201 protein-coding genes, 3 tRNA genes, 1 pseudogene and 2 riboswitches (2 of these 207 cut by a window edge) are annotated in these 228,083 nt (G+C 67.9%); of the genes and pseudogenes, 129 read left to right on the top strand and 76 right to left on the bottom strand.

Going from position 1 to position 228,083, the window contains the following annotated elements; translation table 11 throughout:
• A protein-coding gene (gene gltB / locus A3M1_RS0102550) for a glutamate synthase large subunit (protein WP_371258731.1) crosses the window boundary here: on the bottom strand, positions 1–3,718 show its 5' portion. 1,019 nt of this gene lie to the left of the window's left edge; the window shows 3,718 of its 4,737 coding nt (coding positions 1–3,718); its start codon is at positions 3,716–3,718; the stop codon falls past the left edge of the window.
• Positions 3,719–4,130: 412 nt separating this feature from the next.
• Here gltB and A3M1_RS0102545 point away from each other — a divergent pair, with 412 nt between their 5' ends.
• Complete coding sequence (locus tag A3M1_RS0102545) at positions 4,131–5,156, top strand: hypothetical protein (protein WP_018387381.1); 1,026 nt, start codon at positions 4,131–4,133, stop codon at positions 5,154–5,156.
• 232 nt (positions 5,157–5,388) lie between these two features.
• Here the strand turns inward: A3M1_RS0102545 and A3M1_RS0102540 are convergent, their stop codons facing one another.
• Positions 5,389–5,859 (bottom strand): Hsp20 family protein, encoded by a 471-nt coding sequence (locus tag A3M1_RS0102540; protein WP_018387380.1) that lies wholly within the window; start codon positions 5,857–5,859, stop codon positions 5,389–5,391.
• 269 nt (positions 5,860–6,128) lie between these two features.
• Between A3M1_RS0102540 and A3M1_RS0102535 the strand changes: the two genes are divergently transcribed.
• Positions 6,129–6,512 (top strand): hypothetical protein, encoded by a 384-nt coding sequence (locus tag A3M1_RS0102535; RefSeq protein ID WP_018387379.1) that lies wholly within the window; start codon positions 6,129–6,131, stop codon positions 6,510–6,512.
• A gap of 117 nt (positions 6,513–6,629) precedes the next feature.
• A complete protein-coding gene (locus A3M1_RS0102530) occupies positions 6,630–7,589 on the top strand; it encodes an alpha/beta fold hydrolase (RefSeq protein WP_018387378.1) in 960 nt (319 codons plus the stop codon).
• A gap of 19 nt (positions 7,590–7,608) precedes the next feature.
• Here the strand turns inward: A3M1_RS0102530 and hisN are convergent, their stop codons facing one another.
• Positions 7,609–8,394, bottom strand: coding sequence for a histidinol-phosphatase (hisN, locus tag A3M1_RS0102525; RefSeq protein ID WP_018387377.1), 786 nt, complete (start codon positions 8,392–8,394; stop codon positions 7,609–7,611).
• 1,954 nt (positions 8,395–10,348) lie between these two features.
• Positions 10,349–11,230 (bottom strand): N-formylglutamate amidohydrolase, encoded by an 882-nt coding sequence (locus A3M1_RS0102520; protein ID WP_018387376.1) that lies wholly within the window; start codon positions 11,228–11,230, stop codon positions 10,349–10,351.
• Between the two features lie 265 nt (positions 11,231–11,495).
• On the opposite strand from A3M1_RS0102520, the gene cpdR reads away from it, so the two are divergent.
• The 3 genes from cpdR to A3M1_RS0102505 all read left to right on the top strand — a co-directional run bounded on the left by cpdR (position 11,496) and on the right by A3M1_RS0102505 (position 13,974).
• A complete protein-coding gene (gene cpdR / locus A3M1_RS0102515; RefSeq protein WP_018387375.1) occupies positions 11,496–11,855 on the top strand; it encodes a cell cycle two-component system response regulator CpdR in 360 nt (119 codons plus the stop codon).
• Between the two features lie 111 nt (positions 11,856–11,966).
• A tRNA-Val gene (locus A3M1_RS0102510) sits at positions 11,967–12,041 on the top strand.
• A 472-nt stretch (positions 12,042–12,513) separates the two neighbouring features.
• Positions 12,514–13,974, top strand: coding sequence for a hypothetical protein (locus A3M1_RS0102505; protein WP_018387374.1), 1,461 nt, complete (start codon positions 12,514–12,516; stop codon positions 13,972–13,974).
• A gap of 155 nt (positions 13,975–14,129) precedes the next feature.
• On the opposite strand, the gene A3M1_RS0102500 is transcribed toward A3M1_RS0102505, so the two are convergent.
• Complete coding sequence (locus A3M1_RS0102500; protein ID WP_018387373.1) at positions 14,130–14,381, bottom strand: hypothetical protein; 252 nt, start codon at positions 14,379–14,381, stop codon at positions 14,130–14,132.
• A 200-nt stretch (positions 14,382–14,581) separates the two neighbouring features.
• On the opposite strand from A3M1_RS0102500, the gene A3M1_RS0102495 reads away from it, so the two are divergent.
• Entirely contained in the window at positions 14,582–14,860 is a 279-nt protein-coding gene (locus A3M1_RS0102495) for a hypothetical protein (protein WP_245261549.1), read from the top strand.
• A gap of 80 nt (positions 14,861–14,940) precedes the next feature.
• Here A3M1_RS0102495 and A3M1_RS0102490 read toward each other — a convergent pair whose 3' ends face one another.
• On the bottom strand, positions 14,941–15,666 hold the full coding sequence (locus A3M1_RS0102490; RefSeq protein WP_018387371.1) for a hypothetical protein: 726 nt from the start codon (positions 15,664–15,666) through the stop codon (positions 14,941–14,943).
• Between the two features lie 133 nt (positions 15,667–15,799).
• Here A3M1_RS0102490 and A3M1_RS0102485 point away from each other — a divergent pair, with 133 nt between their 5' ends.
• The 10 genes from A3M1_RS0102485 (at position 15,800) to A3M1_RS0102440 (ending at position 28,046) form a co-directional block, all read left to right on the top strand.
• Positions 15,800–17,647, top strand: a complete 1,848-nt coding sequence (locus A3M1_RS0102485) for a M3 family oligoendopeptidase (protein ID WP_018387370.1) — start codon at positions 15,800–15,802, stop codon at positions 17,645–17,647.
• 95 nt (positions 17,648–17,742) lie between these two features.
• Positions 17,743–20,334: a patatin-like phospholipase family protein gene (locus tag A3M1_RS0102480; RefSeq protein WP_018387369.1), complete on the top strand. Its 2,592-nt coding sequence runs from the start codon at positions 17,743–17,745 to the stop codon at positions 20,332–20,334.
• Positions 20,335–20,409: 75 nt separating this feature from the next.
• Positions 20,410–21,405, top strand: coding sequence for a DUF3445 domain-containing protein (locus A3M1_RS0102475; RefSeq protein ID WP_371258730.1), 996 nt, complete (start codon positions 20,410–20,412; stop codon positions 21,403–21,405).
• Positions 21,406–21,433: 28 nt separating this feature from the next.
• Positions 21,434–21,931: a DUF6790 family protein gene (locus A3M1_RS0102470; protein ID WP_018387367.1), complete on the top strand. Its 498-nt coding sequence runs from the start codon at positions 21,434–21,436 to the stop codon at positions 21,929–21,931.
• Between the two features lie 126 nt (positions 21,932–22,057).
• Entirely contained in the window at positions 22,058–23,368 is a 1,311-nt protein-coding gene (locus tag A3M1_RS0102465; protein WP_371258774.1) for an ABC1 kinase family protein, read from the top strand.
• An 88-nt stretch (positions 23,369–23,456) separates the two neighbouring features.
• Positions 23,457–23,750, top strand: a complete 294-nt coding sequence (locus A3M1_RS0102460) for an aa3-type cytochrome c oxidase subunit IV (RefSeq protein ID WP_018387365.1) — start codon at positions 23,457–23,459, stop codon at positions 23,748–23,750.
• An 8-nt stretch (positions 23,751–23,758) separates the two neighbouring features.
• Positions 23,759–24,937, top strand: a complete 1,179-nt coding sequence (locus A3M1_RS0102455; protein ID WP_026221101.1) for a Re/Si-specific NAD(P)(+) transhydrogenase subunit alpha — start codon at positions 23,759–23,761, stop codon at positions 24,935–24,937.
• 391 nt (positions 24,938–25,328) lie between these two features.
• On the top strand, positions 25,329–25,844 hold the full coding sequence (locus A3M1_RS0102450) for a proton-translocating transhydrogenase family protein (RefSeq protein WP_018387363.1): 516 nt from the start codon (positions 25,329–25,331) through the stop codon (positions 25,842–25,844).
• 10 nt (positions 25,845–25,854) lie between these two features.
• Complete coding sequence (locus tag A3M1_RS0102445) at positions 25,855–27,258, top strand: NAD(P)(+) transhydrogenase (Re/Si-specific) subunit beta (protein ID WP_018387362.1); 1,404 nt, start codon at positions 25,855–25,857, stop codon at positions 27,256–27,258.
• Between the two features lie 332 nt (positions 27,259–27,590).
• Positions 27,591–28,046 carry a CBS domain-containing protein gene (locus tag A3M1_RS0102440; RefSeq protein WP_018387361.1) on the top strand — a complete coding sequence of 152 codons (456 nt, stop codon included), beginning with the start codon at positions 27,591–27,593 and terminating at the stop codon, positions 28,044–28,046.
• A gap of 72 nt (positions 28,047–28,118) precedes the next feature.
• Here A3M1_RS0102440 and rpoH read toward each other — a convergent pair whose 3' ends face one another.
• A complete protein-coding gene (rpoH, locus tag A3M1_RS0102435; RefSeq protein ID WP_026221099.1) occupies positions 28,119–29,030 on the bottom strand; it encodes an RNA polymerase sigma factor RpoH in 912 nt (303 codons plus the stop codon).
• A gap of 151 nt (positions 29,031–29,181) precedes the next feature.
• Positions 29,182–30,225 (bottom strand): RluA family pseudouridine synthase, encoded by a 1,044-nt coding sequence (locus A3M1_RS0102430; protein ID WP_018387359.1) that lies wholly within the window; start codon positions 30,223–30,225, stop codon positions 29,182–29,184.
• On the opposite strand from A3M1_RS0102430, the gene A3M1_RS0102425 reads away from it, so the two are divergent.
• Positions 30,206–30,562 carry a DUF6476 family protein gene (locus tag A3M1_RS0102425; RefSeq protein ID WP_245261548.1) on the top strand — a complete coding sequence of 119 codons (357 nt, stop codon included), beginning with the start codon at positions 30,206–30,208 and terminating at the stop codon, positions 30,560–30,562. The genes A3M1_RS0102430 and A3M1_RS0102425 overlap by 20 nt on opposite strands.
• Before the next feature lie 111 nt (positions 30,563–30,673).
• Positions 30,674–30,748 (top strand) — tRNA-Glu (locus A3M1_RS0102420).
• 553 nt (positions 30,749–31,301) lie between these two features.
• Here the strand turns inward: A3M1_RS0102420 and A3M1_RS0102415 are convergent.
• From A3M1_RS0102415 to A3M1_RS0102400, 4 genes are read right to left on the bottom strand one after another with little or no spacing between them, the layout of a single operon-like run.
• The gene (locus A3M1_RS0102415) at positions 31,302–32,903 is read right to left on the bottom strand and encodes a 5-guanidino-2-oxopentanoate decarboxylase (RefSeq protein ID WP_018387357.1); all 1,602 of its coding nucleotides are present in this window, start codon (positions 32,901–32,903) and stop codon (positions 31,302–31,304) included.
• A 46-nt stretch (positions 32,904–32,949) separates the two neighbouring features.
• Entirely contained in the window at positions 32,950–34,140 is a 1,191-nt protein-coding gene (locus tag A3M1_RS0102410) for a pyridoxal phosphate-dependent aminotransferase (RefSeq protein WP_018387356.1), read from the bottom strand.
• Positions 34,115–34,786, bottom strand: coding sequence for a TetR family transcriptional regulator C-terminal domain-containing protein (locus A3M1_RS0102405; RefSeq protein ID WP_018387355.1), 672 nt, complete (start codon positions 34,784–34,786; stop codon positions 34,115–34,117). Before A3M1_RS0102405 ends, A3M1_RS0102410 begins: the two co-directional genes overlap by 26 nt.
• Entirely contained in the window at positions 34,783–35,661 is an 879-nt protein-coding gene (locus A3M1_RS0102400; RefSeq protein ID WP_026221098.1) for a dimethylarginine dimethylaminohydrolase family protein, read from the bottom strand. Before A3M1_RS0102400 ends, A3M1_RS0102405 begins: the two co-directional genes overlap by 4 nt.
• Positions 35,662–35,907: 246 nt before the next feature.
• Here A3M1_RS0102400 and A3M1_RS0102395 point away from each other — a divergent pair, with 246 nt between their 5' ends.
• The 15 genes from A3M1_RS0102395 (at position 35,908) to A3M1_RS0102320 (ending at position 50,751) form a co-directional block, all read left to right on the top strand.
• Entirely contained in the window at positions 35,908–36,681 is a 774-nt protein-coding gene (locus A3M1_RS0102395) for an ABC transporter ATP-binding protein (protein ID WP_018387353.1), read from the top strand.
• Between the two features lie 28 nt (positions 36,682–36,709).
• Positions 36,710–37,492, top strand: a complete 783-nt coding sequence (locus tag A3M1_RS0102390; RefSeq protein ID WP_026221097.1) for a transporter substrate-binding domain-containing protein — start codon at positions 36,710–36,712, stop codon at positions 37,490–37,492.
• 62 nt (positions 37,493–37,554) lie between these two features.
• Positions 37,555–38,274 carry an ABC transporter permease gene (locus tag A3M1_RS0102380; RefSeq protein ID WP_018387351.1) on the top strand — a complete coding sequence of 240 codons (720 nt, stop codon included), beginning with the start codon at positions 37,555–37,557 and terminating at the stop codon, positions 38,272–38,274.
• The gene (locus tag A3M1_RS0102375) at positions 38,271–39,140 is read left to right on the top strand and encodes an ABC transporter permease subunit (protein WP_018387350.1); all 870 of its coding nucleotides are present in this window, start codon (positions 38,271–38,273) and stop codon (positions 39,138–39,140) included. The genes A3M1_RS0102380 and A3M1_RS0102375 overlap by 4 nt, the downstream gene beginning before the upstream one ends.
• A 2-nt stretch (positions 39,141–39,142) precedes the next feature.
• The gene (locus A3M1_RS0102370; protein WP_018387349.1) at positions 39,143–40,312 is read left to right on the top strand and encodes a M20 aminoacylase family protein; all 1,170 of its coding nucleotides are present in this window, start codon (positions 39,143–39,145) and stop codon (positions 40,310–40,312) included.
• A 31-nt stretch (positions 40,313–40,343) separates the two neighbouring features.
• A complete protein-coding gene (locus A3M1_RS0102365; RefSeq protein ID WP_018387348.1) occupies positions 40,344–41,246 on the top strand; it encodes a LysR substrate-binding domain-containing protein in 903 nt (300 codons plus the stop codon).
• 175 nt (positions 41,247–41,421) lie between these two features.
• Entirely contained in the window at positions 41,422–42,477 is a 1,056-nt protein-coding gene (locus A3M1_RS0102360; protein ID WP_018387347.1) for an ABC transporter ATP-binding protein, read from the top strand.
• Between the two features lie 18 nt (positions 42,478–42,495).
• Positions 42,496–43,611 carry an ABC transporter substrate-binding protein gene (locus tag A3M1_RS0102355; protein ID WP_018387346.1) on the top strand — a complete coding sequence of 372 codons (1,116 nt, stop codon included), beginning with the start codon at positions 42,496–42,498 and terminating at the stop codon, positions 43,609–43,611.
• 56 nt (positions 43,612–43,667) lie between these two features.
• Complete coding sequence (locus tag A3M1_RS0102350; protein WP_018387345.1) at positions 43,668–44,507, top strand: ABC transporter permease; 840 nt, start codon at positions 43,668–43,670, stop codon at positions 44,505–44,507.
• On the top strand, positions 44,504–45,316 hold the full coding sequence (locus A3M1_RS0102345; RefSeq protein ID WP_018387344.1) for an ABC transporter permease: 813 nt from the start codon (positions 44,504–44,506) through the stop codon (positions 45,314–45,316). The genes A3M1_RS0102350 and A3M1_RS0102345 overlap by 4 nt, the downstream gene beginning before the upstream one ends.
• A gap of 1 nt (position 45,317) precedes the next feature.
• Complete coding sequence (locus A3M1_RS0102340) at positions 45,318–46,316, top strand: fatty acid desaturase (RefSeq protein ID WP_018387343.1); 999 nt, start codon at positions 45,318–45,320, stop codon at positions 46,314–46,316.
• A gap of 3 nt (positions 46,317–46,319) precedes the next feature.
• Positions 46,320–47,174, top strand: coding sequence for a sugar phosphate isomerase/epimerase (locus A3M1_RS0102335; protein ID WP_018387342.1), 855 nt, complete (start codon positions 46,320–46,322; stop codon positions 47,172–47,174).
• An 11-nt stretch (positions 47,175–47,185) separates the two neighbouring features.
• Positions 47,186–47,947: a class II aldolase/adducin family protein gene (locus A3M1_RS0102330; RefSeq protein ID WP_018387341.1), complete on the top strand. Its 762-nt coding sequence runs from the start codon at positions 47,186–47,188 to the stop codon at positions 47,945–47,947.
• A gap of 46 nt (positions 47,948–47,993) precedes the next feature.
• Complete coding sequence (locus A3M1_RS0102325) at positions 47,994–49,079, top strand: aromatic ring-hydroxylating dioxygenase subunit alpha (RefSeq protein ID WP_018387340.1); 1,086 nt, start codon at positions 47,994–47,996, stop codon at positions 49,077–49,079.
• 46 nt (positions 49,080–49,125) lie between these two features.
• Positions 49,126–50,751 carry an NAD(P)/FAD-dependent oxidoreductase gene (locus A3M1_RS0102320; protein ID WP_018387339.1) on the top strand — a complete coding sequence of 542 codons (1,626 nt, stop codon included), beginning with the start codon at positions 49,126–49,128 and terminating at the stop codon, positions 50,749–50,751.
• Between the two features lie 8 nt (positions 50,752–50,759).
• Here the strand turns inward: A3M1_RS0102320 and A3M1_RS27145 are convergent, their stop codons facing one another.
• From A3M1_RS27145 to A3M1_RS0102275, 8 genes are all read right to left on the bottom strand, one after another.
• The gene (locus tag A3M1_RS27145) at positions 50,760–51,158 is read right to left on the bottom strand and encodes a hypothetical protein (protein ID WP_371258773.1); all 399 of its coding nucleotides are present in this window, start codon (positions 51,156–51,158) and stop codon (positions 50,760–50,762) included.
• Between the two features lie 86 nt (positions 51,159–51,244).
• Positions 51,245–52,030 (bottom strand): creatininase, encoded by a 786-nt coding sequence (locus A3M1_RS0102305; protein WP_018387336.1) that lies wholly within the window; start codon positions 52,028–52,030, stop codon positions 51,245–51,247.
• 20 nt (positions 52,031–52,050) lie between these two features.
• Entirely contained in the window at positions 52,051–53,568 is a 1,518-nt protein-coding gene (locus tag A3M1_RS0102300) for an amidohydrolase family protein (RefSeq protein WP_018387335.1), read from the bottom strand.
• 32 nt (positions 53,569–53,600) lie between these two features.
• Complete coding sequence (locus tag A3M1_RS0102295) at positions 53,601–54,686, bottom strand: ABC transporter ATP-binding protein (protein WP_245261547.1); 1,086 nt, start codon at positions 54,684–54,686, stop codon at positions 53,601–53,603.
• A gap of 5 nt (positions 54,687–54,691) precedes the next feature.
• A complete protein-coding gene (locus A3M1_RS0102290) occupies positions 54,692–55,492 on the bottom strand; it encodes an ABC transporter permease (protein WP_245261546.1) in 801 nt (266 codons plus the stop codon).
• Positions 55,493–55,494: 2 nt separating this feature from the next.
• The gene (locus tag A3M1_RS0102285) at positions 55,495–56,403 is read right to left on the bottom strand and encodes an ABC transporter permease (protein ID WP_245261545.1); all 909 of its coding nucleotides are present in this window, start codon (positions 56,401–56,403) and stop codon (positions 55,495–55,497) included.
• 96 nt (positions 56,404–56,499) lie between these two features.
• Positions 56,500–57,663 carry a PotD/PotF family extracellular solute-binding protein gene (locus A3M1_RS0102280; RefSeq protein WP_018387331.1) on the bottom strand — a complete coding sequence of 388 codons (1,164 nt, stop codon included), beginning with the start codon at positions 57,661–57,663 and terminating at the stop codon, positions 56,500–56,502.
• A gap of 43 nt (positions 57,664–57,706) precedes the next feature.
• Positions 57,707–58,183 carry a nucleoside deaminase gene (locus A3M1_RS0102275; RefSeq protein ID WP_018387330.1) on the bottom strand — a complete coding sequence of 159 codons (477 nt, stop codon included), beginning with the start codon at positions 58,181–58,183 and terminating at the stop codon, positions 57,707–57,709.
• 552 nt (positions 58,184–58,735) lie between these two features.
• On the opposite strand from A3M1_RS0102275, the gene A3M1_RS0102270 reads away from it, so the two are divergent.
• A complete protein-coding gene (locus A3M1_RS0102270; RefSeq protein ID WP_018387329.1) occupies positions 58,736–59,698 on the top strand; it encodes a LysR family transcriptional regulator in 963 nt (320 codons plus the stop codon).
• Between the two features lie 13 nt (positions 59,699–59,711).
• Here A3M1_RS0102270 and A3M1_RS24870 read toward each other — a convergent pair whose 3' ends face one another.
• Entirely contained in the window at positions 59,712–60,647 is a 936-nt protein-coding gene (locus tag A3M1_RS24870) for a LysR family transcriptional regulator (protein WP_018387328.1), read from the bottom strand.
• A 106-nt stretch (positions 60,648–60,753) separates the two neighbouring features.
• Here A3M1_RS24870 and A3M1_RS0102260 point away from each other — a divergent pair, with 106 nt between their 5' ends.
• The 9 genes from A3M1_RS0102260 (at position 60,754) to A3M1_RS0102220 (ending at position 69,680) form a co-directional block, all read left to right on the top strand.
• Positions 60,754–61,776, top strand: coding sequence for a D-cysteine desulfhydrase (locus A3M1_RS0102260; protein ID WP_018387327.1), 1,023 nt, complete (start codon positions 60,754–60,756; stop codon positions 61,774–61,776).
• 3 nt (positions 61,777–61,779) lie between these two features.
• Entirely contained in the window at positions 61,780–62,988 is a 1,209-nt protein-coding gene (locus tag A3M1_RS0102255) for a DegT/DnrJ/EryC1/StrS aminotransferase family protein (protein ID WP_018387326.1), read from the top strand.
• Positions 62,988–63,686 (top strand): aspartate/glutamate racemase family protein, encoded by a 699-nt coding sequence (locus A3M1_RS0102250; protein ID WP_018387325.1) that lies wholly within the window; start codon positions 62,988–62,990, stop codon positions 63,684–63,686. The genes A3M1_RS0102255 and A3M1_RS0102250 overlap by 1 nt, the downstream gene beginning before the upstream one ends.
• A 60-nt stretch (positions 63,687–63,746) precedes the next feature.
• Entirely contained in the window at positions 63,747–64,739 is a 993-nt protein-coding gene (gene tauA / locus A3M1_RS0102245) for a taurine ABC transporter substrate-binding protein (RefSeq protein ID WP_018387324.1), read from the top strand.
• A 64-nt stretch (positions 64,740–64,803) separates the two neighbouring features.
• Entirely contained in the window at positions 64,804–65,592 is a 789-nt protein-coding gene (locus tag A3M1_RS0102240) for a taurine ABC transporter ATP-binding protein (protein ID WP_018387323.1), read from the top strand.
• Positions 65,589–66,476 carry an ABC transporter permease subunit gene (locus tag A3M1_RS0102235; protein ID WP_018387322.1) on the top strand — a complete coding sequence of 296 codons (888 nt, stop codon included), beginning with the start codon at positions 65,589–65,591 and terminating at the stop codon, positions 66,474–66,476. The genes A3M1_RS0102240 and A3M1_RS0102235 overlap by 4 nt, the downstream gene beginning before the upstream one ends.
• Positions 66,477–66,484: 8 nt before the next feature.
• Positions 66,485–67,795: a histidinol dehydrogenase gene (hisD, locus tag A3M1_RS0102230; protein ID WP_026221095.1), complete on the top strand. Its 1,311-nt coding sequence runs from the start codon at positions 66,485–66,487 to the stop codon at positions 67,793–67,795.
• 164 nt (positions 67,796–67,959) lie between these two features.
• Positions 67,960–69,498 carry a cryptochrome/photolyase family protein gene (locus tag A3M1_RS0102225; RefSeq protein ID WP_018387321.1) on the top strand — a complete coding sequence of 513 codons (1,539 nt, stop codon included), beginning with the start codon at positions 67,960–67,962 and terminating at the stop codon, positions 69,496–69,498.
• The gene (locus tag A3M1_RS0102220; protein WP_018387320.1) at positions 69,495–69,680 is read left to right on the top strand and encodes a DUF2256 domain-containing protein; all 186 of its coding nucleotides are present in this window, start codon (positions 69,495–69,497) and stop codon (positions 69,678–69,680) included. Before A3M1_RS0102225 ends, A3M1_RS0102220 begins: the two co-directional genes overlap by 4 nt.
• A 21-nt stretch (positions 69,681–69,701) precedes the next feature.
• Here A3M1_RS0102220 and A3M1_RS0102215 read toward each other — a convergent pair whose 3' ends face one another.
• The 3 genes from A3M1_RS0102215 to coxB are packed head-to-tail and all read right to left on the bottom strand — an operon-like array spanning position 69,702 to position 73,206.
• Entirely contained in the window at positions 69,702–70,025 is a 324-nt protein-coding gene (locus A3M1_RS0102215) for a hypothetical protein (protein WP_018387319.1), read from the bottom strand.
• Positions 70,022–72,547 carry a cytochrome c oxidase subunit I gene (gene ctaD / locus A3M1_RS0102210; RefSeq protein WP_018387318.1) on the bottom strand — a complete coding sequence of 842 codons (2,526 nt, stop codon included), beginning with the start codon at positions 72,545–72,547 and terminating at the stop codon, positions 70,022–70,024. Before ctaD ends, A3M1_RS0102215 begins: the two co-directional genes overlap by 4 nt.
• Positions 72,544–73,206 (bottom strand): cytochrome c oxidase subunit II, encoded by a 663-nt coding sequence (gene coxB, locus A3M1_RS0102205; protein ID WP_018387317.1) that lies wholly within the window; start codon positions 73,204–73,206, stop codon positions 72,544–72,546. The genes ctaD and coxB overlap by 4 nt, the downstream gene beginning before the upstream one ends.
• A gap of 33 nt (positions 73,207–73,239) precedes the next feature.
• Here coxB and A3M1_RS0102200 point away from each other — a divergent pair, with 33 nt between their 5' ends.
• On the top strand, positions 73,240–73,749 hold the full coding sequence (locus A3M1_RS0102200) for a DUF2231 domain-containing protein (RefSeq protein ID WP_018387316.1): 510 nt from the start codon (positions 73,240–73,242) through the stop codon (positions 73,747–73,749).
• On the opposite strand, the gene A3M1_RS0102195 is transcribed toward A3M1_RS0102200, so the two are convergent.
• From A3M1_RS0102195 to A3M1_RS0102185, 3 genes are all read right to left on the bottom strand, one after another.
• Positions 73,710–74,216: a CopD family protein gene (locus A3M1_RS0102195; protein ID WP_018387315.1), complete on the bottom strand. Its 507-nt coding sequence runs from the start codon at positions 74,214–74,216 to the stop codon at positions 73,710–73,712. The two genes, A3M1_RS0102200 and A3M1_RS0102195, sit on opposite strands and share 40 nt — an antisense overlap.
• Positions 74,213–74,845 carry a cytochrome c oxidase assembly protein gene (locus tag A3M1_RS0102190; RefSeq protein WP_018387314.1) on the bottom strand — a complete coding sequence of 211 codons (633 nt, stop codon included), beginning with the start codon at positions 74,843–74,845 and terminating at the stop codon, positions 74,213–74,215. The genes A3M1_RS0102195 and A3M1_RS0102190 overlap by 4 nt, the downstream gene beginning before the upstream one ends.
• Before the next feature lie 293 nt (positions 74,846–75,138).
• Positions 75,139–77,421, bottom strand: a complete 2,283-nt coding sequence (locus A3M1_RS0102185) for an FdhF/YdeP family oxidoreductase (protein WP_018387313.1) — start codon at positions 77,419–77,421, stop codon at positions 75,139–75,141.
• Between the two features lie 695 nt (positions 77,422–78,116).
• Here A3M1_RS0102185 and A3M1_RS0102180 point away from each other — a divergent pair.
• The 7 genes from A3M1_RS0102180 to A3M1_RS0102150 all read left to right on the top strand — a co-directional run bounded on the left by A3M1_RS0102180 (position 78,117) and on the right by A3M1_RS0102150 (position 85,980).
• Positions 78,117–79,505 carry an Nramp family divalent metal transporter gene (locus tag A3M1_RS0102180; RefSeq protein WP_018387312.1) on the top strand — a complete coding sequence of 463 codons (1,389 nt, stop codon included), beginning with the start codon at positions 78,117–78,119 and terminating at the stop codon, positions 79,503–79,505.
• 547 nt (positions 79,506–80,052) lie between these two features.
• Positions 80,053–82,908, top strand: a complete 2,856-nt coding sequence (locus A3M1_RS0102175; RefSeq protein ID WP_018963911.1) for a monovalent cation/H+ antiporter subunit A — start codon at positions 80,053–80,055, stop codon at positions 82,906–82,908.
• Positions 82,909–82,911: 3 nt separating this feature from the next.
• The gene (locus tag A3M1_RS0102170; protein WP_018387310.1) at positions 82,912–83,310 is read left to right on the top strand and encodes a Na+/H+ antiporter subunit C; all 399 of its coding nucleotides are present in this window, start codon (positions 82,912–82,914) and stop codon (positions 83,308–83,310) included.
• Positions 83,307–84,836 carry a monovalent cation/H+ antiporter subunit D gene (locus A3M1_RS0102165; protein ID WP_018387309.1) on the top strand — a complete coding sequence of 510 codons (1,530 nt, stop codon included), beginning with the start codon at positions 83,307–83,309 and terminating at the stop codon, positions 84,834–84,836. The genes A3M1_RS0102170 and A3M1_RS0102165 overlap by 4 nt, the downstream gene beginning before the upstream one ends.
• 7 nt (positions 84,837–84,843) lie before the next feature.
• Positions 84,844–85,332, top strand: coding sequence for a Na+/H+ antiporter subunit E (locus A3M1_RS0102160; protein WP_018387308.1), 489 nt, complete (start codon positions 84,844–84,846; stop codon positions 85,330–85,332).
• Positions 85,329–85,598 carry a K+/H+ antiporter subunit F gene (locus A3M1_RS0102155; protein WP_018387307.1) on the top strand — a complete coding sequence of 90 codons (270 nt, stop codon included), beginning with the start codon at positions 85,329–85,331 and terminating at the stop codon, positions 85,596–85,598. The genes A3M1_RS0102160 and A3M1_RS0102155 overlap by 4 nt, the downstream gene beginning before the upstream one ends.
• A 7-nt stretch (positions 85,599–85,605) precedes the next feature.
• A complete protein-coding gene (locus A3M1_RS0102150) occupies positions 85,606–85,980 on the top strand; it encodes a Na+/H+ antiporter subunit G (protein ID WP_018387306.1) in 375 nt (124 codons plus the stop codon).
• A 26-nt stretch (positions 85,981–86,006) separates the two neighbouring features.
• Here A3M1_RS0102150 and A3M1_RS0102145 read toward each other — a convergent pair whose 3' ends face one another.
• Positions 86,007–86,639 (bottom strand): pyridoxamine 5'-phosphate oxidase family protein, encoded by a 633-nt coding sequence (locus A3M1_RS0102145; protein WP_018387305.1) that lies wholly within the window; start codon positions 86,637–86,639, stop codon positions 86,007–86,009.
• A gap of 208 nt (positions 86,640–86,847) precedes the next feature.
• Here A3M1_RS0102145 and A3M1_RS0102140 point away from each other — a divergent pair, with 208 nt between their 5' ends.
• On the top strand, positions 86,848–87,102 hold the full coding sequence (locus A3M1_RS0102140) for a BrnA antitoxin family protein (protein ID WP_026221092.1): 255 nt from the start codon (positions 86,848–86,850) through the stop codon (positions 87,100–87,102).
• Between the two features lie 32 nt (positions 87,103–87,134).
• On the opposite strand, the gene A3M1_RS0102135 is transcribed toward A3M1_RS0102140, so the two are convergent.
• A complete protein-coding gene (locus A3M1_RS0102135) occupies positions 87,135–87,401 on the bottom strand; it encodes a hypothetical protein (RefSeq protein ID WP_018387303.1) in 267 nt (88 codons plus the stop codon).
• Between the two features lie 266 nt (positions 87,402–87,667).
• Between A3M1_RS0102135 and A3M1_RS0102130 the strand changes: the two genes are divergently transcribed.
• From A3M1_RS0102130 to A3M1_RS0102100, 7 genes are all read left to right on the top strand, one after another.
• Entirely contained in the window at positions 87,668–87,979 is a 312-nt protein-coding gene (locus A3M1_RS0102130) for a hypothetical protein (protein WP_018387302.1), read from the top strand.
• Between the two features lie 44 nt (positions 87,980–88,023).
• On the top strand, positions 88,024–88,674 hold the full coding sequence (locus A3M1_RS0102125; protein WP_018387301.1) for a hypothetical protein: 651 nt from the start codon (positions 88,024–88,026) through the stop codon (positions 88,672–88,674).
• Positions 88,675–88,888: 214 nt separating this feature from the next.
• Positions 88,889–90,208: an NtaA/DmoA family FMN-dependent monooxygenase gene (locus tag A3M1_RS0102120; RefSeq protein ID WP_018387300.1), complete on the top strand. Its 1,320-nt coding sequence runs from the start codon at positions 88,889–88,891 to the stop codon at positions 90,206–90,208.
• A gap of 44 nt (positions 90,209–90,252) precedes the next feature.
• A complete protein-coding gene (locus tag A3M1_RS0102115) occupies positions 90,253–91,092 on the top strand; it encodes an ABC transporter substrate-binding protein (RefSeq protein WP_018387299.1) in 840 nt (279 codons plus the stop codon).
• 29 nt (positions 91,093–91,121) lie between these two features.
• Positions 91,122–91,850, top strand: coding sequence for an ABC transporter permease (locus A3M1_RS0102110; protein WP_018387298.1), 729 nt, complete (start codon positions 91,122–91,124; stop codon positions 91,848–91,850).
• On the top strand, positions 91,847–92,614 hold the full coding sequence (locus tag A3M1_RS0102105; protein WP_018387297.1) for an ABC transporter permease: 768 nt from the start codon (positions 91,847–91,849) through the stop codon (positions 92,612–92,614). The genes A3M1_RS0102110 and A3M1_RS0102105 overlap by 4 nt, the downstream gene beginning before the upstream one ends.
• On the top strand, positions 92,611–93,378 hold the full coding sequence (locus tag A3M1_RS0102100; protein ID WP_018387296.1) for an amino acid ABC transporter ATP-binding protein: 768 nt from the start codon (positions 92,611–92,613) through the stop codon (positions 93,376–93,378). Before A3M1_RS0102105 ends, A3M1_RS0102100 begins: the two co-directional genes overlap by 4 nt.
• Positions 93,379–93,526: 148 nt before the next feature.
• On the opposite strand, the gene A3M1_RS0102095 is transcribed toward A3M1_RS0102100, so the two are convergent.
• Entirely contained in the window at positions 93,527–94,840 is a 1,314-nt protein-coding gene (locus tag A3M1_RS0102095; protein WP_026221091.1) for an NtaA/DmoA family FMN-dependent monooxygenase, read from the bottom strand.
• Between the two features lie 292 nt (positions 94,841–95,132).
• On the opposite strand from A3M1_RS0102095, the gene A3M1_RS0102090 reads away from it, so the two are divergent.
• The 12 genes from A3M1_RS0102090 (at position 95,133) to gltS (ending at position 118,187) form a co-directional block, all read left to right on the top strand.
• Positions 95,133–96,164 carry a LysR family transcriptional regulator gene (locus tag A3M1_RS0102090; RefSeq protein WP_018387294.1) on the top strand — a complete coding sequence of 344 codons (1,032 nt, stop codon included), beginning with the start codon at positions 95,133–95,135 and terminating at the stop codon, positions 96,162–96,164.
• Between the two features lie 274 nt (positions 96,165–96,438).
• Positions 96,439–98,139: a C2 family cysteine protease gene (locus tag A3M1_RS0102085; RefSeq protein WP_245261544.1), complete on the top strand. Its 1,701-nt coding sequence runs from the start codon at positions 96,439–96,441 to the stop codon at positions 98,137–98,139.
• Between the two features lie 42 nt (positions 98,140–98,181).
• Entirely contained in the window at positions 98,182–102,999 is a 4,818-nt protein-coding gene (locus tag A3M1_RS0102080) for a DUF6603 domain-containing protein (protein WP_018387292.1), read from the top strand.
• Between the two features lie 2 nt (positions 103,000–103,001).
• Complete coding sequence (locus A3M1_RS0102075) at positions 103,002–105,008, top strand: hypothetical protein (RefSeq protein ID WP_018387291.1); 2,007 nt, start codon at positions 103,002–103,004, stop codon at positions 105,006–105,008.
• Complete coding sequence (locus tag A3M1_RS0102070; RefSeq protein ID WP_018387290.1) at positions 105,005–108,640, top strand: hypothetical protein; 3,636 nt, start codon at positions 105,005–105,007, stop codon at positions 108,638–108,640. Before A3M1_RS0102075 ends, A3M1_RS0102070 begins: the two co-directional genes overlap by 4 nt.
• 14 nt (positions 108,641–108,654) lie before the next feature.
• Positions 108,655–111,267 (top strand): hypothetical protein, encoded by a 2,613-nt coding sequence (locus A3M1_RS0102065; protein WP_018387289.1) that lies wholly within the window; start codon positions 108,655–108,657, stop codon positions 111,265–111,267.
• A 70-nt stretch (positions 111,268–111,337) separates the two neighbouring features.
• Entirely contained in the window at positions 111,338–112,270 is a 933-nt protein-coding gene (locus A3M1_RS0102060; protein WP_018387288.1) for a hypothetical protein, read from the top strand.
• A 40-nt stretch (positions 112,271–112,310) separates the two neighbouring features.
• Complete coding sequence (locus A3M1_RS0102055; protein ID WP_026221090.1) at positions 112,311–112,910, top strand: tail fiber protein; 600 nt, start codon at positions 112,311–112,313, stop codon at positions 112,908–112,910.
• A gap of 132 nt (positions 112,911–113,042) precedes the next feature.
• Positions 113,043–114,251: a nucleotidyltransferase family protein gene (locus A3M1_RS0102050; RefSeq protein ID WP_245261543.1), complete on the top strand. Its 1,209-nt coding sequence runs from the start codon at positions 113,043–113,045 to the stop codon at positions 114,249–114,251.
• A 75-nt stretch (positions 114,252–114,326) separates the two neighbouring features.
• The gene (locus A3M1_RS0102045; protein ID WP_018387286.1) at positions 114,327–115,475 is read left to right on the top strand and encodes a patatin-like phospholipase family protein; all 1,149 of its coding nucleotides are present in this window, start codon (positions 114,327–114,329) and stop codon (positions 115,473–115,475) included.
• A 3-nt stretch (positions 115,476–115,478) separates the two neighbouring features.
• Positions 115,479–116,930, top strand: a complete 1,452-nt coding sequence (locus A3M1_RS0102040) for a GntP family permease (RefSeq protein ID WP_018387285.1) — start codon at positions 115,479–115,481, stop codon at positions 116,928–116,930.
• A 51-nt stretch (positions 116,931–116,981) separates the two neighbouring features.
• Positions 116,982–118,187, top strand: coding sequence for a sodium/glutamate symporter (gene gltS / locus A3M1_RS0102035; RefSeq protein ID WP_018387284.1), 1,206 nt, complete (start codon positions 116,982–116,984; stop codon positions 118,185–118,187).
• Here gltS and A3M1_RS0102030 read toward each other — a convergent pair.
• Complete coding sequence (locus A3M1_RS0102030; protein WP_018387283.1) at positions 118,184–119,401, bottom strand: alpha/beta hydrolase; 1,218 nt, start codon at positions 119,399–119,401, stop codon at positions 118,184–118,186. The genes gltS and A3M1_RS0102030 overlap by 4 nt on opposite strands.
• A gap of 241 nt (positions 119,402–119,642) precedes the next feature.
• On the opposite strand from A3M1_RS0102030, the gene A3M1_RS0102025 reads away from it, so the two are divergent.
• Positions 119,643–120,728 (top strand): efflux RND transporter periplasmic adaptor subunit, encoded by a 1,086-nt coding sequence (locus tag A3M1_RS0102025; RefSeq protein ID WP_018387282.1) that lies wholly within the window; start codon positions 119,643–119,645, stop codon positions 120,726–120,728.
• Positions 120,728–123,766 (top strand): efflux RND transporter permease subunit, encoded by a 3,039-nt coding sequence (locus A3M1_RS0102020; protein ID WP_018387281.1) that lies wholly within the window; start codon positions 120,728–120,730, stop codon positions 123,764–123,766. Before A3M1_RS0102025 ends, A3M1_RS0102020 begins: the two co-directional genes overlap by 1 nt.
• A gap of 14 nt (positions 123,767–123,780) precedes the next feature.
• On the opposite strand, the gene A3M1_RS0102015 is transcribed toward A3M1_RS0102020, so the two are convergent.
• On the bottom strand, positions 123,781–125,256 hold the full coding sequence (locus tag A3M1_RS0102015; RefSeq protein ID WP_018387280.1) for a carboxylesterase: 1,476 nt from the start codon (positions 125,254–125,256) through the stop codon (positions 123,781–123,783).
• A gap of 2 nt (positions 125,257–125,258) precedes the next feature.
• Positions 125,259–126,284: an AI-2E family transporter gene (locus tag A3M1_RS0102010; RefSeq protein ID WP_018387279.1), complete on the bottom strand. Its 1,026-nt coding sequence runs from the start codon at positions 126,282–126,284 to the stop codon at positions 125,259–125,261.
• Between the two features lie 254 nt (positions 126,285–126,538).
• On the opposite strand from A3M1_RS0102010, the gene A3M1_RS0102005 reads away from it, so the two are divergent.
• Both A3M1_RS0102005 and A3M1_RS0102000 read left to right on the top strand, forming a co-directional pair.
• Positions 126,539–127,078: a TRAP transporter small permease subunit gene (locus A3M1_RS0102005; protein WP_018387278.1), complete on the top strand. Its 540-nt coding sequence runs from the start codon at positions 126,539–126,541 to the stop codon at positions 127,076–127,078.
• A 61-nt stretch (positions 127,079–127,139) separates the two neighbouring features.
• Positions 127,140–128,552, top strand: a complete 1,413-nt coding sequence (locus A3M1_RS0102000) for a TRAP transporter large permease subunit (RefSeq protein ID WP_018387277.1) — start codon at positions 127,140–127,142, stop codon at positions 128,550–128,552.
• 2 nt (positions 128,553–128,554) lie between these two features.
• Here the strand turns inward: A3M1_RS0102000 and A3M1_RS0101995 are convergent, their stop codons facing one another.
• A complete protein-coding gene (locus A3M1_RS0101995) occupies positions 128,555–129,043 on the bottom strand; it encodes a hypothetical protein (RefSeq protein ID WP_371258728.1) in 489 nt (162 codons plus the stop codon).
• Positions 129,044–129,367: 324 nt separating this feature from the next.
• Between A3M1_RS0101995 and A3M1_RS0101990 the strand changes: the two genes are divergently transcribed.
• Positions 129,368–130,579 (top strand): Bcr/CflA family efflux MFS transporter, encoded by a 1,212-nt coding sequence (locus tag A3M1_RS0101990; protein ID WP_018387275.1) that lies wholly within the window; start codon positions 129,368–129,370, stop codon positions 130,577–130,579.
• Positions 130,580–130,621: 42 nt separating this feature from the next.
• Here the strand turns inward: A3M1_RS0101990 and A3M1_RS0101985 are convergent, their stop codons facing one another.
• Positions 130,622–131,164, bottom strand: coding sequence for an NUDIX hydrolase (locus A3M1_RS0101985; RefSeq protein WP_018387274.1), 543 nt, complete (start codon positions 131,162–131,164; stop codon positions 130,622–130,624).
• A 73-nt stretch (positions 131,165–131,237) separates the two neighbouring features.
• Here A3M1_RS0101985 and A3M1_RS0101980 point away from each other — a divergent pair, with 73 nt between their 5' ends.
• A complete protein-coding gene (locus A3M1_RS0101980; RefSeq protein ID WP_018387273.1) occupies positions 131,238–131,636 on the top strand; it encodes an MAPEG family protein in 399 nt (132 codons plus the stop codon).
• A 14-nt stretch (positions 131,637–131,650) separates the two neighbouring features.
• Positions 131,651–132,217, top strand: a complete 567-nt coding sequence (locus A3M1_RS0101975; protein WP_018387272.1) for an alpha/beta hydrolase — start codon at positions 131,651–131,653, stop codon at positions 132,215–132,217.
• A gap of 17 nt (positions 132,218–132,234) precedes the next feature.
• Here A3M1_RS0101975 and A3M1_RS24865 read toward each other — a convergent pair whose 3' ends face one another.
• On the bottom strand, positions 132,235–132,444 hold the full coding sequence (locus A3M1_RS24865; protein WP_026221089.1) for a hypothetical protein: 210 nt from the start codon (positions 132,442–132,444) through the stop codon (positions 132,235–132,237).
• An 83-nt stretch (positions 132,445–132,527) separates the two neighbouring features.
• On the bottom strand, positions 132,528–133,238 hold the full coding sequence (locus tag A3M1_RS0101965) for a phosphatase PAP2 family protein (protein WP_018387270.1): 711 nt from the start codon (positions 133,236–133,238) through the stop codon (positions 132,528–132,530).
• A 375-nt stretch (positions 133,239–133,613) separates the two neighbouring features.
• Between A3M1_RS0101965 and A3M1_RS0101955 the strand changes: the two genes are divergently transcribed.
• From A3M1_RS0101955 to A3M1_RS0101935, 5 genes are all read left to right on the top strand, one after another.
• A complete protein-coding gene (locus tag A3M1_RS0101955; RefSeq protein ID WP_018387269.1) occupies positions 133,614–135,935 on the top strand; it encodes an MHYT domain-containing protein in 2,322 nt (773 codons plus the stop codon).
• Between the two features lie 75 nt (positions 135,936–136,010).
• Positions 136,011–136,131, top strand: a riboswitch (TPP riboswitch).
• A 51-nt stretch (positions 136,132–136,182) separates the two neighbouring features.
• Positions 136,183–137,217 carry a glycine oxidase ThiO gene (gene thiO, locus A3M1_RS0101950; protein WP_018387268.1) on the top strand — a complete coding sequence of 345 codons (1,035 nt, stop codon included), beginning with the start codon at positions 136,183–136,185 and terminating at the stop codon, positions 137,215–137,217.
• A complete protein-coding gene (gene thiS, locus A3M1_RS0101945) occupies positions 137,195–137,392 on the top strand; it encodes a sulfur carrier protein ThiS (RefSeq protein WP_018387267.1) in 198 nt (65 codons plus the stop codon). Before thiO ends, thiS begins: the two co-directional genes overlap by 23 nt.
• Before the next feature lie 13 nt (positions 137,393–137,405).
• A complete protein-coding gene (locus A3M1_RS0101940; RefSeq protein WP_018387266.1) occupies positions 137,406–138,224 on the top strand; it encodes a thiazole synthase in 819 nt (272 codons plus the stop codon).
• 18 nt (positions 138,225–138,242) lie between these two features.
• Complete coding sequence (locus A3M1_RS0101935; protein WP_018387265.1) at positions 138,243–138,839, top strand: thiamine phosphate synthase; 597 nt, start codon at positions 138,243–138,245, stop codon at positions 138,837–138,839.
• 234 nt (positions 138,840–139,073) lie between these two features.
• Here the strand turns inward: A3M1_RS0101935 and A3M1_RS0101930 are convergent, their stop codons facing one another.
• From A3M1_RS0101930 to A3M1_RS0101910, 5 genes are all read right to left on the bottom strand, one after another.
• Entirely contained in the window at positions 139,074–139,661 is a 588-nt protein-coding gene (locus A3M1_RS0101930; protein WP_018387264.1) for a DUF2087 domain-containing protein, read from the bottom strand.
• 343 nt (positions 139,662–140,004) lie between these two features.
• The gene (locus A3M1_RS0101925) at positions 140,005–141,378 is read right to left on the bottom strand and encodes an NAD(P)H-dependent oxidoreductase (protein ID WP_018387263.1); all 1,374 of its coding nucleotides are present in this window, start codon (positions 141,376–141,378) and stop codon (positions 140,005–140,007) included.
• 82 nt (positions 141,379–141,460) lie between these two features.
• Positions 141,461–142,501 (bottom strand): hypothetical protein, encoded by a 1,041-nt coding sequence (locus tag A3M1_RS0101920; RefSeq protein ID WP_018387262.1) that lies wholly within the window; start codon positions 142,499–142,501, stop codon positions 141,461–141,463.
• A gap of 234 nt (positions 142,502–142,735) precedes the next feature.
• Positions 142,736–143,308 carry a DUF1134 domain-containing protein gene (locus A3M1_RS0101915; protein ID WP_018387261.1) on the bottom strand — a complete coding sequence of 191 codons (573 nt, stop codon included), beginning with the start codon at positions 143,306–143,308 and terminating at the stop codon, positions 142,736–142,738.
• A gap of 183 nt (positions 143,309–143,491) precedes the next feature.
• Positions 143,492–144,328: a 3'(2'),5'-bisphosphate nucleotidase CysQ gene (locus tag A3M1_RS0101910; RefSeq protein ID WP_018387260.1), complete on the bottom strand. Its 837-nt coding sequence runs from the start codon at positions 144,326–144,328 to the stop codon at positions 143,492–143,494.
• Between the two features lie 189 nt (positions 144,329–144,517).
• Here A3M1_RS0101910 and chpT point away from each other — a divergent pair, with 189 nt between their 5' ends.
• From chpT to A3M1_RS0101890, 4 genes are all read left to right on the top strand, one after another.
• On the top strand, positions 144,518–145,168 hold the full coding sequence (gene chpT, locus A3M1_RS0101905) for a histidine phosphotransferase ChpT (protein ID WP_026221087.1): 651 nt from the start codon (positions 144,518–144,520) through the stop codon (positions 145,166–145,168).
• Between the two features lie 165 nt (positions 145,169–145,333).
• Positions 145,334–146,611, top strand: a complete 1,278-nt coding sequence (locus A3M1_RS0101900) for a chemotaxis protein CheW (protein ID WP_018963915.1) — start codon at positions 145,334–145,336, stop codon at positions 146,609–146,611.
• Between the two features lie 141 nt (positions 146,612–146,752).
• Positions 146,753–147,136: a hypothetical protein gene (locus A3M1_RS0101895; RefSeq protein WP_018387257.1), complete on the top strand. Its 384-nt coding sequence runs from the start codon at positions 146,753–146,755 to the stop codon at positions 147,134–147,136.
• A 53-nt stretch (positions 147,137–147,189) separates the two neighbouring features.
• Positions 147,190–147,582, top strand: a complete 393-nt coding sequence (locus A3M1_RS0101890; protein ID WP_018387256.1) for a DUF305 domain-containing protein — start codon at positions 147,190–147,192, stop codon at positions 147,580–147,582.
• 174 nt (positions 147,583–147,756) lie between these two features.
• On the opposite strand, the gene ctrA is transcribed toward A3M1_RS0101890, so the two are convergent.
• The gene (gene ctrA, locus A3M1_RS0101885; RefSeq protein ID WP_018387255.1) at positions 147,757–148,458 is read right to left on the bottom strand and encodes a response regulator transcription factor CtrA; all 702 of its coding nucleotides are present in this window, start codon (positions 148,456–148,458) and stop codon (positions 147,757–147,759) included.
• A 522-nt stretch (positions 148,459–148,980) separates the two neighbouring features.
• Here ctrA and A3M1_RS0101880 point away from each other — a divergent pair.
• Positions 148,981–149,379, top strand: coding sequence for a flagellar export protein FliJ (locus A3M1_RS0101880; RefSeq protein WP_018387254.1), 399 nt, complete (start codon positions 148,981–148,983; stop codon positions 149,377–149,379).
• A 6-nt stretch (positions 149,380–149,385) separates the two neighbouring features.
• Here A3M1_RS0101880 and A3M1_RS0101875 read toward each other — a convergent pair whose 3' ends face one another.
• A complete protein-coding gene (locus A3M1_RS0101875) occupies positions 149,386–150,012 on the bottom strand; it encodes a GNAT family N-acetyltransferase (RefSeq protein WP_018387253.1) in 627 nt (208 codons plus the stop codon).
• A 169-nt stretch (positions 150,013–150,181) separates the two neighbouring features.
• Between A3M1_RS0101875 and A3M1_RS0101870 the strand changes: the two genes are divergently transcribed.
• Positions 150,182–151,282: a sulfate/molybdate ABC transporter ATP-binding protein gene (locus tag A3M1_RS0101870; protein ID WP_018387252.1), complete on the top strand. Its 1,101-nt coding sequence runs from the start codon at positions 150,182–150,184 to the stop codon at positions 151,280–151,282.
• 168 nt (positions 151,283–151,450) lie between these two features.
• On the opposite strand, the gene tmpT is transcribed toward A3M1_RS0101870, so the two are convergent.
• From tmpT to recQ, 4 genes are all read right to left on the bottom strand, one after another.
• The gene (gene tmpT / locus A3M1_RS0101865) at positions 151,451–152,089 is read right to left on the bottom strand and encodes a thiopurine S-methyltransferase (protein ID WP_018387251.1); all 639 of its coding nucleotides are present in this window, start codon (positions 152,087–152,089) and stop codon (positions 151,451–151,453) included.
• A gap of 60 nt (positions 152,090–152,149) precedes the next feature.
• Complete coding sequence (locus A3M1_RS0101860) at positions 152,150–153,097, bottom strand: hypothetical protein (RefSeq protein WP_018387250.1); 948 nt, start codon at positions 153,095–153,097, stop codon at positions 152,150–152,152.
• A 317-nt stretch (positions 153,098–153,414) separates the two neighbouring features.
• Entirely contained in the window at positions 153,415–153,960 is a 546-nt protein-coding gene (locus A3M1_RS0101855) for an SRPBCC family protein (RefSeq protein ID WP_018963916.1), read from the bottom strand.
• 240 nt (positions 153,961–154,200) lie between these two features.
• A complete protein-coding gene (gene recQ, locus A3M1_RS0101850; protein ID WP_018387248.1) occupies positions 154,201–156,039 on the bottom strand; it encodes a DNA helicase RecQ in 1,839 nt (612 codons plus the stop codon).
• A gap of 160 nt (positions 156,040–156,199) precedes the next feature.
• On the opposite strand from recQ, the gene cbiB reads away from it, so the two are divergent.
• Entirely contained in the window at positions 156,200–157,174 is a 975-nt protein-coding gene (gene cbiB, locus A3M1_RS0101845) for an adenosylcobinamide-phosphate synthase CbiB (protein ID WP_018387247.1), read from the top strand.
• Positions 157,175–157,281: 107 nt separating this feature from the next.
• Here cbiB and A3M1_RS0101840 read toward each other — a convergent pair whose 3' ends face one another.
• The 4 genes from A3M1_RS0101840 to cobU all read right to left on the bottom strand — a co-directional run bounded on the left by A3M1_RS0101840 (position 157,282) and on the right by cobU (position 160,395).
• Complete coding sequence (locus tag A3M1_RS0101840; protein WP_018387246.1) at positions 157,282–158,772, bottom strand: cobyric acid synthase; 1,491 nt, start codon at positions 158,770–158,772, stop codon at positions 157,282–157,284.
• A 151-nt stretch (positions 158,773–158,923) separates the two neighbouring features.
• Complete coding sequence (locus A3M1_RS0101835) at positions 158,924–159,148, bottom strand: NINE protein (protein ID WP_018387245.1); 225 nt, start codon at positions 159,146–159,148, stop codon at positions 158,924–158,926.
• Between the two features lie 123 nt (positions 159,149–159,271).
• Entirely contained in the window at positions 159,272–159,892 is a 621-nt protein-coding gene (cobO, locus tag A3M1_RS0101830) for a cob(I)yrinic acid a,c-diamide adenosyltransferase (RefSeq protein ID WP_018387244.1), read from the bottom strand.
• On the bottom strand, positions 159,892–160,395 hold the full coding sequence (gene cobU, locus A3M1_RS0101825) for a bifunctional adenosylcobinamide kinase/adenosylcobinamide-phosphate guanylyltransferase (RefSeq protein WP_018387243.1): 504 nt from the start codon (positions 160,393–160,395) through the stop codon (positions 159,892–159,894). Before cobU ends, cobO begins: the two co-directional genes overlap by 1 nt.
• Positions 160,396–160,533: 138 nt before the next feature.
• Positions 160,534–160,742: riboswitch (cobalamin riboswitch) on the top strand.
• Between the two features lie 115 nt (positions 160,743–160,857).
• Here cobU and cobW point away from each other — a divergent pair.
• The 6 genes from cobW to A3M1_RS0101795 all read left to right on the top strand — a co-directional run bounded on the left by cobW (position 160,858) and on the right by A3M1_RS0101795 (position 168,986).
• The gene (gene cobW / locus A3M1_RS0101820; protein WP_018387242.1) at positions 160,858–161,922 is read left to right on the top strand and encodes a cobalamin biosynthesis protein CobW; all 1,065 of its coding nucleotides are present in this window, start codon (positions 160,858–160,860) and stop codon (positions 161,920–161,922) included.
• Positions 161,923–162,128: 206 nt separating this feature from the next.
• The gene (cobN, locus tag A3M1_RS0101815; RefSeq protein WP_018387241.1) at positions 162,129–165,665 is read left to right on the top strand and encodes a cobaltochelatase subunit CobN; all 3,537 of its coding nucleotides are present in this window, start codon (positions 162,129–162,131) and stop codon (positions 165,663–165,665) included.
• Positions 165,662–166,858, top strand: a complete 1,197-nt coding sequence (gene cobG / locus A3M1_RS0101810) for a precorrin-3B synthase (protein WP_018387240.1) — start codon at positions 165,662–165,664, stop codon at positions 166,856–166,858. The genes cobN and cobG overlap by 4 nt, the downstream gene beginning before the upstream one ends.
• Entirely contained in the window at positions 166,859–167,494 is a 636-nt protein-coding gene (locus A3M1_RS0101805; RefSeq protein ID WP_018387239.1) for a precorrin-8X methylmutase, read from the top strand.
• Positions 167,491–168,225 carry a precorrin-2 C(20)-methyltransferase gene (locus A3M1_RS0101800; RefSeq protein WP_018387238.1) on the top strand — a complete coding sequence of 245 codons (735 nt, stop codon included), beginning with the start codon at positions 167,491–167,493 and terminating at the stop codon, positions 168,223–168,225. The genes A3M1_RS0101805 and A3M1_RS0101800 overlap by 4 nt, the downstream gene beginning before the upstream one ends.
• On the top strand, positions 168,225–168,986 hold the full coding sequence (locus A3M1_RS0101795; RefSeq protein WP_018387237.1) for a precorrin-3B C(17)-methyltransferase: 762 nt from the start codon (positions 168,225–168,227) through the stop codon (positions 168,984–168,986). The genes A3M1_RS0101800 and A3M1_RS0101795 overlap by 1 nt, the downstream gene beginning before the upstream one ends.
• A gap of 164 nt (positions 168,987–169,150) precedes the next feature.
• Here the strand turns inward: A3M1_RS0101795 and A3M1_RS0101790 are convergent, their stop codons facing one another.
• Positions 169,151–169,933 (bottom strand): cobalt-precorrin-6A reductase, encoded by a 783-nt coding sequence (locus A3M1_RS0101790; protein WP_018387236.1) that lies wholly within the window; start codon positions 169,931–169,933, stop codon positions 169,151–169,153.
• On the opposite strand from A3M1_RS0101790, the gene A3M1_RS0101785 reads away from it, so the two are divergent.
• The 10 genes and pseudogenes from A3M1_RS0101785 to glgX all read left to right on the top strand — a co-directional run bounded on the left by A3M1_RS0101785 (position 169,932) and on the right by glgX (position 186,263).
• The gene (locus tag A3M1_RS0101785; RefSeq protein ID WP_018387235.1) at positions 169,932–171,212 is read left to right on the top strand and encodes a bifunctional cobalt-precorrin-7 (C(5))-methyltransferase/cobalt-precorrin-6B (C(15))-methyltransferase; all 1,281 of its coding nucleotides are present in this window, start codon (positions 169,932–169,934) and stop codon (positions 171,210–171,212) included. The two genes, A3M1_RS0101790 and A3M1_RS0101785, sit on opposite strands and share 2 nt — an antisense overlap.
• The gene (locus tag A3M1_RS0101780; protein WP_018387234.1) at positions 171,209–171,607 is read left to right on the top strand and encodes a cobalamin biosynthesis protein; all 399 of its coding nucleotides are present in this window, start codon (positions 171,209–171,211) and stop codon (positions 171,605–171,607) included. Before A3M1_RS0101785 ends, A3M1_RS0101780 begins: the two co-directional genes overlap by 4 nt.
• A 41-nt stretch (positions 171,608–171,648) precedes the next feature.
• Positions 171,649–172,172, top strand: a pseudogene (locus A3M1_RS24860) (cobalt-precorrin-4/precorrin-4 C(11)-methyltransferase); the annotation flags it as partial.
• A 337-nt stretch (positions 172,173–172,509) separates the two neighbouring features.
• A complete protein-coding gene (locus A3M1_RS0101770) occupies positions 172,510–173,844 on the top strand; it encodes a cobyrinate a,c-diamide synthase (RefSeq protein WP_018387232.1) in 1,335 nt (444 codons plus the stop codon).
• A complete protein-coding gene (locus A3M1_RS0101765) occupies positions 173,841–174,218 on the top strand; it encodes a DUF423 domain-containing protein (protein WP_018387231.1) in 378 nt (125 codons plus the stop codon). The genes A3M1_RS0101770 and A3M1_RS0101765 overlap by 4 nt, the downstream gene beginning before the upstream one ends.
• Positions 174,219–174,311: 93 nt before the next feature.
• Positions 174,312–176,813: a glycogen/starch/alpha-glucan phosphorylase gene (locus A3M1_RS0101760; RefSeq protein WP_018387230.1), complete on the top strand. Its 2,502-nt coding sequence runs from the start codon at positions 174,312–174,314 to the stop codon at positions 176,811–176,813.
• Between the two features lie 268 nt (positions 176,814–177,081).
• Positions 177,082–179,322: a 1,4-alpha-glucan branching protein GlgB gene (glgB, locus tag A3M1_RS0101755; RefSeq protein WP_018387229.1), complete on the top strand. Its 2,241-nt coding sequence runs from the start codon at positions 177,082–177,084 to the stop codon at positions 179,320–179,322.
• Positions 179,323–179,337: 15 nt separating this feature from the next.
• The gene (gene glgC / locus A3M1_RS0101750) at positions 179,338–180,606 is read left to right on the top strand and encodes a glucose-1-phosphate adenylyltransferase (protein ID WP_018387228.1); all 1,269 of its coding nucleotides are present in this window, start codon (positions 179,338–179,340) and stop codon (positions 180,604–180,606) included.
• Between the two features lie 51 nt (positions 180,607–180,657).
• Positions 180,658–182,115, top strand: a complete 1,458-nt coding sequence (gene glgA / locus A3M1_RS0101745) for a glycogen synthase GlgA (protein ID WP_018387227.1) — start codon at positions 180,658–180,660, stop codon at positions 182,113–182,115.
• Positions 182,112–186,263 carry a glycogen debranching protein GlgX gene (glgX, locus tag A3M1_RS0101740; protein WP_018387226.1) on the top strand — a complete coding sequence of 1,384 codons (4,152 nt, stop codon included), beginning with the start codon at positions 182,112–182,114 and terminating at the stop codon, positions 186,261–186,263. Before glgA ends, glgX begins: the two co-directional genes overlap by 4 nt.
• A 3-nt stretch (positions 186,264–186,266) precedes the next feature.
• On the opposite strand, the gene A3M1_RS0101735 is transcribed toward glgX, so the two are convergent.
• Positions 186,267–186,566: a hypothetical protein gene (locus tag A3M1_RS0101735; RefSeq protein WP_018387225.1), complete on the bottom strand. Its 300-nt coding sequence runs from the start codon at positions 186,564–186,566 to the stop codon at positions 186,267–186,269.
• Positions 186,567–186,883: 317 nt separating this feature from the next.
• On the opposite strand from A3M1_RS0101735, the gene A3M1_RS0101730 reads away from it, so the two are divergent.
• The 4 genes from A3M1_RS0101730 to modC all read left to right on the top strand — a co-directional run bounded on the left by A3M1_RS0101730 (position 186,884) and on the right by modC (position 190,057).
• A complete protein-coding gene (locus tag A3M1_RS0101730) occupies positions 186,884–187,123 on the top strand; it encodes a hypothetical protein (RefSeq protein ID WP_018387224.1) in 240 nt (79 codons plus the stop codon).
• A gap of 170 nt (positions 187,124–187,293) precedes the next feature.
• Positions 187,294–188,088 carry a molybdate ABC transporter substrate-binding protein gene (modA, locus tag A3M1_RS0101725; RefSeq protein ID WP_018387223.1) on the top strand — a complete coding sequence of 265 codons (795 nt, stop codon included), beginning with the start codon at positions 187,294–187,296 and terminating at the stop codon, positions 188,086–188,088.
• A 158-nt stretch (positions 188,089–188,246) separates the two neighbouring features.
• Positions 188,247–188,936: a molybdate ABC transporter permease subunit gene (gene modB / locus A3M1_RS0101720; protein WP_018387222.1), complete on the top strand. Its 690-nt coding sequence runs from the start codon at positions 188,247–188,249 to the stop codon at positions 188,934–188,936.
• A 2-nt stretch (positions 188,937–188,938) separates the two neighbouring features.
• On the top strand, positions 188,939–190,057 hold the full coding sequence (gene modC, locus A3M1_RS0101715) for a molybdenum ABC transporter ATP-binding protein (protein WP_018387221.1): 1,119 nt from the start codon (positions 188,939–188,941) through the stop codon (positions 190,055–190,057).
• Here the strand turns inward: modC and A3M1_RS0101710 are convergent.
• The 8 genes from A3M1_RS0101710 to xylF form a co-directional block, all read right to left on the bottom strand.
• On the bottom strand, positions 190,045–190,239 hold the full coding sequence (locus A3M1_RS0101710; RefSeq protein WP_018387220.1) for a hypothetical protein: 195 nt from the start codon (positions 190,237–190,239) through the stop codon (positions 190,045–190,047). The genes modC and A3M1_RS0101710 overlap by 13 nt on opposite strands.
• A 62-nt stretch (positions 190,240–190,301) precedes the next feature.
• Positions 190,302–190,748, bottom strand: coding sequence for a winged helix-turn-helix domain-containing protein (locus tag A3M1_RS0101705; RefSeq protein WP_018387219.1), 447 nt, complete (start codon positions 190,746–190,748; stop codon positions 190,302–190,304).
• Positions 190,749–190,822: 74 nt separating this feature from the next.
• Positions 190,823–192,190, bottom strand: a complete 1,368-nt coding sequence (locus A3M1_RS0101700) for a PepSY domain-containing protein (RefSeq protein WP_018387218.1) — start codon at positions 192,188–192,190, stop codon at positions 190,823–190,825.
• A gap of 104 nt (positions 192,191–192,294) precedes the next feature.
• Complete coding sequence (locus A3M1_RS0101695; protein WP_018387217.1) at positions 192,295–192,858, bottom strand: copper chaperone PCu(A)C; 564 nt, start codon at positions 192,856–192,858, stop codon at positions 192,295–192,297.
• Positions 192,859–192,942: 84 nt separating this feature from the next.
• Positions 192,943–193,353, bottom strand: coding sequence for a hypothetical protein (locus tag A3M1_RS0101690; protein WP_018387216.1), 411 nt, complete (start codon positions 193,351–193,353; stop codon positions 192,943–192,945).
• A 94-nt stretch (positions 193,354–193,447) separates the two neighbouring features.
• Positions 193,448–194,266 carry an ATP-binding cassette domain-containing protein gene (locus A3M1_RS0101685; protein ID WP_018387215.1) on the bottom strand — a complete coding sequence of 273 codons (819 nt, stop codon included), beginning with the start codon at positions 194,264–194,266 and terminating at the stop codon, positions 193,448–193,450.
• 11 nt (positions 194,267–194,277) lie between these two features.
• Positions 194,278–195,636 carry a sugar ABC transporter permease gene (locus A3M1_RS0101680; RefSeq protein ID WP_018387214.1) on the bottom strand — a complete coding sequence of 453 codons (1,359 nt, stop codon included), beginning with the start codon at positions 195,634–195,636 and terminating at the stop codon, positions 194,278–194,280.
• A gap of 135 nt (positions 195,637–195,771) precedes the next feature.
• Entirely contained in the window at positions 195,772–196,767 is a 996-nt protein-coding gene (gene xylF / locus A3M1_RS0101675; protein ID WP_085930259.1) for a D-xylose ABC transporter substrate-binding protein, read from the bottom strand.
• Positions 196,768–197,100: 333 nt separating this feature from the next.
• On the opposite strand from xylF, the gene A3M1_RS0101670 reads away from it, so the two are divergent.
• The 5 genes from A3M1_RS0101670 to A3M1_RS0101650 all read left to right on the top strand — a co-directional run bounded on the left by A3M1_RS0101670 (position 197,101) and on the right by A3M1_RS0101650 (position 202,823).
• Entirely contained in the window at positions 197,101–198,138 is a 1,038-nt protein-coding gene (locus A3M1_RS0101670; protein WP_026221084.1) for a LacI family DNA-binding transcriptional regulator, read from the top strand.
• 35 nt (positions 198,139–198,173) lie between these two features.
• On the top strand, positions 198,174–199,631 hold the full coding sequence (gene xylB, locus A3M1_RS0101665; RefSeq protein ID WP_018387211.1) for a xylulokinase: 1,458 nt from the start codon (positions 198,174–198,176) through the stop codon (positions 199,629–199,631).
• Entirely contained in the window at positions 199,628–200,947 is a 1,320-nt protein-coding gene (gene xylA, locus A3M1_RS0101660) for a xylose isomerase (RefSeq protein WP_018387210.1), read from the top strand. The genes xylB and xylA overlap by 4 nt, the downstream gene beginning before the upstream one ends.
• A gap of 167 nt (positions 200,948–201,114) precedes the next feature.
• Positions 201,115–201,747, top strand: a complete 633-nt coding sequence (locus A3M1_RS0101655; protein ID WP_018387209.1) for a L,D-transpeptidase — start codon at positions 201,115–201,117, stop codon at positions 201,745–201,747.
• A 62-nt stretch (positions 201,748–201,809) separates the two neighbouring features.
• Positions 201,810–202,823, top strand: coding sequence for an amino acid ABC transporter substrate-binding protein (locus A3M1_RS0101650; protein ID WP_018387208.1), 1,014 nt, complete (start codon positions 201,810–201,812; stop codon positions 202,821–202,823).
• Between the two features lie 121 nt (positions 202,824–202,944).
• Here the strand turns inward: A3M1_RS0101650 and A3M1_RS0101645 are convergent, their stop codons facing one another.
• The 4 genes from A3M1_RS0101645 to A3M1_RS0101630 form a co-directional block, all read right to left on the bottom strand.
• Entirely contained in the window at positions 202,945–203,751 is an 807-nt protein-coding gene (locus A3M1_RS0101645; protein WP_018387207.1) for an enoyl-CoA hydratase, read from the bottom strand.
• Positions 203,748–204,998 carry a CaiB/BaiF CoA-transferase family protein gene (locus A3M1_RS0101640; RefSeq protein WP_018387206.1) on the bottom strand — a complete coding sequence of 417 codons (1,251 nt, stop codon included), beginning with the start codon at positions 204,996–204,998 and terminating at the stop codon, positions 203,748–203,750. The genes A3M1_RS0101645 and A3M1_RS0101640 overlap by 4 nt, the downstream gene beginning before the upstream one ends.
• An 86-nt stretch (positions 204,999–205,084) precedes the next feature.
• On the bottom strand, positions 205,085–205,840 hold the full coding sequence (locus A3M1_RS0101635; protein ID WP_018387205.1) for a GntR family transcriptional regulator: 756 nt from the start codon (positions 205,838–205,840) through the stop codon (positions 205,085–205,087).
• Between the two features lie 185 nt (positions 205,841–206,025).
• Positions 206,026–206,433 carry a helix-turn-helix domain-containing protein gene (locus A3M1_RS0101630; protein ID WP_018387204.1) on the bottom strand — a complete coding sequence of 136 codons (408 nt, stop codon included), beginning with the start codon at positions 206,431–206,433 and terminating at the stop codon, positions 206,026–206,028.
• Positions 206,434–206,538: 105 nt separating this feature from the next.
• On the opposite strand from A3M1_RS0101630, the gene A3M1_RS0101625 reads away from it, so the two are divergent.
• Positions 206,539–207,135 carry an FMN-dependent NADH-azoreductase gene (locus A3M1_RS0101625; RefSeq protein WP_018387203.1) on the top strand — a complete coding sequence of 199 codons (597 nt, stop codon included), beginning with the start codon at positions 206,539–206,541 and terminating at the stop codon, positions 207,133–207,135.
• Between the two features lie 154 nt (positions 207,136–207,289).
• On the opposite strand, the gene A3M1_RS0101620 is transcribed toward A3M1_RS0101625, so the two are convergent.
• Positions 207,290–207,973 carry a GntR family transcriptional regulator gene (locus A3M1_RS0101620; RefSeq protein ID WP_018387202.1) on the bottom strand — a complete coding sequence of 228 codons (684 nt, stop codon included), beginning with the start codon at positions 207,971–207,973 and terminating at the stop codon, positions 207,290–207,292.
• A gap of 126 nt (positions 207,974–208,099) precedes the next feature.
• Positions 208,100–209,305: an alanine--glyoxylate aminotransferase family protein gene (locus tag A3M1_RS0101615; RefSeq protein WP_018387201.1), complete on the bottom strand. Its 1,206-nt coding sequence runs from the start codon at positions 209,303–209,305 to the stop codon at positions 208,100–208,102.
• Positions 209,306–209,485: 180 nt separating this feature from the next.
• On the opposite strand from A3M1_RS0101615, the gene A3M1_RS0101610 reads away from it, so the two are divergent.
• Complete coding sequence (locus A3M1_RS0101610; protein ID WP_018387200.1) at positions 209,486–212,461, top strand: FAD-binding and (Fe-S)-binding domain-containing protein; 2,976 nt, start codon at positions 209,486–209,488, stop codon at positions 212,459–212,461.
• Positions 212,462–212,609: 148 nt separating this feature from the next.
• On the opposite strand, the gene A3M1_RS0101605 is transcribed toward A3M1_RS0101610, so the two are convergent.
• The 3 genes from A3M1_RS0101605 to A3M1_RS0101595 form a co-directional block, all read right to left on the bottom strand.
• Positions 212,610–213,929 carry a TRAP transporter large permease gene (locus A3M1_RS0101605; protein WP_245261541.1) on the bottom strand — a complete coding sequence of 440 codons (1,320 nt, stop codon included), beginning with the start codon at positions 213,927–213,929 and terminating at the stop codon, positions 212,610–212,612.
• Positions 213,926–214,474, bottom strand: coding sequence for a TRAP transporter small permease (locus A3M1_RS0101600; RefSeq protein WP_018387198.1), 549 nt, complete (start codon positions 214,472–214,474; stop codon positions 213,926–213,928). Before A3M1_RS0101600 ends, A3M1_RS0101605 begins: the two co-directional genes overlap by 4 nt.
• A 111-nt stretch (positions 214,475–214,585) precedes the next feature.
• On the bottom strand, positions 214,586–215,569 hold the full coding sequence (locus A3M1_RS0101595) for a TRAP transporter substrate-binding protein (RefSeq protein ID WP_018387197.1): 984 nt from the start codon (positions 215,567–215,569) through the stop codon (positions 214,586–214,588).
• A 220-nt stretch (positions 215,570–215,789) separates the two neighbouring features.
• On the opposite strand from A3M1_RS0101595, the gene A3M1_RS0101590 reads away from it, so the two are divergent.
• Positions 215,790–216,227, top strand: coding sequence for a heme-binding protein (locus A3M1_RS0101590; RefSeq protein WP_018387196.1), 438 nt, complete (start codon positions 215,790–215,792; stop codon positions 216,225–216,227).
• A gap of 207 nt (positions 216,228–216,434) precedes the next feature.
• Positions 216,435–216,962: a BA14K family protein gene (locus tag A3M1_RS0101585; protein ID WP_026221083.1), complete on the top strand. Its 528-nt coding sequence runs from the start codon at positions 216,435–216,437 to the stop codon at positions 216,960–216,962.
• Positions 216,963–217,045: 83 nt separating this feature from the next.
• Here A3M1_RS0101585 and A3M1_RS0101580 read toward each other — a convergent pair.
• Together A3M1_RS0101580 and A3M1_RS0101575 are read right to left on the bottom strand one after the other, a co-directional pair.
• Positions 217,046–217,122, bottom strand: a tRNA-Met gene (locus A3M1_RS0101580).
• Between the two features lie 121 nt (positions 217,123–217,243).
• Positions 217,244–217,705, bottom strand: coding sequence for an NUDIX domain-containing protein (locus A3M1_RS0101575; RefSeq protein WP_018387194.1), 462 nt, complete (start codon positions 217,703–217,705; stop codon positions 217,244–217,246).
• An 87-nt stretch (positions 217,706–217,792) separates the two neighbouring features.
• Here A3M1_RS0101575 and A3M1_RS0101570 point away from each other — a divergent pair, with 87 nt between their 5' ends.
• Positions 217,793–218,722, top strand: coding sequence for a metallophosphoesterase (locus tag A3M1_RS0101570; protein WP_018387193.1), 930 nt, complete (start codon positions 217,793–217,795; stop codon positions 218,720–218,722).
• Here A3M1_RS0101570 and A3M1_RS0101565 read toward each other — a convergent pair.
• The gene (locus tag A3M1_RS0101565; RefSeq protein ID WP_018387192.1) at positions 218,697–219,308 is read right to left on the bottom strand and encodes a hypothetical protein; all 612 of its coding nucleotides are present in this window, start codon (positions 219,306–219,308) and stop codon (positions 218,697–218,699) included. The genes A3M1_RS0101570 and A3M1_RS0101565 overlap by 26 nt on opposite strands.
• A 148-nt stretch (positions 219,309–219,456) precedes the next feature.
• On the opposite strand from A3M1_RS0101565, the gene A3M1_RS0101560 reads away from it, so the two are divergent.
• Positions 219,457–220,569, top strand: coding sequence for an alpha-hydroxy acid oxidase (locus A3M1_RS0101560; protein WP_018387191.1), 1,113 nt, complete (start codon positions 219,457–219,459; stop codon positions 220,567–220,569).
• On the opposite strand, the gene A3M1_RS0101555 is transcribed toward A3M1_RS0101560, so the two are convergent.
• Positions 220,563–221,171, bottom strand: a complete 609-nt coding sequence (locus A3M1_RS0101555) for a pyridoxamine 5'-phosphate oxidase family protein (RefSeq protein ID WP_018387190.1) — start codon at positions 221,169–221,171, stop codon at positions 220,563–220,565. The two genes, A3M1_RS0101560 and A3M1_RS0101555, sit on opposite strands and share 7 nt — an antisense overlap.
• An 11-nt stretch (positions 221,172–221,182) precedes the next feature.
• Positions 221,183–221,929, bottom strand: coding sequence for a phosphonate metabolism transcriptional regulator PhnF (phnF, locus tag A3M1_RS0101550; protein ID WP_371258727.1), 747 nt, complete (start codon positions 221,927–221,929; stop codon positions 221,183–221,185).
• 130 nt (positions 221,930–222,059) lie between these two features.
• On the opposite strand from phnF, the gene phnG reads away from it, so the two are divergent.
• From phnG to A3M1_RS0101510, 7 genes are all read left to right on the top strand, one after another.
• Positions 222,060–222,536 carry a phosphonate C-P lyase system protein PhnG gene (gene phnG, locus A3M1_RS0101545; protein WP_018387188.1) on the top strand — a complete coding sequence of 159 codons (477 nt, stop codon included), beginning with the start codon at positions 222,060–222,062 and terminating at the stop codon, positions 222,534–222,536.
• A 1-nt stretch (position 222,537) separates the two neighbouring features.
• Positions 222,538–223,155: a phosphonate C-P lyase system protein PhnH gene (gene phnH, locus A3M1_RS0101540; protein ID WP_018387187.1), complete on the top strand. Its 618-nt coding sequence runs from the start codon at positions 222,538–222,540 to the stop codon at positions 223,153–223,155.
• Between the two features lie 3 nt (positions 223,156–223,158).
• Positions 223,159–224,286, top strand: a complete 1,128-nt coding sequence (locus A3M1_RS0101535; RefSeq protein ID WP_018387186.1) for a carbon-phosphorus lyase complex subunit PhnI — start codon at positions 223,159–223,161, stop codon at positions 224,284–224,286.
• Entirely contained in the window at positions 224,283–225,182 is a 900-nt protein-coding gene (locus tag A3M1_RS0101530) for an alpha-D-ribose 1-methylphosphonate 5-phosphate C-P-lyase PhnJ (RefSeq protein WP_018387185.1), read from the top strand. Before A3M1_RS0101535 ends, A3M1_RS0101530 begins: the two co-directional genes overlap by 4 nt.
• Positions 225,183–225,390: 208 nt before the next feature.
• Positions 225,391–226,167, top strand: coding sequence for a phosphonate C-P lyase system protein PhnK (gene phnK / locus A3M1_RS0101520; RefSeq protein ID WP_018387183.1), 777 nt, complete (start codon positions 225,391–225,393; stop codon positions 226,165–226,167).
• Positions 226,168–226,429: 262 nt separating this feature from the next.
• Positions 226,430–227,143: a phosphonate C-P lyase system protein PhnL gene (gene phnL / locus A3M1_RS0101515; protein WP_018387182.1), complete on the top strand. Its 714-nt coding sequence runs from the start codon at positions 226,430–226,432 to the stop codon at positions 227,141–227,143.
• A gap of 128 nt (positions 227,144–227,271) precedes the next feature.
• On the top strand, positions 227,272–228,083 hold the 5' portion of the coding sequence (locus A3M1_RS0101510) for an alpha-D-ribose 1-methylphosphonate 5-triphosphate diphosphatase (protein ID WP_018387181.1). 328 nt of this gene lie beyond the right edge of the window; only the first 812 of its 1,140 coding nucleotides appear in the window; it begins with the start codon at positions 227,272–227,274; its stop codon lies beyond the right edge, outside the window.

Below are 228,083 nucleotides of genomic sequence, written 5' to 3'. Positions count from 1 at the left end.
GCTGGTCGAGCCAGTCGGAGTGGCCGATCAGCTCGTTGAAGTTGCGCACGCCCATCACGGCCATCAGCTCGCGCACTTCCTCGGCGACGAAGAAGAAGTAGTTGATGACATGCTCGGGCGTGCCCTTGAAGCGCTTGCGCAGCACCGGGTCCTGGGTGGCGACGCCAACCGGGCAGGTGTTGAGGTGGCACTTGCGCATCATGATGCAGCCGGCCGCGATCAGCGGCGCGGTGGAGAAGGCGAAGTCGTCGGCGCCGAGCAGGGCGCCGATCACCACGTCGCGCCCGGTGCGCAGGCCGCCATCGACCTGCAGGGCGATGCGCCCGCGTAGATTGTTCAGCACCAGCGTCTGGTGCGCCTCGGCAAGGCCGATCTCCCAGGGGGAGCCGGCATGCTTGATGGCGGTGAGCGGGGAAGCGCCGGTGCCGCCCTCGAAGCCGGAGACGGTGATGTGGTCGGCGCGCGCCTTGGCGACGCCGGCCGCGACCGTGCCGACGCCCACTTCGGACACCAGCTTGACCGAGATATCGGCTTCCGGGTTGACGTTCTTCAGGTCGTAGATGAGCTGCGCCAGATCCTCGATCGAGTAGATGTCATGGTGCGGCGGCGGCGAGATCAGGCCGACGCCGGGGGTGGAGTGGCGCACCTTGGCGATGACCGCGTCGACCTTGTGGCCGGGCAGCTGGCCGCCTTCGCCGGGCTTGGCACCCTGCGCCATCTTGATCTGGATCATGTCGGCGTTGACGAGGTAGTCCGCCGTGACGCCGAAGCGGCCGGAGGCCACCTGCTTGATCGCCGAGCGCATCGAATCGCCGTTCGGCAGCGGCTTGAAGCGCGTCGCCTCCTCGCCGCCCTCGCCGGTGTTCGACTTGCCGCCGATCCGGTTCATGGCGATGGCCAGCGTCGAATGCGCCTCGCGCGAGATCGAGCCGAACGACATCGCGCCGGTGACGAAGCGCTTGACGATATCGGCCACCGGCTCGACCTCGTCGAGCGGCACCGGGGCGCGGCCAAGTTCCTCCGCCTCGCGGATGCGGAACAGCGAGCGGATGTTCAGCGTCTTGGCGCCGGCCTCGTTCACCAGCTGGGCGAAGTGGCGGTACTTGTCCTGCGCATTGCCGCGCACCGCGTGCTGCAGCACCGCGACCGTCTCGGGGTCCCAGGCATGCTCCTCGCCGCGCAGGCGGAAGGCATAGTCGCCGCCGACATCGAGCGAGGTGCGGTAAACCGGCGCGTCGCCAAAGGCGTCGCGATGGCGCATCGCGGTTTCCTCAGCGATCTCATTGAGGCCGATGCCGCCGATGGAGGAGGCGGTGCCGAAGAAATAGCGGTCGACGACCTCCTGGTTGAGGCCGACCGCGTCGAAGATCTGCGCGCCGCAATAGGACTGGTAGGTCGAGATGCCCATCTTCGACATGACCTTGAGCAGGCCCTTGTCGATCGACTTGATGAAGCGCTTGACGATCTCATCCTCGGACACCTCCTCGGGGATGTCGACGCGCATGTCGATCATCGTCTCGAAGGCGAGATAGGGGTTGATCGCCTCGGCGCCATAGCCGGCGAGGCAGGCGAAGTGGTGCACCTCGCGCGCTTCGCCGGTCTCGACCACGAGGCCGACCGAGGTGCGCAGGCCCTTGCGGATCAGGTGATGATGCACCGACGCCGTCGCCAGCAGCGAGGGAATCGGGATCCGGTCCGGCCCGACGAGACGGTCGGACAGGATGATGATGTTGTAGCCGCCATGCACCGCCGCCTCGGCGCGCTCGCACAGCCGCTCGACCGCATCGCCCATGCCCGCCGCGCCCTTGTCGGAGGGGTAGGTCATGTCGAGCGTGCGGGTGTCGAAGCGCTCCTCCATGAAGCCGATGGAGCGGATCTTCTCCAGGTCTTCATTGGTCAGGATCGGCTGGCGCACTTCCAGCCGCTTGCGACGGGAATTGCCTTCGAGGTCGAAGATGTTCGGCCGCGGCCCGATGAAGGAGACGAGGCTCATCACCAGCTCTTCGCGGATCGGGTCGATCGGCGGGTTCGTCACCTGGGCGAAGTTCTGCTTGAAATAGCTGAACAGCGCCTTTGACTTCTTCGACAGCGGCGAGATGGGCGTGTCGGTGCCCATGGAGCCGACCGCCTCCTGGCCCGTGGTCGCCATCGGCGCCATGAGCATCTTCAGGTCTTCCTGGGTGTAGCCGAAGGCCTGCTGGCGATCGAGCAGCGACACATCGGTGCGCACCTCGCGCGCTTCCACCGAGCGCAGCTCCTCCAGCACCAGCTGGGTGCGCTTCAGCCATTCCTTGTAGGGGTGGGCCTGGGCGAGGGCGGTCTTCACCTCCTCGTCAGGCACCAGCCGGCCTTCTTCAAGGTCGACCAGCAGCATGCGGCCCGGCTGCAGCCGCCACTTGGTGACGATCTCGCTTTCGGGGAAGGTGAGCACGCCCATTTCCGAGGCCAGCACGATCTTGTCGTCGGTCGTCACCATATAGCGCGCGGGCCGCAGGCCGTTGCGGTCGAGCATGGCGACGATCTGGCGCCCGTCGGTGGCGACGATGGCGGCCGGCCCGTCCCACGGCTCCATCATGGCGGCGTGGTATTCGTAGAAGGCGCGGCGTTCCTCGTTCATCAGCGGGTTGCCGGCCCAGGCTTCGGGCACCAGCATCATCGCCGCATGCGGCAGCTCGTAGCCGCCCTGGATGAGGAATTCGAGCGCGTTGTCGAAGCACGCCGTGTCCGACTGGCCCTCATAGGAGATCGGCCAGAGCTTGGAGATGTCGTTGCCGAACAGCTCACTGTCGACGGAGGCCTGGCGGGCCGCCATCCAGTTCACATTGCCGCGCAGCGTGTTGATTTCGCCATTATGGGCGACCATCCGGTAGGGATGGGCGAGCGACCAGGCCGGGAAGGTGTTGGTGGAGAAGCGCTGATGGACGAGGGCCACCGCGCTCTCGAACTCCGGGTCGTGCAGGTCGGCATAATAGGCGCCGAGCTGGTCGGCGTTGAACATGCCCTTGTAGACGAGCGTGCGGCAGGACAGCGACACGACGTAATAGCCGGCCGTGCGCGGGTCCTTGGCGGAATAGATCGCGTTGGAGATCACCTTGCGCAGCACGAACAGCCGGCGCTCGAAATCGTCCTCGCTGGCCACCGCCTCGCCACGACCGACGAAAACCTGGAAGTGCTTGGGCTCGGTCGGCAGCACGGTGTGGCCGAGCGAGGAATTGTCGGTCGGCACCTCGCGCCAGCCGAGCATCACCTGGCCTTCTTCCGCCACCACCCGCTCCATGGTGGCGCGGATGATCTCGTGGCCTTCGGTGTCGTGCGGCATGAAGACGTGGCCGACGGCGTAATAGCCGGGCTCCGGCAGGGTGAAGCCGAGCTTGGCCGCTTCCTTGACGAAGAAGCGGTGCGGCAGCTGCACCAGCATGCCGGCGCCGTCGCCGGCGCGCGGATCGGCACCCACCGCGCCACGGTGCTCAAGGTTCAGCAGGATCTTCAGGCCGTCCTGGACGATCTGGTGCGACTTGCGGCCCTTGATGTCGGCGATGAAGCCGACGCCGCAGGAATCCTTCTCGTTGCGCGGGTCATACAGACCCTGCGCCACGGGCAGGCCCGGGTCGATATGGGAAATGGTTTTGGTGGCACGGTCCGTCGTGGCCGGACGAACCGAACCCTCGGCGATCACGCGCGCGGCCAGGCCGCCCATTTCCTCTGTCATTCCCGTCACTCCCTCAAGGGTCGCCCTGACGCCCGACGCCGACACGTATGGCCCTCGCGGGGCGCTCTCCCGCAAGGCGTGCTCGCTTACCGAACGACGCTAGCATCCTTCGTGCCACGCCCCCTGAAGGGCAGGCGCATCCGAATTATAGGACAGCATGGCTGCCCTATCAACCGCGAAGATGCCAGAATTGGCGTCCGGGCACAAGCGCCGCGCGCGACAAGACCGACGCGATTTTTCACGCTTCTTGCGAAGCGCGCGCGTCGAGCGCAAGGAACGGTAAGGCGCCCGGGCCTCGCGCGCAACGCCATTGCGCCTGTCGGCCATCACCTCGTGCCGTGCCGGATGCCCGCCGAGGTCTTGCCCACGCCGTATTTCGGGGGTCCGTTGGGGCCGTTGCAAACCCGCTTCGGAGATGCCCATGCCGATGCCGAGCCCGCCGCCAGCCTCCGCGCCGAACCTTGTTGCGCCTGACGCTGGCGCGCTGAACGCGGCTGCGCCGAAAGCGCGCAGGCGCCGCCGGCTCGCCTCGGTCGCCGTGCCGGTTCTGGCCGGGTTCAGTGCCCTCGCCAGCCTGCCGGCGCAGGCGCAGGTGTATTTCCGCCCCTATGGCGGGGTCTATGTCGAGCGCTATTACGAGCCGCCGCCGGCCTATTACCCGCCCCCGCCCAGCTATTATCCGCCGCCGCCGCAGGTCTATCAGCCGCCGCAGGTCTATCAGCCGCCGCAGGTGTACGCGCCGCCGCCGGCCTATGGCGCGCCGGGGCGCCTGCCGCTTGCCGATGTCGCCCCGCTGCTGCGCTCCATGGGCATGACCGGCATCGGCCGGCCGCGTGTCGATGGTCCGACCTATGTCGTCGATGCCACCGCGCGCTCGGGGGCGCGCATGCGCGTGCGTATCGATGTCTATAGCGGCGAGGTGATCGCCATGCACCCGATCGGCCAGGCGCCGGTGGCGGCGCCGTCTGTGCCGCGCGCGCCATCCGCCCGTCTGGCGCTGCCGGCGGTTCCGCCGCTGCCGCCGGAGCGCCCGCCCGAACTTGCCGCCATTCCCGCGCCGGAGCCCTCGGCCGAGGCGCTGGGCGCCGCCGCGCCGGAAGCGGCGCCGGCCGTGCCAGCGGAGGCCTCGGCCGCCACGCCCGCGCCGGCCGAATCATCGGCACGAGCCGCGCCGGCGACCACGGGCGCGGTGCGGATCATTCCGGGAACCCCGGTCCCGCCCAATGCGATGTCACCCAGCGCCACGCCTTCAAGCGCGACGCCCCCGGCCGAGCCGGCGAAAGCCGCCGCCGAGGCCAGCGCCGCCGAAACGCCGCCCGCGCCGGCTCCCGCGATGGAGAGCAGCGGCACGGGAACCGGGGTCGGCACCGGCAGCACCACGCCGGCCGGCACGGCTTCCGTCTATGCGCGCGGCGCCCCGGTCAAGCCGGCGCCGGTCGACGAATAGGCCAAACCCGCACAGGCCCGGCCCGCAGGCTTAAACGGCACGCGCGACATAAGGCCCGCAATCGAAAGGGCGCCCCGGTGGTCCGCCGGGGCGCCCTTTTTGCGTTCAGTTGCCGGCCGGGGCGAGGAGGGGGAGGGGGCCTCGCCCGGCCGGGGACGCCATCACGGGCGCGCCCTCATCTTCAGTCGATGCCCGAGGCGGGGGCGGTCATCCCTACGCCTCGGGAGAGGCCTCACGCCGCCGCGCTGGTCCGCGCCTCGATCACGCGCGGGGCGGAGCCGCCGGCGGAGATCGGGATGGTGCGGGGCTTCATCGCCTCGGGGATTTCGCGCACCAGCTCCACATGTAGCAGCCCATTGGCGAGGCTGGCGCCGCGGACTTCGACATGGTCGGCCAGCTGGAAGCGGCGCTCGAAGGCGCGGGCGGCGATGCCCTGATAGAGCACGTCGGCGTTCTTGCCGGCCTCGACCTTGCGGTCGCCGCGAATGGACAGGCCATTCTCCTTCACCTCGATCGACAGGTCGTCCTCGGTGAAGCCGGCGACGGCGACGGTGATGCGATAGGCATTCTCGCCCGTGCGCTCGATATTATAGGGGGGGTAGGTGGCGCCGGTGTCGACGCTGTTGACCTGATCGAGCAGGGAGAACAGGCGATCAAAGCCGACGGTCGAACGGTGCAGGGGGGTAAGGTCAAACGTACGCATGGCATATCCTCACATTAAGCGACATGCAGGAGGGTCCTCTCGACTGAGCCGGACCCGGTTCACGTACCGCCTTCTGGCCGGTACAAGTTCGAGATAGGAAGGGCTTTTCGGCGCGCAAGGGCCGGCGCCGCAAATCTCGGGGCGGCTGCCGTGGCGCCGGATGAACAGCGGATGAACGGCAGATGAACGGCCCGCTCGGGCCGCATTCAGTGCCGGGTTCTTAAGGGTCTGAGGTTCGATACTCGCCAATTCGAGGAGTGGTGTGGGCAATGGCGCGGGCATCGACGGCGCTGATCGTCGCAGTGGGACTGCTGCTCGGAACGCTTCTCCCCGCCGTGCCGGGGGGAATGCAGGCGCTTGCCCAGAATTACCGCGTGCCGCCCGGCCCCTATGCGCCGAGCCCCGGCCCTTACGCCCCCTATGACGCGCCGCCTCCGCGCGCGGGGGCGGGCGGGCCGGTCGATGCCGACGCGGCGGTGCGGATGCTGCGCGGGCGCGGCTTCTCGAATATTTCGGTTATCCGCCGGCGCGGCGCCACCATCCTTCTGGAAGCCAACGGCCCGCGCGGCGAGCGGGTGCAGGTGGTGGTGGACGGCGCGTCCGGCGCCATCAGCGGCATGAAGGTGATCGGCTTCGGCGACAAGCGCTACTGAAGCGGCGCGTTTGCGCGCTACCGAAGCCGCGCCTTTGCGCCCTTGCGCCGTTTTGCGCGCTTGCCGCGCGGGCAAGCTCCGCTATAAGCCGCAGGGGCGAAACCAGCGCGCGGCCACATGCACTCCGATCCCGTTCTCTACAGCACCCGGGACAACCCCGTGCCGGAAGGCGCCGTCTGCGGCGTCGTCACCGCATCCGACGGAATCCGGCTGCGCGTCGCCCGCTGGAAGCCGGAGGGCGGCGGGCTTTACGGCACGGTCTGCGTCTTTCCCGGCCGCACCGAGAAGATCGAGAAATATTTCGAGACGGTGCGCGATCTGCTGGACCGCGGCTTCGCGGTGGTCGCGCTCGACTGGCGCGGGCAGGGCGGCTCGCAGCGGCTGCTGGCCAACCCGATGAAGGGCCATATCAAGGATTTCGCCGACTACCAGCTGGACCTCGACGCCCTGCTGAGCCAGGCGGTGCTGCCTGACATGCCGGGCCCCTGTTTCGCCCTTGCCCATTCAATGGGCGCCGCGATCCTGCTCGACCATGCGCGCCGGGGCGGCACCTCGTTCGAGCGCATGTTCCTGGTCGCGCCGATGCTCGACCTTTCGCTGCTCAAGCATGACGTGGCGGCGCGGCGGCTGGCGCGCACGCTGTCCTTTGTCGGCCTGTCCCGGGCCTATGTGCCGACCCGCAAGGTGCGGCCGATGGCCGAGGTGCATTTCGACGGCAACCGCCTGACCTCCGACGCGGCCCGCTTCGCCCGCAACCTCACCATTTCGATGGAGCACCCCCAGCTCGATGTCGGCCCGCCGACCATTGGCTGGGTGAAGGCCGCCTTCGACCTGATGGAGACGCTGGCCGAGCCGGCCTCGGCGCGGGCGATCCGCCAGCCGCTGCTGATGGTGGGCGCCGGCGCCGACAAGATCGTCTCGACGCCGAGCATCGAGCATCTCGGCACCCGGCTGATCGCCGGCGCGCACATCATCATTCCGGGCGCCCGGCACGAATTGCTGCAGGAGCGCGACCTGTTCCGCGAGCCGCTGCTGGCCGCCTTCGACGCCTTCATCCCCGGTAGCGCGGCGGCCTGACGCCCCGGCGGGGCGCGCTTCAGCCCCGGTTGAGCACGCTCAGCACCTCGTCATGCAGCCGGCGGTCGCCGGACGCGACGACGCGCCCACTGGTGAGATCCTCGCCGCCTTCCCAATTGGTGACGATGCCGCCGGCGCCGGTGACGATCGGCGAGAGCGGCAATATGTCGAAATCGTTCAGATTGGTCTCGATGACGAGATCGACATGGCCGGCCGCCAGCATGCAATAGGCGTAGCAGTCGCCGCCATAGCGCGGCAGGCGCACGCGCTTTTCCACCTGCTCATAAAGCCCGCGGTTGGCTTCTTCCATCAGCAGCGGGCTGGTGGTCATCATGACAGCCTCGCCGAGGCTGGCGCAATTGCGGACATTGAGCCGCCGGTCGCCCGCCGGGCCGCGATAGCGCGCCTGCGCGCCGTCGCCGGTGAAGCGCTCGCGGATGAAGGGCTGGTGCATCATGCCGTAGACCGGCTGGCCGTGCCGGCACAGGCCGATCAGCGTTCCCCAGGCCGGCATGCCGCTGATGAACGATTTGGTGCCGTCGATCGGGTCGAGCACCCAGACATAGTCGGCATCCATGCCCTCGTCGGGAAATTCCTCGCCGCGCACGCCATGGCTGGGAAAGGTGCGGCGGATCAGGGTGCGCATCGCCTGCTCGGCGGCGCGGTCGGCGGCGGTGACGGGATCGAACACCGCGCCGCGGCTCTTGTCCTCGACCCCCAGCGCGGTGCGGAAGAAGGGGAGAATGGCCTGGCCGGACACGGTGGCGAGCTCGTCGACGAAAATCTCGAAGTCCACCGCACCCATCGGCCTTGTCCCTGTCGCTTGCACATGCGGCGCCTGTCGCCCGCCGCCTCAGTCCTATCGACAGGCGGCGGGCACGGCAATCGCCCGCGCACGAGGCGGTGCCGTCGCGGCACCCCGCGTGGCACCGGCGTGGCCTGCACGGCGTGAGGGGCGTCCCTCAGAAATGCCCCGCGCTTAGCGCATGGCTGCCATTCCGGCACGGTCAAGAAATGGGCAATTCAGCCGTTGCACCCGAGAAGTGAACCTGCCATATTATTGCAGCGCGGTAGAGCGATTGGCGTCGCCTTACCGCCGCCCTCCTTGGGCGTTTCCTCCCTAGACTTGGGCCGCTCCGGCAACGTGAGCGGCCCCTTTCTTTTCTACAAACCACTGAAATCACAGCATTATTCGCGCGGGCGCTTTTGTGGCGTCCGGCCGCGCGGCCGTGCGCCACGCCGGAGCGCGTCCGTCTCCCACGCTGCGCGCGGGCCTCGTGCCGATTTTGGCGTCAAGCGCGCTGCACGTTCGATTGTCATCATTTGAACGCCTGCGACCAATTGCCAGTTTCGTTTCTTTCGGTTGGCGGTTGTCATCCCAGCGTCGCGAGGTTATTGATATTGCGTTGCGGCGGCGTGATTGGCGTCACGCTGCCGCCGCCCTTCTTGGGCGTTTCCTCCCTAGACTTGGGCCGCTTGCGCGCTGCGTAAGCGGCCTCTTTCTTTTTGGGCCCCGGCCCCGGCGCCGTCGCGCGGCGCGCCCTCCCGCTTCCCATGCGCGGTGAGAGGAGAGGCCCGTTCCCGCCCGTGCCTTCCCCAGTTCTTCCGCTGCCCTCATGCGTGGCGTGACCCGGCACCCCGTAGCCGCGCACTTCCAACGACCGAGCCGCCCGACGTTCCGCCTCGCGCGCGCCGTCTGGGTCCCCGGGTCAGGCCGGGATGAGGGTGGATCTTGCGGAGGCAGGCGATCGACGGGCAAGGCCAATGGGGCTATCGCGGGTCGAGGCCGGGGGAGGGCAGGGCCGGGGCCCGTTGTTGTTCCAGCGAAGCCCGCGCGGGGTGAGGCGCGACCCTCGTCGGGGCGGGGCGCTGCCCGAAGGCAGAGGTGAGAGGGGAAACCGTGTCCCGCCTACGCTTCCTCAGCTCGCCTGCCGCCTCATGCCCGGGCTTGACCCGGGCAACCAGAAGGAATCCGCGTCTCAGAGACAGGGTCGCCCCGCCATCCCGCCCGAGATTCCGCCGCGCTCGCCCGTCTGGGTCCCCGGGTCAAGCCCGGGGATGAGGGGTGCTGGGTGGAACTTGCGGAGTGAGGCGATCGAGGGGCAGGGCAAATGGGGTTGTCGCCAATCAAGCCCGGCCATTACGGGTGGGACGCATCCCTAAACCGCCGACGGGCCCCCAAAACGGAAACGGGCGCTGGCGCGCCGCGACCCCCCGGTCAGCCCGCCAACGCCCGCCAGGGCGACCCGCGCTCCTGAAAAAGTACGTCCGTACCGTCATATGCGGCAATAATGCCACACAGAGCCCGTTGCCGTATTTGGTATGCCAGAAACTGCCGCTGGGTGCCTTGATTATTCCGCAATGCACCTACATCTTGCACTCGTACCCAGCGATTGGCGTCGCTGCGTACAGCCCTCCTTGGGCGTTTCCTCCCTAGACTTGGGCCGCTTGCGCGCTGCGTAAGCGGCCTCTTTCTTTTGCGCCGGACGAAGACGCCTGCCGTGGCTTTGCCATCTTGCCGGTCGTCCCGTTGCGGTTCCGTGGGCTCTGAGAGAGCCCGCCAGCCTTTTTCGACTGAAAATTCCCTCCGCCTTTCAGGCAGCTTTGACCGATCCATCGGTAGTGGAATTTCGCTCCGGAACCGAGCGTGCAGAATTGGTATAGCTCGCATGTTTAAAATGCAAGGCTCTTGCTGAGGTTTTTTACATCACCCCATCAAAAATTTGCGCACCCCACCTTAAGTCGCTGAAAAGCGTCGACTATTCGGCGGCAGCGCGCAGCGGGGCGAGCTCCAGATGCGACACCTCGGCCAGCGCCAGCGCCACTTCCAGTAGGTCGTTCTGAACGATTTCGAAATTTTCCGAGGGTTGATATGTCGCTTCGCGCATGTAGAGGGCGCGGTTGATTTCGATCTGCACGGCGTGCATCCCCGAGGCCGGGTTGCCGTAATGCTCGGTGATGAAGCCGCCGGCATAGGGCTTGTTGCGCACCACGCAATAGCCGCGCCGGCGCAGCTCGGCCTCGATCGTATCGGGGATGATCCCGGCGCAGCTCGTGCCGTAACGGTCGCCCAGCACGATGTCGATTCGCGCGTCGCGCTGGCAGCCGGACGGCATCGAGTGGCAGTCCACCAGTACCGCCACGCCGAAGCTGCGCTGCATCTGCACCATCAACTGGCGCAGCGAGCGATGATAGGGCTTGTAGAGCGATTCGATGCGCGCAATAGCCTCGTCCACCGGAATGCGGCGGCCATAGATCTCCTGCGCCTCGCCGACGATGCGGGCGATGGTGCCGAGCCCGCCGGCCACCCGCATCGAGCGCGTATTGGCATAGGCGGGGAGGCGCCCGTCGAACATGCGCGGGTCGAGCTCATAGGGCTCGCGATTCACGTCGAGATAGCAGCGCGGAAAATGCGCGCGCATGAATCCCATGCCGAAGCGCGTCACCTGCGCGAAAAGCTCGTCGACGAAACTGTCCTCGGAGCGGCGCAGCACCGGCAGTTCGAGCCGGGACTGGCTGACGAAGTCGCGGGGATAGACCACGCCGCTATGGGGCGAATTGAACAGGAACGGGGCGCGTAGCGAGGCCGGCTGGACGATCTCGAAGGCGGGGTCGATCTCGTCGGCGATGACGGCCATCATTCCTCAATCCGCTTCCAGCCCCGCCGCGCGCGGGGCTTCATCGTGTCTAACATGACGCTCCGCAAGGCGGAATGCGGCGGCGGCCCGCGCGCGCCGGTTTTTGCGAACACGTCCGCGAGAGGGTGCCCGTGCGGGAAGCCGGTTCATGTTCACGATGTGCTAAGGGGCGCTGGAGTACCCAAGGAGAACGTACATGCGGCGGGCATGCGCGCGTCGGCCCGTCCGGCGCCGTCCTCGCCGCCTCAAGACAATCAGGATGCCCGGGATGCTCAAGATCCTGCTCGCCGAAGACGACAATGACATGCGCCGCTTTCTGGTGAAGGCGCTGCAGAATGCGGGCTACGAGGTGGTGGACTTCGACAATGGCCGCTCCGCCTATGACCGGCTGCGCGAAGAGCCGTTCGAGCTGCTGCTCACCGACATCGTGATGCCGGAAATGGACGGCATCGAACTCGCCCGCCGCGCCACCGATCTCGACCCCGATATCAAGGTGATGTTCATCACCGGATTCGCCGCGGTGGCGCTCAATGCCGGCAGCCAGGCGCCGAAGGATGCGAAGGTGCTTTCCAAGCCCTTCCATCTGCGCGATCTGGTCAATGAGGTCGGCAAGATGCTGGCGGCGTGACGGCGGCCGGCTAACATGGAAAGGCGGCGTCATCCACAGCCGCCATTCCCCGCTTGCACGGGCGCGGGCTTCTGGTTATAGGGGAGCCCCGCTCGCAAGAGACCACGGAATGGGCGCGTAGCTCAGCGGGAGAGCACCTCGTTGACATCGAGGGGGTCACAGGTTCAATCCCTGTCGCGCCCACCATTCCGTTCCCGGGCTGTCTTCCCCTTTATAATCCGCGCCGTGGCCCCGGGCCCGCGGCGGCTTGAGGCCGCCTCGCGCGAGGTTCCTTCCGTCAGCCGGTCCCTCTCCGCGCCCTCGTGCCGTCAGCCCCGCGGGCTTTCAACGTCGCTGGCGGTGCCGAGCCGGCCTGCGCGCAAAAATTGCCTCCATTTTGGAACAGCTTTCGCCGCCGCGCCGGCGCGCGTCACCTTGCAGTCATTCCAGAACGGGTAGTATCACCGAACCGTTACGCTTGACGGAGGGGGCTGTCGGCGGTCGCTGCCCGGTGCGGGCGCCTTGAAGGGCGCCGGTCCGCAGCGCGCCGGGTCAGCGCACAAGACATCGCTGCATCAAGGGTCGCGCATCCGGTGGAAGACCCCGAGCCGGGATGAGAACCGCCTCGCGTAAGGTAATATGAAACCATGGCCCCGGAGATCGGGGCGGAGGAGCACTCATGAGCTACCTGAATTGGGCCAGCGCGCGCAGCGGATGCGCGGCTCTGGCCATCGCCGTCGCCCTGGCCTGCGGCCCGGCGAGCCTCCATGGCGCGTTTGCGGCCGATGCCACCGGCCCCGGCTCGCTGGACAAGACCTTCGGCGCCGGCACGTCGGATGGCACGCCGGATGGCGTCGCCAGCACCTCGCTCAGCGATGGTGACGACATCGCGAACGGCATTGCCACCACGGCGGACGGCAAGGTCGTCATCGTCGGCAACCGCAACAATGGCAAGAGCAACGACATTGTCGTGCTGCGCTATGCCAAGGACGGCACGCTCGATGCCGGCTTCGGCAAGGCCAATGACGGCACGCCGGACGGCGTGGTCAACATCTCGCTCGGCGAGGGCAATGATTTCGCCACCGACGTCGCGGTGCAGGCCGACGGCAAGATCATCGTGGCCGGCTATCACGAGGAAGGCACCAGCACCAATATCGCCGTGCTGCGTCTCAACACCGACGGCACGCTCGACGCCAGCTTCGGCAAGGGCAATGACGGCACGCCGGATGGCGTGGTCAACATCTCGCTCGGCGACGGCAACGACATCGCCGATGCCGTGGCGCTGACCGCCGACGGCAAGATCGTCATCGCCGGCACCACCACCGCCAAGGATGGCAGCACCAACATCGTCATCGGCCGCCTCAATGCCGACGGCACCGCCGACGCCACGTTCGGCGTCGACGGCAGCGACGGCACGCCTGACGGTTTCACCGCCGTCTCGCTGGGCGATGGCAATGATGTCGCCGAAGACATCGCGGTCGCCAAGGACGGCACGGTCGTCGTCGCCGGCACCCATGGGCCGAAGGGCAATTCCAACATCGCCGTGCTGCGCTTCACCGCCAATGGCACGCTGGACCCGAGCTTCGGCAAATCCGCTGACGGCACGCCGGATGGCGTCGCCAGCTTCTCGCTGGGCGAAGGCTCGGACGAGGCGACCGCGCTGGCGCTGACCGCCGATGGCAAGATCGTCGTCGCCGGCGATTCCATCGCCAAGGACGGCAGCGCCAATGTCGTCATCGCCCGGCTGAACGCCGACGGCTCGCTCGACGAGGCCTTCGGCGTCGCCGACGATGGCACGCCGAACGGCTTTGTCGCCACCTCGCTCGGCGCCGGCAACGACTATGCGACCGACGTGGTGATGGACAAGAACGGCAACATCGTCGTCGCCGGCTACCACCAGGAAGGCAACAGCACCAACATCGCGGTGCTGCGCTACACCCCCAAGGGCGAACTGGACGAGGCCTTCGGCACCGCCAATGACGGCACCCCGAACGGCATCGTCAATCTCTCGCTCGGCGAGGGCGACGACACCGCCAGCGGCGTGGCGATGCAGGGCGACACGATGATCGTCGTCGGCGGCGTCACCACCGCCAAGGATGGCAGCAAGAACATCGCCGTCATCCGCCTGCTCGGCCAGTAAGCCGCCGCGCACCCAGCCTAAAGAGCGCCCCGCCCTTCGCAGGAAGGTGCGGGGCGCTTTCATTCCGGCGGGCGCCGTTTCCCGCGCCCGGCGCTCAGTGGGGGTCAGAGCACTTTCTTATCGATCGGGTGATTCCACCTGATCGGAAAGGGCTCTCAGTCCTCCAGAAGCCCATTGGCCTCGCACCACCAGCGAAAGGCGTTGGCCGCCTCAATCCGGTCCTCGGCCAGATGGGCGCCCTGCAGCCGGCGGATCATGCCCTCATAGTCGCCCTCCGGGCGCGGATGGGTCTCGGCGAACACCAGCGCCTCGTCCAGCGTGCCGATAAGCGCGCGACCCTCAGCGCCTTTGAGGCGCAGCGGCGGGGCAAAGGCGACCGGGGCGGACAGGGGAGGGGGCGGGACCATGGTTTTACTCGCTCTGGCGGCAGAAAAAGGGGCAAATCGCGAGAAAACGGCCCGCGTCCCGAAAGGTTCCACGCCTGCGCACTGGAGGCAATCAGCGCGTCGGCCGCTCCCGCCTTTAATGACCTGAACAAATGCCTTCTGAACTATTTGCCGCCCTGCGGGTTATCCCGCCAGCAAATCGTTTTTTTCGGGAGGTCAACATGACGAAGACACGAGTGACAAGTTCGGTCGGCGTTGCGGCGCTGGTCGCGGCTGGCCTTGTTTTCGCCGCCGCTCCGGCCAGCGCCACCTCGGCCGGCCCGCGCGATACGCCGCGCTTCGGCGATACGGTGGACCGCAAGCAGGTGCGCGATCATGACCGCGTCCGCAAGCAGCAGGTGCGCCAGACGCAGGGCCAATCGAAGGAGCGCGCTTTCTTCGGCCCGCTCTATGAGGGCCGCGATTCGCCCTGGCAGCGCATGAAGCGCGCCTTCGACTGACCATCGAAGCGTACTGACGATCGTGACGTGCCGATCCCCTTAATGACCTGACTTAAAGCGCCCTTCCCGGGCGCTTTTTTTTAGCTGCAGCCGCTGTCGGCGGGCCGGGGCTCCGGCGCGCCCCAGTCGTTTGACGGCAGATTTGCGTAGGGCTCGGCGAAATATTGCCGCACGACCTCAAACCGGCTCGGCACAATGTCCTGCGGCCGGTCATAGGTGAGGATCCAGAAGACATTATAGTTGCTGTCCGGCCATGTCGTGGGCACGCCGCCTTGCACGCCCTTGATCTGGTCGAGATGCAGCAGCTGGCGCAGCGTCACGTGTTCGCCGGGGAATTCGGCCTCCAGCGCTGCGCTGGCGATGTGGAAATGCTCCCACACCATCACCACCGTCTTGCCGTGCCAGCGCGGATTGTCGAGCAGATCGCGCGTCACGTCGCGGTTCACCACGTTCAGCTTGGCGTTGAAATAGCGGTTGTTGCGGATCGGGATGTAGCCGATCGGCGGCACGATGAGTTTCATGTTCCAGGCGCGGGCGATCGGGCGCGCCGTTTCCACCGTGTGCAGCGTCATCGCGAGAATGGCGGCCGGCGGGTCGTTCCGGATCAGGCTCATCGGGCTGGTGGGGCTGAGATATTGCGCCGCCAGTGCCTGGGCCCGCTCCTTGCCGCGGCTGCACAGGGTGAGCGCCGTGTGCTTCTCGCCATGGCGCACGATCACGATCCGGTGCGGCGCGGCCTGCGCTAGGCTGGTGCCGAGCACGGCCAGCACGGTGATCGAAGCAAAAAGCCGCAGCCGCCACGTCATCTTTTCCCCCTCTCGCGCGTTGCCCGGCAGAGAATGCCGAGCTTCTCGCCCATGCCAATCGCGTCGGCGGCAGTTGATAGCGCGCCGTCGCACACGATATCACTGCCACCTTGTATTACCCGCCGGAGTGAACATGCAGCGCCGTCTCGATTCCTTCGCCTTCGCGCCCCGCTCGCCGGAGGCTGCCGCCGCCAGCTTCGGCCATCTCCCGCAATGGGATTTGTCGGACCTCTATCCGGCGATGGATTCGCCCGAGCTGCGGGCGGATCTGGAGGCGGTGGCCGCCCGCTCCGCGCAGTTCGAGGAAGACTATAAGGGCAAGCTCGCCGCTCTTCTCGACGGCGAGGATGCGGGCGGGCAGATGGCGGATGTCGTCGCCCGCTATGAGTCGATCGAGGATCTGCTCGGCCGGCTCTATTCCTTCGCCGGCCTCGTCTATTCCGGCGACACCACCGACCCCGTGCGCGCCAAGTTCTATGGCGACGTGCAGGAGAAGCTCACCGACGCCTCGACCCATCTGCTGTTCTTCACGCTGGAGCTGAACCGGCTCGACGACGCCAAGATGGAAGCCGCGCTCACCGTGCCGGCCTTCGCCCATTACCGGCCGTGGATCGAGGATGTACGGGCGGAAAAGCCCTACCAGCTGGACGACCGCGTCGAGCAGCTGTTCCATGAGAAGGGCGTCACCGGTCGCGGCGCCTGGAACCGGCTGTTCGACGAGACCATCGCCGGTCTGCGCTTCGATGTCGGCGGCGAGATCCTGCCGCTGGAGCAGACGCTGAACTTCTTCGCCGAGCCGGAGGAGGAGAAGCGCCGCATGGGCGCGGAAGCGCTGGCCAAGGTGTTCGGCGAGAATCTGCGCCTGTTCACCCTCGTCACCAACACGCTGGCCAAGGACAAGGAAATCTCCGACCGCTGGCGCGGCTTCGACGACATCGCCGACTCCCGCCACCTCGCCAACCGTGTCGAACGCGAGGTGGTGGACGCGCTCGTTTCCTCCGTCCACGCCGCCTATCCGCGCCTTGCCCACCGCTACTACAAGCTGAAGGCCAAGTGGTTCGGCAAGGAGAAGCTGGAATATTGGGACCGCAACGCGCCGCTGCCGAAGGTCGAAACCCGCCCGATCGGCTGGGAAGAGGCGCGCGACACCGTGCTCGGCGCCTATTCCACCTTCTCGCCGCGCATGGCCGACATCGCCCGCGATTTCTTCGACAAGAGCTGGATCGATGCCGGCGTGCGGCCGGGCAAGGCGACGGGCGCCTTCGCCCACCCCACCGTGCCCTCCGCCCACCCCTATGTGCTGCTCAACTATATGGGCAAGCCGCGCGACGTGATGACCCTCGCCCATGAGCTGGGCCATGGCGTGCACCAGGTGCTGGCGGCGCCGAACGGCGCGCTGATGGCGCCGACCCCGCTGACGCTGGCCGAAACCGCCTCGGTGTTCGGCGAAATGCTGACCTTCCAGCGCCTGCTGGCGGCGGCACCGGATGCGCGCGCCCGCAAGGCGATGCTGGCCTCGAAGGTCGAGGACATGATCAACACCGTGGTGCGGCAGATCGCCTTCTACACCTTCGAGCGCCGCATCCACACCGAGCGCAAGAATGGCGAGCTGACGGCGGAAAAGATCTGCGCCATCTGGATGGAGGTTCAGTCGGAGAGCCTCGGCGAGGCCATCCATCTCGGGCCGGGCTATGAGAATTACTGGGTCTATATCGGCCACTTCATCCATTCGCCCTTCTATGTCTATGCCTATGCCTTCGGCGATTGCCTGGTGAACTCGCTTTACGCGGTCTATGAGAACGCAAATGAGGGCTTCGCCGAGCGCTATCTCGCCATGCTGGCGGCCGGCGGCACCAAGCATCACTCGGAGCTTCTGAAGCCCTTCGGCCTCGATGCCCGCGACCCCGCCTTCTGGCAGACCGGCCTCGGCCTCATCGAACGCATGATCGCCGAGCTGGAGGCGATGGAAGACGAGGCGTGAACCCTACCACCGGCGCGACAGTCGGCGTAATCAGGGGTTGTATTCGGCGGGTTTAACGGTAGCATCTTCCTCGGTCGCAAACGGGGGCGGGTGCGATGGCCGGGGTGTCTGCCGAAACGAAAACAGCATCGGGCGCCGGCGACGCCGCCGGCGCCTATGTCCGCGAACCCGAGGACCTGTTTGAGCGGGAGCGCCGCTTCATCCTCGATCGCCGGAAGCAGCTTGCCGAGCGTGTGAAGAGCTCCGGCGCGGTGAAGGGCGGCTCGGATGACTGCGCGGCGCGGGCGAACGAGATCGCCCGGGTATGCGAGCCGGCGGAGATGAGCGAGGGCCTGATCGGCCTCGCCCTGTCGGGAGGAGGCATTCGTTCCGCCGCCTTCTGCCTTGGTGTCCTGCAGGCGATGGATGCGGTGGAGCAGGCCTGCGGCCCCGGGCAGCCGGAGGATACGGCGCGCGGGCCCGAGGATCTTTCACCCTCGGTCTTCGACCGCATCGACTATCTCTCCACCGTCTCGGGCGGCGGCTATATCGGCGCGTCGCTCTGCGCCGGGATGAGCCTGAACAACGGCATGTTCCCCTTCCGCAGCCTTCTGGATCAGGCGGAAACGCCGATGGTCCAGCACATTCGCGACCATTCCAACTATCTGTTCGCGCGCAGGAGCGATGTGCTGCGGGGGCTCGCCGTCTATCTGCGCGGCCTCCTGCTCAATCTCGTGGTCGTGCTGCTGATGATGGGCAGCGCCGCGCAGCTGCTGCTGTGGTATCGCGCCGGCGTGGCAGGGCTCGCCGGGGATCACGCGCAGGGGGTGGTGCGCTTGGCGCTCGCGGCCCCGCTCACGGCAGGCGTCACGGCGCTGGCGCTGCTCGCCCTGCTGGGCTGGGGCGTGTGGCGCGGCCTGCCGATGAGCGTCGGCCAGTCGGAACCGACGAATTACGCGCTGTTCAACTACAGCTGCGCCGCGTTGCTGGTGGCGTGGTGGATGGATGCCAGCAATGCGCTGCTGGGCCCGCTGCAGCAGGCGGAGCTTGCCGGCTGGGATTTCACCGTCATCCTGGGGGTGCTGGCACCTCTCGCCGGAGCGGTCGCCGCCATTGGCCCGCGCCTGACGGAGGCGGTGCACAAGATCGCCAATGATGTCCGTTGGAGCGCCGCCCTGGCGCGCGGGCTCGGCATTCTCGCCTTGTGGGTGGGGGCCGCCATCGTGCCGCTGCTGGTCTGGGCGGGAACGCTGGTGCTCGCGGTGCTGGCGCTGCCCCCGCCGCAGGCCATGCCGCCCTTCGTGCCGCTTCCGTCCGGCTGGCAGTCGCACGAATGGGTGGTCGCCTTCCTGCAGGCGTCGCTTCTGTGTGCCATCGCCCTTGTCGTCCTCCAGTCCGTCCTGCCGCCGTGCTACCGCTTTCGCGCCGGTTCCCTGCACCGGCTGTATCGCGACAGCCTGAGCCGCGCCTTTCTGGTGAACCCTGGCGCTTTCACCGACCGCGATCCGGAGGCGCCGCCGCCCTATGCCGACAGGCTCGGCCTGTGCAGCGGGGCGTCGGGCGAGGTGGCGCTCGATCTCAGATTCGCGCCCTATCTGCTGATGAACACCGCCATCAACCTGCAGGCCTCGCACTACGTTAACAAGCGCGGGCGCAACGCCGATTTCTTCCTGTTCAGCCACGCCTATATCGGCAGCCGGGCGACAGGTTATGTCGACACGAAAGATCTTCTGAAAAGGCAGCCAGGCCTCGATGTCGGCACGGTGATCGCCGCCTCCGGCGCGGCGTTCTCCTCGAATATGGGGGCCAACACCATCGCCCCGCTCACGCCGACACTGACGCTGCTCAACGCCCGGCTCGGCTACTGGCTGGTCAATCCGCGCGAGGTCATCGCGCCGCCGGCGCCGGAAGCGCCCCCTGCGGCGGGCCGCGGACGGGATATCCGCCAAAAGGCGATGCAGGCCGGCCGGCAGGCGATTTCGCCGCTGAATTTCCATTTCCTGAGGGAGGCGATCGGCTATCTCCACGAGCGCCAGCCGGAGGTCTACATTTCCGACGGCGGCCATATCGACAATCTCGGTCTGATCGAACTGCTGCGACGCCGGTGCCGGCTCATCATCGTCATCGATGCCGAAGCGGATTCAAGCTACCAGTTCGGCTCGTTCATCGCGCTCCAGCGCCACGCCCGGATCGATATGGGCGTGCGGTTCGACGTGCCCTTCGAGGCGATCGGCCGGCCCCTGCAGGCGGGCAAGGGCGCCACCGGCCCGCATGTGGCGGTCGGGCGGATCGTCTATGCCGGGCGCCGGGATCGTCAGGCCACCACCGTTTCGCCGGTTCCGGCCGGCGAACTGAAGCCGAATGAGGGCGTGCTGGTCTATGTCAAATCCTCGCTGACCGGCGATGAGAGCGACATCATCCGCAGCTACAAGCGGCGGCGGGAGGGCTTCCCGCACGAAACGACCATGGACCAGCTCTTCAGCGAAGAGCAGTTCGAGGTCTATCGGGCGCTCGGCTTCCACGCGATGCACCGGCTGCTGATGGATCTCGACAGCGTGGCGGCCGCGCCGGAAGATGCGCGTGCGTTCGAGCCCGATATGAGCAAGCTGGTCCATAAGGGCATCGGCGCGCGTCATCCGCTGCTGGCCGAGGTGCGTCAATTGCTCAACCTGCGGGTGAAAGGCCACTCCGCTCCCTCGCAGGGATAGGCGGGGCGTGGCGGCTGACCAAGAAACGGGCTGACGGAAGGGCTGCACACGTTCTAAGCTGGAGGTGCGGGCCGCTTGTCCGCGCTTCCAGCCGAGCACGCCCCGATGAACATCGCCGCCCCGCCACCCGCCACTGACGCCGGTCAACCCGGCCCAGACGCCTTCGCGCCTGCCCCCTTCGCCCACACCCCCTATGACGGCTCGCGCAAGGCGTTCTCGGTCGGCCTCGCCCCGCTCGACCTCGCCGAATGGATCGAGCCCGATGTGAAGCTGGCGGCCACGCTGGCCGAGCGCGCGGCGCTGATCCGCGAGAAGCGCGACGTGGTGGTGCGCGAGGAGGACGGCACGCGGCAGGCCCAGCGCGAGGTGCTGGAGCTGGTCGTCGCCCATGTCACCACCCGCTTTCCCGAGCAGTACCGGCTGGAGGGCCGCCGGATCACCGTGGCCGCCACCGGCCAGAGCTTCGACCTCGACGATGCCGGCGAAGCGCCGCTCGTCATCGCCGGCCAGCTGATCTCAGACGATCTGGTGCTGCTGCGCCAGGGCGCGGGCGGCTATCGCCTCGTCGCCGCCGTGCTGTGCTTTCCCTCCGCCTGGTCGCTGGCGGAAAAATTCGGCCAGTCGCTGGACCAGCTGCACGAGGCGGTGCCGGGCTATGAGAGCAAGCTCGCCCGGGTGATGAACCGCATTTTCGACAATCTGAAGGTCGAGCAGCCGGTCTGGCGGGTGAACTGGTCGATCTATCCCGATGACGAACTGCACCACCCCGAATCGAAGGAGCGCCCGCGCCACTGGTTCGAGGACCCGGCCCATCTCGCCCCCGAGGCCTTCGTGCGGGTGGAGCGCCAGACGCTGCGCCGCCTGCCGGAAAGCGGCGACATGCTGTTCACCATCCGCATCCATGTCGACCCGTTCCTCGCCTTCCGCCGCCATCCGGAAGGGGGCGCGCTCGCCGCTTCGCTGCGCGAGCAGATCCTCGGGCTCGATGCCGACCAGCTCGCCTATAAGGGGCTGACCGACCATCGCGACGCGGTGGCGGCGGCACTGGAGCGGATCGCCGCCGGCGCGTAGAGTGCCCCGGCAGAGTGGGGAGGGGCCGATGGTGTTCTGGTTTCCGTTGATTTTCTGGGCGCTGGCGGTCGTGCTGGCGGTGGCGATGGCGCTGCGCGGCGCGCGGCCCTTTTCGCTCAGCGTGCTGGTGGATGAGCTGCTGCGCTATATCCTCCTGTTGCCGGTCGGGCTTCAGGGGCTTTGGGCTTTCACCGGGCATGTGTTCTTCGCCGACCAGACAGCGGCCTCGATCGGCTGGGCGCCAAGCCCGTTCCAGCTCGAGGTCGGCATGGCCAATTTCGGCATCGGCGTCGCCGGGGTGATCGGTGCCTTTCTCGGCTCGCCCGGCTATTGCGCCGCCGTGGGCATCGTGGCGCTCGGCTTTCTCGGCGGGGCCGGCATCGGCCATGTCGTCCAGATCGAGGAGACCGGCAATCTCGCGGCGGGAAATGCCGGGCCGATCTTCTACACCGATTTCATCACCCCGCTGGCCGTGCTCGGCCTGCTGCTGATCCAGCGCGTGCTCGGGCCCGTACCGAAGAGGTGATGGCCCGCCCAGGCGTGGAAGGTTGCGCCCCCGCTCGCGTGGCCTAACTGAGGGGCAACATATGAGGTTGCCTTGACCGATTCCGATTCCCCCGACCGCGAGGCCAACCGCCTCTCCGCCCGCGCTATGCGCTATGCCCGCGTCGGCACCAGTGTCGGCGGTGTCGCCGCCCGCATGGCCGGCACAAGGCTGTTCGGCACTGGCGCGAAGCAGGGCGACGCCGCCGCGCTGGCCGCCGCGCTGGGCGGCCTCAAGGGGCCGATCATGAAGGTCGCCCAGCTGATGGCGACCATCCCCGACGCGCTGCCGCCGGAATACGCCAAGGAACTCGCCACGCTGCAGAACCAGGCGCCGCCCATGGGCTGGGCCTTCGTCAAGCGGCGCATGATGGCGGAGCTCGGCCCGGACTGGATGGCGCGCTTCCTCTCGTTCGACAAGGAGCCGGCGGCGGCGGCCTCGCTCGGCCAGGTCCACCGCGCCCGCGCGCTCGATGGCACCAGCCTGGCGGTCAAGCTCCAGTACCCCGACATGCAGTCGGCGGTGGAGGCCGACCTCAAGCAGCTCGGCCTGCTGCTTGCCATCCACCGGCGGATGGACCCGGCCATCGATACCACCGAGATCGCCGAGGAGATCGGCGCGCGGGTGCGCGAGGAACTGGACTATAAGCGCGAGGCCGCCCATGCCGGGCTCTATGCCGCGATGCTGGCGCAGGCGCCGATGGTGCGGGTGCCGCGCGTGCATCCCGACCTCTCCACCGGCCGCCTGCTGACGCTGGACTGGCTGGAGGGGCGCCGGCTGCTCGATTTCGTCGACCATTCGCTGGAAGAGCGCAACGCCATCGCCCGCGCCATGTTCGCGGCGTGGTGGCGGCCCTTCTCCCGCTTCGGCGTCATCCATGGCGACCCGCATCTGGGCAATTACACCGTGTTCGAGGAGGCGGGGCAGCCGGCCGGGATCAACCTGCTCGACTATGGCTGCATCCGCATCTTCCCGCCGAGCTTCGTCGGCGGCGTGGTCGATCTCTATCGCGGCCTGCAGCGGGGCGAGGACGCGCGCATCGTCCATGCCTATGAGACCTGGGGCTTTCGCGGCCTCACCCGCGAACTGATCGACGTGCTCAACATCTGGGCCCGCTTCATCTATGGCCCGCTGCTCGACGACCGCGTGCGCACCATCGCCGACGGCGTGGCGCCGGGCGAATATGGCCGGCGCGAGGCCTTCACCGTGCACCGCGCGCTGAAAGAACAGGGCCCGGTGCGGGTGCCGCGCGAATTCGTCTTCATGGACCGCGCCGCCATCGGCCTTGGCGGGGTGTTCCTGCACCTCAAGGCGGAGCTGAACTTCCACACTCTGTTCGAGGAGGCGATCGCCGATTTCTCCACGTCGAGCGTGGCGGCGCGTCAAGGCGCCGCGCTGGTGGAGGCCGGACTGCGCTGACCTGCCCCGGCGCGCGCCGTTGCCGGAAACGGCGTCTTCCGCTAAAGCGGAGCATCGCGCGCTCATTATTCTTTGGGAGGGGGTCGACATGGCCGATCACGGAGTGACCGAATACGCCAAGGCGGACGGCAACGACTATGCCGAGCACCGCGGCACATATCACTTCTTCACCAAGATGACCCTGGTCAGCACGTTGGCCCTCTGCAGCTTCATGGTGTCCTTCGCCATTGGCGGCGCCAACGGGCACTGGGGCATCTTCACCATCGGCACGCTGGCCTCGATCGCGGCCTGCGCCGTCGGTCTCGCCTCGGAGGATGGCAAGCCCAAGCTGCTGTTCGGCCTGCTGGGCGTTCTGCTGCTTGCCCTGATCATCACGTCCTGAGAGCAGCCATGCGTATCGCTATTGTCAAAGAGAGCTCTGCTTCGGAGCCACGGGTTGCCGCGTCTGCCGACACGGTAAAGCGCTATCTCGGCTTGGGGGCGACGGTTGTTGTTGCCTCGGGTGCGGGTGTGGCGTCGGGGATTGGCGATGCTGATTATGAGGGCGCGGGCGCCAGCGTTGTCGCGGACAATGCGGCGGCGGTTTCGGGGGCGGACCTTGTGCTCGCCGTGCGGCGGCCGGAGGCTTCGGCGCTCAAGGGCATCAACCCCGGCGCGCTTGTGATCGCCATCGCCGACCCGCATGGCCATGAGGCGGCGCTCAATGAGATCGCCGGCACCGGCGCCAGCCTGTTCGCGATGGAACTGATGCCGCGCATCACCCGGGCGCAGGTGATGGACGTGCTGTCCTCGCAGGCCAACCTTGCCGGCTACCGCGCGGTGATCGACGCCTCGTCCGAGTTCGGCCGGGCCTTCCCGATGATGATGACGGCGGCCGGCACCGTGCCGGCGGCGCGCGTCTTCATCATGGGCGCCGGCGTTGCCGGCCTGCAGGCGATCGCCACGGCGCGGCGCCTCGGCGCGGTGGTCTCGGCCACCGATGTGCGCCCGGCGGCGAAGGAACAGGTCGAATCCCTCGGCGCCAAGTTCATCGCGGTGGAGGACGAGGAGTTCAAGCAGGCGGAAACCGCCGGCGGCTACGCCAAGGCGATGTCGGCGGAATACCAGGCCAAGCAGGCGGCGCTGACCGCCGCCCACATCGCCAAGCAGGACATCGTCATCACCACGGCGCTGATCCCCGGCCGCCCGGCGCCCAAGCTGGTGGCGGCCGACACGGTGGCGGCGATGAAGCCGGGCTCGATCCTGATCGACCTCGCGGTGGAACGCGGCGGCAATGTCGAAGGCGCGGTCGCCGGCGAAGTCGTCACCACGGCGAACGGTGTCAAGATCGTCGGCCATCTCAACGTGCCGGGACGCCTCGCGGCCACCGCCTCGCAGCTCTACGCCAAGAACCTCTACGCCTTTGTCGAGACGCTGGTGGACAAGAGCACGAAGGCGCTCGCGGTGAAGTGGGACGACGAGCTGGTGAAGGCGACGCTGCTGACCAAGGACGGGGCGGTGGTGCATCCGGGCTTCAAGCCGGCCGACGTTGCGCCGGCGGCGGCGGCCACGGACGCTTCGGCGGCTTAAGGGCGGACGGCGTAGGGCGGACGGCGTAAGGCGCGGGCCGCCTCTCCCACGTCATCCCCGGGCTTGACCCGGGGATCCACGGGCCACCGGAACCATGGACCCGCGCTGCGGCGTGCGGGACATGGATCCCCGGGTCAAGCCCGGGGATGACGGTCTGGGAGGGGGATGACGGCCGGAGGGAAGGGCTCGCCGGCGCGGCACTCGTCCGGCGCTCTTCCGGCACCCGCCCGTCTTGCTTGCGATCCCGGCTCGGCGCTTCGCGCCGTCCGGGATGACGTGGCAGGGGCGCCTTCCGGGGACGCCTGCCGGGACGCCTGAAACGAGATCAAGTCTTAAGGGCGGCCCAGCCGGGGAGATCGGCGGCCGGCTCACAGAACGGGGAATAGAGGAAATGGCCAATCCGGCAGGGGGCGTGATACTCGCCCAGAACGCGCCAGGCGTCTCGGACGCTGTGGCGCAGGGAGCGATGGCGCAGAACGCGGCCGAAGGGGCGCGGATGGCGGCTGAGGTCGCCCGGCAGGCGGCGGAAGCGGCCGCCGCCTATGCCCAGGCGGCGCAGCAGAGCTATGCCGACATTGCCGGCGCGACGGTGCACACGCTTTCAGGCGGGGCGATCGACCCGTTCGTGTTCCAGCTCGCCATCTTCGTGCTGGCGGTGTGCGTCGGCTATTACGTCGTGTGGTCGGTGACCCCGGCGCTGCACACGCCCTTGATGAGCGTGACCAACGCCATCTCCTCGGTGATCGTGGTCGGCGCGCTGCTGGCGGTGGGCGTCGACACGGTGGCCGAGGGCACCGGCTGGGCGCGCGGCTTCGGCTTTGTCGGCCTGATCCTGGCGGCGGTGAACATCTTTGGCGGGTTCCTGGTGACCAGCCGCATGCTCGCCATGTACTCGAAGAAGAAGTGAGCGCACGGACATGAACGCCAATCTGGTCGCGCTGCTCTATCTCGTCTCCGGTGTCCTGTTCATCCTGGCGCTGCGCGGGCTCTCCAGCCCGGTCACGTCCCGCCAGGGCAATATTTTCGGCATGGTCGGCATGACCATCGCCATCGTCACCACGCTGGCCGCCTCGCCCCCGGCGGGGCTGGGCGGCTGGGCGCTTGTTATCGGCGGCCTCGCCATTGGCGGCGGCGCCGGCGCCATCATCGCCAAGAAGATCGCGATGACGCAGATGCCGCAGCTGGTGGCGGCCTTCCATTCGCTGGTCGGCCTCTCCGCCGTGATGGTGGCGGCGGCGGCGCTCTACGCCCCGGCGGCGTTCCACATCGGCGAGCCCGGCCTCATCCACGCCCAGGCGCTGATCGAGATGAGCCTTGGCGTCGCCATCGGCGCCATCACCTTCACCGGCTCGGTGATCGCGTTTGCCAAGCTCAATGGCAACATGTCGGGCAAGCCGATCATGCTGCCGGCCCGGCACCTGATCAATGCCGGCCTCGCCGTGCTGATCGTGGTGCTGATCGGCGTGCTGGTGGCGACCGAGAGCCACACCGTGTTCTGGCTGATCGTCATCGCCGCGCTGGTGCTCGGCGGGCTGATCATCATCCCGATCGGCGGCGCCGACATGCCGGTCGTGGTGTCGATGCTCAACTCCTATTCCGGCTGGGCGGCGGCGGGCATCGGCTTCACCCTGCAGAACACGGCGCTGATCATCACAGGCGCGCTGGTGGGCTCCTCAGGCGCGATCCTGAGCTACATCATGTGCAAGGCGATGAACCGCTCCTTCATCTCGGTGATCCTGGGCGGGTTCGGCGGCGACACTTCGGGCGGCCCGGCCGGCGCGGTGGAAACGCGGCCGGTGAAGCAGGGCTCGGCCGAGGACGCGGCCTTCATCATGAAGAACGCCTCCAAGGTCATCATCGTGCCGGGCTATGGCATGGCGGTGGCGCAGGCCCAGCACGCGCTGCGCGAGATGGGCGACCGGCTGAAGGAGGAAGGCGTCGAGGTGAAATACGCCATCCACCCCGTCGCCGGCCGCATGCCCGGGCACATGAACGTGCTGCTGGCGGAAGCCAACGTGCCCTATGACGAGGTGTTCGAGCTGGAGGACATCAACTCCGAGTTCGCTCAAGCCGACGTCGCCTTCGTCATCGGCGCCAATGACGTGACCAACCCGGCGGCCAAGACCGACCCGACCTCGGCGATCTACGGCATGCCGATCCTCGACGTGGAAAAGGCCAAGACCGTGCTGTTCATCAAGCGCGGCATGGCGGCCGGCTATGCCGGGGTGGAGAACGAGCTGTTCTTCCGCGACAACACGATGATGCTGTTCGCCGACGCCAAGAAGATGGTCGAGGACATTGTGAAGAACCTCAACCACTGACGCCTTAACCACTGACGCCTTCGCCGCGAAAGTTGCCCGGCTTTCGCGATCGGCAAGGACGTGGGGAAGAAGGGGCGGGGGAGGGACCGGGGAGGCTGGACGCTTTGGCCGCATCGGCCTGATCGTCCACCTCACTGCACTGATTGGTCACGCGAAAAACCATCGGAAAGGCCCGCCCAAAGGCGGGCTTTTTTCGTTTCGGTGGCGAGGCGGGCAGCGCCGATGCTGCGCTGCCGCAACGGATTTCATTGACGGCGTGTGTATTGCATACCAGACTTAGACAAAAGAATAAGAAGCGTGACAGTCTCGGCTCCATCACCAGAGGATACGCCATGCTTGTCGCCGATCTCATGAAGCTGAAAAGCGCCCGCGTGCCGACGGTGCGGATGGGCGAAACCGTTGAAATGGCAGCGACATTACTCAACCGCGAGCGTATCGGCGCCGTGGTGGTGAAGGATGCCTGCGGTTCCGAGGGCGTCACCGTGGTGGGCATCTTCTCCGAGCGCGACGTGGTCCGCGCGGTCGCCGAGCGCGGCGCGGCCGCCCTGCGCCTGACGGTCGGCGACCTGATGTCGCGCAACATGATTTCCTGCCGGATGGAGGACAGCGTCGACCATGTCCGCGCGCTGATGGAGGAGCACCATGTGCGCCATCTGCCCGTCATGGAGGAGCACCAACTGGTCGGCGTGCTGAGCATCCGCGACGTCCTCTCCCACGATGTGCGGGCGGCGGCGGCGGCGCCGGGCGAGGCGCGGGCGGGCACGATGGCGCCGGCGCTCCCGGTATAACTCCTTGAGATAAAATAAAAACCGCCCGGTTGGCCGCCGGGCGGTTTCACGATGATTAAGGCGCGGGCACCGTCACATGGCCGGCGAATGGTCCTGCCGCATCGGCGCCGTCTCCATCTGGTGCACGCGGTCGATCACCGCCTTCTGCACCTTCTCGAACGCCCGGACCTCGATCTGGCGCACCCGCTCGCGCGACACGCCGAACTCGGAGGCGAGGTCCTCCAGCGTCATCGGGTCATCGGACAGGCGGCGGGCCTCGAAGATGCGGCGCTCGCGCTCATTGAGCACCGATAGCGCCCCGGAAAGCGCGCTGCGCCGGTTGTCCATCTCCTCATGCTCGACCAGCACCGATTCCTGGCTGTCGCTGTCATCGGCCAGCCAATCCTGCCACTCCCCCCCCCCCTCGACATCGCCGCGCAGCGGGGAGTTCAGCGAGGCGTCGCCGCCCAGCCGACGGTTCATCTCGATCACTTCCTGCGCGGTGACGCCGAGCTTGGTCGCGATCTGTTGCACCTGGTCGGGGCGCAGATCGCCTTCCTCCAGCGCTGATATCTGGCTCTTGGCCTTGCGTAGATTGAAGAAAAGCTTCTTCTGCGCCGCCGTCGTGCCCATCTTTACGAGGCTCCACGAGCGCAGGATGTACTCCTGGATCGAAGCCTTGATCCACCACATGGCATAGGTGGCGAGGCGGAATCCCTTGTCGGGCTCGAAGCGCTTCACCGCCTGCATGAGGCCGACATTGCCCTCCGAGATGACCTCGGAGATCGGCAGACCATAACCGCGATAGCCCATGGCGATCTTGGCCACGAGACGCAGATGGCTGGTGACGAGACGATGCGCGGCGTCGGGATCCTCGTGCTCGCGCCAACGTTTGGCGAGCATATATTCTTCCTGCGGCTCCAGCATGGGAAACCGGCGGATCTCCGCGAGGTAGCGGCTCAGGCCACCTTCTGCGGACGGTAGGCTCATAGCGGAACGGGCCATGACTGCACCCTCCTTGTCTCACGGTCCCCATCAGCGGGCGACCGGCATGCGGCCGCTTTTAAGCCGGCCTCAACATATAATAGCAGGAAGAAGCCGTTTTTGCGAAAGCGCAAGGCGCGTTACGGTCACGAAGCGTTGAGCCGGCGGCCCGTCAGCCGCCCGCCTCGAGGGTTTCCTGAAGGCGGGCGAGGTCGGCGGGCAAGGCGCTTTCAAACGCCATGAACTCGCCTGTCGCGGGATGCTCGAAGCCGAGCCGGGCGGCATGAAGCGCCTGCCGGCCGAGTCCATCCAGCGCCCCGCGCGTGCTGTCGGGAAGTCGGCTGGCGCGGGTGCGCTGGCCGACCCCGTAGACCGTGTCGCCGAGAAGCGGGTGGCCGATATGGGCCATGTGGACACGGATCTGGTGGGTGCGGCCGGTCTCCAGCTGGCACTCGACCAGGGACGCGATCGGGCGGCCCAGCGTGTCGGCATAGGTGGCGAGGCGCTGCCAATGGGTGATGGCGAAGCGTCCGCCGGTCCGCACCGCGATGCGCTCGCGGGCTACCGGGTGGCGGGCAAGCGGCGCGTCCACCGTGCCGCTGGGCAAGTCAGGCGCGCCCCAGATGAAGGCGAGATAGGCCCGCTCCAGCGGGCCGGTGCGGCCATGATCGGCGAACTGGGCGGCGAGCCTCTTATGGGCGCGGTCGTTCTTGGCCACGACGATGAGGCCGGACGTGTCCTTGTCCAGCCGGTGGACGATGCCGGGGCGTCGTACCCCGCCAATGCCGGAAAGGCTGGTGCCGCAATGGAACAGCAGCGCATTGACCAGCGTGCCGTCCGGGCTGCCCGGGGCCGGGTGCACCACCATGCCGGCAGGCTTGTCGACGACGATCAGATGGTCGTCCTCATAGACGATGTTCAGCGCAATATCCTGCGCCGCCGGCGTGGCGTTCTCGGGCTCGGGCACCTCGACGCTGTAGCTTTCGCCGGCCACTGCCTTGGCCGAGCCGCCGGCAATCGGCTGGCCCGCGCGCTGGACCCGCCCCTCGGCGATCAACGCCTGCAGGCGGGTGCGGCTGAACTCCGGCAGGTGCCGCGCCAGAACGCGATCGAGCCGAAGCCCTTCATCCTCCGGCCCGACGGTGATATCGACGCGCGTCGCGACCACCTCCGGCGCGACGTCGTCCATCTCCTCGTTGAGTTCCGGTGCCGGCATGACTTCTCCTGATTCAGACGACAAGCTCGACCCTGCGGCCGAGCGGGTGCTGCGCCGGATGCGCCGCTTCGCCGCCTTCTCGGGGCTTATCATGCTTCTGGGCTTTCTCGCCGTCTTCGGTGCCATCGGATACAAGCTGATGAGCGGCAGGAAAAGCACCCCGGCTGAAATCGCCGGCACGATCCAGCTGCCAAAGGGTGCTGAGGTGCGGGCCGCGGTCGTTTCCGGAGATCTCATTGCGGTGACCGTAGCGCGCGAGGGGCGTGTCGAAACGCATCTGTTCGATCTGGAAACCCGAGCGCCACGCGGCGTGCTCGGCTTCGCCAGCGCGCCCTGAGCGCAGCCATGGAGGGCTGTTCTGCACAGTGCCGGTGGAAAAACCGCGCCCACCCGGCCATGGCGCTTGATCACGCGGTCAAACCGCTCTATGAGACCGGCCTGCCTAGATGCGCCCATCGTCTAGCGGTTAGGACGTCGCCCTCTCACGGCGAAAACCGGGGTTCGATTCCCCGTGGGCGCGCCAGCAATTCAAGGGGTTAAGCCCCTGCTGGCTGCGGAAAATCAAAACGTACGAAAATATGCGGAATAGGTGCTCCCATGCTTATCGAAGCCATGGCGAGCTTCCGGGCGCTTCGAACAGAAAAAAGGCGGAGGGCCTTCCGGCTGTTGCCTTTGTTGGAAGCGGAAGCCTGACTCAGTCGTCATCCTCTTCGTCAGGCCGGTTGGCGACGACGGGTATGGCGCTGTCCAGGATTCGTCGGATCAGCAGTTCAAGCGGGTTCTCAGCGTCACCCTTTAGTCTGGCCTTGTCGTTGAACAGACCGAGGTGAGCCGCCCGCTGATCTCCTTGTTCAGTGTTGTCGGCTGCTACTTTGTTTCCGAACCTTCCATCATGCCGGGGCGGGACGGGCCCTCTCGGCAACGGCCATGACACGAGAGGACCACGCTACAGCCTCGGTCGGGCAGGGACACCGCGCGTTGCAGCGCTTCCTGATAGCCGGCAGGGCAAATCATCTCGATCAGCCGCCACCGTGCGACGGGCCGCGTCGCACGGTGGCGGCTGATCGGCCCGTCAGTCAGGCGGTGGCGCCGCGCGTCCGAATCTGGTGAATCTCGATCAGGCTCGGCCCGTTGCGCTCCTTGGCCGCGGTTAGGGCCGCCGCAAGCTCGCTTACATCCGAAAGGCGGAGCGCAGGCACGCCATAGGCCCCGGCCATGGCGAGGAAATCCGGCGGCGAGGGCTTCACGCCCTCCGGGGTGATGCCGTTCGAGACCATGTAGGTCTCGATCTCCTGATAGCCGTCATTGTTCCACACGAGGAAGATCACCCGTGTCCCGGCATCGACCGCCGAGCCGATTTCGGCGAGGGAGAACTGGAACCCGCCATCGCCGGTGAGGCAGACGACCGGACGCTCCGGCGCGCCGAGCGCCGCGCCGATGGCGGCGGGCGGGCCATAGCCCAGCGCGCCGAAGCCCGTGGCGGCATTGAACCAGGCGCGCGGGCGGCCGAGATCGAGGTAGAGATTGCCGGCATAGACGGCCTGGGTGGAATCCCCGACCACGAGCGCATCCGGCAGCGCGGCGTAGATCGCCTCGATCACGCCGATTTCGGTGCGGATCTTCGGCGTCAGTTCCTGCCAGGCCGCCTCGCGCGTCGCCGCCGCCCGCGCCGCGCCATCGCCGCTGCGGGCGGTGACAAGCGGGATGAGACCATCGACCGCCGCTTCCACCGTCGACAGCATGGGAAGGTCGGCGCGCGGCGCGCGCGCGAGCTGGAGCGGGTCGATGTCGACGCGCACGAAACGGGCGAGCGGCGGGAACCGGCCGTCGTCATACATGTCGTAATCGGTCTGGCCCATTTCGGTGCCGAGCCCGATGACGAGATCCGCCTCGGCGATGAGCCGGCGGACCGCCGCGAGGCTCGGGCTCGCCGGCACGCGCAAGGGATGGCCGGCCAGCAGACCGCGCGCATTGACCGTCATGACCACGGGCGCGTCGATCTTTTCCGCCAGCGCTTCGACCGCGCCCGCCGCCGCGACGGCGCCGCCGCCGCACATCAGCACGATGCGACGGGCCTCACCGCACAGGGCGGCCACCTGGTGCAGCGTCGCAGGGGCCGGGCCGGGCCGGGCGGGCACCGTGGCTTTAGCGATGATCTCGCCGGCCGGCAGCGGCATCACATCGGTCGGTATCTCGACATGCACCGGCCCGGGCCGCGCCGAGCCCATGACGGCGAAAGCCTGCGCCACCACGGAGGCGAGGTCCGCTGGATCGTTCAGCGTCCAGGACGCGGCGGCGAAGCTCTTCATCAACGCCGCCTGATCGGGCAATTCGTGCAGGCAGCCGAGGCCCTGGCCGAGCGAGGAGCGCCGGTTGACACCGGAAATGACCAGCATGGGCACGGAATCCTGCCGTGCCTGCGCCATGGCGGTGATGGTGTTGGTGAGCCCCGGCCCGGTGATGACAAGCGCCACGCCCGGCTTGCCGGTGACGCGGGCATAGCCATCGGCCATGAAGCCCGCGCCCTGCTCATGGCGCGGGGTGATGTGGCGGATCGTCGAGCCGGCGAGCCCGCGATAGAGCTCGACCGTGTGGACGCCGGGAATACCGAACACCACCTCGACCCCATTGGCTTGCAGGAGGTCGATCAGCGCCTCCCCGACCGTCTTCACGCCCATGCCTGTTCTCCAGATTCGCCATGTCGCCGCTGCCGCCCGCTTGCTCCTAGGCCCGCCGTGCCCTTCTCAGTCCCGAGCGCGCGGCCAGTGCCGCCATGCGCCGGCACGCTTCTTCAATCCTGTCGTCCGGCACAGTCAGGCTGAGGCGAACGAAATCGTTTCCGCCGGCGCCGAACGAAGAGCCCGGCATCACCGCGACCTCCTCTTCATCGAGCAGGGCCCAGGCAAAGTCCTCGCCACTCATGCCGGTGCCGCTGACATCGATGACGATGAACATGCCGGCCTCGGGCGGGAAGGGCACCAGCCCCGGCGCGCCCGCCAGCGCGGCGAGGATGAGGTCGACGCGCCGGCGATAGGAGCGGCGCATGATTTCCGACGTGTCGACGGAGTTGTCGAGCGCATAGGCGGTCATGTCGGCGATGAAGGGCTGCTGCCCGAACAGCATGGTCTCGGAAACAGACAGCAGCCGGGCGCACAGTTCCGCCGGCCCGATCGCCCAGCCGCTGCGGAAGCCCGGCGCGGCGTGCGACTTCGAGATGGAGGAGCAGGCGATGGTGCGCTCGGCCAGCGCGGGAATGTCGAAGGGCGAGGCGAAGCGGCCCGCAAAGATTAGTTCCTCATAGACCTCGTCGGAGACGATCCAGAGGTCGTGGCGGCGGCACACCTCGCCGATCGCGGCGAGCTCCTCGGCGGTCAGCACCGCGCCGGTCGGGTTGTGCGGCGTGTTGAGCAGAAGAACGCGACATTGTGGTGTAATCGCCCGCTCAAGGTCCTCGGCCTGCATGTGGAAGCCCTTTTCCGGGCGCAGCGGCACGGGGATCATTTCGGCGCCGGTGGCGCGGACGACGCCCTCATAGGTAGCGTAGAGCGGATCGCCCACCAGCACTGCGTCGCCTGTCTCGACAAGGCCGAGCATGACGGCGAAAAGCGCCGTCTGCGTGCCGGGGAAGCACAGCACATTCTCAGCCGTGACACCGGGCCGGCGCGCGGAATATTTGCGCACCAGCGCGTCGACGACAGTCGGCTCGCCGCGTCCGTTCGAATAGCGGTGGCGGCCGGCGGCCATGGAGCGGGTGGCCTCGGCGATCAGCCGTTCATGCGGCGGAAGATCGGGCTCGCCGATCGTCAGCTCGATGATCGGCAGCCCCTTTTCCTTGCGACGGCGTGCCTCAACATGCACCGCCCACTTCTCGGAGCCGAGGCGAGCCAGCCTATCGGTGATGGATGCGTAGCGCATCGCGGTACTCCCGGTCCATGTCGGTTGAAGTTGGCGCCTTGATCGGATGACCGATCAACGCCTCGATGGAGGAGAAGGCGATCGCGACCAACTCGCCCTCGCCGAAGAGTTCACCGGCGAGGCAGCCTTCAAGCCATAGGCCGTCGAGGATGCCGTTCATGGCGATGGCAAGCGTTCGGTCGCGCACCGGATCGGCCGCCACGCCTCTGGCTACGAAGAAATCGGCCAAAAGCTGCTCAAGCTCCTGCCGGAAGCTCAGGTAGCCCTCGCGGTGGATTGCCGCGAGAGCCGGATCGACGCTGACCCGGCTGATGAACGCGGCCCAGAGCGACAGGCTGCGGCTGTTGGCAACCGGCTCGGTCAGGTTGACGAAGATGAAGCTGGAGAGACGCTCCTCCGGCGTGCCGTCCAGGTTCTTCGCCTTCTCTGTCAGCCGGGCAATGAGCACCTTGTAGGCTTCCTGGAGGATCACCTCCTTCGACGCGAAGTAGTGCCGGATCAGGCCTGCCGTCACGCCGGCCTTGTCGGCGATCTGCCGCACGGTTGCGCCCTGCAGCCCGGCTTCGGCGATGCAGTCGAGTGTCGCCTCGATGAGGTCGTGACGCCGCTCGGCCTCGGTGGCCCTATGGAAGTCCCGGCGGCTCATGCCGCGCGACGCAGCACGGGCCGCGTCAGGCAGGTCGGGCCGCCCTCGCAGGCAATGCACAGTGCATCTGCGGCGAAGGTCGAGACGGTGCAACCGGCGGCCTCCATGGCGGCCTTAGTCGCGGGGAAGCCCTCGACCATAATCACCTCGTTCGGCCGGGTGGGCAGCACGTTCAGCGACAGGCCGTTGCTGGCGTGGAACTCGTTGGCCGGCGCCTCGATCAGGCGGATGCCGCGCTTCTTCAGAAGCTGGTAGAACGCCGCCGGCAGCAGCGGCGCGAAGACGAGCGCGAGGTCGTCGGCCAGCGGGCTGATGATGCTCATGAGATGCAGGCAGGCCTCTTCCCCCTGCCAGAGCGGCAGGTCGAAGCCTAGCACGGCGACGCCGTGGGGAGCGAGGAGCGCGCCCAGCTGGTCGATGCCCTCCTGATTGGTCCGCACGCCGCGCCCGACGATGAGGGTGACCGCATCGAGCCACACGCAATCGCCGCCCTCCACCGTGCCGGGGGCTTCGATGCGCCCGAGGATCGGGATCTGCCGCTCGGCATAGGCCTTTTCGTGCAGCGCAGGCTCCCCGGCGCGCAGCGGCTTGCCCATGCGCAGAATGATCGCGCCATGGTCCGACATCAGCGACGGATCATGGGTGAACATGGCGTCGGCCAGACCGTCGCCCTCGTCGTCCAGCCAGAGGATCTCGGTGCCGGACTGCTCGACTAGGCGAGCGAACTCACCATACTGGCGGACCGCTTTCGGGCCGTCGAAGGTCGGGCCGTAATGCCACTGCGCCGCGTCCGCCTGCATCAGGCTGGGGCCGGGCCGGCGCATCAAGACGCGCTGCAACGGCGCCGACATATCCTGAGACCCGAAAGCGGACATATGCTACCTCTTTCACCAGAAGTGCCAAAATTTTGGCACTGCACAAAAACATCGCCGGTGCATTTGTTATACGCTTGAATAACTGCAAGGGAAAGTGCACGTTTAGCTTGTGAGATGGGTGCGAGGGTCTGCGGCCCGCCATTTGCGTCAAGATTTCCGGCGTATGGTTGGCGGCGGAGTCGGCAGGGATGAGGGAGACGGCATGAGCCAGATGCCTTGGTGTCAGCCTCCGGAGGCGCCCATCCGATGACGGAGCGCGCCGAAGCCATCGCCGTTCGCGACCTGTGCAAGCGCTTCGGTGCGCTGGAGGTCCTCAAGGGCATCTCGCTCACGGCGCGCGAAGGCGAGGTCATCGCCATCATCGGCGGCTCCGGCTCCGGCAAATCCACCTTCCTGCGCTGCATCAACATGCTGGAAGTGCCGAGCAGCGGTTCGGTGGCGATCCGTGGCGAGGAGATCGCCCTGCGCTCCGACCGCCGTGGTGGCCTTGTTCCGTCGGATCGCAGGCAGGTGCAGCGCCTGCGCGCCCGCCTCGGCATGGTGTTCCAGAGTTTCAACCTCTGGCAGCACATGACCATTATTCAGAATGTCATCGAGGCACCGATGCACGTGCTCGGCGTGCCGAGGGCCGAGGCGATCGAGCGCGGCGAGGCGCTGCTGCGGCGCGTCGGCCTGTTCGACAAGCGCGACGTCTACCCGGCCTTCCTCTCCGGCGGCCAGCAGCAGCGCGCGGCCATTGCGCGGGCGCTGGCGATCCAGCCGCATGCGATGCTGTTCGACGAGCCGACCTCCGCCCTCGACCCCGAGCTGGTCGGCGAGGTTCTGGGGGTCATCGGCGATCTGGCGAAAGAGCAGCGCACGATGATTCTCGTCACGCACGAGATGAAGTTTGCTCGCGACGTCGCCAGCCACATTGTGTTCCTCGCCCACGGCGTGATCGAGGAACAAGGACCGCCGGAGCAGATTTTCGGCGACCCGAAGTCGGAGCTGCTGAAGAAGTTCATCAGTTCCAGCCACTGAAAAAGCCCGGGAACCAGAGGGGAAAACCATGAAACACGCATTCAGGACGATGATTGCCGCCGCCGTCATCGGCATTGCCGGCGCCTGTGGCGCGGCCGCCGAACCGCTCAAGGTCGGCTTCGCCGCCGAGCCCTATCCGCCCTTCGCCTCGCCTGACGCCGCCGGCAAGTGGGAAGGCTGGGAAGTCGAGTTCATGCAGGCCATGTGCAAGCAGGCCAAGCTTGAATGTGTCATCACCCCGGTCGCGTGGGATGGCATCATACCGGCGCTAACGTCGAAGAAGATCGACATGATCGTCGGCTCGATGTCGATCACGCCGGAGCGCCTGAAGACGATCGACTTCTCCGACAAGTACTACAACACGCCTACCGGCGTGATCGGCCCGAAGAGCGAGAAATTCGCGGCAACGCCGGAAGGTCTCAAGGGCAAGACCATCGGCGTTCAGGTCGCCACCATCCACCAGGACTACGCCAACAAGTATTTCGGCGGTGCGGGCGCGACCGTGAAGGAATACCAGACGCAGGACGAGGCAAATGCCGATCTCGCCGCCGGCCGCCTGGACGCGGTGCAGGCCGATGCGATTGCGCTCGATGCCTTCCTGAAGTCCGACCAGGGCAAGCAGTGCTGCGACCTGAAGGGCAATGTGAAGGATGATCCGGAAATCCTCGGTGCCGGCGTGGGCGTTGGCCTGCGCAAGGGCGAGACCGAGCTGAAGAACAAGATCAACGCCGCGATCAAGGCGATCCGTGCCGACGGCACCTATGACGCCTTCTCGAAGAAGTACTTCGACTTCGACGTCTATGGCGGCTGATCGCAGGCGGGCCGGGCCGGCGCCTGCGCTGGCCCGTGCCTCCCCAAGGCTGGGAGGGCCCCATGGCGGCCGACATGATCAATTGGAGCCTGCTGGCGCTCGAGCCGCCCGGCTGGGGCGGCGTGTTGCTCGCCGGCCTGATGAACTCGATCAAGATTGCGCTCGGCGGCTATTCGCTCGGGCTCGTGCTCGGGACGGGTGGCGCCTTCGGTAAGCTCTATGGCGGCCCGGTGATGCGGGACCTTATGGAAATCTACACCACGGTCGTGCGCGCCGTTCCCGAACTAGTGCTGATCCTCCTGCTCTATTACGCCGGCACTGACCTGCTCAACCGCGTCAGCGCCGCGCTCGGCTATGGCTCGGTGGACATAAGCGGGCTCGCGGCGGGCATCTTCGTAATCGGCGTGGTGCAGGGGGCCTATTCGACCGAGGTGCTGCGCGGGGCAATCCTCGCCGTGCCGGCCGGACAGATGGAGGCCGCGCGGGCCTTCGGCATGTCGCCGCTGATGGTTATGCGGCGCGTCACCCTGCCGGCCATGCTGCCGCATGCGCTCCCAGGGCTCTCCAATCTCTGGCTGATCTGCACCAAGGACACGGCGCTGCTTGCGGTGGTCGGCTTCAGCGAGCTGACCCTCGTGACCCGGCAGGCGGCGGGCACCACAAAGGCCTACATGCTCTTCTTCTGCGCGGCGGGGGTGCTCTATCTGCTGCTGACGCTGGTCTCCGGTCTCATCATCCGCGTCATTGAGGCCCGCGCCCGGCGCGGCTGGGCGGCGCGATGACGAGCGAGCAACGCACCGCCGCTCCCGCAACGCGGGTCGAGCTGCCGCCGGAGGAGAGCACCCTCGACGCCACGGCACTCACCAGCCTTCCGAGCGGGCGGGCCTTGCTGGAGCCCCACCGCATCGCGCTCATGGCGGTGGGGGCGGGCATCGTCTTCTGCGCCGCCTGGTTCCTGCGCTGGGACTGGCTGCCGAACTATGCCGGGGCCATTGTCTCGGGCGTTGGCGTCACGCTGCTGATGCTGGCGAGCACGTCGGTCCTCGGCTTTTTTCTCGCCGTACCGCTCGGGTTGGTGCAGGTGACCGGTCCGTGGTGGTTGAGCCTGCCGGCGCAGGGCTTTTGCACCATCATTCGCGGCACGCCGCTGCTGCTGCAGCTGTGGCTGCTCTATTACGGGCTCGGTTCGCTGTTTCCGCAATTCCCGGAGATCCGGCAGTCTTTCCTCTGGCCCTATCTGCGCGAGGCCTGGCCCTATGGCGTGGCGGCACTGACCCTCTCTTTCGCGGCCTATGAGGGCGAGGTGATGCGCGGGGCCTTCACCGGCGTGCCGAGAGGCGAACTGGAGGCGGCCCGCGCCTATGGCATGAGCCGCTGGAAGCTGTTCTGGCGCATCTGGCTGCCGCGCGCCGTGCACCGCGCGCTGCCCACGCTTAATGGCGAGACGGTGCTGCAGCTGAAGGCCACGCCTTTGGTCGCCACCATTACGGTGATCGACGTCTACGCGGTGATATCCAAGGTTCGGCAGGTCACGTTCCTGACCTATGAGCCGCTGCTGCTGCTGGCACTCATCTACCTGATCCTGACCGCACTTCTTGTCGCGGCGTTCCGCTATTTCGAGAAGAGAATACCAACCCGGAGTGCCTGAAGATGAAAGTTCGCGCCTCGCTCACCAATGCGATGCCGGAGCTGGTCGCGCTGCGCCGGGACCTGCACGCGCATCCCGAGCTCGGCCTTGAGGAGGTGCGCACCTCCGACATCATCGCCCGCGAGCTTGACGCGCTCGGCTACCAGGTCACGCGGGGCCTCGCCAGGACCGGGCTCGTCGCCACGCTGTCCAACGGCACCAGCGGGCGCTCGGTCGGCGTGCGCGCCGACATCGACGCGCTGCCGATCTTTGAGGAGACGGGCCTGCCCTACGCCAGCAAAACGCCGGGTCTGATGCACGCCTGCGGCCATGACGGGCACACCGCCATGCTGCTCGGCGCGGCGCGGGCGATTGCCGAGCGGCGACATTTCGACGGCACGGTGCATCTCATCTTCCAGCCGGCCGAGGAGAACTTCGGCGGCGCGAAGATCATGGTGGAGGAAGGGCTGTTCGACCGCTTCCCCTGCGACGCGGTGTTCGCCCTGCACAATGATCCCGACGTGCCCTTCGGGACTTTCGTGTTCCGCGACGGGCCGATTATGGCCGCGGTCGACGAGTGCCGCATCACCGTCCACGGCCGCGGCGGGCACGGCGCCGAGCCGCAGGCGACGGCCGATCCCATTCTGGCGGGCGCCTCCATCGTCATGGCGCTGCAATCCATCGTGGCGCGCAACATTCACCCCATGGACCCGAGCGTGATCACCGTCGGCGCCTTCCATGCCGGGGCGGCGAGCAATGTCATACCCGAGCGCGCCGAGCTCGTGATCGGCATCCGCTCCTTCGATCCCGCCGTGCGCGACGAGCTGGAGCGTCGCATCCGGCTGATCACTGAGGGACAGGCGGCGAGCTATGGCATGAGCGCCACGGTGGACTATCAGCGCAGCTATGACGCCACCATCAACCACGCGGCGGAAACGGCCTTCCTGCGCGCTCTCGCCACCCGTTTCGCCGGGGCAGACAAGGTGCGCGAAATGGCGCGTCCCAGCATGGGCAGCGAGGATTTCGCCTATATGCTGAAGGAGCGGCCCGGCAGCTATTTCTTCCTCGGCGGGCGGATGTCGGAAGCGGACCGGCCGCTGCATCACCCCGGCTACAACTTCAATGACGACCTGCTGCCGATCGGCGCCGCCTTCTGGACGGAGCTGGTCGAGACCTATCTGAAGCCGGTGTGAGCCGGGCGCCGCCCGCGAAGGACAACGCCCGATGCGGCTCCCCTCGACACAGGCCCTGCGGGCACTGGAAGCCTTCGCCCGGCACGGTACGCTCTGGCAGGCCGCCGCCGAGCTGAACATCACCCGCAGCGCCGTCAGCCACCAGCTGCGCTTCCTCGAACAGGATCTCGGTTTCGACCTGCTCCAGCGCGCCGGCAAGGGCGTGATGCTGACCCCGCAGGGCAAGCGCTACGCCGCCGATGTGCGCATCGCGCTGGCCCTCATCGCCGATGCCGCCGTGCACTATGGCGACCGGGGGCTGCTGCAGGGGGCGATCACGGTCAGCTCGACTCCGGGCTTTGCCACCTTTTGGCTTTGCGTCCATGTCGCCGAGTTCCGCCAGCTGCACCCGGGCGTCACGCTGCGCATCGTCACGCCGCCACGGCTGGAGGATGTCGACGCGCCGGGCGTCGACGCATTCATCGCCTATGGTGACGGCGACTGGCCGCGCCACAGCGTGGAGCTTCTCAGCGTCGTCGATTTCATGCCGGTGTGCAGCCCGGTGCTGCTCAACCAGCTGGGCGGCCTCAACGAACCCGTCGACGTGCTGCGCTCGGTGCTGCTGCATCTCGACGGGCTCGGCGACTGGCTCACCTGGCTGACGGCGGCCGGCGTGGTCGGGCCGCGCACGGACCAGGGGGTGATCTTCTCCGACATGAACCTCGTGTTGGCAGCGGCGCTGGCAGGGCAGGGGATCGCCATCGGCGACAATTTCGTCTGCCGGCAGGCGGTGGAGACCGGGCGGCTGGTCGTGCCGTTCGATCTCACCATCCGCGCCTCGCGGGCCTATTATTTCGTTACGCCACGCGACCGTCCGGGCAATCCGGCGATACAGGCCTTCGCGGCCTGGCTGAAATCGCGCCTCGTGCAGACCGCGCCTGTCATGCGCAGTTGAGTGATGCATTCCTGGGCGTCTTAACTTTCGTGCCCAGGACGCCGGCAATGGGGTGAATATTATTCACGCCAAATGGGATTTTTATTCATTTGAGGTGAGTGGATTGCGAGATTAGGATTTCTACATATAAACGGAGCGCGCAGCGAACGTGAGCAAACGGGCTGTCGGGTTGCAAGTGATCGGGATCGGCAAGTCCTTCGGCCACTTCACCGCGCTGAAGGACATCACGCTCGACATCGCGCCCGGCGAGTTCCTGACCCTTCTCGGCCCCTCCGGCTCCGGCAAGACTACGTTCCTGATGTTGCTTGCCGGCTTTCAGGCGGCGAGCGAGGGCCGGCTTCTCAGCGACGGAATCGACATCACCCGCAGCCGGGCGGAGGATCGCTCCTTCGGCATGGTGTTCCAGGGCTACGCCCTGTTCCCGCACAAGAGCGTGGCGCAGAACATCGCCTTTCCGCTGCAGGTGCGCGGCGTTGCCCGCGAGGACATCGCCCGCCGGGTCGACGCTATCATCGCCCGCGTCGGGCTGGTGGGGCATGAGAACAGGCGGCCCGCCCAGCTTTCGGGTGGTCAGCAGCAGCGCGTGGCGCTGGCGCGCGCGCTGGTGTTCGAGCCGCCGGTGTTGCTGCTCGACGAGCCCTTTTCCGCGCTCGACAAGCACTTACGCGGGCGCATGCAGGAGGAGGTGGCGCGCCTGCATGGCGAGTTCGGCACCACCTTCGTCTTCGTCACCCATGACCAGAGCGAGGCGCTGTCGCTGTCCTCGCGCATCGCCATCTTCAACCATGGCCGGCTGCTTCAGGTCGGGGCGCCGCGCGACATCTATGAGCGGCCAATGAGCCGGTTCGTCGCCGAGTTCCTCGGCGAGATAAACCTGCTGCCGGTCGGCGGCATCGGCCATTGCGCGCGCGGCACCAGCGGTATGTTCGAGGAGGTGCGCCTGACCGCGCCGCGGCATGAGAACCTCAAGGACAGCGCCGTGCTGGCGGTGCGGCCCGAGCACATGTCGGTCAGCGCCGAGCCGCCGGCGGAGGGCAACGGTGTTCCCGCCCGGCTCGCCGGTACCACCTATCTCGGCTCGGCGATGCGCCTTGCCTTCGCCACCCGCAGCGGCACCCCGTTGACCGTCACCCTTCCGAGCGAGGCGGCCGGCCGCATCCTCGCCCATGGGCAGGATTTCTGGGTCACCTGGTCCTTCGAAAATGGCTTCCTTCTTCCAGAGCAAAGCTGAAAACAGCAGGAGCACGCCGTGAACGACGCATTCCAGAAAGACTGCCTCGACATTCTCGCGGCGAAGGCCGCGCGTGGCGAGATCGACCGCCGCCGCTTCACCCAGCTCGCCGCGCTGATCTTCGGCGGCGCAACCCTGCTGCTGCGCACGCCCGAGGCGCTGGCGCAGGTGCGCCAGCTCGTGCTGGTCAACTGGGGCGGTGACGCGCTGAAGGCCTATGACAAGGCCTATGGTCAGCCCTTCGAGAAGGCGACTGGCATCATCGTCAAGGAGGACGGCACCGGCCCGACCGAGGGCGCCATCGCCGCCCAGTTCAAGAGCGGCAAGCCGACCTGGGACATTGTCGATGCCGACCCGTTCTCGGCGATCTCGCTCGGCAAGCAGGGCATGATCGAGCCGATCGACTACAGCGTCGTCGACAAGTCGAAGATGCGTCCCGGCTTCGACTGGGAATACGCGGCCTCGACCTATTTTTTCTCCTATGTCCTCGCCTATGACGCGGAGAAATATGGTGCCAATCCGCCCAAGACCATGGCCGATTTCTTCGATGTGAAGACGTTTCCGGGCAAGCGCACCATGTACAAATGGGGCGCGGGCATGTGGGAGGCGGCGCTGCTGGCCGACGGCGTGGCGCCCGATAAGCTCTACCCGCTCGATCTCAAGCGCGCCCATGCCAAGATCGCCGCGCTGAAACCGGATGTCGCGGCCTATTGGGGCGGCGGCGCGGAGAGCCAGCAACTGATGTTGAGCGGCGACGCCTCGATGGGGCTGATCTGGTCGACCCGCGCCTCGCTGATCGAGAAGGATTCCGGCGGCCAGATCAAGTTCACCTGGAACCAGGGCCTGCTGTCGCCGGGCGCGCTGGCGGTGATCAAGAACAATCCCGGCGGCAGGGAGAATGCGATGAAGTTCATCGCCTCGACCTCCGTGCCGGAGCGCCAGCTCATCATGTTCGAGATGCTGGGTCAGGGGCCGGCCAACCCGGCGACCGACGCGCTGATCCCGGCCGACCAGAAGCGCTACAACCCGGTCGATCCCGCCAACATGAAGAACCAGGTCGCGCTCGACATGCCCTGGTACGCCGACAATTACGGCGCGGCGCTGGACGAGTTCACCCGGGTCATCTCGGCGTGAGCCGCCCGCCCTTCCGCGCGGCGCGCGGAAGGGCGTTCCCTTCGACGGATGAAGCCATGCGCAGTTCCTCGGCACTCTGGCCGACGCTCGCCCTGACAGCACCTCTGGTGCTGTTCCTGGCGTTTGCCTATGCCGTGCCGTTTCTCGGCGTGGCACTCTGGAGCGTCACGCTGCCGGAGCCGGGCCTGGGCCAGTATGAGCGGCTGGTCGGCGATCCGCTGGTGCAGTCGGTGTTCCTGCGCACCTTCCGCATCTGCCTCATCGTGACGGTGATCGCGGTCGCCTGCGCCTATGCGGTGACCTATGTCTGGGTGCGCGGCTCCCGGCTGCAGCGCCGCCTGATCGAGATCTGCATCTTCGTGCCGTTCTGGATCTCGCTGCTGACGCGCGCCTTCGGCTGGCTGGTGCTGCTGTCGACGCGCGGCATCGTCAACTCCTCACTGCAGGTGCTCGGTCTCACCGACGGGCCGCTGGCACTGGTGCGCAACGAGCCGAGCGTGATCGCCGGCATGGTGCATGTGCTCATCCCCTTCGCGGTGCTGCCGCTCGCCTCGGCGATGCGGACGGTGGACGAGCGGATGCTGCTCGCCGCGCGCGGCATGGGCGCCTCGCGCCTGCGCATCTTCTGGTCGGTGTTCCTGCCGCTGACGCTGCCCGGCGTGATCGGGGCGACGCTGATCGTCTTCGTGTTCAGCCTTGGCTTCTTCGTCACCCCGGCCATTCTCGGCGGCGGGCGCTCGATCATGGTGGCCGAGCTGGTCTATCTGCGCATGTTCCAGAGCCCGGACTGGGGGCTGGGCGCGGCGATCAGCGTGGCGCTGGTCGTCATCGTCGCGGCGCTGATGGGCCTGCTCGCGCGCTTCGCCCGGCTCGGCCTCATGGGAGGCGGGCGATGAGGATCCAGCGCCCCGGACCCGTCGCGGTCGCCCTTGCCCTTCTGGTCGGGATCTTTCTGCTGCTGCCCTTGCTGGCGGTGGTGCCGATCTCGTTCACGCCCGGGCGGCTGCTGACGCTGCCCAAGGGCAGCCTCTCGCTGATGCATTACCGCACGCTGTTCGAGAACCCCGACTGGCTGAGCGGCATCCTGCTCAGTGCGCGCATCGGCCTGTTCACCAGCGTCATCTCAACGGTGCTGGCGACCAGCTTCGCGCTCGGCATCTGGATGCTGCAGCCGCGCTTCTCGCAGGTGCTGGTCGGTTTCGTGCTGCTGCCGATGATCGTGCCGCCGGTGGTTTCGGCGATGACGCTGTATTTCCTGCTGACCGGCATGTCGCAAATGTCTCACTCCATCGGCTTCGACAGCGTGATCGGCGTGACCCTCGCCCATGTGGTGATGACGGTGCCCTTCGCCGTGGTGATGGTGCTGGTGGCGCTGGCGCAGGTCGACCGGCGCATCGACCTCGCTGCCCGCGGCATGGGCGCCAGCGTCGCTCAGCGCATCGTCCACGTCATCCTGCCCACCATTGCCTTCGGCGTCGCGACGGCGGCGCTGCTGGTCTTCGTCCTGTCCTGGGAGGAGATCGGCGTCACGCTGTTCATCACCAGCGTCGACGCGATCACCCTGCCGCGCCTGATGTGGATGGGACTTCGCGACAATGTCGACCCCGCGATCGCTGCCATCTCGGTGGTGCTGATCGTCGTCACCCTAGTGATCCTGCTGGCCCGCATGGCGTTCCAGCGCCGCCCCGAATTCGAGGAGGAGTGAGATGGACGAGGTATTCGGCCGCAAGGATATGATCAGTCCGGCCCGGCTCAAGGAACTGAGCCTGAAATCGGACGTCTCCGGCTTCATCCAGCTCGGCAGTCATTTCGGTGCGCTGGCGATCACCGGCACGGCGCTCTGGTTCAGCTGGGGCACAGGATGGATGGTGCCGGCGTTCATCGCGCACGGCATGCTGATCAACTTTCTCTATGCCGGCCAGCATGAGATGAGCCATTCGACGGTCTTCAAGACCAAGGGGCTGAACGAATTCTTCGGCCGCCTGTTCGGCTTCGTGCTGATCTATCCGCGCGATTTCGACCAGATCCAGCATTTCGCCCATCATCGCTACACCCAGGACTGGGAAGGCGACGGCGAACTGGGCCGCGAGCGCTACTCGATGCTGTCCTACCTGCTCTGGGTGCTCGGCCCGACCTATTGGTACACCCGCATCCGTCGCGTCATTCGCTTTTCGCTCGGCATCGTCAGCGAGCACTATATTCCCACAGACCAGCACCCGAAGGTGATCCGCGAGGCGCGCTGGCACCTGGCCGGCTATGCGCTGATCGCGGTTCTGTCGGTGGCGACGGGCAGCTGGATCGCGGTCAAACTCTGGTTGCTGCCTATGCTGGTCATGAAGCCGGTGCACCAGCTGCAGAACACGATCGAGCATCTCGGCCTGCCGCATGTCGACCAGATCACCGAGAACACTCGCACCACGCGGACCAATGCGCTGATGCGCTGGATGTGCTGGAACATGCAGTTTCACACTGCCCACCACGCCTTCCCCGGCGTGCCGTTCCACCGGCTGCCGGACCTCCACCGCACCATCTTCGTGGAGAAGGGCCGCAAGCCGCATTCCATGACCTATCTCGGCTTCCAGCTGGCGGTGATCAAGGCGTTCTGGAACGGGCGGACCGAGGCGGACTATCCCGACGACAAGATCTGGATCATGGACGACACCGACCTCGAACCGGTCGGCCCGCGCGCCACCAAGCGGGTCTGAGCCATGCCGCTCAAGGTCTATCAGTCGCTCTGGGCCACCGAGCAGCGCCGCCCCGGCACGCCGGAGCGGCCGGTGACCGAGCGCTTCGACGCGGTGAAGGCGGCGGGCTTCGATGGCATGGCGATCGATCTCGGCGCCATGGACATTGCTGCGGCGCGCGGCACCGTGCCGGAATTCGCCCGCACCGGGCTCGGCGGGCTGCTGACAGCTTTTCCGCGCTCAATCGAGGAACTGCGCCCGGCGCTGCACCTCGCCAAGGACATAGGCTCGCCCTTTGTCATCGTCATCGGCCAGGTGATGCCGCTGTCGGTGGCGGAAATGGTGCCTGTCATCGAGGCGTGGATGCGGGTCGGGCGGGAGGAGGGCGTGCCGCTGCAGTTCGAGACGCACCGCAACTGCATCACCAACGACATGTTCGCGACGCTGCTGCTGCTGGATGCCATCCCCGAGCTGCGGCTCGCTGCCGACCTGTCACATTATGTTGTCGACCGCGAAATGATGCTGCCGATCAGCACCGATTATCAAGCGCAGGTGGGCCGGCTGCTGGAACGTTCGGATTCCTTCCAGGGCCGGGTCGCCAATCGCTGCCAGGTGCAGCTGCCGCTGTATTTCCCGCAGCACCAGCCCTGGGTCGCCGTGTTCCGTGACTGGTGGCGGCGTGGATTCACCTCGTGGCAGACGCGCCATGGCGCCGATGCCGACTGCCTGTTCCTGTGCGAACTAGGCCCCCGTGACTACGCCATCACCGATGCCCATGGCGAGGAATTGTCGGACCGCGCGCAAGAAGCCCTGCAACTGCGCCAATGGGCGCTTGAGGACTGGGCCGCCGCCGCGCGCGCCGTTGCCGAACCGAAATGAGGAGAGCCATCATGGCCGTCGCCAGCCTGAGCCCTGAGATGAGCGCCGCCGAATGGCAGCAGCGGGTAGAACTCGCCGCCTGCTATCGCCTGCTCGCCCATTTCCGGATGACCGATCTCATCTACACCCATTGCACGGTGCGGGTGCCGGATGAGGCTGGGCGGTTCCTCATCAACCCCTATGGCCATCGCTGGGAGGAGATCACCGCCTCCTCGCTGGTGAAGATCGACGTGGACGGCAACAAGGTCGGCGACAGTCCGCACCGGGTGAATCCGGCCGGCTTCACCATCCACTCCGCTGTGCACATGGCCCGGCACGACGCGGCCTGCGTCATCCACACCCATACCCGCGCCGGCATGGCGGTGGCCTCGCTAAAAGAAGGCCTGCTGCCGCTCAACCAGATTGCGCTGCAATTCTATGGCCGGTTGGGCCTGCATGACTATGAGGGCATCGCGCTCGATCTCGACGAGCGCGAGCGCATCATCGCCGATCTCGGCTCCTATTGCGGCCTGCTGCTACGCAATCACGGCCTGCTGACCGTTGGGCGCACCGTGGCCGAGGCGTTCAACCTGATGTTCTATCTGGAGCGCGCCTGCGAGGTGCAAGTGGCGACCCTCTCCATGGGTCGCGAGATCGTGCTGCCGCCGCGCGAGGTCTGCGAGAAGGTCGGCGCGCAGTACGACCAGATGAATTTCGACGATGGCGACCTTCAGCTCGAATGGGACGCGCATCTGCGCATGCTGGACGAGATCGATCCCTCCTATCGCACTTGAAGCCTTGAATGGATCAGCAAGATCCGAAAGCCCGGGAGAACCGCACATGAGCGCCGAAACCTACGCCGCCAGCAGCGGCATGTTCGATTGGACCCTGCCGGCCAGCGACTATTGCGATCCGGCCCTTTACCAGCGTGAGCGCAAGGAGATCTTCGCCCGCAACTGGATGCTTTTCACCTGGTCGGAACGGCTGAAGCAGCCGGGCGACTATGTCTCTGGCACGCTGGCGGGCTTTCCCGTCTTCGTCATCCGCGACGATGAGGGTGTGGTCCGCGCGTTCCACAATGTCTGCCGCCATCGCGGCGCGCAGCTATTGGAGAAGGAGGAAGGCCACTGCGGCAAGCTGGTGGTCTGCCCCTATCACAGCTGGAGCTTCACCCGTGACGGCGCCCTGAACAAGGCGGTGGATTTCGGCGAGGGCATCAGCTTCGACCCGAAGGCGTGGGGGCTCTATGCCATCGATGCCGAGGAATGGCGCGGCCTCATCTTCCTGCGCCTCGAACGCGGCGGGGAGAGCCTCATCGAATGGCTTGGCCCGATCCACGACATGGCGGCGGACTATCCGCTGGAGCAGCAGCATTATTTCATGTCGAAAGACCGCGACTGCGCTGTCGACTGGAAAGTCTATGGCGAGAACTATCTCGAATGCTACCACTGCCGGACCATGCATCCGGGCTTGTGCCAGTCGATGGATATCGACAATTACCGGATCGACACCTATCCGAAGGACAAGTTCTTCCACCTGCACGCGCCCAAGCGCGATGGCGGGCTGACGCGGGGGCTTTATTTCTATCGTTTCCCCTTCCTCATGCTGAACCTCTACGACTGGGGCTCCTCCATCGCCACCGTCGAGCCGCTGGGGCCGGGGCGTATCCGGCACATCAACTGGTATTTCTTCAACGACGTTTCGCCTGACAAGGCGGAGGCGAACCGCCAGTCGGCCGAGTGGTCGGCGCAGATCGTCACCGAGGATCTCGACATCATCACCGGCGTGCAGCGCAACCTCGAGGCCGGCATCTACACGCGCGGTCCGCTCTCGCCGAAATACGAATACGCGGTGAAGGCCTTCCAGAACATGTGCCGCGACGGGCTCGAACCGAAGGCGCCGCTCCGCGGTGTCGCTGCCGAATAGTGCGTGCCGTCCGTCGGGCCGTGATCAGTCAGGTTGAGGTGAAGCGATGAGTGCCGACATCACCGTAGGCAAGGTTTACGACGCGATCATCATCGGGGCGGGGCATAACGGGCTCGTCTGCGCGAACTATCTCGCCAAGGCGGGGCAGAGAGTGCTGGTGCTGGAGCGACGCGACGTTTTGGGTGGCGCTGCGGTTACGGAGGAGATCGCACCGGGCTTCCGGGCTTCAATCTTCTCCTATCTGATGAGCCTTCTTCACCCGCGCATCATTCGCGAGCTGGAGCTCAAAAAGCACGGGCTCGAAGTTCTGCCCTGCTCGGACATGGTCTCTCCGCTGGACGGGGAGGACTACATCCTGTTCTCCGACAATATCGCCAAGTCGCAGGCGAGCTTCGCCCGCTTCTCCCAGCACGATGCCGACATCTATCCCGAATTCGACCGCTATCTGAATGAGGCGGCCAACATCGTGCGCAAGCTGCTGTGGGAGACCCCGGTCGACCCGACCAAGCGCGACTGGCGCACCTTCAAGGATGGCGCCTCGCTTCTGTGGCGCCATCGCAAGATCGGGCGGAAGATGTACCGCATCGTCGACATGCTGACGATGAGTGCCTACGACTTCCTGCGCGAATGGTTCGACGACGACCGCATCATGGCGGTGCTGGCCTATTACGCCTCGATCGGCACCTTTGCCGGGCCGAAAACCCCGGGCTCGGCCTATGTCATTATGCACCACATCATGGGCGAGCATGAGGGCGCCGGCGGCTGGGGCTTCATCAAGGGCGGCATGGGGTCGATCACGCAGGCGCTGGCGGCCTCGGCGCGCGAGAAGGGTGTCGACATCGTCACCGGCGCGCCGATCAAGGAAGTGCGCATCCAGAACGGCCGCGCGACGGCGGTGTCGACCACGACCGGCGAGACCTACGCGGCGAAGACCATCATCTCCAACGCCGACGCCAAGACCCTCTATCTCAACCTTGTCGGCGAACGGCACCTGCCGGAGGAGGTGGTGCGGGAGATAAAGGGCTACCGGACCTTCTCGACCGCCTTCAAGATGAACATCGCCTGCGAGCGCCCGCCGCAATACCGCATTCTGGACCGGGTGCGGCGCGAGGGGACGCTCGGCAGCTTCGACTACCCCACTTACATGCACATCGCGCCCGACATCGACTATCTCGAACGCGCCTATGACGAGGCCAAGCATGGGTGGTACTCGTCCCGGCCCTTCATCACGCCTGTCGTGCCGACCATGGTCGACACGACGCTGGCGCCTCCGGGCAAGCACGTGGTCAACCTGTTCGGCGGCCACGCGCCCTACACGTTGAAGGGGGGCAACTGGGCTAGCGAGAAAGAGAACTTCCGCAAGACGGTGTTCGACACGATCGAGGACTATGCCCCCGGCTTCCGCGATGACGTTATCGAGGCGCAGCTGCTCGTCGCGCCTGACATTGAGAACATCGTCAACCTGCCGCAGGGCCACATCTTCCATGGCGAGCTCTCGACCGACCAGCTGTTCTTCCAGCGCCCGGTCTCGGGCTATGCCGATTACCGCACGCCGGTGAAGGGGCTCTATATCTGCGGTTCCTCGATGCATCCCGGCGGCGGCGTCTCCGGCATTCCGGGCTTCAACGCCGCCCGCGAAGTTCTGCGCGACATCAAGGCGAAGCGGAACTGAGAGCGTCGCTACGAGTTTCGGCGGCAGCGCCGCTTCTGGCTTTGCCTAGCCGGTGCGGCTGCCGGAAGATGGCCGTTGCTCGATGTTCCGGAAACCACGAGCCCGCCGTCGGTCAGACCGCTGAGCCGACCCTTGCCCAGAGCCTGCGTGCGACATAGGGCGGGATGCCGCCCGCCTTCAGATAGCCCATCTCGACGAGGGTATCGACGCGCAGCAAGGCGCGAAGCCGAGGCCGGTTCCGTCCGCCGGTGGAGAAGCATCGGGACGTGTTGGCGCGGCGCGAGGTCGGCCAGGGGGATGGGGAGCGACAGGCGCTCCATGCCGCCAATGCCGAGCGTGATACGGTCCACCCCTTCGGCGATTTCCGGTGGCAGCACGCCCATGCGGACGAGATTGGCCCGATGGATGCGCTCGAAGCTCTCGGCCAGGGGCGGCTCTGGGCCATGCCGTCGCCCGGCGTCGGGTGGGTCATCTGCCCGTCACGGCGCTCGGCTTAATCCGATGACGCGCCGAAGGCCGCCCGCAGGCTCGCTGCGATGTCCGGCACCACCTGAGTCAGCACGGCCGCGCCCTTTTCCGCTGAGGCGGACTTCGCCGAGGACAGCACGCCGGTCGGCGGAATGGGGCGGGTGTCGAAGGGATAGACGTCATAGGGCGGGAAGTCGGCGGCGGGGTCGTCGGGGATCTTGTCCTGCCGGACCAGATCGGGTCGCACATGCAGCATGATCGAGGTTTCCATGACGGCGGCATGTTCCAGTTCCCAGCTGGGGAAGCCGTCGGGGAAGAGCACCGCCTCGGTCGTCTTGTTGATGAAATCCCAATAGCCGAGCTTGACGATCTTCACGTCGGTCCGGCCCAGCATCGCCTGATCGCGCAGGGCGAGGTCGGCGGCTTCCACCAGGAACCACGCATTCTCCATATGCCCGTCGAACAGCACGATCTTGCGCGCGCCATGGCGGACGAGTTCGTTGACGATGTTGCGCACGAGAGCGATGAACACGCTGGCGTCTAAGCTCAGCGTGCCGGGGAAATGGTTGCCACCGCCGGATTTCGGCTGCGACTTGTAGCCATAGCTCACCGCCGGGGCGACCATGCCGCCGATTTCCGCCGCCACCGCCTCGGCCACCGTGACGGGCAGGATCACGTCGGTCAGCAGCGGCAGATGCGGGCCGTGCTGCTCCACCGAGCCGGTGGGCAGGAAGACGATGGGGTCTTCCTTCATCCGGTCGGCGAATTCATACCAGGTCATGTCGGCGATGCGGACGGTGGGGGTGCTCATGGCGGGGGCTCCGTCGGGGGTCAGGCAGGCCACATGTCGCTGGTGCCGACCAGGCGGTGAATGCCGAGATCGACCTGGTTGCAGCGGCGGTGGATGGCATCAAAAGCCGGGGCGAAGGCGCGGTTCGCCGCCTCGACGCCGGAGTGATAGTCGTTGAAGGCCGGCATCAGCGACCGCAGCTCGGCCAGTAGCGCCTTCTCGTCGATCCTGGTCAGTTGGCCGTTCTCGACCACGATCTCGCCATTCACCATCACCTTCCCGATGGACGAGCCGTTCTCGCTGTAGACGAGGTGGTTGAGGATGTCGTGGAGCGGGGTGAAGCACACCGTGTCGAGATTGATCACCAGCAGGTCGGCCTTTTTGCCCGCTTCCAGCGAGCCGGTCTCGTGGCCGATCAGGGCGCTTTTCGCCCCCGCCAGCGTGCAGGCGTGCAGCACCTCGGCGGAGCTGAGCCACTGGGTGTAGTCGGGCGTCGTCACCTTGTGGATCAGGCCGCAGGCATGCATCACGTCGAACATGCGCGGCGTGTCGTTGGTGGAGATGCCGTCCGAGCCGAGCGCGACATTGACCCCGGCGCTGAGCAACTGCCGCACCGGCGCGACGCCGGCGCCGAGCTTCTGGTTGGAGATGGTGTTGTGCACCACCGAGACACCGGCCTCGCCCATCAGGGCAATATCGTCCTCGCTCACCCACACGGAGTGCGCGATGGTCGTGCCGGGGTGCATCAGGCCGAGATCGGCCATGTAGCGCATCAGCGACTTGCCATACATCGCCGGGCCGGTGACGCCCTGCACCTTGGTCTCCACGATATGGGTGTGGAACGGCACCTTCCATTCCAGCGCCAGCGCGTTCACCGCCTGCATCAGCTCCGGCGTGCAGCGCTGTGGGGCGGAAGGCGCCAGCATGAAGCGGATGCGCCCCGAGCGGTTATGGAACTGGGCGTAGGCCTCCTTGGCAAAGGCGAGATATTCATCCGTTGTCGGCGGGGTGAGCTTGGCGACTTCCGCCTGCAGCTCCGCCGACACATGCTCGCGCGAGAACGGTATGGAATCGAGGAAGTCGCGGTCCATCACATGGCCGGAGACGGTGGCGCGGATGCCGGCATCGTCATAGGCCGATACCGCCGCGCCCAGCTGGGCGAGCGTCTGGCGCGGCGCCTCGAAGATGTCGTCGGTCAGGCAGGTGACGCCGGTCTTCAGCGATTCGATGGCGACCACCATGCTGCGCAGATAGATCATGCGTTCGCTCAGCGCCTTGGCGCCGAGGATCGGGTAGGCGTAGAGCATCCACAATTCGAGCGGCAGGTTGTCGTAGCGGCTCTTGAACAGCGCTTCGCCGGAATGCAGATGCGCGTTGATGAGGCCGGGCATCACCAGTTTGCCCGTGCCGTCGATGACCGTGGCGCCTTCCGGCACTGGCAGGCCCGCGCCGATGGCCTTGATGCGGTCGCCCTCGACATGCACGTCGCCAAGGAAGGGTGTGCTGCCGTTCGGGCCGCCCATGGCGAGCACCGTGGCCCCGCGGATGAAGGTCGACATCGCATTCACTCCATAAATCAGGCAGGCAGAATTCACGCGGGTAGAAAGAACCCCTGTTGCGGCGACCAGCGGGCGACCACCGGCTGGCCGACCGCCAGCGGGGTGTTCTCCATCTCGTGCAGGGAGCGCTGGGCGTGCAGCTCGCCGCCGCCTTCGGTCTCCAGGAAGACGGTAACGGTGGAGCCGACGAATTCCACCGTGACGACGCGCGCCGCCACCTCATTGCCGCAGCCGGTGCCCGCGGCCGCGAGTTCGATCCGGTCGGCGGGAACCACCAGCGTGGCGGCGGCGCCGGTGACGATGCCGCCCTCCAGGGGGGAAGGCGCATGAACCGTCCCAACTGGGCCGGCGAGGGCGATCGAGCCATCGTCCTCGACGCGCGCCGTGCCGGTGAAGATGTTGTTGCCGCCGACGAATTCGGCGACAAATCGGTTGGCGGCGCGGCGGTGGATCTCGCGCGGCGCGCCGATCTGCTGGATGCGCCCCTCATTCATGATCACCACCCGGTCGGCCATGGCGAAGGCTTCGGAATGGCTGTGGGTGACGCAGATGAAAGTGATGCCCAGCTCACGGTGCAGCCGCACCAGCTCCGACTGCATCCGCACCCGCAGATGCGGGTCGAGCGCGGAAAGCGGCTCGTCGAGCAGCAGCATTTCCGGCTCCAGCGCCAGCGCTCGGGCGAGTGCGACGCGCTGGCGCTGGCCGCCGGAGAGTTGGTCGACGCCGCGCTCGGCAAAGCCGGCAATGCCGAGCCGCTCCATCCACTCTTCCGCCTTCTTGCGGCGCTCGGGCGCCGGCAGGCGGCGCTGCTTGAGGCCGAATTCGACGTTCTTGCGCACGGAGAGGAAGGGGAACAGCGCGTAGCTCTGCCACACCAGCGGCGCGTCGCGCTCCCAGGGCGCGTCCTCGTTGAGGCGCCGGCCCCAGAGGCGGATTTCGCCCGAGGTCGGCTGGTCGAGGCCGGCGATCATCCGCAGCGTCGTGGTTTTACCGCAGCCGGAGGGGCCCATCAGCGCGATGAACTCGCCCTTGTCGATGGTGAAGGAGACTTCGGCCACGGCGGCGTGGTTGCCATAATGCTTGGCGACACGGTCGAGCTCGATCATGGGAGTGGCCATGCGCGTCATCCTTTCTTCCGGGCGGCGCGGCCGGACATGCGTCCGAGCAGCAATTGGGCGAGCACGACGAGGGTGATGCTGACGCCGAAGACGATGGCACCGATGGCGTTGATGCGCGGGCTGACCTGCCCCTGCAGCATGGCAAGCACGCGCACCGGCAGCGTCTCGTTCACGCCCGAGACGAACCAGGCGATCATGAACTCGTCGAAGGAGACGGCGGCGGTGAGGAAGATCGCGGCGAGTATCGCGGGCGTGCAGAACGGCACGATCACGCCGAACATGGTGGCCCAAGGCGAGGCGCCGAGATTCCACGCCGCGCGCTCGATGTCGGGGTCGAGATCGGCGAGCCGCATCCGCACCAGCGCCATGGCGAAGGGCGTGCTCAGCACCACATGGCCGACGATGATGCCCTGGAGCGTCCCCGACAGGCCGACCCGCCCCTCGAAGGTGAGCAATGCCACGCCGAGAATGACCACCGGCACGGTCGGCGGCAGGGCGGCCAGGGCGAGATAGACCGACTTGCCGAGGAAACGGTAGCGATAGTCGATATAGGCGGCGGAGAAGCCGAGGAAGGTGGCGATGACGCAGGTGACGCCAGCGACGATCAGGCTGTTGATTAGCCCGCGCTGGATCGTCGCGTCGGCGAAGATCGCCTCATACCATTGCAGGCTGAACCCGCCCCAGGGCAGGCTGGGGAAGCGGTCGGCATTGAACGAGAACACGATGGTCGAGACGATGGGCGCGAAGATGAACGCGAACACCAGGACCGTATAGGCGACCAGAAGGAGGCGGCGGAGCGCGGCCATGCTCATGCCCTTTCCTTCCGCCGGCCATAGGCGAGGCCGATCATGACCAGCATCACCACCATCAACGTCATGATCATCATCACCGCCACCACCGAGGCGCGCGGCCAGTTGTTTCCGGATTTCACCTGGTCGGCGATGAGGATGCTGAGCGTGGGCGGCCTGGAGCCGCCGAGATAGGTCGGTGCCACATAGTCGCCAAAGGCCAGTACGAAGGCGAAGGTGCCGGCGACGATCAGCCCGATGCGGGCCGAGGGGATGATCACCGTCCCTATGGTGCGCAGCCGGCCGCAGCCGAGATTATGCGCCGCTTCGATCAGGATGCGCGGCACATTGGCGAGGGCGAAGGTCTGCAGCAGCACCACCAGCGGCAAAGTGAGCACGAGATAGCCCACCACCGTGCCGGTCGGGGTGTTCAGCACCTGCAGCGGCCCGAGCCCAAGCGGCACCAGCACGGTGTTGATGATACCCTGCGGGCTGAAGAAGATCTGGGTGGAATAGATCCGGACGGGATAGCTGGTGAAGAACGGCACCACCAGCATGAAGATCATGAAGCGCCGCGTCGCCGGGCTGACCTTGTAGGCGAGCGTATAGGCGGCCGGGAAGGCCGCCACGCTGGCGATCAACGCCGTCAGGGCCGAGAGCCAGAAGGTGTAGACATAGGCGTTGCGGAAGAAGCCGGCGTTGAGGATGAACGTCCAGTTGGCCAGCGTCGCGTCGGGCGTCAGGCGGAAACTCTTCACCGACCAGAACGTCATGGCGACCAGGAAGCCGAGCGGCACCAGGAAGAACGCGGCCTGCCAAAGCACCGGCGGCGCGCCCCAGAACACGGCAAAGCGTGCCCCCGTGGCGCGTCGCGACGTGGCTTTGAGGGGAGTAGGTCCGGTGGCCGGCGCGGGCAAAGGTTCGCTCATGAAGCCTTCGGGTCAGGTACGGAGAGACGAGGCGGGCGGTCACCGCGGACGATCACCGGCAGGCGACGCGGGGCCGCCTGCCGGATGGCGCGCGGGCTACATCGACTTGAATTCGGACCAGACGTCGTTCCACTGCTCGATGGTCTGCTTCACCGGCGTTTTGCGGATGTAGATCTTGCCGTCCTTGTACTCGTCCATGACATTGCGGGCGTCGAAGGTGTGGCGCAGCGCCTTGGCCTCGGCCTGGTGATCCTTGTTCAGCAGCTCCCAGCCCTTCTTGTTGGGGATCGAGGCCCAGTAGGCCGGCATGATCGAGGAGCGCACCTGGCCTTCCGGCGAGGACATGTACTGGATGAAGGCCTTGGCGAGGTCCTTCTTGGTGGAGGAGGAGACGATGGACATCGACTCGGTCCACTGGATGCCGCCCTCGTCCGGCACGGTGGCCGAAACCGGCACGCCGCTCTTCTGCAGCAGCAGCACGACCCAGTCGCCGACGCCGGGAATGGCGGCGGCGGTGCCGTTGGTCAGCATGGAGAACTGGTCGGCCATGGAGTAGAAGCCGGCGGTCTGCGGCTTGAGCGAGAACAGCGTTTCCTTCAGCTTGCCGAAGGCGGCGTCGGAAATGTCGAAGGGCGGCTTGTTGCCGTCATAGAGGCTGAGGCAGCCCATGGTGGGCAGGTACCAGTCGAAGAAGCCGAGCTTGCCCTTGATCTTGGGGTCCCACAGCGCCTTGTAGGACTTCACGTCGGCATCCGAGAGCACGTCGGTGCGGTAGGCGATGCCGAGATAGCCGAAACGGATCAGCACCGAATAGAGATCGTCGCCGACCCAGTGCGGCTCGAACTTCTGGAACTCCGGCCAGTAATCGGCGAGCGGGTAATCGGCCGGGTTCATCTTGTCGATGAAACCGCCTTCCTTCAGCATGTGGATATATTCGGCATCCGCCAGCACCACGTCGAAGGAACCGGGAGGCGACTGGTTCATCAGCGCCAGCATGGGCTCGCCGCCGACATATTCCTTGGCGACCACCTTCACGCCGTACTTGTCCTCGAACGGCTTGACCACGGCCGGATCGGCATGGCCGGGCCAGGAGAGCAGGTTCAGCACCTTGTCCTGGGCATAGGCCGGCTCGGGGGCGGTGGCGGTCACGCCAAGCGCGGCGGCGCCGGCGAGCAGGCTGGCGCCCTGGAGCAGCCGGCGGCGGTTCGTCGGGTGCAGCAGCGCCCGGAAATCGGTGATCGGGCCGTCGAACTCGTTCATGTCGTCGTCTCCATCGGGAAGGTCGTTTTGATCGGGCCGGCACTCACTGAAACGGGCTGAAGCCGGGTGAGGCTGCCCATTCGTCGAGGACGTCGCGGGCCTCGGCGGGAAGGAGTCGTTCGGCGGGGAGAGTGCGCGCGTGAAGCTCGCTGCGGACCATGGTGGTCAGCGGTTCCAGCTTGAAGCCGATATCGGCGCAGTCCTTCAGCGTGTTGGCGTAATAGAGCCGGCTGATCCGCGCCCAGAACATCGAGGCGACGCACATCTCGCAGGGCTCGCAGGTCGTGTAGAGATCGCAGCCGCTGAGGTCCCAGCTCTTGAGGTTCCGCCCGGCATCGCGGATCGCCTCGACCTCGCCATGCGAGGTGGCGTCGTGGTTGTTGACGACGTTGTTCACGCCCTCGCCGACGATCACTCCATCCTTGACGATGACGCAGCCAAACGGTGCCGCCCCGTCCGCCCGCATCTTGTCGCGGCTGATCTCGATGGCACGGCGCATGAAGGTCTCGTGAGTGCTCATGACGTGTTCCTCATGATGTGGCTCGCGGAGCGGGAAGGGCGGCGGAGGTGGGGAGCGACGAGGTTGACGGAAACGGCATTGGACCGGCCAGAGTTCGGCCGCAGCTCTGGCGCCTGACCAGCAGGCCGTCGCCGCGATTCCGGCCGTCACCGCCGCGACCACGACGTCCGGCGCGCGCCTCGCGATGGCCATCCGGTCGAAAGGCCAAGCGCTGCCGCCACCGCCAGCCACTGGCAGCGCAGAATTCGTGCTGAAGGCATGCCGTATCTCCCGACGCCACGGGTCGCGGGGGGAGCTTCCCGTGGCTCGACGAGAGGAGAGGCTAGAGATAAGCGGCGGCGTTCGACAAAGATGATTTTCCAATCACCAATATAGGCTAAGCCTATTGCATCCATTTATAGGCAATCGCAATGGCTGATTGAGCGATATAACTATCGGGATTTATTGAATTATCAAGAATATGATGCCTATAGATTATGCAAATGATCGTTTGTTCATCAGTTTGACATTTGGGTGATGGCACGCAGAGTTCAGGCGTGTGAAAGGTGGTTCATGGATCTTCGCCAGCTGAAATACTTCGTGCAGATCACGGAAAGCGGCAATTTCTCCCGCGCCGCCGAGATGTTGCGGATCGCCCAGCCCTCACTGAGCCAGCAGGTGAAGAACCTAGAAGAGGAACTGGGCGTCGAACTTTTCCTGCGCCACGCGCGCGGCGTGACCCCGACCGAGATGGGCCAGCAGCTCTACGACCATGCCCGCCGCATCCTGGAGGAGGTCGAGCGCGTCAGGGATGTGGTGCGCTCGCAATCGGTCTATCCCTCGGGCCGCGTCGCGGTTGGGTTGCCGACCTCGGCCTGTCGCGGCCTGTCCATCCCCTTGATCACCACCATGGCCGAGCGCCAGCCCAGGATCACCTTGCGCGTGGTGGAGGCGATGACCGGCTATCTCGACGAGTTCCTGCAGATGGGCCGGCTCGATGTCGCCCTGCTCTATGACCGCCGGGCCTTCGAGAACGTCGCCTGGACCGAGATGATGGTCGAGGAATTGATGCTTTTCGTGCCGCCGGGCCATGCGCTCGCCGCCGGCGACGGGGTGACGCTTCGCGCCGTGTTCGAGCACCCCATCGTCCTGCCGGGTGCGCCCAATGTGTTGCGCACCGTGATCGAGCAGTTCGCCGCCCGCCACGACATCAAGGCGGTGGCGATGGATTGCGACAGCCTGCCGGCGATCGCCCAGCTGGTGCAGCAGGGCCGGGCGCTGGCGGTCATGCCGCATTTCGCCTTCGTCGACGAGATGCGGCGTGGCGAGATGGTCGCCGTTCCCATCCTTGACCCGACGCCCTCCTGGCGCCTGTCGGTGGTGGTATCGCCGCGCACCATGAATCCACGCGGCAGCGACGCGGTGGCGAAGGTGATGGCCGACGTCATCGCCGGCATGGTCGAGACCGGGGCCTGGCGGGCCCGGCTGCGCGCGGACAAAGGCCGGGGCGAGGCCATGCGGGCCGGGCCGCGATGAGCCACCCAACCCGTCAGTCGATGTCGGGCTCGTCCGCCGTCGCCCCGGGCGGCGCATCCATGCGGGACAATTGTTCCCAGACCGTGGCCTCGACGGGCGTGGCCTGGTTGGCCAGTCGCACCGCCGTGACGTCGAGATCGCAATAGGGCAGGCCGGCCGAGAGATCGGCAAGATCACCCGCCTCTATCCGCGCGCGGGCAAGCGTCGCGGGCACCCAGGCGACGCCGATGCCGTTCGCCGCGAGTTCCAGCGCTGCGAGGGTCAGCTCGGTTTCCACCTTGGGCACCATATGGCTCGCGCCGTGGATGGCGGGCAGCACGATCTGGTCCATCACCTCGCCGAGGAAGACTTCCGGGGGATAGGCGATGAAGGGCACTTCGCCCTGCGCGAACTGCGCGTTGAGCCGCGCGCCATGGGCGCGGGCGAAGACCGGGATCAGCCGGTCGCGCCCGATGATCGTCGTCTCGATGTAGTTGGCCGCGATGGGGTGTTCCTCGCCGATGCGCCGATACACCACGGCTATATCGGCCTGCCGCGACAGCAGGAAGGCGAAGCACTCATCGAGGTTCGCCGATTTCAGCTTCAGGAAGATATCGGCATTCTCCGACTGGATCGTGTCGATGAAGCGCGGCGCCCATGAGGCGGTCAGGGCATGCTGGCTGGCGAGAACCAGGCGGTTGCCGGCGGTGCGGTCGCCCCGGCGCAGATCATCGGTGAGCTGGCGCAGGGTGCGGGCGAGCCGGGCGATCTGGTCGCGCTGTTCGGCGGTGGTCGGGCGCAGCTGAACCGGCTTGCGCGAGCGGTCGAACAGCGCCACCCCGACATGGTCCTCGATGTGCTGCACCCGGCGCGAGAAGGCCGATTGCGTCAGCCGCCGCCGCTCGGCCGCCTCGCTGAAGGAGCCTGTCTCCGCAACCGCGAGAATATCCTCCAGCCACTCCAGCCGCATCAGCATCTCCTAATATGCATGACTTGCATCTTATGTGAATAATTTCGCATTTGAAGTGCCGAAGATGATCTGCAAACATCGAAATACGCAAGTTGAGGATTGTTTCATGCACTTCGCCCGCTTCCCCCGCATTCGCCTCGCGCATCTTCCCACGCCGCTGGAGCGGCTCGATCGTCTGAGCCGCGAACTGGGAGGTCCGGAGATCTGGATCAAGCGGGACGACTGCACCGGGCTTTCCACCGGCGGCAACAAGACCCGCAAGCTCGAATTCCTGATGGCCGAGGCCGTGGCACAGGGTGCCGATGTGGTGATGACGCAGGGCGCCACCCAGTCCAACCATGCCCGCCAAACCGCCGCCTTCGCCGCCCGGCTCGGCCTCGCCTGCCACTTGCTGCTGGAAGACCGGACAGGCTCTAATGATCGCAACTACAAGACCAACGGCAATGTGCTGCTCGACCATCTGCACGGCGCGACGACCGAGACGCGGGCCGGCGGGCTCGACATGAACGCCGAGATGGAAAAGGTCGCCGATCGCCTGCGGGGCGAGGGGCGCAAGGTCTATACGATCCCCGGCGGCGGCTCGAACCCCACAGGTGCGCTCGGTTATGCCAATTGCGCGCTGGAACTGATCAATCAGGCCAATGATATCGGTCTCGCCATCGACCATATCGTCACCGCCACCGGAAGCGCCGGTACGCAGGCGGGGCTGATCGTAGGCCTCAAGGCCATCAACGCCCAGGTGCCGCTGCTCGGCATCGGCGTGCGTGCACCCAAGCAGAAGCAGGAGGAGAACGTCTTCGCCCTTGCCGAGCGCACCGCCGAGAAGTTGGGCTGCCCCGGCGTGGTGCAGCGCGAGGATGTGGTGGCCGACAGCAATTATGTCGGCCGCGGCTATGGCATTCCCGGCGCCGACACGCTGGAGGCCATCCGCCTGTTCGCCGAACTGGAAGGAATCCTCCTCGATCCGGTCTATTCCGGCAAAGGCGCGGCCGGCCTTATCGACTATGTCCGCAAGGGCATTTTCAAAAAGGGCGAACGCATCGTCTTCCTGCACACTGGCGGCTCGGCGGCGCTATTCGGCTATGACGCCTATTTCGCCGACGAACAGCCCGCGCACGCCACGGCCTGACCCATGCGACCGCCCCGCTTCACCGGCAGTTTCACCCAGCAGCTGCCACTCCCCGAGGACGCCATCGCCGCCGCCGAGGCGGTGATGCGCTCCGGCCGGCTGCATCGCTACAATGTCGCGCCCGGCGAAGTGTCGGAAGCGGCCCGGCTGGAGGAGGAATTCGCCCGCTGGCAGGGCGCGCGCTATTGCCTCGCTCTGGCCTCCGGCGGGCAGGCGATGCAGATCGCGCTGCGCGCGGCGGGCGTGATGCCGGGCGAGCGCGTGCTTACCAATGCCTTCACCCTCGCTCCCGTGCCCGGCGCGATCGCGGCGGTTGGCGCGGTGCCCGTGCTGGTGGAGACGACAGACGATCTCGTCATCGATCTCGACGATCTCAGCTCCAAGGCCACGGCCTCGGGCGCGACTGTGCTGCTGCTGTCGCATATGCGCGGCCATATCTGCGACATGGACAAGCTAACTGCCCTGGCGATCGCGCACCGCCTGCGCGTCATCGAGGATTGCGCCCATACGATGGGCGCGCGCTGGAACGGGCGGAGATCGGGTGCCTTCGGCCTCGCCGCCTGCTTCAGCACCCAGACCTATAAACACCTGAATTCCGGCGAGGGCGGGCTGCTGACCTCCGACGATGCCGATCTGATGGCGAGGGCGGTGCTGCTGTCGGGCTCCTACATGCTCTATGAGCGGCACGGCGCCGCGCCCTCGGCCGAGGCGTTCGCGCAGGTGCGGCTCGACACGCCCAACATGTCGGCGCGCATGGACAATCTGCGCGCGGCGCTGCTACGCCCGCAGCTGGCGCGCATCGAAGACAGCCTTGCCGGCTGGAACGCGCGCCATGACCATCTCGCGTCGCTGCTTGCCGCGCATCCGGCGGTGCAGATGCCGGCCCGCCCGCCGCAGGAAAGCTATGTCGGCTCCTCCATCCAGTTCCGGGTGCCGGCGCTGTCCGCCGGAGGCTGTACGGCCCTTCTCGCGGCGGCGGCGGGGCGCGGCGTCGAGCTGAAATGGTTCGGCGCGGCCGAGCCGGTCGGCTTCACCTCGGCGCATACTTCGTGGCGCTACATCGCCCGGCACGAGCTGCCGCAGACCGAGCGCGTGCTGGCCACGCTGTTCGACATGCGGATCCCGCTCACCTTCTTGCTGGAGGATTGCGATCTCATCGCCACCCATATTCTCGGTGCGCTGGATGAGACGCTGGCGGAGGGCACACGCTGATGCCGCGCCGGGTCGGCATACTGGGCGGCATGGGGCCGCAGGCGACGGTCCTGCTTATGAGCCGGGTCATCGCCGCCGTACCGGCAGCGGATGACCGCGACCATGTCCCGCTGATCGTCGACCAGAACCCGCAAGTACCCTCGCGCATCGCCCGGCTGATCGAGGGCACCGGCGAGGATCCCGCGCCGGTGCTGGTCGCCATGGCGCGGCGGCTGGAAGCGGCGGGCGTCGAGGCGCTGGCCATGCCCTGCAACACGGCGCACCATTTCGCCCCGGCGATCACGGCGGCGGTGGGCATTCCCCTCCTCGACATGGTGGCACTTTCGGTCGCCCATGCCGCGCGCCTCACCGGCACCGGCGGGCGCGTCGGCGTGATCGCCTCCCCCGCGCTGCGCCGCATCGGCCTGTTCGACGGCAGCATGGCGCAGGCAGGGCTGACGGCGGTCTACCCCGACGACGAGGCGGCGCTGCTCGGCGCCATCCGTCGCATCAAGGCCGGGGGCGTCGATGCCGGTTCCCGCGACATCTTCCGGCGCGCTTCGGCGCAGCTGCTGGCGGCGGGCGTCGCCACGCAGATGATCGCCTGCACCGAGTTCTCGCTCCTGGCCGACAGTGCTGAAGAGGGCGCAAAAGCCTTCGACACGCTGGATGTGCTGGTGGGCGCCATCGTTGATTTCTCGCTCGCGCGGGACGCTTGAATTCACGGGCCCACAGAAGGCCCGGCCACCACGACCGACCTGACAGAGGAGTTAAGTGACATGAGCAAGACCATGCGGGGCCTGATGGCGGGCACCGTCGCCCTCATTCTTTCCGCCGGCTCCGCCTTTGCGGAGAAGATCGTCATCGGCCATTTCGGCAATCCGACGCCGATGCAGGTGGCCCGCGCCGAGGGCCTGTTCGAGAAGGCCACGGGCTGGGAGATCGAATGGCGCAAATTCGCGTCCGGCGCCGAAATCATCGCCGCCATGGCCTCCGGCGACGTGAAGGTGTCGGAACTCGGCTCCTCGCCGATGACCATCGCCATGAGCCAGGGCGTGGACATCCAGATGTTCATGCTCGCCATCGTCATCGGCCAGGCCGAGAGCCTGATCGCTCGCGACGGCTCGGGCATCACCAGCGTCGCCGACCTGAAGGGCAAGCGCGTCGCCGTGCCGATCGGCTCCACCGCCCACTTCTCGCTGATGGGCGCGCTGCAGCATGAGAAGGTGCCGGTGAGCGAGGTCACGATTATGGGCATGCCGCCAGACCAGATCGCCGCCGCCTGGGAGCAGGGCGCCATCGACGCCGCCTTTATCTGGGAGCCGGCACAGAGCCGGATCATCAAGACCGGCAAGCGCATTCTCGGCGCCGACACCACCGCCAGCTGGGGTTTCCCGACCTTCGATGGCTGGGTGGTCGACAAGGAGTTCGCCGCCAAGAACCTCAAGCAGATGGCCGCCTTCGCCAAGGTGGCCGACGAGGCCAACGCCGCCTATCTCGCCAACCCGGCCGCCTGGACCGCGACCAGCCCGCAGGTGCTCACCATCGCCAAGATGACCGGCGCCTCGCCCGAGGAAATCCCGGACTCGATGAAGGGCTACACCTTCGTGCCACTGGTTGAGCAGCTCAGCGACAAATGGCTCGGCAGCGCCCCGGCGACGCTCAAGTCCACCGCCGAGTTCCTCAAGAGCGCCGGCCGCATCGAGAAGGTGGCGAAGAGCTATGCGCCGTTCGTGAACACCGCCATCGCCAAGGCCGCCACGGCCAAGTAAGGCTCCCCATCTCGACGCCGGGTGGGCGGGCAAGTGGCCTGCCCGGCGTTCTGGAGGACATGCAATGGTGCTCATCGTCGACGACGTGTCCGTCGTCTATCCCGCCGCCAATGGTCGACCGCCGGTCGAGGCGCTGCGCAAGATCGGCCTGACCATGGACCGCAACGATTTCGTTGTCGCTCTCGGCGCGTCGGGCTGTGGCAAGTCGACCCTTCTCAACCTGCTGGCGGGCTTTCTCTCACCCAGCTCCGGCACCATCCGTCTCGACGGCGCCGCCGTCACCGGGCCGGGCGCCGACCGTTCGGTGGTGTTCCAGAAGCACGCGCTGATGCCGTGGCTCAATGTGCGCGACAATGTGGCGTTCGGCCTGAAGATGCAGGACGTGCCGCTGCGCGAGCGCCTCGCCACGGCGGAAAAATACATCGCGCTACTGGGGCTGGACGGCTTCCAGAACTCGCCGGTCTATCAGCTCTCCGGCGGCATGCAGCAGCGTGTGGGTATCGCACGGGCGCTCACCTGCGATCCCCGCCTTCTGCTGATGGACGAGCCGCTGGGGGCACTCGACGCGCTCACCCGCGAGAAGGCGCAGCAGCTGATCCTGCGGGTGTGGAACAGCACCGGCAAGGCGGTGTTCTTCATCACCCATGATGTGGAAGAGGCGCTGTTCATGGGCACGCGGCTCATCGTCATGTCGCCGCGCCCGGGGCGCATCGCCCATCGCTTCGAGCTGCCATTCTCCCGGCGCTTCCTCGATGGCGCCTCCGCGCGCGAGGTCAAGGCTTCTCCGGAATTCATCGCCCTTCGCGAAGAGGTGCTGGGCATCATCTTCGCCGACGAGGAAGCCGCCGCATGAGCCCCCTCGATCACATCAGCCCCGTCGAACAAAAGCCGCGCCCGCGGCTGTCATCCCGGCTGGCGGCGCTGGCGCGGGGCCGCTCGGTCAAGCCCGGCCAGGCCTATGGCGTGCCGGGCGATGGCGACACGCTGTGGCTGTCGCTTCTGTCCATCGGCCTGCTCCTCTTCGTCTGGTGGCTGGTCACCGAAATGGGCTGGATCAAGCCGCTGTTCCTGCCCTCGCCGGGCGCGGTGGTTCAGAAGTTTCTCGACGTCGCCCGCGACGGCTTCACCAACACGCCCTTCTGGCAGCACATCGCGATTTCCGCCGCGCGGGTGTTCGGCGCGTTCCTGCTCGCCTGCGCCATAGGCATTCCGCTCGGGCTCGCCATGGGCATGAGCCCGGCCATGCGCGGCATTCTCGATCCGCCGATCGAGTTCTACCGGCCGATCCCGCCGCTGGCCTATCTGCCGCTGATGATCATCTGGTTCGGCATCGGCGAACTCTCCAAGGTGCTGCTCATCTTCCTCAGCGTGTTCGCCCCGGTGGCGCTCGGCGCGCGGGCGGGGGTGAAATCGGCGGCGATCGAGCAGATCCACGCCGCCTATTCCTTCGGTGCCTCGCGCTGGAAAGTGCTGCGCTACGTTATTCTTCCAGCCTCGCTGCCGGAGATCCTCACCGCGATGCGGATCGGCATCGGCTTCGGCTGGACCACGCTGGTGGCGGCCGAGATGATCGCCGCGACCGAGGGGCTCGGCTACATGGTGCTCTCCGCCAGCCAGTTCCTGCAGACCTCCACCGTCATCATGGGCATCGTGGTGATCGCGGCGATCGCCTACCTCTTCGACATGCTGATGCGCTGGATCGAGCGCCGGATTGTGCCCTGGAAGGGCAAGATGTGAGCATTGCCATGACCGTGACCTATCTCAAGAAGGCCGTCCGGGCCGCCCATTCCGACGAGGGCGACGTGAAGAATGCCGTCGCCGCCATGCTCGCCGCCATCGACGCGGAAGGCGAGGCCGCCGTGCGCCGCTTCTCCCGGGAGTTCGACAAGTGGGAGGGCGAGATCGTTCTCTCGGACGAGGCGCGGCGGGCGGCCATCGCCCGCGTGCCTGAAAAGACCAAGGACGACATCCGCTTCGCCCACGCCAACATCGCCCGCTTCGCGCAGGCGCAGAAGGCGACGGTGCTGGACTGCGCCATCGAGGTGATCCCCGGCCTGATGGCGGGGCAGAAGCAGATCCCGGTCGAGGCCGCCGGCTGCTATGTGCCCGGCGGGCGCTATGCCCATATCGCCAGCGCGATCATGACCATCACCACGGCGCGGGTGGCCGGCGTGCGCCATGTCGTCGCCTGTTCGCCGCCCCGGCCGGGGCTCGGCATACCCCCCGAAATCGTCTTCGCCATGGATTTGTGCGGGGCGGACGTGATCCTCAATCTTGGCGGCGTGCAGGGCGTGGCGGCGATGGCCAACGGGCTGTTCGGCCTGCCCAAGGCGGACGTACTCGCCGGGCCCGGCAACCAGTATGTCGCCGAGGCCAAGCGCATTCTCTATGGCCGCGTCGGCATCGACATGTTCGCCGGCCCGACCGATAGCATGATCCTGGCCGATGAGAGCGCGGATGCTGAGTTCGTCGCCAACGACCTGATCGGTCAGGCCGAGCACGGCTATAATTCGCCGGTGTGGCTGGCGACGACCTCGGCGGCGCTGGCCGAGGCGGTGATGGCGCGGGTCCCGGACCTGATCGAGGTGCTGCCGGAGCCGAACCGCTCCAGCGCTCGCGCCGCCTGGGCGGACTATGCCGAGGTGATCCTGTGCGGCGATGCCGAGGAGATGGCTGATATCGCCGACCGCTACGCCCCCGAGCACCTGCATGTGCAAGCGGCCGATCTCGACTGGTGGCTCGGGCGCCTTCAGGCTTATGGCTCGCTGTTCCTCGGCGAGGAGACGACCGTGGCCTTCGGCGACAAGACCTCCGGCCCCAACCATGTGCTGCCGACATCAGGGGCGGCGCGCTATACGGGCGGGCTGTCGGTGCACAAATTCATGAAGACGGTGACGTGGCAGCGCGCCACCCGCGCGGCGGCGCGCGATCTTGGCGTCGTCACGGCCCGCATCTCCCGCAAGGAAGGCATGGAAGGCCATGCCCGCAGCGCCGATGTGCGCCTCGCCCGCTTCTTTCCCGGCGAGACCTTCGACCTCGCGCCGGCGGAGGACTGAGGCTTAACCCTCCCGGAGGGCGGTTAACGTCCTCGCGCGCAACGGCGCGGGGACGTCCATCCTCCATGGCGCCGCCACAGCATGCGCGTGTCGTTTCGCCCATGGCCAGATCCGCGCGGCTGCGGCAAGGTCGCCGCCACCTACGTTGAGAGGGGAGCGGCGGAATGGGCGTGTTGCGCGTGATCCTCGGGGACCAGTTGTCGTCGCAACTGGAGATCGTGGCCGGCGCCGACAAGGGCCGTGACGTGTTCCTACTGGCCGAGGTGATGAGCGAGGCCAGCTATGTCCGCCATCACGTCAAGAAGATCGCCTTCCTGTTCTCCGCCATGCGCCACTATGGCGACGCGTTGAAAAACGCGGGCTACACGGTGCGCTATGTCGCGCTCGACGATGCGGGCAACAGCCAGAGCCTGGAGGGTGAAATCCTCCGCGCGGTGGCGGCACTCGCGCCCAGCCGCGTCGCCGTCACTGAGCCGGGTGAGTGGCGGCTGCGCGAGGGCTTCGAGGCGCTGCGGCTGGCGCTTCCCGTTCCGCTCGACATCCTCTCCGACACGCGGTTCCTCTGCTCGCACGCCGCGTTCGCGGCTTTCGCCGATGGCCGGCGTGAGCTGCGGATGGAGTTCTTCTACCGCGAGATGCGCCGGCGGCACGACATTCTGATCGAGGCGGACGGCATGCCGACCGGCGGGCGCTGGAATTACGATGAGGAAAACCGCAAGCCGCCCAAAGTGGGGCTGCAATCCCCGCCGCGCCTCAGCTTCCGCAAAGACGCCATCACCCTCGACGTGCTCGATCTGGTGCGCCGGAAGTTCCCGGAGGGCTATGGCCGGCTGGAGCCGTTTCATTTCGCGGTGACGCGGCGCCAGGCCCTGCGTGAGCTCGACCATTTCATCGCGCATATCCTGCCCGGCTTCGGCGACTACCAGGACGCGATGGTGCGGGGCGAGCCTTATCTCAGCCATTCGCTGCTGTCGGTCTATCTCAATGCCGGGCTGCTCTACCCGCTGGAGGTCTGCCGCAAGGCCGAAGCCGCCTACCGCGACGGGCGGGCGCCGCTAAACGCGGCCGAAGGGTTCATCCGGCAGATCCTGGGCTGGCGCGAATATGTGCGCGGCGTCTATTGGCGCTTCATGCCCGGCTATATCGAACGCAACGCGCTTGACGCCACCGAGGCGCTGCCCTGGTTCTACTGGAGCGGGGAGACCCGCATGGCCTGCATGCGTGAAGCGCTCGCCCATACCTATGACCACGCCTATTCGCACCATATCCAGCGGCTCATGATAACAGGCAATTTCGCCCTTCTGGCCGGCATCGAGCCGAAGGCCATGCATGAATGGTATCTCGCCGTCTATGCCGATGCCTATGAGTGGGTGGAAGCCTCCAACACGCTCGGCATGGCGCTGCACGCCGATGGCGGGCTGCTGGCCTCAAAGCCCTATGCGGCCAGCGGCAATTACATCAGGCGCATGAGCAATTACTGTGAGGGCTGCGCCTATGACCCCACCGTTTCGGTGGGCGAGGGCGCGTGCCCCTTCAATGCGCTTTACTGGGATTTTCTGGCGCGCCACCGCGAACGCTTCAGTCGCAATGCCCGCATGCCCTATGTCTATGCCAATTGGGACAAGATGGGCGCGCAGAAGCAGGCGGCTTTGCGCGGACAGGCGCAGGCGCACCTTCTCGCCATGCGTGAGGGACAGCTGTGAGCGGGAAGCGCACGGCAAAGGCGAACCTGCCGGCAAAGAGCTGCGCCGTCTGCCAGCGCCCGTTCACCTGGCGCAAGAAGTGGAGCCGGGTGTGGGACGAGGTGCTCTACTGCTCGGACGCCTGCCGCCGCCGTCGCCAGCCGAAAAGCCGGCCCGTCGGCGCGCCGCGCGATGACGGTTAAAGGGCGCGCGCCACGGGACGGTCAGCAACTCGTGGCCACCAGCACCGGCGCCATAGTGTAGAGTGTGGCGATCAGGCCGATCCAGAGGCCGAGCCGGGGAAGGCCGGCCTCTGGCCCGAGCGTCGCCTTCACCCGAGACAGCAGCACCAGGCAGAGCAGGATGGCGGCGAGGGAGGGCAGGGCGATGGCCATGCGCTGCAGGCTGAGGGGGCCGACATCGAGCGCCGGCCAGCCAAGTTCGCAGCCCAGCCCGTGCAGGCCGTAGGCGACGGAGAAGGCGCCCGCCCACGCCGTCGGTCCGGCAATCAGCCAGCCAAGCCAGACCATGCCGCCCACCTGCCTCATAACGCCGCCTCCTGCGCCCACAGGGCGGCGGTCGCCAGCGCTGCGGCGGCGAGCGTGTAGCCCTGCCACAGCCACCCATTGCGCAGCGCGCCGGCGCGGCCGTGCGCCAGTTCGCCCCGCCGTGCCAGGTCGAGCGCGAAGGCGCTGAACAGCACCGCAATAGTGATGTGCAGGCCGACATAGGCGACAAGGGCGGCGCGCACCGCGTCGCCGGCATGGCGGGTGGGGTCTGGAAGCCCGGCGGCCAGCGCGGCGAGGGCGACAAGCGCCACCAGATTGACGATCACCCAGCCGAACAAGGCCGCTCCGGCCGGGCGTCCGGACTCCACTCGCCCCAGCGCCCAGCGCGCGCCAAGGCCCCCCGTCACGAGGAGCGACAGCCCGGCCAAGGCAGATAGCAGCACCTTCTGGTCCGCCCCCCATGCCGGCAAGGGCGGGCCGGGCGAGACCAGCGAGAGGAACGCCAGCCCGAACAGCAGCGAGGCGAAGAACGTCCCGTCGGCGAACAGCAGGCAGCGCAGCCCGCTCTGGGTGAGGGTGGTCCCGCCCTCGGGGTGGACCGGCAGCAGCAACCCGGGCGCGACCTCCACCGGCGCCGCGTCGACCGAGGCGACCGCCCGGCGTGCCCAGGCCCAGATCAGCCCGGTCACGGGGATCAGCGCCACCGGCGCCAACGCGTAGAAGCCGGCCAGCATCAGGAGCACGAAGGCACAGATGGCGAGGGCCAGCACCAGCGGCAGAGCGGTGTTGAACGGCAGCAGCGCCACATGCTCCAGCCGCGCCGTGCCGACGGAGGTGACCAGGATCTCGCGCCGGCCGCGCGGCGCTCCGGGCAGCAGGCCCTCGCCGCGCGCCAGCTTCAGCATGGCGCCACCGGCGCCTTCCTTCTGCAGTTCCACGCCGGGCAGCGACGCGAAATTGTAGTTGGGCGGCGGCAGCGCCATCGCCCAGTCCAGCGACGGGGCCTGCCAGGGATCGCGCACGCTGCGCTTGCCGAACCCCGCTTGCAGGATCAGGTCGATCGTGAACAGGGCGAAGCCGATGGTCATGACAAAGCCGAAGAACGATGAGGAGAGGTTCAGCCACATCCATTCGGGATTGTCGGCATAGGTCGGAATCCGGCGCGGCATGCCCATCAGGCCGGTGAGGTGCATGAGGAAGAATGTGCCGTGGAAGCCGATCAGGATGAGCCAGAATGCCGCCTCGCCCAGCCCCTTGATACGCCGGCGCCCGCTCATCAGCGGCATCCACCACGTCACCCCCGCCAGCATCGGGAAGACGAAGCCGCCGATCAGCACATAGTGCAGGTGCGCGGTGACAAAGGCGGTGTCGTGCGCCTGCCAGTTGAACGGCACCACCGCCAGCATCACGCCGGTCAGCCCGCCCATTACGAAGGTGAAGAAGAAGCCGAGAATATACAGCATCGGCAGCTTCAGCTCGGGCCGCCCGCGCCACATCGTGCCGATCCAGGCGAAGATCTGCACCGCGGTGGGCACCGCCACCAGCATCGAGGCGGCCGAGAAGAACGCCAGCGCCAGATGCGGGATGCCGACCGTGAACATGTGGTGCACCCAGAGCCCGAAGCTCAGGAACACCATGCCGAGGATCGCCGCGACGATGGCGCCATAGCCGACGATGGTCGTTCGGCACAGCACGGGAATGACGGTGGAGAGCACGCCCGCCGCCGGCAGGAAGATGATGTAGACCTCCGGATGGCCGAATAGCCAGAACAAATGCTGCCACAGAAGCGGGTCGCCGCCGCGCTCGGGGTCGAAGAACGGCCAGCCGAAGGCGCGCTCCATCTCCAGCAGCACCGAGCCGAGGATGAGCGGGGGAAAGCCGGCCAGCATCATCGCCGCCGTGCCGAGGATGTACCAGGCAAAGAGCGGCATCTGCGTCAGCTTCATCCCCGGCGCCCGCAGGCGCAGGATGGAGACCATCAGCTCGATCGCGGCCGCCAGCGCCGAAATCTCGACAAAGGTCACGCCCAGCAGCCAGACATCGGCATTGATGCCCGGCGAATAGGTCTTCCCGGATAGCGGCGTGTACATGAACCAGCCATCCGCTGGCGCGACTCCGGCCAGCAGGGCGGCGATCAGGATGGTTCCGCCGAGCAGGTAGCACCAATAGCCCAGCGCCGAGAGCCGGGGAAACGCCAGGTCGCGCGTGCCCAGCATCTTGGGCAGCAGGTACATCGCCAGCCCTTCGAGCATGGGAATGGCGAACAGGAACATCATGATGCTGCCATGCATCGTGAAGATCTGGTTGTAGAGCGCAGTGTCGAGAAAGGCGCTCTGGGGTGTCGCCAGCTGCGCACGGATCAACATGGCGAGAAGGCCACCAATGCCGAAGAACACGAAGGCAGTCGCCATGAAGCGCAGGCCGAGTGTGGTGTGGCTGACGCTGGTGACCTGCCCCCACAGGCCGGGACCATTGCGCCAGACCCGGTCCAACTCCCGGTGCAGGGGCAGCGCCCGGCGCGGCGGGTTGGCGGGGATTGCCGTCACATCTGGCGGACTCATGGGCGGGAGCCCTCCATGGTGAGCAGCGGCGGCCAGGCGGCAGGATCATGCGCGATCACTTCGAAGCGCATGGAAGCGTGCTCCAGCCCACAGAACTCGGCGCAGAGTCCCTCATAGGTGCCGGGCCGCGCCGCCTCGATCCGCAGCCGGTTCTGCCGGCCGGGAATCGCGTCCATCTTGCCGCCGAGCTGCGGCACCCAGAAGGAATGGATCACGTCGGACGAGGTGAGGAGCACATCCACCGGCCGACCGGCGGGAATGTGCAACACGCCTTCCGTCTCAGTCCGGCCCGTCGTGCCGGGATGGGTGAAACTCCAGGACCATTGCCGTGCATGAGCGTGCACTTCCAGCGCCGGCCCGTGCGGCAGCATCCGCTCGCCAATCCACAGCGCGCCGGCAAGGGTTAGGGTGAGCACTGCCAGCGAGAACCACACGCCCATGCCGAAGACCCAGCGCCCCTCCGCCACCTCGCGCGGCCGGCCGAAGCCGAGCGCGACCAGCACGAACACCATCAGCGCCAGCAGCGCCGCCCCGGCCAGCAGCGCCCACCACAGCCAGGCAATGTCCTGCGCGATCGGCCCTGACGGCGACAGGGTAGAGAGCGGCCCCGTGCATCCCGAGAGAACAAGGGGAACCGCAGCGAGGGCTGCGCACTTCACCCGGGAGACCGACCGCCACGCGAAGGGAACCCGATGGACACGCGCCCCGAACTGTTCGATCCGCTGGAAGAGCGGCGGGCCTTGCAGGACACGGAATCGAAGATCGCCATTTCCGGCCACCCGCTGCACGCCATGCTGGTGGCCTTCCCCATCGCGCTGGCCTTCAGCACGCTGGGGGCCGATCTGCTCTACATGTGGACCGGCGCCAGCTTCTGGTCGCATGTGGCGGCCTATGCGGTGTTCGGCGCCTTTGCCATGGGCCTGCTGGCCGCCATAACAGGCACGGCCGAGCTTCTTCTGGTACGTGGCATACGCAACCGCTCGTCGAGCTGGACGCATTTCATCCTGGCCGTGATGCTGCTCTCGCTCATCGGCACCAACTGGATCATCCGCATCGGCGATCCCGATGGCGCGGTGCTGCCGGTCGGGCTGGCTCTGTCGCTGGTCATGGCGGGGATGACCGCATTGACGGGCTGGCATGGCGGAAAACTCGTCTTCGATTATCAAATCGGTACCAAGGCGGCGGGAAGCGAACGGTCCTGAGGCGTGGTCAGGGCCTGCGGCAGCGCGTCGATCAGCGGCCGCAGGTCCGGCTTGGCGAGGACGAGATAGAGCACCGCGCCCATGCAGATCAGGCTGACCGGCAAGGCGAGCAGTGCATGCGGCATCTGGTAGGTGCCGCGTCCTTCTGACGCCTCCACCGTGAGATGGCCGAGCCAGGCATGGGCCAGCACCATGCCCACCACCGCCACAAGCTTGGCCACCAGCCAGGGCTGGGTGAGGCCGACGGCGAAGATCAGCCCCGTGCCGGCCGCGATGGCGATGATGGCGGCGGGGGTGACGATGCGGGTATAGGCGGCGTGCATCAGCAGCCGGAACTCGGAAAAACCCGCCTGCGTGCGCACTTCCTCGCGTCGGCCATAGATCTGCAGCACGATCGGCATCGCCACCAGCCCGGCGCACCACAGGCTGAGCGCGGCGATATGCACGGCCTTGAGCAGCGCGATCATGTCAGGCTCGCCTCCCGCCAGCCGCGCCGCAGAAGGAGCGCGCCTAGAAGGGCGAGCGGCAGCATGCCCGGGACCCACATGACAAGCCCGGCCAGTTGCTGGTCGGCCAGTGCATCGAGGCCATAGGCCTCGGTGAGGCCGAGATGCTGGAGATAGAGGATGCGCGGGGAAAAGGTGAGGATGGCGGCGATCAGCCCCATCTGCCCGGCCAGCGCCAGCACCATGCCGACCGAGGCGATCCGCTCCGCCGGCCGCTCGGCATGGAATATCTGCGACCAGAACGCGAAGGCCGAGCCGAGCAGTCCCACCTGCATCAGCCAGTAGATCGCGTGGCTGTTCCAGGCCAGCGTGTAGGCGGCGGGCAGGTGCCAGAGCCAGAGGAACGCCGAGAGTCCGAAAAAGCCACCGACCCGCGCGAAGGGCAGGCGATGCGGGAAGGCCAGCGCCAGCGCCGGCGCGGCGACCAGCACGAGCACGAGATGATGCAGCCCCCGCGCGGCAAACAGCGCCACGGTCAGCGCGCAGAGCGGCGAGACGAAGGCGAGTAACAGCGCCGCGCTCGCCAGCAGGGCCGGTCCACGCTGGATGCCGCGGTAGAAGGCTGCCAGAGCGAGCGGCGCCGCGCACAAGGTGAGCGGCAGCGGCGCGAGGTTCCAGGCCGTCAGCAGGCTGTCGGGAGCCGGACCGCAATAGGGGATGATCGGATCCAGTCGAAGCCTCCTCGCAGAGAACAGGCGGACGACCCCGCTAGGGAACGCGAGGCGCCCGTCGTGGGGTCAAGAACAGGCCACCGCCCCAGCAGGACAGATGTCGCATCGGCGATCCGACGCGGCGCGGTAGCGGGAAACGTCTCCGTGGCGTAACGCGCGGCCGGGGATCGGGTTCCTGCCCCAACGGTCCGGCAAGTGGCGGGTGGCGCCACTCAGTCCGGGCGCACCCAAATTGGCACCGATTTGGCGGCAGGGGTCTTGCTGCCCTCGGCATAGTGCCAGAGCGGAATCAGCGCGTTGCACTCGGGGAAATAGGCGGCGCAGGTGCCGGGCGGCAGGTCGTAATCGATCACCTGGAAGCCGCCCATGGCGCGGTGGATGCCGTCATCGACCGCCGTCACCAGTCGCGCCCTGCCATCCTCGGTCAGGCCGAGCCGGATCCGGTCGTCGCGGTTCATCATCACGATGAGGCGCGAGCCGTGGATGCCCCGCAGCCGGTCGGCATCGCCATAGACCGTGGTGTTGAACTGGTCGTTGGAGCGCAGCGTGATCAGGCGTAGCACATCGGCGTCCGAGTCATCGTCGAAGCTCGCCGACAGCGCCTTGGGCAGCTTGAAATTGGCCTTGCCATTCTCGGTCTCCCAGCGGCGCTCGCGCGCCGCCACCGGGCGGGGAAAGCCGCCGGGAGTGTCGAGCCGGGCGTTGAAGTCGCGGAAATCGTCCGGGAAGGTAGCCTCGATCACCTCGCGCACCCTTGCATAATCCTCCACCCAGCGCTCCCACGGCACAAGCGGGTTCGGCGGCAAACTCGCCTTGGCGATCTCGGCGACGATGCGCGGCTCCGAAAGCAGCGTCTCCGCCGCCGGCTGGAACTTCCCCCGCGAGGCATGGATGCAGGTGGTTGAATCCTCCATGGTCACGATCTGCGGGCCGGTGGCCTGCAGGTCGATTTCCGAACGGACGAGGGTGGGCAGAAGATAGGTCGCCTTCGCCGTCACCAGATGGGTGCGGTTGAGCTTGGTGGCGATCTGCACCGAGAGGTCGATCTCCCGCCATTTCTCCTCCATCAGCTCCCGCTCGGGGATCGCCCGCACGAAATTGCCGCCGAGGCCGATGAAGGCGCGGATCTTCCCCGCAATCACCGCCTCGCACACTTCCACCGTATTCAGCCCGTCCTCGCGCGGTGGCTCGAAGCCGAACTGCTCGGCGAGGCGGTCCAGCGGCACCAGCTCCGCCTTTTCGGCGATGCCGACCGTGCGCTGTCCCTGCACGTTGGAATGGCCGCGCACCGGGCAGATGCCGGCGCCGGGCTTGCCGATATGCCCGCCCATCAGCAGCAGGTTGACCAGCGTCTGGATGGCGTCGACGCCGAGCCGATGCTGGGTCAGGCCCATGCCATAGATGGCGATCACCGTCCGAGCACGCGAGAAGGTGAGGGCGGCCGCTTCCAGCTCGGCCTGGGCGAGCCCCGCATTTTGCTCGATCTCCTCCCAGGAGGTCGCGCGCACCTGGGCCTCGAAGGCGGGGAAGCCCTCCGTGTGCTCGGCAATGAAGGCGTGGTCCAGCACCCGCTCGCCCCCCGTCGCCCGCGCCTCGTCGTCCAGCGCCAGCAGCGCCTTGGCCATGCCCATCATGGCAGCGATGTCGCCACCGGCGCGCGGCTGGTAGTATTGGGTAGCGATCCGGGTCGGCTCATTCGTCAGCATCTGGCCCGGCCGCTGCGGGTTGACGAATGCCTCCCACCCCTTTTCCCGCAGCGGATTGAACACGACGACCGGGACGTCCCGCTCGCGCGCTTCCTGCAATTGATGGAGCATGCGGGGGGAGTTGGTGCCCACATTCTGCCCGAAGGAGAAGATGCAATCGGTGTGCTCGAAATCTTCCAGCAGAACGGTGCCGACGGGCGTGCCAAGGGTTGGAGGCAGGGCGACCGAAGTGGTCTCATGGCACATGTTGGAGCTGTCCGGCAGGTTGTTGGTGCCGTAGAGCCGGGCGAGCAGCTGGTACATGTAGGAGGTTTCCAGCGACGCCCGCCCCGAGGCGTAGAAGACAGCCTCATCAGGCGCGTAGCCGCGCAGCATGGCACCGATCTGCGCGAACGCCTCCTCCCAAGGCACCTCGACATAGCGGTCGGTGCTGGCGTCATAGCGCATCGGGTGGGTGAGGCGGCCTTCCTTCTCCAGCTCGTAATCCGACCATCCGAGCAGTTCGGAAACCGTGTGGCGGGCGAAGAAGTCGGGCGTCGTTCGCTTGGAGGTCACGTCCCAGAAGGTGGCCTTGGCACCGTTCTCGCAGAACTCTGCCGCATGCGGTTTTGCCGGCTTGGCCCAGGCGCAGCTGGTGCACATATATCCGCCCGTCTTGTTGTGATCCGTCACCAGAGCGGCGAGGGCGGAGACGGCGTGCTGTTCGGTGGAGTGTTTGAGCAGAGACTTTGCCGACCCCCAGCCGCCGACCGGTTGATCATAGTTTTCGTGGCGGGCGCGCTCGGTCATTTCGGTCTCCCTGGCTGTGAGACGCTAATGACCCGATCGCCGCTTCGGTTCCGGCGCGCGATGAATTGGCCGACACATCGAGGGACGGCGGGGTAACTAACCTGTTCTATGGCAGGGGCTTAACAGCTCATTCATCGGGCGGCGGCGCGGACTGAGCCCCGATTTCTCGATTAATCTGCGTCTCGACGGTCGCTTCCGCTGCGGAATTGAGTTAGCCTTTCGTCGGGTGTCAACGTCGCGCTCGGCGACCGAGACAGGTTTTTGCGCAGGTCGGGCCGCCGCGCAGGAGCCGCTCCTATGCCACGACACCCCCTTTCCCATCTGCGGCGCAGCTGCGCCTTTCTGATTGGTTTCGACACGCCGTGTGATCGGGCGCGGCGGGACAATCCGGCATAGATCCAGCCCCGCGGGGCTGGCAGAGACGGCGGTCCGACGCCGGGCCCCGACTTCTATTCATGTATTTTTGTGTATAGATATTTAGTTCATAAGCAATAGCAAGAACATATCATGAACAAATGAATATAGATATTAAGTAAAACTCACGATTGCGTGAGTTATTCGATTCTGTTGTTCGTGCATCAGGTCTAATGGATTAGTTATAAGGTATGCCACGTCTCGATGGGGCGTGCGCCAAGGAGAAAAACACCTGCCACACCTGATGTTCGGCTCGGCAAGCCGAGGAGAGGAAACGCCACATGAATATCGTCACTGACGCGGAAAACGCGCAGAGCGGTTCCACGCCGCACACACCAAAGACTATTCGCCTGGAAGCGCCGGGCCTCGGCGCGGCCAGTACCTGGCGCAATATGGGCCCCGGCATCGCCGCGGCGATGACCGGCATCGGTGCCAGCCACATCATGCACGCCCCAACAGCCGGCGCCCAATATGGCTATGCCCTGCTCTGGGTCATTCCCTTTGCCTATATTCTGAAATACTGCGCCTTTGAGTTCTCCCACCGCTACACGCTGGTGAAGGGCGAATCCGTCATGGAGGCCTATCACCGCATCGGGCAGGGCCGGGGCAACTGGCCGCTCTGGTACCTGATGTTCCAGGGGGTGGCGAACACCTTCGGCATCGCCGGGCGCACGTTGGGCTGCGCCGCCATGATCTGGGCCGCCTTTCCCTTTCTGTCGCTGGAACTGTGGTCGGTGGTCATTCTTCTCGTCACCGTCGGCATTCTCTGGCTGGGCAAATATGCCGCCGTGGAGGCGGTGGTGAAGCTGCTCATCATCGTCTTCGCCGTCTCGTGCTTCATCGCCTTCGTCCTGCAGGCGCCGCCGCCGGGCGAGTACCTGTCCCGGCTGCTGCCGACCCTGCCGCCCATCGGCGCGGCGCTGCTGTTCGGCGCCATGTGGGGCTATTTCCCGACGACGCTCGAAGTGGCGCCGATGCAGTCCAACTGGGCGGTCGACAAAAAGTCCGGCATGGTGAAGGTGCACGACCTTCGCCGCCAGGGGTACGAGGTCGAACTCGCGCCGAACTACCTGCGCAACTACTTCATCCTGTTCAAGCGCGACATGAACATCAGCTACATCATCTCCGGCCTTACCGGCGCGATCTTCCTGATCGTCGGTGCCGCCGTCCTCCACCCGATCGGGCTGGTGCCGGCGAGCCGCGAAATGGGCCTGACCATCGCCCGCATCTACACCGACACCTTCGGCGCGTGGATCTTCCCGGTCATCATTTCCGGCGGCGTCGCGGCACTGTTCTCTACCGTCTTCACCTATTATGACGGGCAGGCGCGGCTGATCGAGGAATCGGCGGTGCGGCTGCGCGCCTCGCTCGATACGCCGGAGCGCCGCAAGCTGATCTATCGCGGCTTCCAGGTCTTCCTCACCGCTGCCGGCATCGGCATCGTCTACGGGCTGCCCAACCCGATCTTCGTGGTGCAGATCGCCTCTTTCGTGGCGCTGCTGTTCTCGCCGGTGCTGTTCTGGCTCAGCATCCAATCGGTGAAGCGCAACTTCAAGACGCCGGAAGAGCTCGAATTCATGCCCTCCAAGCTCATGTTCGCCTGGGCGTGGGTCGGCACAATCGGGCTGGCGCTGATCAGCGCCTATGTCATCTGGATCGAGTGGCTCTGAATTCCTCTCCCTAGGGCCTGAGGCACTCGTGACTGCCCCGCCTTCTCGAAAGGCGGGGCCCTTTTTTGGCGATCAGACCCGATGCGCCTCAAACGGCGTGACAACAGCCGCCCGATCCATTAGAAAAGCCGCAGGGTGTCTCTTCTTATCATAGTAGAGGCAGGTTTTGCGTCGGTCGGGCCGCCACGCAGGAGCTGCCGTGCATGAGATTATCTGACGTCCATTTTCCGTCTTCTCGCTCTATTAGATCGCCGCGCGGTGCCCGCGTGGACGCCCGGCCCATTGCGTTTTGCCGGAGCTTTGCCCCGCTCGCAGCGGCCAACCGCTAGTCTTATCGAAACTGCGGCGGAACAGGATTGTCACGATTGTCTCCGAACGATTGCCATTTCAAGAGCTTGGCCGTGAGGCGCCCGGACCTTCATCGGCGGGCGCGGCGTCGGCGGCCTCTGGCTGTGCGTGCGCCAGCGAGGCCGCTCGGCAGTCCTGTGGTCCCCGCGCAGCACGGGCGCCATGTGGATGAATGGACGTGTCGCGGGATGGCTCTGTGATGGTGCTCTGGCTCATTCCCCTGCTGCCGCTGTTCGGCGCCATTCTGCCCGCGCTCCTCATCCGCTCGGGGCGCGATGTCTGCGCCAATGCGACCGGCTTCGTGTCGCTGGCGGCGCTCGGCCTGCTGCTGTCGCAGGCGCCGGCGGTGTTCGCCGGCGAGGTGGTGCGCGTCAGCCTGCCCTGGGTGCCGCAGATCCAGCTGTCCTTCTCCTTCATGCTGGACGGGCTCGGCTTCTTCTTCGCGGCGATGATCCTCATCATTGGCCTGCTGGTCATTGTCTATGCCCGCTTCTATCTCGACCGCGCCGACCCGATGGGGCGTTTCTACGCCTATCTGCTGCTGTTCCAGGGGGCGATGCTGGGCGTGGTTCTGTCCAACAACGTCATTCTCCTGCTGGTGTTCTGGGAACTCACCAGCCTCACCTCCTTCCTGCTGATCGGCTTCTGGCGCCACCGCGCCGACGCCCGGCAGGGCGCGCGCATGGCCCTCATCGTCACCGGCGGCGGCGGGCTGGCGCTGATCGGCGGGCTTCTGCTGCTCGGCAGTATCGCCGGCAGCTACGAGATCTCCGAAATCCTGGCGCGCGGCGACCTGATCAAGGCCTCGCCGCTCTATCTGCCGGCGCTGGTGCTGATCCTGATTGGCGCCTTCACCAAGAGCGCTCAGTTCCCGTTCCATTTCTGGCTGCCGCATGCGATGGCGGCGCCGACCCCGGTCTCGGCCTATCTCCATTCGGCTACCATGGTGAAGGCGGGAATCTTCCTGCTGGCGCGGCTGTGGCCGGCGCTGGCCGGCACCGAAGCGTGGTTCCTTATCGTCGCGCCTGTCGGACTCGCCACCATGGTGATCGGCGCGTGGATCGCCAATTTCCGCGACGACCTGAAGAGCCTGCTGGCCTTCTCCACCGTCAGCCATCTCGGCCTCATCACCATGCTGCTCGGCCTCGGCACGAAGATGGCGGCGGTGGCGGCGGTGTTCCACATACTCAACCATGCCACCTTCAAGGCGGCGCTGTTCCTCAGTGCCGGCATTGTCGACCATGAAGCCGGCACGCGCGATGTGCGCCGGCTCGGCGGGCTTGTCGGCCTGATGCCGATCACTGCGACGCTGGCCATGCTGGCCACCGCCTCGATGGCAGGCGTGCCGCTGTTCAATGGCTTCCTGTCGAAGGAAATGATGCTGGAGGAGGCCGCCCATACCTCCTATGCCGGCATCACCTGGCTGTTCCCGGTGCTGGCGACGCTCGGCGCGCTGCTCTCGGTCGCCTATTGCGCGCGCTTTGCCATCCGCACCTTTCTCGGGCCGGTCCGGCACGACTACCCCCATCACCCGCATGATCCGCCGCTGGGGATGTGGCTGCCCGTCGCGCTGCTCATCGTGCCGGTGCTCGCCATCGGCCTATTTCCCGGCGCGGTGGCGGGCGGGCTGGTGGCGCTGACCGCCGGCGCGGTGATCGGTGGCCCGCTGCCGGACTACTATCTGGCGCTCTGGCACGGGCTGACGCCGGCGCTGGTCATGAGTGGGCTCGCCTTTGCCGGCGGCGCCGTGTTCTTCCTGACGCAGGCGCGGGTGGATGCGCTGCGGCGGCTCTTCCCGCGCCCGGAGGCGCTCACCCTGTTCGAGGCCGCTTCTAACGCCGTCGTGGTCGCCGCCCGCCGCGTCACCGCCTGGTTTCACGACGGCTCGCTCGCCTTTTATCTCAGGGTGATCCTCGCCGCGCTGATCGCGGTCGGCGTCTATGCCATGGCAAGCGCGGCGCACGAGGCCGGCACCCGGGCGATGATCCCGGTCACGCTGCCTGCCATGGTCGCCTGGCTGGCGCTGGTGGTGGCGTGCCTCGCCACCATGATGTGGCACCGCGAGCGGCTGACGGCGCTGGTGCTGACCAGCGTGGTCGGGCTGATCGTGGCGCTCGGCTTCGTGCAGTTCTCGGCGCCCGATCTCGCCCTGACCCAGGTCTCGGTCGATGTCGTCACCACCATATTGATGCTGCTGGCGCTCAATCTGCTGCCGAAGACCAGCCCCCGTGAATTCAGCCTGCCGGCGCGTTGGCGCGACGGTGTCCTTGCCGGCCTCGGCGGGCTGGGTATCGGCGGGCTCGCCTATGCTGTCATGACGCGCGACGGCACCTCGATCGCCGATTATTTCCTGGCGCAGTCGAAGCCGGGTGGCGGTGGGACCAATGTCGTCAACGTCATCCTGGTCGACTTCCGCGGCTACGACACCTTCGCCGAGATCATCGTGCTGGGCATTGCGGCGGTGGCCATTTTCGCCCTGCTTGACCCCCGGCTGCCGGCCGGGGCGCTGCGGCGGGTGCGGGCGCTGCTGCCGACCCAGGAATCGGGCGACGCCCATCCGCCGATGCTGGTGGTCGCGGCGCGCGCCATGCTGCCTCTGGCGCTGGCGGTGGGGGTCTTCATCTTCCTGCGCGGGCACAACCAGCCGGGCGGCGGCTTCATCGCTGGCCTCGTGGTGGCGATCGCGCTGATGCTGCAATATATCGCCTCCGGCTATCGCTGGGTGGCCGATCGCAAGCGGCTGGATTCGCAGGCGATGATCGGCGCCGGCATTGGCATTGCCGGGCTCACCGGCATCGCGGCCTGGGCGTTCGGCAAGCCCTTCCTCACCAGCACCTTCGGCTATTTCACCTGGCCGGTCGTCGGCACCTTCGAGCTCGCCTCCGCCCTGCTGTTCGACCTCGGCGTCTTCCTCACCGTGGTTGGGGTGATGGTGCTCTCGCTGTCGCAGCTGTCGCGCGTCGGCCAGAGCGTGGATCCGCTGCCGACGCCGGAACAGCCGATGGATCTGCCGCTCGCGGCGGCGCCCCCGCACCCCCAGCCGAGGGAGGCCTGAGCCATGGAAATGCTCGTCGCCAGCGCCATCGGCCTGATGACCGCGACCGGCCTGTTCCTGATCCTGCAGGGGCGTAGCTTTCCGGTCATTGTCGGCCTGACCTTCCTCTCCTATGCGGTCAACGCCTTCCTGTTCGCCATGGGCCGGCTCACCGTCGACCGGCCGCCGATCATCACGGCGGGAGCGGCCTATACCGACCCGCTGCCGCAGGCGCTGGTGCTGACCGCCATCGTCATCTCCTTCGGCATGACGGCGCTGATCGTGGTGCTGGGACTGCGCGGCTTTCTGGAGACCGGCTCCGACCGTACCGATCTCAGCCTTGCCGATGCGGCCGAGGAGCATGGCCCGGCGCCGGCCGGCGAGGATGCCCGGCGCGAGCGGGACGGGGCCGCACGGGCATGAACAACTGGATCATTATGCCGGCCGTGCTGCCGGCTTTCACCGCCGCCTTCCTGCTGCTGACGCTGCGCCACCGGCCGCAGGCCCAGCGTATCGTCTCGATCGTCGCCACCGCGCTCGGCCTCTTGGTGGCCATCGGCCTCGCGGTCGCAGCGTCCGACGGGGTGCCGCAGGCCTATCGGCTGGGCGACTGGCCCGCCCCCTTCGGCATCGTGCTGGTGCTCGACCGGCTGTCGGCGACCCTGCTGGTGCTGACCGGGCTGCTCGCGCTCTGCGTCGTGCTCTACGCTTCCGCCGGCTGGGACCGGCGCGGGCAGCATTTCCACACACTGCTGCAGTTCCAGCTGCTGGGCATCAACGGTGCCTTCCTCACCGGCGACGTGTTCAATCTGTTCGTATTTTTCGAGGTGATGCTGATCGCCTCCTATGGGCTGATGCTGCATGGCGGCGGCCCGGCGCGGCTGAAGGCGGGCTTCCACTATGTCGCCATCAACCTCATCGCCTCGGCGCTGTTCCTCATCGGCGTCGGGCTGATCTATGCCGTCACCGGCACGCTGAACATGGCCGATCTCGCCCTGAAGGTGCCGGAGGTAGTGCCGGCCGATCAGGGCCTGTTGAAGGCCGGCGCGCTGCTGCTGTTCCTTGTGTTCGCCACCAAGGCGGCGCTGGTGCCGCTGCACTGGTGGCTGCCGGCCACCTATGCCGCCACCTCCGCCCCGGCTGCCGCTATCTTCATGATCATGACCAAGGTTGGCGCTTACGCCATCCTGCGCGTCTATGGGCTGGTGTTCGGCGCGGAAGCGGGCGCGCTGGCGCTAGTCGCCGCGCCCTTCGTACTGCCGGCGGCGGTGGTGACGCTGCTGCTAGGCACGGTCGGCGTGGTCGGCAGCCGCAGCCTGCGCAGCCTTTCCGCCTTCGCCATCGTCGCCTCCATGGGCACGCTGCTGATCGCGCTGGGGCTGTTCGACCAAGCCGGGGTTTCCGCCGCGCTCTACTATATCGTCCATTCCTCGCTTGCCGGCGCGGCGCTGTTCCTGCTCGCCGGGTTGGTGCTGGAAGGGCGCGGCGCCACGGGCGATCGCCTGCTGCCGGGCCCTGCCATGCGCGGCGAGGTGCTGGTCGGCGGCCTGTTCCTGCTCTGCGCGGTGGCCATGGTCGGGCTGCCGCCGCTGTCGGGATTCCTCGGCAAGGTGATGATCCTGGAGGCGGTGCGGTCCTCGGCGAGCTGGCCGTGGCTCTGGGCGCTGATCCTGGGCTCCAGCCTTGCCCTCACTCTCGGCTTTGTGCGGGCGGGTTCGGTGCTGTTCTGGGCGAGCGGTCCCGCCAGCAGCGAGACGCGCCGCCCGCTCGCCATCCTGCCGCTTACCGCCATCGTGCTTCTGCTTGCGCTGACCGGCGCCTGGACCGGTGCCGCCGGCCCGGCCATGGTCTGGATGGACGCCACCGCCCGGCAGTCGCTCGACCGTGCTTCCTATGTCGAGGCGGTTCTGGGCCCGACGAACCAACGTTCCGCCGGGCTGGGGGAGTGAGACGATGATGGCGCGGCTCCTCCCTCATCCCGTCCTGTCAGTCATCATCGCGGTGGTCTGGTCGCTGCTGCTGAATGAGATCAGCGCCGGCGGCGTGGTCCTCGGCGTCGCGCTGGGCCTGCTCATCCCCTGGTACACCGCCCGGTTCTGGCCGGACCGGGTACGGCTGAAGGCACCGTTCATCATCGCCGAATATGTCCTCATCGTGCTGTGGGACATCGTGGTGTCGAACGTGCAGGTGGCCTGGCTCATCCTGTTCCGGCGGGGGAGTAGCCTGCGCTCGCGTTATGTCACCGTGCCGCTGGAACTGAAGACGCCGGAGGCCATCGTCGTCTTCGCCGGCACCATCACCATGACCCCCGGCACGGTGAGCGCCGACATCAGCGCCGATGGCCGCTCGCTGCTGGTGCATTGCCTGGAGGCCTCGGACCCGGACGAGGTTGTGGCCACCGTCAAGAGCCGGTACGAGCGCCGCCTGAAGAGGATCTTCGAATGATCGCCACCGCCGCGATGATCGCCGTGGGCGCTGTCGGCCTGTCGCTGGTGCTGACGCTCTATCGGCTGCTCAAGGGGCCGGACGCCCCCGACCGCGTCCTGGCGCTGGACACGCTGGCGATCAACGCCATCGGCCTCATCGTCCTGTTCGGCGTGATCTTCGCCACCACCATGTATTTCGAGGTGGCGCTGCTTTTCGCCATGGTCGGCTTTGTGACCACGGTGGCGTTCTGCAAATTCCTGTTGCGCGGCAATGTGATCGAGTGAGGGCCCCATGTCGTTCGTCGTCGAACTGACCATCAGCGCGCTGCTCCTCATCGGCGCGTTCTTCCTTCTGGTCGGCTCGCTCGGTCTGGCGAAGCTGCCGGACACCATGCGCCGTCTGCACGGGCCGACCAAGGCGACCACGCTGGGCATTGGCAGCCTGCTCATCGCCTCGATGCTGTATTTCGGCACCCAGCACGGCCAGCTCTCCATCCATGAGCTGCTGATCACGCTGTTCCTGTTTCTCACCGCGCCGATCAGCGCCAACATGATCGCCAAGGCGCATATCCTGCGAAGCGCGCGCGAGCGCCGGGAGATCACGCCGGCGGGCGAGGACACCGGCTGGGCGACGCTTCAGCCCCCGCGCCCGGCCAAGGGCCCTTGAAGCCGGCACCGCCCGGCGTCGGGGCCTCAGTCGGCTTTTCCCTCCGCGCCGAGGCGGGCGCGCAATTCGGCATTTTCCGTTTCCAGCTGCGCGAGACGGTCACGCAGCGGGCGGACAGCCTCCGCGATCTCGCTCTCGGTGAAGCGCGGTGTGATGTGCTGCGGGCAGTTCCAGTCGAAGGCGTCGAGGCGCAGCCGGAACAGGCGCTCCGGCCGGGCGCGGTAGCCCTGCGGGCTCACCTTCTCCGTCAGCTCCGGCTCGGCGTCGAGCGCGAGAACCTCGGCATGGGCGTAGATCTTCAGCCGGGTGCGGCGGGGATAGTCCATCAGGAACAGGCAGGCCCGGCTGTTGGCGGCGAAGTTCCCGGTGCTGATATACTGGCGGTTGCCACTGTAGTCGGCGAAGGCGAGCGTGCGCTCGTCGATCACTTTCAGAAAGCCGCGCGGCCCGCCCCGGTGCTGGACATAGGGCCAGCCGGTCTCGGACACGCTGGCAATGTAGAAGCTGTCGCGCTCCGCGATGAACAGCTCTTCGCTGCGGGTGAAGCGGTCGGAGGCGCGCTCGCCCCGGAAATCCGCCCACAGATGGTCGACGCCCATCTGTTCCTGCGCCGCGCGGACGCTGGGGGTGATCGCGATGTCGAGGAAGCCATAGGACATGGGAAATCTCCACCCGAGGAAGGCGGGCTCCCGCAGGGTGGGTGGGCGGGTGCCGCCCCGCAAGGGCGCCCGCGCATTTTTTCCCGCCACGTCGCGCGGCTGTGAGCGGCTTCCCTTCAGGGTGTGTGCCCGCACCGGATAACCTTTCCCGCAGGCTGGCGGGCGGGCGGGGTTGAGTTGTAGTCTCCAGGAGATTCGAGGACCCCCTATGGCAATGACCCCCACACGACGCACCATCGGCTCCGCCCGCGATGTCGCGGAAGCGGCCTTCAAGAGCGCCACCGCCAAGACCGCGCCTAAACTGCCGGAGGCCGCGCCAGCGGCGAAATCCACGGCTCTGCCAAACGCCAAGGAAATGGTGTCCCTGCGGCTCGACCGGGAGGTGCTGGAGCATTTCCAGAAGGATGGCGCCGGCTGGCAGGAGCGCGTCAATGCCGCCCTGCGCAAGGCGGCAGGGCTCTAAGGCTCCCGCCCGGCGCCGCGCCGGACCTCGACTCAGGACGGGTCGCGCAGGATGATCGGCGGGGCGTTGCACGGCAGGGTGACGCAGCTCGGATTGGGATTGAGCTGGCGCGCCGCCGGCGGCGGCTGAGGCGCGGGCTGCCAGGTCTTCGGCGGCTTGCCGGCCTGCTTGGGAGTGGGCGTCGTGGCGCCCGGATTGCGCAAGCCGGGATTGCCCGAATACTGCGCCGCGACGACGCTTACGCTGGCAGAGAGCGCCAGCGCGGTGAGGATGGCCGTGACGGGAAGGCGGTTGTTCATGGCATTTCCTTGCACCGTGCCCGCTGAGTAATCAAGCGCGCCGGCCGGCCGGTTCAAGGGCCATCGTAAAGGTCCATGGTCAAGGCCTGGCGATGGCCAGCGCCCCGTGCGGCGCGGTTTTCCCAGCCGCCTTCCGCTTACCCCATCGTCCTACCTGTCCGTACCCTGCACCTTCCATAGCCGCAGCTCCCAGCGTGGCGAAGGCACGGAACTGTTCTGCCTAAATGGCGTTCACTCTTCACATTTTGTGATCAGAGGGCCATCCAATGAAGCACGTTCTGCCCATTCTCGCTGCGGTCGCGATCGCTGTTCCCGCTTGGGCCCAGACCCCGCCGGCCGCTCAGGATCCGGCTACCCCCGCCGTGACCACCGAGAGCGCGACCCAGCCTGCGATGCCGGCCAAGGGCGCCAACAGCTTCACCGAGGCGCAGGCCAAGGAGCGCATCGAGGCGCGGGGCTTCGCCGATGTGACCGGCCTTGCCAAGGATGCCGACGGTGTCTGGCGCGGCAAGGCCATGAAGGCCGGCGCCCCGCACGACGTCGCGCTCGACTATCAGGGCAACGTCTTTCCGAAGTGAATGTAACCAGGATCCCCGACAGGATCCGCTGGGAGGACCCCATCATGGCGACCGTTTCCGGACTTTTCGACAATTATGACGACGCCCTCACGGCCGTGAACAAGCTTCAGGCCCTCGGCATCGACCGTGCCCAGATCAGTCTCGTCGCGAACAATGCCGATGACTGGTATGGCCGCGACACCACGGCCACGCGGACAGACGCTCGTGCCGACACCCGCGCTGAAGCGCATGATGAGAGCCATGCGGGCGAGGGTGCGGCGACCGGCGCCGGCATTGGTGCCGTTCTCGGCGGCGCCGGCGGCCTGCTCACCGGCCTTGGCCTGATGGCCATTCCCGGCGTCGGCCCGGTCGTTGCGGCCGGCTGGCTGGTGGCCACCGGTGCTGGCCTCGTCGCCGGTGCGGCGGCGGGTGGCGCGGTCGGCGGCATGGTCGGCGCGATGACCTCCGAGGGCGTGCCCGAGGAGCGGGCCCATGTCTATGCCGAGGGCGTGCGCCGTGGCGGCACCGTTGTCTCCGCTCGCGTTCCCGACGAGCATGAGGCCGAGGCCCAGGCCATTCTCGACGACGAGGCGGCGGTGGACGTGACGGCGCGCGAGCGCGTCTATCGCGACGAGGGCTGGACCCGCTTTGACCCCGATGCGCCGGCTTATACCGCGCCGGAAGTGCAGAAGGAGCGCGCGCGCTATCGCGCGTGACCCTTCCGCTAGAGGAATGCCGGGCTCGAAAGGGCCCGGCATTTTTTGTGGCCTGACAGCAAAGGGCACATTCTGCGCCTTCTTTAGGCAGGCTTAATTCTCAAGCAGACAACCAAGCTTCGCCTCTTGGCGATACTCCCCCCGGGTGTCGCGCCTTTAACCTGCCGTGCGTGTCGATGGAAGTCGGCGCGCGGATCAGGACAAAGGTGCGTAAATGACGGCGAATCCTTTCCATCTCGCCTGGTTTCTCCAGGGCTCCAGCATCCAGGCCTGGGGCGAGCCGTGGACTGGCAATATCGGCCAGGACTGGATGGGCGCCGACCTGTTCGTCGACCTCGTGCGCTCGATGGAGCGGGCCTGCTTCGACTATCTCCTGATCGAGGATTCGATCTATGTCGGCGAGAACTGGCAGAATTCGCGCGACATCTTCCTGAAGGGCGGTATCTGCATTCCCCGGCAGGAACCGAGCGTGGTCGCCACCCTGCTGGCCGCCTCCACCCGCAAGCTCGGCATCGTGCCGACGCTGTCCACCTTCGCCTATCATCCCTACCTCACCGCCCGCATCGTCTCCTCGCTCGACCAGATCTCGGGCGGGCGTGCCGGCTGGAACATGGTGACCGGCTCGTCCGACTTTTCCGCCCAGAACTTCGGCATGGATAAGCTGCCCGAGCACGACCAGCGCTATGTGATGGCGGAGGAATATATCGACATCGTCAAGGCACTGTGGGGCTCGTGGGAGCCGGGCGCGATCATCAACGACCTTGAAAACGGCGTGCTGATCGACCCGGCCAAGGTCCACACCATCGACTATAAGGGCGCCCATTACGCCTCGCGCGGGCCACTGAATTCCGGGCCGTGCCCGCAGGGGATTCCGGTGATCGCTCAGGCCGGCGGCTCGAAGAGCGGGCGCAAGATCGCCGCCACCCATGCCGACACCATCGTCGCCGCGCCGAACGGCGTCGCCGCGATGAAGCAGTACCGCGACGATGTCCGCGCCCAGATGGCGGGGATGGGCCGCAACCCCGATGACTGCAAGATCCTGTTCCTGCTCTCGCCCATCGTCGCCGAGACCGAGGACCAGGCGAAATGGGCGGCCGAGCAGCGCCGCGTCTCCGCCGCGCAGAATCTCGACGCCCGCATGGCCCGCTTCGGCTGGAGCACCAATCTCGACCTCTCCAGCCTCGATCTCGACACGCCGGTGAGCCAGCTGAGCCTGACCACCAACGGCCACCAGTCGAGCCTCTCCCAGTTCCTCACCCGCGCCGGCGACAAGCCGCTGCGCGAGGCGATGATCGACCATGTCAGCTGCGGCTATTGCGTCGATGTCGTCGGCACGCCGGACAGCGTGGCCAGCCAGATGGACGAGATCATGCAGGAAATCGGCGGCGACGGCTTCCTCATCGCGCTGTCGGATGTCTCGCGCCGCTCGGTCTCCACCATCACCGACGGGCTGGTGCCGGTGCTGCAGCGCCGCGGCCTGACGCGCGCCGCCTATAGCCACCAGCATTTGCGCGACACGCTGACCGAGTTCTGACCCCCCAGCACCGAACCCTCGCCCCCACTGATGGAAAGACGCCGATGATCACATGCCTGCCGCATCATCCTCTCCGCCGGGCCGGTGCCTTCGCCCTCGGGGTGCTCATCGCCAGCGCCGGCCTGTCGGCCGCCTCGGCCGAAAAGCTCAAGCTTGGCAATGAGGGCGTCTACCCGCCCTTCTCCATGGTCGAGGCCTCAGGCACGCTTACCGGCATGGAGCCGGAGCTGGCGCGCGAAATGTGCAAGCGCATCGGCGCCGACTGCGAGATCGTGGTCATGGACTTCAAGGCGCTGATCCCGTCCATGCTGCAGGGCAAGTTCGACGGCATCGTCACCCAGATCTCGCCGACCCCCGAGCGGGTCGAGAAGGCGCTGTTCGCCACGCCGATCGTCTATAATCCGGCGACCTTCATCGTGAAGAAGGACAGCAATTACACGCTCACCAAGGAAGGTGTCACCGGCAAGGGCCTGCGCATCGCCCTGCAGCGGGGCGCCTCGATGGTGCCCTACATCCACAAGCACTTCGGCAAGGACACCTTCGTCGAGGTCTATTACGACAATCCCGACCAGATGAAGCTCGACCTGCTGGCCGGCCGGCTCGACCTGGTGTTCGATTCCAAGATCAACTGGACGCTGGAGCTGATCGCCAAGCCCGAGGGCAAGGACTACATGCTCGCCGGCGGCGACCACTGGCTGGGCGATCCCGCCATTCCCGAGGCCGAGCGCGGCTATAGCTGGATCTTTCCGAAGAAGAGCGAAGCGCTGGTCAAGCGCGTCAACACCGCGCTGGCCGAGATGATCAAGGACTGCACCTACACCACCATCCGCAAGAAATACGTGCCGGTGGCCACGCTGGCGGCGGAAGCCCCCTGCGACAAGTGACCTGACCGCGCCCCACCGGAGAACGGCGGATGACCAACCTCTCCCTTGCCGATTTGGCAGGCTATCTGCGCCAGCTCGGCGAGGGAGCGCTCATCACGCTGGAGCTGTTCTTCGCCAGTTTCGCGCTGGCCTTCGTGCTCGGCGTGCTGATCGGGGTGGCGACGCTCTCGCGCAGCCGCCTCGTCCGCGCGGCATGGCGGGTCTATGCCTCCATCTTCATGGGCGTGCCCTCGCTGCTGGTGATCTTCCTCATCTTCTATGGCGGTAGCGCCATGCTGGCGGCGGTGCTGGGCGAGTTCGGCGCCCGGATCGACATTTCCCCCTTCGGCGCCGGCGTCGCGGCGCTTGGCATCGTCTACTCCGCCTATGTCGCCGAGCTGGTGCGCGGGGCGATCGAGAACCTGCCGAAGGGCCAGTTCGAGGGCGCCCGCGCGCTCGCCATTCCCCCCTTCATCATGTGGGGGCGGGTGATCCTGCCGCAGGTCATGCGCCTGGCCCTGCCGGGCCTGGTCAATGTGTGGAGCTTCATGCTGAAGGAGACGCCGCTGGTCTCTCTGGCCGGGCTGCAGGACCTCGTCGCAGCCGCCAAGATCGCCGCCGGGGCCACCAAGGAACCCTTCATCTTCTTCGTCGCCACGGCTCTGGTCTTCATCGCCTTCAGCGCCGCCAGCCTCTGGCTGGCCAACCGGCTGGAGGAGCGCCTCGATCGCGGCCAGCGCCGCGCGCCCGTCCGCTCGCCCGCGCAGGCCGAGGCATGAACGCGCTGCCGATCGATCTCGATCTCGCCTGGGAAAGCCTGCCGGCGCTGTTCGATGGGCTGATGGTGACGGTGTTCCTCACGGCGTTGCCGCTCATCATCGGGTTGGCGCTGGCCTTTCCGATCTGCTTCGCCCGGATGTCGCCGCGGCGGGCTTTGGCGCTGCCGGCGGAGATCTTCGTCGTGTTCTTTCGCGGCGCCCCGCTGCTGATCCTGCTCTATCTCGTCTATTACGGCCTCGGCCAGATCGAGGCGCTGCGCAATGGCCCGTTCTGGATCGTTTTCGGCTCGCCTTTCGGCTGCGCCATTGTCGCGCTCAGCCTCAACCACGCCGCCTATATGGTCGAGGTGCTGCGTGGAAGCCTGCTGGCGGTGCCGCACGGCATTGTCGAGGCGAGCGAGGCGCTCGGCATCACCCGGCGCAACATTTTCCTCTGGGTGCGGATGCCGCTCGCTTTGCGCTATGGGCTGAAGGCCTACCAGAACGAGGTGGTGAGCTTCGTCAAGGGCACCGCCATCGTCTCGGTGGTGACGATCACCGACCTGATGGCCGTGGCCAATTCCATCTTCGAGCAGACCTACGACCCGTTCACGCCCATTCTGTGCGCGGCCGCCTTCTACTGGGCCTTCGTCAATCTGATCCGCGTCGGCTTCACCGTCTGGGGGCGCTGGCTGAGCCGCCACAATGCCGAGGATGCCCCCCTCGCGATCCCGGCGGGGCAGGCGCTGCAGGGTCTGGCCGGCCGGGCGAAGGTGACGCCATGATCCCGCGCCCCCACGCTGCCGAGCCTGCCGCCGAGCCTGCCATCCTGCTCGCGCAGGTGGTGAAGCGCTACGGCGCGCATCGGGCGCTGGCTGGCGTCGACCTTCAGGTGCGGCGCGGCGAGAAGGTGGTCATCTGCGGCCCTTCCGGCTCGGGCAAATCGACCCTTATCCGCTGCATCAACGCGCTGGAGCGCCATGATGCCGGGCGCATCGTCGTCAATGGCATCGCGCTGACCAATGATGAAGGCACGGTGCAGGACATCCGCCAGGAAGTTGGCATGGTGTTCCAGCACTTCAATCTGTTTCCGCACCTCACCGCGCTGGAAAACTGCATGCTGGCGCCGCGGCTCAATCGCGGCCTGTCGAAGGCGCAGGCGGAAAAGCTCGCCATGGCGCATCTCGAGCGGGTGCATCTGGCCGATCAGGCCCGCAAATACCCCGCGCGGCTCTCCGGTGGCCAGCAGCAGCGCGTCGCCATCGCCCGTGCGCTGTGCATGGAGCCGCGCATCCTGCTGTTCGACGAGCCGACCTCGGCGCTTGACCCGGAAATGGTGAAGGAGGTGCTGGGGGTGATCGAGGAACTCGCTGCCAGCGGCGTCACCATGATCTGCGTCACCCATGAAATGGGCTTCGCCCGCCGCGTGGCGGATCGTTGCGTGTTCATGGACCGGGGCGAGATCGTCGAGGAGGGCGACGCGGCGCGCTTTTTCGAGGCGCCTGAAAGCGAGCGCCTGCGCCATTTCCTCGCGCAGATCCTGCGCTGAGAAGCGCGGCCTCCGCTGGGTAAACGTCATCCCGGCCGCCGCCGAAGGCGGAGAGCCGGGATCGTCCTCAGGCGGACGCACGCGATCCCGGTCAGGACTGCGGTCCTTCCGGGATGACACTTCTTGGGGTCATTCGCCAGCGAGCCCCTCAGAACTCCCGCAGCATCTGCCGCAGCGTGGCGCCTTCGGTGTAGCGTGTGCGGGCGAGGCCGCGCCGCTGCAGCGCCGGCACCAGCCCCTCGCAGATATCGGTGATGTATTGCCGGCTGATATTGGCGGTGAACGGGCGGGTGATGAGGAAGCCGTCGCCGCCCACTTCCGCCATCACCTCACCCATGCGCTCGGCCACCTGGTCGGGCGTGCCGATCAGGCCGTCGAGCCCGCGGGAGAGCTGGTCGGCGCAGAGCTGGCGTAGCGTCTTGCCCGAGCCGGTCTGCTGGAAGGCATCGAGCGAGCCCTGCTCGCCATTGGTGGTGAGGTGGGGCAGGGGGGCATCAAGGTCGAATGTCGAGAAGTCGATATCGGTAATGGCGGCGATCAGCGCCAGCGCCTTCTCGCAATAATCCGGCGCCTCGATGATGCGCGCGGCCTTGGCCTTCGCTTCCTCTTCGGTCTCGCCCAGGATCGGGGCGACGACGAACAGCACCTTGATCTCGTCCGGGTCGCGCCCGCCGGCTTCCGCCCGCGCCCGCACGTCGTCGCGATAAGCCTTGAGCCCCGCGACGCCCATGGAGGGGGCGATGATGCTGTCGGCGGTCATCGCCGCGAATTGCCGCCCGCGCGGCGAGCCGCCGGCCTGCACGAAGGCGGGGCGCTGCTGTGGCGAGGGCACGCAGTTCAGCGGTCCCCGGCTCTTGAAATACTTGCCCTCGAAATGGATCGGCCGAACCTTGGAGGCGTCGGCATAGGTGCCGGTCTTGTGGTCGCGCACCACCGCGTCGGCGTCCCAGCTGCCCCAGAGCTGCTTGCACAGTTCCACATACTCGTCCGCCATGTCGTAGCGCTCCTGGCGCGGCGGCAGCTTGTCCATGCCGAAATTCTCGGCAGCGAGGTCCTCGCCCGTGGTGACGATGTTCCAGCCGAAACGCCCCTTGCAGAGGCTGTCCAGCGTCGAGCACAGCCGCGCCAGCATGAAGGGCGGGTAGGCCATGGTGGAGAAGGTCGCCACCACGCCGAGATTTTTGGTGTTCGCGCCGATCAGCGCCGCCATCGGCGAGGGGTCCGCCTTCGGCCCCATGATGTTGTGCTTGAGATAGACCTCGTTAGTGCCGCCATAGGCCTCGGAGATCATCAGCGTGTCTTCGAGCATGATGTAGTCGAAGCAGGCCCGCTCCATGGCCTGCGCCATGTCGATGTAGAATTTTCCGTCCCATGGGTCGCCGCCGCCGCCGGTGAAGGGCCGCGTCCACTCATCAACCGCGAAATTGGTGAACCACCCGAGGTGTAACGGTCGTGGACTCATGACGCTGCCCCATCTGCCTGCTCAAGACGAAGCGGCAGCCTAGGCCGGGGCTCCGCGCCGCCACCATTGCGAAAAGCCCAAGCGATGTTCCGCTCAAGGGCGGCTCAACATTGGGCAGAGCACAGGGGCGTGGGCAAACACTGTGCAATCGGGCCCGATGGGAAGGGCGCGCCGCGCCCGGAGCGGGCTCAAAGACGCGCAAGACCGCGCCGGAGCAGGTGCGGCGCACAAATTGCTATGTGCGCTGCACCGGGGGGAAAGGGGCATTATCGACACGGAGCGAGGCCTAGCCATGTCGCACATCAGCCAGATCTACGATATCGACCTGAAGCTGCTGCGCTGCTTCTGCACCATCGTCGAGGAGAGAAGCTTCACCGCCGCGCAGGCGGCGCTCAACCTGTCGCAATCCACCCTCAGCGAGAACCTGAAATCGCTGGAGATCCGCCTCGGCACGCGGCTGTGCCGGCGCGGGCCGAAGGGCTTCAAGCTCTTCCGCGAGGGCGAGGTGGTCTACAAGGCGGCCAAGGAGCTGTTCGCCTCGGTGGAGGCCTTCAAGCAGAAGGCCTCGAACATCAACCAGAACACCGTCTACGAGCTCTCCATCGGCATTCAGGACGGCATTGTCGAGAACCCCTCCGCGCGCCTGCACGACGCCATTCGCCGCTTTTCCGACTATTACCCCAATGTCCGCTTCCGCATGGAGGTCATGCTCGGCTTCCAGCTTGCCGGGCGGGTGGCGGACGGCATGCTGCATGTCGGCATCGGCCTGGTGAACGAGCACTACGCCCAATTGACCTATGAGCACCTGTTCGACGAGCAGGGCTTCATGTGCTGCGGCCACCGGCATCCGCTCTTCGCCATTCCGGAGGAGGAACTGACGATGGCGGACATCGAAACCGCCGCCTATTGCAGCCGGGGGCATCTCGAATATTACCATCCCGAGCGTGCACGCCGCGCCGACACCTGCGGCGACATCGGCCTCGGCATCCAGTCGCAGCTGGCGCTGATCCTGTCGGGGCGCAATATCGGCTATGTGCTCGACCACACGGCGCAGCCGCTGATCGCAAGCGGCGCGCTCCGCGCGCTGCGGCCGGACCGGGTGCGGATCGTCAACCCGATCACCGCGATGATGGGCCCCGCCGCCGCCGACTTCAAGCTGGCGCGCCAGTTCGTCGACTGCCTGATCGACGTGCATATGGAACTCGGCCAGAGTCGGCTGCTGCCCCGGCCGGACTTTGCCACCGGCTGCGGCACGGTGGTGGACCGGGATGGCGTGTTTCGCGTGCTCTCCACCGCCAAAGCGCCCGCCTATGCCGGTGCGTAAGGGCGCTGGCCGCGCCGGGCGGGCCCTGAGGCTGAGCTCTTCGATGTGGCTCCCCTGCTCGCAATGGTTGCATTTCTTTTGGTGGCGCTTCGGTCCGTTCGCGGCGCGACGGCCTGAGTCAGATGGAATAGTTGCTTTTATTTCAATGGCCTGCGGTGACGCGCGTGCCGTCTACGGGGCGGGGCGGGCGGCTTAGAATCTCTGATTGCACTTATTGACGATACAACCTTAAGGTGCCAACCTACCTGTCGTGGCCGGAGCGCGGGGGCGGTGGATGGTGCGGCAGAATGTGAGCCTTGCGAACAGGAACGGTCGGCTGGCCTTCCCCGCGCAACCCGCTCCGGCGCAACCCGTCAAGGCCCCTCTCGTTCACTGGGATTTTCATACATTCAACGACGCGCACCTTCCGCCACCGAGCGACAAATACAGATACCTACCGGTATCTCTTCCGATTTTTAAGTACACGCCCGATTTCATGGATGTAAAGCAGGAGCGTATCGGCGATTGTTATCTTCTGTCGGCCATAAACTCGATGATCCGCGTAAAGAATCCGAATTTCTTCTACAACATGATAGGAAGCACCGCGGATCATGTGCATGTACGCTTCTATGGGGAGAATGCCGGCGCGATAGTACCGGTCATCGTCCAAGTTCAGCGCACGATACTGAAGAGGGTCGACGGCAAAAAGGTCGTCGATATGCAAGGCCACAGCGCGCTCTGGCCCTATTTCATCGAAAAGGCCTACGCTTTCTTTCGGGCCTATTATTTGCAACCTCTGCTGAGGCAGAACCAGATCAAGATTCCCGATCCGACCAAGCCGCAGCCGGCGGCGCCGCACTGGCCGTTCGCCGACGCAACCTCTCCCGCGCCGGAGCCGGACAGGCGGTATGCCGTTGACTATGTCGAGGCGCTGGAAGGCGGCAATTGCGGGCGCGCCTACCAACATCTCACGGGCGAAAAGACAGACGATGCGACGGCCGACATAGACGTTCCCGGCCCGAAGGGCAGGGTATGGATGGATATGAGGGACTATCGCAGCGCGCTGCTCCGCTTCGTCCTCGACGAGACGCGGGCAAATCCGTTCGCCGAGTCCTGGGACGCAACGTTCGATCGGTTCATTGGCGTGTTGGGCCTCACGGTGCCGGGCCTGACGACCTCCCTCGCGGTTCCCGCCGTGCCGGTGAACGACATCGACGTGCGAGCCGCGATCAAGCAGCACATCGCGGACTCGCGGTTGGCCAATCGCTCCGTCGTCGACAACCTGATCGACATGCTCGACAAGAAAAAGAAGCTGATGCGGGAGGTGCGGAGCACCGACATCCGGCCCTATCTCACGCGGATTGCCCGGATGCCCGTATCTCTTGCCGCGAGCGGAATGAAGGATATCGATTTCGGCAAGTTGCTTCTGGATTTTGTCAGGAAATCCTTTCCGGGCAAGCGGGGCACGGGCGAATACACGGATTACCATGAGGCACTCTTCACGCGCGTGCACGCGGCCTGCGCCGCGAAACCACCTAAGGCGGCGTTCACGTCTACCCGCGACATCGTGCATGTCTATGATTTCATCTCCAAGGCCCAAGTACACGAAGGCAAACGCAAAGGGCTAGTTCCAGGTCATGCCTACGAAATATCCGGTACATCGACAATAAAGGTCAAGCGTCCAACAGGTAATGTCGAGATTCGCTTTCTTCTCTTGCGAAACCCGTGGAATGAATATGTTCGCGGGTACAAGTTCAAGCTCGAAAATGTGGGCGGCGTCGACATCGTGAAGTCCCTGTCGGCGAGTCCGGTGCAGGATCTGAAAAACCTGCCCGAAAGCACGCTCAAAATCCTGGAACTGCAGGGGCAGGGACTGAAGAGCCAGGCCGCCCAATTGCAGGCCCGCGCGTCGCAGCAGACGCGCCAGAGCGCCGCCTTCCCCGTCGAACTCTCCGACATCACCAAATTCTTCGATCAGGTCCAGCTCGGCATCTGAGCGGCTTTTCGCAATGTGACGTGTTCAGCAAAGGGCGACGCCATGGCCGGCGGCAATGAGGGGGTGAAGGCGGACAGCGTCATTCCACTGTCGAAGATCGACCCGGAACGGTTCGACGCGCTGGGGTTGACGGAGCATGGCTGCGCGCAGCTCGATCTCTGGCTGGCCGCGCTTGGCGAGAGCGGTGGCGCCGTCTCCGCGCTGCAATTCGAGCTGCCGGTCTATGCCGAGGGCGGTGCGCGCACCACCGCCACGCGCGTGGTCGTCGCTTCCCGCGAAACGCGCGAGGTGTGGCGTCCGGGCGACGCGTATGCCGCGCTCAAACCCGCGCAGGCCGCCATCGACAAGGCGCTGGGCCTGCGTGCCGCACAGCTTTGCTATTCCTCCTATGACTTCGCCGCCATCCAATCCGTTGCCGGCACGGTCAGCACCAAGGACCGCACCCTCGTCGCGGACACGGCGCGGGCGCTGCAGGCGGACTGGCCGCACGATCTGGCGCCGCTGCGCGGAGGCATTAATTTCACCGGCGAGGCGAGCCTGCTGCCGGAGTTCGACGCCGCGCTGCGCAAGCGCTTCGGCCTCGACGGCAGCGTGCGCGTGGCCGGCAATGTCGGCAAGCTTCCGCAGGGCTACCGGATCGAGGTTAGCACCGCCCTGTCGGTTCCGCCGCTGGAACTGCTGGACGGGCGTTTGAACATCGCGCTTCTCCGCGCCAGCATCGGGGCGGAAGGGGTGGGGGCGGGCAACGGCACGCCGCCCTTCTCGCTGGCGCTGCACGGCGCCATTACGCTCGACCAGCAGAAGCTGGCGACCTCGATCGAGGTGAATGCCGGCTCCCGGCAGCTCGCTCTCACGGCGGAGGCGCCGGACCTGATCAAGGCGGGGGCACTGATCAAGAGCCTCGCCCCCGAGCTGGGCAAGACGCTCAGCGGCACGTTCAGCACCATGGACAAGGTGGTTCCCGGCCTGCAACGCCTGGAAGTGTCCACCCCGATGGACGGGTTGGACGGCGCGCGGTTCGCCCTCTGGCTGAAATACAGCGAAGCCTTCCCCCTCCTCGATCTGATCCGCATCACCCCCAGCCTGTACGTCGCCGGCACCTCCAGCGGCGGGGAATTCACCTTCGATATCGAGCTGACCGGCCGGGGCGAGATCGGCAGTGGGAAGGAGGCGCTTGCCTTCGAGACGACGCTTTCCCTGCCCGAGGGCAGCTTCCGTGCCACGCTGGTCGAGGGCAGCAAGGTCGTCCTGCCGGAGGACATCGCCGGCAAGGTCGCCAAGGTGGAGGGGCGCGAAAGCCTGCGGTTGATCGACCTGGTGATCAGCGCGAACACGCGGACGAAGGACTATACCTTCTCGGTCATCACCATCGGCTTTCTCGAGTACCGGATCGGCAAAGGCTCGCTGCTGATCGGCGATGTCCGCTTCGAGATCGGCAAGTCTGGGGGCGGGAGCGTCAACGCGGCGCTGGAGGGCTCGCTGGTCGTCGGCGATGTCGAGGCCGACGTCTCGATCAACATCGACAACGGGTTGAGGGGAAAGGTGACGATCCCCCGCCTGCCGATCGGTGCCATTGCCGCCGATCTGCTGCAGATCGAGGCTCCGGAGGAACTGGCGGCGGCGGAGATCAAGGACTTCGAGGTCGCGCTCACGCTCGGCAAGGAGACCGAGTTCTCCTTCAAGGCTGAATCGGATTCGGAATTCACCATTGCCGGGCTGAAGGCGAAGCTGGCCAAGCTTGACGTCACCTATGCCGGGAAATTGGATCTTACGGCCGAAGGCCAGCTGCGCTTCGACACCACCGAGGTGGACCTGAAGCTTATCTACGCCGAGGGGACGTGGAACTTCTCCGTCAGCGCCAGGACCAGCTTCGATCTCGGCCGGGCGCTTCGGCCGCTGGCGGCGGAAATCGGCTTCGAGCCACCCTTTCAGGACGGCAGCCTCACCGTCACCCGGATTGACGGCGCCCTGCGGCTCGGGGCCGAGGGCACCCGCATCGCGCTCAGTTTCGCGTTCAAGACCAAGGACGGCGATTTCCGCCTCACTCTGGTGGCGGCGCGCCAGCTGTCGGGGGCAAAGGCCGGCTGGGACTACAGCCTCAGAATGGGTCCGGCGACGATCGACTTCCGCAGCCTGCCGGTTGTCGGCGGGGTGATCGGCTCGGCCGCCGATGCCTTCGCCAAGAGCGGGGGCAAGAAGGAGATCGGCATCGATGCGCTGCGGGTCGGCGTGCTCTCCACGCTTGAGGAAACCGCCATCGCCGAGTTGTTCAAGAACCTGCCGACGGAGACGTTTGCCCCGCCGACAGAGGTGACGGGCAAGCTGTCGCTGACCGGCACGCTGCGGCTGCTCGATTACGAGAAGCCGATCGTCTATCCGCAGCCGAAGGAGAAGGCCCCGACCAAAGGGGCCGGCGAGGCGCCGCACGCACTGCCGGCGCCCGGCGCCGGCAATCGGGACGCCAAGGCCGGAAAGGGCGAAGCGCCCGCCAAGGTCGCAGCCGCCGCCAAGGCCCAAACGCCTGCAAAGGGCGAGGCCGGCGAGAAGGCGCCGGCTCCCGCCGCGCCGGAAGACAAGCCGGCGGACAATCTCAACTGGCTGACGATCCAGCGCGATTGCGGCCCGCTGCACCTGGCCAAGCTCGGCTACGGGGTGCGGCAGGCGGGCGGGAGCTGGGAGGTTTCCGCGGCGCTGGCGGGCCGGATCAGCCTGTCGGGCGTGCAGCTGGAACTGATCGACGCCGGCGTCACCGTCAACCTCGGCGCGCTCACCGCGCCACGCGGTCGGCTGAGGGGCATGAGCCTCAGCTTCAAGCGCGGCTCGGTGTCGGTCGAGGGCGGCTTCCTGCAGATGTCGGAAACCGTCTATGGCGGCCAGCTCAGCGTCCAGCTGCCGAAAATGTCGATCGGCGTCGTCGGCCTGTATGGCACCTATCCGCGTCCCAGAGGTGGCTCTTCCACCTCCCTGTTCATCTATGGAACGCTGAGCCTCACCGGCGGCGCCGGCATTAAGCTGGGCGCGATCACGTTGACCGGCCTGGCGCTCGGCTTCGGCTATAACCGCCGGGTGGTCGTGCCTGACATCGGCGCGGTGGCGGACTTCCCGCTGGTGGCGCTGGCGATGAAGGAGAGCGCACCCGACGCGGACAAGCCCTCGGCGGGCGATATGCTGGCCACGCTGGAAAAGCATCTGCCCTTCGACGAAGGCCAGATGTTCGCCGCGCTGGGGCTGCGCTTCACCATTGCCGAGACGATCGACGCCTTCGCGCTGGCCATCGCCCAGTTCGGCAAGGATGTCGAGTTCTCGCTGCTGGGCCTCGCTCGCTTCGAGAAGTCGGTCGGCGACCAGAAACTCTGCCGGGTCGAACTCGCGATCAAGATGACCTTGCGGCCGGACGAGGGCGTGTTCCTGCTGCAGGCCGAGCTGACCGCCAATTCCTGGGTGCTGGACCCGTCCTGCCGGCTCACCGGCGGCTTCGCGCTGGGCGTGTGGTTCGCCGGTGCCCGCAAGGGCGATTTCGTGCTCACCATTGGCGGCTATCACCGCGCCTTCAAGCCACCGGCGCATTATCCCGCCGTGCCGCGCCTCGGCCTCAACTGGGCGGTGACCAACGAACTTACCCTGAAGGGCGAGCTCTATTGCGCGCTCACGCCGTCGCATCTCATGGCCGGAGGGCGTTTCGAAGCGTCCTTCGTCCATAGCCGCATCAAGGCATGGTTCGTCGCCGCCATCGATTTTCTGATCTGCTGGGCGCCGCTGGAATACAGCCTGGATGCCGGCATCTCGATCCGCATCGAAGCCGATCTGTGGCTGTTCTCGATCAATCTCAGCCTCGACGTTCAGCTCAGCCTGTGGGGGCCGCCCTTTGCCGGGCGGGTGAGGGTCAAAATCTCGGTGCTGTCCTTTGAGATCGCTTTTGGCGGCACCAAGGCCACCAGCGAAATCCGCAGCTGGGCGCAGTTCGGCGCGCTGTTCCTCGACAAGGCCAGCACACATTGGCAGGCGATACCCGCCGCCGGTGCGCCGGTGGAAGCGCCGGCCATTTGCGGGGCGGCGCTGGTCGGCGGGCGGCTGTCGCAGCCGGGCGACAAGCCGCCGATCGGCCCGTGGCTGGTGCGCGGCGACGAGCTGGTGCTCTCGGTGGCGTCGATCCTTCCAGCCACCACGCTCGCCTTCGGCACCGTGAAGGGTGCGGTGCCGGCGAAGGGACGCAGCGGCCGCCCTCTCGCGCTGGCCGAGCCGCTGGTTCTGACGGGGACGGCTGGCCGCCATGCCGCCGAGAGCGCCAATTTCGGCATCGTCCCGCTGGGGATCACCGCGGCGGAGAGCACGCTAACCATCGCCATCGTCAAGGATCTTGCCGGCGGCGGCACCGAGCCGGTCGATCTCGCCGGCTGGGAGAGCGAGCCCGAGCGCCAGGGCATGCCGGCCGCCCTTTGGGACCGGCAGCCCCCCGACAAGGCGCCCGCCGCCAAGATGACCGGCGCCTATCTCACCGGCCTCGCCCGCCTGCGCCCCCCCGCCGGCCAGCGTCGTGGCAAGGGCACGGTGGTGGACATCGCCCGCCACCGAGAGAGCGACCTGATTTTCCGCGAGGGGTCCGTCCGCGACCCGGCCGTGCAGGCCCCCGCCGCGACAGGCGCCGTGCGAGACGTGGCCGCGCGAGACGTGGCCGCGCGAGACGTGGCCGCGCGAGACGTGGCCGCGCGAGACGTGGCAACGGCGCAGGACGCCCGCCAGGCCGAGCTGGTCACGGCGCTGGGCGGGCTCGGATTTCCCATCGCGCTGGGCGCCGGGGAGGGCGCGGCGCGTCCCTTCCGCGCTCCGCCGATGAGCCGCAGCTGGAGCCAAGGAGCATAATCATGCCCAATGCCGGCGCCCCGCCCGACGCCCTCAAGGTCGAACTCTACGACGCCTATCACCCGGCCCTCACGGCCGGCAGCCACCGCGTGCTGGTGCAGCAGTCGCTGGCCTATCCCGACCCGGGCGGGACGGCGAAGGCACATCATTATTACCGCGACGACGCCTTCCTTGTGCGCGGCCCCCGCTTCTTCCTCGACGAGAACGACATCCAGGCCCGCTACCCCTCCGTCGGGGGGATGGGCGATTTCGGTCGGCACGTTCCCAATATCGTGCTGCGCAAGCGGGCCCTGCCCTGGGAGCGCCAGCTGGCGTTGGGCGGCGCGGCGCGGGCGCCGTGGATGGCGCTTCTCCTGCTCACCGAGGCCGAATTCCAGGCGCAGGGCGGCGAGGCGGCGGTGCAACTCGTCGCGCCCGAGGCGCTGATCGCCGCCGGCCGCCGCAGCGCCGACGGCAAGGTGCTGCTGCCCAAGCTCGACGCCGAGCCCGATAATGACGCCGGCACTCAGCGCGCCAGCGTGATCGACCTGGAGCGCGATCTCGCCCGTGCCCTGTGCCCGTCGGCGGCGGATCTGCCGCTGCTGGCGCATGTGCGCCAGGTCGGCATGAGCGACAAGCCGCGCGAGGCGATGCACGGGGCGGGTGAGTTTCCCGTCGTGTGCGCCCGCCGGATTCCCGCGCCCGGAGCCAATCTCGCCTTCCTGGTGTCGCTGGAAGGCTGGGAGGAACTGGTCGAGGGAACGCTGCCGGAAGGACCGGCCCGCCTGCGGCTGGTGGTTCTGGCGCGCTGGCGCTTCACCCATGATCCCGGCTTCTCCCACAGCTTTTCCGGCCTCGCCCGACGCCTCGGCACCGACACGCTGCGCACCCAGAGCCCACCCGGCACGCCGGAGGCGCTGGCCCGCCCGCTCGCCGCCGGGCACACGCCGCTGCCCTGCCGGCGGGGCGAGGGCGGCGCGCGGCTGGCCTGGTATCGCGGCCCCTTCGCCCCGGCGCCGGTGGCGCCGCTGCCGGTCGACGAATTCGCCCATGCCGACGCCGCGCTGATCGTCTCGCCCGAGGATGGCGCTCTCACCCTGTCCTACGCCGCCGCCTGGCAGCTGGGGCGGCTGATGGCGCTGGCCTCGCCGGGCTTCCTGGCCGCCACAAGGGCCTTCATCACCGAGGACGCCGGCCCGCGCGAGGTGGCGTTCCGGCTCGACATCTTCATGCGCAACCACCTGCTGGCGATCCGGCGGGAATGGGGCGCGCCCGCTCCCTCACCCGCCGCCGACACCGGGGCCGAGCCGCCCGACAGCTTCCACGCCGCCCTGAAGATGATCGGCTGGCTCAAGGGCCTGATGCTGCTGGAAGGCGTTCCCTTCCCCTATCTGGTGGCGGGCGAGGCGCTGCTTCCCGTCTCCAGCCTGCGGTTCTTCCATCTCGACGCCAACTGGCTGCTGGCGCTGGCCAATGGCGCGCTCAGCCTCAGCGGCAGCGCGGCCCGCGAAGCGACCCGCGCCGGGCCGTCCATGCGCCGCCTCCTGTCGCAGCTGATGGAGCGTTGCGCAGCGGGCGCGGCGGCCGAGCTTGATCCCAAAGGCGAGCTTCTTGACCGGCCGCGCACCGGCTTCCTGCTGCGCTCGACCCTGGTGTCGGACTGGCCGGGGCTGGAGACGGTCGTCACTTCGACGCCGGAGAGCGCCCGTCCGCTGCGGCTGGAGCGGCTGGCGCCGGATGTGCTGTTGGGCATCACCGAGGGACAGATCGCCCGGCTGACGCTCAAGGAGCCGCCCGAAGGGCTGGCCTTCCGCCTGCCGGAGCCGCGCGCCAACGTGCCGGAACCGGATGCGCGCGGCCTGTTCGGCCCGCTGGAGCGGTTGCGGGCGGAGAGCGCGCTGGGCCTTACCCGCCTGCAGCCCGCCGCGGCGTCCGGGTCCCCGCCGGACCCGCTTTCCGCCGCCGCTTTCGCCGCTGGCGCGCTGAGCAGCGGCAGCATCCAGAACTTTGTTTGGGAGATCACGCGGTGAGCGCTGCCGAGACCGCCGCGAAGGCGGCCACCCCGCTGCTGGTGCCGATCCAGCTCGAAGCGCTGGTGATCGAGGGGGACGCCAGCCCGAGCGGCGAGCTGCTGCTGGCGCGGCACACCGCCGAACGCGGCGCCTCGCTGCGCTGGAAGGCCACGCGCGCCAATTATGTTCCCGGCCTGCGCACCCTCGTCGATCCCAAGCTCACGCCCTTTCTGGGCGCGGTGCCGGAGGCGGGCGAGCGGCTGGCTCTGCGCGAAAGCGAGCGCCCGAAAAAGGCCGATCGCGGCGTCTATCTGCGCTGGCTCGTTCCCGCCGGCCTGCGCAAATCGTTGGCCGAGAACAGCCTGAGCTTTCCCGCCTTGCCGGAACAGTGGCTGATTGTGCGCCTGTTGCGCCGCGCGGCCTCCCGCCGCGAGGTTGAGCTCAAGGCGTGGGTGATCGACGGGTCGGCCTATCCCGGCGACGCCACCTCGGCCAGCCTGCCGGTGGCGATGCCAGGCAAGACCGCTTCCGCACCGCCGGAACTGACGGCGACGCCGGTCGGGATCGCCCGCCCGCTGGAGACGTATGACGCCGCGCAACAGGCGCAGATGGCGCACACCACGCTGACCGCGCTCGGCACCCCCTGGACCGGCTCGCCAACCTTCTCCACCTCGCTGGCGGAGAACCGCAATATTCTGTCCTGGCACGATGGGCTCGCCGATCTGCGCGACGGGCAGGACAAGCTGCCGCTGGCCTGCGTCAGCTATGCGGTGGTCGGCTGGTATCGCACGCCCGGCGCCGATCCGCTGGTGGCCCTGCCACTGACGCTGAAGGACGCGGCCGGCCGGCCGGCCGACCTTGCGGCTGTGCTGGCGCATCTGGGCTGGGCGATGCCGCCCGGCTTGCCTGAGACGCCGGGCCCCTGCCTGTTCCACGGTGTGACCGCCCATATCAATTTCTGGGACGCGGAGCGCTATCGCGGGCCGCTGCTCGGCTACCCTCAGTCGCCGCCCGCCCATGGCGGCCTGGCACCGCCGGAGGCGCGGCTGGAGGTGGGGCTCGGCACCTCGGCGCCGGCGGCGCTGGCGGCGCTGGTGTCGGACCAGTGGTGGAAGGACGAGTTCTCGCCGGACGACCGGCCGAAATGGGCGGTGCTGGAGGGGCACCTGCTGGGGGCGGCCGACCCCGCCGGGCTCGATACCTCCACGCGCCGGCGGCTCGACCATCCGCTCGGCTTCACCTCGCTCGATGCCGGGGTGCTGCACCATCTGGTGCAGAGCACCGACGCGGCGGACAAGGGCCCGGCGCCGACGGCGGCGCAGAGACAGGAACTGGCCCGGCTCAACGGGCGGCAATCGGCGCTGAATGACGAGGTGCGCGCGCTGGTCACGCGGGGGAATACGCTGCGCATGGCCTGGCGCGAGCGCATCGTCGCGGTGCGGACCGGCACGCTGCGCCTCAACGCGCAGCCGGACCCGCTGGCCGGGCTGCAGGCCGATCTCGACGCCTTCGCCCAGGCGGTGGAGACGGCCTCGGCCGCCGCCACCACTCTTGCCGCCTCCGTTGCCGCTCTCAAGGCCGACCTGCCCAAGGGGTGGGAGCTCAATGCCGCGCCCGAGCCGCCCTTCTGGGTGGTGGCGGACCCGGTGGTGATGCTGGCCGGAATGCCCGGCGCCAGCCGGCGGGCGCTGCCGGAAAAGCTGCCCTGCCGTACGTCGGCAGGCCTCGTCGCCACCGCGCCTGTTGCGGCCGAGCGCGCCGCCTTTCCCTCGGAGGCACTGACCGCGCTGGCGACAACCCTCACCGCCAAGGCGATGCCGCAGGCCGGCGCCCTTGCCGACCTGCTGCGCGAGGCGGCGCTGATGGAGCAGGCGGTCGCCGCGCGCGCCTTTGCCGACGCCGCGCCCTTTGCCGGTCAGATCGAATGGGAGCAGTGGAAGAACGCGCTGCAGGAGCGCTTCCGCTCCGGGGCGGCGGGCGTTTCGCTCACTCTGGCCGGCGCCGATGGCCGCGCGGTTCTTCCCGAGACGCTGGTCGCGGTCTGGGGCCAGCAGCCCTGGTCGCCGCTCTATATCGACTGGAACGTGAACTGGCACGCCAGCCCCGCCGGGCTGAAGGACTGGTCCTTCCCCCTTGGCCAGCAGGCGCTGCATTACGACTATCGACAGCCGGACGGCGTGCCGGCGGCCGGACGCGAGGCGCCTTCGGGGGTCAAGGGCCGCAGCCTGATGGCGCCGATGGATGGCGGCTTCATCACGACCGCGCTCAACGCCTCGATCGCTGAGGCAAACCTGAACAATGGCGACTTCACCACCCTGACCCGCACGCCGCTGGTCGGCCAGGAACTCGCCGGGCTGGGAGCGAGCGTGCGCCGCCTCAACGCCCAGGCGCTGACGCCCCGGCCCGATGCCACGCTGCCCTGGCTCACCCCGGCGACCGACCAGCGGCTGCAGGCCGGAACCAGCGCGCTGGCGCGGCTCGCCGCCGGCCTGCGCGTCGCCATGCCGGCGCCGCTGCCGCCGCTGCCCGCCGCGCCGGGCGAGGCGCCTGCGCTCGAAGCCGGCTGGTTCCGCCTCGACCATCTGTGGGTGGTGGACGATTTCGGCCAATGGGCCGAGCCGATCGCCCGGCCCGGGACACGGGCGCAGCCGCATCCGCGCTCGCGCCTGCGCCTCGGCGCCAGCGTGGACGACACCCAGTGCGGGCCCTTCGCCCGGCCGCCCCGCCTGACCGAGGGCGCGCGGCTCGATGTTTCCTTTGTCGGGCCGCAGACGTCGATCCGCGGCTGGGTCTATCTCAACCGGCTGGACCATGCGCTTGTTGTCTGCGCCGGCGATGGGCGGCTGCTGGGCGAGCTGGCGCTTTTGCCCGCCGGGCCGGGCGGGCCCGGGCGCGTTGTCTGGCGCAGCCTTGCCGAGGCCGCACCCGTCGCCCCGGCCGGCATTGGCGATCCGGTGCTCGCCCATCTGGTGGCGTGGCTGGCGGACCCGGCCGAGGGTGCCGACCGGCTGGCGCGGATGCTGGCGACGGTGGAGGAGGCGCTCCCCACCATTCGGGCGCGCGAGGCCGCCCCCGAGCAGATGCTGATCGGCCGGCCGCTGGCGGTGGTGGTGGCGCAGGCGCGGCTGCAGTCCGTTCGCGGCACGCCGGGGAAGGCCGCCGGCGCGCTCAGCCTGCCGCTGCGCCTCGGCAACCGGCGGGACCCGCAGGACGGGCTTGTCGGCCATGCGCAGGGGCTGGCCTTTGCCGCCTTCGCCGGGCTCGAAGGGGCGCCGGCGCCGCAGGCGGGTTTCGCCACTGCCAGCGAGCTGGTGCTGCTCATGGACCCGTCGGCCTCGGTGGAAGTCGCCTGCGGCGTGCTGCCGGCGCACGCGGTGAGCCTGCCCGTCGACGAGGTGCGGGACGGGCTGGCCCGGCTGGAGATCGGCTTCAGCGTCGGGCCGGTGCTGTTTCACGGCGCGCTGCCGGTCCTGCCGCCGCCGGCCAGCACGGGCGGGACGTGGGAACTGCGCGAGCCCGTGGGCACGCTCTCGGCGGTGGCCGCGCTCGGAATCGAACCGCGCTTTGACGGCGCGGCGCCCTCGGCGGGCGAGGGCTGGTTGATCCTGCGCCGCTCGCAAGCGCCGGTGAAGACCGTGCCAGAGGCCTGAAAACGGGGATCGGGATGACATATCGCACAAGGTTCTCCACCCTGCTGGCCGCCGCCCTGCTGGCGGCCCTTCCCAGCCTTGGAGGCGCGCCCGCCACCGCGCAGAGTCCGGCCCCCCTCCCGCCGCCGCTGATCGAGGCGCGGGTGGTGCCCGGCACGCCGCCCACGCTGCAAATGGTCGTTGCGCCCAGGCTCGGTGGCGAGGGGGCAAGTGGCCCGCGGGTGGTGCAGATCCTGCTCGATCGCGACAGCCTCGCCGACGACCTCATCCGCGAACAGTCCGATGACCTCTGGCAGGATATCGGTTCGGTGAAGGGGGTGCTGCGCGACCCCGTGGGCGACCCGCCCTGGTTCCTGATGCGCAGCGACGGTGCCGATCCGAAAAAGCTCCGCATCGGCATCGCCAACTACAATCTCAACCAGAGCGACGCCTCGACCGTGAGCCCGGTCAACACGGCGCTGCGCATCTTCCTGCCGCTGCGCGTGGGCGACAAATCCCTCGCCCTGCAGGTCAGCGCCGGCGACAGCATCGACACGTTGTCGGCCCCCCTGCCGGTCGAGGCGCCGGTGCAGCAGCCTGCCGTGGTCGATGCCGAGGCCAAGGTCGAGTTCGGCGTCGATGTCGCCGCGCCGAACGCGCTGGCGATGGGCGCCACCGTCACCCTGACCTGGAAAGTGGCGGACTGCGTCCAGGCGACGTTGAGCGGTCCGATCGATTTTCGCCAGCCGGTTCTGGCGATCAAGCCCATTGACGGCGTGTGTGCGGGCTCGAAGAAGGTGCTGGCGCTGGGGAACGCCACCTACCAGCTGACGGCGGAACTCACCGGCAAGGCGGATAGCCGCGTCAGCGCCGTCGTCACCAAGACGGTCAGCCTCGCTGTCCTGCGCTTCGACCAGTTCGCCAATCTGACGCTGACCCCGCCCTCGGTTCTGCCCGGCGGCAAGGTTCGGGCGCGCTGGCACATCCGCGAATTGCCGGTCGACGACCGGCGCGAGCCGGTGCTGTCCTGGACCGATGCCAATGGCAAACGGCGCCTACAGCGGCTGCCCGCCTCCTCGAGCCAGACGACGTCTGGCGAGATGAGCTTTACCGTGGCGCAGAACCTGGACGGCGTGGATACGGCGGTACGGCTGCACTATGGCGAGGAAACCCTCGAGCACTCCTTCGATATCGAGCGCTGGCAGGTCGCCGGGCGTTCGGCGCTCGATACCGGGCCATTGCGCGGCATGGCCTATGCCGGCGGCCGGCTGGTGCTGTGCAGCGAGAAGGGCCTGTTCCTCTCTGATGTCGGCGCCGGCGGCGGCATCGGCGCGGACAGTGTCGGCAAGGTCAACGACCCGTTCCCGGATTTTTCGCGCGTGCCCATCACCCTTGGCGATCGCCCGGAGGCGCGCGGTCCCGGCGCCGCCGCCGGCCGGCAGACGATCGAGCAGGCCCCGTGCCTGGCGGTGCGCGCCTTCGACGCCGAGCGCGTGGCGGCGCTGGTCCAGATCGAGAAGCCGGCCGCCGGCAGTCCCGGCTATGCCGAGCTGACGCTGCTGTCGCCGGCGACCGGGCTGGCGAGCTACCCGGTGACCCTGGCCGATGGCCCGGTCGATGCCGGCGCTACCCAGCTGCGGGACTATCAGCTGGGCATGCTGCGCGGGCGGATCATCGTGCAGGTGCAGATCGGCCCGCGCGACCGCAGCACCGATCTCAATCCCCGCTCCTCGATCCGGGCCTATTCGATCGCCGAGGGCGACATCCGCGCCAGCACGGCCGGCTGGCGGCCCGAGCCGGCGCTTGCCACCGACGAGCTGCGCCCGCGCTATGGCTGGCACCTGGTGGACGGCTTCGGCGTCGACAATGCGGCGCTGTTCCTGGTGAACGCGATCAGCGGCGAGACGGCACGCTACGAGGCGAGCACCGCCAGCGTCCAACGGCTGGAAGAGGCCCGGGCCAGCGGCTCCCCGGTCCGGCTGGCGGCGGCGCGCGAGCGGGTGGAGATCGATTTTCCCACGTCGGCGAGCAGCCTGGGCAAGGAGCAGGCCGCTACGCTGGGGAACGGGCCGATGACCAATGTCGGCGGGGTGCTGGTCGCGTTCGGGGCAGGGGTGGCCTACAACCCGCAGACCAATCAGTGGCAGCCCGGCGCCTTCGGCGAAGCTGGCGGCAAGGGCAGCGTCGCCGCCTATCGCGGCGACGGCGAGCCTCGCCTGTGGCTGATGAAGGCCACTGGCGAAAGGCTCAGCCTGCCGGTGGAAAGCCCGCGCCTGTTCGTCGCCGATTACTTCGAGAACGGGCGCGCCGCCAGCCTTCCCTATCTGGTGCTCGGCGCCAAGGTGACGGTCCGCAGCCGCGAGGCGCTGAATTGGCGCACCGATCGGCGCACCGTGCTGGCGAAGGTCAGCGACGCCAAAGAGACGGTCGACTGCACGGTGAAGGGCGTCACCACCCCGGTGCCGATGGTGCTGAGCACCTACGAGCTGCGCTACCCCGATCGCGGCCTCGATCTCATCGGCGTGTCCGCCGACGGCAAGACCCGCGTTTCGAAGGCACACAAGAGCAAGGGCAGCTGGGACGTCACCGTCAGCTCCGATCCCTGCGTGACGGTTCGCGTCGAGCCCGTCGCGGTGGCGGGCCCGTGAGGCGATCGCCCGACCATCGCCGCCCCCGGCATTCCCAAGGGCCGGCATTCCCAAGGCAAGGAGCAGGAAGATGAGCGAAGACACCGTGACCCCGCTATGGACTCTCACCCGGGTCAACCAGATCGACGGCGAGAATCTGAGCCTGACCCTCGATGGAGAAGTCACGCCCAAGGTGGAGATCACCCCCGAAGGCAAGGCCACCTTCAACACGTCGATGACGGTCGCCGGCGCCATGGTCATGCAGGGGCCGGCCACGGCCGAGGCCGGCCTCACCGTCAGCGGCTCGGCCTCGGCGACCGGCACCATCGCGGCGGAGCAGGGATTCGTCGGCATGGGGGCGGTGCCGGTCGGCGCCATCCTCATGTGGTCGGGTGATCCGAAGAAGCTGCCCGCCGGCTGGTACCTGTGCAATGGCGGCGGCTGGCTGGCCAATGGCGACCCCATTCCGGACCTGCGCAGCCAATTCATCGTCGGCCAGGACTCCCGATCCAATGAGTACAAGCTGGCGGGGAGACGGGGTGGGTCTCCCCAGGGCTCCAAGGTCAAGGTCCTTCCGAACGCTCAGGCAGGCGCCGCTGATTTCCCGCTGCGCTGGTATGCGCTGGCCTACATCATCTTTGGCGGGCGCGGCGCCAACATTCTCGCCGACCCCAACATGCGGGCGGATCTGCGCAATGACCAGTTCATCAACGAGGGCGAGGGCATTTCCTCACCGTCCGGCCGCTATGTCCTGAAAATCGCGACGGGGCGCAAGCTCCAGCTCTTGGACATGCGGGGCAACGCGGGCGCCACGCCGCTCTGGCGCATCATGCTGGGCGGGTTTGAACGTGAGGGGTCCAAGGCCGTCATGCAGGCCGACGGCAACTTCGTCTTTTACAACAAAGACACGGAACCCGTCTTCGCCTCGGATACCAACAATCAGGGTGTGCTGCTGCGTGTAACGGACGACGGCAAGGTCCGTGTCGACGATGCCGACGGCAAGCCGGTCTGGTCGAAGCCCTGAAGCGATTAGGTCACACCAGTCTCACCCGAGGAGCCGCACGATGAACGACCAGACCGTGACGCCGAACTGGACCCTGACCCGGGTCAGCCAGGTCGATGGCCGCAATCTCAGCCTCACCTGCGAGGGCAAGAGCGAGCCGGCGCTGGAAATCACCATCGAAGGCAAGACCACGCTCAACACCCCGCTCACCGTGAACGGGCCGCTCACCGTCACCCAGGCCGTGACGGCGAGCGGCGGCATGCAGGTCAGCGGCGGCCTTGCTGTCACCGGGCCTATCGAGGCGGCGGGCGGCATTACCGGTCCGGGGATGATGCCGAAAGGCGCGATCATCATGTGGGCGGGCGACCCGAAGGATGTGCCCGCCGGCTGGGCCCTGTGCGACGGCAGCCATGGCACCCCGGACATGCGGGCGAAGTTCCCTGTCGGGGCGGATGGCGGCTCTTTCGGCCTCGGCAAGCCGGGCGGTAAAATCAGTCACCAGCATGCGTTTGAGGCAAAGGTCAAGTTGGATCCGATCCGCTCGGCCGGCGGCACGCACTTCCAGGTCATCACTCCGGGGGAATATCCGGTCAACGGCGAAACCAAGCCGTCCGATCACCTGCCGCCCTATCTGCCGCTGCATTTCATCACGAAGCTGTAGACGCCCGCATCGGGTGCAGGACACGCTGAAGGCGAACTGGCGCGGCTTTACAGCCCCCGGAGCGAGACGGTAGAAAATAATCGCATGCGGCGCGGGGCGGATGCCTCGCATCAACGCAGCGATTGGGCGGGCATGAGCGGAACGTATAGGCACGCCGTGCGCAAGGCTGATCCAGCCTTTGCGCTGCTGCTCCAGCTGTGCGCGCGGGCGGCGCGGCACGGGGCAGGGGCGTCCGTCGCTCCGGCCGGCCGGGTCGAGGATTGGCCCGCCTTCCTACACCTCGTCGACCGGCACCGCGTGGCCGGCCTCGTTCATCTGGCGCTGGGTCGCGAGGCGGCTTCTGTGCCAGACGACGTGCGCCAGTCCATCGCGCAGAAGGCCGGGGGGCTGGCGCGCACCAACCTCGCCATGGTGGCCGCCATCATCGGCCTGCAGAAGGCGTTCGACGCCGCCGGCATTGGGGCGGTCTTCTTCAAGGGCGCGCTGGTCGGCCAGCGGGCCTATGGGTCGGTGGCGGTTAAGCACGGCAAGGACATCGACTTCCTGGTGCGGCCCGACGATCTGGCGGCGACCTTCGCGCTGCTCGCGGGCGAGGGCTACCAGCCGGTCTTTCCGCAGGCGCCGCTGACCCCGGCCAAGATCGACGCGCTGCGCGCCTTCCAGATTGAAGCGGTCATGGTCGATCCGGCGTGCGGCGTGCAACTGGAGCCGCATTGGCGGCTCACCGAGAACCGCCGGCTGCTGCCGCTCGCACCGCTTCTGGCGGGTGCGGGAAAGCGCGAGAGCCTGGGCGGGGTCGCCATTCGCGGCTTCCATCCCGACGACGAGTTCGCCTATCTCTGCGTGCACGGTGTCCGCAGCGGCTGGTTCCGCCTCAAATGGCTGGCCGATCTGCACGCCCTGTTGGCCGGGCTGCCGGAAGAGGAACGGCTGCGCCTCTATCGCCATGCCGAGCGCCGGGGCGCCGGGCCTGCCGCCCTGCTCGCCTTCGGCCTGTGCCGCGAGATGTTCGGGTTGCCGGTGCCGGCGGCGCTGGCGCGTCCCGTCGAGGCGCCGTTGCAGAAGGCGATGCACCGCATCAGCGTCGCCAACCTCCAGGATGAATACCCGCAATTCTCCCTCCGCCAGGTGGTGGTGCTGCCGATGTTGCACGCCCTGGCCTGCGGTCCCGGCCATGTGATGGCCGAGGTGCTGCGCTGGACGGTGAACTGCCAGGACGCGCTCGACGTGCCGCTGCCGCGCCGGCTGTATTTCCTCTACCCGCTGCTGCGCGCCCCGCTCTGGTTCGGGCGGCTGCTGCGCGGCACGACCCGGCTGGGCCGCAGGACGGTCCGCGTTTGAACGCCCCCGCGACGATGTTGCGATGCAGCATCGGCATCGCTACGGTAAGGCCGTCCGGTTCCGAAAGGTGCGCCAATGCCCTCCAAGGTCCTGCCTCCCGCCAAACCTCCCGCCGCCGCTGCCGCAAAGACGGCGCGGCGCGGTCCGCGCAAAGCCGCCGGGGACGCGCCGGCGGCCCCTGCACCCGATGAAACGCAAGCGCCCGCGGGGTCCGGCCCGACCCGGGTCGATCTCGCCTTGCAGGGTGGTGGCTCGCATGGCGCCTTCACCTGGGGCGTGCTCGACCGGCTGCTGGAAGAGGATTGGCTCAGCATCGAGGGCATTTCCGGCACCTCCGCCGGGGCGATGAATGCCGCCGTGCTGGCCGATGGCTTTGCCGCCGGCGGGCGCGAGGGCGCGCGCGCGGCGCTCGACGCCTATTGGCGCCACGTCGCCGAGGCCGCGCGTTTCAGCCCGTTCCAGCGCGGCCCGCTCGATGTGCTGCTCGGGCGCTGGACGCTCGACCATTCGCCGCTCTTCGTCACCATGGACCTGATGTCGCGGCTCTATTCGCCCTATGACCTCAATCCAGGCGGCGCCAACCCGCTGCGCGCCATTCTGGAAAAGGCGATCGATTTCGAGCGGCTGCGCGCCTCGCCGGTCAAGCTGTTCATCACCGCTACCAATGTGCGCACCGGGCGCGGCCGGGTGTTCCGCAATGCCGAGATCACGCCCGAGGTGCTGCTCGCCTCGGCCTGCCTGCCCACGCTGTTCCAGGCGGTGGAGGTCGACGGCGAGAGCTATTGGGATGGCGGCTATTCCGGCAACCCGACGATGACGCCGCTGGTGCGCGAACTCGAATCCGACGACACGATCCTCATTCCGATCAATCCGGTGGAGCGGCCCGGCACGCCGCGCACCGCGTCGGAAATCCTCAACCGGCTCAACGAAGTCTCGTTCAACGCCGTGCTGCTGAAGGAGCTGCGGATGATCGCCCTGCTGCGGCAGGTGGCCGATCCCGGCAATTGCGAGGGCGCGCAATGGGCGCGGATGCGGATCCATCTGGTGCGCAATTCGATCATGGACACGCTCGGCTATTCCTCGAAGCTCAACGCCGAATGGGAATTCCTCAGCCTGCTGCGGGACGAGGGCCGCAAGGCGGCCGATGCCTTCCTCGAAGCCGATGGCGGCAATATCGGCAAGCGTTCCTCGGTCGATCTCGACGTGCTGCTCGAAGGGGTGTGAGCCATGGGCCTCATCGGCATCCTGCTCGGTCTCGGCCTTCTCGTCTGGTTCGCCTATCGCGGCTGGAGTGTGCTGCTGCTGGCGCCGCTGGCGGCGTTGCTCGCCGCCCTGTTGTCCGGCGAGCCGCTGCTTGCTAGCTGGACCCAGACCTTCATGGGCAGCGCGGCCAGTTTTGTCGGGCAGTTCTTTCCGCTGTTCCTGCTCGGCGCGCTGTTCGGCAAGCTGATGGAGGATAGTGGCTCGGTTTCCGCCATCGCCGATTTCATGACCGAGAAGCTGGGGGCGCAGCGCGCCATCCTCGCCGTGGTGCTGGCGGGCGCCATCGTCACCTATGGCGGTGTGAGCCTGTTCGTCGCTCTGTTCGTGCTGGCGCCGATGGCGCAGGCGCTGTTTCGCGCCGCCGACATTCCACGCCGGCTGATGGCGCCGGCCATTGCGCTCGGCACCTTCACCTTCACCATGATGGCGCTGCCCGGCACGCCGGCGATCCAGAACGCCATTCCCATGCCGTTCTTCGGCACCACACCCTTCGCCGCGCCGGGGCTCGGCATCATCGCCTCCGCCCTCATGCTCGGCTTCGGCCTGTGGTGGCTCAGCCGGGCCGAGGTGGCGGCCCGCCGGGCAGGGGAGGGGTTCGGCGATGGCGCCGCTGCGGTCAATGCCGCGCTCGACGACCCGGTGCTGCGCGAGCGGGCGACCACGGCGCGCGAATTTGACCCGGCCGAGATCGCACATGGCCACCAGAGCGTGGAGCGCCCGTCGATCGCGCTGGCGGCGCTGCCGCTCGGGCTGGTGATTATCGTCAATCTCTTGATGTCCTTCCTCGTCCTGCCACGCCTCGATTTCGGCTTTCTCGCCGAAGAGCGCTGGGGCGGGGTGCCCCTGTCGGCGGTCAGCGGGGTCTGGTCGGTGGCGGTGGCGCTCCTCGTGGCAATCGTGGCAACGTTGGTCATTAACCGGCGCCGCCTGCCAAAGCTGCGCGAGACCATGGATGCCGGCGCCAATGCCTCGGTACTGCCGATCTTCTCGGTGGCGAGCCTGGTCGGCTTCGGCGCGGTGGTGGCGGCGCTGCCGGCCTTCGCGCTGGTGCGCGACTGGGTGCTCGCCATCGAGGGCGGGCCGCTGGTGTCGCTGGCGGTGGCGGTCAACATCCTCGCCGCGCTCACCGGCTCGGCCTCGGGCGGGCTCACCATCGCGCTCGACGCGCTGGGGCCGGTATTTCTGGAGCGGGCCGGGGCGCTGGGCATCGAGCCGGCGCTGCTGCACCGCGTTGCTGTCATGAGCGCGGGCACGCTGGACAGCCTGCCGCACAGCGGCGCGGTGGTGACGCTGCTCGCCGTCTGCGGCGTGACCCCGAGGGAAAGCTATCTCGATATCGTCATGGTTGCTATCGTCGGTGCCCTGGTGGCGCTGGTGGCGGTCATCGGGCTCGGCTCGGTGCTGGGCAATTTCTGAAGGGTGCGGGTCCCAGGACGGGTCCCCGGACGTGGCGATGACGGAGTGACGATGTCGGCGATTGAAATTTCGGGCCTTCTGACCTTTACCATCGCCATTGTCGTCTTCTTCGTCGGTTCCGGCATCAACAGGGCGATTCCCCCGTTGGGCCAGTTCAATATCCCGGAGGCCGTGACCGGCGGCCTGCTCGCGGCGCTGGCGACGCTCATCGCCTACCAGTTCCTTGATACCGCCATCGTGTTCGATCTCGGCGCGCGCGACCTGCTGCTGCTCTATTTCTTCACCGGCATCGGCCTCAATGCCCGGCTCGACGATCTGCTGGCGGGCGGGCGGCCGCTGGTGATCCTGCTCGTGCTCACCATCGTCTATCTCGTGATCCAGAACGTGATCGCCCTCGGTGCCGTCAGCCTGCTCAACCTGCCGGAAGGGCTGGCCGTTTTCCTCGGCTCGGCCTCGTTGATCGGCGGGCACGGCACCACCATCGCCTGGGCGCCGCTGATCGCGGAGCGCTTCGGCGTCGCCAATGCGCTGGAGGTCGGCATCGCCGTGGCGACGCTCGGCCTCGTGCTGGCGAGCCTCGCCGGCGGACCGATCGCCCGCTACCTCATCACCCGCCACCAGCTGACCAGCGGACCGGGGCAGGAGGCCGTGGTCGGCCTGCCGAAGGCGGTGAATGAGCGCATGGATGACGACATCAGCCATGTCAGCCTGTTGCGCACCGTGCTGGTGCTCAATGTCGCCATCCTCATCGCCTTCGGCCTGGAGGAGGCGGTGGAGTGGACCGGGCTGAAGCTGCCGATGTTCGTCGTATGCCTGCTGGTCGGCATCGTACTCACCAACACCGTGCCGCGCCTGCTGCCGCGCGTGCGTTGGCCGACGCGCACACGGGCGCTGGCGCTGGTGTCCGATCTCGCGCTCAACATCTTCCTCGCCATGTCGCTGATGAGCATGCAGCTGTGGAGCATTGGCGGGCTCGGGCTGGCTCTGGTGGTGGTATTGGCGGTGCAGACGGTGGCGGCGCTGGCCTATATCGTCTTCGTCGTATTCCCGGCGATGGGGCGCGACTATCAGGCGGCGGTGATCTCGGCCGGCTTCACCGGCATCAGCCTGGGGGCGACGCCAACCGCCATCGCCAACATGACCGCCGTCACCAAGACGCACGGTCCCTCACCGCGCGCCTTCATCATCCTGCCGCTGGTGTCGGCCTTTTTCATTGACATCATCAACGCCGCCGCCATCGGATTTTTGGCCCGCTAATCGGCGCCGGGGTCCTCGACCGTCTCGGTCACGGTCTGGCCGAAGCGCTCGACCTGGCCCTGATAGGTGCGCCGGGTCGCCGGGTCGACGACGGCGAGTGGCGCGCTCAGCGCGAGTCCGGCGGCGCTGCCGACCGTCTGCCCGACGCCCATCGCCCCCGCCGCGATGCGGTCGCCGAGGCTGACCTCGGAATCGGTCACGGTCTGCCCGTTCACCAGCCGCTGGCCGATCAGCTGCACCACCTCGGGCGAAGAGGCGAAGCGGCCATGATTGAGCGAATCGCCGCTGCGCATGGCGGTGAGGTCGATCACCACGATGCCGGACTTCTCCAGCTGCCCGTAGAATTGCTGGGCGTCGATCAGCCCGAGCCGGTCCACCCCGCCGGCGATGCGGCGCGAGACCTGCAGCGCCCGGTCGTCCTGGGAGACGAACAGCGTGAACCGCGCCTGCGTGCCCTGCAGCGCCCGCCATTGCGAGGCGAACACATCGACATCGACATCGGGCGAGGCGAGGATGACGTTGCGGATCTTGGCCGGCAGCTTGCCGCGCCGTATCGCCATCTGCCGCAGGCTTTCCATGGCGAGCCACGCTCCCATGGAGTGCGCCATGATGGTCACATCCTCCACCCGCGGGTCGCTGGTGACCTGCCAGACCGTGTCCTCGAAGGCGTCGCGCGAGACGATGGTGCTCTCGCGGTCGAACAGATAGTCGAACACCCGGGCGCGCGATGGCCAGGTGAACAGCACCGGCGCCACGTCCGACCCCGAATCATGCACGATCTGGGCGAAACGGTAGACGGCGTCCTCGAAGCGGTTGTTGAAGCCGTGCACGAAGATCAGCACCCGCCGGCTCTTCGGCAGATGGCTGTCGAGCCAGCCCCTGGCGGCCTTCACATTCGGCAGCGGCTCGACGGCGAGGGTGGCGAAGTCGGTTTCCGGGTTGGGCGGCAGGCTGCGCGGCCATTGCACCTCGCCGATCTGCCGGCGACTGTCGGGCGGGATCGAGACGGTGAAGGCGTCGAGCGAGACGCCGGCGCCGCGTTCGCCGCTATAGAGCGTGGCGACGTCGTTGGAAGCCTCGCGGGTGGTGGCGACGAGAAGATCGACCTTGGTGGTGCCGGGCACCGCCGCCTCGACCGGGGTGAGCACGCCCACCGGCCGATTCGAGCATCCCGCGCACAGGGCAAAGGCCAACGCAACAACGACCAGACGCATTCCGCCTCCGTAGGACCCCCGCCCCGGTGAGAGCGCCAGCATTAGCGCGCCGCTGCGGCAAAGGCGAGTCGCGCGCCGGTCTCCGCGCGGCACGCACAGGAGGTTTGCGCCGGGCGATTTACGGAACGTCGCTTCCCTCTGTAGTGTCGGCGGTAGGATCAGGCCGATAACGCGCACGGGTGGATGGACGCCACCGGCCGTACAGGGCGCGGCGCAGTGGCAGGCAGGGGAGCGACCGGCGATGAGAAACACCAAGCCATGGAGCGCGGCTCTCGCGCTGGGCGCCAGCCTTCTTCTCGCCGGTTGCGGCGAAGAGCCAGAGGCGCAGGCCCCGGCGCCCCGGCCGGTGCGCGTCGTCACGGTGGAAAAGGGCGTCGGCGGGCAGGTTGCCTCCTTCACCGGCGATGTGCAGGCGCAGGACGAGGCCGCGCTCGCCTTCCGCGTCTCCGGCCGGATGATCGAGCGCAGCGCCAATGTCGGCGATCAGGTGAAGGCCGGGCAGGTCGTTGCCCGGCTCGATCCGCAGAACGCGCTCAACGCCCTGCGTTCGGCCCAGGCGGCGCTGGCGGCGGCGGAGAGCCAGCTCGTCACCGCCGCCAACACCTTCGAGCGGCAGGAGCGGCTGCTCGGCAACGGCTTCACCACCCAGGCCAGTCACGACGCCGCCCGCACCGCCCTGCAGGCGGCGCAGTCGGGGGTGGACGATGCCGAGGCGCAGCTGAAGACCGCGCAGGACAATGTCGGCTACACCGACCTCGTCGCCGATGCCCCCGGCACGGTGACGGCGCGCGGCGCCGAGCCGGGCGAGGTGGTGCAGGCTGGCCAGATGATTCTTCAGCTCGCCCGGCAGGGCGGGCGCGACGCGGTGTTCGACGTGCCGGCGAACATCCTGCGCGCGGCGCCGGCTGATCCGGTCATCACCGTCACGCTGAGCGACGATCCCAGCGTGACCGCGCGGGGCCGGGTGCGCGAGGTGGCGCCGCAGGCGGACCCGGTGACGCGCACCTTCCGGGTGCGGGTCGGGCTCGACACGCCGCCGGCGGCGATGCGCCTCGGCTCGACGGTCATCGGCCGGGTGGAACTTGGTAGCGATGCGGCGATCGAGATTCCCGCCTCGGCGCTCACCGCCGTCAATGAGCGCCCGGCGGTGTGGGTCTATGACCCCACCAGCCAGACCGTGGCCTTGCGCAACATCGAGCTGCGTCGCTTCTCGCCGGCTTCCGTCGCGGTCGAGACCGGGCTCAGCCCGGGCGAGATCGTGGTGACGGCCGGCGTGCAGGCGCTGCATCCCGGCCAGAAGGTGCGCCTGCTGGGGGCGGGCTCGTGATGCGGTTCAACCTGTCGGAATGGGCGGTCCGCGAGCGTTCGCTGGTCATCTTCTTCATGCTGGCCGTGGTGGTTGCCGGCTTGTTCGCCTATACGCGCCTGGGCCGGGCGGAAGACCCGTCTTTCATCATCAAGACCATGGTGGTGCAGGCGGCGTGGCCCGGCGCCAGCATCGAGGACACGCTGCAGCAGGTGACGGACCGGCTGGAGCGGACGCTGCAGGAAACGCCGCATCTCGATTTCATTCGCAGCTATACCCGCCCCGGCGTCACCACCATCTTCGTCGCCCTGAAGGGCAGCACCACCGCGCAGGAGGTTCCCGATGTCTGGTACCATGTGCGCAAGAGCATTGGCGACATGGCCCACACCCTGCCGCGCGGAGTGGTGGGGCCGGGCTTCAATGACGAGTTCGGCGACACGTTCGGCCTGATCTACGGCTTCACCGCCGACGGATTCACCCATCGTGAGCTGCGCGATTATGTCGAGCAGGCCCGCTCGACGCTGCTGCGCGTTCCCGATGTCGCCAAGATCGAGCTGCTGGGCGAGCAGGACGAGCAGATCTTCGTCGAGTTCTCGGTGCGCGAACTCGCCAATCTCGGCATCAACCGCTCCGCCCTGGTGGCGGCGCTGCGGGCGCAGAATGTGGTGCAGCCCTCCGGTACCATCCAGACCGGCGACGAAGCGCTGGTGATCGACGTGTCCGGTGCCTTCAGCTCCGAGCAGGATGTGGCCAACATCAATTTCGCCGTGGATGGGCGCATGCTGCGCCTCGCCGACATCGCCACCGTGCGGCGCGGCTATGTCGATCCGCCGCGCCCGCTGTTCCGCACCAATGGCGAGCCGGCGATCGGCCTCGCCATTTCGATGCGCGAGGGCGGCGATATTCTCCAGCTCGGCCGCAACATCGACACGGCGATGGCGAAGATCACGGCGGAACTGCCGATCGGCATCGAGCCGCATTTGGTCGCCGACCAGGCGGTGACGGTGGCCGGCGCGATTTCCGAATTCATGGAATCGCTCTGGCAGGCCATTCTCATCATCCTCGTGGTGAGCTTCATCGCGCTCGGCGTGCGCGCCGGCCTGATGGTGGCGCTGACCATTCCGCTCACGCTGGCCGGCGTGTTCGCGGTGATGTGGCTGCTGGGCATCGACATGCAGCGCATCTCGCTCGGTGCCCTCATCATCGCGCTGGCGCTGATGGTGGACGATGCGATGACCACCACCGACGCCACGCTCGGCCGGCTTGCCGCCGGCGAGCCGAAGGAAGTGGCGGCGGTCTACGCCTTCAAGACCTATGCCTTTGCGATGCTGGCCGGCACGCTGGTGACGATCGCCGGCTTCGTGCCGGTGGGCTTCGCCGCCTCTTCGGCGGGCGAATACACTTTCTCGCTGTTCGCGGTGGTGACGGTCGCGCTGCTGGTGTCGTGGCTGGTGGCGGTGCTGTTCGCCCCGCTGATCGGCATAGTGATCCTGAAGGCGCCGAAGAACGCCGGCGGCCAGCCGGGCCGGGTGATGCGGCTTTATCGCGCGCTCCTCTCCGCCGCGCTGGGTGCGCCCTGGGTGACGGTCGCGGTCACTCTCGGCCTGTTCGCCGCCGCCGTGCTGGCGCTGCCGCTGATCCCCCGCCAGTTCTTTCCCGCGTCCGACCGGCCGGAACTGCTGGTGGACCTGCAATTGCCACAGAACGCCTCGATCTTCGCCACCGAGCGCGCCATGGCGCGGCTCGACGACGTCCTGAGGGACGATCCCGATGTGGAGCGCTGGAGCGGCTATGTCGGGCGTGGGGCGATCCGCTTCTACCTGCCGCTCAATGCCCAGCTGCCCAATGCCTTCTTCGGCCAGGCGGTGGTGGTGGCGAAAGACGTACCGGCGCGCGAGCGGCTGGAGGCCAAGCTCGACACGCTGCTCGCGAACGATTTTCCCAATGTGGTCAGCCGCGTCTCGCCGCTGGAACTGGGGCCACCGGTGGGCTGGCCGATCCAGTACCGCGTGGTGGGGCCGGAACTCGGCCCGGTGCGCGACATCGCCTTCAAGCTGGCCGAAGTGATCGCCGCCGACCCGCTGACGCGCACGGTGAGTTATGACTGGATCGAGCCGGCGCGCGAGATCCGCATCCGCGTCGACCAGGACCAGGCGCGTCTGCTCGGCCTCTCCACCGAGGCGATCGGCTCTGTGCTGAACACGGTCGTGACGGGCGCACCGGTGACGCAGCTGCGCGACGACATCTATCTGATCGATGTGGTGCTGCGCGCCACCGACGAGCAGCGCGTCTCGCTCGACACGCTGCGCACGCTGGAAGTGCCGCTGCCGGGCGGGCGTACCGTGCCGCTGAGCCAGTTCGCCACCTTCGACTATGAACAGACCTATCCGCTGGTCTGGCGCCGCGACCGCCAGCCCGCGCTCACCGTGCAGTCCGACATCGCGCCGGGCGAGCTCCCCGAGACGGTGGTGGATCAGCTGGCGCCGAAGATCGAACAGCTGGCGCAGACGCTGCCGGCCGGCTACCGCATCGAGACCGGCGGCACGGTGGAGGAGAGCGCGTCCTCGCTCGCCTCGGTCATGGCAGTAGTGCCTGTCATGATCCTCATCATGCTCACTGTCCTTATGTTCCAGCTGAGGCGCTTCTCACTGGCCTCACTGGTCATAAGTGTTGCTCCGCTTGGACTCATTGGCGTTGTCATTGCACTGCTGGTTTCCGGCCGGCCGCTCGGTTTCGTCGCCATTCTCGGCGTGCTGGCGCTGATCGGGATGATCATAAAAAACGCTGTGATTCTAATAGGTCAGATCGAGTCCGAGCGGGCCGGCGGCAAGGATGCGCGGCAGGCGGTGACCGACGCCTCCTGCGCCCGCTTCACCCCGATCGTGCTCACCGCATTGTCCACAGTACTCGGAATGATCCCCATAGCCCCCACCGTCTTCTGGGGTCCCATGGCCTTCGCCATTATGGGAGGGCTACTGGTGGCCACCCTGCTCACACTGGTCTTCCTCCCGGCGCTCTATCTGGCGACGGTGGGACGGGAGAGACGGTCTCTTTCCTGAAGAAAGTCAAACAGTTACGGGGAGGTTTTCCTTTCGGCGGAGGCCGGCTTGATGCGGTCGTTCATGTAGGAAAAGAACGGATTCGACGACATCCGCACCAGCGCGTCGAGGCTGACGATCAGCGCGCCGCGCTCGCCGCGCACCGCCATGGCGCCAAGCTGAAGTCCAAAATTCTCCTGCGGGTCGGGATGCGAGCCATAAAGCCCGTCCTCCGGTGGGAAGGGCAGGGCGACATGGGAGAGCGAATAAACGTCGATCGGATAAGACAGCCCGAGGGGATGGATGGTCTCCTCCGTCCCCCCGGCAGCAATGGAGCGCTCGACGACGAGATCGCTGCCTGCATCCTCATTCGTGATGATGACGGTTCGGAAATCGCGTGGCAGCGGCGGCAGCAGCCGCAGCAGCGCCGAATAGGAGGTCGCGTGCAACAGCGGGCCGAGCTTGGTGTTCCGGTTGATGTCGAAGAGCACCAGCTCGCTGCCGTTTGCTGGCAATTGGCGATACAGGGCGTCGACTATCGCGCGGGTCGAGACGGTAAAGTCCATCACCGACTGGAAGGTGAGCACCGGCGTTAGGTCCTTCAGTCGCCCGGCCCGCGCCTGCGCTGTGATCGAGGCCTGAAGCGCCCGTGTCAGCCGGTGCGATTGCACGGCACCGTTCACGGGAAAGCTGTTGTACTTGAACGGGTTGAACTCCGGCACGAGGCCCAGCCACGCTGCTTTGTCGAAGGCTGGGAGCCAGGCCGGCAACGCGGCCAGCCCGGCAAAGCGGGCGAAACGGGTGATGCCGATCATCGGCGAGATGAGCACCAGCCGGTCGGGGCGGACGAGCGCCTCGTCACTGAGCGCGTCGAGCGCGTATTTCAGCGCCAGCGCTCCGCCATTGGAAAAGCCGACGATCTCCAGCGTCTTGCCCGGCGCGCGGGCGGCCGCCTCGCGCACGGCAAGGCGGGTGGCGGCCAGCCAGTCCTCCCATTCGACATCGGTCAGACCGGCCGGCACCGTGCCATGGCCGGGCAGGCGCGGGGCGACGACGAGAAACCCGTTCGCGAGGTAGCGGCCGGCGACATGGCGCAGGCTGTAGGGCGAATCCGTGAGCCCGTGCAGCAGGACGACAACCCCCGCCGGCTCGCCCTCCGGCACCAGCTCATAGGAGCGGTTCCAGTCGTGGGAGAGGTTGGGCGGGTAGACCACGCTGCCGACGAAATAGCGATTGGAGGGAACGCGGTCCTCCTCCGGTAGCTTCTGCACTACCTCGCGGGTGACTTCCGCGAACAGCTTGTCCTCGCGGGCGAGATAGGCGCGCCAGTCCGCCTTGTCGAGTTCGGCGACGCTCATCTCCTCAGGCACGAAGGTGTGCCAGGGCTCCAGCGGCGGCCCGCTGTGCGTGAACCAGACGCGCGAGCCGAGAAAGGCGACGAAGAGCAGCAGCGTCAGCACTGCCAGCCATTTGAGAACCCTGCGCAGGGGAGCGAGTATGGAGGCGAGCATGGTCAGGTTGCGGGTTCCTCGCGGCCGGACAACAGGCGGGCGATCCAGCGTGTGCTCTCGCCCTCTTCGCAAAAGGTGAGGGCGGCGATTACCAGCGGTACGCCGATGAAGGCGCCCGACAGGCCCCACATGAACGCCCAGAAGAACACGGCGAACAGCACGAGGAAAGGCGAGATGGCCAGCGCCTTGCCGGCCACGCGCGGCTCGATATAGCTGCCGCTAAAGAATTGAATGACGTTCATGGCAAGGAATACCACCACCGCCGTCTCCCACGAGCCGAACTGCGCCAGCGCGAAGAAGGTGGGCAGCAGCGTCGCCACCAGTGGACCGATGAAGGGAATGTAGTTCAGCGCGAAGGCGATCACGCCGAAAGCCAGTGCGAGTTCGAGCCCGATAGCGGCGGAAACCGCCCAGACGAACACGCCCGTCAGGACGCTCATCACAGTGCGTACCATCATGTAGGTGCGGAATTTGGCCGCTGTCGTCGCGCTGGCCCGCACCAGGCGCTGGCCGGTCTCGCCAGCCCCGGTGAGCAGCTTACCGCGGACGATGTCGACCTCCAGCAGGCCGAGCATGACAAAGATCAGCGTCACAACGCCGAAACCGAGCATGCCATTGAGCCGTCCGGCCAGTCCCTGGAAGGCGCCGATCAGCCAGCCGGCGTTGAAGGTGTCGGCGAGCATGCCGGCCGAATAGAGGCCCATCTCCTCCAGCTGGGCGGCGGTTTCACTGTAGATCGCCTGGAAGCGGCCGGCATTGGCGATCAACCAGCGCCCTGCCTGGCTGAAGCCCCAGATTGTGACATAGCCGAGCAGCGCCAAAGCGAGGACGGTCAGCGTCAGGGTAAGCAGCATCGCCACCAGGGCCGGCAGCCGCTGCTGCAGTCGAACCTGCAGCGGCCAGACGAGGGCGATGATGAACACGGCGAAGGCAACGGGCGCCACGACCGATCGAGCGAGATAGATCGCCCCCGCCGCGAGAACTAACGCGCAGATGCCGAGGGGAAAACGCAACGCGCTGGAGGTCATGAGAGCTTTCGCGGAGTCGAGCCGGAGGGTCAGAATGGGATAACACGGCGCAACGAGCCGGCAAATTGCCCCGGTGCCGGCGGCGACCGGCGGAACAGCCACACCCCCGCAGGTTATGAGGCCGGCGGGTTGGCGCCAGCGTCGGCGGGTTAAATTGCGTGAGACGATAGTCTATCTTGCCGCAATTGGCCGGGGCAGCGATTGGGGCGCGCCGGCCGCAACGATAGAAGCCGGCCAGAACGAGGGGGAATGCGATGGGAGGGCTGCTCGCCTTCAGCCGTGTGATCGACGGATTGAACGAGAGATTCGGCCGCATCGCGGATTACTGCGTGCTGTTTGCCTGTCTCGTCAGCGCCGGAAACGCGACGGTGCGCTATCTGTTCAGCTACAGCACCAATGGCCTTCTGGAAGTCCAGTGGTACCTGTTCGGGGCCGTCGTGCTGCTTGGAGCGCCCTATACGCTAAAGCGCAACGAGCATGTTCGGGTCGATCTCGTCTATATGTCGGTGTCGCCGCGCGCCCGGCTGTGGATCGACTCGCTGGGCTTCACGCTTATCCTCATTCCCGCCGGCCTCTATCTCACCTGGCTCAGTTTTCCGTTCTTCTGGCAGTCCTTCCTCTCGGACGAGGTGTCGCAAAACGCCGGCGGGCTGATCCTATGGCCGGCCAAGTTGCTGCTCCCTCTCGGTTTTGCGCTCCTCACCGTGCAGGGAGTATCGGAACTCATCAAGCGCGTCGCGGCGCTTTCCGGCGCCATTGAGGTCGCGACCGACTACGAGAAGCCGCTCCAGTAGCGGCCTTGATGGAACGATCTCTCCCTATCCCGGCCTCCTTCTCCCGACGCGCGAGCCTTGCATGTTTTCCTATGGCGTGATGCCCCCGCTCATGTTCGCCGGCATGATCTGCTTCATGCTGGCCGGCTTTCCCGTCGCGTTCTCGCTCATCGCGGTCGGCCTGTTCTTTGGCACGCTTGGCATACTGACCGATCACTTCACTTTCAGCTTCCTGCAGGCGCTTCCGTTCCGCTTCTACGGCATCATCTCGAACGACCTTCTGCTCGCAATCCCCTTCTTCACCTTCATGGGCGCGATACTGGAGCGGTGCGGTCTCGCCGAGGATCTGTTGGAAGGCGCCGGCAAGCTCTTTGGCAAGGTGCCTGGCGGCCTTGCCTATGCGGTGATCGTGGTCGGCGCCATCCTCGGTGCGATCACCGGGACGGTAGCGGCTTCGGTCATCGCAATGGGTGTGATCTCACTGCCGGTGATGATGCGCTATGGCTATGATCAGAAACTTGCCACCGGGGTGATCGCGGCATCGGGTACCATCACCCAGCTCATTCCGCCCTCGCTGGTATTGATCGTGCTGGCCGAGCAGCTCGGCAGGCCGGTGGGCGAGATGTACCTCGGCGCGATCGGCCCCTCGCTGCTGCAGGTGCTGATCTTCCTCGCCTATGTGTTCGTGCTGTCGCTCATCAAGCCTCAGCACATGCCGCCCCTGCCGCCCGAGGCGCGCGGGGAGGGCGGGTGGCCGCTGATCCGGCAGGTTCTTTGGGGCATGGTCCCCTCTATCGTGCTGATTATGCTCGTGCTTGGCACGTTGGCCATGGGCCTTGCCACGCCAACCGAAGCTGGCGCCATGGGGGCGGTTGGCGCGATCATTCTGGCGGCCTTGCACGGGCGCCTTACCTGGCCTTTGATACGCCAGGCTATGGGTTCGACGGCCCGACTGACCGCGATGGTGGTGTTCATCCTCATTGGTGCCACCGTGTTCAGCCTAGTCTTTCAGGGAATGGACGGCGCGCTGTGGATCGAGCATCTGCTCGCCCAACTGCCCGGCGGACGCGCCGGATTCCTGATCTTCGTCAACGTGTTCATCTTCTTCATCGCCTTCTTCCTCGATTTCTTCGAGATCGCCTTCATCATCGTGCCGCTGCTGGTGCCGGTGGCGATGAAGCTCGACATCAATCTCGTCTGGTTCGGCGTTCTGCTGTGCGTGAACATGCAGACCGCCTTCATGCATCCGCCCTTCGGCTTTGCGCTATTCTACCTGCGCGGAATCGCGCCGAAGTCTGTCCGCACCTCGCAGATCTATTGGGGCGCGATCCCGTGGCTGCTGATGCAGCTGGTGCTGGTAGCGGTCGTCATCCTCTGGCCGGAGGCTGTGACCTATTGGATCAGCGACGGACCGAGCGTCGATCCCTCGACGATCGAACTCACCATCCCCCAATACGACGTACCGCCGCTCGACCTGGCGCCGCCGCAGTTCTGAGGTCAGGCGGGGAGGGCGCTGGGCTGACTTCCCCGAAGCGCCGCGACGCCGGCGAGCACGAAGAGCAGCAGCACCACGCCTTGCGCAATGGCGAAGGGTGGTTCGGACTGGGTGGGTGCCAGGCTCTGTAGCGCCGGCACCTTGGCAAAGGCCTGGGCGATGGCGACGAAGACAAGAAGCCACTGGCTCGCGACGATTCCCACCGCGTAAACCGTGTTCCAGCGGCCGGTGCGGCGGAAGAGGTAGCGTGCCGGCACGGTGGCGGCGAGCACGACGAGCGCGACCGTGCCGACGATATGCGATGGCAACAGGGCGCTGAACGGAAAGCCGAAGCCGGTGGCGCTCGTAGCGAATGCTGTTGTGAGGAAGGCGGCTATCCATCTGGGCCGATCACGCCCCGCTATAAGGTCGGCCAGCACGATGAAGCCAGTGGCGATGGCAATAAGGCTTAGCCAGGTGTGAAACCCGGTCCACGTGGTTGGATCGAACATAGATGCGCTCCCCCGCTGCGCCCCGCCCGACGCGGCGCGCGTCGCCGGCACGTCTGCCACCGGCAATTTGATGATAGTCATCATTTTTGTTGACGCCACCGCAAAGCGTTGGAGCCGTTTGGTTTGACGCGTGGGCGCTGAGAAATTCACCCGGCTGTGTCTTTCGGCCTATAGGCCCGGCCGTCTCGGGGCGTTAAGGCGAGCATCGACGACTGTCGCCGCCCCCTTTGCCGAGCCCCTCGGCGCTCTTGCCGCATTGGATAGCCTATGTCCGCCTCCCTCTCCGCGCCGGGAAATCCTCCTCCAGGGTCTCCGCATCCCGGCATGGGATTTCGCGAGTTCGTGCTGTTCATCGCCGGCCTCATGGCGACCAATGCCATGGCCATCGACTCCATGCTGCCGGCGCTGCCAGAGATCGGCGAGTCACTCGGCATCGACACGGCAAACCACACGCAGCTTGTCATCACCGCCTATCTGCTCGGCTTCGGCGGCGCCCAACTCATCTACGGCACGCTGGCTGACCGCTTCGGCCGCCGCACGATTCTGCTGTTCGGCCTTGCCGTCTATACGGCGGCCTCGATCGGCGCCATCTTTGCCGGGACGGTGGAGGTGATGCTGGCGGCGCGTGTGGTGCAGGGCATCGGCGCGGCGGCGACACGGATTCTCGCCATCACCATTGTGCGCGATTGCTATTCCGGCTCGCACATGGCCCGCGTGATGTCGCTCGCCTTCCTTGTGTTTTTGTCGGTCCCTATCGTTGCACCGTCCATCGGACAGGCCATCATGATGGTGGCGCCGTGGAGGGGAATCTTCCTGATGCTGTGTGCTCTTGGGGCGGGGCTGTTCGTATGGACGCTGGCCCGCCTGCCGGAAACACTGCACCCGGAGGACCGCTCGCCGATTTCCTTTGCCGGCATCTCCCATGCCTTCGGCCTCATCGTCCGCAGCCGTGCGACAGTTGGCTACATGCTGGCCATTACCATGGTAATGGGCGGACTGTTCGGGTTCATCAACTCCGCCCAACAAGTGTTCGCTGACGCTTTTGACTCGGAGGAGCTGTTCACGCTGATCTTCGCGCTGATTGCCGTATTCATGGCGGCTTCGTCGCTGCTCAATGCGCGTATCGTTGAAAAGCTGGGCATGCGGCGTGTCTCACACGTCGCGCTCTGCGGCTACCTCCTCGTCACGCTGGCACATGCTGGCATCGTTCTCGGCGGAATCGAGACCATCTGGACGTTCTCGATCCTGCAGGGCGCCATGATGTTCTTCTTCGGCCTCATGGTGTCGAACTTCAATTCCATGGCGATGGAGCCGGTCGGCCATGTCGCGGGCACGGCTTCCTCGGTGCTCGGATTCGTCAGCACGGTGGGGGGCGCGCTGGCCGGCTTTGTTTTGGGGCAGAATTTCGACGGAACGACCTTGCCGCTGACCCTCGGCTTTGCTGCCCTCGCCGCTGCGGCTCTTTGCTGCGTTACGTTTGCGGAAAGGGGGCGTCTTTTCCGCGCTGACGTCCGGGTGGCCGACACTGCGGCCTGACAGTTCGGACTTTTGCTTGTGCGTACTAAAGCCGCTGCAACTTCAGGCTGCAGATCCACCCAGACCCTGCGGGGCGGGCGCCGTCATCGCCTGACGTCCGCCAGTTTTCGCGCCAGCGGCCAGCAACCGGGCCGCCCGCGATTGGGAAAAATCGAGGATGATCGCGCCGAGTTCCGGCTCGTCAACCAGCAAAGCGGCGTCCTCTGCGGAAATCCAGGTTTGCGCCCGTTCGTGACGTTCGGGCCAATCGGCCAGCTGGCGACGGACGGCGAGCGGATAGACCGCGACCTTGACGAGCGCGAAATGGCTTTCCAGCCGCTTCCAGTACAGATACTGGCCGAGCCTCTTGCGCCCTATATCACCAATCACACCGGCCTCCTGCCGGGCCTCAATTTGCGCCGACTTCCAGTCCTTGCGGTTCTTCATCGGCCAGCCCTTCGGGATGATCACCCGCTGTGTTTCCCGTGAGGTCATGACGAGAACCTCAACGCTGCCGTCCTCAACCACGCGGTAAGGCAGCGCCGCCACCTGACTGAGGGGGCGGCCGTCGGTTGCCGGACGCTTGGTCTGCTTCTGCTTGGCCATGATTGCCAAATGTAGTGCATCGCGTAGGAATAGCGACGCCTCTTATGGTGTTTTTCGCCTTTTGGGACCTCCTATGACAACTGAACTGACGCTTCTCGCCTGGACGCTGGTCCTGGCCCTTGCGCAGGTGCTGCTCCCTGCGATGTGGCGCAACCGGGAAACCGGGATCGACTACAATATGGGGCCGCGCGACGAGCCGGGCCCGCCGGTGGGGATCATCACGGGACGACTCCAGCGCGCGCAGGCCAACCTTTTCGAGACGCTTCCCGTATTCGCCGCAGTGGTGCTGATCGCCCATGTCGCCGGCCGGGAAGGAGCGCTCACATTTTGGGGGGCGTGGTTCTATCTTGGCGCGCGGATCGTCTATGTGCCGCTATACGCCATGGGCCTGCCCTATCTGCGCTCGCTGGCCTGGACCGTGTCGCTGTTGGGCATCGTGGTGATCCTGTTTGCCGTCTTGGCGCCGGTCTGAACGAGGGCGGGAATATGGCGGTCGATTTTTCCTCGTTTGATTTCCTCGTCATTCCCGGTCGCGAGAACGCGCCGGCCGAGCACTGGCAGTCGCATTGGCTCGGTGCCTTCCCCAATTCGAGCCGGTTGATTCAGTCCGATTGGAGCCGGCCCGAGGTGGGAGCCTGGACCGCCCGGCTTGACGCTGCGGTGGTGTCGGCCCCGCGCCGGGTGGTGCTGGTCGCTCATTCGGTCGGCGTAGCGACGGCGCTGCGCTGGACGGTGGCGCAGCCGGAACGGGCGCGTGCCAAGGTGGCTGCCGCCTTTCTGGTGGCGCCGACCAATGTCGACGATCCCGACCCCTCGTTCGACCTTGTCCGCAATTTCGGCCCGATGCCGCGCTCGCCCCTGCCGTACCCGGCGCTCGTTCTGTCCTCCCGGGACGATCCGAGGGTGGCGCCGGCGCAGGCGGTCGCTTTCGCGCAGGCGTGGGGAGCCGATCTGGCCGATGTAGGGGAACTCGGCCATATCGGTTCCGCCGCGCGGCTCGGCCTCTGGCCGGCGGGCCTTGTGCTGCTCGGCGGCCTGCTGGCGCGGCTTTAGGCAGCCCGCCCGCTCGGTCAGTGCTGGGCGAGGATGGCGGCGATGGCCTGCGCGACTGATTTGGTCACGCGCTTGCGGTAGCGCCGGTGGACCAGCTGGCCATTGTGGAAGACGTCCTGCTCGACATAGAGATTGGTGCCGTCCCAGCGCAGGACATTGTCGGACTCGACGGTCTCGATGACGCCGATCCCCGGAATGAGATGTCCTTCCGGCGCGGTGGTGGTCATGGGCTTCTCCTGCGTTGGCGGCACGCTCTGCGGCGGCCTGAGGCCATGATAGCCGAGAGCGAGGCGAAAGCCATCGGGGGGCATTACGAGGATTGCGAGGACGGGGGCGCAGGCCTTTCCGGGCCGCCAGAACCGTTGGCGCTGGCGCCCTCGACCTTGCCACGGCGCTGCAGCAGCAGCACGGCGATCCAGCATAGGAGCGCCCACGCGCTGCCGGCGCACCAGCCAGCCAGAACGTCGGTGGGCCAGTGTACGCCGAGATAAACGCGGCTGAACCCCACCAGCAAGGTGAGCCCCACCGCGACGGCGAGCGCATAGGCCTTGATCCTCCGTTTGCTCTCCGTGCGGACGATGAGGACGCCAAGGGTGAGGAAGGTCACGGCCGAGCCCATGGCGTGGCCGCTTGGAAAGCTCAACGTGCTGACATCAACGAGATGGGCGACGAGGTCCGGCCGGGGGCGCTCGAAGCCGAGTTTCAGCGCATAGCTCAGCAGGCCTCCGCCAGAGGCTGCCACCAGCACGAACAAGGCAGCGGCGCGCTTGCCGTCCATGGCGAGGAAGCCGGCGACAATGAGGGTAATGAGAGTAAGAACCGTCGTGCCACCCAGCGCCGTCACATCGCGCATGATGATCTCAAGCCAGGGTGGGCCGAGAGGGTCGGCGGGATCGCCGGGCGCGCGGAAAGCCAGCAGAACCGCCTCGTCAAAGGCGTGCGTCTCACCTTCCGCCACTTCGTCGGCGATCAGAGCGAACGCCAACAGCCCCAGTGCGGCCCCGAGCAGGGCCAGAAGCACCGCAAGCTCGGGTAGGAGGAGGCCGGCAATCTGGCGCAGGCGAAGTGGGAGGCATTGCACGAGGCGGCGTGGAGAGAAGGACGACATCGTTCACCGGCAACGAGAGAAATTCGACCGGGCGAAGCCCGTCGGAGCTGGAACCTATCAGGGTCCTGACGTGTTCCCTTGCTACAATCACAAGGAGTTATTCATGCTTAAGGGTGGCGCTCTCTGGATGCTTGGTATTCCGTTGCCGATCATTCTTATTCTGTGGTTCTTGGGTTATCTCTGAACGGCGTGCAAATCGCGGCCGTGTTACCCTACGGGAGACAACGTGGCGGTCTCGCGGGCGCGAACGGTGCGCGTTGCGCGTAAGGTGAGACATAATCGGCGATCATGAACATCATCGGGAGCCACAATGGCGCGCTCGTGGCGCTGTCGATCCTGATCGCCGTCGCGGCGTCCTATACCGCGCTTGATCTTGCGGGACGCGCGACACGCGCGGGTGCTGCGCGGCTGGTGTGGCTGTCCGCGGCGGCGGTAGTGCTCGGTGGCGGGATCTGGGCGATGCATTTCATCGCCATGCTGGCACTTCATGTCGGCATGGAGGTGTCTTACAGCGTCGCGCTGACGCTCGTCTCTCTGTTGCTGGCTGTGTTCGCCACTGCCGTGGCACTGTTCGCGGCAAGCCGTCCAGCGGTCGGGTTCGAGGGGATTCTGCTCAGCGGAATCTTCATGGGCCTCGGCATTGTCGGCATGCACTATACCGGCATCGCAGCGATGCGGATGCCTGGCGCGATGGCCTTCGACATGATTCATGTCGGCGCCGCCATTGTCCTCGCCATCTCTGCCTCAACCGTCGCGATCTGGCTAGCATTCCGAAATCATTCGGTTTTTCAGCGCGCCATCGCCGCGCTGGCGCTCGGCTTTGGTATCGCCGGAATGCACTACGTGGCGATGCTAGGCGTGACATTCACCGGCCATGGCGATGTCCATGACTCCGCCCAGGCGGCCAGCGCCGCAATGGCGGGTGGGATCGGCAATGCCGCGCTTGTCGCCGTGGTCACGGCCGCGACCTTCGCCATCTTCATCGCCCTCTTGCTCGCCGCCGCCTATGACCGCCGGGTCGCGGTGCTGGCCGACCGAGAGGCCGGGGTGTGGCGCGAGAGCGAGGAACGTTACCGCAACCTCTATCGCCGCACGCCGCTGCCGCTGCACTCGCTTGGGCCGGATGGCTGCATCGCTCAGGTGAGTGACCGCTGGCTTAGCCTGCTTGGTTACGCGCGCGAGGAGGTAATAGGGCGGCCATTGACTGATTTCATGACCGCCGATTCGGCGCGTCGCCGCACCGAGGAGCATTGGCCGCGCCTGCTCGACACCGGCGAATTGCGGGAAGCGGAGTACAGGCTCATCGCCAAGGACGGGCGCGTGCTCGACTGCGTGCTTTCCGCCGTTGCGGAACGTGACGCCGACGGCACTCTCAAGAACACTCTGTGCGGCCTTGTCGACGTAACTGAGCGCCGCGCGACCGAGGACGCCCTGCGCCAGGCGCAGAAACTGGAGGCCGTCGGCCAGCTCACCGGCGGCATCGCGCATGATTTCAACAATCTCCTCGCCGTTGTTCTCGGCAATCTCGAGCTCGCCGCCAAGCGCGCGCCGGAGGATGCGCGGCTGCGTTCATTGCTCGGCAATGCGATGCAGGCCGCCCAGCGCGGTGCCGCGCTCACCCAGCGCATGCTGGCCTTCGCGCGACGTCAGGACCTGAAGCCTGCGGCGGTCGATGTGCCCGAGCTGGTGCTCGGCATGGCCGAGATGATGCGCCGCTCGATCGGTCCAAGTGTCCGGATTGAAACCCGTTTTCCGCTCGGATTGCCTTTGGCGCGGGTGGATGCCAACCAGCTTGAACTTGCCTTGTTGAATCTTGCGGTGAACGCGCGGGACGCGATGCCGGAGGGTGGAGTGATCACCATCGCCGCGCGCGACGAAGTCGTCCCCGCGCCCGGGTCCAACGCGGTGGCGGAACCCGGCGGGCTGAGGCCCGGCCATTATTTCTGCCTTTCGATTGGCGATAGTGGCAGCGGCATGGACGCGGAGACGCTGGCGCGCGCCGCCGAACCGTTCTTCACCACCAAGGGAGTAGGCAAGGGCACCGGGCTCGGCCTCGCCATGGTGCACGGCCTTGCCGCGCAGTCGGATGGAAGGCTGGTGCTGGAGAGCAAGCCCGGATTGGGCACCACGGCGACAATCTATCTGCCGGTTGCGGAGGTGGCGCGGGCGGCTGCCACGGCCTCGGTCGAGGATGAAGGCGGCGTACCGGATGGCGAGGAAGGGGCGCGGCGCGTTCTGGTTGTTGACGACGATCCGCTCGTACTGTCGGCCACCGGCGCCATGCTGGAGGATCTCGGCTGCGCGGTGACCGAGGCCTCGTCCGCCCGCGAAGCGCTGGACCTGCTCGAATCCGGCGTCGCCTTTGATGTCGTGCTGACCGACCAGGCCATGCCTGACATGACCGGCGTGCAGATGGCGGCGGTGATCGACCAGCGCTGGCCGGGCCTGCCGCTGATCCTCGGCACCGGCTATGCCGAGCTTCCCGCCGATGCCAAGGCCGGGATGCCGCGCCTGGGAAAACCCTTTAGCCGCGAGGCTTTGCGGCGTGCTATCGTACTGGCGACGCGCCCGGTGCCCGACAATGTGGTGCCGCTGCCCCGTCGCGGCTGAGGCCCCGCGACCCCCTCGGCATGGTGGGAATGTTGGGCCAGCGACGGTGACATTCGCCGGCTGAGTGATTATATCCAGACTGTCCGGGGGAGCCTCGTCAGGAGGCTGAGAGGCCATCGGCGCGTTCTGCGCGGCATGGCGACCCTTTGAACCTGATCCAGTTGACACTGGCGGAGGGAGGGAGTGCATGACTTCCACGCAGACTGAATCCACTGAGAAAACAACACCTTGGCAGGGCGCGAACGCCATGCGGGTGCGGATCGTCGGCGCCGGCGTCGCCGGGCTCACCTGCGCCCACGCCTTTGCCGCGCGCGGCGCGGAAGTCACTGTGATCGAACGCAAATCCGGCTCGGGACAGGGCTGCTCCTGGTATGCCGGCGGCATGCTGGCGCCTTGGTGCGAGCGCGAGAGCGCCGAGCCGATCATCGCCGAACTGGGCCATGAATCGCTCGCCTATTGGCGCGCGAGCGTGCCTGATGTGCCCAATGAGGGCTCGCTGGTGCTGGCGCCGCCGCGCGATCTACCTGATCTTAAACGGTTTTCCCGCCGCACCGAGGCGTTTGAGTGGGTCGACGGCGCCCGTATTGGCGCGCTGGAGCCGGACCTCGAAGGGCGCTTCGACCAGGGGCTGTTCTTCCCCACCGAGGCGCATCTGGAGCCGCGCAAGGCACTCGCCGCGCTCACCCGCCTTCTGGTCGAGGAGTATCAGGTTGCCTTCCGCTTCGCAGCTGAAGGGGTGGGTAATCAGTGCAGTGAGGTGGACGATCAGTGCAGTGAGGCCAATGAGGCCGACCTCGTGGTCGACTGCCGCGGGCTGGCGGCGCGCGACACGCTGGCCGACCTGCGCGGCGTGAAGGGCGAGATGCTGGTGCTCTATTCCACCGAGATTTCGCTCAAGCGCCCGGTCCGGCTGCTGCACCCGCGCATACCGGTCTACATCGTGCCGCGCGGCGACGGGCATTTCATGATCGGGGCGACCTCGATCGAGAATGACGAGCGCGGCCGCGTCACCGGGCGGTCGATGCTGGAGCTGCTCGGCGCGGCCTATGCGCTGCACCCCGCCTTTGGCGAGGCGGAAATCGTCGAGATCGGCGCGGATGTGCGCCCGGCCTTTCCCGACAATCTGCCGCGCCTGCGCAAGCGCGGCAACACGCTCTATATCAACGGTCTCTACCGGCACGGCTTCCTCGCGGCGCCGGCGCTGGCGCGCCGCGCGGCGGAGGTCGCGTTTGACGGGGCGTATTTCCCGGAGGTGATGGATGAAGATCATCGTCAATGGTGAGCCGGCCGACACCGCTGCCGGCACGCTGGCAGGCCTGCTGGCCGAGCTTGAAATGGCCGACGCCATTGTGGCGACGGCGCTGAATGGCGACATGGTCCGTGCCGCCCGGCGCGGGGCAACCCCGCTCGCCGAGGGCGACCGGGTGGAAATTCTCGCCCCGATGCAGGGCGGATGAGAGGGAGGTCCTCATGGATGCGATGACCCACAAGGCGACGGCTTCGGTGGCCGACCCGGTGACGTTCTACGGCACGGATGTGACCTCGCGCCTGCTGCTGGGCACGGCGCAATATCCCTCGCCGGCGATCCTCGCTGAGGCGATCCGCGCCAGCGGCACCGAGATCGTCACCGTCTCGCTGCGCCGCGAATCGGGGGCGGCGAAGGCCGGCCAGAGCTTCTGGCAGCTGATCCGCGATCTCGGGGTCAAGGTGCTGCCCAACACCGCCGGCTGCCGGACGGTGAAGGAAGCGGTGACCACGGCGGAAATGGCGCGCGAGCTGTTCGGCACCCCCTGGGTGAAGCTGGAGGTGATCGGCGAGGATGACACGCTGCAGCCTGATGTGTTCGGCCTGGTCGAGGCGGCGCGCATCCTTTCGCGCGACGGCTTCCAGGTGTTCCCCTACACCACCGAGGACCTGGTGGTGGCGGAAAAGCTGGTTTCCGCCGGTTGCGAGGTGCTGATGCCCTGGGGGGCGCCGATCGGCTCCGGGCGCGGGCTCAACAATCCCTATGGGCTGCGCTCGATGCGGGCGCATTTCCCCGGCATTCCGCTTGTCGTGGATGCCGGCGTCGGCCTGCCCTCGCATGCGGCGGCGGCGATGGAGCTGGGCTATGACGCGGTGCTGCTGAACACGGCGGTGGCCAAGGCGGGCGATCCTGTCCGCATGGCCCGCGCCTTCGCCGCCGCCATCGCTGCCGGGCGCGAGGCAGTGATCGCCGATCCGATGGAGGTGCGCGACATGGCGGCGCCTTCGACCCCGGTCATGGGCCGGGCCCTTCTCGGTTCCTAGTCTCACAGTGAGTGCGTGATGAAGCTCGATCCGTTCTATCTCATCGTCGACCGCGCCTCCTGGCTGCCGCGCCTGCTGCCGCAGGGGGTGAAGCTGGTGCAACTGCGCGCCAAGGACATGGACGAGGCCGAGCTGCGCCGCGAGATCGCGACCGCGCGCGAGGTGTGCGCCCGCTTCGGCGCCCAGCTGATCGTCAATGATTACTGGAAGCTCGCCATCGAGCTGGGTTGCGACTTCGTTCATCTCGGCCAGGAGGACCTTGCCGAGGCCGATGTGCCGGCGATGCGGCGGGCCGGGCTCAAGCTCGGCATCAGCACCCATGACGAGGCCGAGCTGGAGGCCGCGCTGCTGGCCGGGCCGGACTATATCGCGCTCGGCCCGGTCTACCCGACCATTCTCAAAAAGATGCGCTGGGCGCCGCAGGGGCTGGAGCGGGTGCGCCAGTGGAAGACGCGGATCGGCGACCTGCCGCTGGTCGGCATTGGTGGCCTCACCATCGAGCGCGCGCCGGGCGTGCGGCAGGCGGGGGCGGACAGCCTCGCCGTCGTCACCGACATTCTGCTGAACGACAACCCGGAAGCCCGCGCCCGCGAATGGGTGCTGGCGACGCGGTAGGGGGCTCATCCCACCCTCGCACCCCTCATCCCCGGGCTTGACCCGGGGACCCAGACTTTTCCGCGCGCGCCTGCGACACAGGCCTTGCGCAGCCCATCCCCGTCTTCTGGGTGCCCGGGTCAAGCCCGGGCATGAGGGAGGGAATGGCGCGCGATCCCGGCTCTCCGCTTCGCTGCGGCCGGGATGACGCCTCGGCCCGACGATCACGCCGGGTCGACGCCCGGGGTGCCCGGGTCAAGCCCGGGCATGAGGGAGGCGAGGGGCCTCAGCCCCGGCGGCGAGGCGGCGCTGGCGCAGCAGGGCGGCGAGCTTGGCCATGTCCGGCGGCGGCTCGCGCTCGATGCGGGCATATTCGCTGCCGTCCGGCGTGCGGCGGAACAGGCCGAATTCCACCATTTCCCGACGCAGCAGGGCGTAGTCGCCGAACAGGTGTTCGGCGTTCAGCAGTTCGTTCATCCGCCGCTCGTTGAACACCTCGCCGCTCGGCATCCGCGCCCACAGCACCCACAGGCAGAGAATCTGCTGGTTGCGCTTCTTCGGCCAGCGCACCAGCCGGCCCTGCGGATCGAACAGCCGCAGCGCCTTCTCGCAGCGCGCGTGGTCCGCCACCGGCGGCGGTTCGGGCGGGGCGGCTGCAAGGCGGCCGCGCGCCTGCGCATCCGCGCGCAAATGCTGGAAGTTGCGGTAGCCGGCGCCGCGCGCCAGCAGGTTCAGCAGCTCGACATGGCCCGGCGGGCGGTCGAGCGCGGCGATGCCCTGATGGAGCGTGCGGGCGAGCGCCGAAATGTCAGGCGCCTCGAAAGCCAGATGGAGTCTGGACATGACCTATCCTCGTTGGTGCCCTTTCGCGAGGAAATGTCGGGGTTACCGTCTTGCGACCGGGCACAAGGACATGTGCGGGGCAGGATTCTGAGCAGGTTTAGCTCCCCTTGCGGGGCGGCAACGCCTCGGTGAACTGCAGACCGTGGCGCAGAGATAAGCGAGGCGGGGCGCGATGTCCAGTGGGGCCGCCCTCGTCCCTGGCCTTGACGCATGCGCCACCCCTCATCCCCGGGCTTGACCCGGGGACCCAGGCTTTTCCGTGAGAACACCGGGGCCGCTGGGTGCCCGGGTCAAGCCCGGGCATGAGGGGTGTGGTGGCTCGTCATCCCGGACGGCTGGGAGCCTACTCCGCCGCCGCGCTGGCCGGGCTGCCCGCGAAAGAGCGCTCCATCTCGCGGCGCAGGCGCACCGCCGGGCTGTCCTTTACCTCGACATCGGCCCAGCCGACGATCTCGCCCTCGGGGATGTCGCGGGTGAGCGTCACATGGTGGGCGAGGCCGATCGGCAGGCCGCCCTTGGCGAGCGAGGTGGCGGCGGGGAAGAGCTTGCCCCAGACGGTGAAGCCGCCTTCGCCATCCAGCGTCTCGCCGGCTCTCAAGGGGCACTTGGCGACCGCCACCACATCGGCATTGAAGGCTTCCGTCACCCCGGTCGGCTCGTGGCGCAGCGCCGCCGAGGCGACGCTGACGCCGAGTTCCAGCCCGATGAGGTGATAGGGGCGGTAGAGCGCGGTGTAGCGGCCGGAGGCATCGGTCACCACGCCATATTCCTTGAAGCAGCGCCGCGCATAGTCGCCGCGCGGGCTGGGATCGGCCTCGAACACGACATAGACGCCCCAGCGCAGATCGCGGAACACCGGGCGGCCGTCGCGCTCCAGCGAGGAGACGGTTTCCACCGTGCCGGAATGCTCCAGAATGCCGCCGGCCGCGCGGGGGCGGAGAATGGTGGCGAGGTCGTCGACGCCGCAGGGCGGGAACAGCAGCCCGTCCGAGGGAGCGGTGAGCCCGGCCGCATTGGCGATGGCGGCCATCTCGATGGAGGATTTGGTGCCGTCGGCGAAGGAGTTGAACATCTGCGCGTTCATGCCGCCTTGCGCCGCCTGCTCCGGGGTGAGGCCGTAGAGGCTCCAGATCGTGTCCGGGGTGGAGCGGTGGAAGCTCGGCAGGTATTTCGTGCCCTTGCCGGCGCAGACGACGTTGAAGCCACAGGTGCGGGCCCAGTCGACCATTTCGCACACCAGCGCCGGCTGGTCGCCATAGGCCATGGAATAGACCACGCCCGCCTTGCGGGCACGCTCGGCCAGCAGCGGGCCGACCAGCACGTCGGCCTCCACCGTGACCATGACGATGTGGCGGCCGTGTTCGATCGCCAGCAGCGCATGGGCGGCGCCGGCGGCCGGGCTGCCGGTGACTTCCACCACCACGTCGAGCCCGTCGGCGGCGATCAGCGCCGCGGCGTCGTCGGTCAGCATGGTGCGGCCGGTGCCCAGCGCCTCGGTGAAGGAGGAGGCGACCACCGCCTCCGCGTCCCAGCCGGTGGCCTCCAGCGCGGCGCGGGCGCGCGGCACGGAGAGATCGGCGATGCCGAGCAGATGCAGGCCGGGCGTGGTGCGCAGCTGCGACAGGAACATGGAGCCGAACTTGCCGGCACCGATGAGGCCGACACGGACGGGGCGGCCGGCATCGGCGCGGGCCTTGAGCAGGCGGGCGAGATTCATCAGGTGTTTCCTTCCCAGGATGCGGCCGGGCTTGGCGCCCGGTCCGGTTCTTCGCCTGCCGGCCGGGGCCGGCGGCGCGATGTCAGCCGGCGACGGCCCGGCCCTGGGGGCGGGCCTCTTCCACCGCCAGCGCCTCGGCGGCCGTGTGGGCGGCCTTAAGGTCGAGAATGCGGTCGGCCAGGGTCGGGGGGGCGCCGGGCACGCGCGTGTGCTCGGCGAGCAGCGCGTCGATCGGCGAGCCGGGGCCCTCCAGCCGGGCGGTGAGATGGGCGACCCCGGCGGCGATGTCGCTGATGTGCTCGCGCAGCATGGCGGTGTCGACCGCACCATCCGGCGCCGCCTCGGCCGATTGCGGCGCGGCGGCGGCCAGCGCGGTGAGGCGCTCGATGCGCTCCAGCAGCGCGGCGCGCTCTTCCTGCGCCCGGGCGAGAGCGTCCTGCGCCTGCGTCAGCTCGTCCGTCATCTCGTGGTTCCGCCGGCGTTCGGTTGTCAGGCTCTCGCTCGTGCTCCGCGCCGTCTCGCGCTCGCGCGCCAGATGGGCGTTGGCGGCGACGAGCTGGCGGTCGAGTTCGCCGATGCGGTCCTTGAGCGTGTCGCGCAGCGTGGTCAGCGCCACATGCTCGATCTTCAGCTCGTCTTCCCGCGTGCTGGTATCCTCGAAGGCGTCGCGGGTGCGGGCAAGCTCGGCGCGGGCGTGCAGCAGGGCGGCGCGGGCCTCTTCGAGGTGGCGTGTGGTGGTTTCCAGCTCGCCGCGCAGATGGTCGCGATGGGTGGCGACGCTGGCATGCTCGGTCTGCAGCGCGTCCAGCTCGGTGGAGAGCCGCTCGATGGTTTCCTGCCGGGCGCGCAGCGCCTCGGTCTGCCGGACGATCTCGGCATGTTGCGCGGCGGTGCGGGCCTGCTGGCGCTCCACCTCCATCTCCAGCCGGCGGATGCCAACGGCGAACAGGGCGCGCTGCTCGTCCTTGTCGGCCTGCACCTCGGCGATCGAGACGGGGATAGCGCCCTCGATCCGCTTGCGGGTGAGCCGCACCGCCCGCCGCCACACCGCCGGCAGCGTGAGCAGCGCCAGCAGGGTCGCGGTCAGGAAGCCGATGGCGGAATACATGATCGCTTCGATCATGCGGCGTTTCTCACCTCAGAGGGGGCGGGGCGGACCAGAAGCGGACGACCAGCCGGGAGCCAACAGGTTACAGATACCAAAACGGCCGGGCTAGAGCCCTTATCCATCAGGTGACATCACCTGATGGATAAGAAAGTGCTCATCAATCAATAAGCTGGAGCCTTTTCCCGTCGCGAAGTGCGTCAGCTCACGTGGAAAAGGCTGCAGCCCCCCGCACAGCGTCAGGCCGGCGGTTCAGAAGGGATTCCACGTCGCGGCGGGGGTGAATTTGAGATAGCCGATATTGGCGCCGAGGCGCACGCCGACGCCGGAGCGGATCGGTACCACGACGATATTGTCCGAGGCCAGCGCCGTCATGCCGAAGCCGGCGACGAAATAGGCCGAGCCGGAAATGCCGCCGAAGCGCCGGAAGATGTCGTTGATGCCGTTGAGGTTATACACCAGAATCATGGTGCGGGCGCCGTCGCCGCCGAAATCCCAGCCGAGCGAGGGGCCCTGCCAGTAGACCTTCAGGTCGCCGGCGTTGCGGGTGTAGAGCGTGCCGTCGCCATAGCGCAGCCCGCCGACAAAGGCGCCGGAACCTTCCTGGCCGAGAATATAGCCATTGGGCTGGCCCCACTGGTTGACCGCCTTCTCGATCGACAAAGCAAGGCCGCGCGAGACCTCGCCGAAGAAGCCATGGCCCTGCTGCACCAGTTCGTCGCTGGAATAGGTGCTGGCCTGCTGCTGCGCCTGCGCGGGCGCGGCGAGCACGGGCAAGGCGAGGAGAAGGGCGAGGCAGGCATAAAGGGCGCGCAAGGTCGGCATGGGCGGTCTCGCGTTTGATCTCAACAGGCGGGGCGCCGTCCGTCACGGGCCGAACTTCAGAACCCGGGCAACCAGCCCCCCGGCGCTATCAATAGCATGGAGTGCGACCAGAGAAAGGCGAGGGGCGCCCAAAAGGGTCGCGAGCGGCGCATCTATGGCCCGGCTGTGGCCGGACGGCCCGGCTCAGGATCCGGCGCCGCGCACGATGAAACCGTGCACGCGGTAGTCGGCCCCGGTGCGGCCATAGGGCAGGGGGCTGCCATCGGGCCGGCACACGCTGCCGCCGGCGGCCCGCACCACCGCATGGCCGGCGGCGACATCCCACTCGCACACCGTGCCGAAGCGCGGGTAGAGATCGGCCCGGCCTTCCGCCACCAGGCCGAACTTCAGCGCCGAGCCGCAGCTGATCTTTTCGGCGATGTCGAGATCGGCGAGAAAAGCTGTGGTCTGCGGGTCGAGATGCGAGCGGCTGGCGACCGCGACCAGCCCCGCGCGCGGCATCGGCCGGCAGCGAATCGGCGTCCAGGACGCGGGATCGGCCTCGCGCCCGCCGAGAAAGGCGCCGCTCCCTTGCGCCGTGGTGGCGCCGGCATAGAGCTTGTTCACCGCCGGGGCGAGCACGATGCCGAAGCTCGGCACCCCGGCTTCCACCAGCCCGATATTGACGGTGAATTCGCCGCTGGCGCCGATGAATTCGCGGGTGCCGTCCAGCGGGTCGACCAGCAGGAACGTGTCGGCGGGCGCCCCCAATGCTTCGCCCTTGCCCTGCGCCACCGCCTCCTCGGCGATGACGGGCACGCCCGGCAGCAGGCGGGCAAGCTCCGCGCGCAGCAATTCCTCGGAGGCGAGATCGGCGGCGGTGACGGGGCTCTCGTCGCTCTTGTGCGCGACATTCAGTCCCTCGGCACGCAGCCCCTCGTCGCGAATGCGCAGAATGACCTCGCCCGCCTTCAGCGCCGCACCGGCAAGGGCGGACAACAGGCTGAGATCGGGCGGCAGAAGCGGGAGCGGGGAGGGCATTGCGCGAGCATTCCGGCGTGGCGAGAGAAGGGGACGAGAACGGGGCGGGCGTTGCGGCGAGAGCTTGGGCGGCCGGGAGAAACGGTTGGCCTCAATGGGAGCGCGGTGTATCACACCTCCACGGTCGGCCGCACGGGCCGGCTGCATTCGGGGCGGCCGATTCGCCGCACAATCTCCGCAAGGGACGCGATGACGACCGCCATCGACCTCGACAAGCTCGACCTCGCCGCCCTCCTGTGCTCGCGCGTGTGTCACGACGTGATCAGCCCGGTCGGCGCCATCGTCAACGGGCTCGAAGTGCTGGAGGACGAGGACGACCCGGCGATGAAGAGCTTCGCGCTCGACCTCATCGCCAAGAGCGCCCGGCAGGCTTCCGCCCGGCTGCAATTCGCCCGCCTCGCCTTCGGTGCCGCCGGTTCGGCCGGGGCGCAGATCGATACCGGCGAGGCCGAGAAGGTGGCGCGCGGCTTCATCGAGGACGACCGCACCAGCCTGACCTGGCAGCTGCCGCGCGTGCTGGCGCCGAAGAACAAGGTGAAGCTGCTGTTGAACCTGCTTGTGGTCGCCACCTCCACCATTCCGCGCGGCGGGCGCATCGGCGTGGAAGAGAACGGCACCGGCGAGGAAGGCGGCTTCCGCCTTTCCACCCAGGGCAGCCATTCCCGCATTCCCCCGCATCTGGTGGCGCTGCTGGCGGGACACCCGGCCGAGGAGGGTGGGTCGCTCGACGCCCACGCCATCCAGCCGCACTACACCGGCCTGCTGGCGCGGGCGACGGGCTATGGCATCAGCCTCGCCCATGAGGGCGACGCGGTGACGATCCTGGTCGCGCGGGGCTGAGGGCCGGCCGGTTCCCGGCGGGAGCGCAGGCGAGATCGCAAGGCGATGTCGCAGGCTTGCCGGGACAGCTTACCGAAGGTTCAGACGACATTAACGGTATCGGTGGAAACTGACGCTCGCAGGCCGAAAGGCCGGCGTGTCGTGCTCCAGTTCTGCCGGTCGCCCATGTCCCCCGTCGATTCCCTGCCCGCCGCGCCGCGCGGCCCCGTTTCCCGCGAAGCCGCCCGCATCGCCGCGAGCCTGCGCGCCCCCGCGCCGCGTTACGAGCCGGCGCGCCCGGAGACGGCCCGCGCCGACAATCCCCGGGCCGAGGTTCCGACTATCCACAATTCCACGGCCGACACGCCGATGGCGCGGCCGATGACGCCTGTTGTGGCCGGCGCGCCGCGCGTCGAGATCCTGGCCTTCGCGCTGGGCGGGCTGCGCCTCGCTTTTCCCGCCGCGCAGGTGATGGATTCGTTGACCGCGAGCGGCGCGCGCTGGGCGCGGCTGCTGGCGATGGCCGACACCGGCACGCTGGCCTCGAGCGGCCTGCCGCTGATCGAGCTTTCCGCCCGCATGGGCGTCACCACGCCGCGCGCCACCAAGGGCACGCTGCTGCTGGTCGGTAGCGGCGGCAAGGTGCGCGCCGCCGTGCTGGTGGAGGGCGCGCTTGAGCGCCAGACGGCGGTGGTGGACGCCCTGCCGCCGGGCTGGCGCGACCGCTTCGGCCCCGGCGCCCACATGCTGGAAGGCGTGGCGCGGCTCGCCGATGGCGCCCGGGTGGCGATGGTCGACCTGCCGCTCGGCGTGGCGATGAAGCGCCCGGCGCCCGAGGCCGATACCGCGCATCTGCTGGTGCGGGCCGGGCGCGCGCAAATGGAGGCGGTCCGCGTCGCCGCGCTGCGGAGCGTGACGCCGCTGGAGAAGGTGCCGGGTATCGCGGTGCTGCCCACGCCCGGCCGCCCGGCGCGGCGCATGCTGCTGGCCTTCGGTGGCGAGGGCGAGGGGGTGGTGGTCGACGAGATTGTCGCGCTGGCGCCGCAGGGGCGGATCGAGCGGGTGGGCGGCATGCGCTTTCTCGCCACCGCCAGCGGCCGCTACCGGCTGCTGGAACCGGCGGGCACGCAGGCGCCACGCCCCGCCCCGCTCCGCGTGCTGGTGACGGCGCCGGAAGGCGAGGCCCGTACCGCCCTGCGCGACCTCGTCCGCTCCATGGGCCATGAGGTTCGGCTGGCCGACGACCCGCGCGCGGCGCGGCTGATGGGCGGGCGATTCGACGTCATCCTGTTCGATCTCGACGCCTATGCCGCCGTGCGCGAGGACGGCGTTGCCGCCAGCGATCCCGGCCGGCGCATCGGCCTCTCCATCGCCGCGCTTTCGCCGCCGCCCGGCTTCGACACCGTGGTGACGGCGGGCGACACGGTGGCGCTGGTGCTGGCGCTGCTGGCGCCGGCGGGCTGAAGACGGCCGGCGGCGTCGCCCCGTCTTCACGGCTGCGCCATCCGTGCTTTACCCGCTGTACCGCGCCGCAGCGGCTTGGTAGCGTGCCGTCGACGCTGCTGCTCCCGGCCGAGACCGGAGGGGCGCCTCCGGGATGTGTCGATGCGCCTTCTGTCCGTTTTCCGCCTGATGCTGGCGCTGGTCGCGCTGGGTGCCGCGCTGGCGGGCCCGGCGGCGGCGACACGGGCGATGGCGGCACCCGCCATGGGCTCGTCCGGCGTGGCCGTGTCCGCTATGCCCTGCCACGAGGCGGCGCTCAATCAGGTCCCATCCTCGCTGCATGGCGTGCCGGCCGCAGCCGATGTCGCGACGTCACCCATGCCCCCGCATCTGTGCTGCGTGCTCAGCCATCTCGTGGTGAGCCCGCCGGCCGCGCCGGCGCTGCTGCCGCCGGAGGCCGTGCGCGCACCGCTCGCCCTGCCGGAGGGGCGGTCGCTGGCCGGCCTCACTTTGGCGACCCCGGTGCCGCCCCCGCGCTTCATCTGATCGTTTTCCCCGCGCGGCCCCCGGCCGCCTTGTCACGATCAGAGGATTTCAACATGAACCCGTTCACACGCGCGGCGCTTCTGGCCGCCGGCCTTGCCCTGTCACCCGTCCTCGCCACAGCGCAGGACGCCTCCATGACGCATGGAGCCATGCCGATGGACCACAGCGCGCATATGGGAAGCGCCGCCACCAGCCCGTCGACCCAGGCCTTCGAGGCCGCCAATGCCCGCATGCACGCGGACATGGCCATCCCCTTCACCGGCAACACCGATATCGACTTCGCCCGCGGCATGATCCCCCATCACGAGGGGGCGATCGCCATGGCGCGGATCGAGCTGGAACACGGCAAGGACCCGCAGTTGCGGGCGCTGGCGCAGGAGATCATCAAGGCGCAGGAGGGCGAGATCGCCTTCCTCAAGGCCTGGCTGGCCAAGAACGCAAAGTAGCGCGGGCCTGACAAACGTTATCCCGGATCGGCCGGAACGGCCGATCAGGGATCGCGTGCCTCCGTCATTCCGGCTCTCGCTGCGCTCGGCCGGGATGACGGCGGGCGCCCGCCAAACAAAAACCCCGCCTTGCGGCGGGGCTTTCAGTCGGGGAGGATCAGTGATCGCGGAAAATCAGGCGGACATGCGGTCCGATTCATTGCCGGCGTCGCGCAGCACATAGCCGCGGCCCCAGACGGTCTCGATGAAATTGTGGCCCTGCGAGGCGTTGGCGAGCTTCTTGCGCAGCTTGCAGATGAAGACGTCGATGATCTTCAACTCCGGCTCGTCCATGCCGCCATAGAGATGGTTGAGGAACATCTCCTTGGTCAGCGTGGTGCCCTTGCGCAGCGAGAGGAGCTCCAGCATCTGGTACTCCTTGCCGGTCAGATGCACCCGGTTGCCGGCCACCTCGACCGTCTTGGTGTCGAGATTGACCACCAGATCGCCCGTGGTGATGACCGACTGGGCGTGGCCCTTGGACCGGCGCACAATGGCGTGGATACGGGCGACCAGCTCGTCCTTGTGGAACGGCTTGGTGAGATAGTCGTCGGCGCCGAAGCCGAGGCCCTTCACCTTGTCCTCAATGCCGGCGAGGCCGGAGAGGATCAGGATCGGCGTCTTCACCTTGGCGACGCGCAGCCCCTTGAGGACGTCATAGCCCGACATGTCGGGCAGATTGAGGTCCAGAAGGATAATGTCATAGTCGTAGAGTTTGCCGAGATCGACGCCCTCTTCACCGAGATCGGTCGTGTAGACGTTGAAGTTCTCGGACTTGAGCATCAACTCGATGCTCTGCGCGGTCGCGCGGTCGTCCTCGATGAGCAAGACGCGCATGCCAATCCCCTTCCCTCGCCATGGCCCCGGGGGGTTCAGCGCTCAACACGACTCTTTCAAGCCGAGCGTGACCCCACCCCGCGCCCGGCTCGACACACACCGATTCGTTACTCGTGAGACAAGGGGTAACAAAAACCGATTCCCGAGCACAAGGCGTGAGCCGAATTATCTTCGAGTCTTCCGCCAAGAGTTTGTTCGAAAATTGGAATTCCAGATCCCAGCCTTTAGAGTTGAATCTTAACAAGCATGCCTAAGTGAGTCTCTCGACTCCGCTTTCACGGGCGCCGCGACCCCACCGGACGACATCGCGATCATTAATGAGCCCGGTAAACAAATCGTTTCGATCCGGAGCCCATGTGACGCTTTCCCCGGCGCCCGCTACCTTTTCCGCAAAAAGAGTAAGGAAGCGGCAACATCTGTTGGCGAAAATGCCCTTGCCGCGGCGTGATGGCGGCACGTGACGACCGCCTTGTCGCGCCCCATCGGGGAAGCGGGCGGACGACGGAACGGAGTAAGCCGACCATGAAGTCGCTCGACACCCTCATCCGCCTCAAGCGGTTCCAGGCGGAAGAAAAGCGCCGCCATCTGGCGCAGATCGAGACCATGATCGCGGAGTTTGACCGCATGTCCCGCGATCTCGAACGCGAGATCGAGGCCGAGGAGCAGCGCTCGGGCATCACCGATACCCAGCATTTCGCCTATTCGACCTATGCCCGCGCCGCCGCCACCCGCCGCGACAATATGCGCCGCTCCGCCGACGAGCTGAAAGGCCAGCTCAGCGAGGCGCGCCTGGCCCATGACGAGGCGCTGGACGAGCTGAAGAAGATGGAAGCGCTCGGCGAGCGCGAGCGGGTCGAGGCGCCGGTGGAAATGCCGCCGCGCAACATCGCCGGCCGCGCCCGGGTCGTGCTCGGCGCCTGAGCGCGCTCAGCCGGCCTCGATAACAGGCACATGCGGCGCCGCCTCGCGCGCCAGCACCCCGGCGAGGCGGGGGTCGTCGACGATCTCCACCGCGCTCGCATAGGGGCGGAAACCGGCCTTGAGGTAGAAGGTCAGCGCGCCCTGCTTGTCATGGGTGCAGGTGTGGACATGCACCCGCCGGGGCCGGCGCTCCCAGGCGCGGGCCAGCGCCCGGTTCATCATGAAGCGGCCGGCGCCGCTGCCCACCATCTCAGGCACCAGCCCGACAAAGGCCAGCTCGATTTCGCCCGGCTCGCGGCCGTCCAGCTCGATATAGCCGGCCTCCACGCCGTCCTTGCGCAGCACCAGCACCTCCACCTCGGGGGAGTTAAGGATCGCGGCGAGCTCGGCGTCGCTCATCCGCAGCCGCGAGAACCACAGCCAGTCCTCGCCGACGCGACGGAACAGCGCGCGATACCAGGCGACATCAGGCGCGGTCATCCGCTCCAGCGTCAGGCCCTCGCTGGCCCGCTCCGGCAAAGGCGGGGGCGGGGCGGTCATGTCAAGCATCGTCACCACCCCGGCGATCTTGCCGGGCGGCAGGGGCGTGTAGCCGTCGAGATTGAGGACGAGCGGGGCGGCGGTGTCGGTCATTCCACGAGGTATCCGGTGAAGCTGGTGCGGTTCTAGCGCCAATCCCCAGCTCTCCGCCACGGGAAACGCCGCAACGCGGCCCCGGCCTGCGCCGGGCGGGGTTCACAGCGGCGAATTTTCGGATATCTTGCGGATAATTCCATTTAGTACATCTAAAGAGAGTGAATTCATGACGGTTGCCGTCACCATCGACCAGGTCGGCAAGAGCTTCGGCAGCGGGGCGCCGGCGCTTTCCAACGTCTCGCTCGATGTGAAGCCCAGCGAGCTGGTGGCGCTGCTGGGGCCTTCCGGCTCGGGCAAGACCACGCTGCTGCGCATCGTCGCCGGGCTGGAGCAGCCGAGCCATGGACGGGTGCTGTTCGATGGGCATGACGCGCTCTCGGTGCCGGTGCGCCGGCGCGGCATCGGCTTCGTGTTCCAGAACTACGCCCTGTTCCGCCACATGACGGTGGCGGAGAATGTCGCCTTCGGCCTGCGCTCGCGCCCGCGCGCCGAGCGGCCTTCGGAAAGCGAAATCCGCTCGCGCGTCGCCGATCTTCTCGCGCTGGTGCAGCTGGAGGCCTTTGGCGGCCGCTTCCCGGCGCAGCTTTCCGGCGGCCAGCGCCAGCGCGTGGCGCTCGCCCGCGCGCTCGCCATCGAGCCCAAGGTGCTGCTGCTGGACGAGCCCTTCGGCGCGCTCGACGCGCTGGTGCGCAAGGAACTGCGCCGCTGGCTGCGCGAGCTGCACGACCGCACCGGCCACACCACTTTGTTCGTCACCCATGACCAGGAGGAGGCGCTGGAACTCGCCGACCGGGTGGTGGTGATGGGCAAGGGCAAGATCGAGCAGGTCGGCACGCCCGATGATGTCTATGACCGGCCGGAAACTGCCGCCGTGTTCGGCTTCATGGGCGAATCGAGCCGGATCGAGGTCGAGGTGAAGAGCGGCGTCGCATTGGCGGGCGCAACCGCCATCGCCGCGGCGACGCAGTCCGTGCCCGATGGGCCGGGCCTGCTCTATGTGCGCCCGCATGACGTGACGCTGGGCCTGCCCGGCACGGCGGGGCTGAAGGGCCAGGTGCGCGCCTTCCGCCGCCACGGCGCCATCCGCCGGGTTGAAATCGCGGTGGGCAGCGCGGTGCTGGAGGCCGACATCGCCCCCACGGTGCGGGTGCCGATCGGCGAGAAGGTGGCGGTGCGGCTCGACCGTGCCCGCCTGTTCGCCTCCAACGGCCCCGGCGTCGACACCAAGGCGCCGCCGGCGCAGCAGCCGGGCGATTACGCGATCTGAAGTGCGTCTATCCTGACGCCCTCATGCCCGGGTCAAGCCCGGGCATGAGGGTAGCGCGGCGTGCGCTCAGATCATTTCAATGTTTCATGGAAACGGTGAAATGATCTCATTGTTTGTTTTATCGCGTCTTCCTCTCGCGAACCGGTATCCACTTCGCTCGAAAACGCTCTAGCGCCGCTCCAACTTCCACACGTCCTCGACCACCGGCCCGACGCCGCGCAGCCCGCCCTTCAGCGGGTGCCGTTCCAGCAGGGAGGGGTGGTAGGCCGCGCCATAGAGGCGGCGCACCTCGTGCTCGTCGACGGCGAAGGGCGGGCCGACGGTGAGGCTCTGGTCGTAGTCGAAGGTGATCAGCAGCTGGCGCGCACTGTGCGTGAGATGCACGAGATGGGCGGCGTAGCGGGCGCGCATCGCCTCGGGCAGGGCGACGAGGGCGGCGCGGTCATAGATCGCGGCGACAGGCCCCAGCACCTCGCGCGTGAGGTCGAAGATATCGCCGACGAAGATCGTGATCCCCTCCGCCGCGAAGCGCTCCAGCGGGCCGATCTCGGTGATTTCAGGAGTGACGCCGAGTTCGGTGAAGAGCTGTTCGACGGCGAGGCGGCTCAGCTCCGCGCCGGCGACCTCAAAGCCGTGTGCCAGCAGCCAGTGCAGGTCATGGCTCTTGCCGCAGAGCGGCACGAACACGCGGGCACCCGGCGCGAGGCCCAGCGCGTGGAAATGGCGGACCAGCAGGGTGTTGGCCGCGCCTTCGTGAAAGGCGATCTCGTTCGCCTCCCACTTCTTGTGCCAGAAATCGGGATCCATGGCGGTGCCTCCTGTTGTGCGGGCGGCATCATAGGGCCCGCCGACGAGGGGGGCCCTATCTCATTCGCCTGTTCGGCGGATGAAGGCGCCGAAGGCGCGCGGGCCGTCGGCAACCGGGATCGTCTCCACCACCTTCAGCGTCGCGCTGTCGATGATGTCAAGCGTATTGGCCTCCCAGCAGGCGACATAGACGAACGCGCCATCGCGGCTGGCGGCGATGCCCTCGGGGTAATCGCCGACCGGGATAGTGGCGCGCTTTTCCAGCGTTTTGGTGTCGAACACGGTGACTGTGGAATCATATTGGTCGGTGACGAAGGCCAGCCCCCTCGCCAGCGCCACCGCATAGGGCCGCGCGCCGACTGTCACCGTGGCCACCACCTTGCGGGCCTTGAGGTCGATCACGCTCACATCATTGGAGGCGACGTTGGCGGTGTAGGCGCGGGCGCCTTCCGCGTCGATGGTGACGCCGAAGGGGCGGGCGCCGACCGGGATCGAGGCAAGGCGGGTCAGCGTCGCGGTGTCGATCAGGCTCACCGCGTCGGAATCGCGGTCGGCCGAGAGCAGCAGCGCGCCGTCCGGCGTCACCGCGAGGCCGGAAGGGGATTGGCCGACCGCCACCTCGCCGGAAACCGTGCCGCTCGCCGCGTCCACCACCTTGATGCGGTGCTGGTACCAGTCGGCGACATAGGCCGGGCTGCCGGAGGGGTGGACGGCGACGCCGAGCGGACCGCCGCCAAGCTCCACCCGGTGGGTGACGGTGCGGGTGGCGGCATCAAGGATGGTCAGCGCCTTGCCGTCCGGCGAGGTGACGAAGGCGCGCGCGCCATCGACGCTCACCGCGATGCCGGCGGGTTTGCCTGAGATGGGCAGGGTGGCGACGACCTTGCGGGTGGTGAGGTCGACGATGGAAAGCGCCTCTGCCGGCTGCGAGGTGATGAAGGCTTCATCCGCAAGGGCGGGCGGGGCGAGGAGGAGGGCGAGGTGGGCCAGTGCACCGATCACCGTCATCCCGGACGACCGAAGGTCGATCCGGGATCGGGCGGAGGCGGCGCGCAATCCCGGCGCGCGCGGTCGCGCGGCCGGGATGACGCCGGGACGGACAGGAGACGCTTCGCGTTCGGGGGCGAGGTCCGTCGTCAAAGGCGTCATGCCCGGGCCGAGCTCGGGCATGACGGGGTTTTGGTAGCCGAGGGGTCCAGAGCGAGGTTGGGACCGGGCATGGCCCGTTCCTCCATGCCTTTCCGCATCCAATACCCCTCACCCCAGCCCTCTCCCCGACGGGGAGAGGGAGCCCGGCGCCGCGTGATCGGGGGCGCCGTCACGGCTCAGCTGCCGCCCTCGATCTTCTTCTTCAGCTCGCCGAGGCCCGCCTTGTAGAGGCCCGTGACGGCGTTGACGGCGGCTTCGTCGTTCAGCTCCGGCGGCGGGTCGTTATTGGGGTAGCCGCGATAGAAGGCGCCGCGCCATTCGACTTCGGACTTGGCGCCGCCATCGGCCGGGGTGACGATGAGCCAGGAGGAGTAGTTCGTCACCGGCAGCACCGCGACGTCGACCTTGTCGATGCGGTACATCAGGGTCATCTTTTCCGGCTCGAACTTGGCGACCTCTTCCTCGACGGTAGCGCCGTTCTTCAAGGTGAGGGTGCGCTTGGCGCCGGCCGCATTGCCGCCCGTGCCTTCGGTCTTGGCGACCACCGGGATCCAGCTGCCATCCTGGAAATTGGAGACGACGGCCCACACCTTTTCCGGCGGGGCGTTGATCTCGATCTTCTCGGAAATCTTCTGGCGGGTCGGGCCGTGCGCCGCCGCGGGGGGGAGCGTGGCGAGTAGGGAGGTGGCGGCCAGCGCCGCAGTCAACAGGTGAAGCTTCATCGTTTCCATCCCGGAACCAGAGCACGTTCCGATCTGATTGCCTTGCAATCAGATCGGTAAAACGTTCTCTATCAATAGTTTAGAGACTGATTCACCGATCAGGTTGATTCAACCTGATCGGATCAGGCTCTGGGTCATTCCGGACTTTTGCGTCCGTTGATCCGCAGTCTAGGGAGGGATTCGTCGTTCGTGAACTCTCCTGCGTGTGGAAAAGTCCCCGGCTCGAATTCTTTTCGGCTGTCAGGTGAATTCTTTGAGAATCTTAAGAAAGGCAGTGCCGAAGGCTTCCAGCTTGGCGGCGCCGACGCCCTTGACCCCGGCCAGCTCGGTGCGGGTGCGCGGGTGCTCCACCGCCATCTCCTCCAGCGTCTTGTCGGCGAAGACGACATAGGCCGGCACGTTGCGCTCCTTGGCGAGATCGCGCCGCAGCGCCTTGAGCTTGCCGAGCAGCGCCGTCTCCGCCGGGGCCAGTTCCGCCCCGCTGTCGGAGCGGGCGAAACGCTCGCGCGAGCGCTTGACCGGCGCGCGCAGGGTGAAGGCGCGGGTGCCGCCGAGCACGGCGAGGCCGATCTCGGTGAGGGTGAGGGCGCCAAAGCGGGTGGGGTCGGCGTGCAGCGCCCCGGTGGCGACCAGCTGGCGCAACAGAGCGCGCCACTCGGTCGCCGGCTTGTCGCCGCCGGCGCCGAAACCGGCGAGCTTGTCATGGCCGCGCCCGCAGATCTGGTCGGTGCGCTGGCCGGTGACGACGCTGGCGAGATAGGCGGCGCCGAAACGCTCGCCGGTGGCGCGCACGAGGCGCAGCACCAGCTGGGCGTCGGCGCTGGCGTCGATTACCTTGGGCGGGTCGCGGCAGACATCGCAGGCGCCGCAGGCCTTGGCGCGCTCGCCGAAATAGCCGAGCAGCACGGCGCGCCGGCAGGTGACGGCCTCGCAGAAGCCGACCATGGCGTCGAGCCGGCGGGCCTCCACCATCTTGCGCTCGGGCGGGGAGGGTTCCTCGTCGAGAAAGCGGCGGCGGGTGGCGATGTCGCCAGCGGAATAGAGCAGCAGCGCCTCGGCCGGCTGGCCGTCGCGGCCGGCGCGGCCGATCTCCTGATAGTAGGATTCCAGCGTGCCCGGCGCGTCGGCATGCAGCACATAGCGCACATCCGACTTGTCGATGCCCATGCCGAAGGCCACCGTGGCGACCATCACCACCCCGTCCTCGGCCAGAAAGGTCTCCTGGTTGGCGGCGCGGGCCTCCGCGCTCATGCCGGCATGGTAGGGCAAGGCGCGGATGCCGGCCGTGGAAAGCCGCTCGGCGGTCTCGTCCACCTTCTTGCGCGAGATGCGGTAGATGATGCCGGCCATGCCGGGGCGGGCGCGGACATAGCTCTCGATCTGCCGCGCCGGGTCCTTCTTGTCCTCGACGGCGATGAAGATATTCGGCCGGTCGAAACCGGAAACGAACACCCGCGCCTGCCCGCCGAACAGCCGCTCGACAATGTCGTCGCGGGTCGCCTTGTCGGCGGTGGCGGTCATCGCCACCAGCGGCAGGCCGGGGAAAAGCTCGCGCAGCCGGCCGAGGCCGAGATATTCATTGCGGAAGGAATGGCCCCATTGCGAGATGCAGTGCGCCTCGTCCACCGCCACCAGGCCCAGCGAGAAACGCGACAGCGCGGCCAGCATGCGCTCGGTGAGCAGGCGTTCGGGGGCGAGATAGAGCAGGCGCACCTCGCCCGCCGCCACCCGGCGCCAGATCGCGACATTTTCCTCGCGGGATTTTCCCGAATGGATGGCCTCGGCGGCGACGCCCTGCAGCTTCAGCGCGTTCACCTGGTCGTCCATCAGCGCGATCAGCGGCGAGACGACGATGGAGAGCCCGCCTTTCACCAGCGCGGGCAGCTGGTAGCACAGCGACTTGCCGGCGCCGGTCGGCATAACCGCCAGCGTCGGCACGCCGGCGAGGATGGAATCGACGACCTCCTGCTGGCCGGGGCGGAAACGGTCGAAGCCGAATACCTCGGCCAGCCGCGCCCGCTTCGCCTCCTCGATGTGAGGCGGCAGGATGCCGTGCGATGAGGTGACGGGAATGTTCATTCCGCGCGTGTTCGTCCGGTTAGGCGGGCATGGCGGCGCCGCGGGTCTTGATAGCGGTCGCGCGGGCGGAAATGGTGGTGCCGCACGGCCGGTGGATTCGTTTGCCCTGCAAGCGAGAGAATCACTTCCCACAGAATCACTTGCCAGAGAATCACTTGTGATGAGCCTCGAACTTACCCTTGGTTTAACCCTGGCGGCGCTGCTGTTCGAGGCCGCGTTTGGCTATCCCTCGTTTTTGCTCGCCCGGATCGGCCATCCGGTGATGTGGATCGGCCGGCTGATCGGCTGGCTCGACCGCCATGTCAACCGCGACGCCGCCGCCCCGCGCGAGCGGCGCCTCGCCGGGTTGGGGGCGCTGGTGGTGATCGTCGTGGCGAGCGGGACGGCCGGGCTGCTGCTGCAGGGCCTCGCGATGACGCTGCCGCTTGGCGTCCTACTGGCGGCGCTCGCCGGCTCCAGCCTGCTGGCGCAGCGCAGCCTCTACCAGTTCGTCGGCGCGGTGGCGGATGGGCTGGAGGTGAGCCTGGAGGAGGGGCGGCGGGCGGTCTCGCACATTGTCGGGCGCGACCCGGACAAGCTCGACGAGGCCGGGGTGGCGCGGGCGGCGATCGAGAGCCTGGCGGAGAACTATTCCGACGGGGTGGTGGCGCCGGCGCTGTGGATGGCGATTGCCGGATTGCCGGGGGCGGCGATCTACAAGGGGGTGAACACCGCCGACAGCATGATCGGCCATCGCACCGCCCGGCATCTGCATTTCGGCTGGGCGAGCGCGCGGTTCGACGACCTGATCAACCTGCCGGCCTCGCGGCTTTCCGGCGCGCTGATCGTGGTGGGGGCGGTGTTCGTGCGCGGCGCCTCGCCCTGGCGGGCGATAGTGGCGATACGGCGCGACGCGGGCCGCCACCGCTCGCCCAATGCCGGCTGGCCGGAGGCGGCGATGGCCGGCGCGCTCGGCATCGCCATTGCCGGGCCGCGCCATTATGGCGGCACGCTTTCGGTGGACGGACTGATGGGCGCGGGCGGGCGCTATGAATGCACCGCCGCCGATATCCGCCGGGCGCTGGCGCTCTATCGCGCGGCGGATGCGGTGATGGTGGCGCTGGTGGCGGGGCTGGCGCTGGTGGCGTGGTGGTGAGGGGCACATAACCCTCGCGCCCTCATCCGCGGGCTTGACCCGCGGATCCAGCCTTTGCGTGGGAACTGAAGATCATTCGGGTCCGCTCCGGTCACTGGGTGCCCGGGTCAAGCCCGGGCATGAGGGACATTCGCCGCGATCGCCAGCAGCCGGTCGAGATCGACATGGCGTTCCAGATGCGCGGCCAGCGCGTCGAGCGTCGCCTCCACCCCGGCCTCATAGTCGAGGCCGCTCGGCGGCGCGCCGAGCGTCGCCAGCCAGTGCGCGCGCTGGCGGTCGTCCGTGAACAGGCCGTGGGCATAGGTGCCCATGACGCGCCCATCCGGGGACACAGCGCCTTCCGGCCCGGCGCCGTCGAGTTGCGCGAAGGGCCGGGCGCGGCCGGGGCCATCGGTGACGCCCATATGCATCTCATAGCCGGAAAACGGCGCGCCGCCGGCGGTGCCGGTGACCGCCACCAGCCGCTTTTCGCCTGACAGCACGGTGTCGACCTCGATGAGGCCGAGGCCGGGCACGCTGCCCGGCGGGCCTTCCACGCCCCCCGGGTCGGCCAAAGTGCGCCCCAGCATCTGGTAGCCGCCGCACAGGCCGAGCACCCGCCCGCCGCGCCTGATATGGGCGTAGAGGTCGATGTCCCAGCCCTCGCGGCGGAAGTCCTCAAGGTCGGCAATGGTGGATTTCGAGCCCGGCAGCAGGATGAGAGCCGCATCGGCCGGGAGCGGCGTGCCGGGGCGCACGCGCACCACCTCGACGCCGGGCTCGGCTTCCAGCGGGTCGAGATCGTCGAAATTGGCGATGCGCGGCAGCAGCGGCACGGCGATCCTCACCCGCGCTCCCGGCTTCGCCGGCGTCGGGGCGTCGAGCGCCAGCGCGTCCTCCGCCGGCAGGCGGCGGGCCTCGTGGAAGAACGGGATGAGGCCGAGCGCCTGCCAGCCGGTGCGGGCGGCGATCTCGTCCATGCCGGCGGCGAACAGAGTGGGGTCGCCACGAAAGCGGTTGACCAGAAAGCCGCGGATCATCGCCGCATCGTCCTCCGGCAGCACCGCCCTGGTGCCGACCAGGCTGGCGATGACGCCGCCGCGGTCGATATCGCCGATCAGGATGACGGGGACATTCGCCGCGCGGGAAAATCCCATATTGGCGATGTCATTGGCGCGCAGATTGATTTCGGAGGCCGAGCCGGCGCCCTCCACCAGCACGAGGTCGGCCTCCGCCTGCAGCCGGCCATAGCTGTCGAGCACGGCGGCCATCAGCGCGGGCTTCAGCGCCTGGTAGTCCGCCGCCTTCGCCGTGCCCTGCGCCCGGCCCTGCACGATGACCTGCGCGCCCGTCTCGCTCTGGGGTTTCAAGAGCACCGGGTTCATGTGGACGGACGGCGCCACGCGCGCCGCGCGGGCCTGCAGCGCCTGCGCCCGGCCGATCTCGCCGCCGTCTTCGGTCACGGCGGCGTTGTTCGACATGTTCTGCGGCTTGAACGGACGCACCTTCAGCCCGCGCAGGGTGAAGGCGCGGGCGAGGCCGGCGACAATCAGCGACTTGCCGACATCCGAGCCGGTGCCCTGGAACATGAGGGCGAGGGGAGAACGGGGGGCGGTCATGCACCCTCTCCCCGTCGGGGAGAGGGATGGGGTGAGGGGCCTGTGGGCCGATCAACCGGGAGCCCCCTCACCGACCCGCTGCGCGGGCCACCTCTCCCCAATGGAGAGAGGACAGGAAGGGTCGCACAGGACACTTCAATGCGGCGGGATATCAGCCGCGCCGGGCTTCCAGATAGTCGACGCGGCGCTCCAGATTGGCTTCGCGCACCATGCCGGGAATGAGGAACAGATCGATGATCTGGCCGATGCCAAGCAGGCCGAGGGTCAGCAGCCAGAGCGCACCCGTCCAGTAGCGGCCGGTATAGAAACGCTGGATGCCGCACACGCCGATCAGGCCGAAGCACCAGAACAGGTAGGCGATAGGGGTGGAACGCATCGAAGCGTTTCTCCATGAAAGCATGACGCCGCAACACTCGGCGCTGTGTATCAGATAGGAATGTCGCCGCACAATTGCGAGATCGCCGCGTGCAAATTCTTGCAGCTTCTTGTGACGGGTGGATCAAAACTCGATGCCCTTCTGCGCCTTCACCCCGGCTTTGAAGTGGTGCTTGACGAGGCCCATCTCGGTGACGAGATCGGCGGCCTCGATCAGCTCCGCCTTGGCGTTGCGGCCGGTGACGACGATGTGCAGCCCTTCGCGGCGGGCGCTGAGCGCCGCGACGACCTCGGGCAGCGGCAGATAATCGTAGCGCAGCGCGATGTTCAGCTCGTCGAGGATGAGTAGGCCGATGGCGGGATCGTCCATCATCTCCCGCACCTTGTCCCAGGCCCGGCGGGCGGCCGCGATGTCGCGGGCGAGGTCCTGCGTCTCCCAGGTGAAGCCCTCGCCCATGGAGTGCCATTCCACGCGCGGGCCGAAGCTTTCCAGCGCGCGGCGCTCGCCCGAATCCCACGCGCCCTTGATGAACTGGACCACGCCGACCTTGGCCCCATCAGGCTGGCCGAGCGTGCGCAGAGCGAGGCCGAAGGCGGCGGTGGATTTTCCCTTGCCGGGGCCTGTATGGACGATGAGCAGGCCCTTCTCTACGGATTTTTCCGCCACTTCCGCGTCCTGCACCGCCTTGCGCTTTTCCATCTTGGCGCGGTGGCGGGCGGCTTCCTCGGGAGATATCTCGGTCATCACTTCACCTTCATCGGCAGGCCGGCGACCACGAAGATCACGCTGTCGGCACGGGCGGCGACCGCCTGGTTGAGCCGGCCCTGCGCGTCGCGGAAGCGGCGGGCCAGCGCGTTGTCGGGCACGATGCCGAGCCCGACCTCATTCGACACCACGAAGACCGGCCCCTCATGGCTGGCGAGCGCCTCGACCAGCGCGGCGCACTCGCTGGCGAGGTCGGCCTCCGCCAGCATCCGGTTGCTGAGCCAGAGGGTGAGGCAGTCCACCAGCACCGGCCGGCCGGGCGGCAACGTGCGCAAGGCGTCGGCAAGCTCGTGCGGGGCGTCCAGCGTCTGCCAGCCCGCGCCGCGCCGGGCGCGGTGCAGGGCGATGCGCTCTTCCATCTCGCTGTCCCAGGCCTGCGCGGTGGCGATGTAGCTCCAGGGCGGGGAAAAGCCTGAGATGAGGCCCTCGGCATAGGCGCTCTTGCCGGAGCGGGCGCCGCCGAGGACGAGGGTCAGCGCCATGGAGCGGGGGCCGGGGCAAAGCGAGGCGTCATCGTCGTCGGCTCCTGTCGTCGGCTGCGGGCGAGCGGCGGACTATAGCCGGGGCGCATCGCCGGGCAACCGGCGCCGTCCGGTTTGACTTTGCCGGCCAAGCCTCCTTAAGTGGCCGCGACCGTCGGTTTCCTCCCGCCAGGGAGGGACGAAGAGGGAATGCGGTGCGGGGCGCTTTCAGGCCCCCAATTCCGCGGCTGCCCCCGCAACTGTGAGCGGCGAGCCTCAGCCGGAAGCCACTGGAGACCTCTCCGGGAAGGCGGCGACGAGGCAGCGACCCGCGAGCCAGGAGACCTGCCGGTGGTCCGGTCGTGCGTGCCGGCGGGGTGCCCGGCAGACAGGCAGAGCCGTGCTGAGGCGCGCGGCTTCGCGCGGAAGCTCCTTTCCGCGACCGACGCATCCCGCGATTCCTGAGCTTCGTGGAGATGCCGCATGCCGACCCAATCCCGCCCCGCCGCGCTTGATCGTGTTCCCTGCACCATCGTCACCGGCTTCCTCGGCTCGGGTAAGACCACCCTCATTCGCCATGTGCTGGAGAATGCCGGGGGGCGGCGCCTCGCGGTGATCGTCAACGAGTTCGGCGATGTCGGCATCGATGGCGAGATATTGAAGGGCTGCGGCGTCGAATCCTGCCCGGAGGAAAACATCGTCGAGCTGGCCAATGGCTGCATCTGCTGCACCGTGGCGGATGATTTCGTGCCGGCGCTCGACGCCATCCTCGCCCTGGAGCCGAAGGTCGACCACATCCTGATCGAGACCTCCGGCCTCGCGCTCCCCAAGCCGCTTGTGCAGGCCTTCCACTGGCCGGCGATCAAGAGCCGGGTGACGGTGGACGGCGTGGTGGCGGTGGTGGATGGCGAGGCGCTGGCGTCGGGCCGCGTCGCGCACGATCACGACGCGCTTGCCGCCCAGCGCGCGGCCGATGACAGCCTCGACCATGACGACCCGATCGAGGAAGTGTTCGACGACCAGATCGCCTGCGCCGACCTTGTCCTCCTCACCAAGGCCGACCTGATCGACGCCGCCGGGCAGGCCAAGGCCCGCGCCGCGCTCGACGCCGAGCTGCCCAAAGGCGTGCGTGTGGTGAGCGTGACCGAGGGGCGGATCGACCCGGCGCTGCTGATGGGACTCGGCATCGGCACCGAGAACGACATCGAGAACCGCAAGACGCATCACGACAATGAACTCGACCACGACCATGACGATTTCGACAGCTTCGTCGTCGAAGTGCCTGAAATCACCGATCCGGCCGAGTTTGCCGCCCGGGTGGCGCGGGCGGCGGAGGAGGCGGATGTGCTGCGGGTGAAGGGGTTCTTGCCCGTCGCCGGCAAGTCGATGCGGCTGCTGGTGCAGGCGGTGGGCCCGCGCGTGGCGCACCATTTCGACCGGCCCTGGGGCGAGGGCGCGCGCACCGGCCGCCTCGTCGCCATCGGGCTGAAGGGGCTGGACCGGGCGAAGGTGGAAGCGATCCTCGCCGGGGAGAGCGTGGCGGCGTGAGTGAACCTGCCCCACAGCACCACGTCATCCTGAGGTGCCCGGACCTTGTCCGGGCCTCGAAGGATGCTCGTTGCGCGCGGTTTGGCCACCGGAACAGGCGTCATGGCCGGGCGTGTCCCGGCCATCCACGTCTTGCGGCTCCAAAGTCGTGGATCCCCGGGCCAGGCCCGGGGATGACGGCATTCTGACGGGAGACGCGCCACCCCATGCACATCCTCACCACCACCTCCTCCAGCCTCGACGACCTCGTCGAGCCGGTCGATCTCGGCCAGACGCCCGGCGAGGTGGTGATCGTCTCCTTTGCCGACAGCGACCTCGGCGCGCTGGCGCGGGCGCAGGAGGTGATGGCACAGGAGGTAATGGCGGGACCGGGGCTGCCCAGCCTGCGGCTGGCCAATCTGCGCGATCTCCGGCACCCGATGTCGGTCGATCTGTGGATCGACAAGGTGGGGAGCCGAGCCCGCATCGTGGTGGTGCGGCTGCTCGGCGGGCTCGACTGGTGGCGCTATGGCGTCGACCGGCTCAGCGCCGAGGCGCGGGCGCGGGGCTTCACGCTCGCCGTGCTGCCGGGCGAGGACCGCGACGACCCGCGCCTTGCCGAGGCCTCCACCCTTGCGGAGGCCGAGCTCGCGACGCTGCTCGGCTATTTCCGCGCCGGCGGGCCGGCGAATATGGCCGCGCTGCTGCGGGTTCTCGCCGGCTATGCGGGACGGGCGATGGCCTCCCCGCCGGCGCCGCAAAACCTGCCGCTGGCGGGGGGTTATGAGGGGGGCACTGCGTCCCCCTCACCCAACCCTCTCCCCGACGGGAAGAGGGCTTTCGAGGACCAACAGGCCCTCAGGACCGGGCTTGACCCGGCCACCCAGCCGCAGTGGCGTGCGGATGGGGAAACGCTGGGTCCCCGGGTCAAGCCCGGGGATGAGGGCCTCTCACTTTTGGAGGCTGCCCGCCCCGCCATCCCGATCATCTTCTACCGCTCCATGGCGCTGGCGGGCGATACCGCGCCGGTGGAGGCGCTGTGCGCGGCGCTTCGCGCGCGCGGGCTCGACCCCCGGCCGATCTATGTCGCCAGCCTGAAGGAGCCGACCTCCATCGCCTTCCTGAAGGCGGCGCTGGCGGGCATGGACCCGGCCGCGATCCTGACGCTCACCGCCTTCGCCGCCGCCGATCCCGGCGAGGCGACGGTGCTCGACGCGCCTGGCGTGCCGGTGCTGCAGGCGATTGTCGCCACCACGAAGCGCGCGGCGTGGGCGGAGGGCGCGCGCGGGCTGACCAGCGCCGATCTCGCCATGCATGTGGTGCTGCCCGAGCTCGACGGGCGGGTGCTGGCCGGGGCGCTCTCCTTCAAGGCGCCGCAGGAAACCCCCGCCGTGCCCGGCTTCGCCGCGCTGGTGAACCTTCCCGAGCCGGACCGGGTGGCGCAGATCGCCGACCGGGTCGCGGCGCTGGTGCGGCTGCGACAGACTCCCCGTGCCGACCGCCGGATCACCGTGCTGATGCCGGACTATGCCGGCGCCCCCGGCCGCACCGGCTGGGCGGTGGGGCTCGACGTGCCGGCGAGCGTGCGCGCGCTGCTGGCGGATTTGTGCACCGCCGGCTACGCGGTGGAGGATGTGCCGGCGGATGAGAAGGCGCTGGTGGCGGCGGTGAGGGGCGGGCCACCCCCTCTCTCCGACGGGGAGAGGGATGGGGTGAGGGGTGCTTTCCCCTCCGCGCCCGTTCTCCCCCTCACCCAACCCTCTCCCCGTCGGGGAGAGGGCTTTGCGCGGCACGACGGTGTTCTCTCCCTCGCCGCCTATCGCGCCCATCTCGCGGCTCTCCCGCCCGAGGCCGTCGCCGCTGTTGAGGCCGCCTGGGGAGCGCCGGAGGACGACCCGGACCTGTTCGACGGCGCCTTCCGTTTCCGTGCCGCCCGCTTCGGCCATGTCACCGTGGCGCTGGCGCCGGAGCGCGGCTCGGTGGCCGAGCGGCGGGCGCAGTATCACGATCCCGCCCTGCCGCCGCGCCACGGGCTGCTGGCCTTCGGCCTGTGGCTGCAAGGTTCCGCCGACGCGCTGGTGCATATGGGCGCGCATGGCACGCTGGAATGGCTGCCGGGCAAGCATGTGGCACTCACCCGCGCCTGTTTCCCCGAAATCGTGCTCGGCGCCCTGCCGGTGGCCTACCCCTTCATCGTGTCAAATCCCGGCGAGGCGGCGCAGGCCAAGCGGCGGATCGCGGCGGTGACGCTTGGCCATCTGCCGCCGCCGACGCAGGAGGCCGGCCTTGCCGGCGAGGCCGCCGCGCTGGAGCGGCTGGTGGATGAATATGCCCAGGCCGACGGGCTCGACGGGCGCCGGCGCGCGCGCCTCGCCCGGCTGATCGTCGAAGAGGCGACCCGCACCGGCTTTGCCCGCGACGCCGGGCTGAGCGCGGACGCCGACCCGGAGGAGGCGCTGCGCCAGATCGACGCCTTTCTCTGCGACATCAAGGAGATGCGGCTGAAGGACGGCTTCCATGTCTATGGCCGTGGCCCCTGCGGCGCCGCCGAGCGCGACGGGCTGCTGGCGGCGCTGGACGGGCGGCGGGTGGCGGCCGGCCCGGCCGGCGCGCCGGGGCGCGGGCGCTCGGACGTGGTGCCGACCGGGCGGAACCTGTTCACCAGCGACCCCCGCGCCTTGCCGACCGCGACCGCGATGGATCTCGGCCGGCTGGCCGCCGACGAGATCGTGCGCGCCTATGCGCAGGCGCATGGCGACTGGCCGCGCTCGCTCGTGCTCGACCTCTGGGGCAGCGCGACGCTGCGCACCGGCGGCGAGGAGATCGCGCAGGGCCTGGCGCTGATCGGCGCACGGCCGGTGTGGGACCCGGGCTCGGGCCGCGTTACCGGCATCGAGGTGTTGCCGCCGGCCGTGCTGGGGCGCCCGCGCGTTGACGTGACCTTCCGCATATCGGGCCTGTTCCGCGACCTGTTCCCGGCGCAGATCGCGCTCCTCGACGCCGCGCTGCGGGCGGTGGCGCGGCGCGAGGAGAGCGAGGAGGAGAACCCGCTCAAGGCCGCAGGCGAGAATGCCGCGCGCATTTTCGGCACCGCGCCGGGGGCCTATGGCGCCGGGCTGGAACGCAGCGCGGACGGGGTGGAGCGGGAGGCGCTGGCCGACGCCTATCTCGCCAGCGCCTCGCATGCCTATGGCGGGGCGGAAGGCGCGGGCCGCGCGACGGGCGATTTCGCGGCGCGGGTGGCGGCGGCGGACCTTCTGGTGCATGGCGCCGATGATCCCGGCCGCGACCTGCTGGAGGGCGACGCCGACCTCGCCTTCATCGGCGGCTTCGCGGCGGCGGCGGAAAAGCTCGGCCGCACGCCGGACCTCGTGGTGCTCGACACCTCCGATCCCGCCCATCCCAAGGCCCGCCCGCTGGTAGCGGCGCTGGCGCGGATCGCGCGCGGGCGGGTGGACCCGCGCTATATCGTAGGCCTCACCCGCCACGGCCCGCGTGGGGCGGCGGAAATGGCCGAGACGGTGGACCGGCTGATCGGCTTCGCCGAGGCGACGCGCGCGGTGCCCGGCCACCTCATCGACGCGCTGCACGGCGCCTATGTCGGCGATGCCGGGGTGCGCGCCTTCCTGATGGATGCCTCGCCCGAGGCGGCGGGCTTCATCGCCGCCCGTTTCGAGGGCGCGCGCGACAAGGGGCTCTGGCACCCGCGCCGCAACGATGTCGGGGCCGACCTCGCCACGCTTGCCGGGGAGGCGGCGGAATGAGCGCGCTCCTCTCCCTGCGGCGCGGCGCCTGCCCGAGCCTGCCGGAGCCGATGCAAACCGGCGACGGGCTGCTGGCGCGGCTGCAGCCGCTGGCACCACTGACGCTGGACCAACTCGCCGGGCTGGCGTGGCTTGCGGCCGAACTTGGCAACGGCATCCTTGAGGTGACGGCACGCGGCAAGCTGCAGCTGCGCGGGCTGACGGCCGCGACCGCGCCGGGCCTTGCCGAGGCGGTGGCGGCGCTCGGCATCGACGTGCCGCAGGGCTTTCCGGTGGAGGTGAGCGCGCTGGCGGGCCGCGACCCTGCGGAGCGCTTCGACCCGCGCCCGCTGGCGCAGGCGATTTCTGAGCGCGCGGCGCCGCTGGTGCCGCATCTGGCGCCGAAGGCCTCCGTGGTGGTGGATGGGGGCGGCCGGTTCCGGCTCGGCGGGCTGAAGGCGGATATCGCGGTGAGCGCCGGGGAAAGGGGGCTTTCCCTCGCGCTGGCCGGCACGCCGCTCGGCGAGGTGACGCTGGAGCGCGCGGCGGCATTGGTCATCGCGCTGCTGCAGCGGTTGGCCGCGCGCGGCCCGGCGGCGCGGATGGCGGAACTTGTGGCGGCGGAGGGCATGGAGGCCCTGCGCGCCGCGTTCGGCCTCGCGGCGCCCTCTGCCGTGCCGGAGGAGGGCGCCGAACCGGTGGGGCTGCACCCGCTCAGCGACGGAAGCGTCGCGCTCGGAATCGGCCTCGGCTTCGGGCAGATCCGGGCGGCGGCGCTGGACGAACTCGTCGCGGCGGCGCGCCGGGCCGGGGTTGCCCATGCTGAACCGGCCGCCGGCCGGGCGCTGCTGCTGGTCGGGCTCACGCCCGCGGCGGCGCCGGCTCTGCGCGACGTGGCGGCCGGGCTCGGCCTGCTCGCCGACCCCAAAGATCCGCGCCGCCGGGTCTATGCCTGCGCCGGGCAGCCGGCCTGCGCCTCGGCGCGGCTCGACACCCATGAACTCGCGGCGACGCTGGTGCCGCTGCTCGACGGGCGCGATCTCCATGTTTCCGGGTGTCCGAAGGGCTGCGCCCACCCTGCAAAAGCGGCGCTGACCATCGTGGGGCTGGACGAAGGGGCGGGTCTCGTGGTCGAAGGCACGCCGCGCGATGTGCCCGCCCGCATCGTGCCCGCCGCGCAGCTGCGCGCGATGTTGCAGAAGGATCTGGCCTGAGTGTCCACCCCGTTCGACTATGAGCGCGACGGCAATGCGATTTATGAGCGCTCCTTCGCCATCATCCGCGAGGAGGCCGAGCTTGGCCGCTTCACGCCCGAGGAGGCGGATGTGGCGGTGCGGATGATCCATGCCTGCGGGCTGGTGGAAGCCGCCTTCGCCATCGATTTCGCCCCCGATCTGGTGCGGGCCGCCCGCAACGCGCTCAAGGCCGGCGCGCCGATCCTGTGCGACGCGCAGATGGTGGCGCATGGCGTCACCCGCGCCCGCCTGCCGGCGCAGAATGAGGTGATCTGCACCCTGCGCGATCCTGATGTGCCTGAACTCGCCGAGCGGCTCGGCACCACCCGCTCGGCCGCCGCGCTGGAGCTGTGGCGCGACCATATGGAAGGCGCGGTCATCGCCATCGGCAACGCGCCGACGGCGCTGTTTCGCCTCATGGAAATGCTCGACGCCGGTGCGCCGAAGCCCGCCGCGATTCTGGGTATCCCGGTCGGCTTTGTCGGCGCGGCGGAATCCAAGGACGCGCTGGCCCTGGGCGAGCACGGCGTGCCCTGGCTGGTGGTGCGCGGCCGTTTAGGGGGCAGCGCCATGACGGCGGCGGCGGTGAACGCGCTGGCGAGGCCGGGCCTATGAGCGAGATCGCGCAGGGGCGGCTGATCGGCGTCGGCGTCGGGCCGGGCGACCCGGAACTGATCACGCTGAAAGCGGTGCGGGCGCTGGGCGCGGCGGATGTCGTCGCCTATTTCGCCAAGCTCGGCAATGGCAGCCATGCCCGCGCCATCGCCCACCCGCATTTCCGTCCCGGCGCGGAGGAACTGCCGCTCGGCTACCCCGTGACCACGGAAATGCCGAAGGACGAGGCGCCCTATCGCACGGCGATCACGGGCTTCTACGAGGACGCCGCGCAGGCGGTGGCGGCGCATCTGCTGGCCGGGCGCACCGTGGCGGTGCTCTCGGAAGGCGACCCGCTGTTCTACGGTTCCTACATGCACCTGCATGTGCGGCTCGCGCACCGCTTTCCCACCGAGGTCATCGCCGGCGTCACCGGCATGTCAGGCTGCTGGTCGCAGGCGGGAACGCCGATCGCGCAGGGCGACGATGTGCTGAGCATCCTGCCGGGCACGCTCTCCGAGGCGGAACTCGCGCGCCGGCTCACAGGCACGGACGCGGCTGTCATCATGAAGGTGGGGCGCAACCTGCCAAAGATCCGCCGGGCGCTGGCGGTTGCCGGACGGCTGGAGCGGGCGCTCTATGTCGAGCGCGGCACGATGACGGGCAGCCTGTGCGAAAAGCTGGAGACGCGGGGCGATGCGCCCGCGCCCTATTTCGCCATCGTGCTGGTGCCGGGCTGGGAGACGCGCTGATGGCTAAAGGCAAACTGTTCATCGTCGGCCTCGGGCCGGGCGAGGCGCGCTATCTCACCCCGGAGGCGAGCGACGCGCTGGCCGGTGCCGAGGCGCTGTATGGCTACCAGCCCTATCTGGAGCGGGTGCCGGTGCGCGAGGGGCAGGCGCGCAACCCGTCCGACAATCGCGAGGAGCTGACCCGCGCCGGCGCGGCGCTGGCCCATGCCGCCTCCGGCGGGACGGTGGCGATGGTGTCGGGCGGCGATCCCGGCGTGTTCGCCATGGCGGCGGCGGTGATCGAGGCGATCGAGGCCGGCCCGGCGGAATGGCGGGCGCTCGACCTCGTCATCGTGCCGGGAATCACCGCCATGCTGGCGGTGGCGGCCAAATGCGGCGCGCCGCTGGGCCATGATTTCTGCGCCATCTCGCTCTCGGACAACCTCAAGCCCTGGGAGGTGATCGAGAAGCGGCTGCGGCTCGCCGCGCAGGCCGGCTTCGCCATGGCCTTCTACAACCCGGTGTCGAAAGCCCGCCCGCACCAGCTCGACACCGCCTTCGAGATTTTGCGCGCCGAACTGCCGGCGGGCGTGCCGGTCATTTTCGGCCGCGCGGTGGGGCGGCCGGACGAGCGGATGCGGGTGGTGCCGCTCGGCCATGCGCGCGGGCACATGGCCGACATGGCGACCTGCATCATCGTCGGCTCGCCGGAGACGCGGCTGGTCGATCGCCCCGGCCTGCCGGCGCTGGTCTACACGCCGCGCCGCGCCGGGGACGACTGATGGGGGTGGCGGAAGGCGCGTCAGCAACGGGCCGGGCCCGGTGCGCCACGGTTCGCGGTTGTCCGGCTGTCGCACCGAAGGCGTGGATCCCCAGGTTAAGCCCGGGGATGACGGCGCGCGGGCGGGGCGCGCGGGCCGGTGAAGCACCGGCAGGGGCCGGAAGGCTAGGTGCTTCGGCCGAGCGTCTCCAGCCAGCCGAGCACCTGAACGACACTCGCCACCGTCTCGACTTCAGGCCGGGCCGGGCGGGCGACCATCACCACCTCGATCCCCAGCGCGCGGGCGGCGTTGATCTTGCCATAGGTCGCTTCCCCGCCGCTGTTCTTGGACAGGATGGCGTCGATGCGGTGGGCGGTGAGCAAAGCGTGGTCGTCCGCTTCGGCAAACGGGCCGCGCGCCTCGATATAGCGGGCCTGCGGCACGTTGAGCGGCGGGTCGACGGGGTCGATGCTGCGCACGAGATAGGCGTGCTGCGGCGCGGCCTCCAGCGCCCGCACCTCGTTGCGGCCGAGCGCGACCAGCACCCGGCGCGGGGCGGGGCCGAGCTTTTCCACCGCTTCGGGAATGCTGGCGGCCTGCGTCCAGACATCGGCCGGCTGGCGCTGCCATGGCGGCCGCAGCAGGGCGAGGAGCGGCACGCCGGCGCGGCGCGCGGCCTGCGCGGCGTTGTGCGACATGGTGGCGGCGAAGGGGTGGGTGGCGTCGATCAGCGCGTCGATGCGCTCGGCCTTGAGATGCGCTTCGAGACCTTCCACCCCGCCGAAGCCGCCCGAGCGGGTGGGGGCGCCCATCGGGAGCGGGTTGCGCGTGCGCCCGGCAAGGGACAGGCTGAGCGCGAATCCCCCGCGCGCCTGCAACGCCGTGGCGAGTTCGCGGGCCTCGCTGGTGCCGCCGAGGATGAGCAGGCGCGGGGCGCCAGCCTCCCGGCCGTTATCGGATGCATTCATGCCCGGCAGTGAAACCATCGCCTCCGCCGCGTCAACTGCCGAACCGCCCGCCACGGACGACGGCCGCTGGCTCACCCTTGTCGGCATTGGCGAGGATGGGCTGGACGGCCTTACCCCCGCCGGGCGGGCGGCGGTGGAGGCGGCTTCGGTCGTGTTCGGCGGCGCGCGGCATCTGGCGCTGGCCGGCGATGCGGTTCGGGGCGAGGCGCGGGCCTGGCCGAGCCCGTTCGCGCGCGGCATCGAGGAGGTGCTGGCGTTGCGCGGGCGGCACGTCTGCGTGCTCGCCTCGGGCGATCCGTTCCTGCACGGCGTCGGCGCCACGCTGGCGCGGCAGGTGCCGGCGGGCGAGATGCGCGCCTTTCCCGCGCCGTCCGCCTTCAGCCTCGCCGGCGCCCGGCTCGGCTGGCCGCTGGCGGAGGTGGGGTGCCTCACCGTGCATGGCCGTTCGCTGGATCTGGTGCGGGCGCATCTTCATCCCGGCCACCGGTTGCTGGTGCTGACCTCGGATGGCGAAGGGCCGGGCGACATCGCGCGCCTGTTGGCGGCAAGTGGCTTTGGCGGCTCCCACCTCACCGTGCTGGAGGCGCTGGGCGGGCCGCGCGAGCGGGTGCGCCGCGCCGTGGCCGAGGGCTTCGCGCTCGCCGATATCGACCCGCTGAACCTTGTCGCCATCGAGGTGGTGGCGGGGCAGGGGGCGCGCATCCTGGCCCGCGCGCCGGGCCTGCCGGACGATCTGTTCGAGCATGACGGCCAGCTGACCAAGCGCGAGATCCGCGCGGTGACGCTGTCCGCGCTCAGCCCCCGCCGGGGTGAGCTCCTGTGGGACATTGGCGCTGGGGCCGGCTCGGTCGGCATTGAATGGATGCTCGCCGACCCCTCGCTCACCGCCATCGGCATCGAGGAACGCCCGGAGCGGGCGGCGCGGGCGCGGCGCAATGCGGCGGCGCTCGGCGTGCCGGGGCTGGAGGTCGTCGAGGGGAAGGCGCCCGAGGCGCTGGCGGGGCTTCCGGCGCCGGACGCGATCTTTGTCGGCGGCGGCGCGGGCGAGCCGGGCGTGCTGGAGGCGGCGCTCGACGCGCTGAAGCCCGGCGGGAGACTCGTTGTCAATGCGGTGACGCTGGAGACCGAGGCGCTGCTGATCGCCTGTTATGGCTCGCTTGGGGGCGATCTGGTTCGGCTCGCCGTCGCCCGCGCGGTGCCGGTGGGCGGGCTCACCGGCTGGCGGCCGGCCATGCCGGTGACGCAGTGGAGCTGGACCAAGCCGGGGGCCGTCTCATGATCGTCGCCGGCATCGGCAGCCGTCGCGGCGTCACCGCCGAGGAGGTCTGTGCCGCCCTGCGCGGGGCGATGGAGCGCCATGGCGTGAAGCTGTGCGACATCTCGCTGATGGCGACCCCGGCGGCGAAGGGCAGCGAGGCCGGCATCATCAAGGCGGCGCTCGATCTCGGCCTGCTGCTGGTCATGGTGCCGCAGCGCCAGCTGGAGGCGGCGGGCACGCGGGCGATGACCCATTCCGAGCGCGTGGTGGCGCTGATGGGCGTGCCCTCGGTCGCCGAGGCCTCCGCGCTGGCGGTGGCGGGGCGGCGCTCGGCGCTGATCGGCCCGCGCTACGTGTTGGGACCCGTGACCTGCGCCTTCGCGCGGGAAGCGGAGAAGGAGGCGCAGACATCGTGACCGTGCATTTCATCGGCGCCGGGCCGGGCGCGGCCGACTTGATGACGCTGCGCGGGCGCGACCTCATCGCCCGCTGCGAGGTCTGCCTCTATGCCGGCTCGATCGTGCCGCCCGCGGGAATGCTGGCGCATTGTGCCCGCCGGGCGCGCGGATCGTCGACACCGCGCCGCTCGCGCTCGACGAGATCGAGGCGGAGTTCGTCGCGGCGCAGGCGGCAGGGCAGGATGTGGCCCGGCTGCAGTCGGGCGATTTATCGATCTATTCGGCGGTGGCCGAGCAAATCCGGCGGCTGGAAAAACACGGGATTGCCTATACGCTCACCCCCGGCGTGCCGGCCTTCGCCGCCGCCAGCGCGGTGCTGGGGCGCGAACTCACCGTGCCGGGGCTGGCGCAAAGCCTCGTCATCACCCGCGTCTCCGGCCGCGCCTCGGCGATGCCGGCGGGCGAGACGCTAGCAGCGTTCGGCGCCACCGGCGCGACGCTCGCCATCCACCTCGCCATTCACGCGCTGGAACAGGTGGTGGCGGAACTGGCGCCGCTCTATGGCGGGGACTGCCCGGTGGCTGTCGTGGTGGAGGCGAGCCGGCCGACCGAGCGGGTGATCTCAGGCACGCTCGATGACATCGTCGCCAAGGTGGCGAGGGAGCCGGTGGAGCGCACCGCGCTCATCCTGGTGGGCAAGGCGCTGGCGCCGGCGGATTTCCGCGAGAGCGCGCTCTATGACGCCGGATATCAACGGCGATTCCGGGGGCGGGAATGAGCGCGCGCTTGTCTTTCCCTCTCCCCGTCGGGGAGAGGTGGCCCGCGCAGCGGGCCGGTGAGGGGGGAGAGGGCTGCCGCGCTCAACTACCCTTCTCCCCGACGGGGAGAGGGAGCGGCGGCGTTATCACGGGAAATGCCGCATGACCGCCCGCGCCTTCATCATCGCCGCGCCGCGTTCCGGCTCGGGCAAGACCACGGTGACGCTCGGCGTGGCGGCGGCGCTGCGGGCGCGCGGCGTGCGGGTTCGCGCGGCCAAATCCGGCCCGGACTATATCGACCCCGCCTTCCACGCCGCCGCCACCGGCGAGCCGGGGCTGAACCTCGACAGCTTCGCCATGCCGCCCGCTCTCATCGACGCGCTGGCGGCGCAGGCGGGGGCGGGGGCGGAGCTCGTGCTCATCGAGGCGTCGATGGGCCTGTTCGATGGCATCGAGGGCGAGGCGGGCCGCAGCGGCGCGGCGGCCGATCTCGCCGCCCGGCTCGGCCTGCCTGTTGTGCTGGTGCTCGACATCTCAGGCCAGTCGCAATCGGCCGCCGCCGTGGTGCGGGGATTCGCCACGCATGACCCGCGCGTGCGGATCGCCGGCGTCATCCTCAACCAGGTCGCCAGCGAGCGGCACCGCCTGCAGGCGAGTGCCGCCATTGCGGCGCTGGGCATCCAGATATTGGGCAGCCTGCCGCGCGATGGGGCGGTGCGCCTGCCGGAGCGGCATCTGGGCCTCGTGCAGGCGGGCGAGCACCCAGCCCTCGCCGCGCAGCTGGCGGCGCTGGCGGAACGGGCGGAAGCGCATATCGACCTCGACGCGCTCATTGCGCTGGGGGCGCCGCTGCCCGCGTCCGGCCCGGCGCCGGTGGCGCTGGCGCCGCCCGGCCAGCGGATCGCGCTGGCGCAGGATGTGGCGTTTTCCTTCGCCTATGAGCATCTCGTGGCCGGCTGGCGGCGGGCCGGGGCGGAAATCCTGCCCTTCTCGCCGCTGGCCAATGAGGCGCCGGACGCGACGGCGGATGCCTGCTGGCTGCCCGGCGGCTATCCCGAATTGCACGGGGAAAGGCTGGCGCAAGCCACCCGCTTTCTCGATGGAGTGCGCCATTTCGCCCAGACGCGGCCGGTGCATGGCGAATGCGGGGGCTTCATGGTGCTGGGCCAGTCGATCGCTGATTCCGAGGGGCGCGAGCACGCCATGCTCGGCCTGCTCGGCCATGCCACCAGCTTTGCCAAGCGCCGGCTCAATCTCGGCTACCGACGGGCGGTGACGCTTCATGCCTCGCCGCTGGGGCCGGCGGGGACAAGGCTGCGCGGCCACGAGTTCCATTATGCCAGCGTCACACAAGCGGGCGACGATGCGCCGCTGGTCGCGCTGAGCGATGGTGGGGGTAAGGGGATGGGCGATGCGGGACGCCGCCGGGGGCGGGTCTCGGGAACCTTCTTCCATGTCATCGCCACGGACGGCCAGCCAAGCGGAGCAGAGCCATGAATGCCTTTCGCCGACTTCTGGTGTTTCTCGCCGGCCTGATGGGCGCGGCCGGGGTGGCGGCGGCGGCGGCGGGCGCGCACCTGACCGCCGAGCCGAATTTGACCACGGCCGCGACCTTCCTCATGCTGGGGGCGAGCGCCGTGGTGGGAGGCTGCGCGCTGGCGGTGGTGCGCGGGCCGGGCTGGTCCTTCGCCAGCGTCGGGGCCGGCATCATCGCGCTGGGCACGGTGCTGTTTAGCGGTGCGCTGGCGCTGCGGGCGCTTTGGGACATCGTGGTATTTCCTATGGCCGCGCCGATCGGCGGGACTATGCTCATCCTCGGATGGCTGGTGCTCGCCCTGGCCGCCATTGAGCGGGAACCCCGCGCCGGTTGAGTTGGCCAAAAGGTTGCATCCGGCACAGGTGAGATCAGGCGGCGCTTCCGCCCCACGGGGGAAGGCAAGCCGCAACGGGAGCACAAGCTGCACATGTCAGTCGAGGTTGAAGAGAAGATGCTGGACACGCCGGAGAACTCCGCCCGCCCGATTTCCGCGCAGGGCGACGAGGTCGCCAAGTTCCGTGCCGCGGTAATCTCCAAGCTCACCTATGCGGTGGGCAAGAACCCGGCCGCCGCGAGCGATCGCGACTGGTTCCTCGCCACCGCCTTCGCCACCCGAGACCGCATCGTCGACCGCTGGATCACCTCCACCCGCCAGACCTATTCGGAAGGGCGCAAGCGGGTTTATTACCTCTCGCTGGAATTCCTCATCGGCCGGCTGCTGTTCGACGCGCTGACCAATATCGAGATGCTGGAGACCGCGCGTTCGGCGCTGGGCGATCTCGGCGTCGATCTCGATCGGCTGCGGCAGGTGGAGCCGGACGCGGCGCTGGGCAATGGCGGCCTCGGTCGGCTCGCCGCCTGCTTCATGGACAGCATGGCGACGCTGTCCATCGCCGCCTATGGCTACGGCATCCGCTATGAGAACGGCCTGTTCCGCCAGATGATCAAGAATGGCTGGCAGCACGAATATCCCGAGGACTGGCTGTCCTTCGGCAATCCCTGGGAGTTCGAGCGGCCCGAGGTCTATTACGACATCGGCTTCGGCGGCTCGGTCGAGGCGATCGCCGTGGGCGGCGACCGCAAGAAGCAGGTCTGGCATCCCGCCGAGACGGTGGAGGCGGTGGCCTATGACACGCCGATCGTCGGCTGGCGCGGGCGGCACGTGAACACGCTGCGCCTGTGGTCGGCCCGCGCGGCCGACCCGATCCGGCTCGACGCCTTCAACCAGGGCGACCATGTCGGCGCGCTGGTGAACCAGGTGAAGGCCGAGGCGATCTCCAAGGTGCTCTATCCCTCCGACGCCACGCCGGCGGGGCAGGAACTGCGGCTGCGGCAGGAGTATTTCTTCACCGCCGCCTCGCTGCACGATCTGATCCGCCGCCATGTCGACAGCTTCGGCGATGTGCGCTCGCTGCCGGACAAGGTGGCGATCCAGCTCAACGACACCCACCCCGCCATCGCGGTGGCCGAACTGATGCGGGTGCTGGTCGACGAGAACGACATCGCCTGGGACGAGGCGTTCGACATCACGGTGCGGACCATCTCCTACACCAACCACACGCTGCTGCCGGAGGCGCTGGAGACCTGGCCGGTGCCGCTGATGGAGCGGGTGCTGCCGCGCCACATGCAGATCATCTACCAGCTCAACGCCAAGCATCTGGAGCGGGTCCGCACCGAATTCCCCGGCGACGACGCGCTGCTCGGCTCGGTGTCGCTGATCCAGGAAGACCATGGCCGGCGCGTGCGCATGGGCAATCTCGCCTTCCTCGGCTCGCACTCGATCAACGGCGTGGCGGCGCTGCACAGCGACCTGATGACCACCACGGTGTTCAAGGATTTCTACCGCCTGTTCCCCGAGCGGATGAACAACAAGACCAACGGCATCACCTTCCGCCGCTGGCTCTACCAGGCCAATCCCGGCCTCACCAACCTGCTGGTGGAGGTGTGCGGGCCGGGCGTGCTGGACGACTATTCCCAGCTCACCAAGCTGGAAGCCCTGGCGGGGGATTCGGCGCTGCAGGACCGGTTCATGGCGGTGCGGCGGCAGAACAAGGTGGCGCTGGCCCGGCTCATCCGCGACCGGCTCGACATCAAGGTCAATCCCGGCGCGCTGTTCGACGTGCAGATCAAGCGCATCCACGAGTACAAGCGCCAGCTGCTGAACGTGCTGGAGACCATCGCCCTTTATGACGCGATGCGCGCCAACCCGGCCAAGAACTGGGCGCCGCGGGTGAAGATCTTCTCCGGCAAGGCGGCAGCCAGCTACCAGATGGCCAAGCTGATCATCAAGCTGGCCAATGACGTGGCGAAGGTGGTCAATGACGACCCGACCGTGCGCGACCTGCTGAAGGTGGTGTTCCTGCCCAATTACAATGTCAGCCTCGCCGAAATGGTGATCCCGGCGGCCGACCTGTCGGAGCAGATCTCCACCGCCGGCATGGAAGCCTCCGGCACCGGCAACATGAAGATGGCGCTCAACGGCGCGCTCACCATCGGCACGCTCGACGGCGCCAATGTCGAGATCAAGCAGCATGTCGGCGACGACAACATCTTCATCTTCGGCCTGACCGCCGCCGAGGTCGAGGCACGCCGCGCCGCCGGCGTCGACGAGGCCGAGTCGATCCGCAATTCGCACCATCTTGGCGAAGTGCTGGATGCGGTCGGCTCCGGCGTCTATTCGCCGGACGAGCCGGACCGCTTCAAGCCGCTGGTCGACGCGCTGCGCTACCACGACTACTTCCTGGTCACGACCGATTTCGACGCCTATTGGGACGCCCAGCGCAAGGTCGATGCGCGCTGGAACAACCGGTCGGCGTGGTGGCAGTCGAGCCTCATCAACACCGCCAATATGGGCTGGTTCTCCTCCGACCGGACAATTTCCGAATACGCCAAGGACATCTGGAACGTGCCGGTGCGGACGATCCGCTGAGCGACGCTCCAGCAACGAACGCCGCCGGCCTCACCGCCGGCGGCATCCCGGACGTGCCGCCCTGCCGGGTGGTGGGTGGTGGGTGGCGGGTCGGCGCGCCTGTCCACCGGTCGGCTGTCCCGCTGCCGGTCCTGCCGCCGGTAGCGCGGCGTTTACCTGATGCCGCGTTATGTGGCTGCGACGTGTGGACTTTGTGCTGGCGGTAGAGGAACCTTCACTGCGCACGGGGCTTGTCCCCGGTGTTTTGGCTCAGGAAGGGTTGGCAGTGATGCATCCGTGGCAGGCGCCCGAACGGGAGGTCGACGCTCTCGTCGCAGGCCGCCATCACGACCCGTTTTCCCTGCTGGGGCCGCACGAATCGCCGCAAGGCCTCGTCCTGCGCGCCTTCGTTCCCGATGCGCAGACGCTGGAGGCCATCGAGCCTGACGGCACGGCGATCGCCTCGCTGATGCTCCGCAACGCCGCCGGTTTCTTCGAGGGGCTGGTGCCCGGCCGCCCGGCCTGGGCGCGCTACCGCCTGCGCGCCCGCAATGCCGGCGGCGAATGGCTGATCGACGACCCCTATTCCTTCCCGCCCGTGCTCGGCCCGCTCGACGACCATCTGCTGGTCGAGGGCACCCACCGCACGCTCTATGAGCGGCTCGGCGCCCATCCCGATTCGCATGAGGGGATCGACGGCGTGCGCTTCGCCGTCTGGGCGCCCAATGCCGCGCGGGTGTCGGTGGTGGGCGATTTCAACCAGTGGGACGGGCGCCGCCACCAGATGCGCAAGCGCGTCGACAGCGGGCTGTGGGAGATTTTCGCGCCCGGCGTCGGCGAGGGCACGATCTACAAATACGAGATCGTTTCCGCCGATGGCCGGCTGCTGCCGCTGAAGGCCGACCCGTTCGGCTTCGCCGGCGAGTTCCGCCCGGCCACCGGCTCGATCGTGGCGCGCACCGATACGTTCGCCTGGAGCGACGCTGAGCACATCGCCGCCCGTGCCGAGGGCGAGGCGCGCCGCAAGCCGATGAGCACCTATGAGGTGCATCTGGGCTCCTGGCGACGCGGCGAGGAAAACCGTTTCCTCACCTATGACGAGCTGGCCGACCAGCTGATCCCCTATGTGCAGTGGATGGGCTTCACCCATATCGAGCTGCTGCCGATTTCCGAGCACCCGCTGGACGCCTCCTGGGGCTACCAGCCGATCGGCCTGTTCGCGCCGACCAGCCGCTTCGGCGACCCGGCCGGCTTCGCGCGTTTTGTCGACAAGGCGCATCAGGCCGGGCTGTCGGTGATCCTCGACTGGGTGCCGGCGCATTTCCCCACCGACATTCACGGCCTGTCGCATTTCGACGGCGGGCCGCTCTACGAGCATTCCGACCCGCAGCGCGGCTTCCACCCGGACTGGAATACGGCGATCTACGACTTCGGCCGCCGCGAGGTCGCCAATATGCTGATCGCCAACGCGCTGTATTGGCTCGACCGCTTCCATGTCGACGGGCTGCGCGTCGATGCGGTGGCCTCGATGCTCTATCTGGATTATTCGCGCAAGCACGGGGAATGGTCGCCCAACCCCGATGGCTCGAACGACAACAAGGACGCGGTGTCGTTTTTGCGCCGCGCCAACGAGATCATCTATGCCGAGCATCCCGGCACGGTGGTTATCGCCGAGGAATCGACCTCCTGGGCCGGCGTTTCGCAGCCGGTGTTCGCCGGCGGGCTGGGCTTCGGCTTCAAGTGGAACATGGGCTGGATGCACGACACGCTCGACTATCTGTCGACCGAGCCGATCTACCGCCCCTGGCACCACGACAAGGTGACGTTCGGCGTCACCTACGCCTTCTCGGAGAATTTCGTGCTGCCGCTGTCGCATGACGAGGTGGTGCACGGAAAAGGCACCATCCTCACCCGCATGCCCGGCGACGACTGGCAGAAATTCGCCACTATGCGTGCCGGCTATGGGATGATGTGGGCCAATTCCGGCAAGAAGCTGCTTTTCATGGGCCAGGAATTCGCCCAGCGCCGGGAATGGAGCGAGGAGCGCTCGCTCGACTGGCACCTGGTCGGCATGGGCCCACACCATCGCGGCATGCAGTTGCTCGTGCGCGACCTGAACCTCGTCTATCGCGAGACGCCCGCCCTGCATGCCCGTGACTGCGAGCCGGAGGGGTTCAGCTGGATCGTGGTGGACGACCGCCAGCAATCGGTCTTTGCCTGGGCCCGCTATGGCGACGCCGACGACGCGCCCGTGGTGATGGTGGCGAACCTCACCCCGGTGCCGCGCTCCGATTACCGTGTCGGCCTGCCGCGCGCCGGCCGCTGGCGCGAAATCCTGAACACCGATGCCGCGCTCTATGGCGGCTCGGGCATGGGCAATCTCGGCGAGGTGACGGCGGTCGAGGAACCGGCGCACGGATTGCCGGCCAGCGCCGCGCTTGTGCTGCCGCCGCTCGCCACGCTCTATTTCAAATGGGAACCGGAAAGCCGCGCCGACACGGCCGACCTACCCAAGCAGAACCTGAACTGAGGGAGATGACGCCACATGGCACGGCCGACGATGCAGAATGCTCCACTGGCCCGCTCCGCGATGGCCTATGTTCTTGCCGGTGGCCGTGGCAGCCGCCTGATGGAATTGACCGACCGGCGCGCCAAGCCGGCGGTGTATTTCGGCGGCAAGTCGCGGATCATCGACTTCACGCTTTCCAATGCCATCAATTCCGGCATTCGCCGCATCGGCGTCGCCACCCAGTACCAGGCGCACAGCCTGATCCGGCACATGCAGCGCGGCTGGAACTTCCTGCGCCACGAGCGCAATGAGAGCTTCGACGTACTGCCGGCCAGCCAGCGTGTCTCGGAGACCATGTGGTATCTGGGAACGGCGGACGCGGTCTATCAGAACCTCGACATCATCGAGGCCTATGACACCCGGCACATCATCATCCTGGCCGGCGACCACGTCTACAAGCAGGACTACGAGATCATGCTCCAGCAGCATGTCGACACCGGCGCCGATGTGACGGTGGGCTGCCTGGAAGTGGCGCGGGAGGAGGCGAGCGCCTTCGGCGTCATGCATGTCGACGAGAAGGACCGCATCATCTCCTTCCTGGAAAAGCCGAAGGACCCGCCCGCCATGCCCGGCCGGCCGGACAAGGCGCTGGCCTCGATGGGCATCTATGTCTTCGAGACCAAGTTCCTGATCGACCAGCTGCGCCGCGACGCCGCCGACCCGCTGTCGACGCATGATTTCGGCAAGGACATCATTCCCTACATCGTCAAGAACGGCACCGCCTCGGCGCATCATTTCTCGCGCTCCTGCGTGCGCTCCGACCAGGAGACGGCACCCTATTGGCGCGATGTCGGCACGGTGGACGCCTATTGGGAGGCCAATATCGACCTCACCGGCGTGGTTCCCGAGCTCGACCTCTATGACCGCGACTGGCCGATCTGGACCTATGCCGAGATCACCCCGCCGGCCAAGTTCGTGCATGACGATGAGGGCCGGCGCGGGCAGGCGATTTCCTCGCTGGTCTCGGGCGGCTGCATCATCTCCGGCTCCTCGCTGCGCCGGGCGCTGCTGTTCACCGGGGTGCGGATCAATTCCTATGGCTCGATCGAGAATGGTGTCATCCTGCCCTATGTCGAGATCGGTCGCTCGGCGCGGCTGAAGAATGTGGTGATCGATTCGCATGTCCGCATTCCCGAGGGCCTGGTCGTCGGCGAGGACCCGGAGGTGGATGCCAAGCGCTTCCGGCGGACGGAAAAGGGCATCTGCCTGATCACCCAGACCATGATCGACAAGCTCGCGCTGTAAGGCGCCGGCGATCGGCGTCACGTCACTCAACGTCAAGATTCGGGATCGGGCGTGTCATCGTTCAAGGTTCTCTCCGTCGTCTCGGAAGTCTTTCCGCTGGTGAAGACCGGCGGCCTCGCCGATGTGGCCGGCGCCCTGCCGGCCGCGCTGGGGCGCCATGGCGTGGAGGTGCGCACGCTCATTCCCGGCTATCCCACCGTGATGGCCGCGCTCGGCCATCGCGAGGCGGTGCACCGCTTCGACGATCTGTTCGGCGGGCCGGCGACACTGCTGGACGGCAAGGCCGGCGGGCTCGACCTGTTCGTCATCGACGCGCCCCATCTCTATGACCGGCCCGGCGGGCCGTATATGGGCCCGAACGGTCTCGACTGGGACGACAATGCGCGGCGCTTCGCGGCGCTGGGGGCGGTGGCCTCCGGCATCGGCCTCGGGCTGGTGCCGGGCTTCGTGCCCGACATCGTGCACGCCCATGACTGGCAGGCGGGCCTCGCCCCGGCCTATCTGCACTATGCCGGCACAAGGCGGCCCGGCACGGTCATGACGATCCACAACATCGCCTTTCAGGGGCAGTTCCCCGCCCATGAATTCGCCATGCTCGGCCTGCCGCCGCACGCCTTCGGGCTGCACGGGGTCGAGTATTACGGCATGGTCGGCTATCTCAAGGCCGGGCTGCAGCTGGCCGACCGCCTCACCACCGTTTCCCCCGGCTATGCCGGCGAAATCCTGCTGCCGGATGCCGGCATGGGGCTGGACGGGCTGCTCAACGCGCGCGGCCATCTGCTCACCGGCATCCTCAACGGGCTTGACGATGCCGGCTGGAACCCGGCCACCGACACGCTGATCGCCAAGCCGTTCGACGCCAAGACGCTGAAGGCCCGGCTCGCCAACAAGGTGGCGCTGAAGGAGGCGTTCGGGCTCGATGCCGATCCCGAGGCGCTGCTGTTCGGCGTGGTGAGCCGCCTGTCCTGGCAGAAGGGGCTGGACCTGCTGGCCGAGAGCCTCGACACGCTGCTGGGCCTCGGCGCGCAGCTGGTGCTGCTCGGGGCGGGCGATGCCGACCTTGCCGGGCGCTTCGCCGGGGCGGCGCATGCCCATCCCGGCCGCATTGGCGTGCAGCTCGGCTATGATGAGGGCGTCGCCCACCGCATCCAGGCCGGGGCGGACATGCTGATCGTGCCCTCGCGCTTCGAGCCCTGCGGCCTCACCCAGCTCTCCGCCCTGCGCTATGGCGCGCTGCCGCTGGTGGCGCGGGTCGGCGGGCTCGCCGACACGGTGATCGACGTCAACGAGATGGCGCGTTCGGCCGGGGTCGGCACCGGCATCCAGTTCTCGCCCGTCACCACGCCGGCGCTGCAGATGGCGCTGAAGCGCGCCGCCGCTCTGTGGCAGGACAAGCCGCTGTGGCAGAAGCTGCAGCGCAACGCGATGGCGACCGACGTTTCCTGGGAACGCGCGGCGCGCCAGTACGACACGCTGTTCCGCACCCTGGCGGCGGAGCGCGCCGCGTGAACGACTTTACCGTCTCGACCGGAAGCCCGGAGCCGCTCGGCGTCACCGCGGATGCGCGCGGCGTCAATGTCGCGGTGTTCTCGGCCCATGCCACCCGCATCGAGTTCTGCCTGTTCGACCCGGCGGGCGACAAAGAGATCGCCCGCCTGGCGCTGCCGGCCCGCACCGGCGACGTGTTCCACGCCCACATATCCGGGGTGCCGGCCGGCGCGCGCTATGGGCTGCGGGCGGCGGGGCCGTGGGCGCCGCAGGAGGGGCACCGGTTCAACCCCGCCAAGCTGCTGGTCGACCCCCATGCCTGCCGGCTCGACCGGCCGTTCACGCTTGATGCGGCGATGTTCGACACCCGCGCCAGTGGCGCGGAGCGCGACGAGACCGACAGCGCCTTCGCCATGCCGAAGGCGATCGTGTTGCCGGCGGCAGCTTCGCCTGTGATGGCGGCCCGCGCGCCGTTCCGCTGGGACCGGCAGGTGCTTTATGAGCTGCATGTGCGCGGCTTCACCATGCGCCATCAGGACATTCCGGCCGGCATGCGCGGCAGCTTCGCCGCGCTGGCGCAGCCGGCGGCGCTCGATCATCTGGTGCGGCTCGGCGTCACCACGGTGGAACTGATGCCGTGCATGGCGTGGATCGACGAGCGGCATCTGCCGCCGCTCGGCCTCAGCAATTACTGGGGCTACAACCCTGTGGTGTTCGGCGCGCCGGACCCGCGCCTGGCGCCGGGCGGCTTCGACGAGATTTCCCGCACCATCGCTGCCCTGCACGAAGCGGGGATTGCCGTCGTGCTCGACGTGGTGCTGAACCATTCCGGCGAGAGCGACGCGCTGGGGCCGACGCTGAGCCTGCGCGGGCTCGACAACGCCACCTATTACCGCCACGCCACCGATGATCCCGCGCGCCTGATCAACGATGCCGGCACCGGCAACACGCTGGCGCTGGAGCGGGCGCCGGTGCTGCGCCTCGCCATGGACGCGCTGCGGCGCTGGGCCGCCTGCGGGCTCGACGGCTTCCGCTTCGACCTCGCCGCCACGCTGGGCCGCCGCCCCGACGGCTTCGACCCGGACGCGCCCTTTCTCGCGGCCATGCAGCAGGACCCGGCGCTGCGCGACCTCGCTTTGATCGCGGAGCCCTGGGATATCGGCCCGGGCGGCTACCAGGTCGGGCGCTTTCCGCCGGGCTGGGGCGAGTGGAACGACCGTTTCCGCGACACCGCCCGGCATTTCTGGCGCGGCGATGAAGGGGTGGTGGGCGAGCTGGCGACGCGGCTGGCGGGCTCCTCCGACATTTTCGCCGGGCGCAACCGCCCGCTGTCGCGCGGCATCAATTTCGTCACCGCCCATGACGGTTTCACCCTGGCCGACCTTGTCGCCTTCGCCAACAAGCGCAACGAGGCCAATGGCGAGCACAACCGCGACGGCACCGACAACAATGTGAGCTGGAATCACGGCGTCGAGGGCTGGACCGACGATGCCGCCGTCAACGCCGCCCGGCGCGGCGATGTGCGGGCGCTGCTGGCGACGCTGCTGGTCGCGCGCGGCACGCCGATGCTGACCATGGGCGATGAGTGCGGCCGCTCGCAGGCCGGCAACAACAACGCCTATGCGCAGGACAATGAGCTCACCTGGCTCGACTGGTCGAAGACCGACGCGGAGCTGGCCGCCTTCACCGCCCGGCTGGTGAAGCTGCGGCTCGCCCATCGCGCGCTGCGCGGCGAGGCGCCGTTGACCGGGCGGCCGGTCGACGGCAGCGGCATTGCCGATGTCGACTGGCGCGACCCAGCGGGGGGCACGGTGCGCTGGAACGACGGCACGACACGCGCGCTGGTGGCGGTGTTCTATGCGCCGGAAGCCGAAGGGGAGGCGGCGGACCGGGTGGCGGTGGCGCTCAACGCCTCCGACGCCGCGCAGGCGCTGGTGCTGCCGGAGCCGCGCGACGGCTTCGTCTGGCGGGTGGCGGCCGATACGGCGCAGCCGGATGCCGAGGGTGGAGAACCCACCGAGGTGGCGCCGCGCGCGGTGCTGATCCTCACCGAGGACGCGCTGGCGACCGCGCCGCGCCGCGCCGCCGGGTCCGATCTGCTGGAGAAGCTCTCCAGCGCGGCCGGCATTGACGGCCAGTGGTTCAGCGCCGACGGCAAGGCGCAGAAGGTGGGCGACGACACCAAGCGCGCGCTGCTCGCCGCGCTGGGCCTGCCGGCCGGGACCCATGGCGAGGCCAATGACAGCCTCGCCCGGCTTTCCGCCCAGCATTTCGACCGCGACATTCCCTTTGCCTCCGTCATTCGGCAGGGCACGGCGCCGCTGCTGACGCTGGCGGGCGAGGCGGCGCAGGCGCCGCGCCGGCTCGACCTGACGCTGCTGCTGGAGGATGGGCAGGAGATCGACCTGCCAGTGCGGCCGGAGGAAGGCACGCGCCGAAGCGTCGAGCGGCCGGATGGACGGCAGGCGGTGCTGCGCGCGCTCGCCCTGCCGGAATTGCCGCCGGGCCGGCATAAGCTGCGGCTCGGCACGGAAGAATGCCGGCTCACCGTCGCCCCGCCTTCCTGCTATGTGCCGCCGGGACTCGCGAGCGGCGGCCGGCTGTTCGGCATCGGCACGCATCTCTACACGCTGCGGCGGGACGCTCTGGACCAGGGCATCGGTGATTTCACCGCGCTGGGCGAGCTCGGTGTGCGGGCGGCGCAGGCCGGCGCGCACACGGTCGGCCTCAACCCGCTGCATGCGCTGTTCCCTGACCAGCGCGAACGGGCGAGCCCCTATTCGCCCTCCGACCGGCGCTTCCTCGACCCGATCTATATCGACGTCGCCGCGCTCGGTGCCGACCTCGCGGGCTTTGCCGGCGTCGCCTCTGCCGAGGCGGTGGATTATCCGGGCGTCTGGGCGGCGAAGGAGGCGGCGCTCAAGCTGGCGTTTGCCGCCTTCGAGCAGGCGCCCGACGCCGATTTCGACCGTTTCGTCGCCGAGGGCGACGCGGCGCTGGCGCGCTTCGCGCTGTTCCAGGCCATTGCCGGCGCCTATCCCGGCACACACTGGCGCGACTGGCCGGACGGGCTGAGCGAAGCCGGCAGCGCGGCGGTGGAGGCCTTTGGCCGCGCCGATCCGACGGCGTTCCGCTTCGCGCTGTGGCAGCAATGGGTCGCCGACCGGCAATTGGCCGGCGCGGCCGAGCGGGCACGGGCGGCGGGGCTGTCGCTCGGCCTCTATCGCGACCTTGCGGTCGGTACCGCGCCTGATGGGGCGGAGGCCTGGGCCGAGGCCGACATGCTGATGCCGGGCGTCACCATCGGCGCGCCGCCGGACCCGCTGGGGCCGGAGGGGCAGAACTGGTGCCTGCCGCCCTTCGACCCGCTGGCGCTGCAGCGCGACGGCTATGAGCGCTATGCCGGGCTGGTGGCCGCCAATATGCGCCATGCCGGTGCGCTCAGGATCGACCATGTGATGGGGCTGCGCCGGCTGTTCCTCATTCCCGAGGGCGCGCGCGGCTCGGACGGCGCCTATCTCGCCATGCCGTTCGAGGCGCTGGCGGCGCAGGTGGCGCTGGAGAGCACGCGGGCGCAGTGCCTTGTGGTCGGCGAGGATCTCGGCACCGTGCCCTTCGGCATGCGCGACCAGCTGAACGCCGAGCGCATGCTCTCCTATCGCGTGCTGTGGTTCGAGCAGAAGGCCGGGGTATTCACGCCGCCGCAGGACTACCCGGCACTGGCGGCAGCCTGCGTCTCGACGCATGACCTGCCGACGCTGGCCGGCTGGTGGGAAGGCGTGGATCTGAAAGAGCGCCACGCGCTCGGACTGCTTGACGCGGAGGCCTATGCGGCGGGGCGGGTGGAGCGCGCCACGGAGCGCGAGCAGCTGGGCGCGGCGCTGCTGCAGGAAGAACTGATCACCGCGCTGCCGTCCACGGAGGTGCCGCTGGACGACGCGCTGCTGGCGGCGATCCATGCCTTCGTCTCGCGCACCCATGCCGCGCTGGCGCTGGCGCAGCTGGACGATCTCGCCGGCGAGACCGTGGCGGTGAACCTGCCCGGCACGGACCGGGAGAGGCCGAACTGGCGGCGCCGGCTGTCGCTGCCGCTGGAAGCGGTGATGGACAGCCCGCGCGCCAGGGCCGCGCTCGCCGCGATGGCGGGCGAGCGCGGCGGGGAGCCGTAGCGCTTACGGCGTGGTCGGCGCCGGAGTGGTGGGCGCGGGGTCGGTCGGCGCCGGCGTGGTGGGCGCCGGCTCGGCCGGGGTGCTCGGCTGAACGGCCGGATCATTGGCGGGCGGCATCGAGATTTCAGGCGCCGGGGGCGGCGGGGTGATGGGATCGGCCGCCGGCGGAACCGTCGGGCTCGCGGCGGGCGGGGACGGGTTTTCCGTCGGCTGGGTGGTCATCCGTCCCGAATACTGGACGGCGGCATAGGCGGCGATCACAAGAACGATCGCGGCCACGATCAACATCATATTGCGGCTCATTGAAGCGCGTCTCCGGCTTGGTGGTCCGGCCGCAGCGCCGGAAATCCGACAGTGCGCGCCCGGTCCACGAGGCATGGCTCCACGGGGTGCCCGCAGGCGGGGTCCGTTGCGGGAAAATCCACGGGCGTGGGGGCCGGCGAGCGGCCTGCCCGGGCGCAACAAAGCGGCGGATCCCGCGGATTTACCATTGTCGCAACGTCAATATTCGACGAAAGTTCCTGCTCCATTCCGCCGCAGGGCGGAACGCCGACAACCGAGCCGCGCCCACGCGGCCGCCCTGTCCACCTTCCGGACGGGCCCCAGGGGAGGGAAACACCATGCCGCACGCCGATTTCGACGTCGTCACCCTGTCGCCTTCCACCGTGCGGGTGATGCACCGCGTTGCCCACCACATCTACGAATTCGCGCTGGAACAGGATGGCAGCGGCCGCCGCGTGGTGCGTCGCGGGCCGCAGATCACCTTCGGGCGTGGCGGCGACGTGCCGGCGCTCGAACTTCTGACCGCGGCCGAGCAAGTGGCGGCCGCCACCGCCCGCCACACCGGCATGATCGACTGACACGGCGCGGCGTCCTTCCGCCGCCCTTCCGCCGCCTCCTTCCCTGACGATGTCGCCACCCCGCGTGGCGGCGGCCGGGCGCCCGTGCGTCTTGGTGCTGGAATCTCGCGTCCAATCATGTATATGGACAGATACATGTATATGGCCGGATATATGTTCAGGGAGTTCCCATGCCGTCCCGTCGCTCGTTTCTTCGCCCGCTGGTGGCGGTGGCCGCCCTTGCCACGCTCTTCAGCGGTTCGCTCGCCTCCAGCGCTGTCGAGGCGCAGCAGGCCCCCACAATTTTCGCCGCCGCCAGCCTGACCAACGCCTTCCAGGACATCGGCAAGCTCTACAAGGAGAAGACCGGCGAGGACGTCGCCTTCTCCTTCGCCGCCTCCTCGGCGCTGGCCAAGCAGCTGGAGGCCGGCGCGCCGGCGGCGATCTTCGCCTCGGCGGACACCAAGTGGATGGACTACACCGAGGGCAAGGACCTGACGCTGAAGGCGACCCGCGTCACCCCGATCGGCAACAGCCTCGTTTTGATCATGCCGGCGGACACGGCAAAGCCCGTGACGCTCAACGCCTCCTTCGACTGGCTGGCCTTTCTCGGCCCGGATGGGCGCATCGCCACCGGCCTCACCGACAGCGTGCCGGCCGGCATCTATGCCAAGGCGGCGCTGACCAGCCTTGGCGCCTGGGACAAGGTGCAGCCCCGCATCGTCGGCTCGGAAAGCGTGCGCGCGGCGCTGGCGCTGGTGGAGCGCGGCGAGGCGCGTGCGGGCATCGTCTATTCCACCGACGCGGCGATCGCCAAGAACGTGAAGGTGGTCGCCACCTTCCCGCCCGGCAGCCACCCACCGGTGGAATACCCGTTCGAGATCGTCAAGGGCCAGGACAACCCGGCGACGCGGGCCTTGTTCGACTTCCTCACCGGGCCGGAGGCGAAGGTGGTTTATGCCAAATATGGTTTCGTGGTGAAGTGAGGCGCCGCCTCGGAATGCGGCGGCAGACGGGCTGCATGCTTCGAGGCCGGCCTTCCGGCCGGCACCTCAGCATGACGCCGCGTCGGGACATGGAACCACGTCATCCTGAGGTGCTCGCGTAGCGAGCCTCGAAGGATATTCGATAAAGGTCCGGAAGCATGCTCACCCCCGAGGAATGGACCGCCGTCGCGCTCAGCCTGCGCGTGGCGTTCTGGGCAACGTTCTGGAGCCTGCCCTTCGCCGTTCTCACCGCCTTCGTGCTGGCGCGGGCGCGCTTTCCCGGAAGGAGCCTGCTCGACGGGCTGGTCTATCTGCCGCTGGTGCTGCCCAAGGTGGTGGTGGGCTATCTGCTGCTGCTCACGCTGGGCGGGCGTGGCCTGATCGGCCAGTATCTCGACGCCTGGTTCGGCATCAAGCTGATCTTCACCACGGCGGGAGCGACGGTGGCGGCCGCCGTGGTGAGCTTCCCGCTCACCGTCAACGCCATCCGCCTGGCGCTGGAGGCGGTGGACCGGGGGCTGGAGACGGCGGCACGCACGCTCGGCGCCTCAAAGCTCGACGTGTTCTTCTCGGTGACTCTGCCGCTGATGCTGCCGGGCATTCTGTCAGGCGCGCTGCTCGCCATCGCCTCGGCGCTGGGCGAGTTCGGCGCCACCATCACCTTCGTCTCCAATGTCGAGGGCCAGACCCGCACCATCCCGCTCGCCATCTACAGCGCCACCCATATGCCCGATGGCGACGCCATGGCGCTGCGGCTGACGCTGGTCTCCGTGGTGCTGGCGCTCGGCTCGCTGCTGCTGGCCAGCCTGGTCGACCGGCGCATCCGCGTCATGATCGGGCGGGGGTAGGCATGATCGAGGTCGGGTTTCGCCTGGCGCGGCCCGGCGGCTTCGCGCTGGAATGCGGCTTCGCCGTGCCCGCAAGCGGCGTCACCGCGCTGTTCGGCCGCTCAGGCGCCGGCAAGACCACCATCATCCAGGCGGTGGCCGGGGTGGTGCGGCCCGATGCCGGGCGTATCGCGGTGGCGGGCGAGGTGTTCTTCGATTCCGCCCGTGGAATCGACTTGCCGATCGAGGCGCGTCGGGTGGGATACGTGTTCCAGGAGGCGCGGCTGTTTCCCCATCTCAAGGTCGAGGGCAATCTGCGCTATGGCGAGCGGCGCTGCCGGGCGGCGGAGCGGCGGATTGGTTTCGAGGCGGTGGTGGAATTGCTCGGCATCGGCCACCTTCTGGCGCGCCGGCCGCACACGCTGTCGGGCGGCGAGCGCCAGCGCGTCGCCATCGGCCGGGCGCTGCTGGCGCAGCCGCGCCTGCTCTTGATGGACGAGCCGCTGGCGGCGCTGGACGAAGCGCGCAAGGCGGAAATCCTGCCGTATCTGGAGCGGCTGCGCGACGAGATGGGGCTGCCCATCCTCTATGTCAGCCATTCGCTCGACGAGGTGCTGCGTCTCGCCGATACGCTGGTGGCGCTCAGCGAGGGGCGGCAGGTGGCGGCGGGACCGGTGGCGCAGGTGATGTCGCGGCCGGAGATGCTGCCGGTGCTCGGCCGCTTCGACCTCGGCACGCTGCTGGACTGCGAGGTCGTGCGCCATGATGCCGCCTATGGGCTCTCCACCCTCGCTTTCGCGGGCGGGGAATTGCGGGTGCCGCAGGTGGGCCGCGCGGTCGGAGGCAAGGTGCGGGCCCGGGTGCGGGCGCGCGACGTTGCCCTCGCTTTGGCCAAGCCCGAGGGCGTCTCGGTCACCAATCTGCTGCCGGCGGTGGTCGAGGCGGTGCGGGCGCTGGAAGGCCCCTATGCCGATATCGCGCTGCGGGTCGGCGAGGGTCAGCTCGCCGCCATGGTGACGCGCGAGAGTGTCGCGCGGCTGGGGCTGCGGCCGGGGCTCGCGGTCTGGGCGATGGTGAAGTCGGTGGCGGTGGAGGGAAGCCGGCCGGAAATCTTCGCGCCGGGCTTAGATCACGGCGCCTGAATGATCGGCGCTACGCCGGGGCCGACCGCCTGCTCGTCGCGCACGAAGCCGATCGCGGCGAGAACGACCAGCGCCAGCACCAGCGCCACCAGAACGAGCCGCACCGGCGTCGAGCGTCGCCCGATCACGCCGATGGCGATCAGCAGCAAAAGAATGAGAATGACGAGGATGATGGTCTGCATGTTCGCCCTGGATGCGGAAAAGCCGGTCTGAGACAACGGCCAGCGGGGCCGATGGTTCCAAGCTACCCTTCGGCCGGCGTGTCGGCCGATATGTCGGCCGCGGCCTCCAGCGGCGCCAGCGCGGCGCGCAGCTCGTCGACGGCGGCGCGGCTGGCGGCCGTGCTGCTGCGCTCGACCTCGCGATAGAGCGCGATCAGCCTTTCGCCGAACGGGGTGAGGTCGGTGCCGTGGCCGCGCCGGCCTGGATGGGTTTCCACCACCTTCTGGCGGAAGCTGCGGCCGATCTCGTCCACCAGCAGCCAGGCGCGGCGATAGCTCATGCCGAGCTTGCGCGCGGCGGAGAGGATGGAACGCTCGGTGCGGATGGCCTCCAGAAGCTCGATCATCCCCGGCCCGAGATGGCGGCCATCGCCGAAATAGACGCGGATGAACAGCCCGTCGCGCGGGCGGGGCGCTGTGTCCCCGTCCGCCTTTTCTCCGGTCAGGTCCGTGTGCGTGTGCCGAGCCATGCGCGCCTCTTGCCCCACACGCGATGTTAAGGGAAGAGGCGCGCGGCTGGAACCCGTTCAGGCGGGGCGCCGCCTCAGGCGGTGCGCAGCTTCGGGCGGCGCCGGGCGAAGGCGAGGTCGAGCAGCACCATCACCACCAGCGAGGCGCCGACCAGCGGGAAGATCACCCCGACCACCGCCATGATGGCGATCAGCCCCCACATCACCCCGGCGCTTGTGGGCGCGGGCGGAACGCCGAGCGAGCCGGCCGGCCGGCGTTTCCACCACATCACCCCGGCGGAGACCGCCATCAGGATGATGGCGAGGCACACTGCCAGCAGGAACAGCTGGTTGGCCAGCCCGAATTCCTGCCCCATGTGGAAGTTGATGCCCCATTCCATCGCCTTCGCCGCCGGGCCGTAATCGGCATAGGAGAAGTCGATCAGCGGCTTGCCGGTGTACTGGTCGAGATGAACGACCCGCTGCTTTGAGAGGTCGTCGGGATAGACGGTGGCGGAATAGACCCCGGTCGGCCCGGACGGCAGGCTGAGCGCATAGCCCGGCGACACGCCGAGCGTGTCGACGATGGCGGCCGCCTGGTCGACGCCGATCGACGCGCCGGCGGCGGGGGTCGATTCCGGCATCTTCGCCTGTTCCAGCGACCAGGTGGTGGGGCCGTTGACGTGGGCGAGATGCTCGTCCGACATCGGCACGTTCTCGTAGAGGCCGGAGGGATAGCCGTAATTGGAGCTATTGGCCCACTCATTGACCTTTTCCCCCCACACCAGCGACCAGGGCATGCCCGACAGCGACATGAAGGCGATGACGACGCCGGCAAAGGCGCCGGTGACGGCGTGCAGGTCACGCCAGAACACGCGCTTGCGCGGGGTGCCGCGTACACTCACGACACCGCCGCTCTGCTTGCGCGGCCACCAGAGATAGAAACCGGTGGCGACTAACAGGATGGACCAGCCGCCGACGATCTCGATGATACCATTGGTGATGGTGCCGAACTCGGCCAGGCTGTGCAGCCGTCGCATCAGCCACATAATCGTCCCGCGATCGGCCAACTCGCCCAGCACGCGCGAATCATAGGGGTCGACATAGACCGAGCGGCGCGCGCCCTCACTGGTCTTGATCACCACCTCGGCCGAGGCGGTGGTATCGACCGGGGAGATGTACTTCAGCGCCGTGCCGGGGCGGGCCTTGAGTGCCGCGTCGATCCAGGCGCTGGGCGCCTCGACCGGGGTGGCGCGGGCTTCCACGACTTTCAGCTGGTGGTGCCAGGCATTGTCGATCTCCTCGCGGAAGAGATAGAGCGCACCGGTCACGGACAGCAGGATGAGGAAGGGCAGCACCAGCAGGCCGGCATAGAAATGCCAGCGCCAGACGGCGCGGTAGAGATTGGCCGAGCGCTCTTCGGCGTCACGGCCCGGGATGTCGGACACGATTGTGGTGCTCATCGGAGAGAGTTCCGGAAAATGAGGGCAACGGCACGCGCCGAGCCCCGGCCGTCACGCGGGACGGCCGGCCTCAAGGCGCGCGGCGGGCGATCTTCTGGTTGGAATCAGTTGGCGGGGGTGCCGTGATTGTGCCCGTCATGGCCGGAAGCTTCCGCGCCCTTGGGGCCACCCATGCCCTCGATCTTGAACGAGACGTCGATCTTGCCGGCCTTGGCGAAGGTGAGCGTGCCCTTGAAGCTCTCGCCTTCCTTCAGCGGCTGCTTGAGGTCCATCAGCATCAGGTGGAAACCACCCGGCGCCAGCTTGGCCTCGCCATTTGCGGGGATTTCCAGCCCATCCGGCAGCATCCGCATGGTCATGACGCCGTCCTTGACCGCCATTTCGTGGATCTCGACATGGCCGGCGACCTCGGCGGTGGCGGAGACGAGGCGATCGGCCTCCTTGCCCTCATTCTCGATGGTCAGGTAGCCGCCGCCGACCTTGGCGCCTGCCGGAGTCATGCGCGCCCAGGGGTGCTCGATTTCGAGGTTGCCGATCTTGTACTCATGGGCGAAGGCCGGCTGCATGACGAACAGGCCGAGCGCGGCGGCCAGGATGGCGAAGCCGATGCGGTCTTCGGTGCGGCGAAGGGCGCGGCGCAGGATGGTGCGGAGCGTGGGGTGAAGCATGGTGGTCTCCCTCGGTGCCGGCGCGGCACGGATGCGTGCCTGCGGCCGGTGTTTCGACTGACGTTCTGCGGTAGGCGGCAGGCGTCAGGCGCGGGGAGGGGCCCTGATATGGCCAGGCGAGCGCTCGGGCGCGCGGGCGAGGCCGGCCGCGCGCGGCGGTAGAGGACGGGCCTCAAGAGGGTGCGCCGGCAGGGCCGCGAGTGCCACCACCGGCGGCGGCAGGGCGCTAGCGGGCGCCGTCTGGCAGCCGGTGAGGCAGCAATCGGGGGTATGGCGCGCCGGCTCGCCCGGCGTTGCGGGCTCGCCATGGCCGCTGAGGCAGAGCGTCTGGCCGAAGGCGTCGACGGTGAGGAAGCCCACCGCATGGGCGCCGCTGGCCAGGCCGCCGAGCAGGGCCTGCAGCACCAGCACATAGGCGACCGCGAGCACCAGCGCCCAGCGGCGCAGGGCGCCGGCCGGTCGGGTCTCCTCGGTCATCGCAATGGTGGCGGACACGGCATGCTCCCTCGCCTGCGTCTTATCACAGCCGGGGAGGGGCCGGAACAGCGGCACGCCGCCGCTGCCCGGCCCGTGGTTTCATGACGCGCGATCAGTCGGTGGCGGCGCCGGGGCCGGCCAGCGCGCCGGGCGGGCTCTTGCCGAGGATGATCATGCCCAGCACCTCGTCCTTGGTGACATCGGAGGTGCGGGCGGTGCCGACCAGCTTGCCGTTCTTCATCACGCTCACCCGGTCGGCGAGGTCGAACACGTCGTGAATGTCGTGGCTGATGAGGAAGATGGCGATGCCCTCGGCCTTGAGCTGCTTGATCAGCTCGGCCACCTGCGCCGTCTCCTGCGGGCCGAGCGCGGCGGTGGGCTCGTCCATGATCAGGATCTTGGCGTTGAAGTGGATGGCGCGGGCGATCGCCACCGACTGGCGCTGGCCGCCGGAGAGGCCGCGCACCGGCTCCTTGAACTTGCGGAAGTTCGGGTTGAGCCGGCCCATCACCTCGCGCGTCGCCGCCTCCATCGCCACGTCGTCGAGCGTGCCCCAGGGGGTCATCAGCTCGCGGCCGAGGAAGAGGTTGGCGGCGGCGTCGACATTATCGGCCAGCGCGAGGGTCTGGTAGATCGTCTCGATGCCATAGCGCTTGGCGTCGCGCGGGTTGGCAATGTCGGCCTTCTCGCCCTTGATGCGGATCTCGCCGGCATCCGGCTTGTAGGCGCCGGCGAGGATCTTGATCAGCGTCGACTTGCCGGCGCCATTATGGCCGAGCAGGCCGACCACCTCGCCGGGATAGAGATCGACCGAGACGTCATCGACGGCGCGGATGCCGCCGAAGGAGATGCAGATGTCGCGCATCTCCACCATGGGCGTGCCTTCGATGCGGGAGGCGCCGGGGGCGAGGGGGGATGTGACGGCGTTCATGGGCGCGCTCCTCACTTGATCCGCTTGCGGTAGACCGTGTCGATCCACACGGCGAAGACGAGCACGATGCCGACCACGATGTTCTGGTAGGGCGTGTCGACGCGCATCAGCACCATGCCCGATTGCAGGCTCTGCATAACAAGCGCGCCGAGCATGGCGCCGGCGATGGTGCCGGAGCCGCCAGCGAGCGAGGTGCCGCCAATGACCGCCGCGGCGATGACATAGAGCTCGTCCAGCGTGCCCTGCGCATTGGTCGCCGAATTGAGCCGGGCGGTGGAAATGGCGGCCCCGATCGCCGCCAGCGCCCCCATCAGCGCGAACACCGCCAGGGTGACGCGGCGGGTGTTGATGCCGGCGAGATCAGCCGCTTCCGGGTTGCCGCCAATGGCGAAGACATAGCGGCCGAAGCGGGTGCGGTTGGTGACGAAGGTCATGACGATGCCGACCGCGAGCGCCACCAGCACCGGAATGGCGAAGCCGAAGCTGATCGCGATGCCTTCCGGCGGCACGGTGAGGCCGGCGGCCTCGGCATAGCGGCGGGCCAGCACGGGGGGCAGCGTATAGGCGTTGACCACCAGCGTCGCGGCGATCACCGCCAGGCAGCCGGCGGTGACGATGACGAATTCAGCCCAGACCGGCTTCTGCGGGAAATGGAAGCGCTGGCGCTGCCGGCGCGCCTGCACGGCGGCGGCGGCGATGGCGAGGCAGGCGATGATGGCAATCACCCAGCTCCACATCTCGCCGACGGAGCCATTGGCACCGCCGCCGAGCAGCTTGAAATTGTCGTCGACGAGCGGGATCGTCTTGCCCTCGGCCACCGCCCAGGCGGCGCCGCGCCACACCAGCAGGCCGCCCAGCGTGACGATGAAGGCGGGCACGCCGAGATAGGCGATGACGAAGCCGTGCAGGGCGCCGATGGCGGCCCCGGCGCTGATGCCGGCGGCGAGGGTGAGGATGATCACCGCCGGGTGGTTGAAGCCGAAGGTCGGCATCAGCGTGCTGACCTGGAACACCGCCATGATCATGCCGGTGACGCCGAGGATGGAGCCGACCGACAGATCGATGTGGCGCATCACGATCACCAGCACCATGCCGGTGGACATGACGGCGATGGACGAGCTCTGGACCGACAGGTTCCAGAGGTTGCGGGCGGTGAGGAAGGTGCCGCCGGCGAGGATGTCGAACACCACCCAGATGACGGCGAGCGCGCCGAGCATGCCGAGGAAGCGGACATCGATCTCCAGCGCGCCGATGAAGCTGGTGGGCGCCGAGGCGGGGGAGGAGCCGGGCCGGGAGCCGGGCTTCGCCGCAGGGCTGCCGGGCGGCGGCGCTGCCGGGATGGGCGTGCTGGTCGTGGTGGTGTCGGTCATGAGCGTCCTCTCCCCGCCGCGCGCGTGACTGGGCGCGGTGTCGCGTGGGCAGGCGGCGGGGTTTCCCCCGCCGCGCAATGGGCTACAGCATCTGTCGCGGGTGGATCGATCGCAATGCGAGCGATCGCACGTCGATCAGTCGCAGGCCTTCACCGTGCCGGGCTTCACGCCCTGGCAGACGGTGGCCTTCGGCACCCAGCCGGCCTCGATGATCACGCCGAGATTGTCCTTGGTGATCGGCACCGGGGTGAGGAAGGTCGAGTTCATCGGCACCTTCTTCGGGCCGTCGGTGAAGGTCGTCGTGCCCTTCACGGCCTTGGGCTCGGTGCCCTTGGCGAGTTCGAGGGCGATCTCGGCGGCGCGCTTGCCGAGCTCGCGCGAATCCTTCCACACCGACACGGTCTGGGTGCCGAGCGCGATGCGGTTCAGCGCCGCGAAATCGGCGTCCTGGCCGGAAACCGGCACCGAGCCGGCAAGGCCCTGCGCGGCGAGCGCGGCGATGGCGCCGCCGGCGGTGCCGTCATTGGAGGCGACGACGGCGTCGACCTTGTTGTTATTGGCGGTCAGCATCTGCTCGGTGTTGCGCTGGGCGTTCGCCGGCAGCCAGCTGTCCGTATAGGCCTCGCCGACATTCTTGATGTCGCCCTTGTCGATCGCGGCCTTGAGGGTTTCCATCTGGCCGGAGAACAGGAAGTCGGCATTGGGATCGGAGGCCGAGCCCTTGATGAAGATGTAGTTGCCCTTCGGCTTGATCTTCATCACCTCGGCGGCCTGGATGCGGCCCACTTCCTTGTTGTCGAAGGTGATGTAGTAGGCATAGGGGTTCTCGATCAGCCGGTCATAGCCGACCACCGGGATGCCCTCGTTCTGCGCCTTGGCGATGGCCGGGGCGATGGCGTCGGAATCCTGCGCCAGGATGATGAGCGAGGTGGCGCCCTGGGCGATCAGCGCCTCCACATCGGACAGCTGCTTGGAGGCAGAGGACTGGGCGTCGGCCGAGATGTACTTGGCGCCGGCGGCTTCGAGGGCCTTCTTGATCGCGGCCTCGTCGGTCTTCCAGCGCTCTTCCTGGAAGTTCGACCAGCTCACGCCGACCACGGGCTGCTGCGCGTGGGCGACGCCCACCGCCATCACCGTGCCGAGGGCCACGGCGGAAATCGTCAGTTTAAGATTCATGCTTTCCTCCCAAAGGGGTGCGACAGGCGGGTGCCAGAGGTTGGGCGCGCACTCCGCAAGGGGCGCGCAGGCCTCGGTCGTTTTTCTGACGTCCGAACCTCAAGCGGGCCGGGCGTCGACATATTGGCCGACCCTGAGCGGGCCGGCGGTAGGGTTTCACCACGCCTCAGCGGGGTGCTGGAGGTCAATGTAACAAATCGTGAGGGCGCCGGCTCCTCGCTCTTTGGTCTAAAGCGACGCTCCAAAGCCTGAGTTGCGTACCTCAGATTTTGAGGGCAACATGGCGTCATGTCCAGAGGTGTTTCGCGCATAACCTTGCAAGACGTCGCCCGCGAGGCCGGTGTTTCGCTGGCCACCGCCGACCGCGTGCTCAATGGCCGCGCCGGGGTGCGGGGGGTGACGGCCGAGCGGGTGAAGCAGGCGGTGTCCCGCCTCGGCTACCGCCCGAACCTCGCCGCCGCCCGGCTGGCGCGCGGGGAAACCTACCGTTTCTGCTTCGTGCTGCCGACCGGCGCCAATGTGTTCATGCGGATGCTCGGCGAGCAGGTGGCGAACACGACGAGCTGGCTCGCCGCCAACAACGCCTATATCGACACGCTGCGCGTCGACGTGTTCGCCCCCGAAACGCTGGCCACGGCGCTTGAGGGGTTGATGGGCCATTATGACGGGGTGGCCGTCGTGGCGCTCGACCATCCGCGCGTGCGGGCGGCGATCGACGATCTCGTCGCCTCGGGCGTGGCGGTGGTGACGCTGGTGTCGGACGTGCCGTCCTCGCATCGGCTGCATTATGTCGGCATCGACAACATCGCCGCCGGCCGCACCGCCGCGACCCTGCTCGGGCGCTTCGCCGGCGGGCGGCGCGGCTCCATCGGCCTCATCGTCGGCACCCCGGCGCTGCGCGACCATGCTGAGCGGCAATTCGGCTTCACCCAGGTGATGGCCGGCGAATATGCGGCGCTGAAGGTGCTGCCGGTGCGCGAGAGCCTCGACGAGGACGAGCGCAACGAGGCTATCGTCTCGCAGATGCTGCGCGACGTGCCGGACCTTGTCGGCCTCTACAATGTCGGCGCCGGCAATCGCGGCATCGCCGCGGCGGTCGCGGCCGCCAACCGCGCCGGCGACCTCATCTTCATCGGCCACGACCTTACGGACGACACGCGCCGCTTCCTGCTGCGCGGGGTGATGGACGCGGTGATCAACCAGGATGCCGGGCACCAGTCGCGCTCGGCCGCCCGGGTGCTGCTGGCCCATTGCGCCGGCGAGCCGCTGATGAACGAACAGGAACGTATCCGCATCGACATCTTCCTGCGGGACAACCTGCCGTGACGTTTTCTCTCCGTTTTGCCGAAAGGGTGTGAGGCATGTATCTCGGCCTCGATATTGGAACCTCCGCCATCAAGGCGGTGCTGGTCGACGACGCGCAGGCCGTCATCGCGACGGCGGAGACGCCGCTGGCGATCTCCCGCCCGCAGCCCGGCTTCAGCGAACAGAGCCCCGAGGACTGGTGGCAGGCGACGCTGGCCAGCATCGACACGCTGAAGGCGGAACAGCCGGCGGCGCTCGCCGCCGTGCGCGGCATCGGCCTGTCCGGCCAGATGCACGGGGCGGTGCTGCTCGACGCCTTCGGCAAGGTGCTGCGCCCGGCCATTCTGTGGAATGACGGGCGCTCCTCCGCTGAGTGCCGCGAGCTGGAAGAGCGCTTTCCGGCGCTGCATCAGGTTGCCGGCAACCTCGCCTTTCCCGGCTTCACCGCCCCCAAGCTGATGTGGGTGCGCAAGCACGAGCCGGACCTGTTCGCCCGCATGGCCAAGGTGCTGCTGCCCAAGGCCTATGTCGGCTTCCGCCTCACCGGCGAGATGGTGGAGGAGATGTCGGACGCCTCCGGCACGCTCTGGCTCGATGTCGGCCGACGCGACTGGTCGGACGAGGCGCTGGCGGCGACCGGCATGTCGCGCGAGCACATGCCGCGCCTCGTTGAGGGCAGCGCGGCGGCCGGGCGGATCAAGCCGGAACTGGCGGCGCGCTGGGGCATGGAGAACCCGCCCGTGCTCGCCGGCGGGGCGGGCGACAATGCCGCCGGCGCCATCGGGCTGGGGGCGATCGGCGCCAATGATGCCTTCGTCTCGCTCGGCACCTCGGGCGTCCTCTGGGCGACGACGGACCGCTACGCACCCAACCCGCAATCGAGCGTGCACGCCTTCTGCCACGCCATTCCCGCCACCTGGCACCAGATGGGCGTGATCCTGTCGGCCGCCTCGGCGCTGGGCTGGTGGGCGAATGTGGCGAAGGAAGCGCCGGGCGACCTGCTGGCGCCGCTGGGCGAGGCGCCCAAGGCGCCCTCGCGCGCCACCTTCCTGCCCTATCTCTCCGGCGAGCGCACGCCGCACAACGACACCGCGATCCGCGCCGCCTTTGTCGGCATGGACCACGACACTGGCCGGGACGAGCTGACCCAGGCGGTGCTGGAGGGCGTGTCCTTCGCCTTCAAGGATTGCCTCGATGCGCTCTCCGCCGCCGGCACCAGGTTGACGCAGGCGGACGTGATTGGCGGCGGCTCGCGCTCGCGCTTCTGGATCGCGGTGCTGGCCAGCGTGCTGGGCATCCCGCTCAACCGCGTCGAGGATGGCGAGCGTGGCGGGGCGTTCGGCGCCGCGCGGCTCGCCCGCATGGCGGCGACCGGCGAAAGCCCGGCCGAGATCTGCCTGCCGCCACGCCGCATCGAGACCATCGAACCCGACCCCGTTCTTCAACAGGCCTATGCGGAACGGCACGCGCTCTACAAGGCGCTGTACCCCGCCCTCAAGGGAGTGACCTCATGACCGCCCGCTTCTTCCCCGCCATCGACAAGCTGAAATATGCGGGTCCGGAGAGCCGGGACCCGCTCGCCTTCCACTGGTACGACAAGGACCGGGTGGTGCTGGGCAAGCGGATGGAGGACCATCTGCGCTTCGCCGTCGCCTATTGGCACAGCTTCACCTGGCCGGGCGGCGACCCCTTTGGCGGCGAGACCTTCCTGCGCCCGTGGATGCACGGCACGGACGAGCTGGCGCTGGCCCGCGCCAAGGCGGATGTGGCGTTCGAGCTGTTCGACATTCTCGACGTGCCGTTCTTCGCCTTCCATGACCGCGACATCGCCCCCGAGGGCAGGACGCTCGCCGAATCCAACGCCAATGTCCGCGCCATCGCCGACATCTTCGCCCGCAAGATGGAGACCTCGAAGACCAAGCTGCTCTGGGGCACGGCCAATTTGTTCTCCAACCGCCGCTTCATGTCCGGCGCCGCCACCAATCCGGACCCGGATGTGTTCGCCTATTCCGCGGCGCAGGTGAAGAACGTGCTCGAAGTCACCCACGAGCTGGGCGGCGAGAACTATGTGCTGTGGGGCGGCCGCGAGGGCTATGAGACGCTGCTCAACACCGACCTGAAGCGCGAACTCGACCAGATGGGCCGCTTCCTGAACCTCGTGGTCGAGCACAAGCACAAGATCGGCTTCAAGGGCACGATCCTGATCGAGCCGAAGCCGCAGGAGCCGACCAAGCACCAGTACGACTTCGATGTCGGCACGGTCTACGGCCTGCTCTGCCGCGCCGGGCTGGAGAAGGAAGTGAAGGTCAATATCGAGGCCAACCACGCCACGCTGGCCGGCCACAGCTTCGAGCACGAGATCGCCATGGCGTCGGCGCTCGGCATTTTCGGCTCCATCGACATGAACAAGGGCGATGCCCAGTCCGGCTGGGACACCGACCAGTTCCCGACCAATGTCGAGGACACGGCGCTCGCCATGTACGAAATCCTGCGCGCGGGCGGCTACACCACCGGCGGCACCAATTTCGACGCCAAAGTGCGGCGCCAGTCGATCGAGCCGGAAGACCTCGTCATCGCTCACGCGGCCGCCATGGATGTGTGCGCCCGCGCCCTGCTGATCGCCGCCGACATGATCGAGGACGGCGCGCTGCAGAAGGCGGTCGATGATCGTTATGCCGGCTGGGAGGCGCCCGCGAACAAGGCGATGCTCGCGCCCGACAGCTCGCTGGAGGCGATCGCCGCCCGGGTGGCGGCGGAGGGCCTCGACCCGCAGCCGCGGTCGGGCCGGCAGGAGCGGCTGGAGGCGCTGGTGGGAAGCTACCTTCGCTGATGCCCGGCGCCTGAAACGCGATCTGCGCCGGTGACGCCCGGCGCAGATTTCATCACACTGTGATTGACTTGAGGTCATTTCCCCCGTTCGATCCCCCTTTCAGGGAGCGACCCGTGACTCGGCGCACGCCTTGCCGTGCGCCAGGCCTTCAGAGGGGAAACGACACGATGCCTTTCGCGAGCATGAAAATCGGCCTGATTGGCGCGGCACTGGCGATGGCGCTCGCGCTGCCGCTGGCCGGCGCGCAGGCGCAGATGCGCCCGGCGGCGGGCATGGGCAACCAGATCGTCGATGTGCCTGAGAAGCCCGGCTATGTGCCCTCGGCCGATGAAGAGCAGCTGGACCCGGCCTTCCGCCGGCAGCCGGTTTATTTCCGCACCAATGAGCCGCCGGGCACCATCATCGTCCACACCAATGAGCGGTTCCTCTATCTCGTGCTCGGCGACAACCGGGCGCTGCGCTACGGCATCGGCGTCGGGCGCGACGGCTTCCAGTGGGCCGGGCTGCAGAAGGTGAGCCGCAAGTCGGAATGGCCGGACTGGACCCCGCCGCCGGAAATGATCGACCGCCAGCCCTATCTGCCGCGCTTCATGGCCGGCGGGCCGGGCAACCCGATGGGCGCCGCCGCGCTCTATCTCGGCTCCACCGTCTACCGCATCCACGGCACCAACATGCCGAACACGATCGGCATGGCGATCTCGTCCGGCTGCTTCCGCTTGGTCAATTCCGACGTGCAGGACCTCTATAATCGTGTCCCGGTGGGAACGAAGGTGGTCATTCGGCAGGCGCCGGAACTGTGAGTGCCGGAACTGTGAGCGCCTTACGTCGCGCCGCTCGCCTTTCGATTCGGACTGGGGGAAAGATGAACAGGATCGCAACCGCGCTGGCCGCCGCCGGCATTCTTCTCACGACCGGCGTCGCGCAGGCGGGCACGCTCGCCGACGTGAAGGCGCGCGGCACGCTGAAATGCGGTGTCAGCCAGGGTCTCGCCGGCTTTTCGGCCAAGGACGAGAAGGGCCAGTGGGCCGGCTTCGACGTCGACATGTGCAAGGCGGTGGCGGCGGCGATCTTCGACGATGCGTCGAAGGTCGAGTATGTGCCGCTCTCCGCCGAGGCGCGCTTCCCGGCGCTGCAGAAGGGCGAGGTCGACCTGCTCTCGCGCAACTCGACCTGGACCATGCAGCGCGAGGCCGATCTCGGCCTGCTGTTCGCCGCCGTCTCCTATTATGACGGCCAGGGCTTCATGGTGCCGGCGGCCAAGAACGTGACGGGCGCGCTGGAGCTGGGCGGCTCCAAGGTCTGCACCCAGGCCGGCACCACGAGCATCGAGAACGTTCAGGACTACTTCAAGCAGAACAAGATGGAGCTGGAACTGACCCTGCTCCCCGACGTCGACGCATTGGTGAAGGCCTATGCCGACGGCAAGTGCGACGTGCTGACCACCGACGTGTCGCAGCTTTATGCGCTGCGGCTGAAGCTCGCCAAGCCGGCGGACTATATCGTGCTGCCCGATGTCATCTCCAAGGAGCCGCTCGGCCCCGTGGTGCGGCAGGGCGACGACAACTGGCTCAACATCGTCAAATGGAGCTTCTACGCGCTGGTGAACGCCGAGGAACTCGGCATCAGCACGGAGACGCTGGACCAGGCGGCAAAATCGGAAAAGCCTGACGTGAAGCGTTTTGTCGGCTCGGACGGCGCCTATGGCGAGAAGCTCGGCCTGACCCCGGACTGGGCGATGCGGATTGTGAAGAGCGTCGGCAATTACGGCGAAGTGTTCGAGCGCAATATCGGCGCGCAGTCCAAGCTCGGTATTCCGCGCGGCATCAACCAGCTGTGGAGCGCCGGCGGCATCCAGTACGCGCCGCCGATCCGCTGAGGCGGGTGTTCCACCGATGAGCGTCATGGCCGGGCTTGACCCGGCCATTCACGTTTTTGGCCCTCACAGGTCGTGGATCCCCGGGCCAGCCCGGGGATGACGGCGTTTCAGGGGACTGGGCTCATTGCCCCCGCCACTGCGCCGGGCGCTTGGCGAGGAAGGACTCCACGCCCTCGCGGAAATCGGCGCTGCCATAGATCTCGCGGACGAGGTCGGCATCCGGCGCGTGCGGGTTTTGCGCGAGGCGGCCCAGCATCTGCTTGGTGACGCGCAGGGTGAGCGGCGCGTGGCTGGCGATCCGCCCGCACAAATCGTCCAGTGCCGCCTCGATCGCGTCCGGCGCGTGGATCGCGACATAATCCCCCGGCAGTTCCTCGGCGGTTGGCATTTCCGCCGCCAGCAGCATGCGCCGCACCCAGCCGATGCCGAGCGTGGCGCTGAGGCGCTGGAGGTTCGAGGCCGAGAGGCAATTGCCCAGCGTGCGGGCGATCGGCACGCCGAAGCGCGCGCCCGGTGTGGCGAGACGGAAGTCGCAGGCATTGGCAATCGCCATGCCGCCGCCCGCCGCCCAGCCCTCGACCACGGCGATGGTCGGCACCGGCACCTGCTCCAGCAGGCTCACATAATGGTCGACCTTCTCCTCATAGGCGATGCCGTCCGCGCCGGAGGAAAAGGCGCGGAACTGCTCGATATCGGTACCGGCGACAAAGGCCCGGCCGCCGGCGCCGCGCAGCACGGCGACGCGGATGGCCGGGTCGGCGGCAATGGCCGCGCAGGCCTGCGCCATCTCTTCATACATCCGCCAGGTCATGGCGTTGCGGGCCGTGGGGCGGTCGAAGACGAGGCGGGCGACCGCGCCCTCGCGGGTGAAGTGGACGCGGCCCTCAGCGGGCGCGGCCTTGGTGTCCGTGGCGGCGGCAATGTTCATGGCGCGAAGGCTCCACGCGCGGCCAGCGCCGCCACGGCGGCGGCGTCGAGACCGATCTCGCCCAGCACCTCGTCCGTGTGCTGGCCGAGCAGCGGCGGATGGCGCGTCACCTGCTGCGGCGTGCCGGTGAGTTTCACCGCGAAGCCGATATTCGAGACCTTGCCCTCATGGGGATGGTCGATCTCCATCCGCATCTGCCGGTGCTGGCCGTGCTCGCTTTCGAAGGCTTCCGGGTAGGTGTACATGGTGCCGGCGGGGATGCCGACGGCGAGCAGGCTCTCCACCCATTCGTCCGAGGTGCGGGTGACGAAGCTCTTTTCCAGTTCCTCGATCAGCACCTCGCGATGGGCGAGTCGGTCGGGGTTGGTCCGGAAGCGCGGATCGTCCACCAGTTCCGGCCGTTCCAGCGTCTCGCAGAGCTGCAGCCAGAGCTTCTGGTTGGTGGCGCCCATGACGAAATAGCCGTCCCTGGACTTCACCGCCTGATAGGGCGCGCTCATCCGGTTGGCGGTGCCGAGCGGGATCGGCTCGGTGCCACGACCCCAATATTCCGAAATGTCCCACACCGAGAAGGCGAGCGCCGCCTCGAACAGCGAGGCATCGATATATTGCCCCTCGCCGGTGTTCTTCGCGCCGATATAGGCGCCGAGCACGGCATAGGTGGCGAACAGGCCGCAGCCGATATCGGCCACCGGCACGCCGGCCTTGACAGGCGGGCCACCGGGATGGCCGGTGACGCTCATCACGCCGGACATGGCCTGCGCCATCAAATCGAAGCCGGGGCGCCCGGCCCAGGGGCCGGTCTGGCCGAAGCCGGAAATCGAGGCGTAGACGAGGCGGGGATTGTATTTGCTGACCGTCTCATAGTCGCATTTCAGCTTCTTCATCACGCCGGGACGGTAGTTCTCGACCACAATGTCGGCGCTTTTGACCAGCTCGTAAAAGGCTTCGCGGCCGGCCTCGCTCTTGAGGTTGAGCACCACGGAGCGCTTGTTGCGGTTCATGTTGAGGAAGCCCATCGAGTCCGGCCCCTTCATCTTGAAGCCCATGGCGCCGCGCGTCTGGTCGCCGGTGCCGGGCGGCTCGATCTTGATGACGTCGGCGCCGAGGTCGCCCAGCAGCATGCAGCTATAGGGGCCGGCCATCACCTGGCTGACATCGAGCACCCGCACGCCGGCCAGCGGCAGCGCGCGGGGAGCTTGCGTCGCGGTGGGCGTTTCGTGGGCCTGGTCAAGAGCGTCGCTCATCGGCGGGCTTCCTTTCTGCGGGGTGGTTCGCATTCACAATCAATAATTATAGTTTGAACGCTCAGGCGCTCCAGCGGGTGGCAGGTTCAGGACGTGCGGAGGGCGGCCCGGCGTCCGGCGCGCGCGGAAGGGGCCTTGTCGGCCCGGGCGTGCTCTTCCGCCTCACGCAGCTTGGCGGCCTGGCTGCGCGCGATGAAGGCGCGGGCGATGCCGGCGGTGGTGCCGGTGACGTGACGCTCCATCAGCGCGCCGAGGCGGGGGGCGTCGCGGGCTTCCAGCGCCTCGATCATCGCCTTGTGCTCCTCCACCGCCGCCGCCCAGTGGTAGCGGCTCTTGCGCACCACGAAGCGGCAGGCATGGATGCGGGTGAGGATCTGCTGGTAATAGGCCGACAGGGTCGCATTGCCGGCGATCTCGAAGAAGGCTTCATGGATCAGCCGGTTATGGCGGAGATAGTCGGCTTCCTCGTCCCGCTCGAAATGCCCCATCATCGTATCGTGCAGAGCGCGTATGCGGGCGATGTCGGCGTCGGAGGCGCGGGGGCAGGCGAGAAGGCCGGCGAGTCTTTCCAGCGAGGCCATGATCGGGAAAAGCTCGTCGATCTGCTCCTCGGTGATGCGGGCGACGATGGCGCCGCGATGCGGCAGGATCTGCAGCACGCCCTCCGCTGCCAGCACCTTCAGCGCCTCGCGGATCGGGGTGCGCGACACACCGAAACGCTCGCAGAGCTGTTCTTCCGGCACCTTGTCGCCCGGCTGCAACTCGCCCTGCAGGATCATCTCGCGCAGCGGCGCCACCAGCGATTCATGCAGAGAATGGCGGACGATCGTGGATGACGGCATGCGATGGTCCTCAGGCGGCCTTGTGGCCCGACGGGCTTCCTCGCCCCGGAGAGCCGGGCGGGGTCGCTCAGCCCTGGCGCTCGCGCACCGAATGTGAGGGGCCGCCGCTTTCTTAGCGCATTCCGGAACTGTCATCAATAATTACGGATGCGGCCCGGCTTTCGGCGCCGACGCGGGACGCGGCTTCAGCCCGACCGCCGCGCCAGCGCTGGCGGGGCCTCGGGCGCGCCGCGCCGATCGAACGCGGCCTGCGCCTGCGCGATGTCGGCGAGATTGGCCTGCACCCACTGGCCGAGCGCCATGACAGGTTCACGCAGCGAATGGCCGAGCGGCGTCAGCTCGTAATCCACACGCGGCGGTATGGTGGGAAACACCGTGCGCGAAACCAGCCCGTCGCGCTCCAGCCCCCGCAAAGTGAGGGTGAGCATGCGCTGGGAAATGCCGTCGACCATGCGCTTCATCTCATTGAAGCGGCGCGGGCCTCCCGCCAGCAGCATGACGATCAGCACGCTCCATTTGTCGCCGACGCGGGCGAGCACGCGGCTGACCGCGAGGCAGCCCTCGGTGTGGAAAGGGGGATGTTCCTCAGTCACTTCTCTGTGCCTCAGGTTCAGCGATGTGCGTTCTTGCGGAGGATACGGACAGGCACGTAACTAGTCCAGGTTACAAATCGTAACCAGCCAAACACGGTCATCCCTATGTCCCGCACTCTTCTGCACCTCGATTCCTCCATCCTCGGCGAACATTCGGTGAGCCGGCAGGTCAGCGCCGCCATCGTCGCGCGGCTGACGGCGGCCGATCCCTCGCTGCGCGTGGTCTATCGCGATCTCGCCGCCGACCCGCTGCCGCACGCCACGCCCGCTTCCATGCCGGCCGACCATCCGCTGTCCGGCGGCAAGGGCGATGCGGCGAGCCAGCAGGCGCTCGACGAGTTCCTTGCCGCCGATATCGTGGTGGTCGGCGCGCCGATGTATAATTTCTCGGTTCCCACCCAGCTGCGCGCCTGGATCGACCGTATCCTCGTGCCCGGCAAGACCTTCGCCTATGGCGCCGGCGGCGCGGTGGAGGGGCTGGCCAAGGGCAAGCGGGTGATCGTGGCGCTGGCGCGCGGCGGCAGCTACGCCGATCCGTCCTTCGCCGCCGTGGCCGAGCATGCCGAGACCTATCTGCGCTGGGTGTTCGGCTTCATCGGGGTCGCGCCCGAATTCATCATCGCCGAGGGCATCGCCGCCGGCCAGCGCGAGGCGGCGCTGGAAGGCGCGCTGAAGAGCGCGGGCGAACTCAAGGCGGCGTGAGGGACGGGGAGCGAGGCCAACGGGCCTGCCCTTCATGCGCCATCCCGGCCGAAGGCGAAGCCGTAGAGCAGGGATCGCGCACCGACATGAAAACGATCCCGGATCGGCCTTCGGCCGTCCGGGTTGACGTGGGACCGCGCGGCGCGGGGAGGGCCTATTCGGCCGCGCGGGCGAGGTCTTCGAGCGATTCATGCACCATTGCCGCCTTGTGGCGCAGGTGTAGCTTGAGGATGGTGCCGAGGCGGGCGCCGTCGCGGGCGCGTAGCGCGGCCATCATCTCCTCATGGTCCTCCACCGCCTCGCGCCAGCGGTCGCTGGACTTCTGGGCGACGAAGCGCACCGCATGGATGCGGACCATCAGCGTCTGGTAGAGCTGGGTCAGGGCGGTGTTGCCGGCCATGTCGAAGAAGGCTTCGTGAATGCGGCGGTTGAGCCGGAGATAGGCCGCCGGGTCGCTGGCGCGGTAATGCACCAGCATCTCGTCATGCAGCGCCTGCACGGAGGCGATATCGGCATCGGTGGCCCGGGCGCAGGCAACCTCGCCGGCGAGCGCCTCCATCGCGCCCATGATCGGAAAAAGCTCGTCCACCTCGTCGGGAGAGACGCGGGCGACGCTGGCGCCGCGATTGGGCGAGAGAATCACCAGCCCTTCATTGGCCAGCACCTTCAGCGCCTCGCGTAGCGGGGTGCGGGAGACGCCGAAGCGCTGGCACAGCGCCTGTTCGGAGATCTTGTCGCCGGCCTTCAGGTCGCCGCGCATCAGCATGTCGCGCAGCTGCGCCGCCAGCTCGTCATGCAGGCTGCGACGGGGAATGATGGCCGTGTCCGACATCGCCATCAGGCGAATCTCCAGGTCGCCGCGCGTGGCGGCGCGGCAGGCGGTATCTCCACCCCCCTTAAATCGCTCCAGCCGGCGAATTTCGCAAGGTCAACGAACGTCGCGCGCCGGCTGGAGCCTCGCGCCTTAGGCCGCCGCGCTCAGCGTGTCGCGGGCGCAGTCGGCGAGGTAGTCCATCGCCGCCTGGGCGCCGCCCTTCTTATGCGGAACGCCGGCCACCGACAGGCCCATCTCGACGCCGGAAAGCGCACCGAGCATGGTCAGGTCGTTGGTGTCGCCGAGATGGCCGATGCGGAACACCCGGCCGGACAGCTTGGTGAGGCCGGTGCCGAGCGACATGTCGAAATGGTTCAGCGTCTTCTCGCGGAAGGCGTCGGCGTCGTGCCCCTCCGGCATCAGCACGGCGGTGAGCGAGGAGGAATAGTATTTCGGGTCGCGGCAGAGCACTTCCAGCCCCCAGGCCCGCACGGCGCGGCGTGTGGCCTCGGCATGGCGGTCATGGCGGGCGAAGACGTTGTCCAGCCCTTCCTCATGCAGCATGTCGATGGCCTCGGCGAGGCCGTACAGAAGATTGGTGCCGGGCGTGTAGGGGAAATAGCCCTTGGCGTTGTGCGGCAGCTGCTCTTCCCACGACCAGAACAGCTTGGGCATGGAGGATTTGCGCGCCGCCGCCAGCGCCTTGTCGGAAATGGCGTTGAAGGACAGGCCGGGCGGCAGCATCAGGCCCTTTTGCGAACCGGAAACGGTGACGTCGACGCCCCATTCATCATGGCGGAAGTCGATCGAGGCGAGCGAGGAGATGGTGTCGACCAGCAGCAGCGCCGGATGGCCGGCATTGTCGATGGCCTTGCGCACCTCGGGGATGAGCGAGATGCAGCCGGTCGAGGTTTCGTTATGGACGACGCAGACCGCCTTGATCTCGTGGGCCTTGTCCTCGCGCAGCCGCGCCTCGATGGCGTCGGCATCGGCGCCGATGCGCCAGTCGGAGGCGATGAATTCCGGGTGAAGGCCGAGCTTGATCGCCATGTTCTTCCACAGCGTGGCGAAATGGCCGGTCTCGAACATCAGCACCTTGTCGCCGGGCGAGAGCACATTGGCGAGGGCGGCTTCCCAGGCGCCAGTGCCGGAGGCGGGGTAGATGATGACCGGGTTAGCGGTCTTGAAGACGGTCTTCATGCCTTCCAGCACGCGCTTGCCGAGCTTCTGGAACTCGGGGCCGCGATGGTCGATGGTCGGCATGTCCATCGCGCGCAGGATGCGGTCGGGCACCGGGGTCGGCCCCGGAATCTGCAGGAAATGACGACCCGCGACCCGGGCGGCATTGCTGGACATTTTCTTCTCTCCCTTGGTCGGCGCCTCTGATTGCGCCTCTTCACGGATGCGAGCGGGTGGCAGACAAAGGCCCGCTTCAGCGTCCCCATCTTGCATAAATGAATTATGAATGCAAAATGCGTTTAAGTCCATGGCGGCGCGACAGCGTCGGCAGAATGGGCGTGAGGGAGTGAGCACATCATGGCGGCACGGCTGACGCCCGGACTGGAGCGGCGTCTCAAGGCGGAAGTTTCGGGAGATGTGTGGTTCGACCGTTTCAATCGCGGGCGCTACGCCACCGACGCCTCGTTTTACCAGATCATGCCGCTGGGCGTCGTGGTGCCACGCACGACGGAGGAGGCCGAGCGCGCCATCGCCCTGGCGCGTGCCGAGGGCATTCCCGTCACCCCGCGCGGCGGCGGCACCTCGCAATGCGGGCAGACCATCAATGATTCGCTCGTCATCGACGGGTCGAAGCACCTCAACCGCATTCTCGAACTCGATGTGGCGAACCGGCGCTGCGTGGTCGAGCCGGGCATCGTGCTCGACGACCTCAACCGGGCGCTGAAGAAGCACGGGCTGTGGTTTCCGGTGGATGTCTCCACCGCCTCGCGCGCCACTATCGGCGGCATGGCCGGCAATAATAGCTGCGGCGGGCGCTCGCTGCGCTACGGCACGATGCGTGACAATGTGCTCTCGATCGACGCCATGCTGGCCGACGGCGCCAAGGCGCATTTCGGCGCGGTGGACCATAATCTGTCGAGCCTGCCGCCGGATTCGCCGCTGGCGCCGCTCGCCCGCGACCTGTTCGATCTCGGGGCCCGCGAGGCGGGCGAGGTGGCGGCGCGCTTCCCTGCCGTGCAGCGCCGCGTCGGCGGCTACAATCTCGACGCGCTGGTGCCGAACCCGGCCGGCAGCAACCTCGCCCATATTCTCGTGGGGTCCGAGGGCACGCTGGCCTATTCCACCCGGATCGAGCTGAAGCTCTGGCCGCTGATCGGCAAGAAGGTCATCGGCGCCTGCCATTTCGGCAGTTTCTACCAGGCGATGGACGCCGCCCAGCACCTGGTGAAGCTCAAGCCGATCGCGGTCGAGCTGGTGGATTCCACCCTGCTGGCGCTGGCCGGCGACATCCCGATGTTCCAGGCGACGCTGAAGCAGTTCGTGCGCGGCACGCCGGCCGCCATCCTGCTGGTGGAGTTCGCCGAGGACGAGGCGGAGAATGAGCGCCGGCTGAAATTGCTGGAAGACACGATGGGCGATCTCGGCTTCGGCTGGGACCGCGAGGGCGCGCGCTGGGGCGGCGTGGTGAGCGTGCGCGAGGCCGGGCTGCAGGCGGCGATTGCCGATGTGCGCACCTCCGGCCTCAACATCATGATGTCGATGAAGCAGGCGGGCAAACCCGTCTCCTTCGTCGAGGACTGCGCCGTGCCGCTGCCGCACCTTGCCGACTACACCGCGCGGCTCACCGAGGTGTTCGAGCGCAACGGCACCAGGGGCACCTGGTACGCCCACGCCTCCGAGGGCTGCCTGCATGTGCGCCCGGTGCTGAACCTGCGGCTGGAGAAGGACGTGAAGGCGATGCGCGCCATCGCCGAGGAAGCCTTCGCCATGGTGCGTGAATATAAAGGCTCACATTCCGGCGAGCATGGCGACGGCATCGTGCGCTCGGAATTCCACGAGACCATGTTCGGCTCCCGTCTCGTCCACGCCTTCGAGGAGGTGAAGGACCGGTTCGACCCGAACGGGCTCTACAATCCCGGCAAGATCGTCCGCGCGCCGAAATTCGACGACCGCAGCCTGTTCCGCTACGCCCCGGACTACAAGGTGGCGCCGATCAAGGCGGCGCTCGACTGGTCCGGCTATTCCGGCGAGGGTGGCGGCCTGCAGGGCGCCATCGAGATGTGCAACAACAATGGCGCCTGCCGTAAGGCGGCGGGCGGCGTGATGTGCCCGAGCTACCGCGTCACCCGCGACGAGAAGGACGTGACGCGCGGGCGCGCCAACACGCTGCGCCTCGCCCTTTCCGGCCGGCTGGGCCCCGATGCGCTCGCCTCCGACGAGATGATGGAGACGCTGAAGCTCTGCGTGTCCTGCAAGGGCTGCCGGCGCGAATGCCCGACCGGCGTCGACATGGCGAAGATGAAGATCGAGGCGCTGGCCGCGCGGGCGAAGGCGAAGGGCATCACCCTGCACCAGCGGCTCGTCGCCTATATGCCGCGCTATGCCGGCCTCGCCTCCCGCGTGCCGTGGCTGCTGAACCTGCGCGACACGCTGCCGGGGGCGGCGAAAGTCTCGGAAGTTCTCGCCCAGTTCAGCGCCCGCCGATCGCTGCCGCGCTGGCGGGCGGACGCCTTCCGCGAGGAAGCGGTGGCCTTCGGGCCGGAGGGCGGGCGCGAGGTGGTGCTGTTCGCCGACACCTTCAACCGCTGGTTCGAGAAGGAGAACGTCGTCGCCGCGTTGGAGGTGCTGACCGCTGCCGGCTACCGCGTGCACATGCCGCGCCCGGTCGATGGCAACAAGCGCGCGCTATGCTGCGGGCGGACCTTCCTTTCCGCCGGACTGGTCGACGAGGCCAAGGCCGAGGCGCGGCGGGTGGTCGACACTTACGCCCCCTTCGTGGCGCGCGGCGTGCCGGTGGTGGGGCTGGAGCCGAGCTGCCTGCTCGCCTTCCGCGACGAGCTGCCCTCGCTGCTGCCGGGGGAGGGGACGCAGATGCTTTCCGCCCATGCGCTGCTGATCGAGGAGTTCATCGCCCGCGAGATCGACGCTGGCCGCTTCGACCTGCCGCTGGCGCCGCTGGCCGAGAAGGCGCTGCTGCATGGCCACTGCCACCAGAAGAGCTTCGGTGCCATGGGGGCGGTGGAGAAGGCGCTGCGGCTGGTGCCGGGCCTTCACGTCGAGACGGTGGAGTCGAGCTGCTGCGGCATGGCGGGGGCCTTCGGCTATCACAGCGAGACCATCGACACCTCGCTCGCCATGGCCGAGCTCTCGCTGCTGCCGGCGGTGCGGCAGGCAGAGGCGGGCACGCTGATCGTTGCCGACGGCACCTCCTGCCGCCACCAGATCCATGACGGCGCCGCCCGCGACGCGGTGCATGTGGTCGCCGTGCTGGCGAAGAGCCTCGCGGCGGCACGGGCGGGAACGCCGGCGCGCCAGATGGAGGCGGCGGAGTAGCCTCCCGCTCCGCCGGCCTGTCGTTCTCAAAGCCCCCGCGCCCCGGCGCGGGGGCTTTTTCATGGCGCGGCCATCCCGGCGCGTTGGGCAAAGAAAAAGCCTCCCCGGTGGGAACCGGGGAGGCTGGGGTATCCGGCGCGCTCGGCCGTCAGTTGGTCGGCATGGCGCCAATCGAGGGGTCGCCATAGAACCACTGTGTCGGCGCCAGGGCGAACCATGGCACATAGGTGCAGATCATCAGCACCACGAGCAGCACGAACAGGAAGCCGAGATTGGCCTTGGTGGTCTGCCAGATGTCCGATTTGGCGATCGAGCAGGCGGCGATGAGCACCGAGGCGACGGGCGGCGTCTGCTGGCCGATGGCGAGGTTCAGCGTCAGCACCAGGCCGAAATGCACCGGGTCGATGCCGACCTGCTGGATCAGCGGCAGGACGATGGGCACGGTCAGGATGATCGCGGCCGCCGAATGCAGGAACATCCCGAGGATGAGGAACAGGATGTTGAGCAGCAGCAGCACGAGATAGGGGTTGGTGGTGAAGTCGGCGATCGAGCTCGCCAGCGCCTGCGGCACCCGGCTCTCGGTGAGGAACACGCCGACCAGTGCCGAGGAGGCGACCAGCAGCATGACCACCGCCGTCTGCAGCGCGCCGTCGACGAGGGCGCGGTAAAGCGCGGTGAAGCTCAGCTCGCGATAGACCACGATGGCGATGAACAGCGCCGCGCAAACGGCGACCGCCGCGCCTTCGGTGGCGGTGACGAAGCCACCGAAGATGCCGCCGAGGATGATGACCGGCAGCATCAGCGCCCACAGGGCTTCGCGGAACGCCGTTACCAAACGGCTCCAGGCGAAGCGCTGCTCGACGGGAAAGTCGTTCTTCACCGCGTAGTACCAGCTCGCCAGGGCGAGGCCGGCGCCGCCGAGCAGGCCGGGCAGCAGGCCGGAGATGAACATCTTCACCACCGACACCTGCGCCATGACCGCGTAGAGGATCATCGGGATGGAGGGCGGCAGGATGATCGCCAGGCTGGCCGAGGATGACGAGATCGCGGCCGCGAACTCCTTGCTGTAGCCCCGGCTCTTCATGGCCGGGATCAGCAGCGAGCCGAGCGCGGCGACGCCGGCCACCGCCGAGCCGGAAATCTCGGCGAAGAACATCGACGAGCCGATCGTCACCATGGCGAGGCCGCCGCGCACGAAGCCGAGCATGGCGGAGGCGAGGTTGATCAGCCGCCGCGAAATCGACGACGAGTTCATGATGCCGCCCGCCAGGATGAACAGCGGAATGGCGAGAAGCGGGAAGTTGGTGGCGCCCTCGAACATGACCAGCGCCACGTTCGGCAGCATGTCGCCGCCCTGCGTCGCCCAGATGGCAACCACCGCCACCATGCCGAGCGCCACCGCGATAGGCACGTTCAGCAGCACCATGCCGAACAGGCCGAGGAACATCAGACCCATTGTGCTGCTCATCGGGGGGTGCCTCCGCTTGCCGGGGTCTCTTGAATGGTCTCGAGCGCTTCCTTCAGTTCGTGATCCTCGAAGCCGGCGCCGCGTGCGGCGGCCAGCACCTCGGGAAAGCGCATCAGTTCGGCGATGATGAACAGCACCGCCGTGATCGGGATCACCGACTGGGTGACGACCAAGGACACGTTCGGCAGCGAGACCAGTGTGCTGCCCTGGAGGATGTCGAGCACCTCAAGGCCAGTGACGGTGAGGATGACGAAGAACACCAGCACGATGATCTCCGCCAGGATGGTGCTGGCGACGCGCAGCGACGGCGGGAAGGCGTTGACGATGCCGGGAAAGCCGATATGGGCGCCGCGCAGCGCGGCCAGGGCGCTGCCATAATAGGTCAGCCAGCACAGGCCGATCGAGGCGATCTCGTCGTACCAGACCAGCGACAGGCCGGCGGCCCGGAACACGAAGCCGAGCACGATGATGACGGTGAGGGCCGCCATCAGCACTGCGGCGATAATTTCCAAGATCCGGTCATAGGATCTTCTGAGTGCGAGCATGTGCCTGTTCCACGGGCGCGGGCGCTCGGCCGCGCGTTCTGTAAGGAGCGGGGGGAGGGTCGTGCGGCGTTCCGGCCGGCGTGCCGCAGGGGCCGCCGGCCGGAAGGGGGCTCAGGAGCCCTTGCCGAGGGCGAGGGAGTCGTCGACCAGCTTCTGGCCGCCCGGCACTTCCTTCGCGAACTCCTCATAGACCGGCTTCGACGCCTCGATGAAGGCGGCCTTGTCGACCTCGTTCACCTGCATGCCGGCTTCCTTGAGCTTGCCGAGAAGCTCGTCATCAAGCTTGGCCGCAATTTCAAGCGCGACGGGCTGCATCTCGACGGCGGTCTCGGCGAGCGCCTTCTGCACGTCCGGCGGCAGCTTGGACCAGCTGCGCCCGGCGGTGACATAGGCCGGTGTGTAGACGTGGCCGGTCAGCGACAGGTACTTCTGCACTTCCTGGAAGCGCGAGGGGTAGATTTGGGCCAGCGGGTTCTCCTGGCCGTCCATCACCCCGGTCTGCAGCGCGACGAAGACTTCCGACAGCGCCATCGGGCTCGGCGTCGCGCCATAGGCCTGGAACATCCGCACCCGCCACACGCCCTGCGGCACGCGCAGCTTGATGCCCTTGAGGTCGTCCGGCTTGTTGACCGGCCGGGTGTTGTTGGTGACGTGGCGGATGCCGTTCTCCCACACGCCGATGATCTCGTAGCCCTTTTCCTTGGCGATCGGGACCAGAACGGGGGTGATGACGGCGTCGCGGATCTTCGCCGCGTGATCGCGGTCCTTGACCAGATAGGGCATCTCGAACACGCCGAACTCCGGTGCGACCGTCGTCATCACGGTCGAGGGGAGGGCGAGGTCGACGGTGCCGAGCTTCAGCTTCTTCAGCAGTTCGGTGTCGCCGCCGAGCTGGCTGGAGCCGTAGACGGTGACATGGGCCTTGTCGCCGAGCTTGGCGTTGGCGCGCTTGGCGAATTCCTGCGAGGTCTGGTCGAACAGCGAACCAGGCTCGCCCACATGGCCCAGCTTGATCTCGATGGGCGCGGCCGCCGCCGTGGCGGCAAGCAAGAGTGTGCCGGCAATCGCCGACACGATTCGCGTGATGCGGATCATGGCATGCTCCTTTGGGTTTCCTCGTGCCCGGTTTTCCGGTGCTTTTCTGTCGTGCGGAATGGCCAGGGGCGGGCGCCGGATGGCGTCGTCTATCCCTAGCAAAACCGAACTATGAATTATGAATGCAAAAATTAGCCGCCATGGCAAGGCGAGACTTGACGGTCCGGCCGCGAAAGGCACAGTCGGGTGCCGAAAAACACGCCCAATGCAGGGGAAACGCATGTCCGATCTCAGCCTCGACGCCGCCCAGACCATCCTTTCCACCGCGCTCGGCCAGTGCCGTGCCGGCAATTTCAAGCCTATGGCGGTGGTCGTGCTCGATGCGCGCGGCGCGGTGAAGGTGTCGGCGGCGGAGGACGGCACCAGCCTGAAGCGCTTCGAGGTCGCCCATGGAAAGGCCTATGGCGCGCTCTCGCTCGGCATGGGCTCGCGCTCGATCTTCAAGCGGGCGAAGGAGCAGGCCTTCTTCGTTGCCGCCGTCAGCCATCTCGCCGGCGGTGCGCTGGTGCCGGTGCCGGGCGGCGTGCTGATCCGCAACGCGGCCGGGGAGGTGATCGGCGCGGTCGGCATCTCCGGCGACACCTCCGAGAATGACGAGGCGGCGGCCAGCGCCGGCATCGCGGCGGCGGGCTTTGTCGCCGACCCCGGCGCCGACTGACGTTTCCAAAGCACTTGGTTATCGACCAGCGAAGGCGCGCGGGAACCCCGGGCGCCTTTCTGCGTTAAGTCCATCGAACGCCGTACTGCGGCGATTGTGAACGCTTGTTCAGAAACCTGTCAATTCTCGATAGTTTTCGTTCAGCGAGCATTCATCGGCAGGCCGTTATTACATCAGCAACGGTCAATATATCGGAGGAATGCTACGATGAAAAAATTGTCTATTGCCATTGCTGCGGCCGCGATGGTCTTTACTTCCGCTGCGGCGCCGGTCATGGCGCTGCCGATGATGCCGCAGGCTGTGGCGCCGCTGGCAAATTCTCCGCTTGCGGCGGCCAACCCGGTCGCCGAGGTGGAAAACGTCCAGTACCGCCCGAATAACCGCCGCGCCTATCGGCAGGGTTATCGCCAGGGGAACCGTCAGGGTTACCGCCAGGGCGCACGCCGTGGCTATTGGCGCCAGGGCGGCAACCATTATTACAATGGCTACCGCGGCTATAATTACTACCGCCCCGGCTACCGCCAGTATAATGGCTGGTACTTCCCCGCCGGTGCCTTTGCTGCGGGTGCGATCATTGGCGGCGCGCTTGGCGCCATCGCCAACCAGCCCTCGCAGTCCTATTCGGGCGGCAGCAACCATGTGCAGTGGTGCGCCAGCCAGTATCGCTCCTACCGGGCGTCGGACAACACCTTCCAGCCCTATAACGGCCCGCGCCAGCAGTGCGTTTCGCCGTGAACCTTCCGCGCACGCGGTAAACGAAAAGCCCGGCTTCGGCCGGGCTTTTTTGTGCCGTGTTTTGAAAACATCTCAGGTTGTTGTGGTAGCGGGAGAGGGACTTGAACCCCCGACCCCAGGATTATGATTCCCGTGCTCTAACCAGCTGAGCTACCCCGCCACAACAAACCAGCCCACCCATCGGGTGACGGCCGACCTGCGAAGTGGCGCGATATAAGGAAGCGGCCCGGACGGTGTCAAGGCGGGAAAGCGCGTTGCCCCCGACGGCTTGATCCAAAGGCCTACCAATGGGCCGGCGCGGGGAGGCCTTCCCGCACTTCGGCGAGGCGGCGGCGCGTGGCGGGGGTGGTGCCCGGCGGCAGGCCGGACGCTGGGAAGAAGCCGATTTCGGCGATCTCGCGATTCGGCACCTGGGGCTGCCCCTGCTCGAACTGCTCGACCACATAGACCGCGACATGATCGCGCGCCGCGAGATTGAGGTTCAGCAGCAGGCCGTGCAGGCGCGGCGCTGTCGCGAGGATGGCGGCTTCCTCCTGCAGTTCTCGGAGGATGGCGGCTTCGGCCGTCTCGCCCGGGTCGACCGCGCCGCCCGGCAGGTGCCAGCCCGGCACATAGGTGTGGCGCAGCAGCAGCACGGCACCGTCGGCGTCGATGACCACGGCGCGCACGCCGAGCGTGACGCCGCGCGTCCAACGGCCCCACAGGTGGAGAATGCGAACCAGAAGCCGCCGCGAAGCCGGCATGGGTGTGGGCGGTGGTGCGGGCGAACTGCCGAAAGCGTGACCACTGGCGCTTTCCTTTCCCCTGTCCGGACTGATAAGGAAACCCCCGTGTTTGTCCTTGCCCATGTCACCGACGCTCATCTGGGACCGCTGCCGCGCGCTCGCTTCGCCGAGCTGGCGGGCAAGCGGGCGCTCGGCGTGCTCAACTGGCGGCGCGGCCGCCAGCACCGCTTCTCCATCGCCACGATCGACCTGCTGGTCGACGACATCAAGTCGATGGCGCCCGATCATATCGCGGTGACGGGTGATCTGGTGAATGTCGGCCTTGCGGCCGAGTTCGCCACCGGGCTGAATTTCCTCAAATCGCTCGGCGCGGGGCCTGACGTGACGGTGGTGCCGGGCAATCACGATGCCTATGTGCGCTCCACCGCCCATCATTCGCTGCTCAATTGGGGCGACTATATGCGGGGTGACGGCATCAATGGCGACGTGACCGATGAGAGCGCCTTCCCCTTCGTGCGACGGCGCGGCGAAGTGGCGCTGATCGGCGTCTCCAGCGCCATCCCCACCCACCCCTTCATGGCCACCGGTAAGGTCGGCCGGGCGCAGCGCGAGCGGCTGGGCGCGGTGCTGGATGGGCTGGGCGCCGAAGGTCTGTTTCGCGTGGTGATGATCCATCACCCGCCGGCGGGCCTGCGCGCCGGCCACAAGCGGCTGATCGACGAGGTGGCGGTGCGCGACGTTCTCGCCCGCCATGGTGCCGAGTTGGTCATCTGCGGCCATGACCATGTGCCGATGGTAGAGATGATCCCCGGGCCGAATTCGGGGCTGATCCCCGTGGTCGAGGCGCCGTCCTTCGCCGCCGGGCCGGAAGACCGGCACTGGCCGGGCGGCTATCACCTCTACCGCATCGAGCGGGTCGCCGATGAAGGCTTCCCCTGGCGCTGCACCCTGGAGGCGCGCGGCTTCCAGCGCGGCGAGACGACGGTCGCCTCCCGCAGCACCCGGGTCCTCACGGCGGCAATAAGCGGTCGATAATTTCCGGGTAGAGGGTCGCGAACGCCGCCATGGCGAGCGCCCCCAGCACCAGGCCGAGCAGGAAGGGCAGGGCGCTGCCGCGTCTGGCCTCGGCCGGGGCGGGAGGGGCCGCGACGGGGTGGTGAGCGGCCGGGTGCGGCACGGCGGCCTCGATCTCCGGCGGCGTGCCGACACTCACCATCGCCTGCTCGCGGGCGATCAGCCGGCGGGCGATGTAGCGCGTCACCGCATCGACGATGTCGTTCGGGTTGGTGCTCTCGGCCAGCACATGGCGGCCGGAACGGGTGTCCTGCAGGAAGCGATAGGTGCGCCGGTCGCGGGCCAGCGTCACATGGGCGACCATGTCGATGAACAGGCGCGGAATTTCCCCGGGCATCAGGCCGCGGTCGAACAGATCGACATGCTCCAGCGGCACCTGGGCGAAGACCGGGTCGAGCAGCTCATTCAGCATGGACAGGCGGGCGAGGGTGGCGTCGCGCAGTTCGACGATGACGCCGGAACGCTCCGCTGCCTCCATGCGGGCGGCGCGGATCGCCTCGCGCAGCGATAGGCTGGGCGTCTCGCCACGCAGGCGCTCGTCGTCCATCGCCCAAAATCCCCGTTTCTCTCGCCCCATCATGGCGCCATCGGGTTAATGGGCCGTTCGCGGCGCCCTATGCTGCATCTTCGCCCCCAAGCGATTATGAAGCGGACCGGGGTCGGCGAACAGCGGCGGCCGGGGCTTCGGGGACAGCATGTCGAGCGATTATGCGATACCGGCCGGCGTGGTGGCGCTGGAGGACTACGAGGCGCTGGCGCAGGCGCGGCTCAGCGCGCAGGCCTTCGCCTATTTTTCCGGCGGGGCGGGGGATGAGGCGACGCTGCGCTGGAACCGCGCGGCCTTCGAGAAGGTTCGGCTGGTCCCGCGCGTGCTGGGGTATTTCGCGGGCGGCGGCACGGAACTCTCCTTGTTCGGCCAGTCCTTCGCCCATCCAATTCTGGTCGCGCCCACCGCCCATCACCGCCTTGCCGCGCCGGAGGCGGAGATCGCCACCGTGGTCGGGGCGGGCGGGGCGAGGGCCGGCATGGTGGCGAGCACTGAATCCGACGTGACGCTTGAGGAGATCGCCCGCGCGGCGCGCACGCCGCTCTGGTTCCAGCTTTATATCCAGCATGATCGCGGCTTCACCGCCGATCTGGTGCGCCGGGTCGAGGAGGCCGGCTATGGCGCGCTGGTGGTGACGGTGGATGCACCCGTGCACAGCCTGCGCAACCGCGAGCAGCGCGCGGGCTATGTCGGGCCGAAGCTCTCCGAGCACGCCAATCTGCGTGGCCTTTACACACGCCATGTCGCCGAGGCGGCTTTGGGCGAGAGCCTGATGTTTCGTGGCTTTCTTGATGTGGCGGCGCGCTGGGAGGACATTGCCTGGCTGCGGGCGCGTACCCAACTGCCGATCCTGCTCAAGGGCATCATGACGGGCGAGGACGCGGAGATCGCGCTGGCGCACGGCGTCGACGGGCTGATCGTCTCCAACCATGGCGGGCGGGTGCTCGACACGGTGCCGGCCAGCCTCGACGCGCTGCCCGGGGTGGTGCGGCAGGTGGCCGGGCGGGTGCCGGTGCTGATGGATGGCGGCATCCGGCGCGGCACCGACGTGCTGAAGGCGCTCGCCTTCGGCGCGCGTGCCGTTCTGGTCGGGCGGCCCTGCCTCTACGGGCTGGCGGTGGCCGGCCCGGCCGGCGTGGCCCATGTGCTGCATCTGCTGCGCTGCGAGTTCGAGGTGGCGATGGTGCTCACCGGCTGCCGGAATCTGGCCGATATCGGCCCGCAGGTGCTTTGGCCTACCGACCGCCCGGACGCTCAGTAGAGCGTGGCGCGGTAGCGCTCCAGCATCTCGGCCTGCGTCTCGGCGCTGGCCATGCCGAGCTGGTCGCGCAGCATCTCGCCCATGCTGGGCAGGCGGTCGCGGGGCAGGAAGCTGTCCGGGTTCCAGGCGCCCGACCGCATGAACGCCTTGGCGCAGTGCAGATAGACCTCCTCCACCACGACGCGCAGCACCGTCCTCGGCGCCTTGCCATCGACGATGAACCGCGCCAGCAGCTCGGCATCATCGCGGATCTCGGCGCGGCCATTGACCCGCAGCGTTTCGTCGACGCCGGGAATGAGGAAGAGCAGGCCCACCGCCGGGTTGGCGACCAGATTGGTGAGCGTGTCCAGCCGGTTGTTGCCCGGCCGGTCGGGCAGGAGCAGCGTGCCGGGGTCTTCCACCGTCACGAAGCCCGGCGCGTCGCCGCGCGGGGTGACGTCGGCGCGCCCGTCCGCGCCCATTGAGGACAGCATGACCAGCGGCGAGAAGCCGATGAAGGCGCGGGCATGCGGATCGATGGCCGGCAGCACCTTGCGGCGGCTGCGCTCGCGCACCTCGCCATAGAGCGCGCGAAGGTCCTCAAGGGTGGTGAGGGCGGCCATGATCTGTCCTTTCAGTTCTTCACAACGAGCTGCACGCGGTCGGCACAGAACCGGGCGCGGGAATACTGGATCGGCCGGCGCTGCGGGTCGCCATTGATGGCGTCCACTACCATGACCGTGCGCCCGGCGGGGAGGGCGAGCAGGCGGCGATCCTCCTCATCGGCGGGGCGGGCGGTGATGCGGGTTTCCAGCCGGCGGTAGTCGCCGAGGCCCAGCGTTTCCAACGCCCGCGTGACCGAACCGGTGGCGGCGACCAGCAAATCGAGGTCGCGGCAGCGGCCGGCCTCGTACCAGTGCGAGGCGACCGTGATCGGCACGCCGTCGGCCTCGCGGATCATGTCGATCCGCAGCACCTCGGCGCCGGGCGACAAACCCAGCGCCTGCGCGATCTCGGCTGAGGCCGCCTCGACGCGCGAGCCGAGCAGCCGCCCGCTGGGCGCGCGGCCCTCGCGCGCGACGATCTCGGAGAAGCGGGTGCGCGGGCCGATGGGGTAGCGGATCGGCGGTTCCTTGACGAAGGTGCCGCGCCCCGGCGTCGCCTCGATCAGCCGGCGCTCGGTGAGGTGGGCCAGTGCCCGGCGCAGGGTATGGCGATTGACGCCAAAGCGTTCCGCCAGCTCGTTTTCCGTCGGCAGGCGGGCGCCGGGGGCGAGGCGGCCCTCGACGATGTCGGCCTCGATCCGCTCGGCGATCTGCTTCCACAGCGAAACACCGGTGCCGCGCGCCACGTCCTCGTCCGCAGAGGGGGGCGATGTCATGGCGCTGTCGTTGGTCGGGTTCATCTTCTCACCGCGGTGCAAAAAACTGCGCTTGCCTATTTGTATAGATGAATATACAAATCCGCCGAAATGTAAACGGCCTTTGCGGCCCGCAGGCGCGGATTTCCAGATGCAGCCTTCCCGAGACGAATCCAGCAATGCCAACGCCTGGCGCGCCACGCGGCAGGGCGTGATGGCGGTGATGGCGCGGGCGGAATCGGCCGAGCTCGACGCCATTCTCGAGCGTCTTGGCCCGGTTCCCGCCGCCTCCAACCTCAAGCCGCCGGAAGTCGGGCTGGTGATGCTGCGCGGGCGGACGGGCGGGGATGGTGCCCCGTTCAATCTCGGCGAGGCGACGGTTTCCCGCGCGGCGATCCGGCTGGAGGGCGGCGCCGCCGGCTTCGCCTATCGTCTCGGGCGCGACCTCAAGGCGGCGCGCGCGGCGGCGATTCTCGACGCGCTGTGGCAGGACGAGGCCCGTCGCGCGGCGGTGGAAGAGGCGCTCATGCCGGTGCGGGCGCGGCTGGCCGATGCGGCGGCGACGGTGCGGACCGAGACGGCGGCCACCAAGGTCGACTTCTTCACCCTCGTGCGCGGGGAGGACTGACATGTCCGTCACCACTCTGGACGCCAGCCTAACCTCTTGCCTTGCCAATGGTTTCATTGATCCTGTGATGGATGGGCAGGCCAGTTTCCGCGCCGCCATGTGGGCGCTCTCCCGCCCCGGCCGGGTCGAGCCGATCGCGGCCGCGCTCACCCCGCCGCCGCCGCTTACCCCGGAAGCGGCGGCGCTGGTGCTGGCGCTATGCGACTACGAGACGCCGCTCTGGCTGGACCCGGCGCTGGCCCGCGTGCCTGAGGTCGCGGCCTTCCTGCGCTTCCACACCGGGGCGCCTGTTGTCGAGGACGCCGCCGAGGCACGCTTCGCGCTGATCGCCGAACCTCTTGATATGCCAGGTTTTTTTGATTTTGCGCAGGGCTCGCCCGAATTCCCGGACACCTCCGCCACGCTGATCCTGCAGGTGGACGCTTTCACCGGCGGGCTGGTGCTGGAAGGGCCGGGGGTCAACGGCCGCGCCGCTTTCGGCGCGGCGCCGCTGCCGGCGGACTTTATCGAGCGGATGGCGGAGAACCGTGCCGGATTCCCGCTCGGGGTCGATCTGCTGCTGGCCGGGCCGGGCGGTGTCGCCGGCCTGCCGCGTTCCGTCACCGTGAAGGAGGGTTGAGCGATGTATGTGGCGGCCAAGGGCGGCGAAAAGGCCATCCGCAACGCCCACGCGCTTCTCGCCAAGCGTCGGAGGGGAAACAGGAATCTGCCCTCGATCAGCCTCGCCCAGATCGCCCAGCAATTGACGCTGGCGGTGGACCGGGTGATGGCGGAGGGCTCGCTCTATGATGTGGAGCTGGCGGCGCTGGCGGTGAAACAGGCGCGCGGCGACCTGATCGAGGCGATCTTCCTCATCCGCGCCTTCCGCACCACCCTGCCGCGCTTCGGCTATGCGCAAGCCCTTGATACGGCTGAGATGCTGGTGCGCCGGCGGGTGTCCGCCACCTATAAGGACCTGCCCGGCGGCCAGCTGCTGGGGCCGACCTTCGACTATACCCACCGGCTGCTGGATACCTCTCTGGGCGTGGCCGATCAGGCCAATGAGGTGGACGATCAGGCCGGTGAGTCCAAAACGGCCGATGACGCCGCCGCGCCCGTTTCCATGCCGCGCGTCACCGACCTGCTGGGGCAGGAGGGGCTGATCGAGGGCGCGCCCGCCGACGATGGCAGCGAGCCTTTCGACATCACCCGCGCCCCGGTCTCTTATCCCGTCGACCGCTCGACCCGGCTGCAGACTCTGGCGCGCGGCGATGAGGGCTATCTCTTGGCGCTCGGCTATTCCACCCAGCGCGGCTATGGCCGCTCGCACCCCTTTGTCGGCGAGATCCGCTTCGGCGATGTCGAGGTGATCTTCGACGCGCCGGAACTGGGCTTCGAGGTCTCGCTCGGCACGGTGCAGGTGACGGAGTGCCAGAGCGTCAACCAGTTCAAGGGCACGGCGACCACCGCGCCGCAATTCACCCGCGGCTATGGCCTCGTCTTCGGCCAGTGCGAGCGCAAGGCGCTTTCCATGGCGCTGGTGGAGCGGGCGCTGCGCTGGGAGGAGCTGGGCGAGGAGCGCGGGGCCCCGGCGCAGGACGAGGAATTCGTGCTCTCCCATTGCGACAATGTGCAGGCGACCGGCTTCGTCGAGCACCTCAAGCTGCCGCATTACGTCGACTTCCAGGCCGAGCTCGACCTCGTGCGCCGCATGCGGGCCGAGCATGAGGAAAGCCGCCGCGCGGCTGACATGAAGGAGGCGGCGGAATGAACGCCCACGCTGTCGGGGGCATGCCCGAGATCACGTATAATTTCGCCTATCTCGACGAGCAGACGAAGCGGATGATCCGCCGGGCGATCCTCAAGGCGATCGCGGTGCCGGGCTATCAGGTGCCGTTCGCCGCCCGCGAAATGCCAATGCCCTATGGCTGGGGAACGGGGGGTGTGCAGGTGACGGCGGCCGTGCTGGGGCCGGACGATGTGCTGAAGGTCATCGACCAGGGCGCCGACGACACCACCAATGCGGTGGCCATTCGCGGCTTCTTCGAGAAGACCGCCCGTGTCGCCACCACCACCTCGGCTCGGGAAGCGACCGTCATCCAGACCCGCCACCGCATTCCCGAGACGCCGCTCTCGGAAAACCAGATCCTCATCTACCAGGTGCCGATCCCCGAACCGCTGCGCTTTCTGGAGCCGCGCGAGACCGAGACGCGGCAGCTGCACGCGCTGGCGGAATATGGCCTCATGCATGTGAAGCTGTATGAGGACATCGCCCGCCACGGCCATATCGCCACCACCTATGCCTACCCGGTTGAGGTGGCGGGGCGCTATGTGATGGACCCGTCGCCGATCCCGAAATTCGACAATCCCAAGCTCGACAATTGCCCGGCTTTGCAGCTGTTCGGTGCCGGGCGCGAAAAGCGCATCTACGCCATCCCGCCCTATACAAAAGTGCGCTCGCTGGATTTCGAGGACCACCCCTTCAAGGTGCAGCGCTTCGCCAAGCCCTGCGCGCTGTGCGCGGCGACGGGGGTCTATCTCGACGAGGTGATCCTCGACGACAAGGGCGGGCGGATGTTCGTGTGCTCGGACACCGACTATTGCAACGGGCGCCAGGAAGCCGGCCATCGCGGCGAGATGGCGGCCCCGGTGGGAGAGGGGGCATGAGTGCGCTCTCCACCGACTATCCTTCGAGGCCGGGCTTTGCCCGGCACCTCAGGATGACGGCCGTTCTCCGTCACCCGGGGATGACGGAGGTGCTCCGTCACCCGGGGATGATGTCCCGCCAACCGAACAACGTCATCCTGAGGTGCGAGCGCAGCGAGCCTCGAAGGATGCAGCCTTGCCGCGCGCTCTCCGCGAAGGGTGACCAGTCATGACCGACCAACCCCTCCTCATCGCCGATGGCCTCTCCAAGAATTACGGCACCCGGATCGGCTGCCGCGACGTGTCGCTGGAGGTCTATCCCGGCGAGGTGCTCGCCGTGGTCGGGGAATCCGGCTCGGGCAAGTCGACCCTGCTCGGCCTGCTCTCCACCGAGCTGGAGCCGAGCGCCGGCCGCGTCGCCTATCGCCTGCGCGACGGGCGCGTGGCGGACCTCGCCAGCCTCGGCGCGGCCGAGAAGCGGCTGTTGATGCGGACCGACTGGGGCTTCGTGCGGCAGAACCCGGCGGACGGGCTGCGCATGGCGGTCTCCGCCGGCGGCAATGTCGGCGAGCGGCTGATGGCGGTGGGCTGGCGCCACTATGGCAATATTCGCGACGAGGCGCTGGACTGGCTGGCCAAGGTGGAAATCGCCGGCGACCGCATCGACGACGACCCGCGCGCCTTTTCCGGCGGCATGCGCCAGCGGCTGCAGATCGCCCGCAACCTCGTCACAAGGCCGCGCCTCGTCTTCATGGACGAGCCGACCGGCGGGCTGGATGTGTCGGTGCAGGCGCGCCTGCTCGACCTCATTCGCGGGCTGGTGGCGGAGCTGGGGCTGGCGGTCATCATCGTCACTCATGACCTCGCCGTCGCCCGGCTGCTCTCGCACCGCATGGTGGTGATGCGGCACGGGCGGGTGATCGAGACCGGCATCACCGACCAGGTGCTCGACGACCCGCGCGAGCCCTACACGCAGCTCCTCGTCTCCTCGGTTCTGGCGGCGTGAGCATGACCAGCGACTGGAAGGGCGCATCCCGGGGACATCCCTCGAGGCCGGGCTTTGCCCGGCACCTCAGGATGACGGAAATTCTCCGTCACCCGGGGATGACGGCATTCTTCCGTCATCGGGGGATGACGGCACTCTTCCGTCACCCGGGATTAAGGGAAGTCTTCGAGGGAAGGCGACCTGCGTTTCCACCCCTACAACGTCATCCTGAGGTGCGCGCGGAGCGCGCCTCGAAGGATGTCGCGACAGAGCCGAGGCGGCCATGAGCGAATCCTCTCTCCCCATCCTTTCCGTCTCCGGCGTCTCCAAGACCTTCATCCTGCATCTGCGCGAAGGGGCGCGGCTGCCTGTGGTGAACGGCGCCGGCTTCGACCTCTACGCCGGCGAATGTGTGGCGCTGGGCGGGCCCTCGGGCGCGGGCAAGAGCTCGCTGCTGAAGATGGTCTACGGCAATTACCGCGTCGATTCCGGCGCCATTCTGGTGCGCGATGGCGCGGAGGTGGTCGACGTCGCCTCCACCTCGCCGCGCCGGCTGATCAAGCTGCGCGACACCACCATGGGCTATGTCAGCCAGTTCCTGCGGGTGATCCCGCGCGTCGGCGCCCGCGACGTGGTGGCCGAGCCGCTGATCCATGACGGGGTGGCGCCTGAGGAGGCGGTGGCGCGGGCGGGGGCGCTGCTCGCCCGGCTGAACCTGCCGGAGCGGCTGTGGAACCTGCCGCCCGCCACTTTTTCGGGCGGCGAACAGCAGCGGGTGAACATCGCCCGCGGGCTGATCGCCCATCGCCCGCTGCTGCTGATGGACGAGCCGACCGCCTCGCTCGATGCCGCCAACCGCCATGTGGTGGTGGAGCTGATCGCCGAGAAGAAGCGGGCCGGCGTCGCCATTCTCGGCATCTTCCACGATGCAGAGGTGCGCGAGGCCGCCTGCGACCGGGTGATCGACGTGACGGACTTCGCCAAGGCGGCGGCGTGAGGGGGCGGCCCCCCTCCCAGCAACGTCATCCCCGGGCTTGACCCGGGGATCCACGACTTGGGCGAGTGAAGGCAAGACGGGGAGGGCCGGATCAAGTCCGGTGCTGACCAACGGAAAAGGCGCTTGAAATGAACGAAACTGTCTACGCCGATGCGCGGCTGGTGCTGGAAGAGGTGGTGATCGAGGGCCATCTCGTCGTGCGCGACGGCGTGATCACCGAGATCGGCACCGGCGCAGCGCCGCGCGGGGCGGTGGATATGGGCGGCGACTATGTGCTGCCGGGCTTTGTCGAGCTGCACACCGACCATGTCGAGGGCCATCTCTACCCCCGCCCGCGCGTCACCTGGAACGCCTTCGCCGCCGTGACCGCCTATGACGCGCAGATCGCCGCCTCGGGCATCACCACCGTGTTCGACTCGCTGCGGGTGTGGCCGGACAAGCGCGCCGTGGGCATGGATGGCGACGCGCCGCTGCTCGCCCGCACCCTGCGCGAGGCGGGGGAGGCGGGCGTGCTGCGGGCGGAGCATTTCGTGCATCTGCGCTGCGAGGTGACGGCCGATGGCGTGGTGGAGGAAGCGGGCGCGCTGGTGGAGAGTGCCGGCGTGCGGCTGATCTCGCTGATGGACCACACGCCGGGCCAGCGCCAGTTCATGACCGAGGCGCAGTTCCGCAGCTACTACAAGAAGAAGAGCGGCATGAGCGATGCCGATCTCGACATCATCGTCGCCGACCGGATGGACGCGCATACCCGCTTCGCCCGGCCGAACCGCGCCCGGCTGGTGGCGATGGCGCGCGCGCAGGGCATCGTGCTGGCCAGCCATGACGACGCCACCGACGCCCATGTGGCGGAAGCGATCGAGGATGGCGTCGCCATCGCCGAATTCCCCACCACCGACGGCGCGGCGGAGGGCTCGCATGGCGCCGGCATCCGGGTGCTGAT

Source organism: Ancylobacter sp. FA202, assembly GCF_000380205.1.
GTDB lineage: Bacteria > Pseudomonadota > Alphaproteobacteria > Rhizobiales > Xanthobacteraceae > Ancylobacter.
This window is presented reverse-complemented; position numbering and strand designations above follow the sequence as displayed.

Coding starts and splice junctions, on each gene's coding strand:
- A3M1_RS0102020 (WP_018387281.1), top strand. CDS start 120,728: ATGCGGTTCAACCTGTCGGAATGGGCGGTCCGCGAGCGTTCGCTGGTC.
- A3M1_RS0102430 (WP_018387359.1), bottom strand. CDS start 30,225: ATGCCGGCACCGGAACTCAACGAGGAGATGGACGACGTCGCGCCGGAG.
- glgC (WP_018387228.1), top strand. CDS start 179,338: ATGGCACGGCCGACGATGCAGAATGCTCCACTGGCCCGCTCCGCGATG.
- A3M1_RS0102340 (WP_018387343.1), top strand. CDS start 45,318: ATGGACGAGGTATTCGGCCGCAAGGATATGATCAGTCCGGCCCGGCTC.
- cobU (WP_018387243.1), bottom strand. CDS start 160,395: ATGGCGCTGACCCTCGTCCTCGGCGGCGCCCGCTCCGGCAAGAGCGCC.
- xylB (WP_018387211.1), top strand. CDS start 198,174: ATGTATCTCGGCCTCGATATTGGAACCTCCGCCATCAAGGCGGTGCTG.
- cobG (WP_018387240.1), top strand. CDS start 165,662: ATGAGCGCGCTCCTCTCCCTGCGGCGCGGCGCCTGCCCGAGCCTGCCG.
- A3M1_RS0101650 (WP_018387208.1), top strand. CDS start 201,810: ATGAACAGGATCGCAACCGCGCTGGCCGCCGCCGGCATTCTTCTCACG.
- A3M1_RS0101800 (WP_018387238.1), top strand. CDS start 167,491: ATGAGCGAGATCGCGCAGGGGCGGCTGATCGGCGTCGGCGTCGGGCCG.
- A3M1_RS0102225 (WP_018387321.1), top strand. CDS start 67,960: ATGGGCGTGTTGCGCGTGATCCTCGGGGACCAGTTGTCGTCGCAACTG.
- A3M1_RS0102325 (WP_018387340.1), top strand. CDS start 47,994: ATGAGCGCCGAAACCTACGCCGCCAGCAGCGGCATGTTCGATTGGACC.
- A3M1_RS0101895 (WP_018387257.1), top strand. CDS start 146,753: ATGCGCCTTCTGTCCGTTTTCCGCCTGATGCTGGCGCTGGTCGCGCTG.
- A3M1_RS0102145 (WP_018387305.1), bottom strand. CDS start 86,639: ATGTCCTATGGCTTCCTCGACATCGCGATCACCCCCAGCGTCCGCGCG.
- A3M1_RS0102195 (WP_018387315.1), bottom strand. CDS start 74,216: ATGATCGCGCTGCTCAAGGCCGTGCATATCGCCGCGCTCAGCCTGTGG.
- ctrA (WP_018387255.1), bottom strand. CDS start 148,458: ATGCGCGTCTTGCTCATCGAGGACGACCGCGCGACCGCGCAGAGCATC.
- A3M1_RS0101640 (WP_018387206.1), bottom strand. CDS start 204,998: ATGAGCGACGCTCTTGACCAGGCCCACGAAACGCCCACCGCGACGCAA.
- A3M1_RS0102255 (WP_018387326.1), top strand. CDS start 61,780: ATGCGACCGCCCCGCTTCACCGGCAGTTTCACCCAGCAGCTGCCACTC.
- A3M1_RS0102330 (WP_018387341.1), top strand. CDS start 47,186: ATGGCCGTCGCCAGCCTGAGCCCTGAGATGAGCGCCGCCGAATGGCAG.
- A3M1_RS0101600 (WP_018387198.1), bottom strand. CDS start 214,474: ATGCTCGCACTCAGAAGATCCTATGACCGGATCTTGGAAATTATCGCC.
- A3M1_RS0101900 (WP_018963915.1), top strand. CDS start 145,334: ATGTCCCCCGTCGATTCCCTGCCCGCCGCGCCGCGCGGCCCCGTTTCC.
- A3M1_RS0101655 (WP_018387209.1), top strand. CDS start 201,115: ATGCCTTTCGCGAGCATGAAAATCGGCCTGATTGGCGCGGCACTGGCG.
- A3M1_RS0101560 (WP_018387191.1), top strand. CDS start 219,457: ATGTCGAGCGATTATGCGATACCGGCCGGCGTGGTGGCGCTGGAGGAC.
- A3M1_RS0101590 (WP_018387196.1), top strand. CDS start 215,790: ATGTCCGATCTCAGCCTCGACGCCGCCCAGACCATCCTTTCCACCGCG.
- A3M1_RS0102130 (WP_018387302.1), top strand. CDS start 87,668: ATGAAGCACGTTCTGCCCATTCTCGCTGCGGTCGCGATCGCTGTTCCC.
- A3M1_RS0101925 (WP_018387263.1), bottom strand. CDS start 141,378: ATGAATCTCGCCCGCCTGCTCAAGGCCCGCGCCGATGCCGGCCGCCCC.
- thiS (WP_018387267.1), top strand. CDS start 137,195: ATGAAGATCATCGTCAATGGTGAGCCGGCCGACACCGCTGCCGGCACG.
- A3M1_RS0102150 (WP_018387306.1), top strand. CDS start 85,606: ATGTCGTTCGTCGTCGAACTGACCATCAGCGCGCTGCTCCTCATCGGC.
- A3M1_RS0101980 (WP_018387273.1), top strand. CDS start 131,238: ATGACAACTGAACTGACGCTTCTCGCCTGGACGCTGGTCCTGGCCCTT.
- A3M1_RS0102135 (WP_018387303.1), bottom strand. CDS start 87,401: ATGAACAACCGCCTTCCCGTCACGGCCATCCTCACCGCGCTGGCGCTC.
- A3M1_RS0102380 (WP_018387351.1), top strand. CDS start 37,555: ATGGCGGCCGACATGATCAATTGGAGCCTGCTGGCGCTCGAGCCGCCC.
- cbiB (WP_018387247.1), top strand. CDS start 156,200: ATGAGCCTCGAACTTACCCTTGGTTTAACCCTGGCGGCGCTGCTGTTC.
- A3M1_RS0102050 (WP_245261543.1), top strand. CDS start 113,043: ATGAGCGGAACGTATAGGCACGCCGTGCGCAAGGCTGATCCAGCCTTT.
- A3M1_RS0101685 (WP_018387215.1), bottom strand. CDS start 194,266: ATGAACGCCGTCACATCCCCCCTCGCCCCCGGCGCCTCCCGCATCGAA.
- A3M1_RS0101620 (WP_018387202.1), bottom strand. CDS start 207,973: ATGGCGATGTCGGACACGGCCATCATTCCCCGTCGCAGCCTGCATGAC.
- A3M1_RS0101975 (WP_018387272.1), top strand. CDS start 131,651: ATGGCGGTCGATTTTTCCTCGTTTGATTTCCTCGTCATTCCCGGTCGC.
- A3M1_RS0101770 (WP_018387232.1), top strand. CDS start 172,510: ATGACCGCCCGCGCCTTCATCATCGCCGCGCCGCGTTCCGGCTCGGGC.
- A3M1_RS0102090 (WP_018387294.1), top strand. CDS start 95,133: ATGTCGCACATCAGCCAGATCTACGATATCGACCTGAAGCTGCTGCGC.
- A3M1_RS0102400 (WP_026221098.1), bottom strand. CDS start 35,661: ATGTCCGCTTTCGGGTCTCAGGATATGTCGGCGCCGTTGCAGCGCGTC.
- A3M1_RS0101790 (WP_018387236.1), bottom strand. CDS start 169,933: ATGAATGCATCCGATAACGGCCGGGAGGCTGGCGCCCCGCGCCTGCTC.
- A3M1_RS0102455 (WP_026221101.1), top strand. CDS start 23,759: ATGCGTATCGCTATTGTCAAAGAGAGCTCTGCTTCGGAGCCACGGGTT.
- cobW (WP_018387242.1), top strand. CDS start 160,858: ATGCCGACCCAATCCCGCCCCGCCGCGCTTGATCGTGTTCCCTGCACC.
- A3M1_RS0102270 (WP_018387329.1), top strand. CDS start 58,736: ATGGATCTTCGCCAGCTGAAATACTTCGTGCAGATCACGGAAAGCGGC.
- cpdR (WP_018387375.1), top strand. CDS start 11,496: ATGCTCAAGATCCTGCTCGCCGAAGACGACAATGACATGCGCCGCTTT.
- A3M1_RS0101995 (WP_371258728.1), bottom strand. CDS start 129,043: ATGTTCGATCCAACCACGTGGACCGGGTTTCACACCTGGCTAAGCCTT.
- A3M1_RS0102405 (WP_018387355.1), bottom strand. CDS start 34,786: ATGAGCCGCCGGGACTTCCATAGGGCCACCGAGGCCGAGCGGCGTCAC.
- A3M1_RS0102375 (WP_018387350.1), top strand. CDS start 38,271: ATGACGAGCGAGCAACGCACCGCCGCTCCCGCAACGCGGGTCGAGCTG.
- A3M1_RS0102275 (WP_018387330.1), bottom strand. CDS start 58,183: ATGAGCACTCACGAGACCTTCATGCGCCGTGCCATCGAGATCAGCCGC.
- A3M1_RS0101535 (WP_018387186.1), top strand. CDS start 223,159: ATGTATGTGGCGGCCAAGGGCGGCGAAAAGGCCATCCGCAACGCCCAC.
- A3M1_RS0102320 (WP_018387339.1), top strand. CDS start 49,126: ATGAGTGCCGACATCACCGTAGGCAAGGTTTACGACGCGATCATCATC.
- recQ (WP_018387248.1), bottom strand. CDS start 156,039: ATGAACATTCCCGTCACCTCATCGCACGGCATCCTGCCGCCTCACATC.
- A3M1_RS0101595 (WP_018387197.1), bottom strand. CDS start 215,569: ATGATCCGCATCACGCGAATCGTGTCGGCGATTGCCGGCACACTCTTG.
- A3M1_RS0102215 (WP_018387319.1), bottom strand. CDS start 70,025: ATGAGGCAGGTGGGCGGCATGGTCTGGCTTGGCTGGCTGATTGCCGGA.
- A3M1_RS0102350 (WP_018387345.1), top strand. CDS start 43,668: ATGCGCAGTTCCTCGGCACTCTGGCCGACGCTCGCCCTGACAGCACCT.
- A3M1_RS0102010 (WP_018387279.1), bottom strand. CDS start 126,284: ATGACCTCCAGCGCGTTGCGTTTTCCCCTCGGCATCTGCGCGTTAGTT.
- A3M1_RS0102045 (WP_018387286.1), top strand. CDS start 114,327: ATGCCCTCCAAGGTCCTGCCTCCCGCCAAACCTCCCGCCGCCGCTGCC.
- A3M1_RS0101700 (WP_018387218.1), bottom strand. CDS start 192,190: ATGAGCACCACAATCGTGTCCGACATCCCGGGCCGTGACGCCGAAGAG.
- A3M1_RS0102235 (WP_018387322.1), top strand. CDS start 65,589: ATGAGCCCCCTCGATCACATCAGCCCCGTCGAACAAAAGCCGCGCCCG.
- A3M1_RS0102185 (WP_018387313.1), bottom strand. CDS start 77,421: ATGACCGAGCGCGCCCGCCACGAAAACTATGATCAACCGGTCGGCGGC.
- A3M1_RS0101565 (WP_018387192.1), bottom strand. CDS start 219,308: ATGGACGACGAGCGCCTGCGTGGCGAGACGCCCAGCCTATCGCTGCGC.
- A3M1_RS0102175 (WP_018963911.1), top strand. CDS start 80,053: ATGGTGCTCTGGCTCATTCCCCTGCTGCCGCTGTTCGGCGCCATTCTG.
- A3M1_RS24865 (WP_026221089.1), bottom strand. CDS start 132,444: ATGACCACCACCGCGCCGGAAGGACATCTCATTCCGGGGATCGGCGTC.
- A3M1_RS0101680 (WP_018387214.1), bottom strand. CDS start 195,636: ATGACCGACACCACCACGACCAGCACGCCCATCCCGGCAGCGCCGCCG.
- A3M1_RS0101915 (WP_018387261.1), bottom strand. CDS start 143,308: ATGCCGACCTTGCGCGCCCTTTATGCCTGCCTCGCCCTTCTCCTCGCC.
- A3M1_RS0102485 (WP_018387370.1), top strand. CDS start 15,800: ATGCAGCGCCGTCTCGATTCCTTCGCCTTCGCGCCCCGCTCGCCGGAG.
- A3M1_RS0102075 (WP_018387291.1), top strand. CDS start 103,002: ATGCCCAATGCCGGCGCCCCGCCCGACGCCCTCAAGGTCGAACTCTAC.
- A3M1_RS0102165 (WP_018387309.1), top strand. CDS start 83,307: ATGAACAACTGGATCATTATGCCGGCCGTGCTGCCGGCTTTCACCGCC.
- A3M1_RS0102370 (WP_018387349.1), top strand. CDS start 39,143: ATGAAAGTTCGCGCCTCGCTCACCAATGCGATGCCGGAGCTGGTCGCG.
- A3M1_RS0102470 (WP_018387367.1), top strand. CDS start 21,434: ATGGTGTTCTGGTTTCCGTTGATTTTCTGGGCGCTGGCGGTCGTGCTG.
- A3M1_RS0102450 (WP_018387363.1), top strand. CDS start 25,329: ATGGCCAATCCGGCAGGGGGCGTGATACTCGCCCAGAACGCGCCAGGC.
- A3M1_RS0102160 (WP_018387308.1), top strand. CDS start 84,844: ATGGCGCGGCTCCTCCCTCATCCCGTCCTGTCAGTCATCATCGCGGTG.
- A3M1_RS0101765 (WP_018387231.1), top strand. CDS start 173,841: ATGAATGCCTTTCGCCGACTTCTGGTGTTTCTCGCCGGCCTGATGGGC.
- glgB (WP_018387229.1), top strand. CDS start 177,082: ATGCATCCGTGGCAGGCGCCCGAACGGGAGGTCGACGCTCTCGTCGCA.
- A3M1_RS0102040 (WP_018387285.1), top strand. CDS start 115,479: ATGGGCCTCATCGGCATCCTGCTCGGTCTCGGCCTTCTCGTCTGGTTC.
- A3M1_RS0102140 (WP_026221092.1), top strand. CDS start 86,848: ATGGCAATGACCCCCACACGACGCACCATCGGCTCCGCCCGCGATGTC.
- hisD (WP_026221095.1), top strand. CDS start 66,485: ATGACCGTGACCTATCTCAAGAAGGCCGTCCGGGCCGCCCATTCCGAC.
- A3M1_RS0101785 (WP_018387235.1), top strand. CDS start 169,932: ATGCCCGGCAGTGAAACCATCGCCTCCGCCGCGTCAACTGCCGAACCG.
- A3M1_RS0102305 (WP_018387336.1), bottom strand. CDS start 52,030: ATGAGCACCCCCACCGTCCGCATCGCCGACATGACCTGGTATGAATTC.
- A3M1_RS0102440 (WP_018387361.1), top strand. CDS start 27,591: ATGCTTGTCGCCGATCTCATGAAGCTGAAAAGCGCCCGCGTGCCGACG.
- A3M1_RS0102460 (WP_018387365.1), top strand. CDS start 23,457: ATGGCCGATCACGGAGTGACCGAATACGCCAAGGCGGACGGCAACGAC.
- A3M1_RS0101735 (WP_018387225.1), bottom strand. CDS start 186,566: ATGAGCCGCAATATGATGTTGATCGTGGCCGCGATCGTTCTTGTGATC.
- A3M1_RS0101875 (WP_018387253.1), bottom strand. CDS start 150,012: ATGACCGACACCGCCGCCCCGCTCGTCCTCAATCTCGACGGCTACACG.
- modA (WP_018387223.1), top strand. CDS start 187,294: ATGCCGTCCCGTCGCTCGTTTCTTCGCCCGCTGGTGGCGGTGGCCGCC.
- A3M1_RS0101605 (WP_245261541.1), bottom strand. CDS start 213,929: ATGAGCAGCACAATGGGTCTGATGTTCCTCGGCCTGTTCGGCATGGTG.
- modB (WP_018387222.1), top strand. CDS start 188,247: ATGCTCACCCCCGAGGAATGGACCGCCGTCGCGCTCAGCCTGCGCGTG.
- hisN (WP_018387377.1), bottom strand. CDS start 8,394: ATGGGTGCGGTGGACTTCGAGATTTTCGTCGACGAGCTCGCCACCGTG.
- A3M1_RS0102480 (WP_018387369.1), top strand. CDS start 17,743: ATGGCCGGGGTGTCTGCCGAAACGAAAACAGCATCGGGCGCCGGCGAC.
- phnL (WP_018387182.1), top strand. CDS start 226,430: ATGAGCGAATCCTCTCTCCCCATCCTTTCCGTCTCCGGCGTCTCCAAG.
- gltS (WP_018387284.1), top strand. CDS start 116,982: ATGTCGGCGATTGAAATTTCGGGCCTTCTGACCTTTACCATCGCCATT.
- A3M1_RS0101610 (WP_018387200.1), top strand. CDS start 209,486: ATGGCGGCACGGCTGACGCCCGGACTGGAGCGGCGTCTCAAGGCGGAA.
- A3M1_RS0101710 (WP_018387220.1), bottom strand. CDS start 190,239: ATGCAGACCATCATCCTCGTCATTCTCATTCTTTTGCTGCTGATCGCC.
- modC (WP_018387221.1), top strand. CDS start 188,939: ATGATCGAGGTCGGGTTTCGCCTGGCGCGGCCCGGCGGCTTCGCGCTG.
- A3M1_RS0101625 (WP_018387203.1), top strand. CDS start 206,539: ATGTCCCGCACTCTTCTGCACCTCGATTCCTCCATCCTCGGCGAACAT.
- A3M1_RS0101860 (WP_018387250.1), bottom strand. CDS start 153,097: ATGACGGTGATCGGTGCACTGGCCCACCTCGCCCTCCTCCTCGCCCCG.
- A3M1_RS0101575 (WP_018387194.1), bottom strand. CDS start 217,705: ATGCCGGCTTCGCGGCGGCTTCTGGTTCGCATTCTCCACCTGTGGGGC.
- A3M1_RS0101795 (WP_018387237.1), top strand. CDS start 168,225: ATGGCTAAAGGCAAACTGTTCATCGTCGGCCTCGGGCCGGGCGAGGCG.
- A3M1_RS0101985 (WP_018387274.1), bottom strand. CDS start 131,164: ATGGCCAAGCAGAAGCAGACCAAGCGTCCGGCAACCGACGGCCGCCCC.
- chpT (WP_026221087.1), top strand. CDS start 144,518: ATGACGACCGCCATCGACCTCGACAAGCTCGACCTCGCCGCCCTCCTG.
- A3M1_RS0102065 (WP_018387289.1), top strand. CDS start 108,655: ATGACATATCGCACAAGGTTCTCCACCCTGCTGGCCGCCGCCCTGCTG.
- A3M1_RS0102200 (WP_018387316.1), top strand. CDS start 73,240: ATGGACACGCGCCCCGAACTGTTCGATCCGCTGGAAGAGCGGCGGGCC.
- A3M1_RS0102005 (WP_018387278.1), top strand. CDS start 126,539: ATGGGAGGGCTGCTCGCCTTCAGCCGTGTGATCGACGGATTGAACGAG.
- A3M1_RS0102000 (WP_018387277.1), top strand. CDS start 127,140: ATGTTTTCCTATGGCGTGATGCCCCCGCTCATGTTCGCCGGCATGATC.
- A3M1_RS0102055 (WP_026221090.1), top strand. CDS start 112,311: ATGAACGACCAGACCGTGACGCCGAACTGGACCCTGACCCGGGTCAGC.
- A3M1_RS0102085 (WP_245261544.1), top strand. CDS start 96,439: ATGGTGCGGCAGAATGTGAGCCTTGCGAACAGGAACGGTCGGCTGGCC.
- A3M1_RS0102520 (WP_018387376.1), bottom strand. CDS start 11,230: ATGATGGCCGTCATCGCCGACGAGATCGACCCCGCCTTCGAGATCGTC.
- A3M1_RS0101760 (WP_018387230.1), top strand. CDS start 174,312: ATGTCAGTCGAGGTTGAAGAGAAGATGCTGGACACGCCGGAGAACTCC.
- A3M1_RS0102540 (WP_018387380.1), bottom strand. CDS start 5,859: ATGCGTACGTTTGACCTTACCCCCCTGCACCGTTCGACCGTCGGCTTT.
- cobN (WP_018387241.1), top strand. CDS start 162,129: ATGCACATCCTCACCACCACCTCCTCCAGCCTCGACGACCTCGTCGAG.
- A3M1_RS0102300 (WP_018387335.1), bottom strand. CDS start 53,568: ATGTCGACCTTCATCCGCGGGGCCACGGTGCTCGCCATGGGCGGCCCG.
- tauA (WP_018387324.1), top strand. CDS start 63,747: ATGAGCAAGACCATGCGGGGCCTGATGGCGGGCACCGTCGCCCTCATT.
- A3M1_RS0102100 (WP_018387296.1), top strand. CDS start 92,611: ATGATCCCGCGCCCCCACGCTGCCGAGCCTGCCGCCGAGCCTGCCATC.
- A3M1_RS0102170 (WP_018387310.1), top strand. CDS start 82,912: ATGGAAATGCTCGTCGCCAGCGCCATCGGCCTGATGACCGCGACCGGC.
- A3M1_RS0101955 (WP_018387269.1), top strand. CDS start 133,614: ATGAACATCATCGGGAGCCACAATGGCGCGCTCGTGGCGCTGTCGATC.
- A3M1_RS0102260 (WP_018387327.1), top strand. CDS start 60,754: ATGCACTTCGCCCGCTTCCCCCGCATTCGCCTCGCGCATCTTCCCACG.
- A3M1_RS0101855 (WP_018963916.1), bottom strand. CDS start 153,960: ATGAAGCTTCACCTGTTGACTGCGGCGCTGGCCGCCACCTCCCTACTC.
- A3M1_RS0101780 (WP_018387234.1), top strand. CDS start 171,209: ATGATCGTCGCCGGCATCGGCAGCCGTCGCGGCGTCACCGCCGAGGAG.
- A3M1_RS0102415 (WP_018387357.1), bottom strand. CDS start 32,903: ATGGGCGTGAAGACGGTCGGGGAGGCGCTGATCGACCTCCTGCAAGCC.
- A3M1_RS24870 (WP_018387328.1), bottom strand. CDS start 60,647: ATGCGGCTGGAGTGGCTGGAGGATATTCTCGCGGTTGCGGAGACAGGC.
- A3M1_RS0102155 (WP_018387307.1), top strand. CDS start 85,329: ATGATCGCCACCGCCGCGATGATCGCCGTGGGCGCTGTCGGCCTGTCG.
- A3M1_RS0102290 (WP_245261546.1), bottom strand. CDS start 55,492: ATGGCCGCGCTCCGCCGCCTCCTTCTGGTCGCCTATACGGTCCTGGTG.
- A3M1_RS0102240 (WP_018387323.1), top strand. CDS start 64,804: ATGGTGCTCATCGTCGACGACGTGTCCGTCGTCTATCCCGCCGCCAAT.
- A3M1_RS0102110 (WP_018387298.1), top strand. CDS start 91,122: ATGACCAACCTCTCCCTTGCCGATTTGGCAGGCTATCTGCGCCAGCTC.
- phnK (WP_018387183.1), top strand. CDS start 225,391: ATGACCGACCAACCCCTCCTCATCGCCGATGGCCTCTCCAAGAATTAC.
- A3M1_RS0101920 (WP_018387262.1), bottom strand. CDS start 142,501: ATGATCGAAGCGATCATGTATTCCGCCATCGGCTTCCTGACCGCGACC.
- A3M1_RS0101880 (WP_018387254.1), top strand. CDS start 148,981: ATGAAGTCGCTCGACACCCTCATCCGCCTCAAGCGGTTCCAGGCGGAA.
- A3M1_RS0101835 (WP_018387245.1), bottom strand. CDS start 159,148: ATGCGTTCCACCCCTATCGCCTACCTGTTCTGGTGCTTCGGCCTGATC.
- A3M1_RS0102345 (WP_018387344.1), top strand. CDS start 44,504: ATGAGGATCCAGCGCCCCGGACCCGTCGCGGTCGCCCTTGCCCTTCTG.
- xylF (WP_085930259.1), bottom strand. CDS start 196,767: ATGGCGGTGGGCGTCGCCCACGCGCAGCAGCCCGTGGTCGGCGTGAGC.
- A3M1_RS0102080 (WP_018387292.1), top strand. CDS start 98,182: ATGGCCGGCGGCAATGAGGGGGTGAAGGCGGACAGCGTCATTCCACTG.
- A3M1_RS0102410 (WP_018387356.1), bottom strand. CDS start 34,140: ATGCGCTACGCATCCATCACCGATAGGCTGGCTCGCCTCGGCTCCGAG.
- A3M1_RS0102105 (WP_018387297.1), top strand. CDS start 91,847: ATGAACGCGCTGCCGATCGATCTCGATCTCGCCTGGGAAAGCCTGCCG.
- A3M1_RS0102500 (WP_018387373.1), bottom strand. CDS start 14,381: ATGGTCCCGCCCCCTCCCCTGTCCGCCCCGGTCGCCTTTGCCCCGCCG.
- A3M1_RS0102490 (WP_018387371.1), bottom strand. CDS start 15,666: ATGACGTGGCGGCTGCGGCTTTTTGCTTCGATCACCGTGCTGGCCGTG.
- A3M1_RS0102535 (WP_018387379.1), top strand. CDS start 6,129: ATGGCGCGGGCATCGACGGCGCTGATCGTCGCAGTGGGACTGCTGCTC.
- cobO (WP_018387244.1), bottom strand. CDS start 159,892: ATGACCGAGATATCTCCCGAGGAAGCCGCCCGCCACCGCGCCAAGATG.
- A3M1_RS0101930 (WP_018387264.1), bottom strand. CDS start 139,661: ATGTCCAGACTCCATCTGGCTTTCGAGGCGCCTGACATTTCGGCGCTC.
- A3M1_RS0101935 (WP_018387265.1), top strand. CDS start 138,243: ATGAAGCTCGATCCGTTCTATCTCATCGTCGACCGCGCCTCCTGGCTG.
- A3M1_RS0102465 (WP_371258774.1), top strand. CDS start 22,058: ATGCGCTATGCCCGCGTCGGCACCAGTGTCGGCGGTGTCGCCGCCCGC.
- A3M1_RS0101870 (WP_018387252.1), top strand. CDS start 150,182: ATGACGGTTGCCGTCACCATCGACCAGGTCGGCAAGAGCTTCGGCAGC.
- A3M1_RS0102495 (WP_245261549.1), top strand. CDS start 14,582: ATGACGAAGACACGAGTGACAAGTTCGGTCGGCGTTGCGGCGCTGGTC.
- A3M1_RS0101615 (WP_018387201.1), bottom strand. CDS start 209,305: ATGTCCAGCAATGCCGCCCGGGTCGCGGGTCGTCATTTCCTGCAGATT.
- A3M1_RS0101530 (WP_018387185.1), top strand. CDS start 224,283: ATGAACGCCCACGCTGTCGGGGGCATGCCCGAGATCACGTATAATTTC.
- rpoH (WP_026221099.1), bottom strand. CDS start 29,030: ATGGCCCGTTCCGCTATGAGCCTACCGTCCGCAGAAGGTGGCCTGAGC.
- A3M1_RS0101695 (WP_018387217.1), bottom strand. CDS start 192,858: ATGCTTCACCCCACGCTCCGCACCATCCTGCGCCGCGCCCTTCGCCGC.
- A3M1_RS0102285 (WP_245261545.1), bottom strand. CDS start 56,403: ATGAGCGAACCTTTGCCCGCGCCGGCCACCGGACCTACTCCCCTCAAA.
- A3M1_RS0101705 (WP_018387219.1), bottom strand. CDS start 190,748: ATGGCTCGGCACACGCACACGGACCTGACCGGAGAAAAGGCGGACGGG.
- A3M1_RS0102365 (WP_018387348.1), top strand. CDS start 40,344: ATGCGGCTCCCCTCGACACAGGCCCTGCGGGCACTGGAAGCCTTCGCC.
- A3M1_RS0102180 (WP_018387312.1), top strand. CDS start 78,117: ATGAATATCGTCACTGACGCGGAAAACGCGCAGAGCGGTTCCACGCCG.
- A3M1_RS0102395 (WP_018387353.1), top strand. CDS start 35,908: ATGACGGAGCGCGCCGAAGCCATCGCCGTTCGCGACCTGTGCAAGCGC.
- A3M1_RS0101890 (WP_018387256.1), top strand. CDS start 147,190: ATGAACCCGTTCACACGCGCGGCGCTTCTGGCCGCCGGCCTTGCCCTG.
- tmpT (WP_018387251.1), bottom strand. CDS start 152,089: ATGGATCCCGATTTCTGGCACAAGAAGTGGGAGGCGAACGAGATCGCC.
- phnG (WP_018387188.1), top strand. CDS start 222,060: ATGCAGCCTTCCCGAGACGAATCCAGCAATGCCAACGCCTGGCGCGCC.
- A3M1_RS0102115 (WP_018387299.1), top strand. CDS start 90,253: ATGATCACATGCCTGCCGCATCATCCTCTCCGCCGGGCCGGTGCCTTC.
- A3M1_RS0101645 (WP_018387207.1), bottom strand. CDS start 203,751: ATGAACATTGCCGCCGCCACGGACACCAAGGCCGCGCCCGCTGAGGGC.
- A3M1_RS0101585 (WP_026221083.1), top strand. CDS start 216,435: ATGAAAAAATTGTCTATTGCCATTGCTGCGGCCGCGATGGTCTTTACT.
- A3M1_RS0102060 (WP_018387288.1), top strand. CDS start 111,338: ATGAGCGAAGACACCGTGACCCCGCTATGGACTCTCACCCGGGTCAAC.
- xylA (WP_018387210.1), top strand. CDS start 199,628: ATGACCGCCCGCTTCTTCCCCGCCATCGACAAGCTGAAATATGCGGGT.
- A3M1_RS0101990 (WP_018387275.1), top strand. CDS start 129,368: ATGGGATTTCGCGAGTTCGTGCTGTTCATCGCCGGCCTCATGGCGACC.
- thiO (WP_018387268.1), top strand. CDS start 136,183: ATGCGGGTGCGGATCGTCGGCGCCGGCGTCGCCGGGCTCACCTGCGCC.
- A3M1_RS0102250 (WP_018387325.1), top strand. CDS start 62,988: ATGCCGCGCCGGGTCGGCATACTGGGCGGCATGGGGCCGCAGGCGACG.
- A3M1_RS0102030 (WP_018387283.1), bottom strand. CDS start 119,401: ATGCGTCTGGTCGTTGTTGCGTTGGCCTTTGCCCTGTGCGCGGGATGC.
- A3M1_RS0102280 (WP_018387331.1), bottom strand. CDS start 57,663: ATGAACGAGTTCGACGGCCCGATCACCGATTTCCGGGCGCTGCTGCAC.
- A3M1_RS0101555 (WP_018387190.1), bottom strand. CDS start 221,171: ATGGCCGCCCTCACCACCCTTGAGGACCTTCGCGCGCTCTATGGCGAG.
- A3M1_RS0101730 (WP_018387224.1), top strand. CDS start 186,884: ATGCCGCACGCCGATTTCGACGTCGTCACCCTGTCGCCTTCCACCGTG.
- A3M1_RS0102545 (WP_018387381.1), top strand. CDS start 4,131: ATGCCGATGCCGAGCCCGCCGCCAGCCTCCGCGCCGAACCTTGTTGCG.
- phnF (WP_371258727.1), bottom strand. CDS start 221,929: ATGACATCGCCCCCCTCTGCGGACGAGGACGTGGCGCGCGGCACCGGT.
- A3M1_RS0102445 (WP_018387362.1), top strand. CDS start 25,855: ATGAACGCCAATCTGGTCGCGCTGCTCTATCTCGTCTCCGGTGTCCTG.
- A3M1_RS0102530 (WP_018387378.1), top strand. CDS start 6,630: ATGCACTCCGATCCCGTTCTCTACAGCACCCGGGACAACCCCGTGCCG.
- A3M1_RS0101635 (WP_018387205.1), bottom strand. CDS start 205,840: ATGCCGTCATCCACGATCGTCCGCCATTCTCTGCATGAATCGCTGGTG.
- phnH (WP_018387187.1), top strand. CDS start 222,538: ATGTCCGTCACCACTCTGGACGCCAGCCTAACCTCTTGCCTTGCCAAT.
- A3M1_RS0101910 (WP_018387260.1), bottom strand. CDS start 144,328: ATGCCCTCCCCGCTCCCGCTTCTGCCGCCCGATCTCAGCCTGTTGTCC.
- A3M1_RS0101670 (WP_026221084.1), top strand. CDS start 197,101: ATGTCCAGAGGTGTTTCGCGCATAACCTTGCAAGACGTCGCCCGCGAG.
- A3M1_RS0102015 (WP_018387280.1), bottom strand. CDS start 125,256: ATGCTCGCCTCCATACTCGCTCCCCTGCGCAGGGTTCTCAAATGGCTG.
- A3M1_RS0102025 (WP_018387282.1), top strand. CDS start 119,643: ATGAGAAACACCAAGCCATGGAGCGCGGCTCTCGCGCTGGGCGCCAGC.
- A3M1_RS0102335 (WP_018387342.1), top strand. CDS start 46,320: ATGCCGCTCAAGGTCTATCAGTCGCTCTGGGCCACCGAGCAGCGCCGC.
- A3M1_RS0102120 (WP_018387300.1), top strand. CDS start 88,889: ATGACGGCGAATCCTTTCCATCTCGCCTGGTTTCTCCAGGGCTCCAGC.
- A3M1_RS0102505 (WP_018387374.1), top strand. CDS start 12,514: ATGAGCTACCTGAATTGGGCCAGCGCGCGCAGCGGATGCGCGGCTCTG.
- A3M1_RS0101940 (WP_018387266.1), top strand. CDS start 137,406: ATGGATGCGATGACCCACAAGGCGACGGCTTCGGTGGCCGACCCGGTG.
- A3M1_RS0102095 (WP_026221091.1), bottom strand. CDS start 94,840: ATGAGTCCACGACCGTTACACCTCGGGTGGTTCACCAATTTCGCGGTT.
- A3M1_RS0102390 (WP_026221097.1), top strand. CDS start 36,710: ATGAAACACGCATTCAGGACGATGATTGCCGCCGCCGTCATCGGCATT.
- A3M1_RS0101840 (WP_018387246.1), bottom strand. CDS start 158,772: ATGACCGCCCCCCGTTCTCCCCTCGCCCTCATGTTCCAGGGCACCGGC.
- A3M1_RS0102295 (WP_245261547.1), bottom strand. CDS start 54,686: ATGGCCACTCCCATGATCGAGCTCGACCGTGTCGCCAAGCATTATGGC.
- A3M1_RS0102125 (WP_018387301.1), top strand. CDS start 88,024: ATGGCGACCGTTTCCGGACTTTTCGACAATTATGACGACGCCCTCACG.
- ctaD (WP_018387318.1), bottom strand. CDS start 72,547: ATGAGTCCGCCAGATGTGACGGCAATCCCCGCCAACCCGCCGCGCCGG.